Source organism: Pandoraea terrigena (genome assembly GCF_902459705.1).
Taxonomy (GTDB): Bacteria; Pseudomonadota; Gammaproteobacteria; order Burkholderiales; family Burkholderiaceae; genus Pandoraea; species Pandoraea terrigena.
In genome coordinates this window covers 459048-684832 of record NZ_CABPRU010000001.1, presented here as the reverse complement: position 1 = coordinate 684832, position 225785 = coordinate 459048, and the positions used below count along the sequence as shown (strand labels likewise).

The 225785-nt window shown below is 65.0% G+C and carries 228 protein-coding genes, 1 tRNA gene and 1 pseudogene (2 of these 230 cut by a window edge); 118 read left to right on the top strand and 112 right to left on the bottom strand.

The genetic code is table 11. The features are described from left to right. Window positions 1-172, top strand: the 3' end of a protein-coding gene (locus PTE31013_RS03140) for a RidA family protein (RefSeq protein WP_150611344.1). The gene continues 227 nt to the left of window position 1, outside the view; 172 of the gene's 399 nt are visible here — the last part of the coding sequence; the start codon falls outside the window, past its left edge; its stop codon occupies window positions 170-172. Between the two features lie 238 nt (window positions 173-410). Further along, window positions 411-1412 (top strand): hypothetical protein, encoded by a 1002-nt coding sequence (locus PTE31013_RS03135; RefSeq protein ID WP_150611343.1) that lies wholly within the window; start codon window positions 411-413, stop codon window positions 1410-1412. Here PTE31013_RS03135 and PTE31013_RS03130 read toward each other — a convergent pair. From PTE31013_RS03130 to PTE31013_RS03110, 5 genes are all read right to left on the bottom strand, one after another. Beyond that, entirely contained in the window at window positions 1406-1954 is a 549-nt protein-coding gene (locus tag PTE31013_RS03130; RefSeq protein WP_150611342.1) for a phosphonate degradation HD-domain oxygenase, read from the bottom strand. The genes PTE31013_RS03135 and PTE31013_RS03130 overlap by 7 nt on opposite strands. Further along, complete coding sequence (locus tag PTE31013_RS03125) at window positions 1914-3731, bottom strand: Na/Pi cotransporter family protein (protein ID WP_150611341.1); 1818 nt, start codon at window positions 3729-3731, stop codon at window positions 1914-1916. The genes PTE31013_RS03130 and PTE31013_RS03125 overlap by 41 nt, the downstream gene beginning before the upstream one ends. A gap of 339 nt (window positions 3732-4070) precedes the next feature. Beyond that, window positions 4071-5525 carry a phosphonoacetaldehyde dehydrogenase gene (gene phnY / locus PTE31013_RS03120; protein ID WP_150611340.1) on the bottom strand — a complete coding sequence of 485 codons (1455 nt, stop codon included), beginning with the start codon at window positions 5523-5525 and terminating at the stop codon, window positions 4071-4073. A gap of 100 nt (window positions 5526-5625) precedes the next feature. Continuing rightward, the gene (gene phnA, locus PTE31013_RS03115) at window positions 5626-6879 is read right to left on the bottom strand and encodes a phosphonoacetate hydrolase (protein WP_150611339.1); all 1254 of its coding nucleotides are present in this window, start codon (window positions 6877-6879) and stop codon (window positions 5626-5628) included. A gap of 107 nt (window positions 6880-6986) precedes the next feature. After that, window positions 6987-7703 carry a phosphonate utilization associated transcriptional regulator gene (locus PTE31013_RS03110; protein ID WP_150611338.1) on the bottom strand — a complete coding sequence of 239 codons (717 nt, stop codon included), beginning with the start codon at window positions 7701-7703 and terminating at the stop codon, window positions 6987-6989. A 531-nt stretch (window positions 7704-8234) separates the two neighbouring features. On the opposite strand from PTE31013_RS03110, the gene PTE31013_RS03105 reads away from it, so the two are divergent. From PTE31013_RS03105 to PTE31013_RS03095, 3 genes are all read left to right on the top strand, one after another. Beyond that, window positions 8235-9368, top strand: a complete 1134-nt coding sequence (locus tag PTE31013_RS03105; RefSeq protein WP_150611337.1) for a 2-aminoethylphosphonate--pyruvate transaminase — start codon at window positions 8235-8237, stop codon at window positions 9366-9368. Between the two features lie 103 nt (window positions 9369-9471). Continuing rightward, on the top strand, window positions 9472-9918 hold the full coding sequence (locus PTE31013_RS03100; protein ID WP_217426213.1) for a DUF488 domain-containing protein: 447 nt from the start codon (window positions 9472-9474) through the stop codon (window positions 9916-9918). A 322-nt stretch (window positions 9919-10240) separates the two neighbouring features. After that, window positions 10241-11611 (top strand): DHA2 family efflux MFS transporter permease subunit, encoded by a 1371-nt coding sequence (locus tag PTE31013_RS03095; RefSeq protein WP_150611336.1) that lies wholly within the window; start codon window positions 10241-10243, stop codon window positions 11609-11611. 116 nt (window positions 11612-11727) lie between these two features. On the opposite strand, the gene purU is transcribed toward PTE31013_RS03095, so the two are convergent. The 5 genes from purU to phnF form a co-directional block, all read right to left on the bottom strand. Further along, the gene (gene purU / locus PTE31013_RS03090) at window positions 11728-12600 is read right to left on the bottom strand and encodes a formyltetrahydrofolate deformylase (RefSeq protein ID WP_150611335.1); all 873 of its coding nucleotides are present in this window, start codon (window positions 12598-12600) and stop codon (window positions 11728-11730) included. 79 nt (window positions 12601-12679) lie between these two features. Next, window positions 12680-13531: an NUDIX hydrolase gene (locus tag PTE31013_RS03085; protein ID WP_150611334.1), complete on the bottom strand. Its 852-nt coding sequence runs from the start codon at window positions 13529-13531 to the stop codon at window positions 12680-12682. Between the two features lie 122 nt (window positions 13532-13653). After that, window positions 13654-14220, bottom strand: coding sequence for a phosphonate metabolism protein/1,5-bisphosphokinase (PRPP-forming) PhnN (phnN, locus tag PTE31013_RS03080; protein ID WP_150611333.1), 567 nt, complete (start codon window positions 14218-14220; stop codon window positions 13654-13656). Next, a complete protein-coding gene (locus PTE31013_RS03075; RefSeq protein ID WP_150611332.1) occupies window positions 14217-14966 on the bottom strand; it encodes a DUF1045 domain-containing protein in 750 nt (249 codons plus the stop codon). Before PTE31013_RS03075 ends, phnN begins: the two co-directional genes overlap by 4 nt. Continuing rightward, window positions 14963-15724 carry a phosphonate metabolism transcriptional regulator PhnF gene (gene phnF / locus PTE31013_RS03070; RefSeq protein ID WP_150611331.1) on the bottom strand — a complete coding sequence of 254 codons (762 nt, stop codon included), beginning with the start codon at window positions 15722-15724 and terminating at the stop codon, window positions 14963-14965. The genes PTE31013_RS03075 and phnF overlap by 4 nt, the downstream gene beginning before the upstream one ends. Before the next feature lie 94 nt (window positions 15725-15818). On the opposite strand from phnF, the gene phnG reads away from it, so the two are divergent. From phnG to PTE31013_RS03035, 7 genes are all read left to right on the top strand, one after another. After that, window positions 15819-16307 (top strand): phosphonate C-P lyase system protein PhnG, encoded by a 489-nt coding sequence (gene phnG / locus PTE31013_RS03065; RefSeq protein ID WP_150611330.1) that lies wholly within the window; start codon window positions 15819-15821, stop codon window positions 16305-16307. Between the two features lie 6 nt (window positions 16308-16313). Beyond that, window positions 16314-16943, top strand: a complete 630-nt coding sequence (phnH, locus tag PTE31013_RS03060) for a phosphonate C-P lyase system protein PhnH (protein WP_150611329.1) — start codon at window positions 16314-16316, stop codon at window positions 16941-16943. Continuing rightward, a complete protein-coding gene (locus tag PTE31013_RS03055) occupies window positions 16943-18205 on the top strand; it encodes a carbon-phosphorus lyase complex subunit (protein ID WP_150611328.1) in 1263 nt (420 codons plus the stop codon). The genes phnH and PTE31013_RS03055 overlap by 1 nt, the downstream gene beginning before the upstream one ends. Next, window positions 18202-19089: an alpha-D-ribose 1-methylphosphonate 5-phosphate C-P-lyase PhnJ gene (locus PTE31013_RS03050; RefSeq protein WP_150611327.1), complete on the top strand. Its 888-nt coding sequence runs from the start codon at window positions 18202-18204 to the stop codon at window positions 19087-19089. Before PTE31013_RS03055 ends, PTE31013_RS03050 begins: the two co-directional genes overlap by 4 nt. 38 nt (window positions 19090-19127) lie before the next feature. Next, window positions 19128-19901 carry a phosphonate C-P lyase system protein PhnK gene (phnK, locus tag PTE31013_RS03045; protein WP_150611586.1) on the top strand — a complete coding sequence of 258 codons (774 nt, stop codon included), beginning with the start codon at window positions 19128-19130 and terminating at the stop codon, window positions 19899-19901. A 95-nt stretch (window positions 19902-19996) separates the two neighbouring features. After that, complete coding sequence (phnL, locus tag PTE31013_RS03040; RefSeq protein ID WP_150611326.1) at window positions 19997-20701, top strand: phosphonate C-P lyase system protein PhnL; 705 nt, start codon at window positions 19997-19999, stop codon at window positions 20699-20701. A gap of 16 nt (window positions 20702-20717) precedes the next feature. Next, on the top strand, window positions 20718-21854 hold the full coding sequence (locus PTE31013_RS03035; RefSeq protein ID WP_150611325.1) for an alpha-D-ribose 1-methylphosphonate 5-triphosphate diphosphatase: 1137 nt from the start codon (window positions 20718-20720) through the stop codon (window positions 21852-21854). Between the two features lie 99 nt (window positions 21855-21953). Here PTE31013_RS03035 and phnE read toward each other — a convergent pair whose 3' ends face one another. From phnE to PTE31013_RS03000, 7 genes are all read right to left on the bottom strand, one after another. Then, complete coding sequence (phnE, locus tag PTE31013_RS03030; protein WP_150611324.1) at window positions 21954-22760, bottom strand: phosphonate ABC transporter, permease protein PhnE; 807 nt, start codon at window positions 22758-22760, stop codon at window positions 21954-21956. Between the two features lie 170 nt (window positions 22761-22930). Beyond that, a complete protein-coding gene (gene phnD, locus PTE31013_RS03025) occupies window positions 22931-23899 on the bottom strand; it encodes a phosphonate ABC transporter substrate-binding protein (protein WP_150611323.1) in 969 nt (322 codons plus the stop codon). A gap of 16 nt (window positions 23900-23915) precedes the next feature. Next, complete coding sequence (gene phnC / locus PTE31013_RS03020; protein WP_150611322.1) at window positions 23916-24782, bottom strand: phosphonate ABC transporter ATP-binding protein; 867 nt, start codon at window positions 24780-24782, stop codon at window positions 23916-23918. Between the two features lie 478 nt (window positions 24783-25260). After that, a complete protein-coding gene (locus tag PTE31013_RS03015) occupies window positions 25261-26499 on the bottom strand; it encodes an NAD(P)/FAD-dependent oxidoreductase (RefSeq protein ID WP_150611321.1) in 1239 nt (412 codons plus the stop codon). 10 nt (window positions 26500-26509) lie between these two features. Next, window positions 26510-26863, bottom strand: coding sequence for a RidA family protein (locus tag PTE31013_RS03010; protein ID WP_150611320.1), 354 nt, complete (start codon window positions 26861-26863; stop codon window positions 26510-26512). A gap of 16 nt (window positions 26864-26879) precedes the next feature. Further along, window positions 26880-28406, bottom strand: coding sequence for an amidase (locus tag PTE31013_RS03005; RefSeq protein WP_150611319.1), 1527 nt, complete (start codon window positions 28404-28406; stop codon window positions 26880-26882). Between the two features lie 24 nt (window positions 28407-28430). After that, a complete protein-coding gene (locus PTE31013_RS03000) occupies window positions 28431-29717 on the bottom strand; it encodes an MFS transporter (protein ID WP_150611318.1) in 1287 nt (428 codons plus the stop codon). A 106-nt stretch (window positions 29718-29823) separates the two neighbouring features. On the opposite strand from PTE31013_RS03000, the gene PTE31013_RS02995 reads away from it, so the two are divergent. Continuing rightward, a complete protein-coding gene (locus PTE31013_RS02995; RefSeq protein WP_150611317.1) occupies window positions 29824-30468 on the top strand; it encodes a helix-turn-helix domain-containing protein in 645 nt (214 codons plus the stop codon). 156 nt (window positions 30469-30624) lie between these two features. Here PTE31013_RS02995 and PTE31013_RS02990 read toward each other — a convergent pair whose 3' ends face one another. From PTE31013_RS02990 to PTE31013_RS02975, 4 genes are all read right to left on the bottom strand, one after another. Further along, on the bottom strand, window positions 30625-31380 hold the full coding sequence (locus tag PTE31013_RS02990) for a DeoR/GlpR family DNA-binding transcription regulator (RefSeq protein WP_150611316.1): 756 nt from the start codon (window positions 31378-31380) through the stop codon (window positions 30625-30627). Window positions 31381-31463: 83 nt separating this feature from the next. Next, window positions 31464-32078, bottom strand: a complete 615-nt coding sequence (locus PTE31013_RS02985) for a LysE family translocator (protein WP_150611315.1) — start codon at window positions 32076-32078, stop codon at window positions 31464-31466. 76 nt (window positions 32079-32154) lie between these two features. Then, the gene (locus PTE31013_RS02980) at window positions 32155-32706 is read right to left on the bottom strand and encodes an adenine phosphoribosyltransferase (RefSeq protein WP_174978409.1); all 552 of its coding nucleotides are present in this window, start codon (window positions 32704-32706) and stop codon (window positions 32155-32157) included. 149 nt (window positions 32707-32855) lie between these two features. After that, window positions 32856-34838 (bottom strand): monovalent cation:proton antiporter family protein, encoded by a 1983-nt coding sequence (locus tag PTE31013_RS02975; RefSeq protein ID WP_150611314.1) that lies wholly within the window; start codon window positions 34836-34838, stop codon window positions 32856-32858. Between the two features lie 204 nt (window positions 34839-35042). Between PTE31013_RS02975 and PTE31013_RS02970 the strand changes: the two genes are divergently transcribed. The 11 genes from PTE31013_RS02970 (at window position 35043) to rapZ (ending at window position 44153) form a co-directional block, all read left to right on the top strand. Continuing rightward, the gene (locus PTE31013_RS02970) at window positions 35043-36023 is read left to right on the top strand and encodes a KpsF/GutQ family sugar-phosphate isomerase (RefSeq protein ID WP_150611313.1); all 981 of its coding nucleotides are present in this window, start codon (window positions 35043-35045) and stop codon (window positions 36021-36023) included. Between the two features lie 11 nt (window positions 36024-36034). Then, window positions 36035-36607 carry a KdsC family phosphatase gene (locus PTE31013_RS02965; RefSeq protein ID WP_150611312.1) on the top strand — a complete coding sequence of 191 codons (573 nt, stop codon included), beginning with the start codon at window positions 36035-36037 and terminating at the stop codon, window positions 36605-36607. 23 nt (window positions 36608-36630) lie between these two features. Further along, on the top strand, window positions 36631-37290 hold the full coding sequence (gene lptC / locus PTE31013_RS02960; RefSeq protein ID WP_150611311.1) for an LPS export ABC transporter periplasmic protein LptC: 660 nt from the start codon (window positions 36631-36633) through the stop codon (window positions 37288-37290). Next, window positions 37287-37985, top strand: coding sequence for a lipopolysaccharide transport periplasmic protein LptA (gene lptA, locus PTE31013_RS02955; protein WP_150611310.1), 699 nt, complete (start codon window positions 37287-37289; stop codon window positions 37983-37985). Before lptC ends, lptA begins: the two co-directional genes overlap by 4 nt. A 25-nt stretch (window positions 37986-38010) precedes the next feature. Continuing rightward, the gene (gene lptB / locus PTE31013_RS02950; RefSeq protein WP_150611584.1) at window positions 38011-38781 is read left to right on the top strand and encodes an LPS export ABC transporter ATP-binding protein; all 771 of its coding nucleotides are present in this window, start codon (window positions 38011-38013) and stop codon (window positions 38779-38781) included. Window positions 38782-38875: 94 nt separating this feature from the next. Then, complete coding sequence (locus tag PTE31013_RS02945) at window positions 38876-40363, top strand: RNA polymerase factor sigma-54 (RefSeq protein ID WP_150611309.1); 1488 nt, start codon at window positions 38876-38878, stop codon at window positions 40361-40363. Between the two features lie 142 nt (window positions 40364-40505). After that, entirely contained in the window at window positions 40506-40859 is a 354-nt protein-coding gene (gene hpf / locus PTE31013_RS02940) for a ribosome hibernation-promoting factor, HPF/YfiA family (protein ID WP_017232648.1), read from the top strand. Between the two features lie 226 nt (window positions 40860-41085). Next, window positions 41086-41541: a PTS IIA-like nitrogen regulatory protein PtsN gene (ptsN, locus tag PTE31013_RS02935; RefSeq protein ID WP_150611308.1), complete on the top strand. Its 456-nt coding sequence runs from the start codon at window positions 41086-41088 to the stop codon at window positions 41539-41541. Between the two features lie 94 nt (window positions 41542-41635). After that, window positions 41636-42601 (top strand): HPr(Ser) kinase/phosphatase, encoded by a 966-nt coding sequence (gene hprK, locus PTE31013_RS02930; RefSeq protein WP_150588409.1) that lies wholly within the window; start codon window positions 41636-41638, stop codon window positions 42599-42601. Between the two features lie 156 nt (window positions 42602-42757). After that, entirely contained in the window at window positions 42758-43072 is a 315-nt protein-coding gene (locus PTE31013_RS02925) for a PsiF family protein (RefSeq protein ID WP_150611307.1), read from the top strand. A 205-nt stretch (window positions 43073-43277) separates the two neighbouring features. Continuing rightward, the gene (gene rapZ / locus PTE31013_RS02920) at window positions 43278-44153 is read left to right on the top strand and encodes an RNase adapter RapZ (RefSeq protein ID WP_150611306.1); all 876 of its coding nucleotides are present in this window, start codon (window positions 43278-43280) and stop codon (window positions 44151-44153) included. Window positions 44154-44168: 15 nt separating this feature from the next. On the opposite strand, the gene mutY is transcribed toward rapZ, so the two are convergent. Together mutY and mutM are read right to left on the bottom strand one after the other, a co-directional pair. After that, window positions 44169-45320 carry an A/G-specific adenine glycosylase gene (mutY, locus tag PTE31013_RS02915; protein WP_150611305.1) on the bottom strand — a complete coding sequence of 384 codons (1152 nt, stop codon included), beginning with the start codon at window positions 45318-45320 and terminating at the stop codon, window positions 44169-44171. A gap of 94 nt (window positions 45321-45414) precedes the next feature. After that, window positions 45415-46245, bottom strand: a complete 831-nt coding sequence (mutM, locus tag PTE31013_RS02910) for a bifunctional DNA-formamidopyrimidine glycosylase/DNA-(apurinic or apyrimidinic site) lyase (RefSeq protein WP_150611304.1) — start codon at window positions 46243-46245, stop codon at window positions 45415-45417. 79 nt (window positions 46246-46324) lie between these two features. Here mutM and PTE31013_RS02905 point away from each other — a divergent pair, with 79 nt between their 5' ends. From PTE31013_RS02905 to pth, 7 genes are all read left to right on the top strand, one after another. Further along, window positions 46325-48235: a tetratricopeptide repeat protein gene (locus PTE31013_RS02905; RefSeq protein ID WP_150611303.1), complete on the top strand. Its 1911-nt coding sequence runs from the start codon at window positions 46325-46327 to the stop codon at window positions 48233-48235. After that, window positions 48235-48858 (top strand): outer membrane lipoprotein LolB, encoded by a 624-nt coding sequence (locus PTE31013_RS02900; protein WP_246173868.1) that lies wholly within the window; start codon window positions 48235-48237, stop codon window positions 48856-48858. The genes PTE31013_RS02905 and PTE31013_RS02900 overlap by 1 nt, the downstream gene beginning before the upstream one ends. Window positions 48859-49127: 269 nt before the next feature. Beyond that, window positions 49128-49997 (top strand): 4-(cytidine 5'-diphospho)-2-C-methyl-D-erythritol kinase, encoded by an 870-nt coding sequence (ispE, locus tag PTE31013_RS02895; protein WP_150611302.1) that lies wholly within the window; start codon window positions 49128-49130, stop codon window positions 49995-49997. Window positions 49998-50050: 53 nt separating this feature from the next. Continuing rightward, a tRNA-Gln gene (locus PTE31013_RS02890) sits at window positions 50051-50127 on the top strand. 49 nt (window positions 50128-50176) lie between these two features. Beyond that, the gene (locus PTE31013_RS02885; RefSeq protein ID WP_150611301.1) at window positions 50177-51124 is read left to right on the top strand and encodes a ribose-phosphate pyrophosphokinase; all 948 of its coding nucleotides are present in this window, start codon (window positions 50177-50179) and stop codon (window positions 51122-51124) included. A 155-nt stretch (window positions 51125-51279) separates the two neighbouring features. Beyond that, window positions 51280-51900 (top strand): 50S ribosomal protein L25/general stress protein Ctc, encoded by a 621-nt coding sequence (locus PTE31013_RS02880; protein ID WP_150611300.1) that lies wholly within the window; start codon window positions 51280-51282, stop codon window positions 51898-51900. Window positions 51901-52023: 123 nt separating this feature from the next. Continuing rightward, entirely contained in the window at window positions 52024-52620 is a 597-nt protein-coding gene (gene pth, locus PTE31013_RS02875; RefSeq protein WP_150611299.1) for an aminoacyl-tRNA hydrolase, read from the top strand. A 40-nt stretch (window positions 52621-52660) separates the two neighbouring features. On the opposite strand, the gene PTE31013_RS02870 is transcribed toward pth, so the two are convergent. From PTE31013_RS02870 to rsmD, 3 genes are all read right to left on the bottom strand, one after another. Further along, window positions 52661-52918 carry a YfhL family 4Fe-4S dicluster ferredoxin gene (locus PTE31013_RS02870; protein WP_150611298.1) on the bottom strand — a complete coding sequence of 86 codons (258 nt, stop codon included), beginning with the start codon at window positions 52916-52918 and terminating at the stop codon, window positions 52661-52663. A 64-nt stretch (window positions 52919-52982) separates the two neighbouring features. Then, entirely contained in the window at window positions 52983-53477 is a 495-nt protein-coding gene (gene coaD / locus PTE31013_RS02865) for a pantetheine-phosphate adenylyltransferase (RefSeq protein WP_150611297.1), read from the bottom strand. A 55-nt stretch (window positions 53478-53532) separates the two neighbouring features. Then, complete coding sequence (gene rsmD, locus PTE31013_RS02860; protein WP_150611296.1) at window positions 53533-54126, bottom strand: 16S rRNA (guanine(966)-N(2))-methyltransferase RsmD; 594 nt, start codon at window positions 54124-54126, stop codon at window positions 53533-53535. A gap of 307 nt (window positions 54127-54433) precedes the next feature. On the opposite strand from rsmD, the gene nodI reads away from it, so the two are divergent. Beyond that, a complete protein-coding gene (nodI, locus tag PTE31013_RS02855) occupies window positions 54434-55351 on the top strand; it encodes a nodulation factor ABC transporter ATP-binding protein NodI (RefSeq protein WP_150611295.1) in 918 nt (305 codons plus the stop codon). Window positions 55352-55391: 40 nt separating this feature from the next. After that, window positions 55392-56237 carry an ABC transporter permease gene (locus PTE31013_RS02850; protein ID WP_425495533.1) on the top strand — a complete coding sequence of 282 codons (846 nt, stop codon included), beginning with the start codon at window positions 55392-55394 and terminating at the stop codon, window positions 56235-56237. Window positions 56238-56369: 132 nt separating this feature from the next. On the opposite strand, the gene PTE31013_RS02845 is transcribed toward PTE31013_RS02850, so the two are convergent. Beyond that, window positions 56370-57827, bottom strand: coding sequence for a M16 family metallopeptidase (locus PTE31013_RS02845; RefSeq protein WP_150611294.1), 1458 nt, complete (start codon window positions 57825-57827; stop codon window positions 56370-56372). A 12-nt stretch (window positions 57828-57839) separates the two neighbouring features. Continuing rightward, the gene (locus PTE31013_RS02840) at window positions 57840-59258 is read right to left on the bottom strand and encodes a M16 family metallopeptidase (protein ID WP_150611293.1); all 1419 of its coding nucleotides are present in this window, start codon (window positions 59256-59258) and stop codon (window positions 57840-57842) included. A gap of 171 nt (window positions 59259-59429) precedes the next feature. Between PTE31013_RS02840 and ftsY the strand changes: the two genes are divergently transcribed. After that, window positions 59430-60863: a signal recognition particle-docking protein FtsY gene (gene ftsY / locus PTE31013_RS02835; RefSeq protein ID WP_150611292.1), complete on the top strand. Its 1434-nt coding sequence runs from the start codon at window positions 59430-59432 to the stop codon at window positions 60861-60863. A gap of 158 nt (window positions 60864-61021) precedes the next feature. Here the strand turns inward: ftsY and PTE31013_RS02830 are convergent, their stop codons facing one another. Both PTE31013_RS02830 and maiA read right to left on the bottom strand, forming a co-directional pair. Beyond that, window positions 61022-61648 carry a LysE/ArgO family amino acid transporter gene (locus PTE31013_RS02830; RefSeq protein ID WP_150611291.1) on the bottom strand — a complete coding sequence of 209 codons (627 nt, stop codon included), beginning with the start codon at window positions 61646-61648 and terminating at the stop codon, window positions 61022-61024. An 8-nt stretch (window positions 61649-61656) separates the two neighbouring features. Beyond that, the gene (gene maiA, locus PTE31013_RS02825) at window positions 61657-62304 is read right to left on the bottom strand and encodes a maleylacetoacetate isomerase (protein WP_150611290.1); all 648 of its coding nucleotides are present in this window, start codon (window positions 62302-62304) and stop codon (window positions 61657-61659) included. Window positions 62305-62502: 198 nt separating this feature from the next. Between maiA and ybiB the strand changes: the two genes are divergently transcribed. Beyond that, a complete protein-coding gene (ybiB, locus tag PTE31013_RS02820) occupies window positions 62503-63456 on the top strand; it encodes a DNA-binding protein YbiB (RefSeq protein WP_150611289.1) in 954 nt (317 codons plus the stop codon). A gap of 199 nt (window positions 63457-63655) precedes the next feature. Here ybiB and PTE31013_RS02815 read toward each other — a convergent pair whose 3' ends face one another. Further along, window positions 63656-64039: a nuclear transport factor 2 family protein gene (locus tag PTE31013_RS02815; protein WP_150611288.1), complete on the bottom strand. Its 384-nt coding sequence runs from the start codon at window positions 64037-64039 to the stop codon at window positions 63656-63658. Window positions 64040-64260: 221 nt separating this feature from the next. Between PTE31013_RS02815 and rpoH the strand changes: the two genes are divergently transcribed. From rpoH to cydX, 5 genes are all read left to right on the top strand, one after another. Next, window positions 64261-65199, top strand: a complete 939-nt coding sequence (gene rpoH, locus PTE31013_RS02810; RefSeq protein ID WP_150611287.1) for an RNA polymerase sigma factor RpoH — start codon at window positions 64261-64263, stop codon at window positions 65197-65199. Between the two features lie 414 nt (window positions 65200-65613). Then, window positions 65614-65934, top strand: coding sequence for a cytochrome oxidase putative small subunit CydP (cydP, locus tag PTE31013_RS02805; RefSeq protein WP_150611286.1), 321 nt, complete (start codon window positions 65614-65616; stop codon window positions 65932-65934). Continuing rightward, window positions 65924-67528: a cytochrome ubiquinol oxidase subunit I gene (locus tag PTE31013_RS02800; RefSeq protein ID WP_150611285.1), complete on the top strand. Its 1605-nt coding sequence runs from the start codon at window positions 65924-65926 to the stop codon at window positions 67526-67528. Before cydP ends, PTE31013_RS02800 begins: the two co-directional genes overlap by 11 nt. 27 nt (window positions 67529-67555) lie before the next feature. Next, entirely contained in the window at window positions 67556-68692 is a 1137-nt protein-coding gene (gene cydB / locus PTE31013_RS02795) for a cytochrome d ubiquinol oxidase subunit II (RefSeq protein ID WP_174978424.1), read from the top strand. A 15-nt stretch (window positions 68693-68707) separates the two neighbouring features. Continuing rightward, on the top strand, window positions 68708-68830 hold the full coding sequence (gene cydX / locus PTE31013_RS02790) for a cytochrome bd-I oxidase subunit CydX (RefSeq protein ID WP_150611283.1): 123 nt from the start codon (window positions 68708-68710) through the stop codon (window positions 68828-68830). A gap of 124 nt (window positions 68831-68954) precedes the next feature. On the opposite strand, the gene PTE31013_RS02785 is transcribed toward cydX, so the two are convergent. The 5 genes from PTE31013_RS02785 to PTE31013_RS02765 all read right to left on the bottom strand — a co-directional run bounded on the left by PTE31013_RS02785 (window position 68955) and on the right by PTE31013_RS02765 (window position 73260). Beyond that, entirely contained in the window at window positions 68955-69557 is a 603-nt protein-coding gene (locus PTE31013_RS02785) for an SCO family protein (RefSeq protein ID WP_150611282.1), read from the bottom strand. A 135-nt stretch (window positions 69558-69692) separates the two neighbouring features. Then, window positions 69693-70598 (bottom strand): heme o synthase, encoded by a 906-nt coding sequence (cyoE, locus tag PTE31013_RS02780; protein WP_150611281.1) that lies wholly within the window; start codon window positions 70596-70598, stop codon window positions 69693-69695. A gap of 18 nt (window positions 70599-70616) precedes the next feature. Next, entirely contained in the window at window positions 70617-71801 is a 1185-nt protein-coding gene (locus PTE31013_RS02775; protein WP_150611280.1) for a COX15/CtaA family protein, read from the bottom strand. 93 nt (window positions 71802-71894) lie between these two features. Continuing rightward, window positions 71895-72527: an SCO family protein gene (locus PTE31013_RS02770; RefSeq protein WP_174978408.1), complete on the bottom strand. Its 633-nt coding sequence runs from the start codon at window positions 72525-72527 to the stop codon at window positions 71895-71897. Between the two features lie 7 nt (window positions 72528-72534). Then, entirely contained in the window at window positions 72535-73260 is a 726-nt protein-coding gene (locus PTE31013_RS02765; RefSeq protein ID WP_150611580.1) for an SURF1 family protein, read from the bottom strand. Window positions 73261-73398: 138 nt separating this feature from the next. On the opposite strand from PTE31013_RS02765, the gene PTE31013_RS02760 reads away from it, so the two are divergent. Then, complete coding sequence (locus PTE31013_RS02760) at window positions 73399-73602, top strand: twin transmembrane helix small protein (protein ID WP_023597799.1); 204 nt, start codon at window positions 73399-73401, stop codon at window positions 73600-73602. Window positions 73603-73887: 285 nt separating this feature from the next. On the opposite strand, the gene PTE31013_RS02755 is transcribed toward PTE31013_RS02760, so the two are convergent. The 7 genes and pseudogenes from PTE31013_RS02755 to PTE31013_RS02730 all read right to left on the bottom strand — a co-directional run bounded on the left by PTE31013_RS02755 (window position 73888) and on the right by PTE31013_RS02730 (window position 79225). Beyond that, entirely contained in the window at window positions 73888-74748 is an 861-nt protein-coding gene (locus PTE31013_RS02755) for a cytochrome c oxidase subunit 3 (RefSeq protein ID WP_150611279.1), read from the bottom strand. A gap of 39 nt (window positions 74749-74787) precedes the next feature. Beyond that, window positions 74788-75009 carry a DUF2970 domain-containing protein gene (locus PTE31013_RS02750; protein ID WP_150611278.1) on the bottom strand — a complete coding sequence of 74 codons (222 nt, stop codon included), beginning with the start codon at window positions 75007-75009 and terminating at the stop codon, window positions 74788-74790. Continuing rightward, window positions 75002-75619, bottom strand: coding sequence for a cytochrome c oxidase assembly protein (locus PTE31013_RS02745; RefSeq protein ID WP_150611277.1), 618 nt, complete (start codon window positions 75617-75619; stop codon window positions 75002-75004). The genes PTE31013_RS02750 and PTE31013_RS02745 overlap by 8 nt, the downstream gene beginning before the upstream one ends. A 112-nt stretch (window positions 75620-75731) precedes the next feature. Next, entirely contained in the window at window positions 75732-75851 is a 120-nt protein-coding gene (locus PTE31013_RS24995) for a cytochrome oxidase small assembly protein (protein ID WP_217426212.1), read from the bottom strand. 2 nt (window positions 75852-75853) lie between these two features. Then, on the bottom strand, window positions 75854-77446 hold the full coding sequence (gene ctaD, locus PTE31013_RS02740; protein WP_150611276.1) for a cytochrome c oxidase subunit I: 1593 nt from the start codon (window positions 77444-77446) through the stop codon (window positions 75854-75856). 47 nt (window positions 77447-77493) lie between these two features. Continuing rightward, window positions 77494-78711, bottom strand: a pseudogene (coxB, locus tag PTE31013_RS02735) (cytochrome c oxidase subunit II); the annotation flags it as partial. Window positions 78712-78751: 40 nt separating this feature from the next. Next, window positions 78752-79225: a DUF2244 domain-containing protein gene (locus tag PTE31013_RS02730; protein ID WP_150611274.1), complete on the bottom strand. Its 474-nt coding sequence runs from the start codon at window positions 79223-79225 to the stop codon at window positions 78752-78754. Window positions 79226-79804: 579 nt separating this feature from the next. On the opposite strand from PTE31013_RS02730, the gene PTE31013_RS02725 reads away from it, so the two are divergent. Beyond that, window positions 79805-80617, top strand: a complete 813-nt coding sequence (locus tag PTE31013_RS02725; protein ID WP_174978407.1) for an autoinducer binding domain-containing protein — start codon at window positions 79805-79807, stop codon at window positions 80615-80617. Here PTE31013_RS02725 and PTE31013_RS02720 read toward each other — a convergent pair. The 9 genes from PTE31013_RS02720 to PTE31013_RS02680 all read right to left on the bottom strand — a co-directional run bounded on the left by PTE31013_RS02720 (window position 80565) and on the right by PTE31013_RS02680 (window position 90342). Next, on the bottom strand, window positions 80565-81233 hold the full coding sequence (locus PTE31013_RS02720) for a flavin reductase family protein (protein ID WP_150611272.1): 669 nt from the start codon (window positions 81231-81233) through the stop codon (window positions 80565-80567). The two genes, PTE31013_RS02725 and PTE31013_RS02720, sit on opposite strands and share 53 nt — an antisense overlap. Before the next feature lie 28 nt (window positions 81234-81261). Further along, window positions 81262-82218, bottom strand: coding sequence for an FAD-dependent oxidoreductase (locus tag PTE31013_RS02715; RefSeq protein ID WP_150611271.1), 957 nt, complete (start codon window positions 82216-82218; stop codon window positions 81262-81264). Then, complete coding sequence (locus PTE31013_RS02710) at window positions 82215-83477, bottom strand: threonine synthase (protein ID WP_174978406.1); 1263 nt, start codon at window positions 83475-83477, stop codon at window positions 82215-82217. The genes PTE31013_RS02715 and PTE31013_RS02710 overlap by 4 nt, the downstream gene beginning before the upstream one ends. Then, complete coding sequence (locus PTE31013_RS02705) at window positions 83474-84487, bottom strand: ornithine carbamoyltransferase (RefSeq protein ID WP_150611269.1); 1014 nt, start codon at window positions 84485-84487, stop codon at window positions 83474-83476. Before PTE31013_RS02705 ends, PTE31013_RS02710 begins: the two co-directional genes overlap by 4 nt. A gap of 154 nt (window positions 84488-84641) precedes the next feature. Beyond that, window positions 84642-85607, bottom strand: a complete 966-nt coding sequence (locus PTE31013_RS02700) for a diiron oxygenase (RefSeq protein WP_150611268.1) — start codon at window positions 85605-85607, stop codon at window positions 84642-84644. Next, window positions 85600-87081, bottom strand: a complete 1482-nt coding sequence (locus PTE31013_RS02695; RefSeq protein WP_150611267.1) for an adenylosuccinate synthetase — start codon at window positions 87079-87081, stop codon at window positions 85600-85602. Before PTE31013_RS02695 ends, PTE31013_RS02700 begins: the two co-directional genes overlap by 8 nt. Next, complete coding sequence (sbnB, locus tag PTE31013_RS02690) at window positions 87078-88133, bottom strand: 2,3-diaminopropionate biosynthesis protein SbnB (protein ID WP_150611266.1); 1056 nt, start codon at window positions 88131-88133, stop codon at window positions 87078-87080. The genes PTE31013_RS02695 and sbnB overlap by 4 nt, the downstream gene beginning before the upstream one ends. After that, window positions 88130-89215 carry a 2,3-diaminopropionate biosynthesis protein SbnA gene (gene sbnA / locus PTE31013_RS02685; protein ID WP_246173866.1) on the bottom strand — a complete coding sequence of 362 codons (1086 nt, stop codon included), beginning with the start codon at window positions 89213-89215 and terminating at the stop codon, window positions 88130-88132. Before sbnA ends, sbnB begins: the two co-directional genes overlap by 4 nt. Window positions 89216-89421: 206 nt before the next feature. Further along, window positions 89422-90342 (bottom strand): methyltransferase domain-containing protein, encoded by a 921-nt coding sequence (locus PTE31013_RS02680; protein WP_150611265.1) that lies wholly within the window; start codon window positions 90340-90342, stop codon window positions 89422-89424. A 149-nt stretch (window positions 90343-90491) separates the two neighbouring features. On the opposite strand from PTE31013_RS02680, the gene PTE31013_RS02675 reads away from it, so the two are divergent. Both PTE31013_RS02675 and trmL read left to right on the top strand, forming a co-directional pair. Continuing rightward, window positions 90492-91295 carry a ComF family protein gene (locus PTE31013_RS02675; protein ID WP_246173865.1) on the top strand — a complete coding sequence of 268 codons (804 nt, stop codon included), beginning with the start codon at window positions 90492-90494 and terminating at the stop codon, window positions 91293-91295. 16 nt (window positions 91296-91311) lie between these two features. Continuing rightward, window positions 91312-91782 (top strand): tRNA (uridine(34)/cytosine(34)/5-carboxymethylaminomethyluridine(34)-2'-O)-methyltransferase TrmL, encoded by a 471-nt coding sequence (trmL, locus tag PTE31013_RS02670; protein ID WP_150611264.1) that lies wholly within the window; start codon window positions 91312-91314, stop codon window positions 91780-91782. Here the strand turns inward: trmL and PTE31013_RS02665 are convergent. The 5 genes from PTE31013_RS02665 to PTE31013_RS02645 form a co-directional block, all read right to left on the bottom strand. Then, a complete protein-coding gene (locus tag PTE31013_RS02665; RefSeq protein ID WP_150611263.1) occupies window positions 91764-92294 on the bottom strand; it encodes an O-acetyl-ADP-ribose deacetylase in 531 nt (176 codons plus the stop codon). The genes trmL and PTE31013_RS02665 overlap by 19 nt on opposite strands. 143 nt (window positions 92295-92437) lie before the next feature. Then, a complete protein-coding gene (locus PTE31013_RS02660; protein ID WP_150611262.1) occupies window positions 92438-93457 on the bottom strand; it encodes an NAD(P)H-dependent glycerol-3-phosphate dehydrogenase in 1020 nt (339 codons plus the stop codon). 63 nt (window positions 93458-93520) lie between these two features. After that, on the bottom strand, window positions 93521-94027 hold the full coding sequence (gene secB, locus PTE31013_RS02655) for a protein-export chaperone SecB (protein WP_150611261.1): 507 nt from the start codon (window positions 94025-94027) through the stop codon (window positions 93521-93523). A gap of 65 nt (window positions 94028-94092) precedes the next feature. Continuing rightward, a complete protein-coding gene (gene grxC / locus PTE31013_RS02650; protein ID WP_150611260.1) occupies window positions 94093-94353 on the bottom strand; it encodes a glutaredoxin 3 in 261 nt (86 codons plus the stop codon). A gap of 17 nt (window positions 94354-94370) precedes the next feature. Further along, complete coding sequence (locus PTE31013_RS02645) at window positions 94371-94778, bottom strand: rhodanese-like domain-containing protein (RefSeq protein WP_150611259.1); 408 nt, start codon at window positions 94776-94778, stop codon at window positions 94371-94373. 234 nt (window positions 94779-95012) lie between these two features. Between PTE31013_RS02645 and gpmA the strand changes: the two genes are divergently transcribed. The 3 genes from gpmA to PTE31013_RS02630 all read left to right on the top strand — a co-directional run bounded on the left by gpmA (window position 95013) and on the right by PTE31013_RS02630 (window position 98562). Next, complete coding sequence (gene gpmA, locus PTE31013_RS02640) at window positions 95013-95759, top strand: 2,3-diphosphoglycerate-dependent phosphoglycerate mutase (RefSeq protein ID WP_150611258.1); 747 nt, start codon at window positions 95013-95015, stop codon at window positions 95757-95759. 423 nt (window positions 95760-96182) lie between these two features. Further along, complete coding sequence (locus PTE31013_RS02635) at window positions 96183-97739, top strand: S41 family peptidase (protein WP_150611257.1); 1557 nt, start codon at window positions 96183-96185, stop codon at window positions 97737-97739. A 70-nt stretch (window positions 97740-97809) separates the two neighbouring features. Beyond that, on the top strand, window positions 97810-98562 hold the full coding sequence (locus PTE31013_RS02630) for a HesA/MoeB/ThiF family protein (protein ID WP_150611256.1): 753 nt from the start codon (window positions 97810-97812) through the stop codon (window positions 98560-98562). Window positions 98563-98641: 79 nt separating this feature from the next. Here the strand turns inward: PTE31013_RS02630 and ptsP are convergent, their stop codons facing one another. The 9 genes from ptsP to PTE31013_RS02585 all read right to left on the bottom strand — a co-directional run bounded on the left by ptsP (window position 98642) and on the right by PTE31013_RS02585 (window position 108481). After that, window positions 98642-100378, bottom strand: a complete 1737-nt coding sequence (gene ptsP / locus PTE31013_RS02625; RefSeq protein WP_150611255.1) for a phosphoenolpyruvate--protein phosphotransferase — start codon at window positions 100376-100378, stop codon at window positions 98642-98644. A gap of 145 nt (window positions 100379-100523) precedes the next feature. Beyond that, entirely contained in the window at window positions 100524-100793 is a 270-nt protein-coding gene (locus tag PTE31013_RS02620; RefSeq protein ID WP_150611254.1) for an HPr family phosphocarrier protein, read from the bottom strand. Window positions 100794-100796: 3 nt separating this feature from the next. After that, window positions 100797-101210, bottom strand: a complete 414-nt coding sequence (locus tag PTE31013_RS02615) for a PTS sugar transporter subunit IIA (protein ID WP_150611253.1) — start codon at window positions 101208-101210, stop codon at window positions 100797-100799. A 144-nt stretch (window positions 101211-101354) separates the two neighbouring features. Continuing rightward, window positions 101355-102317 carry a glutathione synthase gene (gene gshB / locus PTE31013_RS02610; RefSeq protein ID WP_150611252.1) on the bottom strand — a complete coding sequence of 321 codons (963 nt, stop codon included), beginning with the start codon at window positions 102315-102317 and terminating at the stop codon, window positions 101355-101357. A gap of 60 nt (window positions 102318-102377) precedes the next feature. Beyond that, a complete protein-coding gene (locus PTE31013_RS02605) occupies window positions 102378-103655 on the bottom strand; it encodes a helix-turn-helix transcriptional regulator (RefSeq protein ID WP_150611251.1) in 1278 nt (425 codons plus the stop codon). 440 nt (window positions 103656-104095) lie between these two features. Continuing rightward, window positions 104096-105385, bottom strand: a complete 1290-nt coding sequence (gene gshA / locus PTE31013_RS02600; RefSeq protein ID WP_150611250.1) for a glutamate--cysteine ligase — start codon at window positions 105383-105385, stop codon at window positions 104096-104098. 367 nt (window positions 105386-105752) lie between these two features. Continuing rightward, on the bottom strand, window positions 105753-107222 hold the full coding sequence (gene amt / locus PTE31013_RS02595; RefSeq protein ID WP_246173886.1) for an ammonium transporter: 1470 nt from the start codon (window positions 107220-107222) through the stop codon (window positions 105753-105755). An 85-nt stretch (window positions 107223-107307) separates the two neighbouring features. After that, a complete protein-coding gene (locus PTE31013_RS02590; protein ID WP_010804740.1) occupies window positions 107308-107646 on the bottom strand; it encodes a P-II family nitrogen regulator in 339 nt (112 codons plus the stop codon). Between the two features lie 13 nt (window positions 107647-107659). After that, window positions 107660-108481 (bottom strand): TorF family putative porin, encoded by an 822-nt coding sequence (locus PTE31013_RS02585; RefSeq protein WP_150611248.1) that lies wholly within the window; start codon window positions 108479-108481, stop codon window positions 107660-107662. Between the two features lie 393 nt (window positions 108482-108874). Between PTE31013_RS02585 and PTE31013_RS02580 the strand changes: the two genes are divergently transcribed. Then, window positions 108875-109123 carry an accessory factor UbiK family protein gene (locus tag PTE31013_RS02580; protein ID WP_150551820.1) on the top strand — a complete coding sequence of 83 codons (249 nt, stop codon included), beginning with the start codon at window positions 108875-108877 and terminating at the stop codon, window positions 109121-109123. A gap of 294 nt (window positions 109124-109417) precedes the next feature. Then, complete coding sequence (locus PTE31013_RS02575) at window positions 109418-110962, top strand: YifB family Mg chelatase-like AAA ATPase (protein ID WP_150611247.1); 1545 nt, start codon at window positions 109418-109420, stop codon at window positions 110960-110962. Between the two features lie 6 nt (window positions 110963-110968). On the opposite strand, the gene PTE31013_RS02570 is transcribed toward PTE31013_RS02575, so the two are convergent. Beyond that, a complete protein-coding gene (locus PTE31013_RS02570) occupies window positions 110969-111508 on the bottom strand; it encodes a hypothetical protein (RefSeq protein ID WP_150611246.1) in 540 nt (179 codons plus the stop codon). A 217-nt stretch (window positions 111509-111725) separates the two neighbouring features. Between PTE31013_RS02570 and PTE31013_RS25045 the strand changes: the two genes are divergently transcribed. Both PTE31013_RS25045 and PTE31013_RS02560 read left to right on the top strand, forming a co-directional pair. After that, entirely contained in the window at window positions 111726-112430 is a 705-nt protein-coding gene (locus tag PTE31013_RS25045) for a thioredoxin domain-containing protein (RefSeq protein WP_246173864.1), read from the top strand. 110 nt (window positions 112431-112540) lie between these two features. Next, entirely contained in the window at window positions 112541-113065 is a 525-nt protein-coding gene (locus PTE31013_RS02560) for a TlpA disulfide reductase family protein (RefSeq protein WP_150611245.1), read from the top strand. Between the two features lie 187 nt (window positions 113066-113252). Here PTE31013_RS02560 and PTE31013_RS02555 read toward each other — a convergent pair whose 3' ends face one another. The 11 genes from PTE31013_RS02555 to PTE31013_RS02505 form a co-directional block, all read right to left on the bottom strand. Further along, complete coding sequence (locus PTE31013_RS02555) at window positions 113253-114608, bottom strand: sigma-54-dependent transcriptional regulator (protein ID WP_425495522.1); 1356 nt, start codon at window positions 114606-114608, stop codon at window positions 113253-113255. Further along, window positions 114605-116590, bottom strand: a complete 1986-nt coding sequence (locus tag PTE31013_RS02550) for a sensor histidine kinase (RefSeq protein ID WP_150611244.1) — start codon at window positions 116588-116590, stop codon at window positions 114605-114607. Before PTE31013_RS02550 ends, PTE31013_RS02555 begins: the two co-directional genes overlap by 4 nt. Window positions 116591-116843: 253 nt before the next feature. Further along, the gene (locus tag PTE31013_RS02545; RefSeq protein ID WP_150611243.1) at window positions 116844-118130 is read right to left on the bottom strand and encodes a dicarboxylate/amino acid:cation symporter; all 1287 of its coding nucleotides are present in this window, start codon (window positions 118128-118130) and stop codon (window positions 116844-116846) included. A 44-nt stretch (window positions 118131-118174) separates the two neighbouring features. Then, window positions 118175-118969, bottom strand: a complete 795-nt coding sequence (locus PTE31013_RS02540; RefSeq protein WP_150611242.1) for an ABC transporter ATP-binding protein — start codon at window positions 118967-118969, stop codon at window positions 118175-118177. A 10-nt stretch (window positions 118970-118979) separates the two neighbouring features. Further along, window positions 118980-119771 carry an ABC transporter permease gene (locus PTE31013_RS02535; protein ID WP_150611575.1) on the bottom strand — a complete coding sequence of 264 codons (792 nt, stop codon included), beginning with the start codon at window positions 119769-119771 and terminating at the stop codon, window positions 118980-118982. 68 nt (window positions 119772-119839) lie between these two features. Beyond that, the gene (locus PTE31013_RS02530; protein WP_150611241.1) at window positions 119840-120808 is read right to left on the bottom strand and encodes an ABC transporter substrate-binding protein; all 969 of its coding nucleotides are present in this window, start codon (window positions 120806-120808) and stop codon (window positions 119840-119842) included. A gap of 394 nt (window positions 120809-121202) precedes the next feature. Next, on the bottom strand, window positions 121203-121982 hold the full coding sequence (locus tag PTE31013_RS02525) for an IclR family transcriptional regulator (protein WP_150611240.1): 780 nt from the start codon (window positions 121980-121982) through the stop codon (window positions 121203-121205). After that, the gene (locus PTE31013_RS02520; protein ID WP_150611239.1) at window positions 121982-122866 is read right to left on the bottom strand and encodes an N-formylglutamate amidohydrolase; all 885 of its coding nucleotides are present in this window, start codon (window positions 122864-122866) and stop codon (window positions 121982-121984) included. Before PTE31013_RS02520 ends, PTE31013_RS02525 begins: the two co-directional genes overlap by 1 nt. A 368-nt stretch (window positions 122867-123234) precedes the next feature. Next, window positions 123235-124245 (bottom strand): lipoyl synthase, encoded by a 1011-nt coding sequence (lipA, locus tag PTE31013_RS02515; RefSeq protein ID WP_246173863.1) that lies wholly within the window; start codon window positions 124243-124245, stop codon window positions 123235-123237. A 24-nt stretch (window positions 124246-124269) separates the two neighbouring features. After that, complete coding sequence (gene lipB, locus PTE31013_RS02510; RefSeq protein WP_150611238.1) at window positions 124270-124977, bottom strand: lipoyl(octanoyl) transferase LipB; 708 nt, start codon at window positions 124975-124977, stop codon at window positions 124270-124272. 261 nt (window positions 124978-125238) lie between these two features. Beyond that, window positions 125239-125571 carry a DUF2917 domain-containing protein gene (locus tag PTE31013_RS02505; protein WP_150611237.1) on the bottom strand — a complete coding sequence of 111 codons (333 nt, stop codon included), beginning with the start codon at window positions 125569-125571 and terminating at the stop codon, window positions 125239-125241. A 100-nt stretch (window positions 125572-125671) separates the two neighbouring features. Here PTE31013_RS02505 and PTE31013_RS02500 point away from each other — a divergent pair, with 100 nt between their 5' ends. Further along, window positions 125672-126694 (top strand): transcriptional regulator GcvA, encoded by a 1023-nt coding sequence (locus tag PTE31013_RS02500; RefSeq protein WP_150611236.1) that lies wholly within the window; start codon window positions 125672-125674, stop codon window positions 126692-126694. Window positions 126695-126742: 48 nt separating this feature from the next. Here PTE31013_RS02500 and PTE31013_RS02495 read toward each other — a convergent pair whose 3' ends face one another. The 11 genes from PTE31013_RS02495 to PTE31013_RS02445 all read right to left on the bottom strand — a co-directional run bounded on the left by PTE31013_RS02495 (window position 126743) and on the right by PTE31013_RS02445 (window position 137361). Further along, window positions 126743-127015: a DUF493 family protein gene (locus tag PTE31013_RS02495; RefSeq protein ID WP_150611235.1), complete on the bottom strand. Its 273-nt coding sequence runs from the start codon at window positions 127013-127015 to the stop codon at window positions 126743-126745. Continuing rightward, window positions 127012-127860: a D-amino acid aminotransferase gene (locus PTE31013_RS02490; protein WP_150611234.1), complete on the bottom strand. Its 849-nt coding sequence runs from the start codon at window positions 127858-127860 to the stop codon at window positions 127012-127014. The genes PTE31013_RS02495 and PTE31013_RS02490 overlap by 4 nt, the downstream gene beginning before the upstream one ends. A 2-nt stretch (window positions 127861-127862) precedes the next feature. After that, window positions 127863-129050, bottom strand: coding sequence for a D-alanyl-D-alanine carboxypeptidase family protein (locus PTE31013_RS02485; RefSeq protein ID WP_150611233.1), 1188 nt, complete (start codon window positions 129048-129050; stop codon window positions 127863-127865). Between the two features lie 252 nt (window positions 129051-129302). Continuing rightward, complete coding sequence (locus tag PTE31013_RS02480; protein WP_150611232.1) at window positions 129303-129932, bottom strand: alpha/beta hydrolase; 630 nt, start codon at window positions 129930-129932, stop codon at window positions 129303-129305. Between the two features lie 69 nt (window positions 129933-130001). Further along, entirely contained in the window at window positions 130002-130331 is a 330-nt protein-coding gene (locus PTE31013_RS02475; protein ID WP_150611231.1) for a (2Fe-2S) ferredoxin domain-containing protein, read from the bottom strand. 175 nt (window positions 130332-130506) lie between these two features. Continuing rightward, window positions 130507-132048, bottom strand: coding sequence for an MFS transporter (locus PTE31013_RS02470; RefSeq protein WP_150611230.1), 1542 nt, complete (start codon window positions 132046-132048; stop codon window positions 130507-130509). A gap of 198 nt (window positions 132049-132246) precedes the next feature. After that, window positions 132247-133419 carry a VanZ family protein gene (locus tag PTE31013_RS02465; protein WP_150611229.1) on the bottom strand — a complete coding sequence of 391 codons (1173 nt, stop codon included), beginning with the start codon at window positions 133417-133419 and terminating at the stop codon, window positions 132247-132249. Window positions 133420-133432: 13 nt separating this feature from the next. After that, on the bottom strand, window positions 133433-134275 hold the full coding sequence (locus tag PTE31013_RS02460; protein ID WP_174978404.1) for an ABC-type transport auxiliary lipoprotein family protein: 843 nt from the start codon (window positions 134273-134275) through the stop codon (window positions 133433-133435). Between the two features lie 32 nt (window positions 134276-134307). Beyond that, window positions 134308-135267, bottom strand: coding sequence for an MlaD family protein (locus tag PTE31013_RS02455; RefSeq protein ID WP_150611227.1), 960 nt, complete (start codon window positions 135265-135267; stop codon window positions 134308-134310). Next, window positions 135257-136240: an ABC transporter ATP-binding protein gene (locus PTE31013_RS02450; RefSeq protein WP_150611226.1), complete on the bottom strand. Its 984-nt coding sequence runs from the start codon at window positions 136238-136240 to the stop codon at window positions 135257-135259. The genes PTE31013_RS02455 and PTE31013_RS02450 overlap by 11 nt, the downstream gene beginning before the upstream one ends. After that, entirely contained in the window at window positions 136240-137361 is a 1122-nt protein-coding gene (locus PTE31013_RS02445) for an MlaE family ABC transporter permease (RefSeq protein ID WP_150611225.1), read from the bottom strand. The genes PTE31013_RS02450 and PTE31013_RS02445 overlap by 1 nt, the downstream gene beginning before the upstream one ends. 205 nt (window positions 137362-137566) lie before the next feature. Between PTE31013_RS02445 and PTE31013_RS02440 the strand changes: the two genes are divergently transcribed. Genes PTE31013_RS02440 through PTE31013_RS02430 form a run of 3 tightly spaced genes read left to right on the top strand, consistent with a single transcriptional unit; the run spans window position 137567 to window position 140524 of the window. After that, the gene (locus PTE31013_RS02440; RefSeq protein ID WP_150611224.1) at window positions 137567-138562 is read left to right on the top strand and encodes a biotin--[acetyl-CoA-carboxylase] ligase; all 996 of its coding nucleotides are present in this window, start codon (window positions 137567-137569) and stop codon (window positions 138560-138562) included. Further along, on the top strand, window positions 138562-139632 hold the full coding sequence (locus PTE31013_RS02435; protein WP_150611223.1) for a type III pantothenate kinase: 1071 nt from the start codon (window positions 138562-138564) through the stop codon (window positions 139630-139632). Before PTE31013_RS02440 ends, PTE31013_RS02435 begins: the two co-directional genes overlap by 1 nt. Next, window positions 139604-140524: an SPOR domain-containing protein gene (locus PTE31013_RS02430; RefSeq protein WP_150611222.1), complete on the top strand. Its 921-nt coding sequence runs from the start codon at window positions 139604-139606 to the stop codon at window positions 140522-140524. The genes PTE31013_RS02435 and PTE31013_RS02430 overlap by 29 nt, the downstream gene beginning before the upstream one ends. Before the next feature lie 83 nt (window positions 140525-140607). Here PTE31013_RS02430 and PTE31013_RS02425 read toward each other — a convergent pair whose 3' ends face one another. The 3 genes from PTE31013_RS02425 to PTE31013_RS02415 all read right to left on the bottom strand — a co-directional run bounded on the left by PTE31013_RS02425 (window position 140608) and on the right by PTE31013_RS02415 (window position 143088). Then, complete coding sequence (locus PTE31013_RS02425; protein WP_150611221.1) at window positions 140608-141615, bottom strand: asparaginase; 1008 nt, start codon at window positions 141613-141615, stop codon at window positions 140608-140610. After that, window positions 141612-142115: a D-glycero-beta-D-manno-heptose 1-phosphate adenylyltransferase gene (gene rfaE2, locus PTE31013_RS02420; protein ID WP_150611220.1), complete on the bottom strand. Its 504-nt coding sequence runs from the start codon at window positions 142113-142115 to the stop codon at window positions 141612-141614. Before rfaE2 ends, PTE31013_RS02425 begins: the two co-directional genes overlap by 4 nt. A 106-nt stretch (window positions 142116-142221) precedes the next feature. Beyond that, entirely contained in the window at window positions 142222-143088 is an 867-nt protein-coding gene (locus PTE31013_RS02415; protein WP_026131919.1) for a ferritin family protein, read from the bottom strand. Between the two features lie 724 nt (window positions 143089-143812). Here PTE31013_RS02415 and PTE31013_RS02410 point away from each other — a divergent pair. The 3 genes from PTE31013_RS02410 to PTE31013_RS02400 all read left to right on the top strand — a co-directional run bounded on the left by PTE31013_RS02410 (window position 143813) and on the right by PTE31013_RS02400 (window position 145713). Beyond that, window positions 143813-144373 carry a chalcone isomerase family protein gene (locus PTE31013_RS02410; RefSeq protein WP_174978403.1) on the top strand — a complete coding sequence of 187 codons (561 nt, stop codon included), beginning with the start codon at window positions 143813-143815 and terminating at the stop codon, window positions 144371-144373. A gap of 201 nt (window positions 144374-144574) precedes the next feature. Continuing rightward, on the top strand, window positions 144575-145012 hold the full coding sequence (locus tag PTE31013_RS02405; protein ID WP_174978402.1) for a nuclear transport factor 2 family protein: 438 nt from the start codon (window positions 144575-144577) through the stop codon (window positions 145010-145012). A gap of 113 nt (window positions 145013-145125) precedes the next feature. Beyond that, window positions 145126-145713 (top strand): LysE family translocator, encoded by a 588-nt coding sequence (locus tag PTE31013_RS02400; RefSeq protein WP_150611217.1) that lies wholly within the window; start codon window positions 145126-145128, stop codon window positions 145711-145713. A 27-nt stretch (window positions 145714-145740) separates the two neighbouring features. On the opposite strand, the gene PTE31013_RS02395 is transcribed toward PTE31013_RS02400, so the two are convergent. The 6 genes from PTE31013_RS02395 to PTE31013_RS02370 form a co-directional block, all read right to left on the bottom strand. Further along, window positions 145741-146583 carry an AraC family transcriptional regulator gene (locus PTE31013_RS02395; RefSeq protein ID WP_150611216.1) on the bottom strand — a complete coding sequence of 281 codons (843 nt, stop codon included), beginning with the start codon at window positions 146581-146583 and terminating at the stop codon, window positions 145741-145743. A 26-nt stretch (window positions 146584-146609) separates the two neighbouring features. Beyond that, a complete protein-coding gene (locus PTE31013_RS02390; protein WP_150611215.1) occupies window positions 146610-147899 on the bottom strand; it encodes a patatin-like phospholipase family protein in 1290 nt (429 codons plus the stop codon). 95 nt (window positions 147900-147994) lie between these two features. Beyond that, a complete protein-coding gene (locus tag PTE31013_RS02385; protein WP_150611214.1) occupies window positions 147995-148930 on the bottom strand; it encodes a PhaM family polyhydroxyalkanoate granule multifunctional regulatory protein in 936 nt (311 codons plus the stop codon). A gap of 145 nt (window positions 148931-149075) precedes the next feature. After that, window positions 149076-149897, bottom strand: a complete 822-nt coding sequence (locus tag PTE31013_RS02380; RefSeq protein WP_130024702.1) for an enoyl-CoA hydratase/isomerase family protein — start codon at window positions 149895-149897, stop codon at window positions 149076-149078. 160 nt (window positions 149898-150057) lie between these two features. Continuing rightward, entirely contained in the window at window positions 150058-151209 is a 1152-nt protein-coding gene (locus PTE31013_RS02375; RefSeq protein WP_150611213.1) for an ABC transporter substrate-binding protein, read from the bottom strand. Window positions 151210-151602: 393 nt separating this feature from the next. Beyond that, window positions 151603-152589, bottom strand: a complete 987-nt coding sequence (locus PTE31013_RS02370) for a fumarylacetoacetate hydrolase family protein (protein WP_150611212.1) — start codon at window positions 152587-152589, stop codon at window positions 151603-151605. Between the two features lie 173 nt (window positions 152590-152762). Here PTE31013_RS02370 and PTE31013_RS02365 point away from each other — a divergent pair, with 173 nt between their 5' ends. From PTE31013_RS02365 to PTE31013_RS02350, 4 genes are all read left to right on the top strand, one after another. After that, a complete protein-coding gene (locus tag PTE31013_RS02365; protein WP_150611211.1) occupies window positions 152763-153620 on the top strand; it encodes an IclR family transcriptional regulator in 858 nt (285 codons plus the stop codon). A gap of 50 nt (window positions 153621-153670) precedes the next feature. After that, the gene (locus tag PTE31013_RS02360) at window positions 153671-154702 is read left to right on the top strand and encodes a DUF3108 domain-containing protein (protein WP_150611210.1); all 1032 of its coding nucleotides are present in this window, start codon (window positions 153671-153673) and stop codon (window positions 154700-154702) included. A gap of 242 nt (window positions 154703-154944) precedes the next feature. Next, window positions 154945-155739, top strand: coding sequence for a 3-oxoadipate enol-lactonase (gene pcaD / locus PTE31013_RS02355; RefSeq protein ID WP_150611209.1), 795 nt, complete (start codon window positions 154945-154947; stop codon window positions 155737-155739). 172 nt (window positions 155740-155911) lie between these two features. Continuing rightward, entirely contained in the window at window positions 155912-156169 is a 258-nt protein-coding gene (locus PTE31013_RS02350) for a BTH_I0359 family protein (protein WP_150588507.1), read from the top strand. A gap of 150 nt (window positions 156170-156319) precedes the next feature. Here PTE31013_RS02350 and PTE31013_RS02345 read toward each other — a convergent pair whose 3' ends face one another. Further along, entirely contained in the window at window positions 156320-156712 is a 393-nt protein-coding gene (locus PTE31013_RS02345) for a rhodanese-like domain-containing protein (RefSeq protein ID WP_150611208.1), read from the bottom strand. A gap of 146 nt (window positions 156713-156858) precedes the next feature. Between PTE31013_RS02345 and PTE31013_RS02340 the strand changes: the two genes are divergently transcribed. From PTE31013_RS02340 to PTE31013_RS02330, 3 genes are all read left to right on the top strand, one after another. Continuing rightward, the gene (locus PTE31013_RS02340; RefSeq protein ID WP_150611207.1) at window positions 156859-158004 is read left to right on the top strand and encodes a homocysteine S-methyltransferase family protein; all 1146 of its coding nucleotides are present in this window, start codon (window positions 156859-156861) and stop codon (window positions 158002-158004) included. Between the two features lie 164 nt (window positions 158005-158168). Further along, window positions 158169-160874 (top strand): methionine synthase, encoded by a 2706-nt coding sequence (gene metH, locus PTE31013_RS02335; RefSeq protein WP_150611573.1) that lies wholly within the window; start codon window positions 158169-158171, stop codon window positions 160872-160874. A gap of 190 nt (window positions 160875-161064) precedes the next feature. Continuing rightward, entirely contained in the window at window positions 161065-161775 is a 711-nt protein-coding gene (locus PTE31013_RS02330) for an MgtC/SapB family protein (RefSeq protein WP_150611572.1), read from the top strand. Between the two features lie 213 nt (window positions 161776-161988). Here PTE31013_RS02330 and PTE31013_RS02325 read toward each other — a convergent pair whose 3' ends face one another. Next, window positions 161989-162315 carry a DUF1840 domain-containing protein gene (locus PTE31013_RS02325; RefSeq protein WP_150611206.1) on the bottom strand — a complete coding sequence of 109 codons (327 nt, stop codon included), beginning with the start codon at window positions 162313-162315 and terminating at the stop codon, window positions 161989-161991. A 225-nt stretch (window positions 162316-162540) separates the two neighbouring features. Here PTE31013_RS02325 and argS point away from each other — a divergent pair, with 225 nt between their 5' ends. From argS to PTE31013_RS02295, 6 genes are all read left to right on the top strand, one after another. Continuing rightward, complete coding sequence (gene argS, locus PTE31013_RS02320) at window positions 162541-164262, top strand: arginine--tRNA ligase (RefSeq protein ID WP_425495532.1); 1722 nt, start codon at window positions 162541-162543, stop codon at window positions 164260-164262. Between the two features lie 66 nt (window positions 164263-164328). Then, the gene (locus PTE31013_RS02315) at window positions 164329-165003 is read left to right on the top strand and encodes an SPOR domain-containing protein (protein WP_150611204.1); all 675 of its coding nucleotides are present in this window, start codon (window positions 164329-164331) and stop codon (window positions 165001-165003) included. A gap of 248 nt (window positions 165004-165251) precedes the next feature. After that, window positions 165252-165935, top strand: a complete 684-nt coding sequence (locus PTE31013_RS02310) for a thiol:disulfide interchange protein DsbA/DsbL (RefSeq protein WP_150611203.1) — start codon at window positions 165252-165254, stop codon at window positions 165933-165935. A gap of 46 nt (window positions 165936-165981) precedes the next feature. Next, window positions 165982-166836: an SDR family oxidoreductase gene (locus PTE31013_RS02305; RefSeq protein ID WP_150611202.1), complete on the top strand. Its 855-nt coding sequence runs from the start codon at window positions 165982-165984 to the stop codon at window positions 166834-166836. Between the two features lie 99 nt (window positions 166837-166935). Next, window positions 166936-167427 (top strand): hypothetical protein, encoded by a 492-nt coding sequence (locus PTE31013_RS02300; protein WP_246173862.1) that lies wholly within the window; start codon window positions 166936-166938, stop codon window positions 167425-167427. 228 nt (window positions 167428-167655) lie between these two features. Continuing rightward, a complete protein-coding gene (locus PTE31013_RS02295) occupies window positions 167656-168975 on the top strand; it encodes an MFS transporter (protein WP_150611201.1) in 1320 nt (439 codons plus the stop codon). A gap of 122 nt (window positions 168976-169097) precedes the next feature. Here the strand turns inward: PTE31013_RS02295 and PTE31013_RS02290 are convergent, their stop codons facing one another. Next, entirely contained in the window at window positions 169098-170180 is a 1083-nt protein-coding gene (locus PTE31013_RS02290; RefSeq protein WP_150611200.1) for an MBL fold metallo-hydrolase, read from the bottom strand. Between the two features lie 127 nt (window positions 170181-170307). Here PTE31013_RS02290 and PTE31013_RS02285 point away from each other — a divergent pair, with 127 nt between their 5' ends. The 20 genes from PTE31013_RS02285 (at window position 170308) to PTE31013_RS02190 (ending at window position 192880) form a co-directional block, all read left to right on the top strand. Beyond that, window positions 170308-170745, top strand: a complete 438-nt coding sequence (locus PTE31013_RS02285) for a MerR family transcriptional regulator (RefSeq protein WP_150611199.1) — start codon at window positions 170308-170310, stop codon at window positions 170743-170745. A gap of 196 nt (window positions 170746-170941) precedes the next feature. Next, complete coding sequence (locus PTE31013_RS02280) at window positions 170942-171427, top strand: PaaI family thioesterase (RefSeq protein WP_150611198.1); 486 nt, start codon at window positions 170942-170944, stop codon at window positions 171425-171427. A 99-nt stretch (window positions 171428-171526) separates the two neighbouring features. Further along, complete coding sequence (locus PTE31013_RS02275; RefSeq protein WP_150611197.1) at window positions 171527-172708, top strand: isovaleryl-CoA dehydrogenase; 1182 nt, start codon at window positions 171527-171529, stop codon at window positions 172706-172708. 84 nt (window positions 172709-172792) lie between these two features. After that, entirely contained in the window at window positions 172793-174646 is a 1854-nt protein-coding gene (gene aceK, locus PTE31013_RS02270; RefSeq protein WP_150611196.1) for a bifunctional isocitrate dehydrogenase kinase/phosphatase, read from the top strand. Between the two features lie 7 nt (window positions 174647-174653). Further along, a complete protein-coding gene (can, locus tag PTE31013_RS02265; protein ID WP_150611195.1) occupies window positions 174654-175334 on the top strand; it encodes a carbonate dehydratase in 681 nt (226 codons plus the stop codon). Between the two features lie 143 nt (window positions 175335-175477). Beyond that, a complete protein-coding gene (locus tag PTE31013_RS02260; RefSeq protein WP_150611194.1) occupies window positions 175478-176662 on the top strand; it encodes an acetyl-CoA C-acetyltransferase in 1185 nt (394 codons plus the stop codon). 40 nt (window positions 176663-176702) lie between these two features. After that, complete coding sequence (locus PTE31013_RS02255) at window positions 176703-177380, top strand: SDR family oxidoreductase (RefSeq protein WP_150611193.1); 678 nt, start codon at window positions 176703-176705, stop codon at window positions 177378-177380. A gap of 170 nt (window positions 177381-177550) precedes the next feature. Next, complete coding sequence (locus tag PTE31013_RS02250) at window positions 177551-178156, top strand: 2-hydroxychromene-2-carboxylate isomerase (protein ID WP_150611192.1); 606 nt, start codon at window positions 177551-177553, stop codon at window positions 178154-178156. A gap of 19 nt (window positions 178157-178175) precedes the next feature. Beyond that, complete coding sequence (locus PTE31013_RS02245) at window positions 178176-178598, top strand: YchJ family protein (protein ID WP_150611191.1); 423 nt, start codon at window positions 178176-178178, stop codon at window positions 178596-178598. Window positions 178599-178664: 66 nt separating this feature from the next. After that, window positions 178665-180272 carry a carboxyl transferase domain-containing protein gene (locus PTE31013_RS02240; RefSeq protein ID WP_150611190.1) on the top strand — a complete coding sequence of 536 codons (1608 nt, stop codon included), beginning with the start codon at window positions 178665-178667 and terminating at the stop codon, window positions 180270-180272. 34 nt (window positions 180273-180306) lie between these two features. Then, window positions 180307-181098 carry an enoyl-CoA hydratase/isomerase family protein gene (locus PTE31013_RS02235; RefSeq protein ID WP_150611189.1) on the top strand — a complete coding sequence of 264 codons (792 nt, stop codon included), beginning with the start codon at window positions 180307-180309 and terminating at the stop codon, window positions 181096-181098. A 312-nt stretch (window positions 181099-181410) separates the two neighbouring features. Next, a complete protein-coding gene (bioA, locus tag PTE31013_RS02230; protein WP_150611188.1) occupies window positions 181411-182787 on the top strand; it encodes an adenosylmethionine--8-amino-7-oxononanoate transaminase in 1377 nt (458 codons plus the stop codon). Continuing rightward, window positions 182784-183992: an 8-amino-7-oxononanoate synthase gene (gene bioF / locus PTE31013_RS02225; protein WP_150611187.1), complete on the top strand. Its 1209-nt coding sequence runs from the start codon at window positions 182784-182786 to the stop codon at window positions 183990-183992. The genes bioA and bioF overlap by 4 nt, the downstream gene beginning before the upstream one ends. Continuing rightward, complete coding sequence (gene bioD / locus PTE31013_RS02220) at window positions 183985-184743, top strand: dethiobiotin synthase (RefSeq protein ID WP_150611186.1); 759 nt, start codon at window positions 183985-183987, stop codon at window positions 184741-184743. Before bioF ends, bioD begins: the two co-directional genes overlap by 8 nt. 56 nt (window positions 184744-184799) lie before the next feature. Next, entirely contained in the window at window positions 184800-185858 is a 1059-nt protein-coding gene (gene bioB, locus PTE31013_RS02215; protein ID WP_150611185.1) for a biotin synthase BioB, read from the top strand. 220 nt (window positions 185859-186078) lie between these two features. Further along, window positions 186079-188100, top strand: coding sequence for an acetyl/propionyl/methylcrotonyl-CoA carboxylase subunit alpha (locus tag PTE31013_RS02210; protein WP_150611184.1), 2022 nt, complete (start codon window positions 186079-186081; stop codon window positions 188098-188100). A gap of 375 nt (window positions 188101-188475) precedes the next feature. Continuing rightward, complete coding sequence (locus PTE31013_RS02205) at window positions 188476-189687, top strand: porin (protein WP_150611183.1); 1212 nt, start codon at window positions 188476-188478, stop codon at window positions 189685-189687. An 898-nt stretch (window positions 189688-190585) separates the two neighbouring features. Beyond that, on the top strand, window positions 190586-190831 hold the full coding sequence (locus PTE31013_RS02200; RefSeq protein WP_150611182.1) for a hypothetical protein: 246 nt from the start codon (window positions 190586-190588) through the stop codon (window positions 190829-190831). Between the two features lie 304 nt (window positions 190832-191135). Then, entirely contained in the window at window positions 191136-191924 is a 789-nt protein-coding gene (locus PTE31013_RS25040; RefSeq protein WP_246173861.1) for a helix-turn-helix domain-containing protein, read from the top strand. Between the two features lie 578 nt (window positions 191925-192502). Continuing rightward, entirely contained in the window at window positions 192503-192880 is a 378-nt protein-coding gene (locus PTE31013_RS02190) for a helix-turn-helix domain-containing protein (RefSeq protein ID WP_150611181.1), read from the top strand. A 123-nt stretch (window positions 192881-193003) separates the two neighbouring features. Here PTE31013_RS02190 and PTE31013_RS02185 read toward each other — a convergent pair whose 3' ends face one another. Then, complete coding sequence (locus tag PTE31013_RS02185; RefSeq protein WP_150611180.1) at window positions 193004-193840, bottom strand: alpha/beta fold hydrolase; 837 nt, start codon at window positions 193838-193840, stop codon at window positions 193004-193006. Window positions 193841-193981: 141 nt separating this feature from the next. Here PTE31013_RS02185 and PTE31013_RS02180 point away from each other — a divergent pair, with 141 nt between their 5' ends. The 8 genes from PTE31013_RS02180 to PTE31013_RS02145 all read left to right on the top strand — a co-directional run bounded on the left by PTE31013_RS02180 (window position 193982) and on the right by PTE31013_RS02145 (window position 200400). Then, entirely contained in the window at window positions 193982-194533 is a 552-nt protein-coding gene (locus tag PTE31013_RS02180; protein ID WP_150611179.1) for a YaeQ family protein, read from the top strand. Window positions 194534-194839: 306 nt separating this feature from the next. Beyond that, window positions 194840-195784: a 2-hydroxyacid dehydrogenase gene (locus PTE31013_RS02175; RefSeq protein WP_150611178.1), complete on the top strand. Its 945-nt coding sequence runs from the start codon at window positions 194840-194842 to the stop codon at window positions 195782-195784. 48 nt (window positions 195785-195832) lie between these two features. Beyond that, entirely contained in the window at window positions 195833-196774 is a 942-nt protein-coding gene (locus PTE31013_RS02170; protein WP_150611177.1) for a hydroxymethylglutaryl-CoA lyase, read from the top strand. Window positions 196775-196826: 52 nt separating this feature from the next. Beyond that, window positions 196827-197351, top strand: coding sequence for a YbaK/EbsC family protein (locus tag PTE31013_RS02165; protein ID WP_150611176.1), 525 nt, complete (start codon window positions 196827-196829; stop codon window positions 197349-197351). 35 nt (window positions 197352-197386) lie between these two features. Further along, complete coding sequence (locus PTE31013_RS02160) at window positions 197387-197629, top strand: DUF1289 domain-containing protein (RefSeq protein WP_150611175.1); 243 nt, start codon at window positions 197387-197389, stop codon at window positions 197627-197629. Between the two features lie 34 nt (window positions 197630-197663). Then, the gene (locus PTE31013_RS02155; protein WP_017233243.1) at window positions 197664-198095 is read left to right on the top strand and encodes a MaoC family dehydratase; all 432 of its coding nucleotides are present in this window, start codon (window positions 197664-197666) and stop codon (window positions 198093-198095) included. Window positions 198096-198157: 62 nt separating this feature from the next. Next, window positions 198158-199081: an MBL fold metallo-hydrolase gene (locus PTE31013_RS02150; protein WP_150611174.1), complete on the top strand. Its 924-nt coding sequence runs from the start codon at window positions 198158-198160 to the stop codon at window positions 199079-199081. Between the two features lie 371 nt (window positions 199082-199452). Continuing rightward, entirely contained in the window at window positions 199453-200400 is a 948-nt protein-coding gene (locus PTE31013_RS02145) for an NAD(P)H-dependent flavin oxidoreductase (protein WP_150611173.1), read from the top strand. 371 nt (window positions 200401-200771) lie between these two features. On the opposite strand, the gene PTE31013_RS02140 is transcribed toward PTE31013_RS02145, so the two are convergent. The 4 genes from PTE31013_RS02140 to PTE31013_RS02125 form a co-directional block, all read right to left on the bottom strand. Next, entirely contained in the window at window positions 200772-201620 is an 849-nt protein-coding gene (locus PTE31013_RS02140) for a 3-hydroxybutyryl-CoA dehydrogenase (RefSeq protein ID WP_150611172.1), read from the bottom strand. A gap of 271 nt (window positions 201621-201891) precedes the next feature. After that, on the bottom strand, window positions 201892-202932 hold the full coding sequence (locus tag PTE31013_RS02135; protein ID WP_150611171.1) for a porin: 1041 nt from the start codon (window positions 202930-202932) through the stop codon (window positions 201892-201894). Window positions 202933-203414: 482 nt separating this feature from the next. Next, on the bottom strand, window positions 203415-203675 hold the full coding sequence (locus PTE31013_RS02130) for a hypothetical protein (RefSeq protein WP_150611170.1): 261 nt from the start codon (window positions 203673-203675) through the stop codon (window positions 203415-203417). Between the two features lie 285 nt (window positions 203676-203960). After that, window positions 203961-204476, bottom strand: a complete 516-nt coding sequence (locus PTE31013_RS02125) for a hypothetical protein (protein WP_150611169.1) — start codon at window positions 204474-204476, stop codon at window positions 203961-203963. 654 nt (window positions 204477-205130) lie between these two features. Between PTE31013_RS02125 and PTE31013_RS02120 the strand changes: the two genes are divergently transcribed. Both PTE31013_RS02120 and PTE31013_RS02115 read left to right on the top strand, forming a co-directional pair. Beyond that, on the top strand, window positions 205131-205583 hold the full coding sequence (locus PTE31013_RS02120) for a hypothetical protein (RefSeq protein ID WP_150611168.1): 453 nt from the start codon (window positions 205131-205133) through the stop codon (window positions 205581-205583). Between the two features lie 171 nt (window positions 205584-205754). Further along, window positions 205755-206159 (top strand): hypothetical protein, encoded by a 405-nt coding sequence (locus tag PTE31013_RS02115; RefSeq protein WP_150611167.1) that lies wholly within the window; start codon window positions 205755-205757, stop codon window positions 206157-206159. 60 nt (window positions 206160-206219) lie between these two features. On the opposite strand, the gene PTE31013_RS02110 is transcribed toward PTE31013_RS02115, so the two are convergent. Both PTE31013_RS02110 and PTE31013_RS02105 read right to left on the bottom strand, forming a co-directional pair. After that, window positions 206220-206801 (bottom strand): IMPACT family protein, encoded by a 582-nt coding sequence (locus PTE31013_RS02110; RefSeq protein WP_150611166.1) that lies wholly within the window; start codon window positions 206799-206801, stop codon window positions 206220-206222. Window positions 206802-206822: 21 nt separating this feature from the next. Continuing rightward, window positions 206823-207692 (bottom strand): PhzF family phenazine biosynthesis protein, encoded by an 870-nt coding sequence (locus PTE31013_RS02105; RefSeq protein WP_150611165.1) that lies wholly within the window; start codon window positions 207690-207692, stop codon window positions 206823-206825. A 374-nt stretch (window positions 207693-208066) separates the two neighbouring features. Here PTE31013_RS02105 and PTE31013_RS02100 point away from each other — a divergent pair, with 374 nt between their 5' ends. From PTE31013_RS02100 to PTE31013_RS02055, 10 genes are all read left to right on the top strand, one after another. After that, window positions 208067-208786, top strand: coding sequence for a pirin family protein (locus PTE31013_RS02100; protein WP_150611164.1), 720 nt, complete (start codon window positions 208067-208069; stop codon window positions 208784-208786). Window positions 208787-208964: 178 nt separating this feature from the next. After that, a complete protein-coding gene (gene atpD, locus PTE31013_RS02095) occupies window positions 208965-210407 on the top strand; it encodes a F0F1 ATP synthase subunit beta (RefSeq protein WP_150611570.1) in 1443 nt (480 codons plus the stop codon). Then, window positions 210404-210835, top strand: coding sequence for a F0F1 ATP synthase subunit epsilon (locus PTE31013_RS02090; RefSeq protein ID WP_150611163.1), 432 nt, complete (start codon window positions 210404-210406; stop codon window positions 210833-210835). Before atpD ends, PTE31013_RS02090 begins: the two co-directional genes overlap by 4 nt. Beyond that, entirely contained in the window at window positions 210832-211155 is a 324-nt protein-coding gene (locus tag PTE31013_RS02085) for an AtpZ/AtpI family protein (protein WP_150611162.1), read from the top strand. The genes PTE31013_RS02090 and PTE31013_RS02085 overlap by 4 nt, the downstream gene beginning before the upstream one ends. Next, window positions 211148-211441 (top strand): N-ATPase subunit AtpR, encoded by a 294-nt coding sequence (locus PTE31013_RS02080; RefSeq protein ID WP_150611161.1) that lies wholly within the window; start codon window positions 211148-211150, stop codon window positions 211439-211441. The genes PTE31013_RS02085 and PTE31013_RS02080 overlap by 8 nt, the downstream gene beginning before the upstream one ends. After that, entirely contained in the window at window positions 211438-212136 is a 699-nt protein-coding gene (locus PTE31013_RS02075) for a F0F1 ATP synthase subunit A (RefSeq protein ID WP_150611160.1), read from the top strand. Before PTE31013_RS02080 ends, PTE31013_RS02075 begins: the two co-directional genes overlap by 4 nt. Further along, window positions 212133-212378, top strand: coding sequence for a F0F1 ATP synthase subunit C (locus PTE31013_RS02070; protein ID WP_150611159.1), 246 nt, complete (start codon window positions 212133-212135; stop codon window positions 212376-212378). Before PTE31013_RS02075 ends, PTE31013_RS02070 begins: the two co-directional genes overlap by 4 nt. A gap of 8 nt (window positions 212379-212386) precedes the next feature. Then, window positions 212387-213133, top strand: coding sequence for a F0F1 ATP synthase subunit B family protein (locus tag PTE31013_RS02065; protein WP_150611158.1), 747 nt, complete (start codon window positions 212387-212389; stop codon window positions 213131-213133). After that, window positions 213117-214673 carry a F0F1 ATP synthase subunit alpha gene (locus PTE31013_RS02060; RefSeq protein WP_150611568.1) on the top strand — a complete coding sequence of 519 codons (1557 nt, stop codon included), beginning with the start codon at window positions 213117-213119 and terminating at the stop codon, window positions 214671-214673. The genes PTE31013_RS02065 and PTE31013_RS02060 overlap by 17 nt, the downstream gene beginning before the upstream one ends. Window positions 214674-214680: 7 nt before the next feature. Next, window positions 214681-215553: a F0F1 ATP synthase subunit gamma gene (locus PTE31013_RS02055; protein ID WP_174978399.1), complete on the top strand. Its 873-nt coding sequence runs from the start codon at window positions 214681-214683 to the stop codon at window positions 215551-215553. A 64-nt stretch (window positions 215554-215617) separates the two neighbouring features. On the opposite strand, the gene PTE31013_RS02050 is transcribed toward PTE31013_RS02055, so the two are convergent. Both PTE31013_RS02050 and PTE31013_RS02045 read right to left on the bottom strand, forming a co-directional pair. Beyond that, window positions 215618-216307, bottom strand: coding sequence for a CBS domain-containing protein (locus tag PTE31013_RS02050; RefSeq protein ID WP_150611157.1), 690 nt, complete (start codon window positions 216305-216307; stop codon window positions 215618-215620). A 178-nt stretch (window positions 216308-216485) separates the two neighbouring features. Next, a complete protein-coding gene (locus tag PTE31013_RS02045; RefSeq protein WP_150611156.1) occupies window positions 216486-217736 on the bottom strand; it encodes a GTP-binding protein in 1251 nt (416 codons plus the stop codon). 352 nt (window positions 217737-218088) lie between these two features. Here PTE31013_RS02045 and PTE31013_RS02040 point away from each other — a divergent pair, with 352 nt between their 5' ends. The 5 genes from PTE31013_RS02040 to alkB all read left to right on the top strand — a co-directional run bounded on the left by PTE31013_RS02040 (window position 218089) and on the right by alkB (window position 222166). Beyond that, window positions 218089-218499, top strand: a complete 411-nt coding sequence (locus tag PTE31013_RS02040; protein WP_150611155.1) for a copper resistance protein CopC — start codon at window positions 218089-218091, stop codon at window positions 218497-218499. Beyond that, a complete protein-coding gene (locus tag PTE31013_RS02035; protein ID WP_150611154.1) occupies window positions 218499-219488 on the top strand; it encodes a CopD family protein in 990 nt (329 codons plus the stop codon). Before PTE31013_RS02040 ends, PTE31013_RS02035 begins: the two co-directional genes overlap by 1 nt. Before the next feature lie 88 nt (window positions 219489-219576). Continuing rightward, window positions 219577-220779: a bifunctional DNA-binding transcriptional regulator/O6-methylguanine-DNA methyltransferase Ada gene (gene ada / locus PTE31013_RS02030; protein ID WP_246173860.1), complete on the top strand. Its 1203-nt coding sequence runs from the start codon at window positions 219577-219579 to the stop codon at window positions 220777-220779. Next, a complete protein-coding gene (locus PTE31013_RS02025; protein WP_150611153.1) occupies window positions 220779-221510 on the top strand; it encodes a 2OG-Fe(II) oxygenase in 732 nt (243 codons plus the stop codon). Before ada ends, PTE31013_RS02025 begins: the two co-directional genes overlap by 1 nt. Further along, window positions 221507-222166, top strand: a complete 660-nt coding sequence (gene alkB / locus PTE31013_RS02020; RefSeq protein WP_150611152.1) for a DNA oxidative demethylase AlkB — start codon at window positions 221507-221509, stop codon at window positions 222164-222166. Before PTE31013_RS02025 ends, alkB begins: the two co-directional genes overlap by 4 nt. Before the next feature lie 48 nt (window positions 222167-222214). Here alkB and PTE31013_RS02015 read toward each other — a convergent pair whose 3' ends face one another. Together PTE31013_RS02015 and PTE31013_RS02010 are read right to left on the bottom strand one after the other, a co-directional pair. Next, on the bottom strand, window positions 222215-222835 hold the full coding sequence (locus PTE31013_RS02015) for an NAD(P)-dependent oxidoreductase (RefSeq protein ID WP_150611151.1): 621 nt from the start codon (window positions 222833-222835) through the stop codon (window positions 222215-222217). Window positions 222836-222884: 49 nt separating this feature from the next. Beyond that, window positions 222885-223601: a DsbA family protein gene (locus PTE31013_RS02010; RefSeq protein ID WP_150611150.1), complete on the bottom strand. Its 717-nt coding sequence runs from the start codon at window positions 223599-223601 to the stop codon at window positions 222885-222887. A gap of 125 nt (window positions 223602-223726) precedes the next feature. Between PTE31013_RS02010 and PTE31013_RS02005 the strand changes: the two genes are divergently transcribed. Next, window positions 223727-224656, top strand: coding sequence for a LysR family transcriptional regulator (locus PTE31013_RS02005; RefSeq protein WP_150611149.1), 930 nt, complete (start codon window positions 223727-223729; stop codon window positions 224654-224656). Window positions 224657-224876: 220 nt separating this feature from the next. Next, on the top strand, window positions 224877-225785 hold the 5' portion of the coding sequence (locus PTE31013_RS02000; protein ID WP_150611148.1) for an acid phosphatase. 810 nt of this gene lie beyond the right edge of the window; 909 of the gene's 1719 nt are visible here — the first part of the coding sequence; it begins with the start codon at window positions 224877-224879; the stop codon falls past the right edge of the window.

The following is a 225785-nucleotide window of genomic DNA, read 5'->3' as shown; positions in this document are numbered from 1 at the left end:
CCGGTTGGTGCAGGTGCGCGTGTACATCACGAACGTCGACGACTGGGGACCGTTCAACGAGGTCTACGCCGCGTGGGCCGGAGATGCGAAGCCCGCACGCGCCGTCGTGCCGGTGCCCGCGCTCAGTCACGGCGTGGCGGTGGAAATCGAGGCGATGGCGTTGGCGGGCTGATTCGGCTGCGCCAGCGCTGTGATGACATCGATGCGAACGCGCGTTGGCGTGCGTGTCGGATGACGGGGGATGGCAGGGGCTTGCGTCGCCCGGCTCGGCGTCGACCCATTTCCCCACCGGATGGCGTGTTCATTTGCGAAAGTTACACGACGGTTTGCGAAATATCCCAGGATTTCTGCGCACTAATGTCCGTCCGACCCATACACTTTGCGACATGAACGCCAACGACCCTCAAGCCATGACAACGCCCGAATTTCCACCACCGCAGTCCGCCGTGCCGGACATGCCGCTACCGCCAAGCCAACCGCAGCAACGCATCGACGACGAGCCCATGCGGCTCATTACCAGCTTCAACGACGTTTTCGTCGTCGTGGCGTCGGCGCTGCTCGTGTTCGGCACGGTGTGGCTGACACACTCGCTTCCGCCATGGCTCACGGCGTGGGTCTGCGCGGCGCTCTTCTGGGGACTGTCCGAGATGTTCGTGCGACGCCGACGCATGGCCCTGCCCGCGCTCGTCTATTGTTTCGGTTTCATCGCCGCGTTTGCCAGCGTCGGCTTCATCGGCATACAAGCCGCCGCGCCGGGATTCGGTCTGGGCGAACACGCCCCACCCGACGCTGAAGGACTCACCCTGCGCACCCATGTCCTGTTATCGCTGTTCGCAAGCTATGCAGGCATCGGTGTCGGCACGGTGTTGTACTGGCGACGCTTTCGGGTGCCGGTCACCCTCGCCATGGGCATCGGTGGTGCGGTTTTCCTGACCTGGCTTTTCGTCGTGATTCTCGGGCACAACCTCGTCGGCGCCATGAGCGTGGTCAGCATCGTCGCCGGTCTCGCGATCTTCGTCTGGGCCCTTCGCTGGGATGCCCGCGACCCACAGCGCACCACCGTTCGCTCCGACGTCGCCTTCTGGCTCCACCTGCTCGCCGCCTGCATGGTCACGCATCCGATCTTCTGGGCGCTCATGCCGGACCATTCTGTTGCGGCCATCGCATTCTTCCTGCTGCTCACGGCAATATCGCTCGCGATCGACCGTCGCGCCCTGATGATGTCATCGCTGTTGTATGTGATGACGGCAATGCTCAACCTGCTGGTGACCTCCGAGGACACGCGCGCGCTGGCGGTTGTCGCCATCGTGGTCGGCGGCGCCCTGCTGCTGCTGTCGGCCTTCTGGCACCCGTCTCGCGCGGCAGTCCTGAAACTGGTCCCTGCGGGCTGGCGCGCCCGCCTGCCTCACTGAAACATCACCCGCTCCAGCACCTTCATGTAGTGATCGAGCGACGGCGTCGGCATGCCGGCAACCTTCGCTCGATCGTCCCAACGACGCAGCCGCAGCGCAGCCTCGGCATGCTCACGAGCCAGGAACGTCTTCGCCTCGTCATCGCTGAACACCCCACCCTGCAACGCGAGACTGCGCACCGAATCGACCGAGAGTTTGCCGGCGTATTCGGGATCGATGGCGCACAGGCAGCGCTTGGCGTCCACATGCAGACGAATCGGATCCAGCACCGCATCGCTGAACAACGGTCGCAGGAAAGGCAAGGCAAAGTATTGGTGCAGATCGTCGATGCCGCGCGCGGAAGGCGTTTCGCCCTGGAGATTAAGCAGATGGCCGAGATCATGCAGGAAACTGGCGGCAACGAGTGACTCGTCGGCGCCATCGCGCTCGGCCAGTGCAGCACTTTGCAGCGCGTGCTCCAACTGCGTGACCGGCTCGCCGCTGTAGGCAAGCGAACCGAATTTATCGAACAGGGTGCGGATGTCCGGCAGGCTCAGCGCCATCGTGTGAACTCTCGTTGTCGTCGCTAGCATTTGCGGCGGCGGCCGTCGCGACATTGGCCAGCACCGACAGCGTCGACGCCTTCGATTCCTTCGGCATCTTCGCTTCCCTTGTATCCTTCGCGTCCTTGCCGTCCTTCGGCTTGTCCCGCATGCGGCTCTTGCGCAGCGCGCCGGCGTCGTCGAGCACCGGATACGCGGTCGAGCAGAACAGCGAGTTCAATCGCTTCATATCGCTGATGATGTCCAGGTGCAGCGAACTCGTCTCGATACTCTGCACCGACTGGCCCGCCAGACGGTTCAGGTGCGTGTACGAATAGGCGCGCTCCAGATCGCGGAAGCTCTCCTTCTCGGCCATGAGCCGCTGCGCGCTCTTGAGGTCCGTGTTCAGGAACACCGACAGCCCCAGTTGCAGGTTCGTCACCAGCCGCGCGTGCATGTCGCAGATCTCCTGCAACCCGGCTTCGGAAAAAGACAACTTGTGCGAGATCTTCTTCTCCTCGACTTCCGTCACCATGCGCTCGATGATGTCGCCCGCATGTTCCAGATTGATCGTGAGCGAGATGATGTCCGTCCAGCGGCGACTGTCCTGCTCGCTCAGGTTCTCGCGCGACACGCGCGTCAGGTACATCTTCACCGCGGTATAGAGATGGTCGACGTCATCGTCGAGCCGGCGCGTCTCGCGCGCCCGCACCACGTCGTTGCTGCGAATGACTTCCAGCAGTCCGTTGAGCATCTGCTCGACGATGTCGCCCATGCGCAGCGTCTCGCGCGTCGCGTTGGACAGCGCCACCGATGGCATCTCCAGCGCGCTCTCGTCCAGATGGCGGGGACGCATCACGCCGTCCACCTCCGGCCGCTCCGAGAGCAGACGCACGCACAGGCGCGCCATCGGCTCGGTGAATGCGAGAAACACCACGCATCGCACCAGGTTGTAGAGCACGTGGAAATTGACGACAGCCTGTGCCGGCGCGTCCGAGAGCCAGCTCACCAGCGCCGGCGCATAGTCGACGAATGGCAGCACAACCACGCAGCCGATCAACTTGAAGACAAGGCTGCCGAAGACCACGCGACGGCCCGCCGCATTCTGCCCGGCCGACGTGAGCATCGCGAGCATGCCGCTGCCCAGGTTCGCGCCGATCACGAGGCACAAGGCCACCTTGAGCGAAATCACGCCCGACGACGCCAGCGTCGCCGTCAACAACACCGCCGCCAGACTCGAATACGACACCATGGCGAACAGCGCACCGATCAGCGTGTCGAGCATCACGTCGCCGGTCAGCGACCCGAACAGCACCTTGACACCCGCCGCCTCGGTCATCGGTGTCGTCGCGCTCACGATCAGTTGCAACGCCAGCACGATCAGCCCAAGCCCGATGGCCACGCGGCCGAGCTGGCCTGCGCGCGTCTGCTTGCGAGACAGGAAGAAGATGACGCCGAAGAAGATCAGCAACGGCGAGAGCCAGTGCAGATCGAACGTGAGGATTCGCGCCATGAGCGCCGTGCCAACATCCGCCCCCAGCATGATCGACAGCGCAGGCGCGAGCGCAATCAGGCCCTGCGCGCCGAACGACGAGACGATGAGCGCCGTCGCGTTGCTGCTCTGCACGAGCCCCGTCACGAGCACGCCCGCCGCAAACGCGAGAAAGCGATTCGAAATGCTGTGCGACAGGATGCGCCGCAGATCGGCACCATAGACGCGCAGGACCCCGGTGCGCACGATGTGCGTACCCCAGATCAGCATCGCTACGCCGGAGAGAAGGTTGAGCAGTGTCAGCATGCCAGTGTTCCGTGATCGTATTGTCGACGGGACGGGCAGCGCCCTGCGCCGCCCACATGACGCGCGCGCACTGGTTTGCCAAACCGGCATCCCGCGTCAGTCCAACACTGGCGTCGGGATGCGCATGAAGTTCACGCGTCATGCGTATCCCCAATCGGTACACCGTACACCAAAATGACCATCGCAACAATCGTGTCATCAATTTGTCACAATTTTTTTCCCTGATTCCGCGAAGCCTTGTTGCGCAAGGGAAACAGCCCGAGTCGAGGCACCGGAAAACGCCGCTTTTCGCGCTCCGCCGACCAATCGGGCGACCACCGCTTGCATGCCCGAACAACTTCAGACACCCCACGGCAGCGTAAAGGTTTTGGTGTTGGTGAAGCTCTTCATCGCCTCCTGCACACCTTCCTTGTAGCCGAGGCCGGAGTCCTTGATGCCGCCAAACGGCGTCAGCTCGATGCGATAGCCCGGCACCTCCCAGACATTGACCGTCCCCACGTGCAACTCGTTGGTGAAACGCGTCACGTAGTCGAGGCGGTTCGTGCACACGCCCGACGACAGGCCGAATGCCGTGCCGTTGGAAATCGCGATGGCTTCGTCGATGCTGCTAAACGTCAGGATCGGCGACACTGGCCCGAAGGTCTCTTCACGCACCACGGTCATCGTCGGATCGACACGGTCGATGACGGTCGGCGAATACAGCGCCCCCTCGCGCCGGTTGCCCACGAGCAGGCGCGCGCCCTGCGACACCGCCTCGTTCACGCGCGCTTCGAACAGACGCGCCGCCGCCTCGTCGATGACGGTGCCCATGTCGTTTGCGCCGTCGGCCGGGTCGCCATATTTCCATGCGCGTGTTTTTTCCACGACGAGGTCGGTGAACTGCGCCGCGATATCGCGATGCACGAGCATGCGCTTGACGGCCGTGCAACGCTGGCCCGAGTTCTTGTACGAGCCCTGCACCGCCAGATCGGAGGCGCGATCGAGATCCGCGTCCTCCATCACGATCAACGGATCGTTACCGCCGAGTTCGAGCACGATGCGACGATAGCCCGCCTTCGATGCGATGTACTTGCCGATCGACACGCCGCCCGTGAATGTGATCATGTCGATGTTCTCGTTCGTGATCAGCTCGTCGGCAATCTCCATCGGGTCACCGGTCACGACCTGCAGCATCTCCGGCGGCAGCCCCGCTTCGTAAAGCGTATCGGCAAGGTAGTAGGCGGAGAGCGGCACCTTCTCCGACGGCTTGAGCACCATGCGGTTGTTGGTCGCAATCGACGGCGCGACCTTGTGCGCCACCTGGTTCATGGGATGGTTGAACGGCGTGATGGCCGAGATCGCCCCGAGCAGCGGCTCGCGCTGCGTCACCACCCGGCGCTTCTTGCCATGGGGCGTGAGGTCGCACGAGAAGGCTTGCCCGTCGTCCTTGAGCGCTTCGCCCGCGGCGAAACCGAGTACGTCGGCCACGCGGCCGATCTCGTAGACGGCGTCTTTCTTGCACAGCCCCGACTCCATCGTGATGATCGCGGCGGCTTCGGCGGTGCGCTCGCGCAGCAGCGCCGCGGCCTTCTCGAGGATGTTGGCGCGCTCGAAGCGCGTGAGCGTCGAGCGATACTGCTTCGCGATCGAGAACGCGCGGCGCACGTCGTCGAGCGAGGCCTTCGGCACGGTGCCGACGAGTTCGCCCGAGTAGGGACTGACGATTTCGATGATCCGATCGCGGGTCACTTTCTCGCCGCCGATGCGAAGCGCTTCGGCGCGGAAATCGGGATGCAGCTTGTGCGGCGCGCTCATGGGGTTCTCCACAGCATATCCAACAGGACGCGGCCCGGCGACGCAAACGTTCTGGGTTGCGCGCCGCGGGCTCACATGGCAAAGGCGTTGCGGTACCGCATCAAACGTGATTGAGTGCCACGTCGAGAATGTCGAAGTTGCGCAGCCGCGCCTTGCCCGGAATGCCTTCGGTCTTGCGGTTGAACAGCAACGGCACCGTCTGTTCCGAGATCCCGCCGTGCGAGCGCAGCGGCACCGTAAGCCCGGTCAGGTCGTGACGGCTGGCACTCGTGCCCAACACGACCGACTGAGCGCTCACGACCACCAGATCGCCCACGCGGTCGGGCGGCAGCTCGAAGCGCGCGCATGCCTCGGCGTTGTTCAGCACGACCTCGATGCCGGGCAGCGCGGCGATGCGCTGACGCAGCGCGTCGCGGCCCACGTCGTGCGGCAGATGGATCGTGGCAAACGAACCCAACGCGCCGTGATGCACCACGTACGGATCGGTAATCGGCAGAATCACCCGTGCGCCGCCCGCTTCCACGCCCTTGCCGAGCCAGTCGTCGAGCAGGTCCTGCAGATAGATGACGTTGGGCCGGCCGGTCTTCGAATCGTGCTTGTCGTTCATCCCATGGTCGGCCGTCAGCCCGATGACGGCGCCCAACTCATCCATACGACGCAGATAGCCGTCCATCATCGCGTAGAAGGCGTTCGCGCCCTGTGTGCCCGGCGCGCACTTGTGCTGGACGTAGTCGGTCGTCGAGAGGTACATCAGATCGATGCGACGCGTCTCAAGCAAGCGCACGCCGGCGGCAAACACGAACTCGGAGAGCGCTGCGCTGTAGACGTCCGGCACCGGCATGCCGACGAGACCAAGCGCATCGTCGATGCCGTTCTCGGCAAGCGTGACCTGATCGGCCAGCTCCGACGAGAAGCAGATGCCGTTCATGCGGTGGCCGAGCAGCTTGCGCAACTTGTCCTTGGCGGTCACGACCGCCACGCTCGCCCCCGCATCGGCCGCCGCCGCGAGCACTGTGCCCGCACGCAGGTAGGCGGGGTCGTTCATCATGACCTCCGCGCCACGGCCGCCGTCAGCCGACGGGTCGAAGAAATAGTTGCCGCAGATGCCATGCACCGCGGGGGGCACCCCGGTCACGATCGACAGGTTGTTCGGGTTGGTGAACGACGGCACGACGCAGTCGCCCTGGAACACCGCGCCGTCGGCTAGCAGATGCTTCAGGTAGGGCGCGACGCCGGCCGCGGCCGCAGCTTCGAGATAGTCGAACTGACAGCCGTCGACGCAGACGATCACGGTCGGCTGTTGCGGCAACCGGTAATGGCGGCCGTTCACTTCGATCGATACGGGCGGGTTCACGTCGGGTCTCCTCAAAAGCAACTCGGTTGAGTGCCGTCGGTGTCGCCCTGTGGGGCGGCGCGCACCCGGCGGCCAGGTATTCAACAAGACAAACCGTTCACTGTCCTTCAGCCGGCCTTCGCCTGCGCTGCGGCACCATGGGCTCGCGCAAGGGCTTCGCGAATGCGCGCGCGGCCTCGCGACAAATGCTCGCGCGTGACTTGCGCCGCACGCTCCGGGTCGCGCGACGCGATCGCGCTCACGATGTCGCGATGCTCGCGCTCCGATTTCGGCGGCGCGGACGTATCGCCGGTCAAGGCTTCGTGCCGGAACAGGCTCAATTCCTTGACCAGACGCCGGTAGGTCTCAAGCAACTTGCGGCTGCCGACCATCTCGACGAGGGCGTCGTGAAACGCCAGATTCAGCCGGTAGTAGGCCTCGCTGTCGCCCGCCTCCACCGCGACGCGCATCGCCTCGACAGATTCGCGCAGGCGCGTGAGCTGCGCCGACGCGATCGTCTCGGCCAGCGTGCGCGCCACATATTCGTCGAGCACACCGCGCAGCGTGTAGATCTCTTCGGCCTCCTCCGGCGAAATGACGCGCACGAACACGCCGCGATTCTTCTCGGTGCGCAACAGCCCCGCCTCTTCAAGCGCACGAAACGCCTCGCGCACCGGACCGCGCGACACGCCCAGTCGGCCGGCCACGTCGATCTCGTTGAGCTTGGTGCCTGGCGCGAGCGTGCCCGCCGTGATCTGGCGCTCGATCTCGTGCTGGACGAGCGTGGTGAGCGACTGGCTCTGCAACAGTTCGATCGTCGAGGGCGACGTGAGCTTCGGGTTCATACCTGTCTTCCTTCTTTCTGAACGCCGGCGCCACCACCTGACGCCATTGCGCAAAAGCACACCTTGCGGCCGCATTGAGCCGTTGCAATTTGTGGCATCACGTGATTATTTTTGCTGGTTGGCATTCAAGCACATCGGTTTACAGATTGTCAACAAACGGCATTCGACGCTTCCCGTCCATCTCGCAAAACAGTCGAAAAACGTCAGCACGAGTAGCAATAAAAATCCATTTTAATCAATGATTTTCATAATATTCTGGGTATTTTACGAAAAGATGACAATGCGCCATGAGCTTCAATAAAATGACATAAATTGCCACTAATATGCAACACATCACTTCACCAAGACGTCTTTCGCACGCGTTCGCCAAGACCACGCTGGTCGTGCTCACGTCGATGCTGGTGTGCCTGCTGGGTCGCGGCATCCCGCACGTGATGCGGCGTTACACGCACGCGTGGCGGCGGCCGCCCCGCGAACGTCGATGGTGTCGTGACTTCTCTCGCTTGTTGTCCCGCTTGATAGGAGGCGGTCATGATTCTCGGTCAGGAACCGATTCTGCTCACCCCCGGCCCGCTCACCACGTCGCCGGCGACCCGGCAGGCCATGCTGCGCGACTGGGGTTCGTGGGATGCCCAGTTCAACCGCATCACCGCGTCGCTGCGCCGCGATCTCGTCGACATCGTGCACGGCGGGGACACGCATGTCTGCGTGCCGCTGCAGGGCTCAGGCACGTTCTCGGTCGAAGCGGCCATCGGCACACTGACGCCCCGCGACGCTCGCATTCTCGTACCGGACAATGGCGCGTACTGCCAGCGCCTGCTCACGATCTGCCGATATCTCGGGCGCGACGCCGTCGCCCTGCCCATCGCGGACGATCAGGCGGCCAGCGCCGCCGCCATTGACGAGGCGCTCACGCGCGATCCGTCGATCACCCACGTCGCGCAGGTGCATCTGGAAACCGGTGCGGGGGTGCTCAACCCGCTTGCCGAGATCGCACGCGTGTGCCAGAAACACGGTACCGGACTCATCGTCGATGCGATGAGTTCGTTCGGCGCGCTGGACATCGACGTGCGGTCGATGCCGTTCGACGCGCTGGTCGCCGCGAGCGGCAAATGCCTCGAAGGGGTGCCGGGCATGGGGTTCGTGATCGCGAAGCGGTCGGTGCTCGAAGCGAGCGGCGGCAACAGCCATTCGCTGGCGATGGACCTGCACGATCAGTACATGTACATGCAGAAGACCACCCAATGGCGCTTCACCCCGCCGACACACGTGGTCGCCGCGCTGCGCGCGGCCGTCGATCAGTTCCTCGCGGAGGGAGGGCCGACGATTCGCGGCGAACGCTACCGCAGGAACTGCCGAACGCTGCTCGACGGAATGGCCTCCCTGGGCTTCCGGCCGTTCCTCGCGCCGGAGATTCAGGCGCCGGTCATCGTGACGTTCCACGCGCCCGCCGACAGCAAATACGACTTCAACGCGTTCTACGCGGCAGTGCGCGAGCGCGGCTACATCCTCTATCCGGGCAAGCTCACACGGATCGACACGTTCCGCGTGGGCTGCATCGGTGCGGTCGACGACAACGAAATGCGCAACGTCGTCACGGCGGTCGAGCAGTCGCTGTCGTCGCTCGGCATTCGGCAAGTCGCACCGCTTACGCACCCCGCATGACAGCGTTGTCGCCGGCCGAAGGCGGGGCTCGCCGGCATCGTCCACCTCCGGTAAGCTCTCGAGTGTCGCGCGCTCGCGCGCTCACACTTCGAGGTCGTTCCCCATGCCGCCGTCGAAAACCCCTGACGCCGTCCCGCCGGCCAACGCCAGCCCTGCGCACAAGCACAGCGCCAAACGCATGGCGATTCGCTTCAAGCGTGTCTACGACGCCCCCGACGCCACCGACGGCCAACGCGTGCTCGCCGATCGCCTTTGGCCGCGCGGTCTCGCCAAGGTCAAGGCCCAAATCGACTTCTGGGCCAAGGACGCTACCCCGAGCACACCGCTGCGCCAGTGGTTTCACCAACACCCCGAGCAGTTTGATGAATTCCGTCAACGCTATCTCGACGAACTGGTCGCACTCGACGCCGGGCACAATGCCACCCTCGCGGACCTGCGCACGCGATTGACCGAAGGCCCGGTGACGTTGCTCACGGCGGCCCATCGACTCGACGAGGAAGATGCGCGCACGCACCTCGATGTCCTGCGCGACTTCCTGACGTCGCGCTGAGCGAGAACGCCGGCCATTACATCGACCGGCAACACGTTTCGCCAGCCGCAACGACGTATTGTGCTGCGACACCGCATTCCGCTCTCCAAAACGATGTCGTGCGGCGTGGACCCCGTGAAAACCCGCATGACACCTGACGGTGCGCACGTCCGGCACGGACCGCGACGAAGTTTGCTATAACGCTCACTGCGCCGCCATCGCAGCCTGCCATGAGCGGCGCACCGCCGTGTTATCGATTGCCCCCTGCCGACGCGCCGCCGCTCTTGCGTCGAGTTGTTCTTCGTTTGCTTATCCGGTTGCCGCGACGGCAACGTCACGCCTCATGCTTGTTCCACTGATAGTCGCCTGCGCGCTGTTCATGGAGAACATGGATTCGACCGTGTTGTCCACCTCGTTGCCATTGATCGCGCAAGATCTCGGCGAGAGCCCGATCACGCTCAAGCTCGCGCTCACGACCTACCTCATCAGCCTTGCGGTCTTCATTCCGATCAGCGGGTGGATTGCCGATCGCTTCGGCACGCGCAATGTCTTTCGCACAGCCATCGGCGTGTTCGTGCTCGGCTCGATCTGCTGTGGCATCTCAAGCACGCTCCCCGAGTTGGTGATCGCGCGCTTCATGCAAGGCATGGGCGGCGCGATGATGGTCCCGGTGGGACGCCTCGCCTTGCTCAAGTCCGTGGAAAAGCGCGACATGGTGCGTGCGCTCAACTACCTGACGATCCCCGCGCTGGTCGGCCCGGTGCTCGGCCCGCCGCTCGGCGGTTTCATCACCACCTACTGGCATTGGCGCTGGATCTTCTTCATCAACATTCCCATCGGCGTGCTCGGCTTCATCCTCGCGACGAAGTACATTCCCGATCTGTATGAGGACGACGTGCCGCCGCTCGACATCCTGGGCTTCGTGCTGTCGGGCCTCGGACTCTCGATCCTGATGCTGGGTTTGTCGACCATCGGCCGCCATCTGATCCCCGTGCCGCTCGCGCTGAGCCTCGTCGCCATCGGCGCGGCGCTGCTCGTGGCCTACCTGCGTCACGCGAAGGGGCTCGCGCATCCGCTACTGCGGCTCGACCTCTTTCGCATCCCCACGTTCCGCGCGGGCGTCGCGGGCGGCACCCTGTTTCGCATTGGCGTCGGCGCAACGCCGTTCCTGCTGCCGCTCATGCTCCAACTGGGTTTCGGCATGACGCCGATGGAATCGGGTGCGCTCACGTTCATTTCGGCGGCAGGCGCGATGTTCATGAAGACGCTCTCGCTGCGCATTCTGCAACGCTGGGGCTTTCGCCGCGTGCTGATGACCAACGCGCTGGTGGCGTCGGCGACGCTGGGCGGCTATGGCTTGTTCACCGCCCAGACGTCGCACCTGGTGATTCTCGGCACGCTGCTGTTCGGCGGATGCTTCCGCTCGTTGCAGTTCACGAGCCTGAACGCCATTTCATACGCGGACGTGCCAGCACAGCGCATGAGCCAGGCGACGAGCCTGGCCAGCGTCGCCCAACAGGTGTCGCTCACGCTGGGCATCACCATCGGCGCCGCCGTGTTGCAGACATCGTCCTGGTTGCACGGGCGCGATCATGTGATCGATGTCGACTTCCCGTGGGCATTCCTGGTGGTGGGGCTGATTGCCGTGAGTTCGACGATGTCGATCATGCGGCTCGCGCGCGATGCCGGCAGTGAGCTGGCGCGGCGCACCTAGCGCCCTGCCCGACCGTTTGCTCGTCCGTTCATCGCTTCAAAACGAAAGCGCCCGGAACCTCACGTTCCGGGCGCTTTACGTTGGGCACATTGCTCGGCGCGAGCCGACCGCGTCGCTCAGCGGAAGATCACCGTCTTGTGGCCGTTGAGCAGAATGCGGTGCTCGGCGTGATAACGCACGGCGCGCGCCAGCGCCACACATTCCACGTCGCGCCCAATGGCGGTCAGTTGCTCCGGATCCATCGTGTGATCCACGCGTTCGACTTCCTGCTCGATGATCGGACCTTCGTCGAGATCCGACGTCACGTAGTGCGCCGTCGCCCCAATGAGCTTCACGCCACGGTCGAACGCCTGATAGTACGGCTTCGCGCCCTTGAAGCTCGGCAGGAACGAGTGGTGAATGTTGATCGCACGACCCGCGAGCTTCTCGCACAGGTCGCTGGAGAGCACCTGCATGTAGCGCGCGAGGACGACCAGATCGATGTCGTTGTCCCGCACCAGCTCATACACCTTGGCCTCCTGCGCCGCCTTCGATTCCGGCGTCGCGTTCATGAGCGGCAGGTAGTGGAACGGAATGTTGTAGCTCGCGGCCAGTTGGTAGAAATCCTTGTGGTTCGAGACGATCGCCGGAATCTCGATGTTGAGCTGGCCCGTCTTGTAGCGGAACAACAGATCGTTCAGGCAGTGACCGATCTTCGAGACCATGAGCATGACGCGCGGCTTGATCGCGGCGTCGACCAGTTCCCACTGCATCTCGTATTGCGTGGCGAGCGGGGCGAAGTCGCGCTGCAACGCGGCCAGATCGCTCTGGCCCGGCAGTTGCTGGAAATGCACGCGCATGAAGAAGCCGCCGGTGAAGCGATCATTGAACTGCGCCGAGTCGAGAATGTTGCCGCCGCGCTCGACCAGGAAACCGGCCACCGCGTGGACGATGCCGGGACGGTCCGGGCAGGACAACTTCAGGATGTAGCTATTTTCGATCGGTGCCATGATTGCTCCTGGGCAAAGGCTTGCAATGTCGTTGCAGTGTTGAATTCGGTGTCGATGGCCGTGCGGCCGAGTGCCGCGATCATTCGTCCGCCGGCCTGAACAACGCCTCGATCCCGGCGCAGTCCTTCGCGCGAATGACGCCCTCGCGCAGCAGGAAATCGAGGCTGGCCAGGCTCGCGTCGACAGTCATCTTGCCGTCGGCGATCACCTCGCGCACGTCGCCGGCCGAGCACAGCCAGTGCGCACTTGCCTCGCCGTCCTGGTTCTCCGGCACGAAGCCGCGCGGCAGCGCGAGATCGTAGACGAAAATCTGCTCGGACTGCACGCCCTCAGGAATTTCCGCGAGGATATGCAGCGTGCGGCCGGGCCGCGCGTCGCTCGCCAGATGGGCCGGGATGCCGGCCTCTTCCCAGCACTCCTTGACGAGCGTGTCGCCCACGCCGATCCCATTGCCGATGCCCCCGGCGGCCGTATTATCAAGCCAGCCGGGATCGGTCGCCTTGAGCACACTGCGCCGCGCAATCCATAGCGTCGGCGCCTCACCGACGAAGCGGGCCGGTACGTATCCGTTCACGTGCACGGCGAACGTGCGCGTGCCGAAAAAGCGCGAGGCCGCCCGTTCGATCCAGGCGAGCGGTGCGTCATAGAGCCGCTGACGAATCGCGTAACGCTCGTTGCGCCAGCCCGTGATGAGACCCTGGGCCGCCAGGGCTTCGATCACCGGCACCAGCGCCGCCGTGCGCGCTTCGCACGTATCGTGGCGCGGATGGATACGGACCGCGAGCGAGCTGATCTCGAACACGTCGGGCCAATGGCACAGTGACTCGGCGTCGCGACGGCGAATCCACCCATAACGCTGCGAACCGATCACCAGCGGCAGATGCGCCGTGTCGTCGAAGCGGCGCGCCGCCGCAATACAAGCAAAAGACATACGTCAGAGACCGGACGCGCCCCCGCTGGAAGCGCGCGAAATCGAGGCAAAAGCGGCATTTTACAGAAGCGGCGGCGAGTCCGCCCGTCTTCGGTGTCGCGACCCGCCCTGGCCCCCAAGGCTCAGCCCGGCTTCGTCAGCAAATTGAGGAGACGATCCCCCGCCTGCGCCAACGCGCCGTCATTGGCAATCACCGTGAGGGGAATGCCTGCGGGGGGCGTCCATTGCACCTGATGCGCGACGCGCTTGTCGAGGGCGTCGCCGGTTTCGCGGCCGCGGCAGGCGAGGCGTCGGGCACGCACGGCCGGATCGACGCGGACTTCCACCACATGCAGGCGCTCACCGTAACGATGGACCGCTTGCGCCAGAAACGCACGCGACCCGTTGATGACGACATTCGCCCCGGACGCCAGCCAGGCATCGATCTCGATGCCGATGCCATACCGGCAGTCGTGGCTCGTCCAGTCGAGCGCGAAGCAACCCAGCGAGTGGCGCACCGCGAATTCGGCGTGCGATAGCGCCACGTGGTTTTCCCCTTCGGATGGCGCTCGCGTGATGTAGCGATGCGCGAAAAGCACCGGCGCGCCACCGGCCAACGCCGTACCGATCCGCTCGCGTGCGTATGCCAGCAACGAGTCCTTGCCCGCGCCCGATGGCCCCATCACGTAAAAGAGGCGTGAGTGATTCATGCGCCCTCCCCGAAGACGAAGCGTTCGTGCAGCAGGAACGGCTCGCCGGGCGCCGGTTGCACGAAGAGCGCCAGACTGTCGACGCGCATGACCCCAAGCGCCTGCACGCGCGGTTGCCACCAGTTGGCAATCGCGGCCGCGTCGCTTGCGTCCACACGATCGGACAGCGTCACATGAAATCGGAACTCATCGAACACGTACGGATATCCCCACTGCGCGAGCAATTCGCGTTGACGTAACGATAACGGTTGCGCGTTACGTTTAGCCAATTCCACGTCCGTCGGCGGTGCGCGCAGATCGTCGAACGACTGCACGCAGTCGGCAGCGAGGGCATCGACCGCCTTCGTGCCCACAGACCCGACAGTGGGACAAAGCGCAACAAAGCCCGGCTGCTTGCCGTTGTCGGTATCGACGACATCGGTGTGTACTGCGAGATCAAATGGTGCATGACGCGCGGCCACTGCGGTGGCGATACCGGACAAACGCGCAAGCCCGTCCTGAGACGCGAGCCTCATCGGCGCCTTGAGCGTCGCGTGCAATCCATAACGCCGTGGATCGGCCGTCACCTCATGCAGCGAACGGGACAGGCCCGGCACTTGCGGCGCATTGAGCAGGCGCCCGGTGATCGCGTCACGTCCCAGCCACCGGCTGCCTTCGTTCCACCAGCACGAGCCTGCGGATGGCGCGTAGTAGATCGCAAACCGAGCCACGGACAGATCGATCGTCAATTGCGGCGCCTCGCTCATGCCATCTCTCCCTGCACCACGAGTTGCATGCGATCCGCCGGGAAATAGGCGATGCCGTACTTGACGGGCTTGCCCGCTTCGTCGACGTCGGTACTCTCCACACTCAGCACCGGCTGCTGACGATTGATGCCAAGATGCCGTGCGATCTCGCCGTCCGGAAGCCGCGCCCCGATTCGGCTCTCGCGCCGCGTGTAGTCCGTGACTCCGAAGCTCGCAAGCGTTGCACTGATCGATGTGTGTTGCGCGAAGACGTCGGGGAAGTCGGGAAAGCGCGCCGCCGGAAACCAGTTCTCGCTGTACGCGAGCGGTAACTCGATGCCTTGGGTGTCGAGACTGCGGCGCGTGAGTTCGACGCGATACACCGGCGCCCCCACGCGAATCTCGAGCGCATGCGCCACGGCGGCCTCCGCCTTCACCTTCTGCGCCGAAAGAATCTGTTGCGCTGTCTTGAGATTGTGCTGAGAGAGATTTTCGGTAAAACGCGTGCGACGTCCGATCACGTAGCCGATGGCCCCCGCCTGCACGAAAGTGCCGCGACCGTGCTCGACATTCACGAGCCCCTGCTCCGAGAGCCCGAGAATGGCACGGCGCACCGTGTGACGGTTCACGCCGAAGCGCTGTGCGAGTTCGGTCTCGCTCGGCAGGCGGTCGTCGGGCAAACCCTCGCCATAGCGGCGCTCACCGATTTCGGTGGCAAGAATCTGTGCAATCTGCCGCCAGACGGCGACGCCGCCGCCACGTTCGAGTTGTGCTGTCATCAAATTGACACCCGGCAAAGTTGTAATGAGTTCGCGTGCATTACCCCATCCGAAGTTATTGCAATCATACACACGTCTATACGACTAGACAATCATGCCGAACACTTCTTCCCACACGGCGTGCGGCGAGGGCGAGGGCAACGCCGCCCCGCCCGCCCGCGCGCAATGGCTCGCGCTGCTCGCCCGCGCCACGCGCGACGAACTTGACGACGCCATCGCCCGCTGTCCGGGCGCCCCCGAATTCGTCTGGCTGCGCGCACCGCAGACCGGACTGGTGATGGTGCAAGGCCGCGTCGGCGGCTGCGGCGATCGCTTTAACCTCGGCGAGACGACCGTCACGCGCTGCACGTTGCGTCAGCAAGACGGCGTCGTCGGCACCGGCTACGTGCTGGGCCGCGACCCCGAGCGGGCCGCACGCGTGGCGCGTCTCGATGCGCTCATGCAGATGCCGCATCACCGCCATGGACTCGCCGCCGGCCCGCTCGCCACGATTGCCGGACGGCTGGCGGCCACCGCGAACCGGAACGACGCCGACACGGCCGCGAGCCGCGTCGAGTTCTTCACCATGGTCCGGGAGGCCTGAATGTTGATGGCATCGATACCTGACTGGTCGCAGTTGCAACCCGGCTTCGCCGATCCCGTTCATGATGCACAAGGCGTGTTCCGCGCAGTGCTCGACGCGCTGGCACGCCCCGGTGAGCTGCGCAGTGTCGGCAGCCGGCTCGCGCCGAGCGAGGAAGCGAGCATCGCCGCGCGCGCCACGCTGCTCGCCCTGGCCGACGCGACAACCTCCGTCTGGCTGCAGTTTCCGCTGCTCGAAGTGGCGAGCGCACTGCGCTTTCACACGGGCGCGCCCTTGCTGAGTGGCGAAGCGGATCTGGCGACGGCGCAATTCGCGCTGCTCACCGATCCCGCACGCTGTCCCGCACTCCAGCGTTTCGCGTTCGGTACGGCGGAATCGCCCGAACACAGCGCCACGCTGATCGTCGATGTGCCAGCGCTCGCCGCCGGTCACACCGGCACGGGCGGCCTGCATCTGCGGCTGCGCGGCCCCGGCATCGCCTCGCATGCCGACGTGACGGTCGGCGGGCTCGACACGGCTTTCTGGCAAGCGCGCGCCGCGCTCGCCCCCCGCTTTCCCGCCGGGCTCGACCTGTTGATCGCCGCTGGCGACACGGTGCTCGGCCTGCCGCGCACCACGCATGTGGAGGTTTGCTGATGTATGTCGCAGTCAAAGGTGGCGAGCGCGCCATCGAACAATCGTGGGATCTGCTCGCCCGGGCGCGGCGCGGCAATCCCGAGGTGCCTGCGCTGAGCGTTACGCAAATCCGCGAACAGATGCGTCTGGCCGTCGCGCGCGTGATGAGCGAAGGCGCGCTGTATGACGAGACGCTCGCGGCACTGGCGATCAAACAAGCGGCGGGCGATCTCGTCGAAGCGATCTTCCTGCTGCGAGCCTATCGCACGACGCTGCCACGCCTGGGCACGACAACGCCCCTCGACACCGCCGCGATGCGCTTGTCGCGCCGCATCTCCGCCACGTTCAAGGACGTACCGGGCGGTCAGGTGCTGGGCGCCACGTACGACTACACGCAACGGTTGCTCGACTTCGCGCTGCTCGCGGAAGACGAGACGCCCGCGCACGGCGACCGTGAGCCATTGCCCGGCGAAGCCGGCGCCGATGCCGATGCCGATGCCGATGCCGATGCCGATACCGCGTACGACGCCGCAAGTGTCGAATCCCGCAACGCCGTCGCACAGGGTGATGTCGCCATCCCTGGCGTGCCGCCCATTGGCGTCACCCCGCGTGTGACCGACATTCTCGGACGCGACGGCCTGCTCGAATCACTGCGCGCCGATGGCACCGACCCCGAGCCGCATGATCTCGTGCAGGCGCCGCTATTCACACCCGCATCGCGCACGGCACGGTTGCAGAATCTCGCCCGCGGCGACGAGGGCTTCCTGCTCGCTCTCGGCTACTCCACACAGCGCGGCTATGGCAACGATCATCCGTTCGCGGGGGAAATTCGCATCGGGCATGTCGCCGTGGAGATCGTGCCGGAAGAACTCGGCTTTGCCATCGACATTGGCGAGATCGCTGTGACCGAGTGTCAGATGGTTACGCAGTTCGGCGGCAATCAGGACGTGCCGCCGCAGTTCACGCAAGGTTACGGTCTCGCGTTCGGCCACAACGAGCGCAAGGCGCTGGCCATGTCGCTGGTCGATCGTGCACTGCGCACACAGGAACTGGGCGACGCCGTCACCTCGCCCGCGCAGCAGCAGGAATTCGTGCTCTATCACAGCGACAACGTCGAAGCCTCCGGCTTCGTCCAGCATCTGAAGCTGCCGCATTACGTGGACTTTCAGGCCGAGCTGGAACTGGTGCGCCGTCTGCGCGCCGAGCACGCCGCGAAATACGGAACACAGGACGCTGGCGACGACACTGGCCCCACCGTTCAGAACACTCGGGAGGCCGCATGAGCGACGCCGCGCAAACGTCTTCGCCAGCGGCAGGTGCCGTGACCGCGGAGGGCTACAACTTCGCGTTCCTCGACGAACAGACCAAACGCATGATTCGCCGCAGCCTGCTCAAGGCGGTGGCGATTCCGGGCTATCAGGTGCCGTTCGGCAGCCGCGAGATGCCGCTGCCCTATGGCTGGGGTACGGGCGGCATTCAGGTGAGTGCCGCGGTGATCGGTGCCGACGACACGCTCAAGGTCATTGACCAGGGCGCGGACGACACGACCAACGCCGTGAACATCCGCCGCTTCTTCGCACGCACGGCCGGTGTGGCCACGACGACCAAAACGTCGGATGCCACCGTCATCCAGACGCGTCACCGCATTCCCGAAGCGGCACTGCATGAAGGCCAGATCATGGTCTATCAGGTACCGATGCCCGAGCCGCTCTTCCGTCTGGAGCCACGCATCGCCGAGTCGCGCAAGCTGCATGCGCTGGGCGAGTACGGCCTCATGCGCGTGCGTCTGTACGAGGACATCGTGCGGCACGGCGCTATCGCAACGACTTATGACTATCCGGTCATCGTGAACGGGCGTTATCTCACGTCGCCCTCCCCGATTCCGAAATTCGACAACCCCAAGCTGCATATGAACCCGGCGCTGCAACTCTTCGGTGCGGGACGCGAGCGGCGGCTGTACGCGATTCCACCGTACACGCCAGTCGAGAGCCTCGACTTCGACGACCACCCGTTCCAGATCCAGAAGTGGGACGCGCATTGCGCCTTGTGCGGCGCGACCGACAGCTTCCTCGACGAAGTCATCACCGACGACGCGGGCACCCGCATGTATGTGTGCTCGGACAGCGACTACTGCGGCAGCCGCACGGCCACGAAGGAGGCCGCATGAGTACGCTCTCCAACGCGGCCCTGCGCGCCGTACCGCCGATGGACGAACCGCTGCTGTGTGTGGCGGGGCTGGGCAAACACTACGGCGAGCGCATCGGCTGCACCGACGTGACGTTCGATCTCTGGCCCGGCGAAGTGGTTTGCGTCGTGGGCGAATCGGGATCGGGCAAGTCGACGCTGCTCAACGCGCTGGCGCTGCGTCATGAGATCGACGCCGGCACGCTGCACTATCGCGGCACCGACGGCACGTTGCACGACCTGAGCACGCTGGACGAGGCACACAAGCGTCGTCTGCTGCGTACCGAGTGGGGCTTCGTGGAACAAAATCCGCGCGACGGGTTGCGCATGAACGTCTCGGCCGGCGGCAACATCGGCGATCGCCTGATGGCCGTCGGTGCGCGCCACTTCGGCGACATCCGCACCAAGGCGCGCCACTGGATGGCACAGGTCGAACTCGATCCGGCCCGCGTCGACGAGATGCCCGGCGCGTTCTCCGGCGGGATGCAGCAGCGTCTGCAAATTGCCCGCAATCTAGTGACCGAACCTCGCCTCGTGTTCATGGACGAGCCGACCGCGGGTCTCGACGTATCGGTGCAGGCGCGTTTGCTCGATCTGTTGCGCTCGCTCGTCGAGCGCCTTCATCTTGCCGCCATCATCGTCACGCACGATATCGGCGTGGCGCGACTCATCGCGCATCGCCTGATCGTGATGCAGGCCGGCCGCGTGGTCGAGGCGGGGCTGACCGATCAGGTGCTTGACGATCCCCAACATCCTTACACGCAATTGCTGGTTTCCTCGGTGCTGCCCGTATGAACTCCGGAACGAACTCTCCCACGGCTGCCTCGTCTCCCGACAGGGCAGCGCTCCGGCAGGAATCCGTTACCCTCGCCACACACGAGCCCGACGTCATGCTGCGCGCTCAGGGCCTGCACAAGACGTTCCGGCTGCACGCCCAGGGCGGTGCGGCCATTCCTGCGCTCGACGGCGTGGATCTGAGCGTGCGGCGCGGCGAATGCGTGGCGCTCGTTGGCCCCTCGGGCGCGGGCAAGAGCACACTGCTGCGCTGTCTCTACGGAAACTACCTCGTCGGCGAAGGCCGCATCGAAATCCGTCACGACGACGGCCACACGCGGCGCTGGGTCGACCTGAGCACCGCCACCGCCCGCGAAGTGCTCTCGGTACGCCGCACCACGCTCGGCTACGTCAGCCAGTTCCTGCGCGTGATTCCGCGCGTGAGCACGCTCGACATCGTGGCAGAGCCATTGCGCCGTCTTGGGTATGGCGACGGCGACGCCGCAGGCCGTGCCCGCGATCTTCTCGCCCGCCTGAATATTCCCGAACGGTTGTGGTCGCTCGCCCCGGCGACGTTCTCAGGAGGCGAGCAGCAGCGCATCAATATCGCACGCGGCCTGATTGCCGCCGCACCCGTGCTGCTGCTCGACGAACCGACCGCATCGCTCGACGCCCGGAACCGGGCCATGGTCGCGCAACTGATTGGCGAGGCGCGCGCCGCCGGCAGCGCGATCATCGGCATTTTCCACGACGAAGCGACCCGCGACGAGGTTGCCTCCCGCACACTCGTCATGCGCCCCGTGCTGCGCCCCGCTCATTGATCCACCGGAGTTTGTCATGCTTATCAAGAACGCCCGCATCGTCACCCCCGAGACCACCTTCACCGGGGTCGTCGACGTGCGCGAGGGCCGCATATATTCCGTGGAAGAAGGCACGACGCAGGTGCCGGAGGCCATCGACTGGGAGGGCGATCATCTATTGCCCGGTCTGGTGGAGTTGCATACCGATAATCTGGAAAAGCACCTCGCGCCACGCCCCGGCGTGCTCTGGAACACGCACGCCGCGTTCGCGATTCACGACGCACAAGTCGCCGCCGCCGGCATCACCACGGTCTTCGACTCGCTGGTGATCGGCGAGCGCGACGCGTTCGGCCTGCGCAGCCGCAAAGTGCAGAACGAGTGCGCTCAGGCACTGCTCGACAGCGTCGCCGCCGGTCTGTTCCGTGCGGATCACTTCCTGCATCTGCGCTGCGAGGTCGCCACGCGCGACGCGGCCGAGGCGTTCGCCGAAATGAGCGACCACCCGCTACTGAGGCTCGTGTCAGTCATGGATCACACGCCGGGTCAGCGCCAGTGGCACGACCCGGTGCAGTACCGCCAGTATCACGAGCGTAACGGTAAGGTGTCGGACGAGACGTGGCAAGCGATGCTGGCCGATCTGAAGGCTCAGCAAGAGGCGTTCGCCTTGCCGCACCGCCACACCATTGTGACGATGAGCCGCGAGCGCGGCCTGCCGCTGGCGAGTCACGACGACACGTCGATTGAACACGTGGACGAAGCCGTCCGCGACGGTGTGGCGCTCTCGGAATTCCCGACGACACTCACCGCAGCCCGCGCAGCACGCGAGAAGTCGATTGGCGTGATCATGGGCGCACCCAACATCGTGCGCGGGGGGTCGCATTCGGGCAATGTCGCAGCAGCCGATCTCGCGCGCGAAGACATGCTCGATATCCTGTCGTCGGACTACGTGCCGTCCAGCTTGCTGCAAGCCGCCTTCCAACTCCATAACGAAATCGGCTGGTCGCTCTCGAAGGCAATGCGCACCGTGTCGTGGACGCCCGCGCAGTCGGTCGGCCTCTCCGACCGTGGCGGCATCATGCCGGGTTTGCGAGCAGACATGGTGCGTGTCGCCGTCCGCCCCGGCATGCCGCCGGTGCCGCGCGCCACCTTTCTGGAAGGACTGCGTGTCGCCTGAGTGCGCCGCGACCCGACTCCCCCCGCGTAAATGCAGAACGCCGGTCTCCAAGGACCGGCGTTCTGCTTACTACTATCGACTGCGCTTTTTTGTTCGGCGTCAGATCACCTGCTTGCGCACACGCGCCGAGAAGACGTCGATGCACGTCACCACGACGATCATGATCAGCATCACGGCACACGTCTGCGCGTACTGGAAGCTGCGGATCACTTCATAAAGCACCACGCCGATACCGCCCGCTCCGACCATGCCGACCACCGACGCCGAACGCACGTTCGACTCGAAACGGTACAGCGTGTACGAGATCCACAGCGGCATGACCTGCGGCAACACCCCGTACAGGATTTCGTCGATGGCACGCGCCCCCGTAGCGCGTACGCCCTCCACCGGACGCGGATCGATCGCTTCGACCGCTTCGGCGAACAGCTTCGAGAGCGTGCCCGTCGTATGCACCCATAGCGCAAGCACGCCGGCAAATGGACCCAGACCCACCGCAACGATGAAGAGCATCGCGAAAACCATCTCGTTGATCGCACGGCAGGAATCCATCACGCGACGCACCGGCTGATACACCCACGCCGGCACCATGTTCGACGCCGAAAGCAACCCCATCGGGATCGAACACACAACCGCGAGCACCGTGCCCCACACCGCGATGTGAATGGTCACGAGCATCTCGTGCACATACACGCGCCAGTCGTGGAAATCGGGCGGGAAGAAATCGTGCGCGAACTGGCTCATGTTGCCCGAATCGCGAATCAGATCGAGCGGGCGCATATCGGCACCGCCCCACGACCACACCAGAATCAGGAAGAACGCCCCCCAGCCGATCAAGGACAGCCACGAACGCTTGGGCGGCTCGCCCGGCAGGCGACCATTTGCAGTGAGGGATACGCTGGTGTTCATGTCGAGTACCACAAGTCATTCCGGCATAGCATCGGCCGGAGAAAAATCGGACCGCAGAGGACACGGCGGGTACGAGGGTCCGGCTCGCGGGTATTCATCACAGGGCAGCACGCTCGCACTGCCCTGTGACGTCGCTTGAATCAATGACTGACTTCTGTGCGATGAAACGCTTACTTCGCCTTGTTCATTTCCTGGTCGAGCGCGGCGAGCTTGCTGTCGATTTCGGCCAGTTGCGACTTCTTCTTGGCGGCGTCGATGTTGGCATCCGACGCAAGCTGCATCTTTTGCTTGAACAGTTCGAGCTGACGGATCGGCAGCAGTTGGGCGTCGGTCGACGCGCGGAAACCGCCGTAGTTGTAAATGTTCTTCAACACTTCCTTCTCGTGCGCGTCCTTGCCGTAGGCCAGGAAGAAGTCGCGGATCTTCTTCTTCGTGGCGGCCGGCAGGTCCTTGCGCCACAGCATCGGGTCCGACGGGATCAGCGGCGACTTCCAGATCACATGAACCTGCTTGGCCTTCTCCGGCTGCGTTGCCTCGAGCTTGCTCAGCTCTTCGGTGTTGTTCGTCGCCACGTCGACCTGATTGTTGAGCACGGCCATCAGGTTCGCGCCATGGTTCGAGCTGCGCGCGGTCTTGAAGTACGTGCGCGGATCGATGTTGTTCTTCGCGAACACGTAGTAACCCGGCACCAGCGTGCCCGACGTCGAGGTCGGATCGCCCAGCCCGAAGTTGATCTTCTTGCCGTTCTTGATCACGTCGTCGAGCGTCTTGTACGGGCTCGACTTGTTCGAGATCAGCAGCGAGTAGTAGCCTTGCGTGCCGTCGGCATACACGATCTTCGCGAAGACTTCGCCTTTCGAGCGGTCCACGGCCTCCATCGCGCCCTTGTTACCCATCCAGGCGAGTTGCACCTTGTTGAAGCGCATGCCTTCGATCACACCGGCGTAGTCGGTGGCGAAGAACGGGGTCACCTTCAGGCCCGTTTGCTTCTCCATGTCGTCGATCAGCGGCTGCCAACGTTGACGCAGGGCTGCGCTCGAGTCGGTCGAGATAATGCCGAAATTGATTTCCTGCGCGTGCGCTGCCGCCACCGAGGCGATCATGGCCGCGCCGGCCAGCAAGGTTTTCCACAGTTTCATGAGGACAAGCTCCAGGTCAGGTCAGACTTAGGGACATCGAGGTAAGAAAAGGCGTTTCCGCGTCGGCCGGCTTCGCGCCCGTCACGCGCTCCGGGGCATCGGCGTCTTCGTTGAGCAGTTCGCTCGCCTGCACGCCATAAAGACGGCGCAGCAGGTCGGGCGTGAGTGCCGCAGACGGGCCGTCGTAGACCACACGCCCCTGATGCAGCGCCACAGTGCGCACGCAGTAGCGCATCGCTACGTCAACCTGATGCAGGGAGACGACTACCGTCAGCTTGTGATCGCGGTTCATGCGCGCGAGCATGTCCATCACCTTGCGGGCCGACTCCGGGTCGAGCGACGCAATCGGTTCATCCGCGAGAATGATCTTCGCACCCTGCACCAGCGTGCGCGCCAATGCCGCGCGCTGTTGCTGCCCCCCCGAGAGCGTGCTGGCGCGCTGGAAGGCCAGATCGGCGATGCCCACTTCGGCCAGCGCCGCGAGCGCCGTCTGGCGCTCTTCAGAGGTGAAGCGGTACATCAGGCTGCGCCACAGCGGCACACGCGCGAGCAGGCCCGTCAGCACATTGGTAATGACCGGCAGGCGGCCCACCAGATTGAACTGCTGGAAGACGAAGCCGATGTCGCGGCGAATCTGGCGCACTTCGCGCACGATGCGGCCATCGCGCTGAATCGGTCGGCCGAGAATGTCGATGCCGCCTGGTTGCGAATCGGCGGCCACGAAGCCCGCCATGTGACGCATCAGCGTCGACTTGCCCGAGCCCGACGCCCCGATCAGCGCAACCATTTCGCCGGGCATGACATTGAGCGCCACCTCGTCGAGCGCACGGCGGCCGCCCGTGAAAGTCTTGGTCAGTCGCTCGATTCGAATTGCTTCGTCCACGGTTCACCTGTCAATCGAATCGCCGGTCGGCCCCGATGCGCTCCCGGCCGCCGCGCCCCGCCGAGGGATCGCGCCGCCGGCATCGCTCGACTAGCCGTTTTGTGGCAATTTGTGCCAAAAGTGACCGCAGTCTAAAAAGCGCCGATGACAAGACCGTGACAAACGATGAGCTTTTTGATGAGCGTCGAGAATCCTTTTTGGGTCAATTAGTTGACAACGCTTCGAGCGCAACGGAACGCATCGGCGCACTGGCGCCGAGCCCTCGCCGGCCGACGTCTGACGTCATCTGCCGCGCGATCGGGTAACGATGTTGTCTACATCTTTGCGGGACGCGCAACCGTGTCTGCGCGCCCCGAGATAGGACATCTGCAGGAAGTCCACCCGGCTCGCGGTTTCGACCATTCGAACGGCCACCGGGAAACGCGCCGACGTCAACGATTGCCATCGTCGTTGCGCATAGGCAGAGGCCGCGACGCGATCAGTCACCGAAACGATCGGCACGAAACGGCCGCGGATCCGCGATCGGATCCGCGCCGACCATCATCTCCGCGAGCAAACGCCCCGTGATAGGACCGAGGGTCAAGCCATGATGCGCGTGTCCGAACGCGAACCACAAGTCCCTGTGCCGATTCGCTGGACCGATGATGGGCATCATGTCCGGCGTGCAGGGACGACAACCGAGCCAAGGTTGGGCCTCGAGTCGCTTGCCCAGCGGAAACATCTCGCGCGCGAAAGGCTCGATTTCACTGAGTTGCACAGGCGTGGCGGGCGCGTCGCGGAAGGCCAATTCTGCCCCCGTCGTCAAACGAATACCGCGCGCCATGGGCGTCATCATGTAGCCGACCTCGGCATCGAGCACCGGCTGATTCAATCGCGCGCCTTCCTGCGCGGCGTAGTGCATGTGATAACCACGCTTGACGGCAAGCGGAAGTCGATAGCCCATCCGTGTCGTGACCAGATCCGACCACGGTCCCAGCGCGATCACGGCTGAATGCGCATCGATGCGGCCCGCCTCGGTATTGACACCCCACTTCGGCGTGAGCGTCGCCGCGTCACCAATGAAGATTCGTCCTCCAAGGGTCTCGAAGTAGCGCGCGTACGCAGCAACCAACGCATTGGGGTCACTCACGGAGTCCGCATCGGTATAGCGCAATGCACCAATCAACGCGTGCCCCAACGATGGCTCGTCACGCCGCAGTTGCCCAACGTCGAGCGATTGAAACGCGACGCCATATTCGGATCTCCATTGCTCCGCCACGCGCAACTCCGCCTCGTGTTTGCGCGCGCTGCGAAACACCTTGAGCCAGCCCCCCGTGCGTAACAGCGCTTGAGCCCCTGAGGCCTCGACCAATGCGCGATGCTCGTCGACACAGTGCTCGATCAATGTCGAGTACGATCGGGCGATAGCCGCGTGACGATCCGCACGGGAGTGATACCAATACCGATACAGAAACGGAAGCACCTTCGGCATGGCGCGCGCGTGATAGCGCACGTCGGGCGAGCGGTTGCGCGCATAGCGCATGAGCGTGGCGAAATCGCGTGGAAGCGCATAAGGATAGACGCCCTCGCGCTGGATCAGCCCAGCATTGCCGAACGACGTCTCGTTGCCTGGTGCCTTGCGGTCGACCAGCGCGACAGCGTGCCCACGCTGCTGCAGATGCACGGCGACGCAGACGCCCACGATGCCCCCACCGAGGACAAGCGTATCGAATTTCATGACGGTCACGTCACGCAAGCGCAGTGACGGCCACTTCGACATCAAGCCCGGGCTTCATGAGCAGTGCCTGCACACAGGCTCGTGTCGGCGCATGGCCCGAGGGCACCCATGCTTCCCATGCCGCATTGAATTCGCCAAAGTGCTTCGGGTCGCTGAGCCAGATGTTCGCTGTGATGATGCGCGTTTTGTCGATTCCCGCTGCCGCGAGCAGCGCGTCGATGCGCGTCAGCACTTCGTTTGCCTGCACGGTGACCGATGCGTCAGCCGTGTCGGGGACTTGTCCTGACAGATAGACGACGCCATTCGCGACGACGATCTGGCTCATGCGCGCGTTGGTTTGCAGCCGTTTGATTTCATTGGACATGGCAGGCTCTCTGGATTTAAACGGATGACATTCCGGATGGATTCTCGCCAACCGAATTCAGGATCGGCGGGTGGGTGACAATTGATTTGAGCGCCGGGTTCGCGTGCACGAGCTTCGACAGATCGGGGCGCGGCCGGCGCAGTGCCGGCTCCTGGTCGAAGGCACGCTCCATCGCGCGCGCAACGCACAAGGTCTTGAGATCGCCGCGAAACGGGCCGACGATTTGCAAACCGAACGGCATGCCCGCAAGATCGACACCGCATGGCAGCGAGATCGCAGGATGCGTCGTGAGCGTCACCACGTACGTCAGGGCGAGCCAGCGGTAGTAATTCTCCTGAGCGCGGCCGTTGATTTGCGCGGCATACAATTCACGCCACGAGAACGGCGAAACAGGCGTCGTCGGCGAGACGATCACGTCGTAACGCTCAAACGCTGCCTGGAAACGCGTGAAAATGCGGGTCTGCTCCGCTTGCGCCCATGCGCTGTCGGCAAGGGTCATTGCTGCACCCATTTCATAGTTTGCCCGGGTATTGGGCCCGAGCGCCCCCGGATCGCGCGCATACGCGTCGCGCAGTCCCGCGACGAAGCTCTCCGCACGGATCACGTCGAACGCGCGGTGCACATCCCCCAGTTCAAAGCTGACCGGCTCGCATGTCTGCACCCGCTTGCCAAGCGCCGCCATGCGCGAACGAAACACTGCGCGCACGTCGTCGTCGACATCACACGAATCAAAGTCTTCGGTATAGCCAACGCGCAGCGTGGCGAGATCGAGCCAGGGCAATGCCGTGAAGCCGGGCGCGTCGATTTCGTAGCTGAGCGGGTCGCCTGTCGAGTAGCCGGCAGTCGCCGCGAGTTGCAATGCGGCTTCCTCGACATCGCGCCCCATCGGACCGACCACTGAAATGGGCGTCCATCCGAGCAGACGCCGTGAGTTTGGCACGAGCCCCGCCGATGGCCTGAAGCCGACGACGCCGCACTTCGATGCCGGTATGCGCAGCGACCCGCCGGTGTCGGAACCCGTGCAGACGGGCAGCATGTCGCAAGCGAGCGCGGCGGCCGACCCGCCCGACGAACCTCCCGCATTCAATTCCGGATTGAACGGATTCCCGGTCGCGCCCCACACAGGATTGCGCGTGTTCGCTCCCGCGCCAAGCTCCGGCACGTTCGTCTTGCCGACAAGCACTGCGCCCGCCGCGCGCAACCGTTCGACGAGCACCACGTCACGTGACGGCACGTGGCTACGCGACATCGGTGAACCGTAGGTGGTGAGCAAACCCGCCGTGTCCTCGAGGTCTTTCACACCCAGCGGCAAGCCGTGAAGCAGCCCAAGCGGCGCACCCGCCATCACCTTGCGCTCGGCGGCTTTGGCGGCCTCACGCGCCACGTCGAAGCACGTCGCCGTAATTGCATTGACGGCCGGATTGACGGCTTCGATCCGCTCGATGCACGCGTCGAGCAATTCGACGGGCGAGATCTGTTTCGCGCCGATCATGCGTCGTAATTCGACTGCACTGCGGCTCACGAGGTCGTCGTTATCTGACATGTGGATCCTGGAGATGAAAACGTTTCAGTCGAGCGCTTCGCCGGTGCGGTCGCGCAGCCAGATCACCGGAACGAGCGAGATCGCGCAGGCCGCCGCGACATACCACGCCGGCGCCAGGACGTTGCCGGTGCGCGCGACAAGCCAGCTCGCGATGAACGGAGAAAACCCGCCAAAGAATGAAGCGCTGACGACGTAGGTCAGTGCGATGCCCGTCGCCCGAACGTGCTTCGGAAAAAGCTCCGGGATCATCACGAGTACCGGGACGATTTGTCCGGCGACGAACACGGCAAGAAACGCGGACACCGCGCAAAGCAGCCCCATCGAAGGCTGCGCCGAGAGCCAGGCGAACGCAGGATAGATGCTCAGCAACAAGGTCACGCGCGATACCACGAGGACGCGCTTTCGGCTGTAGCGGTCGGCGAGCTTGCCGGCGACCGGCGCCGCCACGAACAGCACCAGCGAACTGACCACGCCCGACACGACCGCCGCAGTCGACGAAAGATGCAACGTCCGCACGGCATGGCTCGGCAGAAAGAAGGCCGTGATATACACAGACACCGAACCGCCAAGCTCGGCGAAGGTGCCGAGAATCGTCAGGTTGAGGTGCGTGGTGAGCGCCTCCTTCAACGCGCCTCGCCGAGTCGGGCCACGAGACGATGCGTCGCTGAGCGTTTCTTCAAGTCGACGGCGTATCAGCATGCCGACGGGCGCCGCCACGATGCCGAGCACGAACGGAATGCGCCAGCCCCACGCCAGCACAGCCTCCTTGGGAAGCATGCCATTGACGAGCGTCGCGACACCCGCGCCCATCGCGAGCCCAAGCGCAGTGGCCGAGAAGTTCCAGCTTGCAAAGAAAGCACGTGTCGAGTCGGAGGCATATTCGACGAGCAACGTGGTACCCGGGCCGAACTCGCCGCCCGCAGCAAAGCCCTGGATCAATCGCGCGGCGAGCACGATGAACGGCGCTGCCACGCCCGCGACCGCATACGTGGGCGCACCCGCGATGAGCGCGCAACTGAGCGCCATCAACATAATGGTCAGCACCATCGCCTTTTTGCGCCCGACCCGGTCTGCATAGGCACCGATCACAATGCCACCTAGCGGCCTCACGACGAAACCCACGCCGAAGACGCCGATCGACAACAAGAACTGGTTCACCGGCGATGCCGACGGGAAGAAGAGCTGTCCGATCTGAATCGCAAAGAAGCTGTAAATCGTGAAGTCGTAGAACTCCAATGCCGTACCCAGCGTCGTCGCAGCGATGACTTGGGACCTCGATAGACCAGCTTTTTCCATGGCAAGCGTTAACACGGCATCGGCTCCTTCGGGGGTTGAACCTGAATGAGAGTTATCATATATGAGAAAAATATAATTCTCGTATACGACAAAACCCGTATTCCGATGAGAGAGACTAAGGATGGTCAGATCACCTGCGCGCAAGGCGCCCTCCCCTGCTGAGCCGTCGTCGCAGTTCGATCGCAAGGCGATTGGCGCGCGGCTGCGTGACGCGCGCAAGGCGAAAAAATTGACGCTGATGAATTTATCGTCGCGCTCCGGCATCGCCGTGTCGACGATCTCGAAGGCCGAGCGTGGCGATATTGCCCTGACGTATGACAAGTTCGCGGCGCTGGCCCAAGCGCTTGAAGTCGGCTTCGACGCGCTATTCGAACGTAAACCGCTTGAGGCAACGGGCCCCCTTGTGCCGACCTTCACGGCATCGGACCACCAAATGGTCTACGACACGCCCAACTATGAATATCGCATGCTCGCCAATGAGCTGACGGGCAAGCGCATGGTGCCGATGCGCGGACTGGTGCGCGCACGCAAGCTCTCCGACTTCCCGGACTACATACGCCACAGCGGCGAAGAGTTCGTGTTTCTGCTTAAGGGGTCGCTCGAACTGCGGTTCGAGACCGGCGCGATGTTCCAACTGAAGCCGGGCGACAGTCTGTACTTCGATAGCTCCGTTGGGCACGTGTATCTGAGCACCGGCAAGCTGCCTGCGGAGGTACTGGTGTGCTGTGTGGGCGCGGATGCGCATCGGTCTGCAGACGCGATGTAATCGCGCCCGATATCGATCGTCAGCGGAACGCGGCGAGCGAAGGCGCGATTTTCGCAGATGGGTGGGCAGCGAGGATGGCACGGCCGGGCGGAGATGCCCGGCGTCTGACGGGACGCGGGCGATCGGCCCGCACAATGCAAACCCGACTGAACCCGCTCACGCGATGAGCAGTTCCGGGCCGCGCGCCCGCAGTTGCGCCAGCATGCTTTTGTGTGGAGCGGCGTCGCTGATGAGGTAACGGGCCGCTTCGAAATGACGGATGCGCACGGGCGTCACACGACCGAACTTGGTATGGTCCGCCACCACGACCGAGATGTTCGCACACAGCAACATGCGCGCTCGAAGCTCGGCGGCAGCACGGTTGAAATCGGTGATGCCACCGTCCTCGGTCACGCCGCCCACGCCGATGAACGCGAAGTCGGCGTGGTATTGCGATATCTGGTTGATGGCGTCCCAGCCCTGCACGGCGTCTTCGTTGTCCTGCAACTCGCCGCCGAGCAACGTCACCCGGTTGTCGTGATGACGGCCCAGCAGTCGCGCGATCTGCCAGTCGTTCGTGTAGATGCGCAACTGGTGCTTGGCGAGCAGCGCCTGCGCCACCGCCCGCGTGGTCGTGCCATAGTCGATGATCACCGACGCCCCATCGGGCACCAGTTCCGCCGCACGCATGCCGATGGCACGCTTGCCCACCGCGTTGACGTTCTCGCGCAGCGTCCAGTCGGGTTCGCTGCGATCAGCGGCCAGCGCGCCGCCGTGCGTCATGAGCAGCAGTCCGCGCCCGGCAAGCGTATTGAGGTCACGGCGCACGGTCTCTCGCGAGACGCCCAGTTCGCGCACCAGATCGCTGATCGCGAGCGCCCCGGTCTTGGCAAGTTGTTCGAGCACGTACTGTTGGCGTTGTTCGGCAAGCATGATCTGGCAATGTCGGTTGGACTGCGAATTCTTTGGAGGCATCGGTGTGGCCGATGCCGGCCATGCCGGTGCGCTGATGTGCCCTACGCCTGCAGCGCGACGCGCAAGCCCAGGCCGATGAAGATGGCGCCGGCGGCACGGTCGAGCCAGCGCCCTGCGCCGGGGCGTCGCTTGAGCCACGTGCCCAGCATGCCAGCAAACCATCCATACGCGCTGAACACGACGATCGTCTGCGCCATGAACACGAGGCCGAGCAACAGCATCTGCCCGCCGGGATGGGCGGTGTCGGCGTTCACGAACTGCGGCAGGAACACCAGGAAGAACAACGTGACCTTGGGGTTGAGCATGTTCGCCAGCACGCTTTGGCGGAAGACGGCCGAGAGTGGTTGTGGTGCGGCCGCGTTGGCCAGCGCCAGGGCACCACGCGCGCGTAACGCCTTGATGCCGATCCAGATGAGATAGGCGGCCCCGGCCAGCTTGATCCCCTCGAAGGCCCACGGCGACGAACGCAGCACGGCGGCCAGGCCGACCGCGGCGATGCTCGTGTGGAAGAGACAACCGGACGTAAACCCGGCGGCCGCGGCCAGCCCCGCCCAACGGCCCTGCGCAATGCCGCGCGCGATGACCTGCATGTTGTCCGGACCCGGGGCGAGCGTGATCGCCACCGAGGTCAGCAAGAACAGCCAGAGATTGGGCATCGGCGCGTCCGAGGTCGGGTGATGTGAATGAAGGGGCGATGGAGGGACCGCAACGCGTCCGCTCAGGTTACCGGGTTCAGTGGCCTTCGAACGAGCAGAGCAGGAAGAGCGGCAATCCGGCGTCGCGAATCAGGCGCGAGCCGCCCAGTTCCGGCAGGTCGACGATGGCCGCCCCTTCGATGACGGTCGCACCCAGGCGCTCCAGCAGTTTCTTGCCCGCGAGCATCGTGCCCCCCGTGGCGACCAGATCGTCGATGAGCAGCACGCGGTCGCCCGGGCCGCAGGCATCGGCGTGGATCTCGACCGTCGCACTCCCATATTCCAGTTCGTACTCCTCCGCGACCGTCTGATAAGGCAGCTTGCCCTTCTTGCGAATGGGGATGAAGCCGATGTTCAACTCATAGGCCAGGATCGAACCGAGGATGAAGCCGCGCGCATCGAGGCCCGCGATGTAATCGGGACGGTGCGTCATGTAGCGGTGCACGAACACATCGATGAGCACCCGCAAAGTGCGCGGGTTCTTGAGCAACGGCGTGATGTCGCGAAACTGCACGCCCGGCGCCGGCCAGTCCGGCACGGTGCGAATCTGGCTCTTGATGTAGGCGGCAGGGGACTCGTCGATCTGCACGGGGATCCTTCTTGGGATACGGAGGGAGAACACGCCACATTATGCCAAAAATGGCCCGGCGCCCGGCAACCGCGCGGGCAGCCCCGCCCAGCGCAAGGCGCACGCACCGGCCGCACGCTCCCTTGGCGGTCTCGCCGTCTATGCGTGGTCTACTCGTGGCCGATCAGGCGCGCCTCGGCGGCGGCCAGCCGGTCGGGCAACCCGCGCAGCACCACGATGTCCTCGGCCATCAGCCGCGTCTCGGATACCGGCTCCACGCCGCGAATGCCATGCCGGCGAATGGCCGTGACCGTCACACCAAGCTTGTCGAGCCGAAGCTCGCCCAGGGTGTGCCCGACCGCGTCCGCATGCAGAGGGAGCGGAACCGATTGCAGACGAACCTGCTCGCGCTCGGCGTCGTCGTCCTCGTCGTCCAGGCCATGGAAGTAGCCGCGCAGCAGGCTGTAGCGTTCGTTACGCGCCTGCGCGACCCGGCGCAGCACGCGGCGCATCGGCACGCCCATGAGCACTAGCGCATGCGATGCCAGCATCAGGCTGCCCTCCACGATCTCGGGCACGACTTCGGTCGCGCCGGCGGCAATCAGTTCGTCCATATGCGTGTCGTCGACCGTGCGCACGACTACTGGCAAGGTTGGCTCCAACGCCTGCACCTGCGCCAGCACCTTCAGCGCGGCCGGAGTGCTGTCGTAGGTCACCACGATGCCAGCGGCGCGGTGAATCCCCGCCGCGATCAGCGCTTCGCGCCGGGCCGCATCGCCAAAGACGACTGTCTCGCCGGAGCTGGCCGCCTCCATCACCCGATCGGGGTCGAGATCGAGCGCCACATAGCCAATGCCCTCCTGCTCAAGCATGCGCGCCAGGTTCTGGCCGCATCGGCCGTAGCCGCAGATGATGACGTGGCCCGACGTCTTGATGCTCTGCGTGGCAATCCGGGTCATCTGCAACGACTGCATCATCCATTCGTTGGCGACGAAGCGCAGCGCGATACGGTCGGCATTGATGATGAGAAACGGCGCGCACAGCATCGAGAGCAGCATGCCCGCGAGCACAGCTTGCGAAAGCGACGGGTCGAGCAGGTGCCGGCCGATCACCAGATTGAGCAGCACGAAGCCGAATTCGCCCGCCTGCGCGAGACCCAGGCCCGTGCGAATCGCCGTGCCCGGCGAGCTGCCGAACAGGCGCGCGAGCCCCGCGATGAGCGTGAACTTGACGACCAGCGGGCCGACGAAGAACAGCAGCACCAGCAGTGGCTGCTGCATCACGATGGTCGGATCGAGCAACATGCCGGTCGTGATGAAGAACAGTCCCAGCAGCACGTCGCGAAATGGCTTGATGTCGTCCTCCACCTGATGGCGGAACGGCGTCTCTGCGATCAGCATGCCGGCGATGAAGGCGCCGAGCGCCATCGACAGGCCAAGGTGCTCCGTGATATAGGCCAGCCCGAGCGTGAGCAGCAGCAGGTTGAGCATGAACAGCTCTTGCGAGCGCCGCGCCGCCACGATGTGGAACCAGCGTCCGACCAGTTTTTGACCGATCCAAAGCAACAGCGCAAGCGCGCCCGTGATCTTGAGCGCCGCCAGCGACAGCGCCAGCATCAGCGCCTTCGGGTTGCCGCCCAGCGCCGAGATCACAATCAGCAACGGCACGACCGCCAGATCCTGGAACAGCAACACCCCCATGATGTTGCGGCCGTGCTCCGTCTCGAGTTCGAGCCGCTCCGCGAGCATCTTCGTGACGATGGCCGTCGAGGACATGGCCAGCGCGCCGCCCAGGGCCACCGAGGCCTGCCACGAGAACGACCAGAACAGGTTGACGAGCGCCCCCAGTCCCACCGCCACGAGCAACGTTCCCATGACCTGGGACACACCCAGCCCCAGCACCACGCGACGCATGCTCTTGAGCTTGGGGAGCGAAAATTCGATGCCGATGGAGAACATCAGGAAAACGACGCCGAACTCCGCGAGGTACTGCACGCGTTGCGTATCGGCAGCCAGCGCGATGGCGTGCGGGCCGATCACGATGCCCACGCTCAGATAGCCGAGCATCGGCGGCAGATGGAGCATGCGGAACAGCACCACCCCGACGCAGGCGGCAAACAGCAGGACAAGAGTGAGTTCGAGCGGTGATGCCATCGGCTAAGGTCGGTTTCCTGAGTGAATCTGAAGGTAAGGGGTCTGAAGAATCACGGTGATTGCCATGCAAGTGCCGTGCCAGATGACCTCCGCGGGCGGGGTTCTACGAGGCGCGGGGCCGCTTTCTGAGCGACTCCGATCTGCGCAGGCCCAAGCCTGGCGCGGCTGTCCTCGGCGCAGCGTGCGTTTTGATATACTCCGCGCATGATAGCGAAAATCAATCCAGGCCGGGCACTCGAGGTCGCCCGGGAGGTGTTGCGCACGGAAGCCGACGCCATCGAACGCGTCTCCGCGCACCTCGACGACAGCTTCTTCGAAGCGATCTCGCTGCTGCTCGCCTGTCGCGGGCGCGTGGTCGTCACCGGAATGGGCAAGTCGGGCCACATCGGCCGTAAACTGGCCGCCACGTTCGCCAGCACCGGCACGCCCGCCTTCTTCGTTCACCCCGCCGAAGCCAGCCACGGCGACCTGGGCATGATCACGACCGACGATGTCGTCGTCGCGCTGTCCAACTCGGGCGAGACGGGCGAACTCGTCAGCATTCTCCCGATGATAAAGCGCATCGGCGCAAAGCTCATCGCCATGACCGGCAACGCCGCTTCCAGCCTGGGCCGCCTGTCCGACGTGCACCTCGATGCGCACGTCGACAAGGAAGCCTGCCCGCTGGGCCTCGCCCCGACGGCCAGCACCACGGCGGCCCTCGCCCTGGGCGATGCGCTTGCCGTCACGCTGCTCGACGCGCGCGGCTTCGGCGCCGAGGACTTCGCCCGCTCGCATCCGGGCGGCGCGCTCGGCCGACGCCTGCTCACGTTCGTAAGCGATGTCATGCGCACTGGCGAGCGCGTGCCGCGGGTGCGCGCCGACGCCAGCCTGTCCGACGCGCTGCTGGAGATGACCGCCAAAGGCCTGGGCATGACGGCCATCGTCGATGCCGACGATCACGTCGTGGGCATCTTTACGGATGGCGACCTGCGCCGCCTGTTCAAGCGCACGCTCGATTTCACCACGCTCACGCTGGCCGACGTCATGAAGGCCGGCCCGCGCAGCATCGGCCCCGATCAACTCGCCGCCGAAGCCGCCGAACTGATGGAACGTTTCGGCATCACGCAATTGCTCGTGACCGAGAATGAGCGCCTCGTCGGTGCGCTGAACGTGCACGACCTGTTCGCCGCCAAGGTCGTGTGAGCCGCTTGCCCATGAATCAGCCCAGCATCGCCCAGCCCACCCATTCCACCCCGAATGACACGACCGCCGCCGCGGCGCGCGCCGCGCGCCTGCGTGTCATGGTGTTCGATGTCGACGGGGTGCTTACCGACGGCGGCCTGCGCTACGGCCCGGCCGGCGAAGTCATCAAGACTTTCGATTCGCTCGACGGCCACGGCCTGAAGCTGCTCGCCGAAGTCGGCATCGTCACGGCCATCATCACCGGCCGTCAGTCCGAGATCGTCGCCAGGCGCGCGGCCGATCTTCGCGTCGCTCACGTTTATCAAGGCGTACAGGACAAGCGCGCCGCCTTCGAAGACCTGTGCGCCAAGGTGTCCGTGACGGCCGAAGTGTGTGGACATATCGGCGACGACTGGCCCGATCTGCCAATCCTCAGCCGCGTCGGCTTCGCGGCCTGCCCGGCCAATGCCCATATCGAAGTGAAGGCGCGCAGCCACTGGATTGCCGCCACGCGTGGTGGCGAAGGCGCCGTGCGCGAGCTGTGCGACTTTATCCTGCGCGCTCAGGGACGTTACGACGCCCTGCTCGCCGAAGCCCTCGCCTGACGCGTCCCGGGAGCCGATCACTCATGGCCACGCAACGCGTCTCGCCCGCATCCCTGATCGCCATCGTCGTGCTCGCTGGCCTGGCCGCCGGCACGTACTGGCTCGTGCAACGCACGCTGCCGTCGGATGCCGATCGCGCGCCGTACGTGAAGCAGCACATCCCGGACTACTTTGCCGATGACATGGTGATCTCCACGTTGTCGGCGACCGGCCTCACGCAATATCGCGTCAACGCCGTGCACATGACGCATTACGAGGACGACCAGACCACGGCCATGACCATGCCCGCCGTGCGCGCGTTTACGCCGGATCAACCGGAAGTGACGGCCACGGGCAAGCGCGGCACGCTCAATGCCGACATGTCGGTCGTCGATTTGTACGACAACGCGGTCGTGACGCGTCAGGCCGGACCGCGCGATCCGCAGATGCGCGCGCTGTCCGAGCACTTCCAGGTCCTCATGAATGACGACATCGTGCGCACGGAATTGCCGGTCCAGCTTTTCCGCGGTTCGTCCGTGATGTACGGCGACGGCATGATTTTCAATAACATCTCACGCGCCGTACAATTGCTCGGCAATGTGCACGGCACGATCCAGCCGGCGGAACTGGGCGGCAATCGCCCGGCACCGGCCACCGCGCCGAGCGCGCCACCCCAGACCAAACCGGGCCCCAAGACCCCATGACCGATCGCCGCCAACCGCGCCCCGTTTCCCTGTCGCTGCGTGCCCTTCGCGCACTGGCTACCGCCGTCGCCGTGCTCGGCGCCCTCGCGTCGCCGCTCGCCCATGCCGAACGCGCCGACCGCGACAAGCCGCTCAACATCGAGTCGGATCACATGAGCTACGACGACCTCAAGCAGGTCAACATCTTCACCGGTAACGTGACGATGACCAAGGGGACGATTCTCCTCAAGGCCGATCGCGTCGAGGTGACGCAGGATCCGGAGGGCTATCAGTACGCCACGGCCTACTACAAGCCGGGTGGCCCGCTCGCCTACATGCGCCAGAAGCGAGACGGCCTGGACGAATACATCGACGGCTGGGGCCAGACGATCTACTACAACGGCAAGACGGAAGTCGCCACGCTCACCACGCAGGCGACGCTCAAGCGCCTGGCCGGCGGCACGAAGGTGCTCGACGAGATTCACGGCAGCGTGATTACGTACGACACATACAACGAGGTCTACACCGCCAACAGCGGGGCCGATCAGGTCAACGCCAACAATCCGAACGGCCGCGTGCGTGCCACGCTTGCCCCGCGCAATGCCACTGGCGCGAACCAGGCGAGCGCGGGCGGCACGAGCAAGCCGGCAGCGGCGCCCAAGGGCGACCTGCCGCCGCTGTCGCCGTCCAAAAGCATTGGGAATCCGCGTGAGTAATCCTGTGAACAGCAACACATCGACGATCCATCAGGGCGCCGACCCGTCGGGCAAGCCGAGTGCGCTCGTCGTGCGCTCGCTCAAGAAGCAATATGGTGCCCGTACGGTCGTCAAGGACGTCTCGCTCGACGTGAAGAGCGGCGAAGTCGTGGGACTGCTCGGTCCGAACGGCGCGGGCAAGACGACATCGTTCTACATGATCGTGGGCCTCGTGCCCGCCGACGACGGCGAAATCAAGCTCGACGGCAACGTGATCAGCGAGTTGCCGATTCACGAGCGCGCTCGCATGGGGGTCTCGTATCTGCCGCAGGAAGCGTCCGTCTTCCGCAAACTCACGGTCGAGGACAACATCCGCGCCGTGCTCGAATTGCAGCTCGACGCGCAGGGCAAGCCGCTCAAGCGCGACGAAATCGAACGCCGCATCGAAGCGCTGCTTGACGAGTTGCAGGTGAGCCATCTGCGCGAGAACCCGGCGATGTCGCTCTCAGGCGGCGAGCGCCGCCGCGTGGAAATCGCCCGTGCGCTGGCCACGCAACCGCGCTTCATTTTGCTTGACGAACCGTTTGCGGGCGTCGATCCGATCGCCGTGCTGGAAATCCAGCGAATCGTGCGCTTTCTGAAAGATCGTGGCATCGGTGTCCTGATTACCGACCACAACGTACGCGAGACGCTGGGCATCTGCGATCACGCCTACATCATCAGCGAAGGGTCGGTGCTCGCCGCCGGCACGCCCGACCAGATCGTGGCCGACGAAAGCGTCCGGCGCGTGTATCTGGGCGAGAATTTCCGGATGTAAAGCAAATTTTTCGCATGTAAACCCTGCCTCCGATAGGAGGCCGGGCCGGTTCCGCTGGCGTAACAAAGCCTCTACAATGAAGGCGAGACACGCTATGAAACCGACTCTTCAACTCCGCACCTCGCAGCACCTGACCCTCACGCCGCAGTTACAGCAATCCATCCGGTTGCTGCAACTGTCGACGCTCGAACTCCAGCAGGAAGTCGAGCACGCCCTCACGCAGAACCCGATGCTCGAACGCGAGGACGATTGGCTCGCCGGCACGATCCGTGTGGGCACGGATGGGTCGCTGCGCAATGAGCGAAGTGCATCGAGCAGCAGCCCCGGCGACGCGCCGGAATCGGCCAATGGCCGCGACGACGCTCGCGAACTCGACGGCGAGACCCGCTTCGACGACAACGCGCAGGACAGCGGCAACGACTGGAGCCTGAACGATTTCGCCCGCTCGGGCAGTGCGTCGGACGACGACGACAATGGGCGGCCGCAACTGCACGTCGACCATCCCAATCTTCGCGAACACCTGTTGACCCAGTTGCGCCTGACCAAGGCCAGCCCGCGCGATCGCGCGCTGGTGGGGTTCCTGATCGAATCGCTCGACGAAGACGGCTATCTCGGCAGCATGCTCGATGAAATTCAGGCGGAAATGCCCGAAGAGCTGGCGCTCGAGACGGAAGAGATCAATGCCGCACTTGCGCTGCTGCAAAGCTTCGATCCGGCCGGCGTGGGAGCTCGCAGCCCTTCAGAATGCCTGCGTCTGCAACTCCAGCGACTGCCCGCGAGCAGCGTTCGAACACTCTCGCTGCGCATCGTCTCCGATCATCTGGAACTGCTCGCCGCGCGCGATTACACCCGCTTGCGCCGCCTGCTGGGGGTGAGCGAAGACGCCTTGCGCGCCGCGCATCAACTGATTCGTTCGCTCGACCCGTTCCCGGGGGCCGCCTACGGCACGCCGCAGGCCGATTACGTCATCCCCGACGTGCTCGTGCGCAGGCAGGGCGGCGGCTGGACCGCCGAACTCAATCCCGAAGTCATGCCGCGCCTGCGCATCAACGAAATGTATGCGCGCATCCTTCGCAACAACCGCACCGCGCCGGGAACCGGCAACCTGCAACAGCAGCTCCAGGAAGCGCGCTGGCTCATCAAGAACATCCAGCAGCGCTTCGACACGATCCTGCGGGTGTCGCAGGCGATCGTGGAGCGCCAGAAGAACTTCTTCACGCACGGCGAAATCGGCATGCGGCCCTTGGTTTTACGCGAGATTGCTGATACGCTGGGTTTACATGAATCCACGATTTCACGCGTGACTACCAGTAAGTACATGCTCACTCCGTTTGGAACCTTCGAGCTGAAGTACTTCTTTGGTTCACACGTGGCCACGGAAGCCGGGGGCGCGGCATCATCGACCGCCATCCGCGCACTCATCAAGCAACTCATAGGAGCCGAAGATCCGCAGAGCCCCCTTTCCGACAGCCGTATCGCGGAGCTGCTGGCAGAGCAAGGGTTCGTGGTAGCGCGACGCACCGTCGCGAAATACCGCGAAGCCATGCGAATTCCCGCAGTGAACTTGCGCAAATCTTTGTAGGACGGTCCTGGTGTGCCATCTTGGCTCGCTGGGGCATTACGCCGCAGTGCGACATTGCGTCACGACAATGGCTCGCACTCCCGCTAGCCAGCGTTGCTCATGACGCGGCCTGCACTTCGGCATTTCAGCAAGGAGAGCAGCTATGAATCTGAAGATCAGTGGACATCATCTCGAACTCACGCCTTCGCTGCGCGAATTCGTGGTCAACAAGCTCGAACGCGTGTTGCGCCATTTCGACCAGCTCATCGGTGCCGAGGTGATCCTATCTGTCGACAAGACCAAGGAGAAGACCGGACGCCAGATCGCGAGCGTCACCGTGTATCTCAAGGGCAAGGAGATTTTCGTCGAGAAGTGTGACGAGAATATGTATGCCGCCATCGACAAGCTGATCGACATGCTCGACCGCAAGGTTATGCAATACAAGGACAAGGTTCAGGATCATGGCCGCGAGGCCCTCAAGCACCAGGAACCTCCCGAAGCGGAACCGCTGCAATGAGTCTGCCCGGGCATGGTAGCCGCACCGACTGACACTGGCGCCAATTCGCGCGGAACCACACGAGCGCATCGACGTCTGTCGTAAGTCTGGCATCACCCACCGCGGGGCCGTTGAACGGCCCCTTTTGTATGCTCCCGCGCATCGCCGGGAGCATGGCGGCGGGTGGTCTATAATGCGAGGTCAATCGGGGGCTGGAGGGCGGCCAAGCGTTCGCCCGCATTACAAGATGAACCGTTTAGTCAAACTCTTACCTGCGTCCAACATCCTGCTTGGACTGTCTGTCACCAGCAAGAAGCGCGTCTTCGAGCAAGCCGGACTTCTCTTCGAGAACAATGCCGGCCTGTCGCGCGCGCTTGTCACCGACAATCTGTTCGCACGCGAGCGTCTTGGCTCGACCGGACTGGGAGAAGGCGTGGCCATTCCGCACGGGCGCATCAAGGGCCTCAAGCATCCGATGGCGGCCTTCGTGCGGCTGGACGATCCGATTCCGTTCGAGGCCCCCGACGCGCAGCCGGTATCCCTGTTGTTCTTCCTGTTGGTACCGGAGCAGGCAACGCAGCAGCATCTCGAGATTTTGTCCGAGATTGCGCAGTTGCTCTCGGATCGCTCGATGCGCGAGACATTGACCACCGCACCGAGCGCCGACGATATTCACGCCGCGCTCGCGAACTGGCAACCCTGAGCCAGCGCAAGCGCGGGTACCCCGGCAGCCGGGTATGCGCCGCGACGCTGGACGAACCCCGTAGCTCCCAACCCCAACCGAACGAGGCGACGCGGTGGAACTGACCGGCATCAACGCGCAAAGCATTTTCGACGACAACGCCGCCACGCTGCGTTTGTCGTGGCTGACGGGCCACGAGGGGTGGGAGCGCGGCTTCACGCCCGAGAGCGTGGCGACGGCCACCTCCAGCGCCGACCTCGTGGGTCACTTGAACCTGATTCACCCGAACCGGATCCAGGTCCTCGGTGAGGCCGAGCTGCGCTACTACCAGCGCCTGACGGACGAAAACCGCAAGCGCCACATGGGCGAAGTCATCGCGCTCGAGCCGCCATTCCTCGTGGTCGCGGACGGTCTCGAAGCCCCGCCCGACCTGGTGCTGCGCTGCACCCGCTCCTCCACGCCGCTGTTCACCACGCCGATGTCGACGGCAGCCGTCATCGACAGTCTGCGCATGTACATTTCGCGCGTGTTCGCCCCGCGATGCACGATGCACGGCGTATTTCTCGACATTCTGGGCATGGGGGTGCTGCTCACTGGCGATTCTGGCCTCGGCAAGAGCGAACTCGGCCTGGAACTGATCAGCCGCGGCCACGGACTGGTGGCGGACGACGCCGTCGATTTCGTGCGCCTCGGGCCGGATTTCGTCGAAGGCCGCTGCCCACCGCTGCTGCAAAACCTGCTGGAAGTGCGCGGCCTGGGGTTGCTCGACATCAAGACGATCTTTGGTGAGACGGCCGTGCGCCGGAAGATGAAGCTCAAGCTGATCGTTCAGTTGGTGCGCCGCCCCGACGGAGAATTCCAGCGGCTGCCGCTCGAAGCGCAGACGGTGGACGTGCTGGGCCTTCCGATCAACAAGGTGATTCTGCAAGTGGCAGCCGGGCGAAACCTCGCCGTGCTGGTCGAAGCCGCCGTGCGCAATACGATCCTTCAACTGCGCGGCATCGACACCCTCAAGGACTTCATGGAACGCCAGCGCCAGGCCATGCAGGACCCGGACGGCATGCAGAACCGGCTGCTCTGAGCCCCGGGCGGCAAAAAAACACCGGGTGAATGCCGCGGGTTTACCGAAATTTTTGCGTCTTTCTGTCAACGCCACGCGATTGCGGCGCGTTTTCTTTCATGTTGTAATCGCCACGCGGCCCAACCCCGTGCGTGTCGACCTTATGGAGAGACGATCATGAAAAAAGCACTTGCTGCATTGCTTCTGGTATCCCCGCTGCTCGCATCGCCCGTGTTTGCCCAGACGGCCGCCCCGGCACCCAAGACCGCCAATTCCCAGCAGAGCAAGATGGGGGCCTGCAATGCGCAAGCCGGCAGCAAGAAGGGCGACGAGCGCAAGGCCTTCATGAAGGAATGCCTGTCGAGCAAACCCGCCGCCAAGCCGACCCAGCAGGAAAAGATGAAGACCTGTAATGCCCAGGCCGGCAGCAAGAAGGGCGACGAACGCAAGGCCTTCATGAAGGAATGCCTGTCGAACAAGGCAGCGCCCTGAGAACTTTCCCGCGCCGACGTTCTGGCGCTTAGCCGATGGAATGCCAGTACGCTTACCCAACGGCGCCCCTTGCGGGCGCCGTTGTCGTTTGTCGCGCATCCTTTTTCGTAAATGAAGCAATAACTCACGGAACATTCGTGTTTTTGGCGGCTCGACACCCATACGACACAATCGCTTACCATGATCGTTGTATCCGGGGAATCTCATGAAGATCGTACTGATTACCGGCGTTTCGGGTTCCGGCAAGTCGCTCGCCCTGAACGTCCTCGAGGATGCGGGTTACTACTGCGTCGACAATCTGCCGTCGCGCTTTCTGCCTGAACTCGCTGAATATCTCGAGACGCAGAACTACACGCGTCTCGCGGTCGCCATCGACGCGCGCAGCGGCGGCTCGCTCGCCGACCTGCCGCCGATCATCGGCGGTCTGCGCCGCTTCGGTCATGACGTACGTACGCTGTTCCTCAACGCCACCACGCAGACGCTGGTACAGAGATTCTCGGAGACGCGCCGCCGCCACCCCCTTTCCGTGGGGGGCGACGATACCGTCTCGGTGAATGGCTCGCTCGTCGAGGCCATCGAGAAAGAGCGCGAAATGCTGAACAGCGTGGCCGAACTCGGCCACCAGATCGACACCAGCAATTTGCGCGCGAGTGCGCTGCGCCGCTGGATCCGCGAGTTCGTCCAGCACGATCACGCCGGACTCACGCTGATGTTCGAGTCCTTCGGCTTCAAACACGGCGTGCCACTCGACGCCGACCTCGTCTTCGACGTGCGCTCGCTGCCCAATCCGTATTACGACGCGCTACTGCGTCCGCTGACCGGCCGCGATCAACCGGTGATTGACTTCCTGTCGGCCATCCCCGAAGTCGACGAGATGATCAACGACATTGGCGCCTATCTGCAGAAGTGGCTGCCGAGCTATATGCGCGACAACCGCAGCTATCTGACGGTGGCGATCGGCTGCACAGGTGGCCAGCATCGCTCCGTGTTCATCGCCGAAACGTTAGGCCAGCGCTTTCGCACCAAAGCCAGCGTGCTGGTGCGCCATCGCGAACTCGCCCCGGTCGAGTCGACAAGCTGAATCAAGCCGACGCGTTCAGGTCGGCAAGGATAGTTGGCCGTCGCTCAGCGATCCGATGGACAAGGCGTCGGCAATCTTGCGGATCGGCGACGGCAGGCCGGCAGCGGCAACGCCCGCGGCGTCCAGCCACGCGTGGCGAGCGCCGTTCGACGGCGACGCAGATTCCAGCATCACCCGCCACGGCCGCAAGTGCAGCCGGAAATGCGTGAAGACGTGCGTGAGTCCATGCAGCGGTTCGAGCGAGCGCACCCTGCCCTCGCCCGCACCGAGCGTGGCCGCATGGGCGCTCAGACGCGCGCGCAGCGACGTATCGTCCGCGTCACGCGCGTCGGTCGGCGGCGTCAGCTCCGGCAGGCTCCACAAGCCGCCCCAGATGCCGCTGTCCGGGCGTCGCTCGAACAACACGCGCTCTCCCGCGTAAATCACCAGTACATCGACATAACGTTCCGGCTGCGCCTTCTTGGGTCTGGACGTCGGCAAGGTACGCTCGCGCCCCGTCGCATGCGCGATGCAATCACTGTCGAACGGGCACTCGCCGCAACGCGGCTTGCCCCGACCGCACAGGGTTGCGCCCAGATCCATCATCCCCTGGGTGTAGGCCGGCAAGTCGCGCTGGGGCAGCAAGGATTCGGCCAGCGTCCACATGTCCCGCTCGATCTTCGGGGCGCCCGGAAATCCCTCGATGCCGAACACCCGCGCGAGCACCCGCTTGACGTTGCCATCGAGAATCGCGGCGTGCGCATCGTAGGCGAACGCGGCAATCGCCGCGGCCGTCGAACGACCAATGCCCGGTAGCGAGGCCAGCGCCTCGGGGTCTGCCGGGAAGCGGCCGCCGTGCTCGGCGACCACGACTTGCGCGCAGCGATGCAGATTGCGCGCCCGCGAGTAGTAGCCCAGGCCGCTCCAGAGGGCCATCACGTCGTCCTGCGCGGCGCTCGCCAGCGCGGCGACGTCGGGGAAGCGCTCGAGAAACCGCGCGTAGTACGGAATCACGGTCGCGACCTGCGTCTGCTGCAACATGATCTCGGAGAGCCAGATCCGGTAAGCGTCACGCGTGTTCTGCCATGGCAGGTCGTGACGGCCGTGCTCGGCCTGCCAGGCAATCAGACGCTCGGCAAAAGTGCCCGCCAGCGAGCCGGCCGTGGAGTCGTTCGGGGAATCGTTCATATCGTTTTCTTGAGGGGCATCGTAGACGACAGCAGACCAGGCGCTGCGATGCCAAATCGCCGTTCGGCCACGCGGACTGTCATCGCCGCATGCGTTATTTCTGACAATGCGGGCAGAAGAACGTGGAGCGCTGCCCTTGCACGATCTGCCGGATGGGGGTGCCGCACACGCGACACGGTTGCCCGGCACGATCGTAGACGAAATACTCCTGCTGGAAATAGCCTCGATTGCCGTCGCTGCCGACGAAGTCGCGCAATGTGCTGCCGCCCTTCTCGATCGCCGCGGCAAGCACGTCCTTGATCGCCTGAGCGAGCTTTTCCGCGCGCGGCCGAGACAGTTTGCCCGCTGGCAGGCGCGGCGCGATGCCGGCGCGGAACAGGCTCTCGGACGCATAGATATTGCCCACGCCAACCACGATGTTGCCCGCAAGCAGCGCCTGCTTGATGGCGACGGTTCGCCCGCGGGTGCCTGCGTAAAGCCATTGGCCGTCGAAGTCGTCCGTCAGCGGCTCGACACCGAGACTGGCGAGCAGCGGATGCGTCAGCACGTCGCCCGCCGAGCGCGGATGGAACAGCACCGCGCCGAAGCGGCGCGGATCGCGATAGCGCAGCGCACATCGTTCGAACACCAGATCGATGTGGTCGTGCACGCCGGCGGTGGGCAGCGCCTGCGGTTCGGGCAGGACGCGCAATGTGCCGGTCATGCCCAGGTGCACCAGCAGCCAGCCGGGGGCATATTCCAGCAGCAGGTACTTGCCGCGACGGGTCACGCCGACGAGCGTTTCGCCGCGCAGGAGCGTGTCGAGGCCATCGGGCACCGGCCAGCGCAACGAGGCGTTGCGCACGTCGATACGCGCGACGCGCGCGCCCGCCACGTGCGGCGCAATCCCGCGGCGGGTGACTTCGACTTCTGGGAGTTCAGGCATGCCTGCGAACGTTTGCTGAGGATTTAGACTCTATTGTATCGGGCGCGCTACAATCGCTCGAAACCTGTCGTGGATCCCTATGCCGAACACCCGATTCCAGCCCATCCTCCCCGCTGCCGACACGGCGCTCACCGTGGCACCCGTGGTTTTGCGCCTGCGCGGCGCCCTGGCACGCGGGGCCTGGGCCGGTGCAACGGCGCTTGGCGTGACCTGCGCCAGCGCCATCATGGCATTCCTGCCATCGTCGAACGCGTTCGCACAGCCCTCACCGGCGGTGCAGGCGGCCCCCGCAAGCGCGCCCGCGGTAGCAAGCGGCGCCGTCGCGGAGGGCGGCGGCGAGGCCGTACCGTCCAACGAAAACATCCCGCGCGAAAAACTTCCGAATGTCGCACTCACCAGCGAAATCGTATTCGAAGTGATGGCCGCCGAGTTGAGCCTGCAGCAAGGCAACCTCGCGCCGGCCTTCAATACCTATGTCGCCCTGGCCAATCGCACGAAGGACCCTCGCATGGCCCGCCGTGCGGTCGAGATCGCACTCGGCGCCCGCCAGCTCGGGGACGCGCTCATTGCCGCCCGGCTGTGGCACGAACTTGATCCGACCTGGCGTCCTGCATCGCAGTTGCTTGCCAGCCTCGACGTCGGCACCGGCCACCTGGCCGAAGCCGAGCCGTTGCTCGTCGGCGAGTTGAACAAGGTGCCGGAGGCGCGTCGCGGACAGGCCATTCTCGAACTGCAGCAGATGATCGCACGTAGTCCGGAGCGCGCCACGGGTATCGAGTCGCTCAAGCGAATGCTGGCGAACGACATGCAACGACCCGAGGCGCAACTGGCCATCGCCCGGTCGCAACTCGATGCCGGCGACACCGCCGGCGCCCGTGCATCGCTCGAAAAGGCGCTCAGTCTCAAACCCGATTACGAAGCCGCCGCATTGCTCTACGGCCAGATGGGGCCGGAAGAGCGCAGCAGTGCCATTGCCGGATTGAAGACGTTCCTCGATCGCAATCCGAACGCCAAGGAAGCACGCTTCGCGTACGCCAAGCTCTTGCTGGCCGACAACCAGCTCGATGCGGCGCAGAAGCAGTTCGAGACGCTGGAGAAGCGTTACCCGCACGAACTTTCAACGCTCATGGCGCTCGCGCTGCTCAACCTGCACGCCAAACATCCGGCGCAGGCAGAACAGTACCTGCAGAAGTACGCGTCGGAAGCCGAGCAGCAGAACGCCGACGGCGCGCAGGCCTATGTCTATCTCGCGCAGATCGCGCAGGATCGCAAGGATTACCCCGCCGCCGACAAGTGGCTCGCGAAGATTCGCGAAGACAGCAACGCCTATCTGCCCGCGCAGATCGGCCGCGCGCAGTTGCTCGCCGATCAGGGCAAGGTCGATGAAGGTCGCGCGCTGCTGCACGGCATCAAGTCGAGCGATCCACGTGAACAACTCGCGCTCAAGCGCGCCGAGTCGGACCTGCTCGTCAAGGCAAAGCGCTATGCCGAGGCGGAAAAACTACTCGCCGCAGAGGTCAAGACGCATTCCGACGATCCGGACCTGCTGTATCAGTACGGCATGGTCGCCGAGCTGAACAAGCACTATGAGGTCATGGAAAAGGCCATGCGTCGTGTCATGGCATCGCAGCCCGAAAACGCGCAGGCCTATAACGCGCTTGGCTACTCGCTGACCGTGCGCAACACGCGTCTGCCGGAAGCGCTCAAGTTGCTACAGAAGGCGTCGTCGCTCGCGCCGGAAGATCCGTACATCATGGACAGCCTGGGCTGGGTGAAGTATCGCCTCGGCGATAGAACGCAGGCGCTCGAACTGCTTCGTCGCGCCTACGGCATTCAGGCGCAGGCCGAGATCGGGGCGCATCTGGGTGAGGTGCTGTGGGAATCGGGCCAGCAGGACGAGGCGCGCAAGACCTGGCGTGAAGCCCTCAAGCTCGACGGCGACGACGACACGCTGCGCGCGACGATGAAGCGCTACAACGTGACGCCGTAATGCAGATGATGTCTCGGTTTCCGTGGGCGGTGTCGCGTTCGGTTCGCGCCGCGGCGCTGGCGCTGGCCTGCACGGCTGGCGGCTTGGTCGCGGGTTGCGCGAGCCTCGCTCCACCCGCGCCTGTCACGTCGGCAGTCGGTGCCAGCGTGGAACACTATCGTGGCCGCTTCTCCGTGCGTTACGAGCAGAACGGCGAGACGCGCAATACCTACGGTAATTTCGATTGGCAGCAGAACGGCGACGACGCGACCGTCCAATTGCTCAACCCCCTCGGACAAACCCAGGCAATCGTGCGCGAGAATCCGCGTCTTGCATCGCTCGAATTGCCCGGCAAGGCGCCGTTGAGCGGTCCGCGTCTCGAGGATGTCATGCACGATGCCCTGGGCTTCGCGCTGCCAGTGGGCGGTCTGCGCTACTGGTTGCGCATGCAAGGCGCCCCGGGGTCGCAGGCGAATATCGAGCGCGACCCCGTGACACAGCGCCCCACGCAGTTGAAGCAGGACGGGTGGACGATCGACTACCAGGCCTTTTTCGACGGCGCGCCGCTGCGAGTCAAGCGCATCGACCTGTCGCGTGATCTCGGCGGATCGCCCCTGGCCGTGCGGCTCGTGATCGACGAATAACGCCGAGCGACGCCGCCTTCGCACCCCGAGCATCGTGTATTTGGCGCCGTTATCGCACGGATGGCACCCGCGCAGAGACGAGCGCCCGCGCCGCGACGGTGCTATGCTTGGCGCCGCCCGATCCGGCGTGCGTCGAATCCCACGCGCGCCTTGCGCGAAGGGCGATCCCCAAAGGGTCGAATTGCGCGGGGGGAAATCTTCCGCACCTCGAGACGCCATCGCTGCGACATTGCCGCAACGGCGTTCGCCAGCTATCGTTTTGCATCGCTATGTACGAAATCCTGCGTGACTGCCCGGCTCCGGCCAAGCTGAACCTGTTCCTGCACATCGTGGGACGCCGGCCGAACGGCTATCACGAGCTGCAGACCGTCTTCCAACTGATCGACTGGGCCGATACGCTGCATTTCGGGCGTCGCGACGACGGCCGCATCGTGCACACGAACCCGTTGCCGGGCGTGCCGCCGGAGACGGATCTGACAGTGCGGGCGGCCCGTCTCCTGCAGGCGCATTGCGGCGTTCGCTTCGGCGTGGAGATTGCCATCGAGAAACGGCTGCCCGCCGGTGGCGGTATCGGCGGGGGCAGCTCCGACGCCGCAACGACGCTGCTCGCGCTCAATCGCATGTGGCAGCTCGATCTGCCGCGCGCAGAACTCCAGGCGCTCGCCCTGACGCTCGGCGCCGACGTGCCGTTTTTCGTCTTCGGCCGCAATGCGTTTGCCGAGGGACTGGGCGAGGAATTGCACGCCGTGGATTTGCCGCAACGCCACTTCCTCGTGGTCAATCCGCGCGTACACGTCGCGACCGACAAAATATTTCGCGACCCCCTGTTGACAAGGGATTCGAAGATCGTCACAATGGCGTTCTTTCTTGAGCACGCCGACAAAAACGTGTTAGGAACGGATGAAATTTTCCGTAACGACATGCAAGCGGCGGTCACTCGAGAATACGCGGAAGTCGCTGCAGTGATTGACTGGTTCAGAACCTTCACCACTGCACGTATGACAGGGTCCGGCGCCAGTGTGTTTGCGGCATTCGACACAAAGGCAGATGCGGAAGCTGCATACCAGCGATTGCCAGAGCACTGGCTGGGTCAAGTGACTTCCAGCCTGGCCGAACACCCGTTGTTCGCCTTCGCGTGAAGTGTTTTACTTTGTTGCGTTCTCTACGACGCGGCAAGGGCATCGGTTAGTGTAGGGGAGTCGCCAAGTTGGTTAAGGCACCGGATTTTGATTCCGGCATACGAGGGTTCGAGTCCTTCCTCCCCTGCCAATTTCTCTGTCGTGCAGTCTCAGCATCCAAACGTTCCGCAGGTAGCCAGATGAGTAGTGATAACCTAATGGTATTCACCGGGAACGCCAATCCCGCCCTGGCCCAAGCGGTCGTCGACACTCTTGGCATCCCCCTCGGCAAGGCCATGGCGAGCCGGTTCTCGGACGGTGAGATCCAGGTCGAAATCCAGGAAAACGTGCGCGGCAAGGACGTCTTCGTCCTCCAGTCGACGTGCGCGCCAACCAACGACAACCTGATGGAACTGATGATCATGGTCGATGCGCTCAAGCGCGCGTCTGCCGGCCGGATCACCGCCGCCATCCCATATTTCGGCTATGCCCGTCAGGATCGCCGCCCCCGTTCGGCGCGCGTGGCGATCTCGGCGAAGGTCGTGGCCAACATGCTGCAAATCGCGGGCGTCGAGCGCATCATCACGATGGACCTGCACGCCGACCAGATCCAGGGTTTCTTCGATATCCCGGTCGACAATATCTACGCATCGCCGCTGCTGCTGGCCGACGTGCGCGCGCAGAACCATGAAAACCTGCTGGTGGTGTCGCCGGACATTGGCGGCGTGGTGCGTGCGCGGGCCCTGGCAAAGCAACTGCATTGCGACCTGGCCATCATCGACAAGCGTCGTCCGAAGGCCAACGTGGCGGAAGTGATGAACATCATCGGTGAAGTCGAAGGCCGCACCTGCGTCATCATGGACGATATGGTCGACACGGCCGGCACGCTGTGCAAAGCCGCACAAGTGTTGAAGGCGCGTGGCGCGCAGAAGGTCTATGCGTATTGCACGCACCCGGTGCTTTCGGGCGGTGCGGCGGCGCGCATCAACGTGTCGGAACTCGACGAAGTGGTCGTGACGGACACGATCCCGCTGCGTGACGACTGCAAGGGCGGAAAGATTCGCCAGTTGAGCTGCTCCAATCTGCTCGCCGAGACATTCTCGCGTATCCGTCGTGGCGACTCGGTGATGTCGCTGTTCGCCGAATAAGCGTTCGGTAAAATTTTGCGACGGCGCCGGTGTGGCGCCGTTGTTGTGTCGGCGGGGAGCATCTCCCCGCCTTTGTCATTCCTGAAGCCGATGTTTTTTTGCACGGCATTCGGGAAGTTTTCGCTGCCTGGTCGCGGGCAGTCCAAGGAGTTGTTATGAAAGTCGTCGCTTTTGAGCGTAATCTGCAAGGTACGGGTGCGAGCCGCCGCCTGCGCAATGCCGGTAAGACCACGGGCATCGTGTACGGTGGAAACGTTGATCCGAAGATGATCGAACTCGATCACAACGCGCTGTGGCACGCCCTGCGCAAGGAAGCGTTCCACGCGTCGATCCTCGAGCTGGAAGTGGCCGGCACGACCGAACAAGTGCTGCTGCGCGATGTGCAGTACCACCCGTTCAAGCAACTGGTGCTGCACGTGGATTTCCAACGTGTCGATCCGAACAAGCCGATCCACGTGAAGGTCCCCCTGCACTTCCTGGGCGCTGATAACGCCCCGGCCGTGAAGCTCGCTTCGAACGTGATCAGCCACACCGTGAACGAACTGGACGTGAGCTGCCTGCCGGGCAAGCTGCCGGAATTCCTGGAAGTCGACCTGTCGACGCTGGAAGCTGGCAAGACGGTGCACGCGAAGGACGTCAAGCTGCCCGCCGGCGTGGCGCTCACGCTGCACGTCGAGCAAGAAAACCCGGTGGTCGCGCAAGCTGTCCAACCGGCAGGTGCGGCGGCTGACGAAGCGGCTGCCCCGGCTGCCGAAGGCGCAACGCCGGCCGCCTAAGGCCCGCGCGTTAGCCTTCAGCGGCGACGCTGGACGCAAGACCCGCCGCGACATCATGTCCGGCGGGTTTTTTTATGGCGGCGCGCATGCCGATACGGTGCGCGCCCAGATCGTGATACCGAAATGATCAAGCTGATCGTAGGGCTCGGCAATCCGGGCGCCGAATACACAGCGACGCGTCACAACGCCGGCTTCTGGTTCGTCGACGCCCTGGCGCAGCAATGCGGGGCGTCGCTCACGAGCCAGAAGAACTTCCACGGCTTTGCGGCACGCACGCGCCTTGCCGGGCACGAAGTCTGGCTGCTCGAGCCGCAGACCTTCATGAACCGCTCGGGGCAGTCGGTCGTGGCGCTCGCACGCTTCTACAAGATCCTGCCGGATGAAATCCTCGTCGTGCACGACGAACTCGATCTGCTGCCCGGCACCGTGAAACTCAAACGTGGCGGCGGCAGCGGCGGTCACAACGGTCTGAAGGATATTGCCGCGCATCTGACGACGCCCGAGTTCTGGCGTTTGCGCCTGGGCATCGGCCACCCGCGCACGCTCCAGCCGACGGGCAGCCAGCAGCAGGTCGTGGACTTCGTGCTCAAGCCGCCGCGCAAGGAAGAGCAGGCGCAGATCGACGACGCGATGTCGCGCTCGCTCGACATCGTCGATCAGGTCGTCAAAGGCGAGATGGAAAAGGCGATGATGCGTCTGCACGCCACGCCAGGAAAGTAAGCGACGTCGCGCCCCGCGCAATACGCGGCCGGCGCGCCGCTCAGACGGTCTTCGCCGCTTGCAGGTGGGTGTACTTCTCGAGCAGTTGCTCAGGCGTCTCGACGTACTCAGGGTTCAGGGGAATGCACTCCACCGGACACACCTGCACACACTGCGGTTCATCGAAGTGCCCCACACACTCGGTGCACTTGTTCGGATCGATCTCGTAGATCTCGACCCCCATCGAAATCGCGTCGTTCGGGCACTCCGGCTCGCACACGTCGCAATTGATGCATTCATCGGTAATCATCAAGGCCATACGGCACCTCCAGCCGTATCGGAACGCCGGCCAGCCGCAAGGACCGGACCGGCGTGCACGATACTCATCCGTTCGTCGGCAGGCTACCGACTTTCGTCATCAGCCATTTTTCGACGGAAGGAAACACAAACTTGCTGACGTCGCCGCCCAGCTGTGCGATCTCGCGCACGATCGTGCCCGAGATGAACTGGTACTGGTCGGACGGCGTCATGAACATCGTTTCCACATCGGGTAACAGATAGCGGTTCATCCCGGCCATCTGGAACTCGTACTCGAAGTCGGACACGGCACGCAGACCACGCACGATCACGCGGGCCTGGTGCTTGCGCACGAAGTCCTTGAGCAGCCCGGAAAACCCTTCCACGCTGACGTTCGGATAATGACCCAGCACTTCACGTGCGATGTCGATGCGCTCTTCCAGCGTGAAGAACGGCTTCTTGTTGCGGCTGTCCGCCACGCCGACGACGAGCGTGTCGAAGATCCCGGCCGCACGGCGGACCAGATCTTCGTGTCCTCGGGTCAACGGGTCGAACGTCCCCGGATAAATCGCCACTACCATGCCAACGTCTCCTCGCGGCTGGGGACCCATGCTACGTACTTGTTCATTGTGGTCTCTAGGTTTTCTGAATCGATTCAAGCAAATGATAATGCACGGCCCCGGCTTTCGCCCGGCGCGCGCACACGAGGCCGAGCGCCGCCAGCGCCTCGTCCTCCAGCGCGATGTCCGATTCGGCGTAGATCACCCCGCCAGGGGCGAGCAGACGGGCGGCAGGCGCCAGCAAGTCGTTCAACCAGCCACTCGCAAACGGCGGATCGAGAAACACCACATCGAAAGCCCCAGGTGAGAGTGTGGTTATCAGGCGTCTGGCATCGGCCTGCACGATCTCGATCTGGCTGGCCCCGAGCTTGGCCTGATTGGCTCTCAGTTGCCGAACGGCCCGCGCGGCGTGCTCGACCATCAGCACCCTGGCGGCGCCACGCGACGCGGCCTCGAATCCGAGCGCACCGCTGCCCGCGAACGCATCAAGGCATTGCATGCCGCCGAGATCCTGACCGAGCCAATTGAAGAGCGTCTCCCGCACACGGTCGGGTGTGGGCCGCAGGCCGTCGCCCGGCGGCACCGGCAGCGGCGTGCGCTTCCACTGACCGCCAATGATGCGCACCTGCTGCGGCGCGCCACGCGCCACATTTCCAGGACCCGACTTCATGGCGTTCCCCGCGGCACAGCCTTGCCGGATACACCGTCGCCGATGCAAAAATGAGTTTGCGCGCGCAGCTGCGCACGCCAGGCATCCAAATTCATGACAATTCACGCTACATTGTTGAGGCGAAACATACCACATCGCCCGCGAGACCTGCCCCATCGAGGCATACGATGACGCCACGAGAGTGCACCTCAAACGCGGTAATGCGTCGATCCCGACCGGCCGGTGTTCGTCTCGGCGCAGGTGCCGTACGTAACGACGACGCGCCCGGCTGCCAGGCAGGAGACAACAGGAGACCGCCCGATTCGCCATGACCGAAGCCGCCATCGAGGTAACTGAGCTGTGCAAGGCCTATGACGGCCGTCCCGTGGTCGATCACCTCTCACTGCGCGTCGCGCCGGGTGAGTGTTTCGGCTTGCTGGGGCCCAACGGGGCCGGCAAGACCACCACGCTGCGCATGTTGCTGGGCCTGGTCACGCCCGACAGCGGTGACATTCGGCTCGGTGGCCTGCCCGTCCCGAGACAGGCGCCGCAAGCGCGACGCCGCGTCGGTGTCGTGCCGCAATTCGACAACCTCGACCCCGACTTCACCGTGCGCGAGAACCTCGCGGTCTTCGGGCGCTATTTCGGACTCTCCTCCGCCGACATCCGGGAACGCGTGCCAGCCCTGCTCGCGTTCGCGCGACTGGAGTCCAGGGCGGATGCCCGCGTCGGCCAGCTCTCGGGCGGCATGAAACGACGCCTCACGCTTGCCCGCGCCCTCATCAACAATCCCGACGTGCTGCTACTTGACGAGCCCACCACGGGCCTCGACCCGCAAGCACGGCATCTGATCTGGGAACGGCTCAAGTCACTGATGAACGAGGGCAAGACGATTCTGCTGACGACACACTTCATGGAAGAAGCCGAACGCCTGTGTCATCGCCTGTGCGTGATCGACGCCGGCCGCAAAATCGCCGAGGGCACGCCGCCCGAACTCGTCGCCCGTGAAATCGGCTGCGACGTCGTGGAGGTATTCGGCGACGTGCCGCAAGCGCTGCTCGCTCGACTGGCCCCGTTGACCGAGCGCATCGAGACGAGCGGCGAGACCCACTTCTGCTACATGCGTGACGCCGGTCCGGTTGTCGCCGCACTGCAAGATCAGCCCGGTGTTCGCTATCTGCATCGGCGTGCCAACCTGGAGGACGTCTTCCTCAAGCTGACCGGACGGGAGATGCGAGATGAATGAGCGCGATCGTCGCACCGCCGACATGCCCGACCCACCCCGCATGCCCGACAGTACCGCCTTGTCGACGACGCGATCGCGTCGCACCGACGCCCCCCATGGACCGCGTCCCGACGCACCTCGCTATCTCCCCGGCATCTCGGCGTGGATGGGCGTCTGGCGACGCAATTTCCTCGTCTGGCGCAAGCTCGCCATCGCGTCGTTGTTCGGCAATCTGGCCGACCCGATGATCTACCTCTTCGGGCTGGGGTTCGGCCTGGGCATGATGGTCGGCGAGGTCGACGGCACCTCGTACATCGCATTCCTCGCCGCGGGCACCGTCGGCTCCAGCGTGATGTTCTCCGCGAGCTTCGAGTCGATGTACTCGGGCTTCTCGCGCATGCATGTTCAGCGCACGTGGGAAGCCCTCATGCACACGCCGCTCACCCTGGGCGACGTAGTGCTTGGTGAAGTCGTCTGGGCGGCCAGCAAGTCTGTGCTCTCAGGCCTCGCCATCCTGCTGGTGGCCAGCGTGCTTGGCTACGCGCGCATCGACAGCCTGCCGATCGTACTGCCGGTGATCCTGCTCGCGGGACTCGCCTTTGCGAGTCTGGCCATGGTGACGACGGCGTTAGCGCCAAGCTATGACTTCTTCATGTTCTACCAGACGCTGGTGATGACACCGATGCTGCTGCTCTCGGGCGTGTTCTTCCCCTTGGCGCAACTGCCGGCGGCCGCCCGTCACGTGACGGAGTGGCTACCCCTGGCCCACGCCGTGGCCTTGATTCGTCCGGCCATGCTCGGACGCCCCATTGACCTGCCCTGGCTGCACGCGGGCGCGCTCGCGGTCTACGCGGTCGCCGGGTTCGCCGTGGCACTTGTGCTGCTGCGCAGGCGCATCCTTCGGTAACGCTACGCCGGCCGCCACTGTCCGCACAACGAAGACAAGGAAAAACGGCACCGGAAAACACCGGTGCCGTCTGTCGGATGGCGTTCGTCGCACACGGTCACGCGACGATGCGGCCATACGACGATGCGACGATCACTTCCCTTGCGTGGCGACCGCCGGCTTGTCGTTGGGTGCCGCCGCGCCCCTGCTTGCCGTGCCGAACACGCCGCTCGGGCCCACGACCACGGTGACGAGCCGGTCCGGCGTCACGTGACGTGCGAAGGCCTCCTTCACCTGCGCGGCCGTCACGGCTTCGACGTTGCGAGTCCACGTGTCGAGGTAGTCCAGCGGCAGGTGATAGAAGCCGATCGCGGCCACGTTCGCCAGCAGCTTGCGGTTACTGTCCAGTCGCAGCGGGAAGCCATTGGTCAGGTTGGCCTTGGCAGCCTGCATCTCCGCGTCGGTCGGCCCATCCTGCACGAATCCGGAGAGCGTGTCGCGCACGACCTTGAGCGCTTCCGGCGCCTGCTCGCGACGCGTCTGCAAACTGATCTCGAAGGGCCCTTGCTGCAACTGCGGCATGAAACCACTCGACACACCGTACGTCAGGCCACGCTTCTCGCGCACTTCCGCCGTCAAGCGAGACACGAAGCCACCGCCACCCAGGACGTAGTTCCCAACGAGCAACGGAAAGTAATCGGGATCGCTGCGCGCCAACGACGCCTGTCCTGTCACGATATGCGCCTGTTCGGCCGGGTGCGGCAGATCGATCTGCACGGCGCTGCGCAACGACGCCACCGGAGGCATCGCCGGAGGTGCCACCCCCGCCGGCATGGCATCGATCAGCGTGGCCACGAGTTTCTCGGCCTGCGCACGATCGATATCGCCGACGATCGTGACGACCGCCCGCTTCGGGCTGTACATGTCGCGGTAGAAGCGCACCAGATCGTCGCGCTTCACGGCGCTCACACTGGCCACCGTCGGGCTGACGCCATACGGATGGCTGCCATAGATCGCGCGGCGAAACGCCTTCTCGGCAATCGCTTCGGGCTTCGTATCGGATTCGGCAATCGCCGACGACAGACGCGCCGCTTCGCGCTTGAGCACCGCCTCGGGGAACGTGGGGTGTTGAAGAAACTGCGCCATCGTACCGACCGCGGCATCGCGCTCGGTCGCCGAAGACAAGGTGCGCAGGGTGACGGTCGCCGCATCGCGTCCGGCGCTTGTCGCTTCCATCGCGCCCACATCCGCAAACCGATCGGCGATCTGCGCCTCGGTCAGCGCGGGACGCCCCGCTGCCGCGGTCGCGCCCGCGTCAAGCAAGCCCGCCGTGAGCATCGCCAGCCCCGACTTACCGGGCGGGTCATAGCGGCTGCCGGCATCGAAATCGATGTTCAGGTCGATCATCGGGATCGAACGGCTCTCGACGAACATCACCCTGGCGCCCGACGGCGCCACCCAGCTTTGAATCGGCAGCGCAGCGCGAGCGGTCAGCGGCGTGGCGGCGACAACAACGCCCACGACGCCTACAGCAACGGCACCTGCGGCTGCCGTGAAGCCCGCGCGCGCAGGCACGGCAAACGCACGCAACAGTGCGGAAATTTTCATCATCGTGTGGCCCTCTCAGCGCATGTTCTTCAGGTCTTCCGCCCCTTGGGCGCGGCGCTTGCGTGTCGCTTCGTCGATGGGCTGCGGCACCAGCGTCGCCACGGTCAAGGATGCGTCACCGAAGTACTTGCCGGCCACCGCCTGCACTTGCGCCGGCGTGACCGCCTTCACCTTTTCGAGCATGCGATCGATCTGCCGCCACGAGATGCCCGACATTTCGTTCAGACCGATTTCCATCGCCTGCCCGAACACCGAGTCGCGCTTGTATATCTGTGAGGCAACGGCCTGCGCCTTCACGCGCCCGAGTTCCGCCGCGGTCACGCCATGCGCCGCAATGTCGGCGACCTGCGCGCGAAGCGCCTTCTCGATCTGCTCCGGCGTCTTGCCCTGTGCGGGGGTACCGTCCAGGAGGAAGAACTGCGGGCCGCGGCCCACGCCGTCGTAGTTTGCGCCGACATCGTTCGCGATGCGTTGCTCGCGCACGAGACGACTCGTCAGACGCGCATTGCCGTAGCCGTCGAGCACGGCGGCGAGCACTTGCAGTGCATAAACGTCATCATCCTTCTCGACGTCGGTCAGACGCGGTGCGCGCCACGCGAGCATCACGTGCGGATTCTCGGCCGGCGCTCTCACGAACACCCGGCGCACGCCCTGTTGCGCGGGCTCGTTCTGCGGGCGCCGCTCAGGCAACACATGTGGCTTGAGCGGGCCGTAATACGTCTCGGCGAGTTGCCGGACCTGCGCCGGATCGACGTCGCCGCTCACGACCACCACGGCATTGTTCGGCGCATACCAGCGCGCGTACCAGTCGCGCGCGTCCTGGACCGTCATGTGCTGAAGATCGTCCATCCAGCCGACGATCGGACGACGATACGGATTGGCGACGAGCGCCGAGGCCATCAATTGTTCGTAGAGCAATGCGCGCGGCTGGTCCTCCGTGCGAAGTCGGCGCTCCTCCATGACCACCTGGATCTCTTTCGCAAACTCGTCGCCGGAGAGCGTGAGATTGGCCATGCGGTCGGCCTCGAGACGCATCATCTCCGGCAGGCGCGACTTCTCCGTCTGCTCGAAGTACCCCGTGTAGTCCTTGCTGGTGAACGCATTCTCGCGGCCACCCAGCGCGGCAACCTGGCGTGAGAACTGGCCGGGCCCGACGGTCTTCGTGCCCTTGAACATCATGTGTTCGAGCGCGTGGGCCACGCCTGTCGTGCCATTGAATTCGTCGAGCGAGCCAGCGCGGTACCAGACCACATGGGCCACCGTCGGCGCCCGGTGATCTTCGCGCACGATCAACCGCAGCCCGTTCGATAGCGTGAATTCCGAAGTGTTATCCGTCGTTTTGCTGCCGGTCGTGTCGGCCGCGTGGCTCAGGCACGTCACACCGGCCAGGATGAGTCCGGCCAAGGCATGTCGCCAGCGCATGGTTCCTGTCATGGATTCCCTTTCGCCCGTCGTGGACGTCGATTCGCGTCTGATAAAATACGTCGCATTTCCCGCGTCGGAAACCACGACCCGCCCATTGTAGGGCGTTTTGTGTGACGCGAATGGCAAGACAAATCACAGACGCACGCCAACCGCGTGCGCCCACGTCGAGTTCTTCACCCCATGTTCAGTTTCTTCAAGCGCTTCAAGTCGGGCGGCAACAAGGCCGCCGAGACGGGTCCCGCATCGACCGAATCGCCCGACGCCGAGTCGGCCCAATCGCCGGAAGCGCCCGAATCGCCGGGCTTGCCGGTCGAAAGCGCTGCCGCGGCGGCCGAAATCGCACCGGTTCAGCCCGCGGCGCCCGCCCCCGCGAGTCCGCCGCAACCGGTCACGCCGGCGATCGCGTCCGCTTCCGAACCAGCCCCCGCCGCACCGGTAGACGCCCTGCACCCGGCTGTCAGCCCGGTCGAAAATGCGGTGCCATCTGAGCCGGCGACGGGGAATATCCCAACGCTCGACGTGCCTGCGCAGTCCGCGCCGACGCTGGCGCCGCAAATCGCGCCCGAGCGGGTCGAGCGAGTTGAGGCGGCCGAATCCGTCGAACCGAGCGAATCCGTCGAACCGGCCGCCCCGCCCCCGCCCGCCGTCGTCGTCAAGGACGCACATGGCGACGCCATCGGCGAGATCGTCGCTGCGCCCGCCCCGGCACCGGCGGCCAAGCGTTCCTGGATCACGCGCCTGAAGGCGGGACTGTCGAAGACGAGCGCCGGCCTCACGGGCATCTTCATCGGCGTGAAGGTCGACGACAACCTGTTCGAGGAACTGGAAGACGCCTTGCTGATGAGCGACGCCGGCGTGGAAGCCACCGCTTTCCTGATCGGTGCCCTGCGCAAGAAGGTCAAGGCCGAACGGCTGACCGAAGGCGAGCAGGTCAAACGCGCGCTGCACGATCTGCTGGTGGAATTGCTCCAGCCGCTGGAGCAAAGCCTGGTGCTGGGTCGCGAGGCCCCGTTGGTCGTGATGATCGCGGGCGTGAACGGCGCAGGCAAGACGACCAGCATCGGCAAGCTGGCCAAACACTTCCAGCACTACGGCCAGTCAGTGCTGCTTGCCGCCGGCGACACCTTCCGCGCGGCGGCACGCGAACAACTCGCGATCTGGGGCGAGCGCAACAACGTTGCCGTCGTCTCGCAGGAAAACGGGGATCCGGCCGCCGTCGTGTTCGATGCCGTGAATGCCGCGCGCGCGCGCAAGATCGACATCGTGATGGCCGACACCGCGGGCCGCTTGCCCACGCAATTGCATCTGATGGAAGAGCTGAAGAAGATCCGGCGCGTGCTCGGCAAAGCCGCCGAGGGCGCGCCGCATGAAGTGCTGCTCGTGATCGACGCCAATACGGGACAAAACGCGCTCACGCAAGTCAAGGCGTTCGACGACGCGCTGCAGCTCACCGGGCTCATCGTGACGAAACTCGACGGCACGGCCAAGGGCGGCATTCTCGCCGCGATTGCGCGCCAGCGCCCAGTGCCGGTGTACTTCATCGGCGTGGGCGAAAAGGTCGAGGATCTGCAACCGTTCTCGGCGCGCGAATTCGCCGACGCCCTGCTCGGCTAGATCCGCCAAATCGGCTAACCCGGCCAAGCGCGTCACACGTCACACGTCACGCGTCACGCTCAGGAACGCCGGCGACAACGCCAACGGCCCGCTCACCTGACGTGACGGGCCGTTGGCTATTCAGGTGGCACGCGTCGGCGCGACCAGGGACCAACGCCTTACCTCTGCTGTGCGACGAGTCCTGCGCAGAGCGCCCACATCATCAAGCCGACGATGCCATCGAGGATCTGCCAGGCACGCGCGCGCGCAAACAACGGTGCGAGCAACCGCGCGCCATAGCCGAGCACGGAGAACCACAAGACGGAGGCGGTCATTGCACCGGCAGCGAACCAGGCGTTCCCGGGCGACGCCTCACGCGCGCCGATGCCACCGAGCAAAATCACCGTGTCCAGATAGACATGGGGATTGAGTATCGAGAGCATCAGGGCGAGCACGAACGCACGTTGCCAGCGCATGTCCTGCGTGGCCGCGCGGCTGCCGTCGGCCTGCAGGGTCCCCGCACCGCGCAACGCGGCACGCCACGCGCGCAGGCCATACCAGAACAGGAACGCCGCGCCGCCCCACGTCACCGCCGTCAGGAAGCGAGGATAGGCGGCGATCAAGCTGCCCATGCCGGCCACCCCCGCCCCAATCAGCATGATGTCGCAGGCCGCGCAGACGGCCACGACCACGCCGACATGGCGTCGAAGAATGCCTTGGCGCAGCACAAACGCGTTCTGCGCGCCAATGGCCATGATGAGGCTGGCGCCAAGCGCCATGCCCCGCCAGAACGCCGGATCGACCATTGTGCAGCTTACTCGGCGTCAGGTTGCGCCTCGGGCGCAGCGCGACGGAAGGCGTCGAGTGTCAGGCAGTGCGCGTTGACGGCGGCGATGCGCGGAAACGGTGTCATGTCCACCTTGAATCGGTTGGCGTTGTAGACTTGCGGCACGAGGCAGCAGTCCACGAGCGTCGGGGTGTCGCCAACAGCGAACTTGCCTTGCGATGACTGCGCCGCCAGCCTGGCTTCCAAGGATGTGAACCCCTCCACCACCCAGTGGACGTACCACGCGTCCTTCTGCGCGTCGGTTACACCGAGGTCGTGCTTGAGGTAACGCAGAACACGCAGGTTGTCGATCGGATGAATGTCGGCGGCGATGTCGAGCGCGAGCGCGCGTACCTGGGCGCGCGCCATCGGATCGGCCGGCAAGAGCGCGGGCGTCGGATGCATCTCCTCGAGATACTCGATGATGGCCAGCGACTGATGAAGGTTCACGCCGCCGTCGACGAACGTCGGCACCAATCCGTTGACGTTGAGCGCACGGTACGCCGGTTTGCGCTGCTCGCCACCATCACGCACCAAATGCACCGGCACGGTCTCGTAATCGAGGCCCTTCAAATTCAGGGCGATCCGCACGCGATACGCGGCGGAACTGCGGAAATAGCTGTACAGCGTGGACATGGCTGACCTCAGAAGCGGAATTTGGGAAGGTGCGGGGCCTGCGTCAATCCCCAGGCGCCACATCCGAACACGAAATGGTACTTCAAGCGCTGGCCCCGAGGACACCTGATTGCGTATGATGGACAGGTATCCGGCAGCAGGATCGCGGCGGCTTGCCGTCACCTGCATCGCCTCCGCGACTCTCAACACCGACGCGTCATGACCTCTGCTGCCCCCTTTGCCTGTGCACCGCTGCTCAAAATCATCGCCCGCGGGGCGAAGGGCGCGCGGGCACTCAACGCCGACGAGACCCGCACCCTGTTCGATGCCATCCTTGCGGACCGCGTGGCCCCGGCGGAGTTGGGTGGGGTCCTGATCGCCTACCGTATCAAGGGGGAGACGCCGGTCGAACTGCGTGCGATGCTCGACGCCGCGCACGCGACGTTCACACCGCTCGTCGCCCCCGCCGATGCGCCGCCGCCGGTGCTGCTGCCCAGTTACAACGGGGCGCGCAAGCAACCGAATCTCACGCCACTGCTTGCGCTGCTGCTCGCCCGCGAAGGCATTCCGGTGCTCGTGCATGGCCAGCATCACAGTGGCGCGAACCGCGTGGGCTCCCAGGCGATCTTTGCCGCGCTGGGCCACGGCGCCTGCCAATCGGCGGCCGACGCCGAGGCGGCATTGCGCACGCGTCGTGTCGCCTACCTGCCGATCGCAGCGCTTTCCCCCGCGCTGGAGCGACTCCTGGAGATGCGTGCGGCGCTGGGGGTGCGCAATTCAGGCCATACGGTGGTGAAATTGTTGCAGCCGTTTGCCGGCCCGGCGTTGCGGCTCGTGAATTACACACACCCGGAATATCGGGAGACGCTCAGCGAGATGTTTGCCGATGCGGGCAGCAGTCCGGCGCCGGGTGTGCTGCTCGCTCGCGGCACGGAAGGCGAGCCGGTCGCGGATGCCCGCCGCCAGGCCGCCATCGACGGCTTCTCGAACGGGGCCTACCAGCTATGGCAAGCCGCGGAAGAGGGGGCGATGGGCACGCCGCCGATACTCCCCGCCGCTGACGCGCCGGCAACCGCGCAGTGGATCGAAGCCGTGCTTGCCGGCCACGTTGCCGTGCCCGCGCCGATCGCCCGGCAGGTCGAGGTCATTCGCCAGGCACTGGGACGCGTCTGATCGAGGCAGCCAGCGTTATCGGCCCGCATTCGCGTGACATTCGCCCGAATGTCGCCGCTCTCCTCGCAACCGAGAATTCGTATAATTTTTCGGAACATTTCATCCCATAATATGTCGAATGACGTATTTGGGGACCGCGTCAAGCGAGTGCCAGACGCGAGCGTGGCCGGTCAGGTCAGCCGGACGACATACGGGCGCGTCAGTCGGTCGAGGCCATGCGGGTCGCCTGCCACGAGATGAGGTGCCATTCGTCAGCCTCGAGCACGTGCACAGCCGTATAGGCCATTTGCGATTCAAGCGACCCGGTGGCGGTTTCCAGTTCCACCTTGAGCTTGCCGGTGACTACCACGGTGTCGCCGAACTGGCGCAGTTCCTGTGCCCGGATATCGATGTCCAGGTAACGGCGGCGGCCCGTGGTGAGCGCGTCGAGGAATTCGCGTTTGGTTTCGCGTTTGCCGTTCGAATGCACGTAATGGAGGCCGTCGGCCAGGAGGGCGTCGAGTTGTTCGACGTCCCCCTCGACCATCGCGTCAAAGCGCGCCGATTCGCGTTCGCGTACCGCGTCAATGTGCTTTCCCGCCATGTCGTCCTCCCGTCGTCGTCGCCCCAAACGCTCGCGGCTTGGGTTGCAATTTACACCATCCGCGCGACGTTTGCGCCAGTGACTTCCTCCGTTTTACGGGGGGTGCTGGAAAACCCCGAGACAGCGGAAACTTCCCGCCCGGCAAGGGTTCTAACGCCTTTAGCACTCATCTGAAGAGAGTGCTAAAATGCATTCCCAGAGGCTAACCAGGAGTCTGCCACTTGAGTACTGCCGCCACTTTGCATCCGACGACGCCGGCCAACGGCACGGCGCCGACTTCGCGTGCCCTTGCGCTTGCCCCGTCGGCGTTGATGCTGCCGGGCAGTCTGGGCAATATCGAAAGCTATATTCAGGCTGTCCATCGTATTCCGCTGCTGAGCGCCGAGGAAGAGCAGTCGCTCGCCAAGCGCCTGCGTGAGAGCGATGATCTGGAAGCCGCCCGTCAGTTGGTGCTCTCGCACCTGCGTCTGGTGGTGTCGATCGCGCGCAACTACCTCGGCTACGGTCTGCCGCACGCCGACCTGATCCAGGAAGGCAACATCGGCCTGATGAAAGCCGTCAAGCGCTTCGACCCGACCCAGGGGGTGCGCCTGGTGTCGTACGCCATGCACTGGATCAAGGCCGAGATCCACGAATATGTGCTGCGCAACTGGCGCACGGTCAAGGTCGCGACGACCAAGGCCCAGCGCAAGCTGTTCTTCAACCTGCGCAGCCAGAAGCAGGGCCTGCAGGCGTTCACGCCCGACGAGATCGAAAAGGTCGCCCGCGATCTGAACGTCAAGCGCGAAGACGTCCTCGAGATGGAAACGCGCATGTCGGGCGGTGATATCGCCCTCGAAGGTCACAGCGACGACAGCGACGGCGCAAGCTTCGCCCCCATCGCGTACTTGGCCGATACGCACCAGGAGCCGACCGCCGTGATCGCCGCACGCGAGCGCGATCACCTGCAAAGCGACGGCCTGCAAACGGCACTCGGCCGTCTCGACGCACGCAGCCGCCGCATCATCGAAGCGCGCTGGCTGTCGGTGGCCGACGACGGCAGCGGCGGTGCCACGCTGCACGAACTGGCAGACGAATTCGGCGTGTCTGCCGAGCGCATCCGTCAAATTGAAGTCGCCGCGATGAAGAAGATGAAGGGCGCGCTGCAAGCCTTCGCGTAACCCATCGAGCCAATCCTCGACGGCAATGCGACACATTGCCACACGAGATGGCCGACACCGAAACCCCGTGAGTCCCACGGGGTTTTTTCTTGGACTTCGAAAGGTCACGGGTCATTTGCGCTGAATTTGATGCATCGCAAGGTCGCCACGAAGACCGGTCGATAAAATTGGCTGGTACGTGGTCGTGCTACGTGCGAAGGACGGCCCGGGGGCCGTTCGCTGCGCCGGACCCTTGTCTCGAATCCGCTTCCCGTCGGCCATCTTCCCTGACGACGAATCCACATCGAACTGGCGTCACCTGCGCGTCATCCGCCCCCGCGCCGCGGTTTGACATTTTCAAGCGATAGGGCAAAATGCGCCGGAAGTCGACTCGTTTTCCAACACAACGACTTTCGACGCCAGGAGCCGTCACGGATGGACACCCACTCTCCTAGCAGTCTGAAGCCTCCCGCCACGGCCGCGCCTCTCGCGGCGTCGCGTCCGGCCATCGCCGCCTTTCCCGCCTGGGCGACCAGGCGCTGGCGCAACCGACCTTCCCGCTTCATGTTCGAAATCCTGATCGTCCTCGCGATCAAGGTAGCACTCCTTTTCATCTTGAAGCAGGCGTTCTTCGACGCGCCGATGGCCAAGCACATGCAATTGCCGCCGGATGTCGTGGCGCGCGCCCTGATCGGGCCGCAAGCCGTCGAAGCGCCATCCCCCACCCAAAGTCAAGGTGTCCGCCATGATCAGTAGCGAAGTCGTTGACCTCTCGCGCTTGCAATTCGCCATAACGGCGCTGTATCACTTCCTGTTTGTCCCGCTCACCCTGGGCCTGTCATGGCTGCTTGTGATCATGGAGTCGGTCTACGTGATGACCGGCAAGCCGGTCTACAAGGACATGACCCAGTTCTGGGGCAAGCTCTTCCTGATCAACTTCGCGATGGGCGTGACCACCGGTCTCACGCTCGAATTCCAGTTCGGCACCAACTGGGCTTACTACTCGCACTACGTCGGCGACATCTTCGGCGTGCCGCTCGCGATCGAAGGCCTGATGGCCTTCTTCCTCGAAGCCACGTTCGTCGGCCTGTTCTTCTTCGGCTGGAACAAGCTCTCGCGCATCGGTCACCTTGCCACCACATTCGCGGTGGCACTGGGCTCGAACCTGTCGGCGTTGTGGATTCTCGTGGCCAACGGCTGGATGAACAATCCCGTCGGCGCGCATTTCAACTACGAGACCATGCGCATGGAGCTGACCAGCATCTGGGACGTGATCTTCAACCCGGTCGCCCAGGTGAAGTTCGTGCACACGCTTTCGGCCGGCTATGTAACCGCCGCCATGTTCGTGCTCGGCATCTCCGCCTGGTATCTGCTCAAACGCCGTGACGTGCCGTTCGCGCTGCGCTCCTTCGCCGTCGCCGCCGGCTTCGGCCTGGCCTCGACGCTGTCGGTCATCGTGCTGGGCGACGAATCGGGCTACACCACGGGCGAAGTGCAGAAGGTCAAGCTCGCCGCCATCGAAGCGGAATGGGAGACGGCCAAGCCGCCTGCATCGTTCACGCTGTTCGGCTTCCCGAACCAGAAGGAAGCGCGCACCGACTTCGCGGTGAAGATTCCCTGGGCGATGGGCCTGATCGCCACGCGCTCGATCGATACGCCGGTGATCGGTCTCATGCAATTGCGCGACGAGCACAAGGAGAACATCCGGCGCGGCATGCTCGCCTTCGCCGCGCTCGAAAAGCTGCGCGGCGGCGACACATCGCCGGCCGTGCGCGCCGAGTTCGACAAATACAAGGACGATCTCGGCTACGGCCTGCTGCTCAAGAAGTACACGCCGAATGTTCTCGATGCCACGCCTGAGCAGATCCTGCAGGCGGCCAACGACACGATTCCGCGGGTCGCGCCCGTGTTCTGGTCGTTCCGCGTCATGGTTGCCCTGGGCTTCCTGTTCCTTTTCACGTTCCTTTGGGCGTTCTGGCTGTGCGCGCGCCGTCGCTTGCTCAAACCGCGCTCGGCGTGGTTCCTGCGGTGGACGGTGTGGGCGATTCCGCTGCCGTGGATCGCCATCGAATTCGGGTGGATCGTTGCCGAGATGGGTCGTCAACCGTGGACCATCGCGGGCGTCCTGCCGACGCACCTCTCGGTCTCGTCGCTCTCGGCAACCGACCTGTACTTGAGCCTCGCGGGTTTCATCGTCTTCTATACCGCGTTGCTCATCATCGAAATGTTCCTGATGGTGAAGTACGTCAAGCTCGGCCCGTCGTCGCTGCACACCGGCCGCTACCACTTCGAGACCGAAGGGACCGACGACGCGGCCATCGCTGGCAAGCGTCCGGCGGCGTCGGTCTGATCGTCAGGGAGACACCACATCATGATGATCGATTACACCGTACTCAAGCTGGTCTGGTGGGTGCTCATCGGCGTACTGCTGATCGGCTTCGCCTTCTTCGACGGCTTCGACATGGGCACGGCCACGCTGCTGCCCTTCCTGGGAAAAACCGACGCCGAGCGCCGCGTCATCATCAATACCGTCGCGCCGACCTGGGAAGGGAACCAGGTCTGGTTCGTCACGGCGGGCGGCGCGATGTTCGCCGCGTGGCCGCTCGTCTATGCGGCCGCGTTCTCAGGCTTGTACTGGGCGCTGTTGCTCGTGCTCTTCGCCTTGTTCCTGCGCCCGGTCGGCTTCGACTACCGCAACAAGCTGCCGAGCGCACGCTGGCGCAACGCGTGGGACTGGGCGCTGTTCGCCGGCAGTGTGGTGCCGTCGCTGGTGTTCGGCGTGGCGTTCGGTAACCTGCTGCTCGGCCTGCCGTTCTCATTCGACGACACCATGCGCTCGACGTACACCGGCTCGTTCTGGGCGCTGCTCAACCCGTTCGCGCTGCTGTGCGGACTGGTAAGCCTGATGATGCTGCTCACGCACGGCGCGGCCCATCTGCGCATGAAGGCCGATCCGATCGTGGCCGAGCGCGCCGGACGCATCATGCGCCTCACCGCGCTGGGCACGCTGCTGCTGTTCCTCGTGGCGGGTGTGCTCGTTGCCACGCACGTCGACGGCTTCGCGATCACGAAGATGCCCGCGACCGACTCGCCCGCCAATCCGCTGCTCAAGCAGGTCATGACTGGCCCCGGCCTCTGGCTCACGAACTATCAGACCTATCCGTGGATGATCGCGGCACCGGTCGTTGCCAGTCTGTGCGCGCTGCTCGCGGCCCTGCTGGCGACCAGCCGGGCCTATGCGTGGACGTTCGTCGTCACCGGGCTGATGATGGCCGGCATCATTCTCACCGCCGGCTTCTCGATGTTCCCGTTCGTGATGCCCTCGGCCACGGCCCCCGGCAATAGCCTGACGATCTGGGACGCCACCTCGAGTCAGCTCACGCTGCAAATCATGCTCATCGCCGTGGTCGTCTTTCTGCCCATCGTCCTGCTCTACACCGCCTGGGTGTATCGCGTGATCCGCGGGCGCGTGACAATCGAGACGGTCAACGACAACCCGCACACGATGTACTGAACAAGGAGTCACGACATGTGGTACTTCTCTTGGATTCTCGGCCTTGGCCTCGCGCTCGCGTTCGGCATCATCAATGTGATGTGGTTCGAAGCGCATGACGACCTCGAACGCCGCAATCAGGAAGGCAGCGGCACCTGAGCGCACCGCGTCGGGTCAATGCAAGTCGAAATGAAAATCGCGCCCCTCGGGGCGCGATTTTTTATGTCCTTCGCGGCGACCGGCAAGCCTCGCTGCGCAGGCCGCTGCCACGCGCGAGGCGTACTCAGCTCAGCAGCGTCTGCAAATCCTTGGCCATCGCATCGACCGACTCGTCGGGGCGCATGAAAAGGCGCAACTGGCCGCTCGGGTCGAAAACATAGATGCCGGCGGTGTGGTCGATGGTGTAGTTGGTCGGCGTGGAGCCCTCCACCTTGTTCACCACCACGCGGAACGATTGGGTGAGGGCCTTGAGCGCCGCGTCGTCGGCCGGACGCAGGCCCACGAACGACGGGTTGAAGGCGGGCACGTACTGGCTCATCAGTTCCGGCGTATCGCGCTGTGGATCGACGGTCACGAAGATGACCTGCACGCGTTGCGCATCGGGGCCGAGCTTCTGCATGACCTGGTTGAGCTGCGCCATCGTGGTCGGGCAGACGTCAGGACAATGCGTATAGCCGAAGAACATCACCACCGCCTTGCCCTTGTAGTCGGCAAGGGTACGCGTCTTGCCCTGCGGATCCTGCAACGAGAAATCCTTCGCGAACGCCTTGTTGCCGGTGATATCGAGGCTCTGGAACGTCGGGCCGTCTTTGCCGCACGCGGCGAGGAGCACGGTAAGTCCCATCAGCAACATCGCGCGACGCAACCAGATGACAGCCAGATTCATGAACGAACGATCCCAAAACGGAGGAAAAAACGCCTCGCGCAAAGACAACAGGCGCGCCGGCCAGAACTACCGTAACGCGCCTGTCATCGTGGCTCGGACAACCGCGGGCCACGCACCCGCGACGGCAACAGCGTCTCAGCCCAGCAGGAAGATCTGGACGTAATGATCGACCAGCAGCGCGGCGAACAGCAACGACAGGTAGATGATCGAATAGCGGAACATCGACCGCGAGAGCGCATCGGAATAGTGGCGCCACAGCTTGATCGCGTAGCCGAGGAAGATGCCCGAGAGCACGACCGCCGAAACCAGGTACACGTAGCCGCTCATGCGATGCGCGAACGGCAGCAGGGACACCGCGAACAGCACCACGCTGTACAGCAGGATCTGCAGGCGCGTGTACTTTTCGCCGTGCGTGATCGGCAGCATGGGCAACCCCGAATTCACGTAATCCTGCCGGCGGTAGAGCGCGAGCGCCCAGAAATGCGGCGGCGTCCAGACGAAGATGATGAGCACCAGGATCCACGCGTCGGCCGGTACGGCGCCGGTGGCCGCGGCCCAGCCGAGCGCCGGTGGCATGGCCCCCGACGCGCCGCCGATCACGATGTTTTGCGGCGTGGACGGCTTGAGGATGATCGTATAGATCAGCGCATAGCCGACGAACGTGGCCAGCGTGAGCCACATCGTCAGCGCATTGGTAAACGTATAGAGCACCGCCATGCCGGCCGCGCCGAGGATCGTCGAGAAGACGATGATCTGCCACGGCGCGATCTCGCCGCGGGCGGACGGACGCCACGCCGTACGGCGCATCAATGCGTCGACGCGTTGCTCGATCAGGCAATTCACGGCGAAAGCGGATCCGGCCAGCAGCCAGATACCGATGGTGCCGCCGATCAGCACTTGCCACGGCACCATGCCGCGCGTGGACAGGAACATGCCGATCACGGCACAGAAGACGGCGAGCTGCGTCACACGGGGCTTGGTCAATGCCCAGTATTGCGCGATACGGCTTGCAGGCGGATGGGGAAGGGTCGTGCTTTTCATACACTCAGAGGCAATGCGCTACGCCGAGCCAGTCGGGGCGCCGGCGAGTGGTGCGGCAGCCGGCTGCGCTGCTGGGAGAGACGTCTGGCGGGCCGCAAGATCTGCCTGATCGCTCAGGGCGGCCGCAACGGGCGCCATTGTGCCGGCGCGAATGCGGTAGTTTAACATAACGAGCAATAGCAGCAGGATCGCCGCCCCGCCGTTGTGGGCGATGGCATTGAGCAGCGGCCACTGGAAAACGATGTTCGACAATCCCGTCGCGAATTGCACGAGCACCAGCACCAGCACCAGCGTCGACGGCCTTCTGAGCGCGGCATGGCGTCGCAACCGGCTCGCCAGCCAGGCCAGGTACGCCACCACCACGATCGCGAACGTCCGGTGCACCCAATGGATCGCGACGAGCGCGTCCATCGGAATCACCTCCCCACCGGCCGTTTTCCCCAGCGCACGCCAGAGCCTGAAGCCGTTATGGAAGTCCATCGGTGGCACCCACTGCCCCTGGCACGTCGGGAAGTCGGTACAGGCAAGCACCGCGTAGTTGGTGCTCACCCAACCGCCGAGCGCAATCTGGAACACCAGCAGCCCCAGTCCGATGAGCGCCGCCCAGCGCCAGCGCAGGGCCCCCGGGTCGGCCGCCACGCTCGCGAGCGGCATCTGGCGCGACGCCAGCCACACGAGCGAGCCCAACAATGTGAGCGCCAACATCAGGTGCGTGGATACGATCACCGGCTGGAGCTTCATGGTGACGGTCCAGGCGCCGAATGCGCCCTGAACGCAGACGAGCACGAACAGCCACGTGGCGAGCCACGGCGACTGCTTCAACTCGCGCCGCTTGACCCAGGCCGTCACCATCAGCGCAATGATGAGCACGCCCACGGCCATGGCGAAGTAGCGGTGCACCATCTCGATCCACGCCTTGACGAACGTCACTGGGCCGGTCGGCAGCAGCAACTGCGCGGCATGAATGTCGGCGTGCGCGGCGAACGGCGACGACGTGCCGTAGCAGCCCGGCCAGTCGGGGCACCCGAGCCCCGAATCCGTCAGCCGCGTGAAGCCGCCGAACATGATCAGGTCGAGCGTGAGAAAGGTCGTCACCCAGGCCAGTTTGCGGTACTTGTTCGCGTCGCGGCGCAACAGCACCCAGCCCAGCGGCAGCACCGCGATACACAGGCCGATAAAGCCCAGTTCCAGAAGGTAAAGCATCGGTTTTACGTCAGGTCGTCGTCATGTCCGGTGCGCGATCGCACGCGGTCTCGTTGCGGTTGCCGCGGTTGCCGGGGCGCGCCCCGCCATCCCTCAACCCGTCCCCGACCACTTGAGCAGGCGAGACAGATCGCTTTTGATCTTGCTCGGATCGGCGTGCTTCGGGAACGCCATCATCAGGTTGCCCAGCGGGTCGACCAGGTAGATGTGGTCGCTCACATGGGTGCCATCCTGCGTGGGCAGCCAGGCGGCCAGTGCGGCCGGATCGGCGCGCAGGCGGCGTGTGTCCGGATAGGCATTGTCGACTTTCCCCGGCACGGCGGCGGCATCCGTCACCAGCCAGAGCGTGTCCACGCGCGTCCGTTCATTGCCCTGCAACACGCGAATCTGCCGCATGTAGAAGAGTTTGCTCACGCAATTCTCGTCGCAAGCGGCCGTGTCCGCGCTGATCATCAGCCACTTGCCTTTGAGCGACGACAGCGGCAGCGTCTGCCCCGTCTCGTCGTCGCGCACCATCAGCGCGGGCAGCGGGCGCTGCGGCTCGATCAGTTTGCCGTAGGCCGACGTGCCACCCTGCGGTTTGAACACGTAATACATCAGGTACGCTGCCACCGCGGGCGCCGCGCACACCACGAACAGCAACACCAGCATGCGCCGCGCGCGGCGCCGCTGCGCGGGGTCGATGGCGGGGCTGCCGGGGCGTCCGGGATTCACGTCTGTGCTCATGCTCGCCTCATGCCCGTTTGAAGTTGTCGGGGACCGTCGTCAGGCGGCGTCCGCGTCGATACGCCAGACGCAAGCCCAGCAGCGCCAGAATCAGCGACATGGCGGCCCACTGCGCCATATAACCATAGTTGCGATCCGCCCCGCTCGCTGGCGCGGGCCAGTCGCGCAGCAGATGATCGCCCGTGTCGTTCGTCTGCATGATGACGAACGGTTGCAGCGGCAGCGCCGTCTCGCGCGCGTAATCCGCCACGTCGAGATTCTGCCGAATGACCAGCCCCGGCGCAGAGCCGCCTTTCCCCAATTCGAAGGCGCGTGACGGATCGGGCTGCGCCAGGCCCTCGATGGTGATGTCACCGGCAGGGGTCGCGTACGGCATGATCGACGTGCGGTCGCGCAAGTCGCGCGGCAGCCACCCGCGGTTCACGAGCACCACCTGATCCGGCGTGATCTGCAACGCCATCACCACGTAAAAGCCGGGTAGTTCGTTGCGGGGACGATTGTCCAGGTACACCACGCGATTTTGCAGGAACCGGCCCGTGACGCGCACGCGCCGGTTAGCCACGTCGCTCAGCGTGTAGGCCCGTGCGCCGAGCGCGAGCACCGGCGCCCGTTCGGCGTGCTCGATCTGCGCCTGGCGTGTCAGGCGCATCTGCGCGCGCTGATACTGCCAAACGCCAAGCGCTGCGGTGAGTATCACCGCCAACAGTATCAGCAGGGCCGGCACGGGACGCATGCCGCGTAAAAGGGTTTTCAACACGTCCATTCCTTGTTTGGCAGCGCGATGGAGGCATGCGGCCGGACACACTGCATTGCAGCGTGTCAGCGCGTGTGCGTTGCCCGATAATGACGCATCAACGTCATCGGACACATCATGCGCATTATCGTTGCCATCGCCTTCGTCCTGATTCTCGGCAGTCTGGCGTCCGCATTGTTTTTCATGATGCGGGACAAGGGCCGATCGAACCGCACCGTGCATTCGCTCATGGTGCGCGTCGGCCTGTCGGTGACGCTGTTCCTGCTCATCCTGTTCGCCAACTGGATGGGATGGATTCACAGCACGGGCATACGATACTGAGTCCCGCGCCGCTTCGCTGCGGCAAATCGCCGCACCCCATCCCCCCTCCGGGTCCGATCCTCGTCATGCGACCGATCGTCGCGCAGCGTCATGGCTTGCAGCCCGGGGACCGTCCTGCGACATAAGGCCGCATTGCCCGCCTATCCGCTTCGCGCTCCCGCGTGTCCGGCCGCCGATCGCTGAAGGTTCTCATCGGGCGCTCGCCCCCCTGCCTCGCTTCTGCCGCTGCAAATGGAAACGCCGCCGGTATCGGCGGCGTTTCCGATACGCGTACCGGTGTCGGCGTCAGAGCCAGTAGACCACGACGTACAGTCCCAGCCAGACCACGTCGACGAAGTGCCAGTACCACGCGGCGCCTTCGAAGCCGAAGTGATGCTCCGGGGTGAAGTGCCCTTTCATCAGCCGAACCATCATGACGGTCAGCATGATCGCGCCCAACATCACGTGAAAGCCGTGAAAGCCGGTGAGCAGGAAGAAGGTCGAGCCATACACGCCGGAGGTCAGCTTCAGGTTCAGCTCGGTATAGGCATGGTGATATTCGTACGCCTGGAAGCCCAGGAAGGTGAAGCCCAACACCACCGTGGCGAACAGCCAGAAAATCGCAGTTGCGCGGTGGTTGGCGCGCAGGGCGTGGTGCGAGATCGTCAGCGTGACGCCCGAGGTCAGCAGCAGTGCCGTGTTGAGCGTCGGGATCGGCCACGGGCCCATCGTCTCGAAGGCGTCCACGACACCTGCCGGACCGGCGTTTGGCCACACGGCGCTGAAATCCGGCCAGAGGAGCTTGTTGTCGAGATCGCCGAGCCACGGCATCGCCAGCGTGCGGGCGTAGAAAAGCGCGCCGAAGAACGCCGCGAAGAACATCACCTCGGAGAAGATGAACCAGCTCATGCCCCAGCGGTAGGACCCGTCGATGCGCTTGCTGTACAGGCCGCCCTCGGACTCGGCGATCGAGTCGCCGAACCAGCTACGCAGCACCCACAGCACCCACAGCAGGCCCGCGAGCGCCGTCCACGGGGCCCACGGTTGTCCATTGACCCACCCGGCCGCAGAGCCGAGCACCACCAGCAGGCCGACACTGCAGCTCACGGGATGGCGCGACGGGGCCGGCACGAAGTAGTAAGGCGCCGTTTGATGTTGACCACTCATTCTTATCTCTCCAGGCTTGGTTCTCTTTATCGATGCCACTCACGTCGCGAGCCGAATGGCGAGCTTCGCCAGCAACACCAGCGCCACGACGAACAGGATGCCCCCGATCAGCCCCGCGACGATCAGATGCACAGGGTTGAGCTGCGCCATGTCGCGGTCGTGATCACGTCCCTTGCGCACGCCAAAAAACGACCAGAACACGGCTTTAAGGGTCTGGACGAATGACAGCTTGCGCCGGGTCGCCTCCTTCAGGTCATCCATGACTGCCCTTGCCTCCTCCGGTTGCTCCTGCGTTCAACTCGCCAGCCTGCACACCGGTTGCGGTATCCGCGCGCGGCGTGGCGTCGTTTTTGCCGAGATCAAAAAAAGTATAGGACAGCGTAATCGTATTCACATCCTTGGGCAGCTTCGTGTCCACCACGAACACCACCGGGTATTCCTTGGCCTCGCCGGCCTTGAGTGTCTGCTGCGTGAAGCAGAAGCACTCGATCTTCTTGAAGTAGCTCGCGGCCAGCGCCGGTACATAGCTCGGGATCGCCTGCGCGCGCACCTCATGCGTTTGCTGATTCGCGACTTCGTATTCGATGGTCGAGATCTGTCCCGGATGCACCGTCATACGGCTCTTCGCCGGCTTGAAGCGTAACGGCCCGTGCGCATTGGCGTCGAATTCGACGGTGATCGTACGGCTTTCGTCGACCTGCGAATTACGAGCGGTGATCTCGGCCGCGCGATCGCCCAGTTGGTTGATGCCCACGAGACTGCAGAATGCCCGGTAGAACGGCACCATCGCGTAGCCGAAACCGAACATCACCGCGACCATCAGCAGCAACTTGCTGAAGGTACGCCCATTGATTCGTCGCATACCGCTCATATTTGCCTTGCCGGTTCCCCGCTTGACGGCCGTCGATCCTCCGATGCCGTCGGTTGCCGTGTGCCTCCCACCCTGACCGCGTGCCCCACGAGTGTGGCGGAACGTCTCCCGATCAGATGCCGCCCACCAGCTTGACCTTGATCATCACCCCGAAGAAGAAGGCCAGCACGACCGAGGCCAGGATCAGCCCCGTGCGCAGGTTCTTCGCTCGCTGCTCGCGACTGGCGGCCATGATCAATGCACTTTCGGCGGCGTCTCGAACGTATGGAACGGTGCCGGGCTCGGTACCGTCCATTCGAGACCTTCCGCACCATCCCAGGGCTTCGCTTCGGCGGCCGGGCCGCCGCGCCACGTCGGCAGCGCCACGAAGAAGAGGAAGTACACCTGCATCAGGCCGAAGCCAAACGCCCCGATGGTCGCGATCTGGTTGAAATCGGTGAACTGCGCCGGGTAGTCGGCATAACGACGCGGCATGCCGGCCAGCCCCAGGAAGTGCATCGGGAAGAACGTCACGTTGAACGTGATGAGCGTGCCCCAGAAGTGGAATTTGCCGCGCCACTCGTTATACATGTGGCCTGTCCACTTTGGCACCCAGTAATAGAATCCCGAGAAGAGCGCGAAGAGCGAACCGGCCACGAGCACGTAGTGGAAGTGCGCCACCACGTAGTAAGTGCCGTGCATCTGGATATCGAGCGGCGCCATCGAGAGCATCAGGCCGGTGAAACCGCCCATCGTGAACACGAACAGGAAGCCGACGGCGAAGAGCATCGGCGACTCGAACGTGAGCGAACCCTTCCACATCGTGGCGACCCAGTTGAACACCTTCACGCCGGTCGGCACCGAGATCAGCATCGTGGCGTACATGAAGAAGAGCTGGCCCGTGACCGGCATGCCCGTCACGAACATGTGGTGCGCCCACACCATGAACGACAGGATCGCGATCGACGCCGTGGCGTACACCATGGAGCTATAGCCGAACAGCCGCTTGCGCGAGAACGCCGGAATCACCTGCGAGACGATCCCGAACGCCGGCAGAATCATGATGTACACCTCGGGGTGTCCGAAGAACCAGAAGATGTGCTGGTACATCACCGGATCGCCGCCGCCCGCCGCGTTGAAGAACGACGTACCGAAGTGACGGTCCGTGAGCAGCATCGTGATCGCGCCGGCGAGCACCGGCATCACGGCGATCAGCAGATAGGCGGTAATCAGCCACGTCCACACGAACATCGGCATCTTCATGAGCGTCATGCCCGGCGCGCGCATGTTCAGGATGGTGACGATGATGTTGATCGCCCCCATGATCGACGACGCGCCGAGAATGTGCGCGCCGAAGATCGCCATATCCTGGCCCGGCCCCATCTGCACCGACAGCGGCGCGTACATCGTCCAGCCGGCTGCCGTGGCACCGCCCGGCACGAGGAACGACGAGATCAGCAACAGGCCCCCGACCGGCAGCAGCCAGAAGCTGAAGTTGTTCATGCGCGCGAAGGCCATGTCCGACGCGCCGATCTGCAGCGGGATCATCCAGTTCGCAAACCCCACGAACGCCGGCATGATCGCGCCGAAAATCATCACCAGCCCGTGCATGGTGGTGAGTTGGTTGAAGAACTCCGGGCGAATGAACTGCAGGCCCGGCTCGAACAACTCCGTACGGATCATCAGCGCCATCACGCCGCCCGAGAGCAGCATGACGAACGAGAAGATCATGTACATCGTGCCGATGTCCTTGTGATTCGTCGCGAACAGCCAGCGACGCCACCCGTGCGGATGGTCGTGCGCGTGATCGTCGTGACCCGCCACGTGATCGTGAGCGATGGAACTCATACCCAATCTCCTTCCTCGAACTGGTCGAACGGCACTTAACTGTTCTTCGCTGCGCCAGCGTCGGCAGCGCCTGCGGCCTTGGCCGATTTGTTGCCACGCGCTTCGCGCACCTGTGCCGGCTGAACCACGTCGCCGGTCTTGTTGCTCCACGAGTTGCGCTCGAAGGTAATCACGGACGCAAGCTCCACATCGTTCAGATGCGACCAGTTAGGCATCGCATTCTTGCCGTGCAGCACAATGCTGATGTGGTCTGCCACCGGGCCGTTCGCGATCTTCGAGCCGTCGAGCGCCGGGAAGGCACCGCCCCCCTTGCCGTTCGGCTGGTGGCACACCGCGCAATTCGACGCGTAGACCTTCTGGCCGCGCTCCATCAACTCCTGCACCGTGTAAGTCTTGTTCGGATCGTCGGCCGACGCGGCCATCAGTTTCTTCTTCGCCTCGACCCACGTGTTGTAATCCGCTTCCGAGACGACCTTCACCACGACCGGCATGAATGCGTGTTCCTTGCCGCACAACTCGGTGCAAAAGCCGCGATACTCGCCCACCTTTTCGGCCTTGAACCACGTGTCGCGAACGAAGCCCGGAATCGCATCCTGCTTGATGCCGAAGGCCGGCACGTAGAACGAATGGATGACGTCGTTGGCCGTGGTGATCAAACGCACCTTCTTGTTGACCGGCACGACCATCGGGTTGTCGACTTCCTGCAGATACGTGTTGCTCTTCGGCGCCTGTCCGTCGATCTGGCTGCGCGGCGTAGTGAGCGTAGAGAGGAACTTGATGCCCTCGCCTTCGCCGTTCAGGTAGTCGTAGCCCCACTTCCACTGATAGCCGGTGACCTTGATCGTCAGGTCGGCGTTGGTGGTGTCCTTCATGGCGACCACGGTCTTCGTGGCAGGCAGCGCCATGAGAATCACGATAATGAACGGTACGACCGTCCAGATCACCTCGACCGTGGTGCTTTCGTGGAAATTCGCGGGTTGATGGCCCTTGGATTTGCGGTGCTTGAAAATCGAGTAGAACATCACGCCGAACACGCCGAGGAAGATCACCAGGCAGATGATCAACATCATGGTGTGCAGGCTGTGAAGCTCTTGCGCGAGCTTCGTGACCGGCGGCTGGAAGTTGAGTTCGTAGACGGCCGGCCCCCCGGGCATGTCCGTGACCGCCGCCAGGGCCGGAGCGCAGGCGAGCAGCGAGGCGCCCGCAAGGAAGGCCGCCAAGGCGTGTTTCGTTTTTTTCATAGCTTCCTTACCCAAAATTACCATCCAAACCTCCCTGGCGGTCGCCCGAGATAGTCTCCATCTCTCAGGCCTGTTGGGCAAGACAACGGCGCAGCTCGCGCGCAAACGTTTCGCGGCGATGCGGCGCAAGATAGGCACCGACGGTGACCGAGCGGCTACCCGAGCGCAAGACGATGCGCATACGCGGCGGCTTCTCGATGTCGATGCGCACCCAGCGGGGATTGAACTCGTACTGCGTCAACCTCTGTGCTGAACGTTGCTCGACCACAAGGCTCACGGGCGACAACCGAATGACCTCGTAATCTGTGGCATGCCGGGCATGAATGACGAACGCGACGCCCACCACGAGCAAGTCCAGGCCTGTGAACGGCAAGACCAACCACCCACCGCGCCACGCCGCAATCAAGGCAACACCCAGCGACACGGCGGCCAACGACAGGTAGAACAGGACAAACTGGCGCGGCGATATCGCGCAGTTGCGCTTGTGCTTCCATTCCTTCGTCACCGAAACGGCATCGGAAGAAGAGGCTGCGAGCATCGCCGTCACCCGTGGGGCATTTTGGGTCTTTCATGTCCGACGGCCGGGAACTTGCTGCATCCGGGCCGCGACAAACTGCCGCATTATAGAACGCGCATTCTCCAAGCGACAACATTGATACCGAGTATTTGGCGCGCCATAGCATTCTCCTGAACTCATTGATGCAAAAGGGAAATCCGTTTATTCCCCTAGACGGAAATCGCGGCGGCGGAGCGACTACGGGATACTCCCTATGCGTCATCGATTTGACACGTTGCAACAAGGCTGCGACTCGTTGCGGTGTCCTGACTACCCGACGACGTCCTCGCCGACGACTGGCACCCCACCGCGTCCAACGCCCGTCACTCGAATCGCACAATACCGCGCACGTACCGTCGCCTTCGCTGCGATGCGGGATTCGTCCGATATCCGCCAACCGTCCGCGCGATATCGGACATGGCCTGCGACGTTATGTCGCGCCCTGGGAGGGCCGCCCCGATCGCTGCGCGGCTGCGGCGCGCCCGACCCTCGGCGACCCGCGATGCGCGCGTCGATACAACGCGTGCTAAAAGCGAAACTCGTTCCCTACGTCGCCATGCCATGTGTGCCACGCGCTGCGTCACCCCTCGCTCGTTTGCCGACGGTCTGAGCGCCTTGGGCGCCGCCGCTGACGTCAATGCCTTGTGCGCCCTGCTGCCGTCGTTGTGTGGCTCGCTTGGTCACCGCCATTTCAGCTATCGCGGACATTTCCTCCTGCCGGGCGGGAAGCGGGCGACGCCGCGACTCGGCAACTTGCCGCGCGCGTGGCAAGCACGTTACGACGCGCAGCACTACGCCAGCATCGATCCCGTGCTGACGCGCGCCAGCCAGCAACTCACCCCCGTCGAATGGACGCCATCGCTTTATACCTCGCCCGATGCCCGGCAGTTGCTTCGCGAGCAGCGCGCCGCTGGCATGCGCTATGGCTTGACGTATCCGGTGTTCACCCCGTCGGGTGCGGCGGGAATGTTGAGTCTCTCATCCCCGCGCCCCCTCCCTCGCAATGCGCGAGTGCCCGGCGCGCATGCCGGTGCGTTACTGGCGATGCATGTGCATGAAGCCGTGTGGCGCATCGTGCAGCGCGACGCCGTGCATCCGGGCGCTCCCGCGCTGACGCCGCGCGAGCGCGAGTGCCTGCGATGGGTGGCGCGCGGTAAGACCTCGTGGGAAATCGGGCGCATTCTCACGCTCTCCGAGCATGGTGTGGTGTTCCATTTGCGCAGTGTCATGCGCAAGTTCAATGTCTCGAGTCGCCATCGGGCAGCAAAGCTCGCGAGCGATTACGGCCTGCTCGACGATACCGCCGGCACCGTGCCGCCCATCATCGGGTCCGCGCCGCCAGATCGGCGAGCGTCTTGTATCGCGTCAACGTGAAGGTATCGCTGGCGGCATTCACGAATGATCCGCCGCCCAATCGTCCCACGGGACTGAGCGCCTGCAAATCCACGTGATGGGTGACTGGGTCGAGCAACGCGTCGTCGACATGGGCCGCGACGACCGTGCCGAGCACCACCCATCCGCCCCCGGGCGCGGCGCTGATCTCGATGATGTCGCGCACCCGGCATTCGTACGCCACGGCGGCCTCCCGAACGCGCGGCGGCCGTACGCGCGACGACGGAATCGGGGTCACGCCAGCCAGATCGAACTCCGACTCGCCCGGCGGCAGCGGCGCTGCCGAGAGATTCACGGCATCGATGCACGCCAGGTTCGCCACGTTCACCACGAACTCCGGCACCGCCTCTACGTTGAGCAACGTGTCCTTCTTTCGCCTCGGCGCGGGCGGTACCACCGGGCAGAACAGCACCGTCATCGGCACACAGCACACCCCCATGAAGTAGGCGTAGGGCGCCAGATTCGTCCGGCCCTGCGCATCGACAGTACTCACCCACGCAATGGGACGCGGCAGGATCGTACTCATCATGAAGTTGTAAAGACTTGCCTCGTCAAGCGTCGCCGGATCCAGTTCCATGTCGTCTCCCAGGGTCGTCATTCATTGCCCGCCATCCCACAGCGAGGCGCTACTTGCCCGACGCGATGCCCGTGAGCCGGAGCACGTCGTTGGCGCATCCCCACGACAACGTGAAGCCCCCGCCCCCGTGGCCATAGTTGTGAAGCAGACGCGGATGCCCCGCGTCGCACGCCACGCGCGGCACATGTCGCATCGGCCGGAATCCGAGGCGAGCTTCGACGACACGCAGCGCTGCGACGCCCTCACACAGCCCGGTACAGCGGCGAATAATGTCCTCGACCTGCCGCTCATCGATCACGGTCGATGTGAGATCGAGATCGGCGGTGCCGCCCAGAACGATGTCGTCATCGCGCTCCACGACGTAGGTCGGCGACGCCGGATCGGAATCGTCGATGAAACAGCCGCGCACAGCGTCGTCGCACGTGGCCCGAAGTACGACGGCGCGCGATAACGACAACTCGCTGTCACCAAACGGCCGACTTCCGTATCCGCAGCAATTCACCACGCGGTCGGCGTCGTCGAGCAACGACGCCGGATCGCCGACGCGTCGCCGCACATACTGTCCCCCGAGGTCGAGGAACAGCGTCATCAAGTACCGAAGATAGGTCCCCGCGTCCGCCACAGGCACGTCCATGCGGTAAGCACTGGCGAAGCGCGACGGCACATTCGCCGGCGCCAGGCGCTCGAGGCCATTGGCGCATTCCGCCCACCACGGCACCCCGGCATCACGCCGGAAGTATTCGGTCAGCGAGCGCATGCGTACGCCGGAGGCCGCGTCGGCAGACAACCGACGCATCGTCGTATAGGTGTGACGCGCACGTTCGAGGTAGACGAGGTCGGGCGCCTGATAGAACGGATGCCAGATCGCCGCCGCGAGCGCCGACGTCGTCTGCGCCGGGCCTTCCGCCGCGTAAATGACGACGTCGCATCCGGCCATCGACATCGTCACGGCCGTCGTCAGGCCGCTGACACCGGCCCCAAGTACGATGATGCGCGGGCGTCTCACGGCTGCGCCTCCGACTGCTCATATCCGGGCTCGCCGGGCATGCGACGCGGTACGGCATTGGCAGAGTCCCGCAGATGGCCGGGCGCCGCGCTATCAAAGCGCGGCAGGGATTTCAGCCCGCTTCCCGTCCCGATCAGCACGACGCGCGACCGGGGCTGGATGCGCCCGGTCGCGAGACATTCACCTAACGCGGCGTAGCCAACCGCCGTCGACGGCTCGAACCATAGCCCGAAGTGCTGTGCCAGATCGCGCGACGCCGCCATGATCCGGGCATCGCTGAGCGCGACGCACGCGCCACGCGTAGCGCGCAAGGCGTGCAGTGCCGCAAAGTGATCACGCGGGCGGCCGACCGACAGACTGTCGGCCACGGTGTCCGGGCTGACGAGGGTGGGCGACTCAGGCAATGCCATCGCATCGTCACAGGCGCGCCAATCGCGCGTGATGCTGTTCGAACTGTCGGCCTGCGCCGCGAGCAGGCGCGGCACGGCGGACGTGATGCCGAGCGCATGGAGATCGAGAAACCCCGCCGCAATGCCGGACAGCATGTTGCCGTCCCCCGTCGGCACGATCACCCAGTCAGGCACACGCCAATCGAGCGCTTCCGCGATCTCGAACGCACAAGTCTTCTTGCCTTCGCGTGTGAAGGGATTGATGCCCGTATTGCGACAGCACACGCGGGCGTCGTCGGCCATGCGCTCGGCGATGTCGAAGGCGCCGTCGTAGCTGCCGTCGACCTCGCAGACCTTCGCTCCATACGCGCGAATCTGCGCCAACTTGGCGAAGGGCGTGCTGGCCGGTACGACAACCGTCGCCGACATGCCGTGCGATGCCGCGATGCACGCCAGCGACGCACCGGCATTGCCGGTCGAGGCGGTCACCGAATGCCGGCACCCGGCGCGTCTGGCGAACGCAAGCACCACGTCGGTGGCGCGGTCCTTGATCGATCCGCTTGGATTCCGCGCTTCATCCTTCACCCAGAGGCGAACGCCACCGCCATCGCCGCAATCGACCAATGGCGTGCCGCCGACGGCCAGTCGGCTGGCCCAGCGGGCTTCGACCGGCAGGAGGGCGCCATATCGCCAGAGCCCTCGACCGTGGAACGTGCTCACGATGTCCGCGGCGCTCGGCGAATCCGCATCGACCTGGCGTTGAATACGAAGGTTCTGTCCGCACTCGAGGCAGCGATAACGGATCTCGCCCCACGGCTGTGGCGCCGCGCACCGCACACACGCATAACGATAGGAGAAGGCCGGCGTCACGCGAGGCACCCCGGATTCAGCAGGTGGGCCATCACCGCGTTCTGCGCGTGAAGCCGATTCCCGGCCTGTTGAAACACCCACGACGACGGGCCGTCGATCACGTCGTCCATAACCTCCTGCCCCCGGTCGGCGGGCAGGCAGTGCAGGTATCCCGCGTCGGGCGCCGCACGTTGCATGATGTCGGCGTCCACACACCAGTCACGATGCGGCTCGAAGGCATCGCGCATCGCTGCCTCGTCGACCGGATCGCCGCGGCGTTGCGGCAGCGCGGCGAGACTGCACCATGATTTCGCGTAGACGACGTGCGCATCGGTCACGCCATCGCGCAGGTCATGGGTCACGCGCAGGCGCGCGCCGGTCTGCCCGGCGAACTGCGCGGCTGCGGTCATCACCTGCGCATCGAGACCGAACGGCGCCGGATGCGCTAGCGTCACGTCCATTCCGGCCTTCAGCGCGGCGAGCAACAGACTCTGCGGTACGGCTACGGGCTTGTGCCAGCTTCCCGAGTAGGCCCAACTGATGCACAGCCGTCGTCCGGCCAGCTCGCCCAATTGCTCGCGCATCGTCATCACGTCGGCGAGCGCCTGACACGGATGAAAGCGATCGCATTCCATGTTGATGACGGGCACCCGGCTCCATTGCGCGAAGGCTTCGAGGTGACGATGCGCCGCACCGTACACCCAACCGGTCGGTGCGCCATACATGCGAATGGCAATCGCGTCGCCGTAGGACGACAGCACCCGCGCCACGTCGGCCACGCGCTCGGTCGAATACGGTATCTCCGCCTCGGGTAACGCGGGCGTATAGATCCCGTTCAACGGATCGAGCACGACGGCATGCCCGCCCATTCGCGACAGACCGGTCTGGAAGCTGCTGCGGGTGCGTAAGGACGCGTTGTAGAACAGAAAATAGATCGTTCGACCCCGTAGCGCGCCATCAGTGTGCAGCGGATAGCGGTGCTTGAAGGCGAGCGCCGCCTCGAGCAGTGTGCGATACGCCGCTGCACTCATGGTTAGATCGGGGGCTAGCCAGTGGCAATTCACAGATCTCTCCTGATCGTCTATCGGCAAGGCGCGAAGACAGCGCAACGCTGTCCACCGGGGTGAACCGGATCGGCCGCGTGATCACACGCATCACGACGCCTGCGGCTCGCAGGGTCGCCCGTCAAGGCAGTCGCCAGCGACTCGCCTGTTGCGCGAAGCGTTCCGCACAGGCCATGCCCAGCCGCTCGAACAATCGCCGTGGTACCAATGCGGCTTCCATCATTTGCACGCCCACTTCGAGCGGGTCGATGCTCTCGCGGATCACCCGATCGGCTTCACCGTCATCGAGCCCCACCGCGCACAAGTGCACTCGCCACGCCGGCAACTCCGGGGCAAGAAACGCCGTCATCAGGTCGGGGAGAAGCGCATCGAGGAACGCGCGCTCCGCAGGCGACAACGACGGCACCCACTCGCTCGCAAAACGGATAAACGCCGCCTGATGACGCCGCTCATCCGCACCGTGCTCGCTCAGCATGCCGCGCACGGGCGGATAGATGTCGTCACCGGCGCCCGCCTGGCGCAGCGTGCCGGTGATCAACGTCTCGGTGACAGTTGCCGCCGCCACGATGGCCATTCCGCGAAGCGTGGCGGGCACCGCCTCACACAACGCCAGCACACGGACGACACTCAACGAGGGCGTTCGCGCCAGCGCGTACCCGGTCTGTTTCAGCAGATGTCCACGGAAGCGCTCCATCATCCACGTGTGAAAGCCCTCGTCCGTATAGATGGCGAGCAGATCGTCACGGCTGACCGACGCGATGCCCGGCATACCGAGCATCTGCTCGACGGCACGATTCACGATGTACAACTCGACGCGCTCCGTCTTGTTCAGGTAGTCGGCCAGACGGCGTGCACTCAACTGCTGCCGCGCCGCCTGACCCCGCTCACAGACCAGCGGATGCGTCGCATACGGCATGAGCGACACGTTGAAGAACAGGTGATCGGGTTGCAGCGGCGGGAACGGTGCCTCACCACGACAGCGCGTAACCGCCGCGACGTCTCGCCACGGCCGCGGCTCATGCTCCCGCCCCCCCGCGCTGCCGGGCAAGCGCGTGCCGATAGCGCGCGTTGCCCGGCAATCAGACATGGTTCGACGCCGCGGCGGCAGGCGCCAATGGGTGCGCGGCCAGCGACACAAGACTGGCCCGTTCCGGCCCCAGTCCGAGACCGGCCAGCGGCGCGCCGATTTGCCGTTCGACGAAATCGACGAAGCCGTGCATGGCGGCGTCAAGCGTACCTTCGCCCCCCAGCGCGAGCGAGCGCTCGGTCAGTCCCGGATAGATCAACACGTCGGGCATGACGTCGCCCGACATCACCTCGCGATGCACACGCATCGGCACCCCCTGATAGGTCGAGTGGAAGTAATGCGCCAGACAGTCGACCTTGTTGAGATACACACAGTCGACGGCGTGGGCCTTGACGACCTCTCGCAACTGCGCGAGGTCGAGCATACCGATGCGACGCGGACGACCGGTCCCCGTGCCGTACTCGCCAGTGAGCATGCGAAGCGCGGTTCCGACGTCGAACGGATCGTCGGAGCGCAGTAGCTGATCCGGCGAGAAGCGCGCCTGCTCTTCGGTCATGCCGACGTGCGACAGCGACGCGTCGTCACAGTATTGCGCCGATCGCTCCCCGCCCAGCTCCGACGGAAACGGACCACGGCCGACGCGCGACATGACCGCCTTCGCCACGCCGATGGTTCGACGGTGGTACTTCGGCGACAGATCGCCACCGACATACGCATAAGCCGGCACCGTGTGGCTCGACGTGACATACGGCTGGCTGCCATCGACCACATCGAGCAACACCGACTGCGCGCCTTCGAACAACACCCTCGCGCCTTGCTTCACGCGATCGGCGAGCCACCCTCGATCCGGTTCGAGGTAAGCGCGCAAGGTGTCGGCAACCTTCGGCAGGCTCAGCAACAAGTCCGACATCTCCGCGATCCACGGCGACGTTCCCCCTTCTGCATTGATCATGCGCGTGAACACTTCGCGCATCGAGGCCACGGTGTCGGCTTCGCGCCCGAGCAGATCGCCGAGCATCCAATTGACGCGTGCGTCGTTGCGCACACGCAAGGCGCGATCGGCGTAGCACGGCCCGATGCCGTTGCCCGTGGTGCCAATCGTGCCGCCGCCGCGGCGATCCAGCGCAATGTGGTGGGGCTGGACGAGCGCTGCCCGAGCGCTGATGTGCAACCGGCCGTCGAGCGAGATGCCCATCGCGCGCAGTTGCTCGATCTCGTCGGCCAGCTTCCACGGATTGAGGGCGCACCCGGAGCCGATGTACAGCGTGGCATGCGGATGAAACACGCCTGAAGGCAGTTGCTTGAGCGCGATACGGCCAAGCGGCGTGTCGATGGTGTGGCCCGCGTTGGCACCGCCATTGAATCGGGCGATCACGTCGTACCCCGCGGCGAGGGCATCGATGATCTTTGCTTTGCCTTCGTCGCCGTACTGCAGACCGACGAGGACGTCAGCGAAGCCTTCGGCGGGTGACGACGCGAGGTCGGCGGCGGGAGAGGAGGCGGGAAAGGAGGCGCTACAGGTAACAGAGGTCATGCGCGTTGCATTTCATGGAAAAAACGGGGGACGGGCGCCTGCTGAGCCACCAACTGCTCATAGACCCAACGCCCGACAGCAATATCGAGAATGCCCAGACCAAACGGCGAGAACACGATCGGCCGGTCACGCAGCGGCGCCTGGCCGCCGCAGAGCAAGTGCGGCAGCGATGTCGTGACGAAGCGTCGATGACCGGTCTCGACCTCGGCGAGATGCAACGAGGTCATCGCCCGCAGGCAATGATCGATGTCATCGACAACGTTATGGGACTGGAGAACAACGGCCGGCGCGAGGTCGCGAAGCGAGAGGTGCAGCACGATGGGACAGTGTGAGAACCAATCGGGGTTGTCCACGTACGGCGAGGACGCCGTCGTGGTGAACACGATGACGTCCGACGTGCGGATGGTGCGTTCAAGCGACGCTTCGGTGCGGGCTTCGTCGCCCAGACGCGCACCGATGCGCGTCGCGAGCGATGCAGCGTAATCGGGGTTCAGGTCATGCACCGCCACCGCCCCGATCGGCAGCGCGGCGAGCGGTAGGCACTCTGCCACGTGACGTGCGATCACACCGGCGCCGACAAACGCCACGCGCAGGCTTCGCGTGGCCGTTTCAGACGGCGCGTTCGTCGCGAGCGAATCACGCGCGAGGCACCGCAGCGCGCTGATCGCGCTGGCGGCCGTGCGCGCCGCGCTGATCAGGCTGGCTTCCATGCATGCCATCGGATAACCGGTCGCCCCATCGTTCAGGATGAGGACCGCCGAGGCGCGCGGCATGCCTCGTTCGATGTTGTCGGGGAAGCTGGATATCCACTTGATGCCCGTCACCGCCTCGCCGTTGCCATCGCGAAGGTGGGCAGGCAGCGCGATGATGCGATTGCGTTGCGCGTCGGGAAAGCGGAGAAACTGGCTCTCCGGATTGACGGTGCGCCCGGCGTGATGCGCGCGATACGCTGACTCGACGGTATCGATGACGGCAGATTGTCCTTCCACCAGGACCGCGTTGACCTGTTCTCCGGTGAACACGTGAAATTGCGGTAGCGAGAGTGCGTTCATGGCAATGAAGGATGGACGGTAGCGACGAAAGGAGACGTCCCGCAAGGCGGACTCGGCCGGCCGTCGATACACGCGGCGGCCCAATCGGGGTCGTAGAGGGTGTCGAGATACTTGTCGCCCATGTCGGGCGCGACGGCGACGACCGTGTCGTTGGCAGCAATCTCGGCCGAAGACATCTGCACGGCGCACAACACGCTGCCCGTGGAACCGCCGGCGAGCAAACCGCGCGCGGCCAGCGTATGGCACATGCGAAGGGTATCGGCCTCGGGAACGTAGACGACGGCGTCCGGTGGCGCAGCGTGCGACGACTCGGACAATGCCGGGCGGCAACTCGTGCCAAGTCCGGGAATGCGGCGAGGTCCCGGCGGCCTGCCGAACGTCACCGAACCGACGGCGTCGACCGCGACGACACGGGTCGGCAGCCGATGCGCGCGGACATAACGCAAGCAACCGATCAATGTGCCGGTCGTGCCCGCGCCGACGAACAAATGGTCGACGTCGGGATAGGCCGCGAAGATCTCGGGCGCCGTCCATCGATAGTGCGCGCGCCAATTACCCGGATTGGCGTACTGATTGACCCACACCCAGCGTGGATCGCGCGCCACTTGCTCCCGAATCCACGCGATGCGTGTGCCGAGATAGCCCCCCTGAGCATCGCGCCGTTCGACGCGCACGACGTGCGCACCCGCCGCCTGCATCGCACGGATCGCATGACGCGACGTGTTGGGATCCGTCACGCAGGTGAAAGGGACGCCTCGATTCGCGCACACCATCGCCAGCGCCACGCCGAGATTTCCAGAGGACGATTCGACGATCCGCGTGTTCGCGTCAATGCGGCCCGTCGCCTCCAGATCCTCGATCAGTTGAAGCGCAGTCTTCAGCTTGATGGAGCCGGCCGCGTTCAACCCTTCCAGCTTGAGATGAACCGTGGCGCGGCACAGGCCGTCGATCGCGGTGAAAACAGGGGCAGCCGGTCGCAGGAACGCGCCGTGCACGCGCAGCCCCAGGCGATCACGCGATGTATCGCTTTGCGCAGGCTCAACCTGCGGCGACGCCACCCACGTTTCGTACTGATCCCCCACCCCGACCTCCCGATGTCTCGCCCAAGGGCGATGCAATGGCGTGGCGTAGCGAAGGCAATCCGCAAGGCCCTGCGCTCATACACGCCGTAAAGCGTCATTTAAGCGAACCGGGCGAGCGCAGAACACCTGCATGTTCGTGTAGGACGCAGGATGCGGTGGGATGTTCGTGGTGCCGGCGGGAACAGGACGTGTGACGCCCGCGAGGCTCAGCGTGGCCGGCCGCCCCGCCCGATGTCCTGAATGCGAACGACGGCATTACCGGCCGCATCGGTTTTTTCGGGAATTTTCCAGGCGTGTCCGTAGACGAGTTCGAACGTCAACGCGATCGTGCCGTGCGCACCGCGCTGACGCTCCAGGGCGGCACGCAAGGCCGCAAGACGCGACCGCCCCGTGAGTCCCATGCGACGCTCGGGCCGCGGATTGACACCCAGCAGGCGCACGTCGCGCAACAGGGTGTCTGGCGATTCGAACGTTAGCGTGAGCCGCTCCATGTCCGTGACCGGCGTGTCGAATCCGCTCGCCACCATCATGTCGCCAAGATCATGCATGTCCGTCGGCTCGAGGGCGTGCGGCACCTCGTCGACTTCCGCCCACGCCGCCCGCAACTCCCGCAGGGTGTCTGGGCCGTAGGCCGAAAACATCAGCAGGCCATCGTTGCCCAGCACGCGATGCCACTCGGGAATGACACGGTGTGGCTCGCGATACCAGTGAAGCGCGAGGTTCGACCACACCAGGTCGAACGTGCGCGAGGCGAACGGCAGCGCGGAGAAATCGGCCTGCACGACACCATACGGCCGCGCAGTGCGCAGCAGACGCCGCCAGCCAGTCGTCGCCCCTGCCGCCGCGGCCGCTTTGGCCATCGCGAACGACGCGTCAAGCCCCACGCGATAGGCGTCCGGGTAACGCTCGCCGAAGCTCAGCAGATCGCCGCCCGTGCCGCATCCGGCATCGAGCACGCGCGTCGGCTTCAGCTTGATGTAATCGAGCCGGCTCGCGAGTCGCGAAGCCACCTCCCGCATCAGGAAGTCGGCCTGTGGCCAGTGCAACGCGCGGCGGTCGAACGCCGTACGCAAAAAACGCGCATTGAACGCAGAAGACGAGGTCGGGGGAGCGGCAGAAGGCTTCATGGGACGGGCGAAAAGGCGAGTCGGCAGTATACTCGCTGCTGTCCGAATGCATCGGGCACCGCTGCGCCGACCAGCGCCCGCCGGTCCATGCGGCGCATGGCCGACGTCGGTCGCGCCGCCCTAAATGTCACGTCATCGTTGCTATCGCCTTGTCCTTTCTTCATGCCACCTTCCCGACGCTCGCCAAGCTCGCTGGCGGATGGCTGCGCACCGCGTTGCCCGATCACTGCGCGCTCTGCCACCGGCGCGCTGCGCGACAGATCTGCGCCGACTGCGCGCACGCCTTCGACGCCGACCGGACCGATGCGCCGTTGCGCTGTCGCCAATGCGCCGTCGCATTGCCATCGCTCACGACGCGCAGGGATGGCATCGCCCCACCAGGCGTCGTTGGTGCGACAATTTGCCGCACCCCGCAACCGCTCGTGTGCGGGCAATGCCTGCGGCTGCGGCCAGCGTTCGACGCGACGCTGGCGCTCGCAGACTACGTGGCACCGCTCGATACACTGATGATTCGTCTGAAATACCATGGCGCCCTGCCGTTCGCGCGCGAGTTCGGCGAACGCCTCGGCGACGCCCTTTTGACCCGCAGCGACACCACGGCGCTGATGGTACCCGTGCCGCTGGCGCCCTCGCGACTGGCATCGCGGGGTTTCAATCAGGCGTGGGAACTCTCGCGTGTCGCGTCGCGACGGGCGCATCTGCCGGCCAGCGCCCACCTGCTGCATCGCGAGCGCACGACCGCCGCGCAGCGGGGCCTGTCGCGCGATGAACGCCGGCGCAACCTGCGCGGCGCATTCGTGGCGAGCGACCGCGTCCGTGGGCGTCGTGTTGTCCTTGTCGACGACGTGATGACGACGGGTGCGACCTGCGACGCCGCGGCAGCCGCCCTCAAGCGCGCCGGCGCGACGCATGTGCTTGCGGCGGTCGCATTGCGTACGCCGCCCACCTCATAACCCTGTCCCAACGCTCATGTTCAACGTCGTTCTCGTCAACCCTGAAATTCCGCCGAACACCGGCAACGTCATTCGCCTGTGTGCCAATACGGGCGCGCGCCTGCACCTGATCGAACCGCTCGGCTTCCCCCTCGACGACGCGCGTATGCGCCGCGCCGGGCTCGACTATCACGAGTACGCCGAGATGAAAGTCCACCGGGATTGGGCCGCTTTCCTGAGCGCAGAATCGCCCGATCCCGCGCGGATGTTTGCGCTGACGACGCGCGGCTCGCGTCCCTTCGGCGAGTTGTCGTTCGCCAAGGGGGACTGGTTCGTGTTCGGCTCGGAAACCCGTGGCCTCGCCCCGGAACTGCTCGATACGTTCGCCACCACGCAACGCGTGCGCCTGCCGATGCGTCCCGGCAATCGCAGCCTCAACCTGTCGAATACGGTCGCCGTCGTGGTCTTCGAGGCGTGGCGTCAGCAGGGTTACGCCGGCGGGTCCTGATTCGCCAGTTCCGTGCGATAAAGGGCCAGCATCGCGCCGTCGAAACAGACGAACTCGACGTGCTCGATGCTCGGGAAGTGGGGCAGCGCGTCGCGCACGGTGAAGACCGCCAACGGCACCGCCAGCTCGGGCGGATACCCATAGATGCCGCAACTGATGGCCGGAAACGCCACGCTCCGGCAGCCGTGTGCCGCCGCCAGGCGCAGGCTCTCTCGATAGCAACTCGCGAGCAGGGCCGGCTCGTTGTCCGCCCCGCCGTGCCAGACGGGGCCCACCGCATGAATCACATACTTGGCTTCGAGTCGAAATCCCGGCGTGAGCTTGGCCTGCCCCGTTGGGCAGCCGTGCAGTTTGCGACAGGCGGCCAGCAGTTCCGGTCCGGCGGCGCGATGGATCGCCCCATCGACGCTTCCGCCACCCAGCAGCGATTCGTTCGCGGCATTCACGATGGCATCGACCGACGATTGCGTGATATCGCCTTGAGAGGTGTGGAGATAGGCAACTTGCGACATGGGCTCGACTCCCTTGTGCCAGTGCCGACGACGGGATTCCGTCATCGGGGAAACGGCGCGTCGGCTATCCCGCGAAGGATCGCCGGCGCGCCATGCGACGCCGGGCGGAACCGGATAGGCGTCCGCCACTTGCCTGCGAGGCGTCAGCCCGGGTGAGCGTCGTCCTCGCGCTCTGCTCGGGCATCCCGCCGCAGCAGGGCTTCCACCGCCGCACGGGCAGGCAGCCCCTCGAACAGCGTAGCGCAAACCGCGTCGGTAATCGGCATTTCGACGCCACGTGCACGCGCCAGATCGCGCACCGCACGCGCACATCGTACGCCTTCGGCGACGTGTCCCAGCGATGCCAGCACGTCGTCGAGCGACTTGCCAGACGCCAGTTGCAGACCGACGGTGCGGTTACGCGACAGGTCGCCCGTCGCCGTCAGGATCAGATCCCCCATGCCGGCCAGCCCCATGAACGTCTCGGGCTTGCCGCCCAGCGCGACGCCCAGGCGGGTCATTTCGGCCAGGCCTCGGGTGACCAGCGCCGCGCGGGCATTGAGTCCCAGACCGAGTCCGTCACTGACACCCGTCGCGATGGCGAGCACGTTCTTCACCGCGCCCCCGACTTCGACGCCGATCACGTCGTCACTCGAATAGATGCGCAGCGCGCCGAAGTGGCATGCGGCGATCGTCAATTCGCACAGCGACGGCACTGCGCTGGCAATGGTCAGCGCCGCCGGCAGTCCCTGCGCGACTTCGCGGGCGAAGCTCGGCCCCGAGAGCGCGCCGCCGGCGACCTGCGGAAAGACCTCGGCAACGATCTGGTGCGGCAACAGCCCGGTATCGGACTCAAAGCCCTTGCAGAGCCAGATCAGGTTGTGCGGTGCGGGCGCCGCAAGCGCCATATGGCCGACCAGCGCCCGCAGGCCGGCAACGGGCACCGCAGCGACGCACAAGGCGTGTTCGCCCGTGCCATGCGCGAGCGCCGTCGCAAAGTCGGCGTCAAACCGCAGACGAGGTGACAGCGGAGAACCGGGGAGATAGCGGGAATTTTCGTGGGAGACGGTCAGTTGCTCGACGAGCGCCGCATCGCGCGCCCAGAGGACAACGTCATGGCGTGCCGCCATGTGACTCGCCATCGCGGTGCCCCAGGCACCTGCACCGAATACGGCAATCTTCATGAGAGAGGCCTCGATGCGACGGCCAACCAGGCGCCGGCCGTCGCGTCGATCCAGCGCAAGCGCTTAGTGGGTCTGGGCGGCCGAGCCGTCGGGCATCACGATGCCCGGGGCCGGCGTTTCGCCGTTGGCTGCCTGTTGCTCGGCCAGCTGCGCCAGACGTTGCTCGTACAGTGCCTGGAAGTTCACTTCGGCCAGGTGGATCGGCTGGAAGCCGGCACGGCTGATGGCGTCGGCCACGTTGGCGCGCAGGTACGGGTAGACGATCGTCGGGCAAGCAATGCCGATGAGGGGGTCGAGCTGATCGACCGGCACGTTGCGAATCTCGAAGATGCCCGCTTGCTTGCCTTCCACCAGGAACGCGACCTTGTCCTTGATCTTGGCCGTCACGGTGGCAATCACGGCGACTTCAAAGATTTCCTCGGCGAGGCGCTCGGCGGCGACGTCCAACTGCACTTCCACGGTCGGCATCTCCTGCTCGAGGAAGATCGCGGGCGAGTTCGGCTGCTCGAGCGAGAGATCTTTCAGGTAAGCGCGCTGGATGCTGAAAAACGGCTGATTCTGGTCGGACATTTCATTTCCTTGGGATAAGACAGCCGCGCAGACACGCGGCTGGGCGCACTATTCTGCGGGCGGTATCAGGCAGCTTGCAAGAGCGGCACGAGGCCCCCGGCACGGTCGAGTGCCGACAGGTCGTCGTAACCGCCGATGTGACGCTCATCAATGTAGATCTGCGGCACCGTGCGACGGCCCGTGCGCGTCATCATTTCGTCGCGGCGGGCGGGTTCCTTGTCGATCAGGACCTTCTCGATGTCCTGGACGCCGCGCTGGCGCAACAGTCGCTCCGCCATCTGGCAATACGGGCACACTTGCGTGCTGTACATCACGATCTTCGGCATGGCTGGCAATTCCTCGATTACTTTACGACCGGCAGGCCGGCTTCCTGCCAGGTGGCAATGCCGCCCTGGAGGTTGAACGCCTCGGCATAGCCAAGACCGCGCAACAGCGTCTGGGCGCGCGCGCCGCCCTGCCCGTTCTTGCACACGATCAGGATCGGTGCCGCCTTGTTCTTGATGACCTGCCCGACCTTTTGTTCAACGTCGTCGAGCGGCACGTTGCGCGCGGAGGGCAAGTGGCCTGCGGCGAACTCCTCGCCAGAGCGCACATCGAGCACCACGGCGCCCTTGCGATTGATGAGCTGGGTCGCTTCCACGGTCGACAGACCGCGACCGCCGCGCTTGAATACCGGCCAGGCCAGCATGCCCCCCGAGACGAGGGCAATGGCGACCAGCGCGAGGTTGGTGTAATCGGTAAGGAACGTCACAAACCACCTGAAAAATATCAAAAGAATCCGATCATTATAAAATAATCCGTGATTGCGCCGACGAGTTGCGTTGCCAATCGTTGCGCCGGACGTCGGCGGGCCCTTCGCCGCGCCCCCGAACGTCTCCGGATTGCTGCCGCAAAACCCCTTGCCGGGCCTTGCTGCGCAAGGCGCGGCGAGTGGCCATCGTCTCGCCGGCTGCCCCCGCTTTCCAACTCTGATTGAAGTTTGCTCATGTACAAGCTCGTTCTCATCCGCCACGGCGAATCGACGTGGAACAAGGAAAATCGCTTCACCGGTTGGGTCGACGTCGACCTGACCGACAAGGGGGCCGCCGAAGCCACCCAGGCCGGCAAATTGCTCGCCGAAGCCGGCTACACATTCGATCTCGCCTATACCTCGGTACTCAAGCGCGCGATCCGCACCCTCTGGCATGTGCAGGACGCCATGGACCAGATGTGGATTCCCGTCATCCATAGCTGGCGCCTGAACGAGCGTCACTACGGCGCGCTGGCCGGTCTGAACAAGGCCGAGACCGCCGCCAAATACGGCGACGATCAGGTGCACGTCTGGCGCCGCAGCTACGACACGCCGCCGCCGCCGCTGGCCGCGGACGACGAGCGCAGTTCGTACCACGACCCGCGTTACGCCAAGCTCAAGCGCGAGGAGATTCCGCTCACCGAGTGCCTGAAGGACACCGTGGCGCGCGTGCTGCCGTTGTGGAACGAGTCGATCGCCCCGGCCGTGCGGGCCGGCAAGCAGGTGCTCGTCGCCGCGCACGGCAATTCGCTGCGCGCCCTCATCAAGCACCTCGACAACATTTCGGACGACGCCATCGCCGGCCTGAACATCCCGAACGGCACGCCGCTCGTGTATGAACTGGACGCCGACCTCCAGCCGATCCGTCATTACTATCTGGGCGATGCGGAGAAGATTGCCGGCGCGCTGGCCGCCGTGGCCGCGCAAGGCAAGTCGAAGTAATCGCCGAGTTTCGCCTGCGCCGGTCGCAGGCACGGCGCGCGCCGTCCCCCGTGGCGGTGCGCGCCAGCCCCCTCCATCCCCCTCCATCCCCCTCTGGCCCCCTCGTGCCCCCGCTGCGGGCGCCGCACCGGCCGCACCCTCTGTAACGCGCCGTAACATGATTTCCGCGCCGCCCGCCCCTCCCCGACCCCGACGCCCAGCGCCGAGGAACGCGCATTGCGCCAGCAAAAGCGAGCCGTTTTCGGACGACGTCAGGGCCCTTCGCGCGACAAAGACACTTCAACCCGCACTTTTCGCAGAACCACTCCGGAAAACTCCCTGTCGAATGGGCAATGCCCGCCCTGCGGGCAAACGGTTATACTTCGCCAAAGTGCGCGCGCCCCTTGGCGAGCGCCCCGAAAAATCCGGAATTTCCACGCCTATATGCGCCAAACCCTCAAACACATCGGCCTGATCGTGCTGGGCCTTGCAACCGGTGCGGCTGCCACCCTCGCGTTCTCGCAGGCTTCCGCACAAAGCGTTACCACGCCGTTGCCGCTCGAACAGCTCCGTCTGCTCGCCGAGGTGTTCGGCCAGATCAAGCGCGAGTACGTACAGCCGGTCGACGACAAGAAGCTGCTGACCGCAGCCATCAAGGGCATGGTGTCGAGCCTCGATCCGCATTCGTCCTATCTCGACAAGGATGAATACAAGGAGCTGCAGGAACAGACGCGTGGCCGCTTCGCCGGTCTCGGCATCGAGATCTCGCAGGAAGATGGCCTCGTGAAGGTCATTTCCCCGATCGAAGACAGCCCGGCGTTCAAGGCCGGCCTCAAGCCTGGCGACCTCATCACCCGCATCGACGACAAGCCCGTGCGCGGCATGACCCTCGACCAGGCAGTCAAGCGCATGCGCGGCGCGCCCGGCAGCAAGGTCACGCTGACCATCTACCGCAAGTCGGACGAGCGCACCTTCCCGGTGTCCATCGTGCGCGCGGAAATTCGCGTCCAGAGCATCAAGGGCAAGATGCTTGAGCCGGGTATCGCCTACGTGCGCATCACGAGCTTCCAGGAACGCACGGTGCCGGATCTGGCCAAGAAGCTGCAAGAACTGGCCAAGGACCAACCGATCAAGGGCCTGGTGCTCGACCTGCGCAACAATGGCGGCGGCATCCTGCAGTCGGCTGTCGGCGTGTCCGCGGCCTTCATGAAGGAAGGCGCCACGGTCGTGACGACCAACGGCCAGATCGAAGACGCTAAGCAGAAGTACACGGCCACCTTCGACAACTACCGTCTGTCGGCAAGCCCGGACGATCCGCTCAAGGGTGAAGCCGCGTTCTGGAAGACCGTGCCGATGGTCGTGCTGGTGAACGCCTACTCGGCATCGGCCTCGGAAATCGTGTCTGGTGCGCTGCAAGATTCGAAGCGCGCGCTGATCATGGGCAAGACGACCTTCGGCAAGGGCTCGGTGCAGACCGTGCGTCAACTGTCGCCGGACACGGCGCTGCGTCTGACCACGGCCTACTACTACACGCCGAGCGGCCGCTCGATCCAGTCCATCGGTATCACGCCGGACGTGCCGGTCGACCAGAATCCGAAGGGGGATCCGGAAGACGTGCTGGTCACGCGCGAAATCGACTACCAGAACCACCTGCACAACACGCAGAAGCCTGACGAGCAGAAGGCCATCGACGCCCGCGAAGCCCGTCGCCTGGAAGAATTGCGCCGCCTCGAGGAAGAGAACGCCAAGAAGACGCCGGAAGAGCGCAAGAAGGAACGCGAGGCGCGTCTGCCGGATCTGGGCAGCCCCGACGACTTCATGCTCCAGCAGGCCGTTCACCAGCTCAAGGGCGAGCCGGTCCAGCGTACGAAGTCGCGCCTGGAAGCCAACGCCGGTCCGATGCCGAAGGACACATCAAAGGCGGCCAGCCCCGCCGCCGCAGTCAAGCCGGACGCGAAGCGCGGCTCCGCAGTGCCTGCCACGCCGTCGGACAAGAAGTAAGCATCGGCTTTACACTACAAACCGTGCCCGCGAAAGCCGGCACGGTTTTTTTATTCTTTCCCGTTTTGCGATGAACGACGACCAGTTGCTGCGTTACTCCCGCCACATCCTGCTCGACGAACTCGGTATCGAGGGTCAGGAGCGTTTGCTCGCCGCCCACGCCATGATCGTCGGCGCCGGCGGTCTCGGTTCGCCCGCCGCGCTGTATCTCGCGGCCTCCGGCGTCGGACGCATCACGCTGATCGACGATGACGACGTCGATCTCACCAACCTGCAACGCCAGATTCTCCACGACACCGGAAGTGTCGGCCGGCCCAAGGTCATCTCCGGACGCGATCGCATCGCGCAGGTCAATCCTGGCGTGGTCGTCGACGTCATCCACGCCCGCGTGGACGAAGCGCAACTCACGGCGCTGGCCCGCAGCGCCACCGTGGTACTCGACGGGTCCGACAACTTCGCCACGCGTCACGCCGTCAATCGGGCTTGCGTGACGGCGGGGGTACCACTCGTGTCCGGCGCAGCCCTGCGCTTCGATGGGCAAATCAGCGTATTCGACGTGCGCGACGATGCGTCGCCCTGCTACGAGTGCATCTTCCCGGCCGATGAGCCGTTCCCCGAGCAGGCCTGCGCCACGATGGGCGTCCTCGCTCCGCTCGTGGGCATTATCGGCAGCATGCAGGCGACCGAGGCGATCAAGCTCATCACGGGGATTGGCAAACCGCTCGTTGGCCGCCTACAGATGCTCGACGCGCGCCGGATGAGCTGGCACACGATGCACTGTGCCCGCAATCCGGAGTGCAAGGTCTGCGGACAGCGCCACTGAGCGCGGAAAAAAAAGCGGGCGCCCTGTCACAGGAGGCCCGCTTTTCTCGTTGGGGGATGCGCGACGCGCTGCCGGGCCGTCAGGCCGCCGCCAGGCGCGCCAGCGCCGCCTGCATCTCCTCGGGTTCAGTCGCGGCAAGCAGCTCCTGGACCGGCCGTTCCAGATCCGGCAAATGCGCTCTCAGGATCTCCTGCTTGACCTGCAGCAGTTGGCTCGGATGCATCGAGAACTCCCGCAGGCCCATGCCGAGCAACAGGCGCGTCGCCGTCGGATCGCCCGCCATTTCGCCGCACACGGCCACCGGGACGCCGAACGCATGCGCCTCGCGGATGGTCATGGCGATCAGTCGCAGCACGGCCGGATGCAGCGGGTCGTACAGATGGGCGACGGTGTTGTCGGCGCGATCGATCGCGAGCGTGTATTGAATCAGGTCGTTCGTGCCGATGGACAGGAAGTCCAGCCGCTTCAGGAACATCGACACCGTGAGCGCCGCCGCCGGCACTTCGATCATCGCGCCCAGCTTCACGCCCGGGTCGTAGAGCAGGCCGGCGGCGTCAAGCTGCGACTTGGCTTCACGCACGAGTTCGAGCGTCTGATCGATTTCCTGCGCATGCGCGAGCATCGGGAACAGGATCTGCACCTTGCCGAACGCCGATGCGCGCAGAATCGCCCGCAACTGCGTGAGAAACATGCGCGGCTCGGAGAGACTCCAGCGAATGGCCCGCAGCCCCAGCGCCGGGTTCGGCGCGGTCTCGTACGTGTCATGACTGTCGAGCGGCTTGTCGGCGCCCACGTCGATGGTCCGGATCGTCAGCGGCAGACTACGCATCGCTTCGACGGCGCGCTTGTACGCCTCGAACTGCGCCTCTTCCTCCGGCGCCTCCTTCTCGTTCATGAAAAGGAATTCCGTGCGGAACAGCCCCACGCCCACCGCACCCGCGGCGACCGCCGTCGCGGCGTCTTCCGGCAACTCGATATTCGCAAGCAACGCGATGTGGGTGCCGTCGATCGTCTGCGCAGGCGAGTGCTTCAACCGCTGCAAACGACGCTCTTCGAGCGCGCGTTCACTTTGGCGGTAACTGTACTCTTCGAGCACGATTGGCGCTGGATCGACGATGACGATGCCATGATCGCCATCGATGATGATAATGTCGTCCTGCTTGATGAGCAGGCTGGCCTGCGCGACGCCGACGGCCGCCGGAATGCCCAGACTGCGCGCAACGATGGCCGTATGCGACGTCTTCCCGCCAAGATCCGTGACGAAGCCCTTGAACGTCTGCCTCTTGAATTGCAGCATATCGGCCGGCGCAATGTCGCGGGCCACGACGATCATGTCGTCGCGCGGCGTCTCGGCCACCACGTGCCGGATGCCGGGCGCGCCGGCGAGCGCCTTGAGCACGCGCTCGGTCACCTGTTCGATGTCCGCGCGACGCTCACGCAGGTACTCGTCGTCGATGTCTTCGAAACGCGCGACGAGCACCTCGAGCTGCGTGGTCAGCGCCCATTCCGCATTGTAGCGGCGGTCGCGAATCAGCTTGATGACCGCGTCGGCCAGCAACGTATCGTTGAGGATCAGCGAGTGAACGTCGAGGAACGCGCCCATCTCACCCGGCGCATCGTCGGGCAGTTCCGCCTTGAGGGTATCGAGTTCGTGCTGGACGCTCGCCTGGGCGCCGTGAAACCGCGCGATTTCGTCGTCGACCTGGGTGGGGTCAAGCAGATAGTGCGGGACATCGAGCGTGGCGGGCGCGAGCAAGTAGGCGCGTCCGATCGCGATGCCGCGGGAAACGGGAATGCCGTGTAGGGTGAAAGACAAGGAAGTCTCCCCGGTTCAGAGGCGGATGATTCGACCGTAATCTGTGATTTTTGCCGCGTTCGGGTGGCATGCGACACGGTGAGCGGCCCGTGGGCGCGGGTGCGATCGACGCTCGTGGCGCGCCGCAACTCACCGCAACGACGCGTTACTCCCCTTCCCCGAACTTGCTCGCGATGAGGGCCAGGATTTCATCCATGGCTTGTTGCTCGTCCGAGCCCTCGGTCTCCACTTCGACCGTCGCGCCAATCCCGGCCGCTAGCATCATGACGCCCATGATGCTCTTCGCGTTGATGCGCCGACCATTCCGGGTCAGCCAGACCTCACTCTGAAATTTCGCCGCCAATTGCGTCAGCTTTGCCGATGCCCGGGCATGCAAGCCCAATTTATTTACGATCGTCGTTTCTTGTCGAAGCATGTGTCAGTGTGACGTAGTGTGTGTAGCCGGCGCACCCGCGCCAACCTCCAGAATACCTTTAGATCCGCCCGAAAGCACCTTCTCCACCAACGTGTCGAGCGGCACCGAGCGATAGCACACCGCCTTGATGAGCATCGACAGGTTCACCCCCGAGAGGACACGCACCTTCGCGTCGACGAGCTGCGCAGCAACATTCGATGGCGTGGCACCGAACAGATCCGTGAGGACAAGCACGCCGTTCTCTTCATGGAGCTGTGCGAGACGCTCGCGTGCCGTGACAACAAGTGCCGCCGTGTCCTGGTCGGGCGCGACGTCGATCGCGCCGATATGCGCCGGACACCCGCCGTAGATGTGCGAAACACACTCGCGAAGTGCCGAAGCGAGCGGTGCGTGGGCAATAATCAGAATTCCAGCCATGATGCTAGGTACGCCAAGCGCCGCGGGTGTTCGGGCGACAAACACAACGACGAACGCGAACCTGTCGATTTTGGGAAAGCCATTTTAACAGGCACGCAAAAAACCCGAATTTTCAGGAGGTTAGGGACGGCCTGAGACGATGCGTCAGCCCGCAGACCTGGCATCGCCCTGCACCGCCCGTTCTAGTGCGTCGACGAACATCTTCGGCACATCGAAACCGGTTTGGTCCGTAATTTCCTGGAAGCATGTCGGACTCGTAACGTTCACTTCCGTGAGGCAATCGCCAATGACGTCGAGCCCCACGAGCAGCAGGCCACGCGCCAAGAGAATCGGCGCCAGCGTTTCGGCAATCTGACGATCACGCGCCGACAGCTCGCGCGCCTCGCCCACGCCACCGGCGGCGAGGTTGCCGCGCACTTCATTGCCCTGCGGGATGCGCGCCAGCGAGTGCGGCACGACCTGGCCGCCGATGACGAGAATCCGCTTGTCCCCCAGCACGATCTCGGGAATGAAGCGCTGCGCCATCACCGAACTGGCCCCGTATTCACCGAGCATCTCGATGACCGACCCAAGGTTGCGCCCGTCCGGACCGATGCGGAACACGCCCGTGCCGCCCATGCCATCGAGCGGCTTGTAGATCACATCACCATGTTCGGCGTGAAAAGCGCGCAGACGGTCCGCGTCGCGCGTGACCAACGTCGGCGTCACGAACTGAGCAAATTCGGCGATCGCCATCTTTTCGGAATGGTCGCGAATCGCGCTGGGTTTGTTGAACACGCGGGCACCGGCGCGCTCGGCAACTTCCAGCAGCCACGTAGCGTTGACGTACTCCATGTCGAACGGCGGGTCCTTGCGCATGAGCACAGCGTCGAACTCGGTGAGCGCGCTCACCCGCGTTTCAACCACGTCGTACCAGGCATTCGAATCGCCCGTCAGGCGGATTTCCCTGATGCGCGCATCGACCGCAGCGTTCTGCCATGCCATCTCGTGCGGCTCGCACGCAAAGATGCGGTGCCCTCGACGCGCGGCTTCGCGCATCATCGAGAACGTGGTGTCCTTGTAGATCTTGAACTGGTCGAGCGGGTCGGCAATAAAGAGAATCTGCATCGATCGGCGGGAGTCTTTGGGGGTTCGGATGCACACACCGCTGGCGGCGGCGACAGGCGTCTATTCTAGCCGAGGCGCCGTTTTGCCGCTGCGCGTCGCATCGACGTCCGGCACGCGCCCCCCGCGTCCAAGCGCCGCCGGTCCGCCCAGCCCGAGCAGCAGCGATGCGTCTTGCACGGGATCCAGGCGAGCGCGCATGAGCGACAAATGCGTCTTGAGCGTCTGCACGCCGATCGCGCAGGCCTCGCGCGTCTGGGCGCGCGACTGCCCGGCCAGCAGCCGCATCGCGATCTCGCGCTGCATCGGCGTCAGCCCCGTTTGCCAAAGCCGCAACAGCAACCGGATAGCGGGCGGCACGGCGAGGTGCAACGCAATGCGAACGCGCTCGGTCGCTCGCCCTCCCATCCCGCATAAGTGCGTGGCGTGCAGATGCAGCGTGCCGCCGGGCACCCCGAGCGCCTTGCAGACCGGCACGCCCGGCGACGCGGTATCCGATGGGTGGAGCCTCAGTTCGTCGACCAGCGACTGGCACGCCTGTACGACGAGACAGGCGTCGGGCCACGCCCGCCCCGGCATGCGGTGCCAGACCCGGCGCATGAGCGCCAGCGCCGCGGGGTCGGCCCACTCCGGCTGACGTCGGTGCCAGACCAGCGTTCCCGCCACGTCGTCGCCGATGGCGCCCGACGGCGCCGGCCGAAGGGACGGGGTGGAGGATGTCATCGCCGTCATCACGGACATCGGCGGGAAGCCGGGACGATTGGGCGGCGTGGCGAATTCCGCGGCGGCCGTCTCAAACGTCGCGACTTCGCGCGCACTGAAGCGCGGCTGTGATCTGCGCCGCGACACGAGCAGCCGCAACGCGCCGAGGGGCGCGACGGCCGACGGCCCGGCGCACTCGCTACGCGCCGCCACCGCGCCGGTTGCCCGGGTCACCGGCAACAGACACACGTCGAGCCAATCGCCGTCGGGCAGGCATCCCGCCAGTTCCGGAGGACGGTGCAACGTCGCTGGCACGGCGGCCGAACCACCCCTCGAGCGCCGGACGTGACCGCACAACAGTTCACCGTGCGCGAGCGAGCGCCGCAACTCCGCCATCGGCGGCATCGACCAACCGCGGGTGGCGAGCCGCTCGCAGGCCGACAGGGGGGCCTGCGGGACATACCAACGGGTGGACTGCGCTGTCGCGGTCGGGTCGTCGGATGCATGGCACCAGAGCGCGGCCACGCCGTCCGCAGCCAGCCGAAGGCGCAGCGCCTCCAGCCACAGCGGCAAATAATCGAGCGTCGGTACCGGCAGTTGATGAAGTTGACGAAGGCCTGTGCGCAAATCCCCCTGCATTCCCGTATGCCTCCCAGACAGCCTCATTCCGAGGAAATTTCCTATTCCGCATCGAGACGAACTGACGTCCCCCGTTCGGGGGATGTTATGCGCGTCAAACGGTCGCATCATCGCTTCAATGCTGACGCGAACGAGACGGTGGATCGGCACAGTACACCGATCCCGAAGTCGAGGGGAGCGCAGGAAACCAGTTTGCGGGGGGGAACCGCCCAGGGAAGCCCCGATTTCCGGTCGTTGCATGAGGCGACCGGCAAATGTGACGCCCGGCTAGTCGGGGGGCCAGCCGGGCGTCTTTTTCTTTTCGCTGCTTGGAACGCGACGCGTCCAGGGCCACCGCCTCACCGGCAGGGCCTCACATCAAATTCGGAAAGATCTCAAACCGACGCGAGACCGAACGGGCGTGAACGGATGTCACAGGCCGTCGCGTCGGTCTTGCCGCGTCAATAGGTTTCCGGATCCGGATCGGTGCGCTCGAGTTCGACCGATGCCGCGAGCAGCGCCAGACGCGCCACCACGCCGTACATATAGAACCGGTTGGGCGGCGCCGCCCCCGGCTTGGCGTGGACATCGGGCAGCGCCGTGTGCTCGAAGGCGAGCGGCACGAAGTGCATGCCGGGCGCATTGAGGTTTTCGTCGGTCCCGCGTCCGGTGTGCACTCGGTAGAAGCCACCGACCACGTACCGATCGATCATGTAGACGACCGGCTCGGCCACGGCTTCGTTGATGCGCTCGAACGTGTAGACGCCTTCCTGCACAATGACGTCGTGCACCTCGAGACCTTCCTTGACCACGCTCATCTCGGTGCGTTCGCGCCGGTTCAGGTGCTTGATCTCGGCGGCGTCGTGCACCATCATCACGCCCATGCCATACGTGCCGGCATCGGCCTTGATCACGACGAACGGCTTCTCGCTGATGCCGTACTCGCGATACTTCTTGTTGATCTTCTTGAGCACGGCGTCGACCGTGTCGGCGAGCTTCTCCTCCCCGACGCGTTCATCGAAATCGATGCCCTCGCACTTCGCGAAGTACGGATTGAGCATCCAGGGGTCGACGTCGATCATCTTCGCGAACTTCTTGACGATGTCGTCGTACGCCGAGAAATGCTGGCTCTTGCGGCGCACCGCCCATCCCGCATGCAACGGCGGCAAGAGGTACTGTTCGTGCAGACCTTCGAGAATCGGCGGAATGCCGGCGGACAGGTCGTTGTTGAGCAGGATCGAGCACGGATCGAAATTCTTGAGCCCGAGCCGGCGCGGCGAGCGCTCGAGCGGCTCGATCACGAGGTGCTGGCCGTCGGGCAGCTCGATGGTGGTCGGCTCGGTGATGTCGTCCGACAGACTGCCCAGGCGCACGTTCAGCCCCGCGTGGCGCATGATCGTCGACAGTCGGGCAATGTTCTGCAGGTAAAAGGTGTTACGCGTATGCCGTTCGGGAATGAGCAGCAGGTTCTTCGCGTCGGGGCAAATCTTCTCGATGGCGGCCATCGCCGCCTGCACGGCGAGCGGCAGGACTTCAGGCGCAAGATTATTGAAGCCGCCGGGGAAGAGATTGGTGTCGACGGGAGCAAGCTTGAAGCCGGCATTTCGCAAGTCGACCGAACAATAGAACGGCGGCGTATGTTCCTGCCACTCAAGCCGGAACCAGCGCTCGATGGCGGGCGTCGCATCGAGGATCTTCTTTTCCAGGTCGAGCAAGGGGCCTTTCAGAGCCGTGACGAGATGCGGAACCATGCTTCTCTCATATCCAGATGGAATATCGATTGTAGAGCATACGCCCGCTGGTCTGACCCTTTGACAGGATCAAGGGACGCGCAGTGCGCATGCTGCGGTGAAAGAAGATGGGGACGCCGCCGGTAATCGCAAGCGAGATGCAAGCAAAAAAAAAACGGGCACCGCCTGGGTGCCCGTACAACGCCGGGGGCGGCTGTCCGACCGGCCACCGGCAACTCCTCTTGCTCGCCCGGCACGAAGTCGGCAACGCGGGGTTGCCGATTCGCGGGCGGTGGTTGGATTCAGGCCCAGCCGAAGCCGGGCCAGGACGATGCGACGAGACATCGTCGAACGGTGAGGCGAAGGATCCCCACCGACGTCCTTGTCATCAGTTGTGATAAGCCGATTCGCCGTGCGAGGTGATATCCAGCCCCTCGCGCTCTTCGTCTTCCGGCACACGCAGACCCAGCACGATGTCGGCGATCTTGAAGGCGATGAAGGCGACCACGCCCGACCAGATCACCGTGGTGAGCACGCCCTGGAACTGGATCCAGACCTGACCGGCGATCGAGTAATCCGGCGCCACCTTGTTGGCCACGTAGTCGTAGATGCCCGTGCCGCCGAGTGACGGTGCCGCGAAAACGCCCGTCAGAATCGCGCCGAGCATACCGCCCACGCCGTGCACGCCGAACACGTCCAGCGCGTCGTCGGCCTTGAGCAGGTGCTTCAGGCCATTCACGCCCCACAGGCAGATCAGGCCGGCAAGCAGGCCGAGCACGATCGAACCCATCGGGCCGACGAAACCGGCGGCCGGGGTCACGGCCACCAGACCAGCGACCGCACCCGACGCGCCGCCGAGCATCGACGGCTTGCCCTTGCCGATCCACTCACCGGCCGTCCACGACAGCGTGGCAGCCGCGGTCGCCAGCAACGTGTTCACGAAGGCGAGCGCAGCACCACCGTTGGCTTCCAGCCCTGAGCCGGCGTTGAAGCCGAACCAGCCGAACCAGAGCAGCGAGGCACCGATCATCGTCATCGTGAGCGAATGCGGCTTGAACGCTTCCTTGCCGAAGCCGACGCGCTTGCCCACCATGTACGAGCCGACCAGACCGGCGATAGCGGCGTTGATGTGCACCACCGTGCCACCGGCGTAATCGAGTGCCCCCTTCTGGAAGAGCCAGCCGGCGTGTGCCGTGGCAGCGTCGGCGGCGGCCGGGTCGGTGTAGGCGTCAGGACCCGCCCAGAACCAGACCATGTGCGCCATCGGCAGGTAGGAGAGCGTGAACCAGATCACGGTGAAGAGCAGCACGGCCGAGAACTTGGCACGTTCGGCGAAGGCACCGACGATCAGCGCACAGGTAATGGCGGCAAATGCGCCCTGGAACGCCATGTACGCGTATTCCGGCACATTCACGCCCTTGCTGAAGGTCGCGGCGACCGAGTCCGGCGTCATGCCCTTCAGGAACAGACGATCAAAGCCCCCGAAGAACGCCCCGCCCTCGGTGAAGGCAATGCTGTAGCCGTAAATCGACCAGAGCACGACCACGAGCGAGAAGATGATGAAGCACTGCATCAGCACCGAGAGCATGTTCTTCGAGCGGACGAGACCACCGTAGAACAGGCCCAGGCCGGGCAGCGTCATGAGAATCACCAGGGCAGTGCAGGTCAGCAGCCAGGCCGTGTCACCCTTGTTCGGTGGCACAGGCGTTGCTGCGGCAGGTGCCGGCGCAGCGGCCTGAGCCGACGCCGCGGGTGCGGCAGCCGGCGTCGCAGCAGACGCTGCGGGTGATGCCGTTTCCGACGCGGCGGCCGGGGCCGAGGCGTCCTGCGCAAGCGCGGCGGTCGAGCCGAGGCCCATCGTGCCCGCAACGCCCGCAAAGGCGGCGACGAGCAACAGTTTGGCAAGCAGTTTTTTCATGATTGTTGTCTCTTTTGTAGGACCTTCACAGCGCGTCTTCGCCGGTCTCTCCCGTACGGATGCGGACGACGTGTTCGACGTTGGACACGAAAATCTTGCCGTCGCCGATCTTGCCGGTACGAGCCGCCTGCTCGATGGCGTCGATCGCCTGGTCGAGCAAGGCGTCGCCGATGACCGCCTCGATCTTCACCTTCGGCAGGAAGTCGACGACATATTCTGCACCCCGATACAGCTCGGTATGGCCCTTTTGGCGGCCGAAGCCCTTGACTTCGGTCACCGTAATCCCCGCCACGCCAATGTTCGAGAGGGCTTCGCGCACCTCGTCGAGCTTGAAGGGTTTCACAATTGCGGTAATCAGCTTCATATTGAGTCGCTCCTTAGAATGTCTTCGACAACCCCACGACGACCGTCGCCTTGGAGAGTACTTTGCCGGAATTCGCGGCGGTGTAGTACTTCTCATCGGCGTTCGTATCGACGTAGGCGACCGACACGGTGAAGTTCTTGCCCAGGTCTTTCGACAGGCCAAGCTTCCAGTCGGTATAGCCAGCCGCGCTGAAGTTGTGCACCCACTGATGCCCCACGTGGCCGACGGCCGAGAGGCCCCAGACGCCGATGTCATAGGTCGCCGTGAGGTCAAGATAGCCGCTGTTCGACGTATCCTGGCCGTCCGGGCTCACGAGACCGAACAACCGGGTCAGCGAATGTGAGTACTTCAGCGTTACGGTTTTCCAGCCCACCGCGGCATACAGTTCGAACGTATGCGGACGCGCGAAAAACGCCCCAGACGGGTAGGTGCCCGGGTAGTAGTACTGCAGCCCGCCGACGTCAACCGTCCAGTCGGGGATGATTTCCTTCTTCCAGCCCCCGTAGAAATCCATCTCGATCGGCGCGCTCACCGCCGAGTTGCCGTCCGAAATCCAGCTGATGTTTGACGCCCACACGCCGGCGTACAGCCCGGATTCGTGCGCGAGATCGAAGCCGCCCTGCACCGCCGGACGCTTGCCCGTTTGCGAAATACCTCGGAAGCGGTAGTCCGAAAAAAGACCGATGTTGGCGGTTACCGTCAACGGTTCGGCCGCGACACTCGCCGCTGCCGCGGGTGCGGCACTGTCGGCGCTCGCCTGCGCATACGCGCCGGCAGACATCGCCATCGCACCGAAGCACACAATGCCAGCCATCGTAGTTGACGCTTTATTCATCACTTTCCCCTGAGTTGTTATCTAACGTCTTGGTACAGCGTGCGGCAGGTTCCCGCTTGAGCAAAGCAACTCTCGTGCCAGACCCCCTGTCAGCATGCGCTGCGACGCGCACGATACGAATTTCGAGATAAAAAATTGGCAAAATTGCAGAGGCGGACCGGCGCGCAGGCATCGACGCCGACGACAACCAAGCCTGGCCAATACGGTCAAATCGTTACCGGGTAACGGTTGGACCGGTGCCTGCGCTGGCTGGGCGCGGGAAACGATGTTAGAGTTGCGCCAACGTTGGCGGCCTGACCGATGCACCACCTTGCACCGGTCAGGCCGGCAAGCTGAAGCACAGTGACGGTGCAAGCACCACGTTGGTGCGGAGAAATGACGAGAGGAAGGCTTATGAAACCGAACGAGATCCTGCAAGACGTGCAAGCCAAGGTGAGTGAGATGCTCAAGCAATCGCCCGCCAAGGATATCGAGCGCAATGTCAAAAGCCTGCTCAACCAGGGCTTCAACCGGCTCGATCTGGTAACCCGCGAGGAATTCGACGTGCAGGCCCAGGTGCTCGCGCGTACACGCGAAAAGCTCGAAGCGCTGGAAAAGCGCGTGGCCGAACTCGAAGGCCTGCGCGACGAAGCGCAAGACTGACGGGACACAAGGGGCGCTTCGGCGCCCTTTGTCGTTTTCGGGGGCTCAAAGGCCAGTGCGATGCCCCTCCCCGCTCTGCCACGCCCCCGTTTGCTTGTCGTCACTTCCCGATTCTCGGTCTGAGATCGGAATTCTCCTAATTCATAGCGGACCTTGCCGAGTCATCGGGGGTGCCGCTCCGAAAACACCCTCCACCCGCCGATTTCCTCCGACAAGACGTTGTGCGCCGCGGCGTTCAGCGACGATTATCGACATCGAAGCGATGGATGCGTCGCAATGTTGCAGGGAGGAGAAATGTCATTGGCAGTTGTCAGCAGCCGGGCAATCACGGGGATGGCGGCTCGTGCGGTCACCGTCGAGGTGCATCTGGCGAACGGGCTGCCGGGCCTGACGCTGGTCGGCCTGCCCGATACCGAGGTGAAGGAGAGCCGGGAGCGCGTGCGCTCGGCGTTGCAGAACAGCCGGTTCGAATTTCCCGCACGTCGCATTACCGTCAATCTGGCACCGGCCGATCTGCCGAAAGCGTCCGGCGGCTTCGATTTGCCGATAGCGCTCGGCATCCTCGCGGCCAGCGGTCAGCTCCCCGAGGCCGGATTGCGCTCGCACGAGTTCGCAGGAGAGTTATCGCTCACCGGCGAGTTACGCCCCGTTCGCGGTGCCTTGGCGATGGCGAGCGCCGTGCTGGCCGAATCCTCGGCGCGCGCGCTCGTGCTGCCCGCGGGCAGCGCGCAGGAAGCAGCATGGGTCGAAGGCGCCACGGTCTATGGCGCGCGCACCTTGCTCGACGTCTGCGCGCACCTCGCCGAGCCTGACGTGTCCGTGCCGCTGCCGCGCGCCGTCGTCCCGCTTACCGCTGCCGACGCGGCATCGGCCGACACCAAAGCGACGCAGGCTGGCGACCCACCCGACCTCGGCGATATCAAGGGGCAGGAACACGCCAAGCGCGCGCTGGAAGTCGCGGCGGCTGGCGGACACCACATCCTGTTCTACGGCCCGCCGGGCACCGGCAAGTCGATGCTGGCGACGCGGCTCGCCGGACTGCTCCCTGCGTTGAGCAAGGCACAGGCCGTTGAGGCCGCCACCCTGGCCAGCCTGAGCGCACAGGGATTCGATTTGCGCCACTGGGGCCGGCGGCCGTTTCGTGCGCCGCATCACACGGCGTCCGCAGCGGCGCTGGTCGGCGGCGGCAGCGTGCCGCGTCCGGGTGAAATCAGCCTCGCGCATCGCGGGGTGCTCTTTCTCGACGAACTGCCCGAGTTTCAGCGACGCGTGCTCGAAGTCCTGCGCGAACCGCTGGAGGTGGGTCATGTCACGATCTCGCGCGCGGGCGGACAGGCCACGTTCCCTGCCGCGTTCCAACTCGTGGCTGCGATGAACCCGTGCCCATGCGGCAACCTGGGGCATCCGTCGCGTAGTTGTCGCTGTACGGGCGAGGCCGTGGCGCGGTATCGCAATCGTCTCTCGGGCCCACTGCTCGATCGCATCGACCTGCATGTCGAAGTGCCGGCACTGCGCGCCGAGACGTTTGCCGCCCCGGCCAACGGCGAGCGCAGCGAGGTGGTGGCGGCGCGCGTCGGGCAGGCGCGCGAGCGCCAGCTATCGCGTCAGGGTCAATTGAATTGCGGCCTGTCGAGCCGTTCGCTGGAGGTGCAATGCGCGTTGCAGCCCGACGCCCGGGACGTCCTGCACCGCGCCGTGACGCAACACGATTGGTCGGCACGCACCTATCACCGGGTGTTGCGCGTGGCGCGCACGGTTGCCGATCTCGCGGGCAGCGTCACTATCGACGCTCACCATGTCGCGGAGGCCACGCAATATCGCGAAGCGCCGCCGTCGTGACGGGGATCACTCCAGCGTGAAGGCATCGAGAAACTGCTCGACCTGATCCTTCGGGGGAGCCTTCGTCGCCAGAACGACAACCTGATAGACGTGGTTTCCACGTCCGACAAAACGGGCCGAGATGTAACGCTCGGTCTTGTCGCTGGCCTTGCCTTGCGCCGAGACCCCCGTCCCCGGAATCGCAGGGGCATCGCCGGCCTGGCGCACCATCACCTGCACCGGCGCGGCTGCCGCGTCGTTCACATTGGCGAGCAGGCCCTGCTGCAATTCGGTCAGGACCGTCTGACGCAGCGTTGCGTCGTCGCTGGGTAGCGTCACGACCCCCACGGCAAAGAGTGCCGCATCGACCCGCGCGGCTTGCATGCGCATCGGCAACGGACCGGAGGCGAACTTCACTTCGCGCGCATCCTGCGTCGGTTTGGCAGGGTAAGTGGCGGCATACGCGCCGTCCTTGTCGTGCACCTCGCGCCAATCGTAGCGAGGGGAACAGGCGGCGAGCACCATCGTCGCGGCAAGCATGACGTAGACACGGACAACGCGATTCATAGACAGGAGATCACCGGAAGGGAGGTAGATGTCCATTATCCGTCATGTAGTGCGACACGAAAAACGCGGCGCGGCAGATCCCGGTATCATCGGCGACATGAAACGCACCACGGCTGACTCGTCCCGCCCATTGCCCCCCGGCGTCTGCGACAGACATGGGCAGTTTGCGTTCGTGCGCGCGCTCATACCCCAACATCACCCCGCGACCCGCTCGTCAATGACCCGCAACGTTGTGAGGACGCTTGCGCTGGCGTGGTCGAAGCCGTGGTCGACGGCGCGCTTAACGGCGTTACCAACGTCGCGGCTCACGTGGCGGTCGCCAGCGCTGGCGATGCTCACGACGGTCTGCGCCATGAGTATGGCGGCCGCGGCGCCTGCATCGGGCGGCAACACCCACCCTGCCGCCCCCGATTCCGCATTGGCACAACGCGCAGGCGTCACGTCCGTGCGTGACGGTGACGGCGATTCAGCCACGCCAGCGCAGAACCACAACCGCCGTGCCGTGCCAGTGCAGACCACCGTACCGCTGGCGACGGACTTCGCTGCCCACGCCCGCCGCGCCGCTTCGCTCAACGTCCCGCTGATCGTCCTGGTATCGCTGCACGACTGCGTCTATTGCGGTCCGATCCGTCAGCGCGAACTTGCGCCGCTCGTGCGCAGTGGCAAATACGAGGTGCGCGAGATCGGCATGGACAGCATCGCCCCCGTGCGCGAGTTCGACGGCTCGACGACGACGGGCGTTGCCTGGGCGCGCGCCCACGGTGTGAAGGTGTCGCCGACGGTTTTGTTCCTCGATACGAGCGGACGCCCGATCGCCGACCCGTTGATCGGCGCAGGACTCCCTGACTTCTACGGCGCGTATCTCGACGAGGCCATCGCGCAGGGACGCACCCGGCTAAGCACCGGCGCCGCGCCGCGCTGAGATTCGAGGCAGTGGAATCGGGATCGTCGCATCGGGGCGGCAGAATCGGGGCTGGAAATCAGAGTAGAATCGACGTCACCCATTGAACAACCTTCCCACACGGCTGTGTCATGAGCGCCACGACCCCCCGCAAGTCTCCCCTGAGCAAGATCCTCGCCGTCGCGATCATCGCGGTCGTGGCGATCGCTGCGTATTTCACGTTCGCCGGACAGAAACGCGCACCCGAGGCAACGTTCACGCTGCTCTCGGGACAAAAGCTCGGCACCGAGCAACTCAAGGGCAAGGTCTATCTCGTCAACTTCTGGGCGACGAGCTGCACGACGTGCATGAAGGAAATGCCGACGATGGTGCAGACGTACGAGAAGTACAAAGGCCGAGGGCTCGAATTCGTGGCCGTCGCCATGAGCTATGACCCGCCGATGTATGTGGTGAACTACGCGCAGTCGCGTCAACTGCCGTTCAAGGTGGCGATGGATTCCGACGGCAGCGTAGCCAAGCAGTACGGCAACGTCCAACTCACGCCGACGACCTTCGTCGTGGATCGCAATGGCAAGGTGCTCAAGCAATACGTAGGCGAACCGGAATACGCCGAACTCGACAAACTCATCGAGACGGCACTGGGCAAACAGGCTTGACGCTGGCACCCGCGGGCCACGTCACCGCGTCGTAGGACATCCCTCACCTCGCCGCAACGCAAGCGCCCTTTGGGGCGCTTTTGTTTTGTCCCCGGGCGGGGGCATTCGACGTTAGCCTTCGACGTTAGCGCTCGAACTCGGCGCTCGACTTCGGCACCTGTCGTCGGCGCTCCGCGCCCCCCTGTGATCAACGCCCGCCGTCGCCGCCGTCGCCCTGGCCACGCGTGTGAAGGCCGTAACGCTTGAGCTTTTCATACAGCGTCGCCTTGGGCACATGCAGCGCCTCGGCTGTCGCCGCCACGTTGCCTTTGCTGTGCTCCAGCGCCTCTTGCAGCACGGCGCGCTCGAAGCGGTCCACCTGTTCCCTGAGCGGCAGCGGCGCGAGCGAGTCTCCCTCAGGAGCGCTGGCCACGCCGAGCACGAGACGATCTGCCGCGTTGCGAAGCTCACGCACATTGCCCGGCCAGTCCGATTGCATCAGCTCCTGGCGCATCCGGTCCGAGACCACGGGTGCCGGGCGGCCGTAGCGCACGGCGGCGTCCAGCATGAAGTGCTCGAACAGCGGCAGGATGTCCTCGCGACGCTCGCGCAGCGGCGGCAATGCCAGCGTCACCACGTTCAAGCGGTAGTAAAGATCGCGGCGGAACGTGCCCGCGCGCACCAGCGCCTCCATGTCGCCTTTCGCCGCGGCGACCACACGGCAGTCGACACGAATCGACTGGTTCGAGCCAAGCCGCTCCAGCACGCCGTCCTGCAGCACGCGCAGCAGCTTGACCTGCAAGGCCAGCGGCATGCTCTCGATCTCGTCGAGAAACAACGTGCCGCCCGACGCATGCTCGAGCTTGCCGACACGACGCTTGGCCGCGCCGGTAAACGCGCCGACCTCGTGGCCGAACATCTCGCTTTCGAAGATCGCCTCGGGCAGCGCACCGCAGTTCAGCGCAACGAACGGCGCATCGCGGCGACGCGACAACTCGTGCAGACTGCGTGCCACGAGTTCCTTGCCCGTGCCGGTGTCGCCGTTGATGAGCACCGGCGCATCGGTCATCGCCACGTTGGCTATGAGCGTGCGCAGCGTCTCCATCGCCGGACTGCGTCCGATGATGCGCGAGGCGCGGCCGCCCTGCTCCGCCAGCTCGCGCCGCAGCGCCTGGTTCTCCAGCACGAGCTTGCGTGTCTCCAGCGCTCGCTTGGCCGATTCGATCAGACGGTCCGGCGCGAACGGCTTCTCGATGAAGTCGTAGGCCCCGTCGCGAATTGCCTGGACGGCCATCGAGATATCGCCGTGACCGGTCACGAGAATCACCGGCACCTCGGGGGCGTGCTGACGCAGATGCGAAAGCAGCTCGAGCCCGCTCATGCCGATCAGGCGAATGTCGGTGACGACGATGCCCGCGAAATCCGGCGTGATGCGCTCGCGCGCGGCTTCGGCCGAGGCGAGTCCGAAGGCATCGAGACCCGCGAGTTGCAGGCTCTGCAGCGTGGCACGCCGCACGAGTTCGTCGTCTTCGACAAATAGGATCTGAAGGTTCTTGTACATCATGCGATTGTCGCGCCGGTGCGGTGCACGCGGCGCAGCGTCACGAGAAATTCCGCGCCACCGCCAGGAACGTTGCGCGCGACCAACTGGCCGCCGTTCTCCTGAGCGATGGATGACGAGATGGCGAGTCCGAGCCCCATGCCCTGCCCCCCCTCCTTGGTACTGAAAAACGGTTCGAACAGTCGCGGCATGTGCGCCTCCGAAATGCCCGGCCCGTTATCGCGCACGTAGATGCGCACCCACAGCGCGTCCGCTTCCACATCGATCCAGATCGACGGCGGCGCATGCGGGCGGGTGACACTCCCCACCGCGTCGATAGCGTTGCCCACCAGATTGATCAGCACCTGTTCGAGACGCAATCCTTCGCAGGCGACCTGCACGTCGTCCAGACCGTTGGCGAACGTCGTCGTCAACGGAATATCCGCCAGACGCCCGCGCAGCAGCGTCACCGTATTGTCGAGCGCACGGCGCACCGACGCCTCCGCGTCGCCACGGCCGGCGCGGCCCGCGAAGAGCCGCAGTTGTCCGGTGATCTTGCCCATGCGATCGGTAAGCGACGCGATCGCCTCCAGGTTCTCCTGCGCGGCGCCGTATTCGGCACGTTCGAGCAACACGCGCGTGTTGTCGGAGAAGCTGCGCAGCGCCGAGAGCGGCTGGTTGAGTTCGTGTGTGATACCGGCGGCCATCTGGCCCAGCGCGACGAGCTTGGACGCCTGCACGAGCTCACTCTGCGCCTCGCGCAGTTCGTGCTCGGTGCGCGAGCGCTCCTGCACTTCCGTCTGCAAGCGTTCATTGGCCGACTGCAGATCGGCCGTGCGCTCGGCCACCCGCTCGCCCAGCTCCGCATACGCCGATTGCAACAGCTCGCGGCTCTTCAACATGTCGCGCACGCGCTGGCGCCGCTGGTTCCACGCCACCCCCAGCAAGCAGGTAAACGCCGCAAGACAGCCCGCCGCCACCGCCGCAATCCGCGCGTTGGCGATCACCTGATCGAGCGGCGCGAAGTACATGAGCGTCCAGTTCGGCTCGCCCAGCCTGCGCTGCACGGCGAGAAAGCGGCGCATCTTGCCGGCGCCGCGACCGTCGCGCACGCTCACGACCTCGCCGTCGGCGTCAAGCCGCTCGTCCTTGCTCCAGGCAAGCGGCGTGATGCGCTGGTTGTAGTACTGACGCGTGCTGTCGAGCGCCGCCTTCACCGCGGGCGTGAGCGGCGCAAGCGCCCGATACTGCCAGCGCGGCTCGGACGACAGGAATATCACGCCGTGATCGTCGGCCACGACGACGGGCTCGGAGGCGTCTGCCCCGGCGCGCTGGAACCACTCGAGGTTGAGCTTGACGACCACTACGCCGCGAATCTGGCCGTCCACCACAATGGGCTGGGAGACGAAGTACCCCGGCTCGCCCGACGTCGTACCCACGCCGTAGAAACGGCCCAGCGCGCCCTGGATGGCATCGATGAAATACGGACGAAAACGATATTCCTGCCCCACGAACGTGGCCGTCTCGCGCCAGTTGCTCGCGGCCAGCGCAAGTCCGTTGGCGTCGATCACATAGGCGGCCGACGCCTTGGCGCGCTGGCTCACGTCGAACAGATAATCGTTGGCCCGCTGCACCACCGCGCGATCTTCCGGATGACGCAGCAGATCGTGCACATACGGATGCAGCGAGAGCAGATACGGCAGGAATTCGTAGCGGTCGACGGTGCTGCGCAGACTGCCTGCGTAGCGCTCGACACGCGCACCTGCATTCACGCGCAGATCGGCCACGCCGCGTTGCCAGCTCAGGGCGTACGTCAACCAGCAAAACAGGACGCTCGCCAACAGCATGACGGCGATCCACGACCAACGACGCATCGGCACGGTCCTCTCGAAATCGATGGGGGCTTCGTCGCGCCGGGGGTCCGATGCGCCCGTGTGCGAAGCGGCGGCACCTTCCGGTGTGTAGCGCTCGCGTGGGCGGATCGGGTTGTCGTGCTGAGTGGCCATTGGGGCGCAGCGTACGCCTTGTCGGCGTCGATGACGGCCGGTTCTGGCGATGACGGCAGGCGGCGCGGTCGTGCCGCCTGTCGTCATCGCAAAACCAGTGATAACCAAAGGACCACCGGGCGGCGAAGCTCAGGCGCTATTGTGCCTGTGCCGCGCCGCCCGGTGGCAAATCTTGCGTTGGCGGGGGGCCGGTGGCGTCACGCGAAACGACTCACGCCACGCCACCGCACCCATCACCGCCCGCCGCCAGCCGTCAGGCCAGCTCCGGCTCGCGGTCCTTCGACATGGCCTGCGCGAGCTTCTTGCGGTCCAGTTCCTTTTCCCAGGCCGACACGACGATGGTCGCCACGCCATTGCCGACGAGGTTCGTCAGCGCACGGCACTCGCTCATGAAGCGGTCGATACCCAGGATCAGCACCATCCCGGCCACCGGGATCGTCGGGATCACGGCAAGCGTGGCGGCCAATGTGATGAAGCCGGCGCCGGTCACGCCCGAAGCGCCCTTCGAGGTCAGCATCGCCACGGCGAGCAGCGTGAGCTGCTGGCCCCAGGTCAGGTCGATGTTGGTCGCCTGGGCAATGAACAGCACAGCCATCGTCATGTAGATGTTCGTGCCGTCGAGATTGAACGAGTAACCGGTCGGAATCACCAGACCCACCACCGACTTCGAGCACCCGGCGTTCTCCATCTTCTCCATCAGTTGCGGCAGCGCGGCTTCCGACGAGCTGGTACCCAGCACGATCAGCAGCTCTTCCTTGATGTACGCGAGGAAGCGGAAGATCGAGAAGCCCGTGAACTTGGCGATCAGGCCCAGCACGACGATCACGAACAGGAACGACGTCAGGTAGAACGTGCCCATGAGCTTCGCGAGCGGCACCAGCGAGGCGATACCGTACTTGCCGATCGTGAAGGCCATCGCACCGAAGGCACCCAGCGGCGCGACCTTCGTGATGATGTGCACCACGCGGAAGAGCACGCCCGAAACGCTGTCGATCCAGTTCGTCACCACGCGGCCGCGCTCACCGATCAGACTCAGGGCGGCGCCAAACAGGATGGCGATCACGAGGATCTGCAGAATCTCCCCCCTGGCGAACGCGTCGGTGATCGTGCTCGGAATCAGGTGCAGCAGGAAGTCGACGAACGTCTCGCCGTGAGCGGCCTTCGCGGCATAGCCGGAAATGGCCTTCGGATCGAGGCTATTGATGTCGACGTTGAAACCGGCACCCGGCTTCAGGATGTGGGTCGCGGCCAGGCCGATGACCAGCGCGAATGTCGAAACGATTTCGAAGTAGAGAATCGCCTTGCCGCCGACGCGGCCGACCTTCTTCATATCTTCCATGCCGGCGATACCGGTCACGACGGTGCAGAAGATCACCGGGCCGATGATCATCTTGATCAGCTTGATGAACGCATCGCCAAACGGCTTCATCTGCACGGCGAGTTCGGGCTTGAAGTGGCCGAGCACGATGCCGATGACGATGGCGATCAGCACCTGCACGTACAGGATGCGGTAGAAGGGTTTTTTGGTCTGAATTTGCATGATGTTTCCTCTTCAGGCGGCGGGTCAAGCCACCGCCCTTGTTATCAATCCGCGGTGACGCCGCGAATTTCGCTTTGCGCAAAGCGCATTTGCTCCTCCATCACCATCTGGGCGAGCGTCTTCTTCAATTCGTTGAATTCGCTGCCTGCCGTGTCGCGCGGGCGGGGTAGTTCAATCACCATGTCCCGCTTGACCGTGCCCGGCCGGTACGTCATGACGACGACCCGGTCGGCCAGATAGATCGACTCCTCGATGCTGTGTGTGACGAAAATGATCGTCTTCCTGAATTCCTCCCAGATGCGCAGCAGCTCGTCCTGCAACGTGCGGCGTGTCAGTGCATCGAGCGCGCCGAACGGCTCGTCCATGAGCAGGATTGGGCTGTCGAGCGCAAGCACGCGGGCGATCGCCACACGCTGACGCATGCCGCCCGACAGATCGCGCGGAAACCGGTCGCGAAACTCGCGCAGGTTGAGCTTGCCGAGCAGCAGATCCACGCGCTCGTTGATCTCCGCACGGCGCATCCCCTTGATTTCCAACCCGAAGGCGATGTTCTGCGCCACCGTCATCCACGGAAACAGCGCGTACTCCTGGAACACCATGCCGCGATCCGGCCCCGGCTCGGCCGCCGCGTGCGCACGGCCGTCAATACGGATGGCGCCCGAGGTCGGTTGCACGAACCCCGCCAGCGCGTTGAGCAGCGTCGACTTGCCGCAGCCCGACGGGCCCAGGAGGCACACGAACTCCCCCGCGCCGATGGTCAGGTCGATGTCCTTGAGCGCATCGACGACGCCGCCCGGAACGGGGAACTGCTTACCCACGTGTTCGATTTCGATCAGCATGTCGCTCGCCTCACTTGGTTTCGAGACCACGGTGCCACTTGAGCAGGTGGTTATTGAGACGATCCATGCCCAGGTCGATCACCAGGCCGAGCAGACCGATGGTCAGCATGCCGGCGATGATCTTGTCGGACCACATGTATTCGCGCGCTTCCAGGATGCGGTAGCCGAGCCCGTTGTTCACGGCAATCATCTCGGCCACGATCACGACGATGAACGCCGTGCCGATGCCAATGCGAACGCCCGACAGAATGTACGGCGTCGCCGCCGGCATGATCACGCGACGGAAGATCGTGAACTGGCTCGCCCCGAGATTGCGGGCCGCGCGCAGATAGATGCCGTCGACGTGGCGCACCCCCGCGATCGTGTTCATCAGCACGGGGAAAAACGCCCCGAGTGCGATGAGGAAGAACGCCGGCGGATTGCCCAGGCCGAACCAGAGAATGGCCAGTGGGATGTACGCGATCGGGGGAATCGGGCGCACCACCTGCACCAGCGGATTGAACAGCCCGTAGATGCGGCTGCTGGCGCCCATGAGCAGGCCGAGCGGTAGCGCGATCACCGCGCCCGCGAGAAAGCCCATGACGACGCGGTACAGGCTGTTGGCGGCGTCCATGAGCAATTCGCTCGAACTCAGCCACGCGCCGACGCCGTCGGCCATCGTCACTGTCGGTTTGAGGTATTGCCACCACTTGGCTACGACAGCCAGCGGCGACGGGAGAATGATCGGGTTGATCCACCCGAGGCCCGTGACGATCTGCCAGATCGCCACGACCGCGAGCGGAATCAGCACACCGCGCATCATGCGCACAGTGCGCAAGGTGCGCGAGGCGCCCGAAGAAGCAAGTACAGCAGCCATCCGTTCGCCTCGCTTTACTTGATGTTCAGCTTGGTCTTCGCCTTGGCGAGCAGGTCGAGCTTGACCCAGTCACCCGCCTTCGGCACCGGATCCTGCAGCCGGCCCACGCCATATTTCTTCATCAGATCGGTCGTGAGCTGCACATGCGAGGTGCTCAGATCGTAGCTATACGGCGAGTTGCTGATCGCATCCGTAAAGTCCTGCGTCGTGATCTGGTTCTTGAACATGTCCTCGCGCACGAACTTCTCGGCGGCCTGCGGGTGCTGGATGAAGAAGTCGGTCGCTTCGACGAACGCATACATCAGGCGCTGCGCCACGTCCGGCTTTTCCTTGTAGAGCTTTTCGGTGATCACGAGCGCGCGCACCGGCTCACCAAGCGGCGTGTCGTAGGGCTTGAGCATTTCCACGCCAAAGCCCTTGTTGATGGCCTGCGACGCCTGCGGCTCCGACTGGCACATCGCGTCGATGCTGCCGGCGGCGAGCGCCTGGTTCAGATCGGCGTAGGCCATGAACAGGATCTGCACGTCCTTGCCCGGCTTATCCGACCATGTCAGGCCGGCCTTGGCCAATTCAGCGTAGAGAATCAGCTCCTGGGCGCCGCCGCGCGCCACGCCCACTTTCTTGCCTTTGAGATCGGACACCTTGGCGATCGGCGCCCCCTTCCTCGCAACGAGACGCACACCGCCCTTTGCGAACCCGGCCACGGCGTAGATCGGCACGCCCTGCGCGCGACCCGCAATGGCGGCATCCAGTGCGCTTGCCGACACGTCGACCTGCCCCGCGACGATCGCCGGCATGATGTCCACGCCCTTGGCGAACATCCGCTCCTCGATCTTCAGACCATATTTCGGCCCGATGACCTTCATGTATGACACCGCGCCGTAGTGGGCGAACTTCAGGTTCCCCAGGCGGACCACATCATCGGCAAACGCGTGTAGCGAAGCCGCGCACAGCGCCGCAGCGGCAAGACATTGCTTGAACATAAGGTCTCCTCTCTTATATGGACGGCTTGCCTTGCGCGTCTGGATTCCCGTAGGGACACCGGATCGAGCGGCAGCACGTACACCATAAAAGCAATACTCATGCCAACAACGTAAGTCTTTGATTTTTATAATTGAAGCTGTGGAAAACCCGAAGATCCATCATACGGAAACCCGGAAAATCCGGCGCAAAACTTTCTGGAATTCCAGAAAATCAGCGTGACGTGCGACATGCCCTGCGAGGCCCAAGGCAAATGCCGGCGGGTCGGGGCAACGCGGTCCGACGAAAAACGAAGCCTCACTTGAAGGCATCGACCCAGGCGGCCGGGCGCATCGAAGCGAGGCCGCAAGCGGCGAAATGGCGGGCAAGCGATCGACAGTGTGACTGGCGACGCGCTCAGGCGGATAAGGCTTCCGGCAGAGGCGCCTGATAGCCCAGCGCTGTAGATATCTCGGCGGCGCAGGTCGACAGGCGCGACGAAATGTCGGGCAGCAGGGCCCGCGTCATGCGCGACGACGGACCGGAGGCCGACAACGACGCAATCACCTCGCCGGACGCGTCGCGCACCGGCACCGCCACCGACACGGCTTCGGGCGCGAGTTCACCGAAGCTCACCGCGCAGTCCTGGCGACGCACGTTGAGCAGCTCGGCGGCCAGTTCGTCGCGCTCGATGAGCGTGCCCGCCGTGTAGCGCTTGCGCGGGCGACCCAGCACCTGTGCGCGAACGTCGTCGGACGCGAACGCCAGCAGCACGCGGCCGGACGCGCCGACATACAGCGGGCGACGATTGCCGACCACCCCGTGCACGCGCAGCTCATGGGTCGACTCGACGCGCGCCACGCACAGCGACTCAAGCCCGTCGCGAACGCGGAGCTGGATGTTCTCGTTCAACGCGCGATTGAGTGCCTGAAGATGGCGATGGGCGACCTTCACGAGATTGACCTGCTCGTGTCCCGCCACGCCCAGCACCAGCGCCTGCGCGCCGAGCACGTAGGTCACCGGGCTGCCTTCGCGCACTACCCAGCGGTGCTGCTCGAGCGTTGCCAGCAGACGAAAGGCCCGAGACTTGTTCAGGCCGGCGCGCTGCGCCAGTTCCGTCACACCCAGGCCAGGACACTCCCCGACCAGCGACAGCAGCGTAAGCGCCGTATCGACCGAAGCAACTGTGTAGTCCATCAAACTTCCTCGCTATGTTGTTCGGCGTAGGCGGCGAGCGCCGCCGCGAATTGGCCAAGTTGCGATTGCAGCGTCGAGAAGCCGTCATGCTTCTCGCCGTGCGATTCATTCAGGTAAAGCGCCTGATTCAGCTCGATCTGCACGCTGTGACGCTGCTCGGCAGGGCGTCCGAAGTGACGCACCAGGTCGCCGCCACCATCCTCCCCACCTGGCGCGTTGTACGCGACGCGATAGCCCAGTCGCGTGAACTCGGCGATGACCCAGCGCGAGAACGCCGGATCGGACGTCGTGCCGTTGCCGTCGCTCACGCGTATGTCGGCGCGCATCATGCCGGCATCGACGTCGAGCGGGCCGCCGCGCGACCGCATCGAGTGACAATTCAGGTGCCAGACCACGCCGTACCGGTGCCAGGCGGCATCCAGCGCGTCGCGCAGGGTCTGGCGGTACGGCAGGTAATAATCGTGAATGCGGCGCTCGACTTCGGCCACCGACAGGCGCCGGTCGTAGAGCGGCACGTTCGGCGCGGCAAAGCGATGCAGCAGGCCGACGCCGCGCTCGCTATACGCTTGCGGGCGCGCGTCGTGCGGCCACAGGCTCGCGAGCAATTCGGGGTCGATGTCGTGCTCGGCGCGGTTCGCATCGATATAGGCACGCGGGAAAAGCGCAGCGACGAGTGTTGCACCGTGATGCGTGGCCACGGACCATAGTTCGTCGACGTACGCGTCACCGCACGCGAGAATCGCGGCGGTCGGCGCGATGGTGTCGAAATCGGGCGGAAACACGTGACCGCTGTGCGGGACGTCGATCACCAGCGGCAGACGCCTCCCCAGGCCCCCTTGTGGCGCTTCCACAAAATATCGGCCCTCGGTGACCTGACGGGACATGCAGTCTCCTCGCGTGCGTCCGGAACGCCCGTCCACCATCCCCATGACGGGCGCCTTGTTTTGCTAAGCAAAACAAGGTTTCAATATTCTGAAACAATGCCGGGGCGCCGGCAAGGTGAGGGTTGTTACAGCATATTTCGCGGTGCAACGACGCGAGTCGTGCGAGCGAAAGGGTCGATTTCTCGACGTTCACTGCAAATGACGACGCATTTGGAACGACTTAGCCGACATGCGGTGACAAGCGCGCGCGTATTGCCTAACGAACTGGGCTTCGCCTGTGACGCGTCGTAATCGAAAAGCAAACAAAAACGCGGACCGTCCATCGACGGCCCGCGTTCTGTGTCTGGCGACGAGGTGACGCTTGCGGATCAGATGGCGTCGGCCACACCCGCTTCGTGCGCCTGCACGTCGGCGTGATAGCTCGAGCGCACCATCGCACCCACGGCGGCGTGCGTGAAGCCCATCTTGTAGGCCTCTTCCTCGAACATCTTGAATGTGTCGGGCGTGACGTAGCGGCGCACCGCCAGATGGTGCTCCGACGGTTGGAGATACTGCCCGATCGTGAGCATGTCGACGTTGTGGGCACGAAGGTCGCGCATCACTTCCAGGATTTCTTCGTCCGTCTCGCCCAGTCCGACCATCAGGCCCGACTTCGTGGACACATCCGGATGCTTCGCCTTGAACTCCTTCAGGAGCGTGAGCGAGTGTTGATAGTCCGAACCTGGACGGGCTTCCTTGTACAGGCGCGGCACCGTCTCGAGGTTGTGGTTCATCACGTCGGGCGGCGCGGCATTGAGGATGCCCAGCGCGCGATCGAGGCGCGCACGGAAGTCCGGCGTGAGGATTTCGATGCGGGTTTGCGGCGACAGCTCGCGCACATGACGGATACAGTCGACGAAGTGTTGAGCCCCGCCGTCGCGCAGGTCGTCGCGGTCGACGCTCGTGATCACCACGTACTTCAGGCGCATCGCGGCAATGGTCTTCGCGAGGTTGAGCGGCTCGTCGACGTCGAGCGGATCCGGACGGCCGTGACCGACGTCGCAAAACGGGCAGCGGCGCGTGCACTTGTCGCCCATGATCATGAACGTGGCCGTGCCCTTGCCGAAGCATTCGCCGATGTTCGGACAACTCGCTTCTTCACACACCGTGTGCAGGTTGTGCTCGCGCAGGATCTGCTTGATCTCATAGAAACGCGACGTGTGGGTAGCCGCCTTCACGCGGATCCATTCCGGCTTCTTCAGACGCTCGATCGGCACGACCTTGATCGGGATGCGCGCCGTCTTGGCTTGCGACTTTTGCTTGGCGGTGGCGTCGTAGTCGCCGTCGATCGTGCGAACTTCCTTGTTCGCGGTGTCGTTCTGAGTCACGGTGGTGGTCATGTTGGGAGCTTTCCAGACGTCCAATCAGGCGGCGGCGTTTGCGCTGGCGGCCGGGTCGGCCTGCGGCGCGGCTTCGGCCGACGCGGTGTGCTGTTCGAGATGATGACCGAGTTGCTGCGCCAGTCGCGCGGCCACTTCGTCCCAGCGGGGAGCCACGCCGAGCGTGGCCATGTCTACGGTTTGCAGGCCGGCGTAGCCGCACGGATTGATCCAGTCGAACGGCCGCAGATCCATCGCGACGTTCAGCGACACGCCGTGATAGCTACATCCGTTGCGGATCTTCAACCCGAGCGCGGCGATTTTCGCACCGGCATGCGCTGCGGAACCGTTGCCCAGGCTCACATAGATCCCCGGCGCGCCGGCCCGGCGCTCAACGTCGAGATTATACGCGCCCAGGGTGTCGATCACCGCCTGCTCGATCAAGCGCACCATTTCGCGCACGCCGAGCTTGCGCCGGCGCAGGTCCACGAGCAGGTAGATCACGACCTGCCCGGGGCCGTGGTACGTGATCTGGCCACCGCGGTCGACCTTGACGAGCGGAATACCGGTATTCGCAACGAGCAAGTGAGCAGGGTCGCCGGCCAGTCCAAGCGTGTAGACAGGTGGATGCTGAACGATCCAGAGCTGGTCGGGGCCGTGCGGGCCACGCGTGTCCGTGTACGCGCGCATGGCGTCGAACGATGTGGCGTAGTCTTCGGTGCCGCGCCAGCACACTTCGATCGGGGAGGTCATGCGCGCAATTTTAACGAAACCCGCTCAGTCTTGCTCGAAACGGCGCGCCCAGGCACGCTTTGGCGATTTTCCGGCGTCGTTGCGCCCGACGGGGATTTCGGGAAATCGTGCGGCTTGTTGTGAATTCCATTGACACATCGATGGCGTCGACGTCAGCCCCTGAAACGAATCACGCGCCCCGTGGCCGCGAAGGCCAGGGAGCGCGTGATGTCGATGACCCTGTGCGATGCACCTGCCCGCCGGACACGCGGCGAGCACCAGTCAGGCGGCGGCGGCGCAGGCGTTCGCTTCACGCGATGCCCGGCGCCCCGCAAGCCACCGGCGCAGCACACGGGCCAGCGGGAAACGGTGCGCCACTTCGCGCTGCAACTCGGCTTCCGCCTCCCCGTCGGACGACACCCAGTAACGGCGACCGGGTTCGACGGCGAGGTGCTGGCCAGGCATGAGCCAGTAATCGTGCGGATCGCCCGCACGCGTTACCCAGACGGCCGCTCCGCGCGCGACCAGCGTATGCTCGTGACGCAGGTCGAGGCTGATCACTTCCCCCGGGCGGATACCGTAGAAGTACTGCACCTTTGTTAAATTGTTTTGCATTTTACGACCCCCACTCAGTGCGAGACAATGACTGAATCATAGTGACTGGCGGGCGCCGTACCAAACGACATATTTTCACGGTCTTGACAATAAAACTCACATGGATATTCGGAGACTTCCCAACCTGAGCGCCTTGCGCGCCTTCGAGGCGGCCGCCCGCCTGGAGAGCTTCTCGCGCGCGGCCGAGGAGCTGTTCGTGACGCACGGCGCCATCAGCCATCAGATTCGCGCGCTGGAACAGGAGCTGGGGACGACACTATTCGCTCGCAACGGCAAGCGCATCAGCATCACGCCGGCGGGGCGCCAGTACGCCGCGTCGATCCGTACCGCACTCGGCGACATTGCCCAGGCAACGCGCAAGTTGCAGGCGGGCACGCGCAGCGAGCGGCGGCTGGTGCTCACCACCATGCCGTCGTTTGCGAGCCGTTGGCTCACGCCACGCATCGGGCGCTTTATCGACCGGCATCCGGAGCTGGAAGTGGAGTTGCGGTGCAGCGCCCAGTTGATCGACTTCGAGCGTGACGATGTGGACGTCGCCCTTCGCATGGGCAAGGGCAACTGGCCCGGGCTGCATATCGAGAAAGTGCTCGACGACGTGTTTTTCCCAGCCTGCAGTCCGACCTACAACAACGGGCGTTTGCCGCAGACTGCCGAGGAATTTGGCCGCAGCACGTTACTGCGCTCGGGGGGAGAGCCTTGGGCGCCGTGGTTCGCCGCGGCGGGCTTCGATCTGCCCGAACCGACGCAGGGCATGATGTACGAGGATTCCGGCATGCTGTCGCAAGCCGCCATCGTCGGCCAGGGTCTGGCGCTCGTGCGGCGCTCGCTGGCCGTGGGCGACATCATGGCGGGACGCCTCGTGCGGCTGTCCGACGTCGATACGCCGTGCGAATGGGATTACTACTTCGTGTGTCCGCCCGCCGTACTGGAGACGCAGCGGGTTCAGGCGTTCAGAACGTGGTTCCTGGAAGAATTGAAGGCGTTCGAGTCGGTGAAGGACATGCAGCGCCGTCCGGCCCAACCGAATGCCGCCGCCTGGGAGGCCGGCGAGATGTCATCGGACGCGCAACTGGGACTCCCGTCCCCCTTGCCGCCCGACGACGGCGCACCGACGCACGCCTGAGGCAAACCGCCGAAGCGAGCGGTTGCCCCCACGGCCACAGTCCGCTCGTTACAGCACCACCTTGACCATCGGATGCCCAGTCAGCGCACGATAGATATCGTCGAGATGGGCTTTCGAATGGGCGCGCACCGTGACCGTCAGGCCGAGGTATTTGCCTGTACTGGACGGACGCATCTCCACGGTCGCGGCGTCGAATTCCGCATCGAACTCACGCAGCAGCGCCACGATGGCGTCAGCGAAACCATCCTGCGTCGACCCCATCACCTTGATGGGAAAGTCGCACGGAAACTCGAGCAGGCTTTCCTTCTTTTCCGTGGTCATAGTGCCTCCTTGGCGCGTTGATAGGCCGCGTACAGCGCTTGGAAGACGGGGCCCGGCCTGCCATCGCCCACGGGCTTGCCGTCGAGCGTGACGACCGCCAGCACTTCCTTGGTGGCCGACGTGATGAGCAGCTCGTCGGCGTTGCGCACGTCCGCTTCGCTGACGGGACACTCATGGAACCGAACGCCGCATTCGCGGGCAAGCGCTTCGAGCACGCCATATCGAACGCCTTCCAAGATTCGATTGTCGCGCACCGGCGCGAACATTTCACCGCCCTTGACGACCCACACATTGCTCGACGACGCCTCGGTCAGATTCCCGTCGCGGAACTGGATCGTTTCCTGAACGTCGTGGTCGGCTGCGTACTGCGCCATCAGCACATTACCCAGCAGCGATGTCGACTTGATATGGCAATTCAGCCAGCGTCGATCCTCATGGGTGACCGCCCCCACCCCTTGCTCCACCTTGTCGCGGCTGGGCAGCGTGAGCGGCGTCGCAATGCCGAACACCGTGGGCACGATGTCCTTCGGGAACGTGTGCTGTCGCGGCGCCACGCCTCGCGTGACCTGCACGTAGACGCTGTGCGGATCGGCCGAACACGTGGCCGACAGGCGGGCGAAGAGCGCCTCCCATTCGGCCCGCGTGTACGGATTGGCGATGCGGATTTCGGCGAGGCTGCGCTCGAGCCGGTCCAGATGCTGCGCAAGACGGAAGGGCTTGCCGCGATAGACCGGCACGACTTCGTAAATGCCGTCGCCAAACAGGAAACCGCGATCGAGGACGGAGATTTTCGCGTCGCCGAGCGGGATCAGGTCGCCATTGAGCCAGACGGTGGGGTTATCCATGTTTACTTCTTCACGAACATCAGGCGCAGCGCATCCCATGCGCGGCCGATGAAGCTGGCCTGCGCGACATCTGCGAGTGCCACGACCGGGAATTCGGCCAACGACTTGCCATCGGCCATCACCTTGACGGTACCGACCGGTGCGCCGTTGGCGATCGGTGCGATCAGCGGCTCGCGCAGTTCGAGTTGCGGCTTGATCTTGTCGGCCATGCCCTTGGGCACGGTGATGAAGGTGTCCTTCTTCACACCGATCTTCAGCTCACTGTCCTTGCCCTTCCAGACCTTGGGCGTCGCCACGACCTGATTGGCACCGTACACGCGCAGCGTGTCGAAGTTCTGGTACCCATAGTTCAGCGCCGAGAGGCTGTCCTGCACGCGCGCGCGCTCGGTCGGCTCGCCCACGACCACGGACAGCACGCGACGGTTCACACCCGCGGCGCCCGGCATCGGTCGCGACGCTGTCGCCACGAGGCAGTATCCCGCTTCCTTCGTGTGACCGGTCTTCAGGCCGTCGACCGTCGGATCGAGGTACAGCAGACGATTACGATTCGGCTGGCGAATGTTGTTGTACGTGAAGCTCTTCTCCGAATAGATCTTGTAGTACTCGGGGAAGTCCTGAATCAGGTGCGTCGACACCGCCGCGATATCGGCCACCGTCGTGTAATGCTGCGGATCGGTCAGCCCATCGACGTTCGCATAGTGGGTGTGCTTCAGGCCCATGCGCTGCGCCGCGCGATTCATCAATTCGACGAAGCCCTGCTGCGAGCCGCCGACGAGTTCGGCCAGCGCGATCGACGCGTCGTTGCCCGACTGCACGATCATGCCGTAGATGAGATCGTGCACCGAAACCGGCTTGCCGGCCTCGATGAACGTGCGCGATTCGTCGCGCCCCACCTTGCGAACCGAATCGCCCGGAATGACGGTCTGCTCCATCGAAATGCGCTTGTCGCGCAGGGCTTCGAAAATCACGTACGACGTCATGATCTTCGTGAGGGATGCCGGCTCCACGCGGGCATCCGCGTCACCGGCGGCCAGCACCTGCCCGCTGTTGACGTCGACGATCGTCCACGCCTTGGCCGACATCGGCGGCGGCGGAATCTGTTGGGCACGAGCGGGAAGCGCGACAAGCGAGCCGCAAGCGACGAGCGCAGCCGCGGCGGCGGCACGGGACAGCGAAGCGTTGAATTTCATGGGCGATGAGGAAAACGATGTGAGACTCAGGGGCATCTACGCTTGAATAAGCACCGTGCAACCGACACGCAGACGAGCGTGCGGCACGGCGAAGAAGACGGCGGCACCGGAGCGCCGGAGCCATGCCTGTCGGGACCATAGACCCGGCAATGCACGACAAGGTTCAGGGCCGAATTATACCCGTCGCGATTTCGCGCCCCCAGCGCAGCGGGCCTGGACGGTCGAAATCGGCCGGAATTCGACCCGGGTGTATCAATGACGCCACGCGTCGACCACGAGCTGTTTCAACAGGGGTAACAGGCCGTGGAAAAAGTGCTCGCCGCCCGGAATGACCACGACGGGCAGCGTCTGGGGACGGGCCCAGTCCAGCACCGACTGCAGCGGCACCGTATCGTCCAGTTCGCCGTGAATGACCAGCGTGTCGGCCGGCACCGTCGCCACCTCCCAGTTGCTCGCCGCCGTGCCCACGAACACCAGACGCTGCGCGGGCGTGCCCGCCGCCTCCAGCGTCTTCGCGACATGCGAGAGCACGAACGTGCCGAACGAGAAGCCGGCGAGTGCGAGCGGCAACGTCTCCCAGCCCGGCTGCCGGCGCATCCAGTCGATGACGGCGAGCAAGTCGTCGCGCTCGCCGATCCCTTTGTCGTGTTCGCCCACCGACTTGCCGACGCCGCGAAAGTTCGGGCGCACCACGGCGTAGCCCAGTTGGACGAACGCCCGGGCGAGCGTCTGGGCAACCTTGTTGTCGAGCGTGCCGCCGAACAGCGGGTGCGGATGGGCGACGAGCGTGATGCCACGCGGCGCGCCGGACGGACGGTCAATGGCGATTTCGATGGCGCCGACCGGGCCGTCGATGGTGAAGCGTTCAGTCTGGGCGTTCATGGGCAATGGTGGGCTGAAGTGCGGCGAGGCCCATGCGCAACGCGCAGGGCGGTGCGTCTGTCGCCGGGATCAGTCGATCAGCAGACGCTCGACGATCTCGCCTTGCGCCAGATGCTTTTCGACGATCTCGTCGATATCGGTTTCGTCGATATACGTGTACCAGGTCCCTTCGGGATAGATCACCACGACAGGCCCTTGCTCACAGCGATCGAGGCATCCGGCCTTGTTCACCCGCACCTTGCCGGGACCGGCCAGGCCGAGTTGCTTGACCTTCGCCTTGGCGTACTCCTGCATCGCCTGCGCGTTGCAGTTGGCGCAGGAAGGGCGATCGGCGCCGGGTTCGCGCTGATTCAGGCAGAAAAACACGTGGTGCTGGTAGTACTGCGGCTGGGTGGCCATGTCGGGACTTTGGCGGAGTGGCAACGTATTGCGGGCCATTCTAACCGACCTGCCCGCGCATTGCGGGGACGGTGCCCATGCGCTCATGGAGCGCCGCGTGGCAGGAACTGCGGAAATGCGAAATCCGGGACATCTGGGACGTCCGGTTACGCGCGCGACGACGCCCGTCCGGTCCTCAGCGCAGGCGTCGCTGCACGGCCATGAAGAGCGCGCAGACCGCCGCCAGGCACGCGAAGCCGAAGAACACATTCACGCATGCGAGCACCAGTGCCTGCTGCGACGCAAGGCCGCCCACCCAGGCCGACGCCATGTGCGCGGCGGTCGTCGCATCGACGCTCGCGCCGAACACCTGCTGCGCCTGCGCGACGGCCGCGTTGTACGCGGGGTTGAGCGGCGTCATCGACGGCGTGAGTTGATGCATGAAGACGGCCTGCCGGTCCTGCATCAGCACGGCCATGACCGACACCGACATCGAACTCACCAACTGGCGCACGATGTTCTTCGTCTGATACCCATGCTGGAACACGTATTCGTCCATGCCGCGAAACGTCAGCTCGGCGATCGGGATCATGGCAAATACACCACCGAGCCCGCTCAGCACCATGGGCAGGATCAGCCACCGGCTCGACACGCCCTGATAGCTTCGCGAGAGCAGAAAGGCATAGCCGAGCAGGCACAGGTAGCCGAACAACACCCATGGCTTGAGCCGCACGAACTTCGGACGCGACAACGTGTAGATCACGGCCGCGACGAGACTCGTCACCGAGGCCACCGCCTGCAGATACCCCGTGTGCTCCACGCTCCATTTCAGTCCTTGCTGCATGTAGATCGGGAACAGATACGAGGTCGAATAGGAAAAGAAGTAGTAGACGGCGTAGCCGCCCAACCCGAGCACGTAGACCGGATTGCGCACCAGCACGCGAAAGTCGATCAGCGGCTTGTGATGCGAGTATTGATGCCACATGTAGCCCATCGCGCAGATCGCCCCCACCAGGCACAGTTCGAGCAGTTGCAGGGGATTGGAGAAGAAGTCGAAGCGCGAGCGTTGCATCATCACTTCGACGAACAACACACCCGCGGCAAAGAAGACGATGCCGCGCATCTCGAACTCGCCCTCGTCGCCCAATCGCTCGCGAAAATCCGGGATGACGAGCCACGAGGCGATCGCGCCCGCGAGTGCGATCGGCACCACGGCGAAGAACACCGAGGACCAGACGAAGTGATCGACGAGATAGCTCGCGAGCAGTGGCGCGGAGATTTGTCCGCCGAAGAAGCCGTAGGTAAAGAAGAGCAACGCCCGCAGTCGAAGCGCGGGCGCGAAGCACAGGTTGATGAGAATTCGGCTGGCGGTAAACAGCGATCCCGCACCCAATCCGAGGACAAAACGTGCTATCGCGAGCTGCGTCGGCGTGTGCGCCATGCTGCACAGCCACGCCCCAAACGCCATGAGCGTAAGCGCCCCGGTGACGAACGTGCGGTACCCCAGGCGCGAGGCCAGCCAGCGCTGCTTGAGAATGACGAGGATCCCCGCCACGGCGTAAAGCGTGGAGACGAAGGCGTACTCTTCGGGGGCGGCCCCGACGCCGCCCGCGATATGCGACGACGCGAACACGAACATGCCGTTCTCCAGCATTTCGATGCCGGTGGCGGCGGCAATCACGGCCATCAACACGCGCTGCCGTGTCTGGTGCGCCAACCCCAATCCCCATGAATTCATCTTTGCCTCGCCAATGAAAACCGCCCGGGATCTGCCTGCAGATGCCGGGCGGTCGCGGCACACCGAGTATCAGTGCGCCTTACATGGGAGTCTACGATTGGCGAGCGTGCCGACCAATGGGCTGGCGACCAATACGCTATTGCCGATTTGGCAACAATGGGGCGGTTCGATGGGGCTCCCAGCCGAGCGGGGCGGGCCTCAGCGCTGCGTGCCGGCGTTGCGCGCGGGACCGCGATGGCTCGGATCGAACATCGCGAGCAGATAGATCAGCGCGAGATACGGCCACGTCCAGGCGAGCCAGCGCGCCAGCACGTTGAAGTGGACGTAGCGGCCTTGCCGCCACGACTGGAGCGCCGCCTCGTAGTATGGGTTCGCCGGCAGCAGGTTGACGAGCACCAGCAGCACGACGAGCGCCGCCAGCGCGACGGCCCCGCGCAGCGCGCGCGGGCCGCGGCCCGCGACGAGCAGCACCAGCGCGCCAATGACCACCCCGTAGATGGCGCCCGCCGTCACCCAGTCGAATGCCTGCGCGGGCGAGAACTGCCACGCCGACGCGATGGCCTTGATCGCAAAGGCGCTGATGAACATCGCGCACAGCAACGGCACGCGCGGTGCCGTGCGGCGCATCGCGAGCGTGGCGAGCAACCCCGCCAGAACGGTGCCGCTGGCGCTCACCACCGTCTCCCAGAGGGCATGACTGGCGACGGCATCGAGTTCGGAAAGATAGTCCTGCAATTGCCCCAATCGGGGTATCCAGTCGATCACCAGCCCAGTGACATCGGGATCCTGCCAGAGCCAGATCTGGCGCACCAGGTCGCCGTCGCCGAAGAGGAACTGCTGGGGGTAGGCCTGCGCCCATGGCCACAGGGCCAGCAACACGAGCAGCACGCTCGCGTGCCGCTCGAACCAGGCGAAGCGCAAGTGCCGCAGCCATCCGCGATCGAGCAGCGGACTGGTGAGCGGCACCGCGATCGCACCACCAATGAGTGCGCCGAGCGCGTTCGTGACGAGATCGACATTCGACGCCACCCGCGTCGGCAAATACGTCTGCAACGCCTCGATGCCGCAGGACAGCAACGCGCCGAGCACGAATGCGGCGACGACGGCCCGCCCTCCCCGCCAAGCTGGATGCAGGGCCAGCACGGTCAACGCGCCCAGCGGCATGTACCCAAGCACGTTGATGATGACATCGAACTGCGTGATCCAGCGGGGTAACGGCGCGAACAGGTAATCGAACGGTCCCACGGCCGCGCGCTGGAATTCGAACGGATACAGGCTCGCGTAGGCGATCAGCAGTATCAGGCAAAGCAGCGCCTGACGTGTAAGCGGCGAAGCGCGGCGTTGCCAGGGTTTGACGTCCTGCTCGGTCATCGGCGGCGCGGCCCTATTGTGCGAGTGCGCCCACGGCCGGCGACGCGGCAGGCAGCGCACGCGACGGCGCTGGCGCACGTACCGATGTCGTGGCCGACGGCGCCGGCACGCGCCCGGCGAGCCATTGAATCAGTTGCGTCTGCACCGCATCGCTGGCCGCGGCTAACGCGCGCGTGCCGCCAGCGGCGTCGGCACTGACGGCGGGGGCCTGTGCCCGTAATGTCGTCTGCGCGAGCAGCTTCGGTCCGTCGAACAGCGTGGCGCGCATCTGGACGACGCCGTAGCTCGTCGACGCACTGTCGAAGTACTGCGCAAACTCCTCGAGGTCCACGCGCAACGCGGGTGCGGCGGTCGGGTCGCCCGCCGCGAGCACCGGCCGGCCGACCGACAAGGCGGCGCGCAACCGATCCCCGAAGAGCCGCGCTGGCGACGCAAGCCATCGACTGTTCGCATACCCGCGGGCCTGATCGCCATCGCTGGCAGGCAAGCGGTAGTAGATCGTGTCGACGTCGAGCCAGCTCGGCGCGTTGACCACCACTTTCAGCGGCGACATCCGCTGGCCAGCGGCCGCGGCGATGTCCGAAGACGGCGCTGCGGTATTGGTGACATTCGCAGCAGTGGCGGCAGCGGCCCCGGCATTGGTGCTGACGATGGCTGACGCGGCAGGTATCGTCGGCGGACCGAGATCGAAGCGCGTCAGCGAGGCCGACGGCGGCGAAGCGGCGCATCCCGCCATCAGCACGACCGCCGCGGCGCAAAGCCAACCCGCCGGGATCAGTGCATGCGCGCGATGGGCAGCGCCGCGCGGCGCTGCGGCAGCCTTGTGGGCTTCGATCGCGTCGGTCGGCTCAGTCATCTCCGTCTCCTGTTGCATGACAGTGTTGCGCATTATTGATGCCCTCCGCCGGGCCAGGAAAAGCCCGCTTCCCCCGGACCGGGTGGCGGCGGGGACGTGCCGAAGAGCAGCGCGCGCGGATTGCGATTGATCGTCTCGGCCGCCTGACCGACCGCTTGCGTCGTAAAGCGCAGATCGTCCGAGAGCGTGTTCAGGCGCGGCAGTGCTTCCTGTTGCAACGCGCCCTCGAACGTCTCCATGGTTCCCTGGAACGCCGCCAGACTCGACGCGGCCTGATCGGCCGCACGCCCCACGCTATCCAGGTTGCGCACGAGCGGTCCCTGAGGATCGGTCAATTGATTGGTCAGACGATGCGCCCCGGCGAGCGTGCCGGTGAGTTCGCGCAGGGTGTCCGGCAACTGCGCGGTGGCGGGCTCGAGCTGCTGCGCCACGCGATTCACGCTTTGCGCCGCCGTCTTCACGCTGTTGATCGAATCGAGCATGGCCTGCCGGTTGTCGGGCGACAGCATCGCGTTGACCGAGGACGTCGCCTCTTCGAGCTGATGCACCAGGTTGTTGCCGCGCCGCTGCAGTTCGTCCACAAAACTCGGGCGCAGTCGCAATTGTGCGACGTGCTTCTCGGACGACGGCAGCAACGTTCGGTCGTGCCCGTCGTCGTCCAGTTGCACGAAGGCCAACCCCGTCACCCCCTGATAGCTCAACGTGGCGAACGTCGACCGGGTCATCGGCGTGCCCTCGTTCACGAGAATGCGGATCAGGATCTGGCCCGGCATGCGGGGGTCGAACTTGATCGACTCGACCTTCCCGACTGCCAGCCCGCGATACCGCACGGCGGACTCCGGATTGAGCCCGGTCACATTGGTGTGCGCGACCAGATCGTAGGGCAGGCTTACGCGATTGTCGCGATTGAACCAATACACCGACGCGGCCACTGCGGCGAGCAACGCCAGCGTGAAGAGGCCCGCCATGAAAGCGTGCGATTTATTTTCCATCGTCGAGTAACTCCAAAATCCTGGCGCGCCGCGCCGCAGGCAACGCCCGCAACGCACGTCTGCCACGCTCACCGAGGAAGAAGCTGCGGATGAACGGATGATCGACACGCACCACGTCTTCCACCGGTGCATTGATGAGCACCTTGCGATCGGCGAGCACTGCCACCCGCGTGGCGAGCATCATCACCGTGTCCAGATCGTGCGTGACCATCACCACCGTCAGGCCCAGCGAGCGGTGCAGGCCGCGAATCATGTCCACGAATTCATCGGACGCCTGCGGGTCGAGCCCGGCCGTGGGCTCGTCGAGAAACAACAGTTCCGGCTCCAGCGCAATGGCCCGCGCGATCCCCACACGCTTGATCATCCCGCCCGACAACTCCGACGGCATGCGGTTGGCCATGCGCCCAGACAGCCCCACCATCTCGAGCTTGTACATCACCACATCGCGAATCAGATCTTCCGACAGCGTGTGCAGTTCTCGCAGCGGCTGCGCAATGTTGTCGAACACCGTCATCGCGGAGAACAGCGCGCCGCGCTGGAACAGCATGCCCGAGCGGCGGCGCAGCAAGTGCAAGGTGCGCCGGTCGATCGTCGTGATGTCGTGGCCGAAGACGCTGATGTGACCGTTGGTGGGCGATTCCAGCCCGATGATCTGCCGAATCAGCGTGGTCTTGCCCGAGCCCGAGCCGCCGACGAGCGCGATGATCTCGCTTTGCCACACCGTCAGGTCCAGATGCTCGTGAATCGTGTGTGAACCATAGCGCTTGGTGAGATCACGCACTTCGATCACCGGTTCCGCGTCGCTCGCCAGGCTTGACGAAACGGGAGGGCAACTCGCAGCTGCGCCGGATATCACATCGCCACCATAAGCCGACACGGCCGCCGTCACCGGCACCGATCCTGGTGCGGGTACATCCGGAACGGCTGAGGTGGCAGGCACCTTTGACCGATCGGGCACGGGGAATTTGGGCATCAGCCGATCCCCACGTTGCGGAACAGGATCGCGAAGATGGCATCGGCCAGGATGACGACGGTAATCGACGTCACCACGGACTGTGTCGTGCCTTCCCCGAGACTTTGGGTGTTCGGCTTCACGCGCATGCCGAAATGGCAAGCCACAAGCGCAATCAGCATGCCGAAGACCCCCCCTTTTCCCAGGCCGATCCACAGATTGGCAATGGGCACCGCATTGGGCAGCGTCGTGAAGAAGTAGCGCAGTCCGATGCCAAGTTCGTACTTCGCCGCGAGCGCGCCGCCGAGCAAGGCGATCATGTTCGTCCACATCACGAGCAGCGGCATGGCGATGGCCAGTGCAATGACCTTTGGCAGCACGAGCCGCAGCCCATGCGGGATGTCCATCACGCGCATGGCATCGAGTTCCTCGGTCACGCGCATCACGCCGAGTTGGGCGGTGATGGCCGATCCCGAGCGCCCTGCCACGAGAATGGCAGAAAGCACCGGGCCGAGCTCTCGGATCACCGCGAGTCCGAGGATGTTGACGATGAACGTGCTCGCCCCATACAGCTTGAGTTGCTGGGCCGACAGATAGGACAGCACGATGCCGATCAGGAAGGCGACGAGAGCGGTGATGCCGAGCGCCTTGGCCCCCGCGCTGTAGATATTCGCGGACATTTCCAGCCACGGCGCACGCACCGGATGGCGAATGACCCGGCCGAGATCGATCACGAAGCGTCCGAACATGGTGATGCCATCACGCAGATGATCGCCCAGCGTGAAGAGCGATGTCCCCAACCGGCTGATCGGATCGAGGCGGCGCGTAGGCGCCGGGCTCTGCCGCGAGCGGTCGAATTCGGCGAGGTGATCGAAGAGCGCGCGCTGTGTCGGCGTGAGCGCGATGCGCTCCGGAAACCGGCGTTGCCAATAGCGCCACAGCGCCTGCGCGCCGACATGGTCGAGCCGCTCGATGCTGGTCAGATCCCACGCCAGATCGCCCTGCGGCAGCGCATCCACCAGGCGCAGCAGCATTTTCTTGCGCTGCGAGAGTGCCAGCGCTGTCCACAGGCCGCGAAGCATGACCACCGGGCCTTGTGCCGAGGTGGTGAGCTCGAGAGTGGGCACGGCATCGAGGTTCAAAACAGACGATCTCCTGGCTATCAACCCGCTGAAATCCGGCAAAACGCGGTCATTGTACGGTACAGGGGCGACCGGTCGATGGCAACCCGGCGCCAACTGAAAACGCCGCGGAACCTGCTCATTTGGGACTCGGACAATACCGAAAAGCGGCAATGGATGCAGCGCAGACCGGCGCGGCGCCAGCCTCGCCGCTACAATAGCAGCCATGAATAACGCCGCCCCCTCCTCACCGATCGACACCCCCGCCGCCACGGCGGCGGCATCGCCCGAACGCCCTGCCGAAGCGGGTGGCCAGCCGTCGCACGACACGGCGTCCCGCCAGTTGGATGGCAACCGGATTCGCTCGATTCTGGCCGCCACCTGCCCCGGCTGGCAGGCGGACATTGTCGAGGCCACCGGCTCCACGAACCTCGATCTGCTGGCCCGCCTTCGTCAGGACACGTCGTGCGCGCCCATGGTGCGCGCGGCGATGCGCCAGACGGGCGGACGCGGGCAACGCGGCCGGGCCTGGCAGAGCGTGCCGGGCGACAGCCTGACGTTCTCGCTCGCCTATGTGATGCCAGGCGGACCGGCCGAACTGGCCGGATTGTCGCTGGCGACAGGCGTCGCGGTGGTGGAAGGACTCTCGGATCTGCCGTTGTCGACGCCGCACGCGCTCGGCCTCAAATGGCCCAACGATGTGCTGCTGCGCGGCGGCAAGCTCGCCGGAATCCTGATCGAGACGATCCCGGCGGGTCCCGGGCGCATCGGCGTCGTGATCGGCATCGGCGTTAATCTTCGGCGAGCCGCAGATGTCGCCGCGCGCATCGACAACGCGACGTCCGCGGGCGGCAGCGTGACGTCATCCGCCGCCGTGCCGGCCACGCCGCCCGCGGCGCTCGAATCGGTGTTGGCGGATCCGGATATGTCGTCGGTGCTGATCGCATTGGTCCAGCGTCTCGCCGCCATGCTGAATCGCTTTGCCGAGCATCGTTTCGGCGTGTTCCGCGACGACTGGGAAGCCATGCACGCGTATGGCGGTGCGCCGATTCGCATCATCGAAAATGGTCGCGATCTGTGGCGGGGAGTGGCACTCGGTGTCGATTCGCAAGGATGCCTGCGCGTTGCAACCCGGGACGGCGAACGCACTGTCGCCAGCGGCGACGTGTCCGTGCGATTGCTCGATGCGTCCGCGACGCCTGGCACCGAAGGGGGGCATTGATGACCGCCACCCGACAGGCACCGCCGCCGCGACCGGCAGACGCCGCAACGACGGCGACGACATCCGCAAACACGCGCCTCGCGAGCGCTGACCGCGCGCCGTGGCTGCTCGTCGATGCCGGCAATAGCCGAATCAAATGGGCGCTTGCGCCGGCCGCACGCCCTGAGAACTGGCGCGCGGCATTGCCCTCGTTTCTTGCCAGCGGTGCGGTCGATCACGCCGAATGGCGGACACTCGCCACGCAAATTCGCGCGGGTTGGGCTGCGCTGGCCTCGGGCTCGGGCAGCGAGGCGCACTTTGCGCCGAACATGGCACCGCTCGCCATCGGACAGGGCGGACAGAACGACGGCTTCCTCTGCCCGGCACCGGCGGGGGTCTGGCTCGCGAATGTCGCGGGCGACGCCGCAGAGCAAGCCGTGCGCCTGACACTGCAAACGCTGTGGGGCGCGGCATCGGTCGATTGGCTGCAAGTCTTGCGCGCGAGCGGATCGCGGGCGGGCGTACGCAACGGCTATCACGTCCCCACCCAGCTCGGCGGCGACCGTTGGGCAAGCCTGATCGGCGCACACGCGGCATGGCCCGGCGAACATCTGCTGATCGTCACGTTGGGCACGGCCACCACCGTAGAAGCCTTGCATGCAGATGGCGATTACCTTGGCGGACTGATCGCCCCGGGGCCTGCGCTGATGCTCCAGTCGCTGGCCCAAGGCACCGCGCAATTACCAACGCTCGACGCCACCCTGCCCCCCGGCGGGCAGGCGTTCGCGCGCAGTACCTCCGATGCCATCCTGCGCGGGTGCGCCGCGGCACAGGCCGGTCTCGTAGAGCGCAGTCACGCACAATTGCAGTCGCAACTCGGCGCGCCCGTCCGTTGCGTGCTCGCGGGTGGCGCGCGCCAGGCGCTTGCGCACACCCTGACCCTGCCCTTCACCGAACACGATCAACTGGTACCGACCGGTTTATACGAGGTGGCGCTTCGTGCCGCCGAGTCCGGCGCAACCGTCCCCCGCATGACCGATATTTCGGTATCCGCACCGCACGATGCCGACCATTCCGCAGGGGGTGCGTGAGATGCTGCGTGCGCTGTTGCTTGTCATGTTCCTCACGGCGAACGCAGCACTCGCCGCCGTTCAGTTCGGCTGGCTGAAATGGCGCGATGTGCTGCCGGCAACCGGCCGCGAACCGGCGCGCATCGAGAAGCAACTCGAGCCGGAACGCATTCGATTGACGGGGGCAGCGATCAGCGGTCAGTCGCCTGCGGCCGCCGCTTCCGACACCACCCCCGCCTCGGGCGGGGTTCGCGATGCGCAAGCCTCGCGCGTTGAGGCTTCCCCCGGGGTGTCCGGAACGTCCGCATTGTCTTCCTCATCCGCGCCGTCCGCATTGGCGTTGACGACCCTGGCCGCAAACCAGGCGGCCGCCACCGCGACACCGAACGCGGTATCGGGCGATGCGGCAGCCTCGCAGGCCGCCGCGACCGTCGCGTCCCTCTGCCTGGATGTCGGCCCGTTCACCGCCAGCGACGCTCAACAAGCGCGCGGCCTGTTGCTCGCGGCATTGCCCGCAGGGCAAGGTGACATTCAATCCGTGGCGCTCGACAAGCAGTACTGGGTACATCTCGAACCGGTGCCCAACAAAGCGGCTGCCGACAAACAAGTTGCGCGGTTGCGCGCGGCAGGGGTGACGGAGTATTTCCTGCTCAACGGCGATGGCTCGACGCTCGTCGTCTCACTCGGGCTGTTCAACGACGAGGCGCGTGCGGTGCGCCTGATGGCCACCGCGCAGAAGCGGGGCATCACGCCGCAATTGAACGAAAGGCCCAATGCAAAGAGCCGGATCGTCTACCGGATCGCCGGCATCAACGCGAATGCCGCCGCCCAGATTCGCGGCGTTGTGACACAGCAGTGGTCTGCGCGGTGGGTGCGGAGTTGCCCCGCGCCGGCCGGTAGCGCGCCGGGGTAACGGTTAACTCCGGTTGGGTCGAATTGGGTCGGACTGGATCCGGTCGCGCCGCGCTGAACGGGTCTGCGTCGCGCTCAACCGATTCAGCCGACGCGCTTCAACGCCACCACGGAGCGCACCACCCCGGTGTGGATGCCCCGCGCATTTCTGATGGCGGGCGACACCCACGGCGCCAGGCCGGTCGTCTCCGGCGACTCGACCAACCCCAACGCCTTGAGGACGGCCACCGCCGCGGTATACAGCGCACGCATATTGCCATCGACGACTTTGATCGCAATGCCCAGGCCTGCGGAGCGAATGCCGATCGTCTGCACGCCATCGGCGCCGATCTTGGCCACCCAGTCCCCGGGCGCCATGCGCATGAACGCCAGATCGTTGCGCGCCGTGCCGGACACCATTTCCGGCTGCTGCGTCATGGCGGCGAACAAGGTCGAGAGGGCGGCATCGTCGCTCGCAGCGAGCCGGGCGTATGCGGCAGCGAGCTTGTCGAGTGGCAACGCGTAGTTCGGCGCCGAGCATCCGTCAATGCCCAACGCCAGCGCGTCGCCCGTCAGGCCGACGACGTCGCCGACGCGCGCGCGAATCGCCTGTTGTAGCGGATGGCCAGGATCCAGATAGGTCTCCAGCGGTAGGCCATGTTGCACACAATACGCGAGGAAACCCGCGTGCTTGCCCGAACAATTGTGATGCAGTGCCGTCGGCTTCAGATCCGCCGGCGCGCGCTTCCCGGTGGCGGAATAAAACGTCGGCGTGTGGCAGCCGCACTGCAAATGATGTTCATCGCAACCCGCTTTGCTCAGCAGGCTTCTCACGCCCTCGACGTGGAACGTCTCGCCGGAGTGGCTCGCACACAGCAGCGCCAGCTCCGGTTGTGTCAGCCCGAAATGCGCAACGCCGTCGCCCTCGACAAACGGCAGCGCCTGAAACGGCTTGAGCGTGGAGCGCGAAAACGTCAGAAACGACGGATCGCCGGCGGCGTAGCGCAGGCGCCCTTGCGCATCGACCACGGCCACCGCGCCGTAATGCACACACTCGACGGTGTCGACGCCCATGGCGCCGCGCGTGACTTCAACGAGCGGGGCCAGGTTCATGATTGGGCACGCACTTTCTTGAGCAGCGACGTCGTCGAGCGCTGATGTTCGAACGGAATGGCCAATGCCTTGCCGCCCCAGCCACGCACGAGCGCAGATTCCGGCAGCTTGTCCATCTCGTAGTCGCCGCCTTTGACGAGGATGTCGGGACGCACGGCGGCAATCAGTGCCTCAGGCGTCGATTCGCCGAACGTCACGACATAGTCGACGCTTTGCAACGCCGCGAGCAGTGCCGCGCGGTCGTTTTCGTTGTTGATCGGCCGGTCGTCGCCTTTGCCGAGCGTGCGCACCGACGCGTCGCTGTTCACGCCGACGATGAGGCACGCCCCAAGTGCGCGTGCCTGCGCAAGATAGGTCACATGGCCGCGATGCAGGATGTCGAACACGCCGTTCGTGAACACCAGCGGTCGTGGCAGCGTCGGCGCCAGCGCCGCGAGGGTCTCGCGCGAGAGAATCTTGGCCTCGAAACCGGCCGGAGGAATGACTTGGGAAGAGGACATGACGATCGATCGAAGTGGACGCGTTATTGTCCCACGCCGCGTGAGTGGCGACAAAAAAGGGGCCGAAGCCCCTTTCCTGTCAAACCCGTCGGTGCCGATCGCGCGATTACGATGCCGTGGCAACGGCCGGTGCCGCCACCGCCGCCAGACGGCTGGTGATTTCCTTGCGGTAGCGGTTCAGGTCCTGCGCCGTCGCGAACGTGTGTTCGAACAGCAGCGACATGTTGTGCAGAATGCGCTCGACGACCTTCTTCTCCCAACTGTCGTCGAACTTGATTTGCTCGTCGAGCCAGTGTTCGAGCCACTCCGGTTCCGGCAAACGCGATTGCACCGTGTCGTTCGGGAACAGGTCCTTGTTCACGTGCAGGTTGGTCGGGTGCAGTGGCTTTTCAGTGCGACGCGCGGACGCCATCAGCACGCCGATCTTCGCGAACGCGGCACGCGCGTTATCACCGAAGCTCGTCAGCGCCTTCTTCATATAGCGCAGGTAAGCACCGCCATGACGCGCTTCGTCGCGCGAGATGATTTCGTAGATGGCCTTGATGACCGGCTCGGTGTGCCATTCGGCCGCACGGCGATACCAGTGATTCAGGCGGATTTCGCCGCAGAAGTGCAGCATCAGCGTCTCGAGCGGCGGGGCCGGATCGAACGGGAAGCGCACGGCGTGCAGTTCCGCTTCGGTCGGCACGAGATCCGGGCGGAAACGGCGCAGGTATTCCATGAGCACCAGCGAGTGCTTCTGCTCCTCGAAGAACCACACACTCATGAACGCGGAGAAGTCGCTGTCGTCACGGTTGTCGCGCAAGAACATTTCGGTGGCCGGCAGGGCCGCCCATTCCGTGATGGCATTCATCTTGATGGTGCGCGCCTGATCGTCGGAGAGCTGGCTTGCGTCGAACTTGTCCCAAGGAATGTCCTTCTCCATGTTCCAACGCACTGCCTCCAACGACTTGTACAGTTCGGGATACAGCATTTCGTTCATTTCAATTACCCCCAAGGTCGCGAGACCTTACACCAGGACTCAAGATAGTATTGTGAAAGTTTACGCCGAATTTCGACAGACAAAACGGTGAGCGCGTCGTGGGCGGCCCCCGCCGTCCGACTTCACGTCTTGAACCCTGCCGTCGCTGAAGGACGACGAATTAACGCCTGTAATCTGGCCGCATCCTGGCGATATGGCTTAGAGCGAGCCTACTAAAATATGGGCAAACTCTTGAATCATAACATAAAAGCCGTTTAAAGCCGCCAACGTCGCCCCTCATGTGACGGTAATGCGTCGTAATTTTGACGGCGGTCAAATTGTCATGTAAAGCGCCTAAGCTCGACGAGCGGCAAGCTTTGCGAACCGCCATCGGCGGCAAGCGCCGGTGCGCTGCCAACCGGTTGGCCGTCATGGACATCCGGGCCCGCGAATGCGGCTATCAGGGCAGCGCATCAGGGTTTGCCCTTGTGCCACGGACCTGCGCGAGGGGCGTCCGATGGTCTACGCTGAAATCAATCGTTCCGTACGGGTGACCGGGTTCCCGAACCCATCCCTGCCGCCGCAATCGGTTTCTTTCTTTGCGCCGCGCTTTGAGGATAGTTCTCAGTCGCAAATACGCAACATGTTGTATCGGCCGGCGCATCGGCAGAACGAGCCATGTGCTGCCAACGGGCCTACCAACTCGACTGAATCCTTGCCTGATAAGGAGCCGAGCATGGCAACTCGTCCCGAACTTGCCAAATGGCTACGCACCGTCTGCTTTCTGGCGACGGTGGCAATGGCCCCCGGCGCCCTGGCGTTCGACGCGGGGCAACTGGCGTCGCAGGAAATCCCCGCCGCCCATCTGGTCGGCCACGGCTCCTTTACACGCCTGGGCTTTCATCTTTACGACGCGGAACTCTTCTCCGGCGCCGAGCGCGTCAGCGCCAACTGGAGTACACACCCCCTGGTGCTGGATCTGCGTTACGCGCGCAGTTTCACGTCGCACACGCTGGTGCAGCGAAGCCTGATCGAGATGACCAAGCTCCAAGTGGCGACCGACACGCAACGCCAGCACTGGGCCGAGGCGCTGGCGCGCATCCTGCCTGACGTCACGGCGGGACAACACTTGACCGGCGTCTTCCGACCCGGCGACGGCACACGCTTCTTCTCGGACGGCAAACCCATCGGCCAGATTGCGGGCGACGCCTTCGGTCGCGCTTTTTTCGCGATATGGCTGGATCCGCGCACCAGTGCCCCCGACCTTCGCGCCGAATTGCTCAGCGACGCGCGCTGAGCGAGCGCGCGGCAGAGGCCGCTGACGTGTCTCATCGACGCCACGCGTGCAGCAACATCACGGGGCACGGACGCGTTGCCGCGGTAAATTGAGGAAAGCCGATCCCGGCGACGCGCGTTCGGGACGGGTGAGACCGGCCCCGCCCCGCGCATGGACGGGTTCATCGAATCGCGCTGTCACGGCGCCCACGCGAGCGTGCCAATGGATATCGATCATGCTGCGGCGCTCACGCGCCTGACGCGCTATTTCGAGACCCTCACCCGCCAGAGCGTCGGAAATCTCGGCGAGTTCTACGTGCCCAACGTTTATCTCAAGACGCCGCTGCACGAGGTACGCAGCGCGGCCGAAGTTGCCGGCCTGCTCACACGTCTGTTCGAGCGCGTCGAGGTGCCTCACATCGAAATCACCGCCACGCTGCTGCAACACAATCAGGCGCTGCTGGTGTGGAATCTGCATTTCCATACCAAACGGTGGCTCGACGACGAACAGGTCATTCATGGCGCGTCGCACCTGCGTCTCGCTGTGGACGGACGCGTGGCCTATCAGCGCGACTATTGGGACGCCACTGAAGATATCTACGTCAAGCTCCCCGTCTTTGGACGTTTATTGCGTTGGCTACGCCATCGACTGTTTCGTTGAGACGTCGGCACACGGCCATTTGCCAAAGGGCAGTTTTCTTCAATACACGGCGTCCGCCGCCGCCTACATTCGGAACCTCGCTTCACCCGCTTTCTTCAGTATCGAGGGATCCGATGACACTTTTCTATTCAATGGCGGCGTTCGCGCTGGCCGCTTCGATCACGCCGGGTCCGGTCAATGTCGTGGCGCTGGGCTCGGGCGCGCGCTATGGCCTCGGACCGAGCCTGCGTCACGTGACAGGTGCGACGGTGGGCTTCGTCGCGTTGCTCGTTGCGATCGGCTTCGGCGTGCACGAGTTACTGCACCGGATGCCCGTCCTGATGCACGCGATTCAGTGGTTCGGCGTAGCGTTCCTGCTTTATATGGCCTACAAACTGGCGATCGATAACGGCGAGTTGAACGACGCCGACACGCAACGTGGCCCGACAATATCGAAAGGCGCCGTCATGCAGTGGCTCAATCCGAAAGCCTGGCTCGCGGCGCTGGCCGGAATGGGCGCATACACGGCAGGTGATCCCGCGCGCATCTGGCAATTCGCGGCGATCTACTTTGTCGTTTGCTGGTGCTCGGTGGGATGCTGGGCCGCCGCGGGCGCGATGTTGCGTCATCGCATGCGCGACGCGCGGCGCGTGCGGCGTCTGAACTGTGCGATGGCTGCGCTGTTGGCGGGAAGTGCCGTGTATCTTGTCGCGACTGGCTAAGGAAACGCGTGCTTTCGCGGCGTCGAATCACGCGGCGCGCGGCTCCCGGTAATGCCCCGGCGTCGTGGCGAGGCGTTGCTTGAAGGCGCGTTGGAAATGCGCCTGGTCCGCGAAGCCCGCATCGAGCGCCACCTCGGCAATGGCATGTCCACGACGCAGTCGGCGCCGCGCATATTGAATCCGCTGGTTCATGAGAAAGGCGTGCGGCGTAAGTCCGTATTGCTCTCGAAAGACGCGTGTCAGATAAGACGCCGACAGGCCCGCCGCCGCGCAAATCTGCGCAAGCGTCAGCGCCTCTCGGCAGTGCGCACGGATGAAGTCGGCGGCGCGGCGCAGCTTGTGCGAGTCGTCCCGCATCGGTTGCGGCGCAGGGTTCAACCGCTCATGCACGTCGATGAAAAACTGCTGCACCACGCTCTCGCGCTCAAGCCGGTCGCGCGTCGCGTCGGTGCAAACGTCGTAGAGCCGGTTAAGCCCCTGGTACAACACCGGATCGTCAGCGGACATCGGGTCGAACAAATGCAGATCCTGTCCATGCCCGAAACCCAGTTCTCGCTGCGTTTCGCGCAACCACGCCGTGTCGACGAACAGCATCCGATAGGCCCACGCCTCGTCGTCAATGGGATTGCAAGCATGCACCGCGTCAGGGTTCATCACGACAACGCTGCCGCGGCCCACCGTCTCGTGTGCCCGGCCATTCCGATAGGTACTGCGCCCTCCCGTCACGGCGCCGATGGAAAACGTCTCATGGCTGTGCAACGCGTAGCAGACGCGACGCCCATCGCGCACCTCTCGCGCTTCGAGAAACGGCAGCGCCGGATCGCGCCAGAACGTCGACGGGTACGGACACGCAACAGTGGATTTCGACATAGGGCGGGATCAGTGAGGACAACAACTCATGCGGCCGGCTTGCCAGTATCCGCCACGGCGGCGGACGACTCCGCCGATAGCGTCGAATTCGCCGGCAATCCAACGCCCCCGACCGCCCCGGCCTCGACACGATTGAGTGGGCTGGTGCCATCGGCTTCCGCGACGAGCCATGCGGCGATCGCGTCGCGCTGCGCGTAGGCGTCGGCCTCACCCAGCGCGATAAGCTCCTGCGTGTATGACGACTCGAACAGCAGATAGCTGGCGAAGGCGGCACCGCGCGCTTCGTCTGCGCCGATCGCGCCGAGGATCGTTCGGACGGCCCGCGGCAACTGTTGCAGATGACGTGCGGCAATCGGCTCGATGCGCTGGCTTGGCGAGATCAAAAGTGTCTCGATGGGCCGCCAGCCACTGGACTCGCGTTGTGCTTCGGGCACGTGCCGCAGCACGTTGTTGATGTGTTGAAGACGCTCCAGATCCGCCGACAGGCCATCGATGAACACGCTCGCGAGCGCCTGCCCGCCGATCTGCGCAAGACTGGGGTACCCGCCGATGCGCTCGCCGCTGCTGTCGAGTCCGTACTGCCCGTGCGCCGCGCCAATGATAAGGATGCGGGTGGCGCCCAGATGGATCGGCGGACTGAGCGGTGCAATCTGGCGCATCGATCCGTCACCGAAATACTCCGACTGCCCGTCGAGATCGAGTTCGATCGCGGGAAAGAGAAACGGGATCGCACTCGACGCCAGCAAATGCTCGACGCTCAGGGGCACCGCGCGCGCCAGACGCAGCGAACGCTTCCAGGCCTGGATCGGCTCGGCGCTCTGATAGAAGGTGACGTGCTTGCCCGACGAGTACGAGAGCGCCGTCACCGACAAGGCCGCGAGCGCGCCTGACGCGAACACGTCGGGCAAACGGTCGAGACGGATTGCGCTGCGCAACATGTCCCCCAGCGGCGACCAGTCGAACAGCGAGCGCGGTGAGCGACGCAGCGCCCAGCCCAGCGAAAGCGCCGCCAGCCAGCGCGCTCCGGTGCCCGCCATCCCCAGCGAGTCCGCGCGGAACACCTGACCGGCATGGAATTGACGCCACACCGCATCGAGCTTCCTGACCGCGTGCTGGAAATCGTCGGCGTGCGAAGCGAGTGCCGCCGCGTTGATCGCGCCAGCGGAGGTGCCGCAAACAATGGGAAACGGGATCGCGCGCCGCGACGGCAGGACTTCACGTTGGATCGCGGCAATCGCCGCGAGCACGCCCACCTGATATCCTGCGCGTGCCCCACCGCCCATCAGGACGAGGCCGGTACGTTCGCCTGAAATCATGGGGGGCCTCCTCCCGCCGTGGTTAACGTTGTGGTTGCAATTGTGGTTGTCCTGCCGCCGCGGCCTCCACCGCCCGAGTCGTTAGCGCGGCCGCATCACCACTTCCACGCGGCTTGCTTTCCCGGCGTCTTGCCTGCGGCGGGGGCCGCCTTTGCCGAGGTCTTCGCAGCCGTCTTGGCCGCCGCCGATTTCGCCGGCGTCGTCTTGCTGGCAGGCGCGCGTTTGGCGGCGGTCTTGCCTGCTGCCTTCGTCGCCCCTGCGGCTCGCCTGGTGGCACCGGCCTTTGCCGAAGCCTGGCCGGACGCCTGCGTCGACGCCGCGCCAGCCGATTTCGTGGCGCGTGCCGGTTTTGCGGGTGCGGCCTGCGTCGCTTTGGCAGCGGCCTCCGACATTTGCGCTGCGGCGGCGTCCGTCATCTGTGCGGCCGACACGCCAGCGGCCTGCGCGGCTGCGGCAATCTGGTCGAACTGCGCGCGCATGGCGTTGAACCACAGCGACGGATCCAGCGCACCATAGGCGTTGCCCGCCTGCGCGAACGGCGATTGCGCGTCACTGCCTGCCGCCGAGGCGTCGTCTGCCGCCCCGGCCGCTTCCGGCGCGGGTTCTGGCTCGGGCTCGGGTTGCGGCGCACTCGCCTGCGCCTCGACGTCCTGCGCCGGTTCCTCGGCGGCGAACGGCGAGCGCCAGAAATTTGCCGCGCCCGCCTGTCCGAACGGCGACGCGCTCGCCGGCGTATCGCTCGCGGCGCCAAAGGTGCCGGTGCCGAACGCGCGCAGCGTCGCATAGGTGGCCCGTTGCACTTCGAAGGCCTGGATCGTCGAGCGCAGCACGTTCAGGTTGAGCGTGAGCCACTGTTCCACCGCACGCATCTCCGCGATCCGATTCTCGATCTCGTCGGGATCGAGCAACGGCGCCGCGCTCTGCATCAACTGCGTGAGCGGCGAGGTGAATGTCGCGGGCGGGCTGAAGGCTTCCCACATCTTCGTGAGAATGTCGAAGCCGTTGGGCATGGCACTCGTCGAATCGCTCATTACGGTCTCCAGTCACGGTCGGGGACGCGCCGCCTGCGGGGTGATCCCGGCAAGTCGCGCGCGTCCTGAGCGCCATTCCGCGCGCATTGACGCGCAACGGGGCGTATGGGTATCGATCATACGCCGAGCGTGCGCCAGTGGTGTGTCAGAACGGGGCATCCCCGCCATAATCCGGCGCGCGCCGTTCGCGCAGCGACGCAATGCCCTCGCGCACGTCCGGTCCCGCGAAGCCCATGAATTCGAGCGCGAGCGACGCGTCGAACGATGGCCCCGCGCTGCGCAGCCAGTTGTTGAGCGCGTACTTGGTCCAGCGAATGGCCGTGGTCGAGCCGCGCGCAAGCTTGTCGGCCACTTCGAACGCGCGCGGCAACAGGTCGGCCTCGTCGACGGTGAGCGACACGAGCCCGATGCGCTCGGCCTCCTCGCCCGTGACCGGCTCGCACAGCAGCAGGTAGTACTTCGCCTTCGCCATGCCGCAAAGCAGCGGCCAGACGATGGCGGCATGATCTCCCGCCGCGACCCCCAGCCGCGTATGACCATCGATGATGCGCGCGGTCTTTGCCGCAATCGAGATGTCCGCCAGCAGGCCCGCGACCAACCCCGCCCCCACGGCCGGACCGTGCATGGCGGAGACGATCGGCTTGCTGCAATTGATCACGTTGTAGACGAGATCGCGCGCTTCACGCCACACCCGGGCGCGCACGGCGAAGTCGTCGGCCATGTCTTCCACGAGCGACAGATCGCCGCCGCCGGAGAACCCTTTGCCTTCGCCGCGAATGACAACCGCGCGCGTCTCGGTGTCGCGATCGATGTCGCGCCACACGTCGGCCAGCTCCTGGTGCATGCGATGATCGGCCGTCGACAGGCCGCTCTTGTTCGCCCCGGCGCCCATGATGAGTTCAAGCACGCCATTCGGATGCCGCTTGAACTGCAGCGACTGGTAGTGTTGATACGGGTCTTGCGACATGACTTACCGCTCCAAAAAAATATCCCCGCACAGGCGGGGATTGGGACACGGCGACACCAGGCAAAGCCGGCGCCGCCGACGGTCAACGGGTTGATGCGCGCGGCATCGGCCGCCTCGCGTTCATGCGGGATCCGCGCAACTCACCACCGTCACGCCCCGCTCACGGCGCGATTTGCCACTTGCCGTTTTCGATCTCGACCATCACACGGGCGCGCTGATCGAGGCCGAGGTGATCGGTCGGGCTCATGTTGATCACGCCGTTCGTCACGTGGATGTTCTTGCTCGTCTCGAGCGCGTCGCGCAGCGCCTTGCGGAATTCCGGCGTGCCCGGCTTGGCCGTCTTCAGCGCGATCGGGATGGCGCGCTGGAGCAGGATGCCGGCATCCCATGCATACGAGCCGAAGGCCGCCACCGTGCCGGCGCCGAACTTGGCTTCGTACTTCTTGATGTAATCGAGCGCCACCGCCTTGGCCGGATGATCGTTCGGCAGTTGCGACGCTACCAGCACCGGGCTCGCCGGCAGGTACGTGTTGTTGCAATCCTTACCGCACACGCGCAGGAAGTCGTTATTGCCCACGCCGTGATTGTGGTACACGAGGCCCTTGTAACCGCGCTCGGCCAGTGCCTTCGGCGGCAGGGCTGCGGGCGTGCCGGCAGCACCCACGACGACGGCATCCGGATGCGTGGCCATGATCTTCAGGATCTGGCCCGTCACGCTCGGGTCTGTGCGTGCGAAGCGCTCGCTGGCGACCATCTTGATCTTGTGCAGACCGGCGAACTTGGCGACTTCCTCATAGAACGCTTCACCGAGGGCATCCCCCTGGCCGATGAACGCCATCGTCTTCACGCCATGACGGCTCGCATGCTCGGCGATGGCCGACGCCATCTGCGCGTCGGTCTGCGGCGTCTTGAACATCCAGTAACGCTTGGCGTCGACCGGCTCGATGATGCGCGCCGACGATGCCAGCGAAATCGTGGGCGTCGTGCCGCTGGCGATCACGTCGATCATCGCGAGCGTGTTCGGTGTGATCGACGAGCCGATGATGGCGTCGACGTGATCCTCGGAGATGAGCTTCTTGGTGTTCTGAACCGCGGTCGTGGTGTCTGACGCGTCGTCGAGCACGATGTAGTTGACCTTCTGCCCACCGATCTCGGTCGGCAACATGGTGATCGTGTTGCGCTCGGGAATGCCAAGCGATGCGGCCGGGCCGGTGAGCGAGATGTTCACGCCGATCTTGACCTGAGCGGCAGCGCCGCCGGCCAACGCCATCAACATCGCACCCAACAGGGCAGTGCGCACGGGGTTTCGCATGGAGAGTCTCCTGGTCTAGTCTGGTCTGGCCCGCGCTCGGTTTTCTCTTGCACGGGCCTCCCGGAACGGAGACCTCGCGCCGCGCTGGCGAAAGTCAGGGTCGGCTAGCCCACCCGATAGGGGTGCGAACCGACTCAAGGAGACAAAGCATAGCGGAGCCGGAATTCCTCGCCATATCCGGGTTCACCCTACGCAGGTGTCCCGGTGCCAGGCAATGACCCATCGTTTCCGGTGCGCTGTTGCCCATTTAACACCGCCCTCCAGATGGACCGGGGTCCCTTTCCGCCTCTCAGACATAAACCCAACTCGCTGCAGAAAGGGACCCCGGTCCATCCCCCTCCACGCCCACCCGGCGTCTACCGACACCGCTCCGCTCACGGCAACGAGCGTTTCTTACTCGTCCAGCGGCGAGACCGCCTGATCGATGGCGCCGAATATCGTCTTGCCATGAGCGTCGAACATTTCGATGCGCACGCGATCGCCATAGCGCATGAATGCCGTCTCAGGCGCACCCTTGTCGATCGTCTCGAGCATGCGTTTCTCGGCGATGCATGCGCTACCGCGACTGCGATCCTTGTTCGAAATCGTGCCCGAACCCACGATGGTGCCTGCCCGCACGTTGCGCGTCTTGCAGACGTGCGCCACGAGTTGCCCGAAGTCGAACACCATGTCCTCGCCGCACTCCGGCGCGCCGAACTTCCGGTCGTTCCACTTCACCGTGAGCGGACGGTGCACCCGCCCGCCGCGCCAGGCATCGCCCAGCTCGTCCGGCGTGATGGCCACCGGCGAGAAACTGCTCGCCGGTTTGCTCTGGAAGAAGCCGAACCCCTTGGCCAGTTCGGCGGGAATCAGATGGCGCAGGCTCACGTCGTTGACCAACATGAGCAAACGCACGCCTTCGAGCGCGCGCGCCGGGCTCGCCCCCATCGGCACATCGGAGGTCACCACCGCGACCTCCGCTTCGAAGTCGATGCCAAAGTCCTCGGACGCACAGACGATATCGTCCGTCGGACCAAGGAAGTCGTCGCTGCCGCCCTGGTACATGAGCGGATCGGTCCAGAACTCGGGCGGCATGTCGGCCCCGCGCGCGCGGCGCACCAGCTCGACGTGGTTCACATACGCCGAGCCGTCGGCCCATTGGTAAGCGCGCGGCAGCGGCGCCATGCACTCAGCCGCATCGAACGCGAAGGCGTTGCGCGCACGCTGGTGATTGAGTTCGGTGTAGAGCGTCTGGAGCTGCGGGGCATAGAACGTCCAGTCGTCGAGCACGCGTTGCAGCGTGGGGGCGATGGCGTCGGCGATGCAGGCGCTCGACAGGTCGCGCGACACGACGATCAGTTGGCCGTCGCGGGTGCCGTCCTTGCGGGTAGCGAGTTTCATGTGATGGGGTCCGCGGGCCAACCCAGGCCCGATAGAATGGCGCGTGAAGCCGACGATTCTACCCGAGGGCATCGGCAAGGATTGTGGCCAACGTTCACCCCGGCAGCCGAAGGCAGCGCACGCGGCCGGCGCCGGACTGGCGAGGGAGACGGCGACATGAATGACGGAGACACATGACTTTGCCTGAGATGGACGACAAGATCGACAACGACGACCCCACGGCCGCCCCCGACGAGGAGAAGACCCGCTCGGGTATCCAGTCCATCGAGGTGGGCTTCCGGCTCATCGAGGTGCTGACCCAGGCGTCGCACGCAATGATGCTGCGCGACCTCGCGCACGCCGCCGACATGAACCCCGCCAAGGCCCACCGCTATCTCGTGAGCTTCCAGCGGCTCGGCCTCATCGTGCAGGATCCGGTTAGCGGACGCTACGACCTCGGGCCGTCCACGCTGCGCATGGGGCTCGCCCATCTGGCGCGTATCGACGCGTTCAAGGCGGCCCGCTTCGCCCTGTCCGAGTTGCGCGACGCCGTCGACCAGACCGTGGGACTGGCCGTCTGGGGCAATCACGGACCGACCGTCGTGCATTGGCTCGAATCGACCTTCCCGATGCGCGTGCCGCTACGCCTGGGCGACGTCATGCCGATGCTCGAATCGGCCGCCGGACGCCTGTTCGCCGCGTATCTGCCGGCGCGTCAGACGGCGCCGCTCGTCGACGCCGCACTCGCGGCCCTGCAGCACGCGTCGCGGCATCACCTGCCGGCCACGCGCGCGCAGTACGATGCCGTGCTCGACGACGTTCGCGCGCACCGCGCGGCGCGCATCGAGGGCACGGTGTTGCCGTCCGTCAACGCGTTCTGCATGCCGGTGTTCGACGCCACCGGGCAGCTCGTCATGGGCCTCATGGCACTCGGTCCGGAGAGTCGTTTTGACGCCCGCTGGGGCGGCCCGATCGACATGGCACTGCGCACACTCGCTCAACGGCTCTCAGCCGATCTCGGGCATGCGCAGGCGCCCGGAGCGACGCCGTGAACCGCGGCCGGCGCAGGCGAGGGTTTGTCTGGGCGGGCGTGATAGCCGCGGTGTTCGCCGCCCACATGCTCATCGCATGGTGGGTCGCCAGCCACCGATACCCGCCCGAAGACACGCCGATTCCCGAAATTCCGGTCACGCTGATCCCGCTCAAACCGGTCGCGCCTCCCGAACCGCCGGCACCGCCAGCACCGCCGACACCCAGGCCTGCCGTCAAGCCTGTCGTCAAGCCGCACCCGCGCAAGCCTGCCGCGCCCGTTCCGCCCGCCGCCCCCAACACGCTTGCTGCACCGGCCACCGCCAACATGCCCGGGCCGCAAGCCGCCTCGCAAACCGTCGCGAGTGAAGGCGATGCGCCCGGCGCACCGGCCAGCAGCGCACAAGCCCCCCTACCGCCCGGCCCGGCGCTGACGGCAGCCGCCGCCAACGGCGACCGGTTCGATCCGCCCCCGTCCGCCACGATGAAGTACGACGCGTATATGAACGGCGTGCGTAATCAGACCGGTGAGCTGCAATGGGTCAACGCCAACGGCCACTACCGCCTGCGCGTGGCGGTGCCGATCATCTTCTTCGGCACGTTCGAGTTCATCAGTGAAGGCGGTTTTGACGTGAACGGCATCGCGCCGTCCCGTTATGTGGAAAAGCGCGGACGTCGCGCCGAGTATGTCAGTGAATTCCATCGCGACGGCACTCCCACGCTCCACTTCTCGCGCTCGGGCCAGTCGGTCCCCCTGGCCCCCGGTGCGCAAGACCGGTTCAGCGTAATGATGCAACTGGCGAGCTATGCAAGAGGCAATCCGGAACGCTACGCGCAGGTCGGGGTGACGCACGAGTTCACGGTGGTCGACACGGACAGCAGCGAAGTGTGGCCGGTGCAGTACGTTGGCAGCGAAACGCTGCCCACACCGCAGGGCTATATCGAAACCCGGCACTTCACGCGCCTGCCACGCAAGGCAGGCGACGAGCGCCGCGTCGATATCTGGCTCGCGCCGTCGCTGAACTGGATGCCGGTGCGGGTCAAGCAGATCGAGCCGTCGGGCAACGAGTTCGAACTCGTCTTCACACAGACATCGTCGCCCTGAGTCCCACGACATCGCCGTCGAGGGCGAAGCATCCCGCGCGCCCGTTCGTTAGAATTTCGAGCGATCTACACACGGGCACACCGCCCGACGAGGCCTGACGTCGGGCGGCAGCGCGGCGCGGTGTTGTCCCGCTACTACGCTTCTCCGAGCAGAAGTCAAAGGTTCCTGACATAATCGGAAACATCCCACTGCATCTACGCCACTTCGCCAACGTATCGACGAGATTAGGGGGGCCGCTCACCATGAAAGTCAGCGCCAACGGTGCATCGATTCATTACGCGGTGGAAGGCCACGGTCCGTGGGTGACCCTCGCGCATCCGTTGGGTGCGGATCTCACGATCTGGGATGATCTGGTGCCCAGCCTCGCGGCCCATTTCCGGGTGCTCCGCTATGACAGCCGCGGCCACGGCCGCAGCGACGTCCCCACTGGCCCGTACACCATCGAACAGTTGGCCGCCGATGCGACCGCGCTGCTCAATTCGCTGGAAATCGCGAGAACCCACTTCGTCGGCATTTCGATGGGCGGCGCCGTCGCGCAGCAGGTGGCGCTCGACGCCCCCGAGCGCATCGCCAGCCTCACGTTGATCGACACCACCGCCGGTTACGACGACGCCGACGCGAAGGTGTTCCGCCAGCGCGCCAAGCAGGCGCGCGAGCATGGCATGAAAGCACTTGCCGACGGCACGCTCGAGCGCTGGTTGGGCGAGCGTTATCGCAAGCGCCACCCCCAGGCGTCGGAACGCGTTCGCGCGCTGGTGGCCAAGGCGCATCCGGAGGGTTTCGCCGCGGCCTGCGAAGCGCTGGCCGCGTTCGACGTGCGAACGAGACTGTCGGAGATCGACGCCCCGACCTTGGTGCTGGTGGGGGAAAACGATCCTTCGACCCCGCCCGCCGTCGCCCGGCATCTGGCCAGCGGCATCGCCGGTGCCCAACTGGCGATCGTGCCCGACGCCGCCCATTTGTCGATCATCGAGCAGAAACAGTTCGTAACCAATGCCCTTGCAACGTTTTTGCTCGGGGCAGTCTCTAATGTTTGAACCTGCAAGCTGCGGGACCTGAAGCGGAACCTTTGACAAGGAGGGCCAAAACCTTTGAATTCGTCAGCCGGTGTGCCGAACAGCGAATCATGGGGCATTGCCTCTTGAAATCGCGCCGCGTCGCCCCTATGTGGGGTACTGAGGACCATGCAGGAACACCAGGAGAGTTGCCATGCTCATGATTTACGACAGCCCGAATTACTACGTCGTCGAGTTTGCCGCGGATAACGGCAATCACTCGCTGTCTGCGGGTGGCTATGAAATCGTGGACAAAACCGCAGGCCGTGAGATTTTTCTCGACGGCACGCTTGCCCGGCAATTCCGTGAAGAAGTGCAGAAGTTGATCGCCAGCGAGCCCTCCGAGGATGAAGTCGACGAATTCCTGGGCCAGTTCGATACCTTCATGACGAACCCGGTCGTGCTCCATTGACGCCAACTCCGCAGGCGGTGCCGCCACACACAAAACCCTCGCCACGGCGAGGGTTTTTTCATGGTGCCAACGCCTGATGCCACGCAAGGCACGACAGGCGTATCCGGAGAAACCAGCGAATCCGGCAGGCCAACTGTCTCGCCCTGGCCGTCAGCACTGCTCCCACGGTAGCCCATCGAAGCGCCAGCCGTTCACGGCGTTGCGGTGATGGGTTCCGTCCATATCACCCTCGAAGCCGTGCAGCACCGCATACACGTTGCGGAAGCCGGCCGCCTCGAGCGCCTCGCCGGCCGCCGTGCTCCGATTGCCGCTGCGGCAGATCAGCAACACGGGGCGCTCGCCGCCGGCACCGGCGAGCTTGCGCACGCTCTGGACGAAGTGGGGGTTGATCTCCCAATCCGGGCCGTCGTTCCAGGCCACGTGGATCGCCCCGGCCGGGTGCCCCACGAACAGGTATTCCATTTCGCTGCGGCAATCGACGAACAGGGCATTGGCCTTGGCTTGCAGAAACTGGTGAGCGGCGCTCGGGAGCAGGAATTCCATATCGTTGGCGAAAGCGGGGCAGGACGGCGCGGCGCGCGCGTCAGAAATCGCCGCCGATGCCCCCCGACAAGCGGCGGCGCGCGGGCGGCGGGCGCGAAAACCATTACAATTATAGGTTTTCCGGCCACTCCAAGGCGACGTCCGTCATGACCACCGCTACCGCATCCGCCGCCAATGCCCGTACGGGGGCCGCACCGACCCCAGCCCAGGCCCTCGCGCAGCCGCGCTACACGCGGGGCCAGGCGCTGCCCACGCTGCTCGCGTCGCGCATCCTGATCCTGGACGGCGCCATGGGAACGATGATCCAGCAGTACAAGCTGAGCGAGGCCGAGTACCGCGGCGAGCGCTTCGCCGACTTCGCGCACGACGTCAAAGGCAACAACGAGCTGCTTTCGCTCACGCGCCCCGACATCATCAGCGAGATTCACCGCAAGTACCTCGCGGCTGGCGCCGATATCCTCGAGACGAATACGTTCGGGGCGACGACGATCGCCCAGAGCGACTATCACATGGAAGATCTGGCCGACGAGATGAACCGCGAGTCGGCCCGCCTGGCGCGCGAAGCCTGCGACGCTTTCAGCACGCCCGACAAGCCGCGCTTCGCCGCCGGGGCCATCGGACCGACGCCCAAGACCGCGAGCATCAGCCCGGACGTGAACGATCCCGGCGCGCGCAACGTCGACTTCGATCAACTGCGCGACGCCTACTATGCGCAGGCCAAGGCGTTGCTCGAAGGGGGCGTTGATCTGTTCCTCGTCGAGACGATTTTCGATACGCTCAACGCCAAGGCCGCACTCTTTGCGATCGACGAGCTGTTCGAAGACACCGGCGAAGTATTGCCGATCATGATCTCGGGCACCGTCACCGACGCCTCCGGGCGCATTCTGTCGGGCCAGACGGTCGAGGCGTTCTGGAATTCGCTGCGTCACGCGCGCCCGCTCACGTTCGGCCTGAACTGCGCGCTCGGCGCGACGCTCATGCGTCCGTACATCGCCGAGCTGGCCAAGCTGTGCAACACCTACGTGTCGGTCTACCCGAACGCCGGCCTGCCCAACCCGATGAGCGATACGGGTTTCGACGAGACCCCCGACGTGACCTCGGGCCTGCTCAAGGAATTCGCGCAGGCGGGCCTGGTGAATCTGGCGGGCGGCTGTTGCGGCACCACGCCGGAGCACGTCGCCGAGATCGCCAAGGCGCTGGCTGACGTGAAGCCGCGCCGCTGGCCGTCGCAATATCGTGCCGCCGGTGCTGCCGACGGCAACCTGGATGGGAACGACGGCGACGACGCCTGAGCGCCGCTGCCGTCCCGCCCGAAGCAGACAAGACCGATTGCAGGACGCCCGGCACGCCGCCATCTCGCCCCTCACGCAAGCGACACGGCAGGCGCGCCAACCATTGAACGGATTGCCCCATGAGCCAAACGCCCTTCCTGAAGCCTGTTGAACCAGTGCAGCCGATGCGCCTGTCCGGCCTCGAGCCCTTCAACATTGGCGCAGGCGCGCTCTTCGTCAACGTCGGCGAGCGTACCAACGTCACCGGTTCGAAAGCGTTCGCGCGCATGATCCTGAACGGCCAGTTCGACGAAGCCCTTGCGGTCGCCCGCCAGCAGGTCGAGAACGGCGCGCAGGTCATCGACATCAACATGGACGAGGCGATGCTCGACTCCAAGGCAGCGATGGTGCGCTTCCTGAACCTGATCGCCTCCGAGCCGGACATCGCGCGCGTGCCGATCATGATCGACTCGTCGAAGTGGGAAGTCATCGAGGCGGGGCTGAAGTGCGTGCAGGGCAAGGCCATCGTCAACTCGATCTCGCTCAAGGAGGGCAAGGAAGCGTTCGTGCATCACGCCAAGCGCATCCGCCGCTATGGCGCCGCGGCCGTGGTCATGGCCTTCGACGAACAGGGACAGGCCGACACCTACGCGCGCAAGACCCAGATCTGCGAGCGCAGCTATCGCGTGCTCGTCGATGAAGTGGGCTTCCCGCCCGAGGACATCATCTTCGATCCGAACATCTTCGCGGTGGCCACCGGCATCGAAGAGCACAACAACTACGCCGTCGACTTCATCAACGCCACGCGCTGGATCAAGGCGCACCTGCCCGGCGCGAAGATCAGCGGCGGCGTGTCGAATGTCTCGTTCTCGTTTCGCGGCAACGACATCGTGCGCGAAGCGATTCACACCGTGTTCCTGTTCCACGCGATCCAGGCGGGTATGGACATGGGCATCGTCAACGCCGGCCAGCTCGGCGTGTACGAAAACCTCGACCCCGAGCTGCGCGAGCGCGTCGAGGATGTGGTGCTCAACCGCCGCGACGACAGCACCGAACGTCTGCTGGAGATCTCCGAGCGCTTCAAGGGCGGTGCGCAACGGCGCGAAGAGAACCTGGAATGGCGCAACCAGCCGGTCGAAGCGCGTCTCGCGCACGCGCTGGTGCACGGCATCACCACGTTCATCGTCGACGACACCGAGGAAGTGCGCCAGAAAATCCACGCGGCGGGCGGCCGGCCGATCCAGGTGATCGAAGGCCCGCTCATGGACGGCATGAACGTCGTGGGCGACCTGTTCGGCGCGGGCAAGATGTTCCTGCCGCAAGTCGTGAAGAGCGCACGCGTGATGAAGCAGGCCGTCGCGCACCTGGTGCCCTTCATCGAAGAGGAAAAGGCGCGCATGGCCGCCGCCGGTGAAGACGTTCGCTCCAAGGGCAAGATCGTGATGGCCACGGTCAAGGGCGACGTGCACGACATCGGCAAGAACATCGTGACCGTGGTGCTCCAGTGCAACAACTTCGAGGTCGTGAACATGGGCGTGATGGTGCCCTGCGCCGAGATCCTCGCCAAGGCGAAGGAGGAAGGCGCCGACATCATCGGCCTGTCGGGCCTCATCACGCCGAGTCTTGAAGAGATGGCCTACGTCGCCTCGGAAATGCAGCGCGACGATGACTTCCGCCTGCGCAACATTCCGCTGCTGATCGGCGGGGCCACCACGTCGCGCGTGCACACGGCCGTGAAGATCGCGCCGCATTATGACGGCCCCGTGATCTACGTGCCGGACGCGTCTCGCTCGGTCTCGGTCGCCTCGAACCTGCTCTCGGACGAGGCCGCCGAGCGATACCTCAAAGAGGTCAAGGCGGATTACGAGCGCGTGCGTACGCAGCATGCCAACCGCAAGGCCACGCCCATGGTCTCGCTCGCCACGGCGCGCGCGAACAAGTACAAGATCGATTGGTCGGCCTACGTCCCGCCCAAGCCAAAGTTCATTGGCCGGCGCGTGTTCAAGAACTACGACCTGGCCGAACTGGCCAGCTACATCGACTGGGGTCCGTTCTTTCAGACGTGGGATCTCGCCGGTCCCTTCCCGGCGATTCTCACCGACGCGATCGTTGGCGAATCGGCCCAGCGCGTCTTCGCAGACGGCAAGGACATGCTGGATCGCCTGATCAAGGGTCGCTGGCTCACGGCCAACGGCGTGATCGCGATGCTGCCCGCCAACGTGGTCGGCGACGACGACATCGAGATCTACACCGACGAGTCGCGCTCGGAAGTCGCGTTCACGTGGCATAACCTGCGTCAGCAGAGCGAGCGCCCCGTTGTCGACGGCGTGCGTCGCCCGAACCGCTCGCTGGCCGACTTCATTGCCCCCAAGGACAGCGGCGTGGCCGACTACATCGGCGTGTTCGCGGTCACGGCGGGGCTTGGCGTCGACGCCAAGGAAGCCGGCTTCCTCGCCACGCACGACGACTACAGCGCGATCATGCTCAAGGCGCTCGCCGATCGTCTGGCCGAGGCGTTCGCCGAGTGCATGCACGCGCGGGTGCGTCGCGAGTTCTGGGGCTACGCCAGCGGCGAGCAGCTCGACAACAACGCCCTCATCAAGGAAGCGTACGTCGGCATTCGCCCGGCGCCGGGCTATCCGGCCTGCCCGGAACACTCCGTCAAGGGGCCGATGTTCCACTACCTGCAAGCCCATGACGTCGGCATGAGTGTGACGGAATCGCTCGCCATGCTGCCCGCCGCGAGTGTCTCGGGTTTCTATCTGTCGCATCCGGACAGCACGTACTTCAGCGTGGGCAAGATCGGCCCCGATCAGGTGGAAGATTTCATGGAGCGCGCCAACGTGGACGAAGCCACCGCCCGGCGTCTGCTCGCCCCGCAACTTTCGTAATTGCATCGCTTCGCGTGACCCGGCCGGCGGCATGACGACCGCCCGCCAGCGCCGATGTCACGTCCGTGTCGCAAACGAAGCGTAGTGTCCCGCCCGTTCTGGCCGATCCGGCCGTTCGGATCCTCGGCCGCCGGCGTCCTGCGCTCTGCCGGCTGCCGGCTGGCTCACTTCGAGACGTCCCATGCACGCACTGCAAAGCATTCAGAATTTCCAGCTCCTGCCGCTGCTCAACACGGCCGTCTCGCTGCTCGTCGCGTTCATCCTGGGCGCGATCATCGGTGTGGAGCGTCAGGTCCGCCAACGCACCGCCGGCCTGCGCACCAATGTGCTCGTGGCCGTAGGGGCTGCCGCCTTTGTCGACTTGTCGATGCGGCTCATGCCCGGCGATACGCGCGTCATCGCCTATGTCGTGTCGGGGGTCGGCTTCCTGGGCGCGGGCGCCATCATGAAAGACGGCGCCTCGGTGCGTGGCCTGAACACCGCGGCCACCCTCTGGGGCTCGGCCGCGGTGGGCGCCGCCGCGGGGGCAAGCCTGATCGTCGAGGCAGTCGTCGTGGCGGGCTTCGTGCTGGCGGCCAATACGCTGCTGCGTCCCGTCGTGAACCGCATCAACCGCGCCCCGATCAACGAGGCGACGTCCGAGGCAACGTACGCGCTGTCCGTCATCTGCGCCCGCACCACGCAGCGCGAAGTGCTTGACAAGGTGGAAGCCTGGCTTGAGGCGTCGAACTATCCCGTGCGCGCGCTCGATATCCACCCGTTCGGCGAAGCGGAGGTCGAAATCGAAGCGCTGCTGCTGCCCACGGCGGTGCAGGCAGGCGAACTCGATGCCCTCACCGATCACCTGGAAACACTGCCGGGGGTGAACCAGGTGTTCTGGTCGAGCCGTTCGGACGACTAGGGGAAGCGCGCCGAAACGCGCGATGACCACGCATTTCAGCGCGTCACAGCATGGATCGCTGGCGCTGAAAATTGCGGATTCCGGGACGGGGATATCACGCGAAAGCGCGACAGTGTGGCGAGTGACGCGCTCAGACAATGAGCACGTCGCGCCGGAGGAATGACGTAGCGTACCTTCGGTTGCCCGGGAGGGCCAGGCATTGCCTTCGACCGCCTAGCGGCGACCGATCTCCCACATCACCGCGACGTTTTCCTTTCGGGACTCGCGCAGCATATCGAGCAGCGGATACGCCCGTTGTGCGAGACGCAAACGATCCTCTTCCTCTCGTTCGGCGGACTGCTTGCCTTCGCTTTCCTTCTTCGCAACGGCGTTGTCTTCCGCGATGGCGGCCTCGAGCTTCGCGATGGCCTCGCCCATTTCGTCCTCGCCGATGGCACCGCGCTCGCCAAGCCTCTTGCCGACCAGCCCGAGCAGAAACTGCGCGAGATTCTCCAGCATGGTGATCGTTGGCGAAGCGTGCGACTTGAACGTTACCAGCATGGTTGTCTCCCCTATTCGAGTTATCACCACCGCCGCCCCAAGTGCATGTCACGCAGCGTGTGGGACCAACGGGTACCGTGACTTCATCATACACCTGTTAAAATCCGTTGCTGACGATTCAATTGCCTGTCCGGACGTGTCCGGACGCACCCGAAACACCCGCCAATGCTACCCGCACAAAAGAATGCTCTCGTCGCGCTGATCGGCGACGTCGTCGCCGGATTGATGCCCGCAGACGGCACGACGCCCGATGCGCAAAATGCGCCGGCCATGCCGACGATCCTGCTCGAACGCCCGAAAGTCGCTGCGCATGGCGACCTGGCCTGTAACGTGGCGATGCAACTCGCCAAGCCACTGCGCGCCAATCCGCGCGAGCTGGCCCAGAAGATTGCCGATGCCCTCCTTGGCGACGCCCGCGCGAACGGGCTCGTCGACGCCGTTGAAATCGCCGGACCCGGCTTCATCAACCTGCGCCTGGCCAATGGCGCGAAGCAATCGGTGGCCCGCGCGATCCTGACCGAGGGCGCGGCCTTCGGTCACTGCGCCGTCCGCCACGACGACGCGCCGGTGCTCGTCGAGTTCGTCTCGGCCAACCCGACCGGCCCGTTGCACGTGGGGCACGGCCGTCAGGCCGCGCTCGGCGATACGATCTCGGCGCTGCTGGGCACGCAGGGCCGTCCGGTCCATCGCGAGTTCTATTACAACGATGCCGGCGTGCAGATCCAGACGCTCGCCACCTCGGTGCAGGCGCGCGCGCGCGGCCTCAAGCCGGGTGACGCCGAATGGCCGGAGTCGGCCTACAACGGCGACTACATCGGCGATATTGCGCAAGACTTCCTCGCAGGCAAGACCGTGCAGGCGTCCGACGGCGCGCCCGTCACCGGTAGCGGCGACATCAACGACATCGACTCGATCCGCGCGTTCGCCGTGGCCTATCTGCGCCGCGAGCAGGACATCGATCTGCAGACGTTCGGGGTGCGCTTCGATCAGTATTATCTGGAGTCGTCGCTCTACGCCGACGGCAGCGTCGAGCGCACGGTGCAGGCCCTCGTCGACGCAGGCGTGACGTACGAACAGGACGGCGCACTGTGGCTGCGCACGACCGATTACGGCGACGACAAGGACCGCGTGATGCGCAAGTCCGACGGCACCTACACGTACTTCGTGCCGGACGTCGCGTATCACACCCGCAAGTGGGCGCGCGGCTTCCATCAGGTCATCAACGTGCAGGGCTCGGACCACCACGGCACCATTGCCCGTGTGCGCGCCGGCTTGCAGGCCCTGGGCATCGGCATTCCGAAGGGCTACCCCGACTACGTGCTGCACAAGATGGTCACCGTCATGCGCCACGGCGAAGAGGTGAAGATCTCCAAGCGCGCGGGCAGCTACGTGACCGTGCGCGACCTGATCGAGTGGTCGGGCGGCATCACGGCCGAAACCCCGGTGACTGACCCGGCCGAGCGTGAAGACGCCCTGCGCCGTGGCCGCGACGCCGTGCGTTTCTTCCTGATTTCGCGCAAGGCGGACACCGAATTCGTGTTCGACGTGGACCTCGCGCTCAAGCAGAACGACGAGAACCCGGTGTACTACGTGCAGTATGCGCACGCCCGCATCTGCTCGATCCTCACGCAATGGGGCGACGACGACGCCCGCCTGGTCCACGCCAACCTCGCGCCGCTCGACAGCGAACGCGCGCTCGCGCTGCTGCAATTGCTCGCCGAGTACCCGGACATGCTCACGCGCGCGGCCGAGGAATTGGCCCCGCACGCCGTGGCCTTCTATCTGCGGGATCTGGCGGGGGCATTCCACTCCTTCTACAACGCCGATCGCGTGCTGGTCGACGACGAGACCGTCAAGCTCGCGCGCCTGGCGCTACTGGCGGCAACGCGTCAGGTGCTGCGCAACGGTCTTGCGGTGCTGGGCGTGTCGGCCCCGGCCAAGATGTAAGAGCCAGTTATCCAACCCTTCCGAACGGCAAACGCATCGGAACTCTGTAAGGACGGAATCGACTCGATGGCAAACACACGTCGGCCTCCCCGCCAGCGGGGCGGCACTTTTCTGGGCATCGTGCTCGGCCTGATCGTTGGGCTGGCCGTTGCCGTCGTCGTCGCGCTCTACATCACGAAGACGCCCACCCCGTTCGTCGAAAAGACGCCGCCGCGCCCGGCCGATAACTCGCCGGCTGCGCAGACGCCCGATCCGAACAAGTCGTTGCAGCCGCGCACGCCGCTGCCGGGTGCCGCGTCGACACCGGCCGGGCCGGAGTCAACCTCGCAAGCCGTGACGTCACCGCTCGTGCCGGGCACACCGGTCACGCCGGTCACGCCGCCGACAGCGTCGGCGCCGACGGCACCGGCGAAGACATCGCCCGCCGACATCCTCAGCGGCAAATCGACGGTGCCGGTCGCGCCGCCGACCACGCCGCCCGCGAGTGCCACGGACAGCGCCAACACGGGCTACTACTTGCAAGTCGGCGCGTTCAAGTCGCAGAGCGACGCCGAGCAGCTGCGCGCCAAGCTGGCGCTCTCGGGCTTCGAGGCGAAGGTCACGCAGCGCGATGCCAACGGCCTGACGCTCTATCGAGTACGCCTCGGCCCGTATGGCAAGCTCGACCAGATGAATCACGTGCGTCAGCGCCTGCAGGATGGTGGCTACGATACGGCCGTTATCCGTTTCACGAAGCCATGAACACCACGGGCGTTGCGCGATAAGGGCAACGCCTGTGGTTTCCTCTTCCGGCACAGTCATGCGCCCGCGCGCAATGCACGTGTCATGGCGGGATCGTTCGAGAAGCACTGGCGCTGCCGCGATGTTGAACCCCGTCGCGTGTCGCGGGTCATACGCACTAGCTAATCCGTCTGAATCCGGGATATGGTTTCGCGGGAACGTCGGCCAACCGTTGCCCGGCGCGTCCGCCTCACTCCTAAACAACGATCATGAAAAAACTTCTTGGTACCGTTCTGCTGTCTTTCGGTTTCCTTTGCGGCGCCGCCTCGGCCTCGCCCGAAGCCCCGGTCGCGGGAACCGACTACCTGGTATTGCCGCAGGCGCAGCCCACCTCGGCGGGCGCGGGTAAAATCGAAGTCACCGAGTTCTTCTGGTACGGCTGCCCGCATTGCAATGCGCTCGAGCCGTCACTGGAAGCATGGGTGAAGAAGCAAGGCAAGGACGTCGTGTTCAAGCGCGTGCCGGTCGCCTTCCAGGATCGCTTCGAACCGCACACCCGCATGTACTACGCGCTGCACGCCCTGGGCCGTGAAGCCGAACTCACACCGAAGGTCTTCAACGAGATCCACGTCAAGCACAACTATCTGCTGACGGCGCAGACGCAGGCCGACTTCCTCACACAGTTCGGCATCGACAAGCAGAAGTATCTCGACGCCTATAACGGCTTCTCGACCCAGGCCAGCGTGAAGACGGCGAACAAGACGTGGCAGGACTACAAGATCGACGGCGTGCCGACGATCGCGATCCAGGGCAAGTACCTTGTCTCGCCGGCCACCTCGGGCGACGCGCTGCAGAAAGCCGGCAAGCCGGCCACGACCGAGCAGCAGACGTTCGACGCGGCGCTCAAGACGGCCGACTCGATCATCAACCAGATCCGCGCGAAGAAGCTGTAAGCTTCGCCGCTCACAAAGCCCGGCCCCGGCCGGGTTTTTGCATTCCATGGCGACACACACGACATCACCGAAAGTCTTCATCACGGGTGCCTCGAGCGGATTGGGCGAAGCGCTCGCGCGTCACTACGCCGCGCAGGGCGCCATCCTCGGGCTCGTGGGCCGTCGCGGCGACAAGCTCGCCGACCTGGCCGCCTCGCTCCCCCATCCGCATGCCGTGCATAGCTACGCGCTCGACGTGCGTGACGCGCTCGCGCTGCGCGCGGCGGCCGACGACTTCATGGCGCGGCACGGCGTGCCGGACATCGTCATCGCCAGTGCGGGCATCAGCCATGGCGTGAATACCGAAGACGCAGCCGATCTGCCGCACTTCGCTTCGGTCATGGACACCAACTGGCTGGCGATGGTCGCCACCTTCAGCCCCTTCGTCGCGCCGATGCGCGAACGCAAACGCGGCACGCTCGTGGGCATCGGCAGCGTGGCGGGCGTGCGCGGCCTGCCGGGGCACGGCGCCTACAGTGCGTCGAAGGCGGCCGCGATGACGTACCTGGAAAGCCTGCGCGTGGAATTGCGCGCCGCCAAGGTCGCGGTCGTGACGATTGCACCGGGCTACATTCAAACGCCGATGACGGACGGCAATCCGTTCCCGATGCCGTTCCTGATGCCCTCGGACAAGTTCGCGCGCAAGGCGGCCGCGGCGATTGCCCGGCGCCGCCGCTTCGTGGTGCTGCCGTGGCCGATGGGGGTGGTGGCCTGCCTCATGCGATGTCTGCCGCGCTGGCTCTACGACGCGCTCTTCGCTCGCGCGCCGCGAAAGCCACGATTGTCCGAGCGCCAGGCGGAAAGCGGCGCCCCGGCAAACGCCAGCCAGCCATCGGACGATCCGTCGACAGGCGCTAAATAGCGGCCAACGCAAGGACATTCCCCAAATCGAAGCAAGGAATCGGGGAATGCCGAATGTCACGCGTTACATTGCACCAGATCCCTAACGCGCGACGTCCCCATGAACGCCATGTCAACGCAAGCCGCACCACGCGCTTGCCCCACTCGCGGCGTCGCGCCTCATCGGCGCGTCGCCCGCCTCGTCTTCCTGCCGCTCGCACTGGTCGTTTCCGGCTGCGCTGCGCTGGATCCCGGCAACTGGCAAGTCGTCGGTCCGCCCGCATCGTACGTCCGCCCCGCCCCGGTCATTGTCGCGCCGGCACCGGTGATCGTGACGCCGGCGCCCACCGTCATTGCCCCCGCCCCCGTGATCATTGCGCCGCGCCCGCCCATCGTGATCGCCCCCGCGCAGCCCTATATCGTCGTGCCGCAGCCCCGGCCGCGCGCATCTCGCGACGCCGCCCACTTCCTGAGCGAAAAATGCTATCTGGAGAAAGGCGGCTGCTACACCAGCGAATATCGGGAAGGGTACGAGTTCAATCCCTACTCCGGCACGTGGGAATGGGTCGGACAACGAGACTATCGGTGGAAAGGCCGCCGGGGAAATCGCTAAGTCCCGACACACCTGTGTCCCTCTCCTGGACCGCGCCGACGTCTGCTGTGGCCGAGCAGAATTTTGACCCGTTGTGGTGCATTGCAAACCTGCGCTAGAGTGCTCGTGTAACTTCAATAGAGGTACACACGACGTTAAACCGGTCTTGCCGCGAAAGCGCGAATGGATGCCGACGGACGTTAGCATACCGATTCGACTGCGGCGGACCCCACCTGGCAGGAGAGGCATATGCAGGCAACCCCCACCGGCGCGCCGGATATCGATCCGGCGCTGCGACGCAAAGCGGTGATCGGTTCAACGCTGGGCAATGCATTCGAGTGGTTCGACTTTACGGTCTACGGTCTCTTCGCTGTCATCATCGCGAAACTCTTCTTCCCCGCGGAAAACGATACGAACTCGCTGCTCGCGAGTGTGGCATCGCTGGGCGTGGCGTTCTTCTTCCGCCCCATCGGCGGGCTCGCGTTCGGTTTGTATGCCGATCGCGCCGGACGCAAATCGGCGCTCTCGGTCATGGTGCTGCTCATGGCGCTTGGCACGGGCCTGATCGGCATTGCGCCGACGTATGCGGCGATCGGTTTCGCCGCGCCGCTGCTGATCCTGCTGGCCCGGGTCATTCAGGGCTTCTCGGCGGGCGGTGAATTCGGTGGCTCGACAGCCATGCTGATCGAGTTCTCGCCCCCCCACCTGCGCGGCTTCTATGGCAGTTTCCAGATGTGCTCGCAGGCGCTGGCCGTCGCGTTCGCCGGCCTGTGCGCCTATGTCCTCAACACGGGGCTGACAAAAGAAGCACTCGAATCGTGGGGTTGGCGGCTTCCGTTCCTGTTCGGGATCCTGATCGGCCCGGTGGGCTTCTATATTCGACGTCGCATGACGGAGTCGCCGGAGTTCCTGGCCTACGCCGCCGCGCGTGCGCCGACCCGCCGCACACCGCTCGCCGACGTCTTCTCACATCATTATCGCGCGCTCATCGCGGGCTTCGGCCTGACGGTCGCAGCGACGACGTCGTTCTACGTGACGCTGATCTACACGCCGATCTATGCGGTCAAGCAACTGGGATTGACGCAGGGCGCCGCGAGCCTGTCGACACTCATCGCCGCGTTGCTGATCGCCGCGCTGTGCCCGCTGACAGGCTGGATTTCGGATCACGTGGGCCGCAAACCGCTGATTCTGATGTTCGTGCTGCTCTACGGCCTGACGTCGTTCTGGATGTTTACGCGGTTGCACGGCGCGCCGTCGATGGGCAATCTGTTGCTCGCGCAGATTCTGCCGGCCGTCTGCATGGGCTTCGTGTGGGGCGCGTTCCCGACGGCGGTCACGGAGGTGTTCCCGGTTGGCGTGCGCTCGACGGGCGTCTCGATTCTCTACAACGTGTCGGTGATGTTGTTTGGCGGTCTCGCGCCGTTCTGGATCACGTATCTGATCAAGACGACCCAGAACCCGCTGGCCCCCGCCTATTACATTCTGATGACGGTGACGATCAGCCTGGTGACGTATGGTTTGCTCGGCCGCGAAGGCCGTAGCGCTCCGGCGTCGACGCAGCACGCCTGATGTCGCGCTTGCCACGGCAAGCGCAAAAGCAATGCCCCGGCGACCTGAATCGGTCGTCGGGGCATTGGTTTGTGGCCGACCGCCCGGGTGCGCCGCTCAAGCCGGTGGCGCCTGCCGGTCGATCAAACCGGGGAGAAGCGCCAGACGCCCTTCGCATCGCGATCGCGTTTGAGTTCCCCCGAGCGCCAGAGCATATGCAGGTGCGCCAGCGCTTCGCCCATGGCGAAGGTGGTCTGGTGGGCATCGAGCTTGCGATGGAACATGATGGGCACGATATCCCCCGCGCTCTGCGGCGACCGGGCGCACGCGTCGCGCACTTCCTGTAGTCGCGCGGCGTGGTGATCGCGGAGTTGGCCAATGCGCGTGTGCAGCCCGGTGAACGGCCGGCCATGCGAGGGCAGCACCAGGCAATCGGCGGGCAGATCGAGGTAGACGCCCAGCGAGTCGAGGAACAGTTGCAGCGGGTTGGCTTCGGGTTCGATGTCGAACACGCTGACGTTGGTCGAGATGCGCGGCAGCACCATGTCGCCGGAGATGAGCGCGTTGTGCTGTTCGGAGTACAGCGCCATGTGTTCGGGCGAATGGCCGTACCCCACGATCAGACGCCAGTCGCTGCCGCCAATACGCAGCGTATCGCCATCGCGCAGGCGGAAGAAGCGCGACGGCACTTCGGGTACGAGGTCGCTGAAGTAGGTTTTCCGGTGGCGGATCTGGTCGATCATGGCCTCGTCGGCGAGCCCATGCGAGATGAAGTGCGACACGGCGAAGTCGCCGCCGGCGTTGGCGGCGTTGTTGTTGACGCCTTCCGACATGAGCCTGCCCCAGGCGTAATCGCCCTGCGACATGGCGAGCCGGGCCGACCAGCGGGGTTTGTCGCCCCCCTTGCAGATCCAATGCGCGAGGCCGAGGTGGTCGGGGTGGCAGTGCGTGACGACGACACGCAGGACAGGCTCGCCACCGAGCGCGCGCTCGAACACTTGCTCCCAATAGGCTTTGATCTGCGGATGGGTGATGCCGCAATCGACGATCGTCCAGCCTTTGACGCCATCGATTTCATCGCGCAGCAGCCACAGGTTGATGTGATCGAGCACGAACGGTAACGGCATGCGTACCCAGAAGACGCCGGGCACGACTTCGTGCACGGTGCCGCCTTCCGGCAAGAAATCTCCGAAGGGGTAGTTCAGTTGTTGTTCGAGGGCATTCACGGGGCCACGCTCCAGATGGACTTGTTCTGTCGTTGTCGGTTGACGCCGTCATGGATTGCACAGGACGCAACTTGACGCTAACGTAAACGGCAATTCTATCTGCAATGGTAAGCACCCGCTTAACCCGATGCTCACATACACGATTACCGACCTGGCCCGCGAGTTCGACATTACGCCCCGTGCGATCCGCTTCTACGAGGATCAGGGCCTGCTCACACCGGCCCGCGAAGGCCCCGGCGGGCGCCATCGCGTCTACACCGGTCAGGATCGCACGCGCCTGAAACTGACGCTACGCGGCAAACGTCTCGGACTCACACTCTCGGAGATCAAGTCGATTCTCGATCTCTACGAATCCCCCAAGGATACGGTGTCCCAGCTTCGCGTGTTCCTCGAGACACTCTCCCAGCATCGGCAGGTGCTTGAGCAGCAACTCGAAGACCTGCACGCCACGCTCGATGAAGTCGCACAGCACGAAGCCCAATGCCTCGCGCTGCTCGAGGCCGCCGGCGAGCCTGCGCCCGCCAGCATCGCTCGACGGTCGAAGACGACCGCGGCGTCGCACTGATTCGTTAAGCGTCGGCTTTATCCACATCCCCCCTTCAACTCGCCTCGCGCCACCCGCTCCCCGGGGCTGCGGAGAGCGGCATTCTTGCCCCGGCCCACTGATACTTGCTTGGATTCAGGAAAGCCCTTACTTTACGTTTACGTAAACGTTAAGTAATATCTGGGCACTCGGCTTTGTCCAGACTCTCGCTCCCATCATGGCCAATACTCCTGTCTCTCACGCTGAACCGCTCGACGACGCCGTCGCCGCAAAGATCCGCGCCAGCTTCGACAAACAGGGCGTCATGATGCATTGGGATGCGCAAATCTCGCATCTTGCCGACGGCCACTGCGAAATCTCGCTGCCCTTCTCGGACAAGGTCAACCAACAGCACGGCTATTTTCACGGTGGCGTGATCGGCGCCATCGCCGACTCCGCCGGCGGTTACGCAGGCTACACCCGCATCTCGCCGGACCAGGAACTGGTCACCGCCGAGTACAAACTGAACATTCTCGCCCCCGGCAAGGGCGATACACTGGTCGGACGCGGCCAGGTCGTGAAAGCCGGGCGCACGCTCATCGTCGCCACCGCCGAACTGTTTGTCATCGACGGCGGCAAATGGACGCTTTGCGCAATGATGCAGCAAACGCTTTTCGTGTTGGCGGCAAATCCCTCGGCAAGCGCGTCGCCCACGTCACGCTGAGCGCCGCCCCACCGGATTCACCGAATCAACGCCCCTTAGCAGCACCATCGAACATGCGCGCGGGCAAGTCGCCACGCGCCACCCTCTGGAGACTGTGTCATGACTACGTTGCCCGGCCTCAATTTCATGCTCGGCGAAGACCTCGATATGCTGCGCGAATCGGTCTCGAACTTCGCATCCAAGGAAATCGCCCCGCGCGCGGGCGAAGTGGATCGCACTGACCAGTTCCCGATGGACCTCTGGCGCAAGATGGGCGACCTCGGCGTGCTCGGCATGACGGTCTCGGAAGAATACGGCGGCGCGAACATGGGCTATCTGGCCCACATGATCGCGATGGAGGAAATCTCGCGCGCCTCGGCGTCGGTTGGGTTGTCGTACGGCGCGCACTCGAATCTTTGCGTCAATCAGATTCATCGCAACGGCACCGCGGCGCAAAAGGCAAAGTACCTGCCGAAGCTGGTGTCGGGCGAGCACGTCGGCGCACTCGCCATGAGCGAGCCGAACGCAGGCTCGGACGTGGTCAGCATGAAGCTGCGTGCCGAGAAGCGCGGCGACCGTTTCGTGCTCAACGGCACGAAGATGTGGATCACGAACGGCCCGGACTGTGACACGCTGGTCGTCTACGGCAAGACGGATCCGGAAGCGGGCGCCCGCGGCATGACGGCCTTCCTCGTCGAGAAAGGCATGAAGGGCTTCTCGGTTGCGCAAAAGCTCGACAAACTCGGCATGCGCGGCTCGCACACGGGCGAGCTGGTGTTCGAGAACGTAGAGGTGCCGGAGGAGAACGTACTGGGCCAGGTCGGCGGCGGCACGAAGGTGCTCATGAGCGGCCTGGACTACGAGCGCGCGGTGCTCGCCGGCGGCCCGCTGGGCATCATGCAGGCGGCCATGGACGTCGTCGTGCCCTATATCCACGACCGCAAGCAGTTCGGCCAGTCGATCGGGGAGTTCCAGCTCATCCAGGGCAAGGTCGCGGACATGTACACGATCCTGCAGGCGAGCCGCGCGTATCTGTATGCGGTGGGCCGCCAGCTCGATTTGCTTGGCAGCGATCACGTGCGCCAAGTGCGCAAGGACTGCGCGGGGGTGATTCTGTACACGGCCGAAAAGGCGACGTGGATGGCCGGCGAGGCAATCCAGATTCTGGGCGGCAACGGCTATATCAACGAGTACCCGGTCGGCCGTCTGTGGCGCGACGCGAAGCTCTATGAAATCGGCGCGGGCACCTCGGAGATCCGCCGCATGTTGATCGGCCGCGAGTTGTTCGCGCAAACGATGTAACCCCACGAGGCATCGACTGACATTCAGGCGCAGGCAGCGGCGCTACAATCCCTTGAGATCGCCCCTGCGCCTGTCCCGACCGGTATGAATCACTTCCCGAAACTCCTGTCGTCGCAGTTTGCTTACGACGTCGCCCGCACGATGCTGGACGGCTTCGACAAGCATTACCGCATCTTCCGCGATGTATGCATCGCGGCGCAGGCGTGTTTCGAGGCGGGCGATTTCATGGGCATCCAGAAGCTCCAGCGCGACCGCATCGCCTATTACGACGAACGCGTGCGCGAATGTGTCGTGACGCTGGAAGACGAGTTCGACGCCCAGTCGCTCGATGACGATGTCTGGCAGCAAGTGAAGCTGCACTACATCGGCTTGCTCACGGAGCATCGTCAGCCGGAGCTGGCCGAGACGTTTTTCAACTCGGTGTGCTGCAAGATCCTGCACCGTTCGTACTTCAACAACCGCTTCATCTTCGTACGCCCCGCCGTGGCGACGGAGTACATCGAGAACGACGCCCCCGCCGCCAGGCCGACGTATCGCGTCTATTACCCAGCGCAAGACGGCATGGCCGCCACGATCGCGCGCATCGTCACGAATTTTCAGCTCAAACGCCCGTTTGCCGATCTGACGCGCGACGTCGGCTATGTCATGCGCGCCCTCGAGCAGACGCTAGGCGACTTCGTGCCGGCACCGAATTTCCAGTTTCATGTGCTCGCGTCGCTGTTCTTCCGGAACAAGGCGGCCTATATCGTGGGACGCATCGTGAACGGCGACGCGACCACGCCGTTCGCCCTGGCGATCATGCACGACGCGAACGGCAAGCTGGCGCTGGACGCCGCCCTGCTGCGCCGCGAGGAACTGCGTGTGGTGTTCGGCTTCACGCACGCCTATTTCATGGTCGACATGGAAGTGCCCTCGGCCTATGTACAGTTCCTGCGCACGATCATGCCGGGCAAGCCGAAAGCGGAGATCTACACGTCGGTCGGTCTGCAGAAACACGGCAAGAACCTGTTCTATCGCGACTTCCTGCATCACCTGAAGCATTCGAGCGACAAGTTCGTGAGCGCGCCGGGCATTCCCGGGCTGGTGATGCTGGTGTTCACACTGCCCTCGTACCCGTATGTCTTCAAGCTGATTCGCGAGCGCTTCGCACCGCCCAAGGAGACCACGCGCGAGCAGGTGAAGGCGAAGTACCTGATGGTCAAGCGACATGATCGGGTGGGCCGGATGGCCGACACGCTGGAATTCTCGAGCGTGGCCTTTCCGCTCGCGCGCTTCGATGACGCCCTGCTCGCCGAACTCCAGCGCGAGGTGCCCTCGCAGCTCGAAGTCGAAGGCGACGCCCTCGTGATCCGCCACTGTTACATCGAACGCCGCATGACGCCGCTCAATGTGTGGCTACAGACGGCGTCGGACGCGGAGGTCGACCACGCCATGCGCGAGTATGGCAACGCGGTGAAGGAGCTGATGGCGGCGAACATCTTCCCGGGCGACCTGCTGTACAAGAATTTCGGTGTGACGCGTCACGGCCGGGTGGTCTTCTACGACTATGACGAACTGGAATACCTGACGGATTGCCACATCCGTCGAGTGCCGGAACCCCGTAACGAAGAAGAGGCGATGTCGGGGGAAGTCTGGTACCGTGTAGGCCCGCACGACGTGTTTCCGCAGACGTTCGAGACGTTCCTGGCCGGAGATGCACGCGTGCGGCACTATCTGAGCCAGCATCATCCGGATTTTTTCGACCCTGGCCTGTGGCAGGACTATCAGGATCGGGTGCGAGCCGGACAGATGCACGACTTCTATCCGTACGATGTCTCGCTGCGTTTCGTCAATCGCTACAGCACCGTCAGCGGTGCCGGTGCCTCCGGCGCCCCCGCCCCGCGCGGCGGCGGCCTGAGCGTTCGACGTCTCCCAGCGCACGACACGTCCGCCGGATGACACGATCATGACCGAAGACAAAGACCAACCTCTCCTCCATCTGCTCGATAACAACCGCGCCTGGGTCGCCGGCGTGAACGCGGAAGACCCCGCATTTTTCGAGCGGCTGTCGAAACTGCAAGCGCCGGAGTATCTCTGGATCGGCTGCTCTGACTCACGCGTGCCGGCCAACCAGATCACGGGCCTTGCGCCGGGCGAAGTGTTCGTCCATCGCAATATCGCGAACGTGGTGGTCCACAGCGATCTGAACTGCCTGTCGGTATTGCAGTTCGCCGTCGAAGTGCTGAAGGTCCGCCACGTCATGGTGGTCGGCCATTACGGCTGCGGCGGCGTGGGCGCGGCGCTCGACGGCGCGAAGATGGGACTCGTCGACAACTGGCTGCGCCACGTGCGCGATGTGTACGAGCGTCACGTCGAGCAGATCGACGCCCTGCCGTCGCGCGACGCGCGCCATGACCGGCTGTGCGAACTGAACGCCATCGAGCAAGTGGTCAATATCTGCCATACGACGGTACTGCGCGACGCCTGGGCCCGCAATCAGCCCGTGACGGTACACGGCTGGGTGTACGGCCTGCGCGACGGCCTGGTGCGCGATCTGCGCATGTCGGTCAACAGCCTCGAAGCCCTGCCGCGAATTTACGACCGCTGCGTGACTGCGATGGCCGAATTACGCAATCCACGCGCCTGAGCGAGTCGCACTGTCCGGCCACGCCGGACACCCCTCGCCGGACGCGCGGACGATGCAAGGACTGAAGCATTGGATATTCGGGGGCTGACAAGCCGGTCCGCAAGGACCATTGCCGGCCTCACAAGCGACTACAGGAGATTGCCATGCAACACGACCCGATCGTCATCGTTTCCGCCGCCCGCACGCCGATGGGCGGCCTGCAAGGGGTATTCGGCGATGTCACCGCACCGCAACTGGGCGCCGCCGCCATTCGCGCCGCCGTCGAACGCGCCGGGATTCCGCCCGAGCAGGTCGACGAAGTGATCATGGGCTGCGTGCTGCCCGCCGGCCAGGGCCAGGCGCCCGCCCGCCAGGCAACGCTCGGCGCCGGTCTGCCGCTCGCAGCCGGGGCGACCACCGTCAACAAGATGTGCGGATCGGGCATGCGCGCCGCCATGTTCGCGCACGACATGCTCGTTGCCGGTAGCGCCGATGTGATTGTCGCCGGTGGCATGGAGAGCATGAGCAACGCGCCCTATCTGCTGCCGAAGGCACGCACCGGCATGCGCATGGGGCATGGTCAGGTCATCGACCACATGTTTTACGACGGCCTGGAAGACGCCTACGACAAGGGTCGCCTGATGGGCACCTTCGCCGAGGAATGCGCCGACCATTACGCGTTCACCCGCGAGGCGCAGGACGCCTTCGCGATCGCATCGCTCGAACGCGCGCAAAACGCCACGAAGGACGGTTCGTTTTCGTGGGAGATCACGGCGGTGACGGTACCCGGTCGCAAGGGCGACACGGTGGTCGATCAGGACGAGCAGCCGCTCAAGGCCAATCCCGAGAAGATCCCGACCCTCAAGGCAGCCTTCCGCAAGGACGGCACGGTGACGGCGGCGAACTCGTCGTCGATCTCTGACGGCGCCGCCGCACTCGTCCTCATGCGCGAATCGACGGCCAAGCGTCTTGGCCTCACGCCGCTCGCACGCATCGCCGGACACAGCACGTTCGCCCAGCAGCCGAGCCGCTTCACCACCGCGCCGGTCGGCGCCATGCGCAAGCTGTTCGAAAAGACCGGCTGGTCGACGCGCGACGTCGATCTGTATGAAATCAATGAGGCCTTCGCTGTCGTCGCGATGGCCGCGATGCGCGAGTTCAACCTGCCGCACGAGAAGGTCAACATTCACGGCGGCGCCTGCGCGCTCGGCCACCCGATCGGCGCGTCCGGCGCACGCATTCTGGTCACGTTGATCGGTGCGTTGCGCAAGACCGGCGGCAAGCGCGGCGTGGCCAGCCTGTGCATCGGCGGTGGCGAAGCGACGGCGATGGCCATCGAACTCGTCTGACCCCGCAGACCTGCGCCCTCGCCCACAGGAATCACACGTCATGAAAACAGCACTCGTCATCGGTGCCTCGCGCGGTATCGGCATGGAATTCGTCAGGCAGTATCGCGACGACGGCTGGCGTGTCTTCGCCACGGCACGCCATGAGGACGGCCTGGCCGCCTTGCGCGCGTTGGGTGCCGAGCCGCTCCCGCTTGACGTGACACGCGTCGAATCGCTCTCCGGCCTGTCGTGGCAGCTCGACGGCGTGACCCTCGATGTCGCGATCTACAACGCTGGGGTGAATTCGGCGCGCACCACCGGTCTCGCGCCGATCACCGCCGCAGAGTTCGACCGCGTGTTCCACACGAATGTGCTTGGCGCCATGCAGGCCGCGCCGCTCGTGTTGCCGTTCGTCGAAGCCGCCGGCGGCGCGTTCGGTTTTCTCTCGAGCCGCATGGGCAGCATCGCTCTGATGGATTCGAATGGCAGTTGGCTCTATCGCGCAAGCAAGGCGGCCGTGAATTCGGTGGTCAAGGCCACATCGCTCGAAGCGCAGCGCGCCACCTGCGTCGCGATGCACCCTGGCTGGGTACGCACGGACATGGGTGGCGAGAACGCGGACATCGACGTGCAAACGAGCGTGGCCGGCATGCGCCGGGTGCTCGCCCGCGCGCCGGGCGAGCGCGCCACACACAACGGCGGCTTCTTCAATTACGACGGCAACGCGCTGGCATGGTGATCGCCAGATCGACACGCCGGCAGGTAACGAACGCAAAAGCGAAGCGCAGGAATCAATAAAACCGCGACCGGGCAGGCATCGCCCGGCACGAGACGGAACAACAAGCTGTAGCCACACCGCCGTATCTTTTGATTCGCGGGCCAGACACGTCACTCGGAAACGGAGCCCACATGACGTCCGCCATCGACTTTTATTTCGACTTCGCATCCCCGTATGGGTATTTTGCGAGCACCTGCATCGACGACATCGCAACGAGACACGGGCGTAGCGTGGCGTGGCATCCGATCCTGCTCGACACCGTCTACAAGGTGAACGGCACGGGCGCACCGATGCAACACCCGATCAAAACGGAGTACTTGCGACATGACGTGGAGCGCACCGCACGTTATCACGGCATTGCGTACAAGCGCCCGACGCACTTCCCGATCCCGACGCAAGCCGCCGAGCGCGCGGTGCTCTGGGTGCAGGATCATCGCGGCGGCGACCTGTCCGCGGAGTTCGCGAAGACGATCTTCCACGCGCTATACGTCGATGACGTGAACATCGGCGACCCGGCCGAACTCGCGCGCCTGGGCGCGACCCTGGGCATCGACGGCGCGAAGCTCGACGCCGGCATGCACGCTCCCGCCACCAAGGACCACCTCAAGGCCGAAATCGATCTGGCCATGGCGCGCGGGGTGTTCGGCTCGCCGTTCGTGATCGTGGACGGCGAACCGTTCTGGGGCTTTGACCGCTTCGCACAGGTCGAGGCCTGTCTGAAGCAAGGCAAGATCTGACAACAAGGCAAGACTCACGATGGCAAGACCCCAATCGTCGCCCAGCGCCACGACGCAAGACACGGAGCGCGACGCCTGCCCTTGCGGCGGGCTCGCGTTCGACGACTGCTGCGCGCGCTACCTGGAACGCGGCGACATCGCGCCCACCGCCGAAGCGCTGATGCGCTCGCGCTATACGGCGTTCGTGCGTCAAGACGCCGCGTACCTGCTCGACACGTGGGCGGCTCGCACGCGTCCCGCCACGCTCGACTTCGACGACGCACCGCAATGGCTCGGCCTGCAAATCAAGGGGCATCGCCAAAGCGACGAGACGCACGCCGAAGTCGAATTCGTCGCCCGCTACAAGGTCGGCGGACGGGCTAACCGGCTGCACGAGCGCAGCCGCTTCGAGCGCTCGGAGGACGGCCGCTGGCGCTACATCGAAGGCGATCTGTTCGACTGACCTCGCCCCGGCACACGCCCCCGAAACGCCTTACCCGATTCCTCACTCTCCACCGGATTTCGTCACATGCCGATTATTGAAAGCAAGCTCAACCCGCGCGGCGAAGACTTTGCACGCAACGCGGCCACGATGCAGACCCTGGTCGATGACCTGCGTGCCCGCATTGCGCAACTGGCCGGTGGCGGCGGTGAGGCCGCGCGCAAAAAACACATCGCGCGCGGCAAGCTGCTGCCGCGCGAGCGCGTGCAACAATTGCTCGACCCAGGCTCGCCGTTCCTGGAACTCTCCCAGCTCGCGGCCATCGGCATGTATCACGACGACGCCCCGGGCGCCGGCATCATCACCGGCATCGGTCGCGTGTCGGGCCAGGAGTGCGTGATCGTCTGCAACGACGCCACCGTCAAGGGCGGCACTTATTACCCGATGACGGTCAAGAAGCATCTGCGCGCGCAGGAGATCGCCGAGCAGAACCACCTGCCGTGCATCTACCTGGTCGACTCGGGCGGCGCCAACCTGCCGAACCAGGACGACGTCTTCCCCGACCGCGATCACTTCGGGCGCATCTTCTACAACCAGGCACAGATGTCCGCGCAGGGCATTCCGCAAATCGCCGTCGTGATGGGCTCGTGTACCGCCGGCGGCGCCTACGTGCCCGCGATGAGCGACGAGTCGATCATCGTCAAGGAACAGGGCACGATCTTCCTCGGCGGGCCGCCGCTCGTGAAAGCGGCTACCGGCGAGGAAGTGAGCGCCGAAGACCTCGGCGGCGCCGACGTCCACACGCGGCTGTCGGGCGTGGTCGATCACTTCGCGCAGAACGATGCGCACGCGCTGTCCATCGCGCGCAGCATCGCCGCGAACCTCAACCGTCGCAAGCCGGCCACCGTCGCGGTCAAGCCGCCGGTCGATCCGAAGTACGATGCCCGCGACCTGTACGGCGTGATCCCGGCCGACACGAAGAAGCCGTTCGACGTACGCGAAGTGATCGCCCGCGTGGTTGACGGCTCCGAGTTCGACGAATTCAAGGCGCGCTACGGCACCACGCTCGTGTGCGGCTTCGCGCATCTATGGGGCTATCCGGTCGGCATCGTGGCGAACAACGGCATTCTGTTCTCCGAGTCGGCCCAGAAGGGCGCGCACTTCATCGAGCTGTGCTGCCAGCGCAAGATCCCGCTGATCTTCCTGCAGAACATCACCGGCTTCATGGTCGGGCGCAAGTATGAGAACGAAGGCATCGCCAAACACGGCGCGAAGATGGTGACGGCCGTCGCCACCGCGAACGTGCCGAAATTCACGGTCATCATCGGCGGCTCGTTCGGCGCCGGCAACTACGGCATGTGCGGTCGCGCCTACTCGCCGCGCTTCCTGTGGATGTGGCCAAACGCCCGCATCTCGGTGATGGGCGGCGAGCAGGCCGCCTCGGTGCTCGCCACGGTCAAGCGCGACGGCATCGAGGGCCGTGGCGGCCAGTGGAGCGCCGAGGAAGAGGATGCCTTCAAGCAGCCGATCCGCGATCAATACGAGCACCAGGGTCATCCGTACTACGCCAGCGCCCGCCTGTGGGACGACGGCGTGATCGATCCGGCGGACACGCGTACCGTGCTCGGCCTGGGACTGTCGGCCACGCTCAATGCGCCGATCCCCGACACGCGCTTCGGCCTGTTCCGCATGTAACCGCCCGCACTGGCTCTTCGAGGAATTCCACGTCATGAATCTCGCCACGCTAAAAGTCAGCGTCGACGCCCACGTCGCCACCGTCACCCTCAATCGTCCCGAGGTGCGCAATGCGTTCAACGAAACGGTCATCGAGGAGTTGACCGGTGCGTTTCGTGCACTCGCCACGAACGTCGACGTGCGCGTCATCGTCCTCGCCGCCGAGGGCGCCGCCTTCTGCGCGGGCGCCGACCTGAACTGGATGCAGAAGATGGCCGGTTACTCGGAAGCGGAAAACCGCGCCGACGCGATGACGCTGGCCGTCATGCTGAGCACGATCTATCGCTGCCCGAAGCCGGTGATCGCCCGCGTGCAGGGCGACGCATACGCCGGAGGCGTAGGTCTGGCAGCCGTGGCCGATATGGTCGTGGCGGTCGACACTGCGCACTTCTGCCTGTCGGAGGCGAAGCTGGGGCTGATGCCGGCCACGATCGGCCCCTATGTCATTCGCGCGCTTGGCGAGTCGGCATCGCGCCGCTACTTCCTCACGGCGGAGCGCTTCACCGCCACGACGGCGCAGCGTCATGGACTCGTGCACGAGGTCGTGAGCGCCGCTGCGCTCGACAGCACCGTGCAGGCGTTGGCCAAGGCGCTCGTCGACAACAGCCCGAACGCGGTGAAGGAAGGCAAACGGCTCGTGCAGGACTTCGCGAGTCGAGACATCGACGACGACGCCATCGCCGACACGGCGGAGCGCATCGCGAAGATCCGCGCGTCCGACGAAGGCCGCGAGGGGGTGCGTTCGTTCCTCGAGAAGCGCGCGCCGTCGTGGCGCGAGGCGTCCTGAGCCGAGTGCGCGAACCCGACCACATCATCGGTTACAAATTTTTTGAGGAGGGGTGAAGGCGGAGATGCCGCAACGTTAACGACGGTTTTTACGAATTTATCGATAACGTCTCGCTACGGCACGCAAAACAGCGATTTTTCACGCCAATTCCGCCTATTGCCCTACCAAAACGCTTTGCCTACCATGCGCCCATCCCCCCACCTCCGGCCCCGTGCGGCAGTGCCTCGTGCAACGCCCGTCACCGGCCAGCCGGACGGACGGCGCATATCGCGTTGCGAGCGTCGTCCGTCGCGGCCAACCAAGGAGTCAACGATGGACGCCTCCCCGCGCCCCCCCGCCGGTCCCGGCGATCTCGCCGCGCGCAGTCTGCGACAGGTCTGGCACCCCTGCACGCAGATGAAGCAACAGGCAAAGCTGCCACTCGTCGCGTTGTCCCACGGCGAAGGCCCCTGGCTCGTCGATACCGACGGCGAGCGTTACCTCGACGCCATCAGCTCATGGTGGGTCAATCTGTTCGGCCACGCGAATCCACGCATCAACGCGGCGCTCGTCGATCAGCTCGGCCGCCTCGAACACGCCATGCTCGCGGGCTTCACGCACGAGCCCGTCGTCGCCTTGGCCGAACGCCTGTCGGCACTGACCGGCGGCGTGCTCGGTCACGCGTTCTTCGCGTCCGATGGCGCCTCCGCCGTCGAGATCGCCCTGAAGATGAGCTTTCACGCGTGGCGCAACCAGGGCCACAGCGACAAGCGCGAATTCGTGTGCGTGCGCCACGGCTATCACGGTGAGACGCTCGGTGCGCTCGCCGTGACCGACGTCGCCCTCTTTCGTGATGCCTACGACCCGCTGCTGCGTCACGCCCACGTGGTGGCCTCGCCCGATGCGCGCGATGCCCGCGACGGGGAAACGCCGGCCGACGTGGCGCGTCGTGCCGCGGCGGAGCTCGAGACGTTGCTCGCGCAACGCGAGGGACGCATTGCCGCCGTCATCGTCGAACCGCTCGTGCAATGCGCGGCCGGGATGGCGATGCACGATCCCGAGTACCTGCGCCGCGTGCGCGCGTTGTGCGACCAGCATGGTGCGCATCTGATCGCCGACGAAATCGCCGTCGGGTGCGGACGCACGGGCACCTTCTTCGCGAGCGAACAGGCCGGCATCTGGCCTGACCTGCTCACGCTGTCCAAAGGGATCAGCGGCGGCTACCTGCCCCTGTCACTGGTGCTCTCGCGCGACGCGATCTACAACGCCTTCTACGACGACGACACCGCGCGTGGCTTCCTGCACTCGCATTCATACACCGGTAATCCGCTGGCTTGCCGCGCCGCGCTCGCCACGCTCGACATCTTTGCCGACGATGACGTCCTCACGCGCAACGCGCTTCGCGCACAACGCCTCACGCAGGCCCTCGCGCCATTGGCCGATGACCCAAGGGCCAGGCACGTGCGCCATCGCGGCATGATCTGGGCGTTCGATGCGGTGTTGCCGGACGTCCCCGGCGCCGCCGGCGCCTTCGCGAAACGCTTTTACACGGAAGCCCGGGCACGCGGCGTGCTGCTGCGTCCCATCGGGGCCACGGTCTATTTGATGCCGCCGTACGTCCTCGACGACGCTACCGTCGACTGGCTCGCGGCCCAAACGCTCGCCGCCTTCGACGCCACGATGACGCACGGCATGGAGGTGCCCGCATGACAACCCATCCCCTTTTCGCCCGCCTCGACGCCGGCCTCGCCGACATCGACCGTGCGCATCTGCGACGCCGCCGTCGCGTGGTGTCCACGCCGTGCCAGCCGCATGTGTGCGCCGACGGCCGCGACGTCCTCGCGTTCGCCAGCAACGATTATCTCGGCCTGGCGGCACATCCGAAGGTCGTTCAGGCGCTTATCGAGGGCGCCCAGCGCTACGGCGCAGGCAGCGGCGCATCGCACCTGATCAGCGGTCACTCGCAGGCCCACGCGGAACTCGAAGATGCGCTCGCCGACTTCATGTCGCCGCATCTCGTCGACAGCCGTGCGTTGTACTTCTGCACCGGTTACATGGCCAACCTGGCGACGATCTCCGCGCTCGCCGACAAGGACGCCGAGATCTTCTCCGAAGCGCTCAACCACGCCTCGCTGATCGACGGCGCACGACTATCGCGCGCGCGTACCCACGTCTACCCGCACGGCGACGTCGACGCCCTGGCCGCGCTGCTCGACGCCAGCACCGCCGAGACGAAGCTGATCGTCACCGACGGCGTGTTCTCCATGGACGGCGACATCGCGCCGCTGCCGCAACTGCTCGCGTTGGCCGAGCGTCACAACGCGTGGTTGATCGTGGACGACGCGCATGGCTTCGGCGTTGTCGGCGAGAACGGCCGGGGCGTGTTCGAGCATTTCGACCTGCGCTCGCCGAACCTCGTCATCATCGGCACGCTCGGCAAGGCGGCCGGCGTCGGCGGGGCGTTCGTCGCCGCCAACGCGCGTGTCATCGAATGGCTCATCAATCGGGCACGGCCGTACATCTTCACCACGGCGGCGGCGCCGTCGCAAGCCCATGCGCTGCTCACGAGCCTGGCGCTGATCGCTGGCGACGACGGCCGCGAGCGCCGCGCCGCGCTGCAAGCGCGCATCGCCCAGCTGCGCGACACGCTCACGCTGCGGCATTGGCGACACATGGTCTCGCCCACGGGCGTGCAGCCCATCATCCTCGGCGAGAACGCCGCCGCGCTGCACGCGCAGGCGGGGCTGGCCGAAGCCGGACTGTGGGTGCCCGCCATCCGCCCGCCGACCGTGGCACCCGGCACATCGCGCCTGCGTCTGACGCTCTGCGCCACCCACACGGCCGACGACGTCGCCCGGCTCGCCACCGCCATCAATCAACTCGACCACGACTGGACGGAGCACGTGCATGGCTGATCCGCGTCTCGCCGCCCCGCTCGATACGCCCGCCGCACGGGCCACGCCGGCGCGCTATGCGTTCTTCGTCACTGGCACCGACACGGAAATCGGCAAGACGCTCGTCTCGTCTGCTCTGCTCCATGCCGCCGCGCGTCGCGGGCTGGTGTGTGCGGGGCTCAAGTCGGTTGCGGCAGGCGCCTCGGAGCACAACGGGCGTTTCGTCAACGACGATGTCGAGCAGTTGCACCAGGCAAGCAATCTGAAACTGCCCGACGACTGGTACTGCCCCTATGTGCTCAAGGACGCTACGGCACCGCACATCGCGGCCGCCGCCGAGGGCATCGCGCTCGATTGCAGCGTAATTCAAGCGGGTTACGCACGGGTCGCCGCGCGCGCCGATCTGGTGATCGTCGAGGGCGTGGGCGGCTTTCGCGTGCCGCTCGGGGCCGATGCCAACGCCCCCGATACGGCCGAGCTGGCGCGCCAGCTCGGCCTGCCGGTGATCCTGGTCGTCGGTTTGCGGCTGGGCTGCATCAACCACGCCCTGCTCACCGCCGAAGCCATCGCCGCCCGGGGTCTGACGCTCGCGGGCTGGGTCGCCAATCACGTCGATCCGGAGATGCGCCACGTGGCAGCGAACATCGACACCATTGCCGCGCGCTTGCCGGCGCCACTGCTCGGGCGCGTGCCGCATCTGCCGCACCCCGACGCGGCAACCGCCTCCGGCTATCTCGACATAGGGTCGCTCGTCGACATGACGCGGCCCTGAGCGCGCGCCCCTCGCGCGCAACATCAACGAACCCACGGAATTCAAGGAATCTCATCATGCAAGTTCACGCCCACACCGCCGCTCACGGACACGACGAAGCACTGCGCCGCAACGACACGCCCTGGCGCGTCGCCGACATCGAGGCACTCTTTGCGCTGCCGTTCAACGATCTGATTTTCCGGGCGCAACGGGTGCATCGCGAGCACTTCGACGCCAACGCCGTGCAGCTCTCGACGCTGCTCTCGATCAAGACCGGCGGCTGCCCGGAGGACTGCGCCTATTGCCCGCAATCGGCGCGCTACGATACCGGCGTGGAAGCCGAGAAGCTCATGCCGGTGGAAGAAGTGGTTGCCGCCGCGCAGCGCGCCAAGGACGCCGGGGCCACCCGCTTCTGCATGGGGGCGGCGTGGCGCAGCCCGAAGCCGCACCAGGTCGACGCCGTGGGCGAGATGGTGCGCAGCGTCAAGGCGCTGGGCCTGGAGACGTGCGTCACGCTCGGCATGCTGCGCGACGGGCAGGCCGAGCAACTGCGCGACGCCGGCCTCGACTACTACAACCACAACCTCGACACGTCGCCCGAGTTCTACGGGCAGGTCATCACCACGCGCACCTACCAGGATCGCCTTGACACGCTCGCCCGCGTGCGCGACGCGGGTCTGAAGGTGTGCTGCGGCGGGATCGTCGGCCTGGGCGAGACACGCCGCGAGCGCGCCGGGCTGATCGCGCAACTGGCCAACATGTCGCCGTACCCCGAATCGGTGCCCATCAACAACCTGATGAAAGTCGAAGGCACACCGCTCGAGGACAACGAGGCCGTCGATCCGTTCGATTTCGTGCGCATGATCGCCGTGGCGCGCATCACGATGCCGCGCGCGATGGTGCGTCTGTCGGCCGGTCGCGAGATGATGGACGACTCCCTGCAATCACTGTGCTTCCTCGCTGGCGCGAACTCGATGTTCTACGGCGAGAAGCTGCTCGTGACGCAAAACCCGCAAGCCGAACATGACCGCGCGTTGCTTGCGCGCCTGGGCATGCGTACGTCGACCGAGGAAAAGCTCGGGGCGGCCGAGCCCGCCGGCGCGTGTGACGGCTTGCAGGCCTGCAGCACGCACTGAGCGCGTTCGTATTGCGCAGGGCGGGCCTTGAAATGAAGGATGCGTTGACAGGCTGAACGCCCCGGCGGCAACGAGATCGCACCAGACGATCCGCCGTCGTGGCGAAGTTGGATTGCAAAGAGAATGGCGCTGGCGCGTCGACCTTCCGTCACAAGCGGAAGTGCGATGCCGCTGTACGACACGCGAGCGCCGCCCCAATCGATCATTTTCCGGAGGCAACATGTTCGACAAGATCCTCATCGCCAACCGCGGCGAAATCGCCTGCCGCGTGGCCGCCACGGCCGCACGGCTCGGTATTCGCACGGTGGCCGTCTATTCCGACGCCGACGCGCACGCCAAGCATGTCGCCGTGTGCGACGAAGCGGTGCACGTGGGCGGTGCCGCCGCGCGCGAGAGCTACCTGCGCATCGACGCCATCATCAACGCCGCGAAGGCCACCGGCGCCCAAGCCATCCACCCGGGCTATGGCTTCCTGTCCGAGAACGAAGCCTTCGCCGCCGCGTGCCACGAGGCTGGCATCGTGTTCATCGGCCCGCCGGTCGGCGCCATTCACGCCATGGGCAGCAAGAGCGCGGCCAAAACCCTGATGGAAGGCGCCGCGGTGCCGCTGGTGCCTGGCTATCACGGCGACAATCAGGACGCCGCGTTCCTGCACGCGCGCGCCGACGAGATCGGCTACCCCGTGCTGCTCAAGGCCAGCGCGGGCGGTGGCGGCAAGGGCATGCGCGTCGTGGAGCGCAGCTCGGCGTTCCGCGCCGCGCTCACGTCCTGCCAGCGCGAAGCGGCCAGCAGCTTCGGCGATGAACGCGTACTGGTCGAGAAGTACCTGACGCGTCCGCGCCATATCGAGATCCAGGTGTTTGCGGACACGCACGGCAACTGCGTCTACCTGTTCGAGCGCGACTGCTCGGTGCAGCGCCGTCACCAGAAGGTGCTGGAAGAAGCCCCCGCGCCGGGCATGACCGAAGCACGTCGCCGCGCCATGGGCGAGGCCGCCTGTAACGCCGCGCGGGCCGTGGGTTATGTCGGTGCGGGCACGGTCGAGTTCATCGCCAATCAGGACGGCTCGTTCTACTTCATGGAAATGAACACGCGCCTGCAGGTCGAGCATCCGGTCACCGAGATGATCACCGGACTCGATCTGGTGGAATGGCAATTGCGCGTGGCCGCGGGTGAACCGTTGCCGCGCAAGCAGGACGCGTTGCGCATTCACGGCCATGCGCTCGAAGCCCGGATCTACGCCGAGAACCCGGATAACAACTTCCTGCCGTCGACGGGCACCCTCTGCACGTTGCGTCCGCCCGCGGCGGTCCAGTTCGAGATCGGCGGCGCCGACGCGCCGGCCGCGGTACGCATCGACTCGGGCGTGCGCGAGGGCGACACCATCTCGCCCTTCTACGATCCGATGATCGCCAAGCTGATCGTGTGGGGCAGCGACCGCGACGAAGCGCTCGCACGCATGCGCCGCGCGCTGGGCCAGTACCGCGTGGTCGGCGTGCAAACGAACATCGCGTTCCTCGGACGATTGGTCGCCAGCGAGCCCTTCTCCGCGGCCGATCTGGACACCGGCCTGATCGAGCGTCATCGCGACACATTGTTCCCGGCCGCCGCCCCGGTGCCTGCGACCACGCTGGCGCTGGCCGTCGCCGCACAGCTGGCTCGCGAAACCGTGATCGGCCGCCGCAAGTACCAGGACAGCATCGATCACCACTCGCCCTGGCAACTCGCCACAGGCTGGCGCCTGAACGGCGACTACCACCGCACCCTCGCATTCGACCACGGCGAGACGCGGCTGTCCGTGCGCCTCTCGAGCGGGCCGCAGGCCAGCACGCTCACCGTCGACGGGCAGACGTATCCGTATCGCTATGCCCACGACGCCGGGGTGTACCGCGTGACGCTCGGCGAGCGGCGCGTCCAGGGGCACGTCGACTTCGAACACGACGCCGCGCACGTCTTCGCCGACGGCCAGTCGTGGGTATTGCGATGGCACGATCCGCTGGCCCAGGCCGGAGCACAGGAAGGGGGCGAGGGGCGGCTGACGGCGCCGATGCCGGGCAAGGTCATCGCCGTGTTGGCGCAAGCCGGCACGAAGGTCGAGAAAGGCGCGCCGCTGCTCGTGATGGAGGCGATGAAGATGGAGCACACCATCAGCGCCCCCGTGGACGGCGAGATCGAAGAGGTGCTGTACGCCGTCGGCGATCAGGTGCCGGAAGGCGCCCAGTTGCTGGCGTTCAAGCGATAGCTGTCGTTCGCTGGCTGCGCTCCGGCAGGCCGCCGGAGCGCCAGCCGGCAGGCAGGCAGGCGACGCGAGTGTCACGGGCAACGTCAACGTCAACGCCAAACGATCGATGAACACATGTGCGCGGCAGGCGTTGGCGTCGGTGTTCGCGCCGCCCGCACCCACTCGCGCAGGGCGGATCCGTGCAGGCTCCCGCTTACTGCGGTATTACACGGTGATTTTTGAGGACCGTTCCTAGAAACTTTGGCAGCGCCACCGACAGGCGGCCGCGGCCATGCAGCGTTCAATACATTCGGAATTTTCATAAGGAATCCGAATAGGTGTTCGGAAATATTCTCGGTGTCGATTTCAACCATGCGCGACTAAGCGCTCGACACCATGAATCAACGTCCTCACTCGTTCACCGGCCCGCGCGCCCTTGCGCTCGCCGCCACCCTCACGCTCCTGGCGCTGCCTGCCGGCGCCAATGCGCACAGCGACGTCACCCTCTACGGCACGATCGATTCCGGATTCGTTCACGCCAATCACACGGCGACCTTCAATGGCCCGCAGTCGCGGTCGATGATCACGAGCAACATCATCTCCGGCAGCCGCTGGGGCCTGCGCGGCACGGAGTCGCTGGGGCAAGGTCTCTCGGCGCTGTTCCAGATCGAAAGCGGCTTCAACGCCGTCAACGGCGAGATGGGTAACGGCGGCCGCGCGTTCGGACGCAAGGCCATCGTTGGCCTGAAAGGCACCGAATGGGGCGAAGTGACGATCGGCCGACAGTACGACCCGGTCGTCAATCTCGTGCAGGGGATGACCGCCGACGGGTACTTCGGCGGCTTCTTCGCGACGCCGGGCGACGTCGACAACTACGACAACGGCGCGCGCATCAACAACGCGATCCGCTACGCCACGCCCAACGTTGGCGGCCTGCAGTTCGAAGGCATGTACGCGTCGGGCAACGTTGCCGGTGAGACCGGCGCAGGCCGGTCGTATGGCTTGGCCGGCGCCTACAGCAACGGTCCGTTCGCGCTCGGCGCCGGCTTCTTCTTTGCGGACGGTGGCAACAAGCGGGCGGGACCGACGCATTCGGACTACGGCTATCGCGAGTGGACCAGCAGCGCGGGCTCGCTGTTCAACTCGCCGATCAACAGTGGCTTCCGTACGGCGAGCAAGGTACGCATCGCCCGCGTGGGCGGAAAGTACGCCGTCGGCCCGGCGATCCTTGGGCTGTCGTATTCGAATGCCCAGTACGCGAGCGATGGTCTCTCGGAATTCACCGGTACGGCGACATTCGACACGGTGAACGCATTCGCCACGTATGCCTTGACACCGGCGATCAACACCGGCGTCGGCTATAGCTACACGCGGATGCGTGGTGCGCGCAACCTCGGCGCTCACTACAACCAGTTCAACGCCGGCGTCACGTACGCGCTATCCAAGCGCACGTCGACCTACGTCATCGGAGGCTATCAGCAGGCCATCGGCAAGACGCTGCATCGCGGCGAAACCGTGGAAGCCACCGCATCCGTCGGCTCGTACGGCTTCAACGCGGGGGCGCGTACGCAATTGCTGGTCGGCATGGGCCTGAAGCACAGCTTCTGATTCCCTTCCCCGTGATTGGCCCGAACGCGTGGAGGCATGCGGGTTTGGGCCGAATTTCCCAATGAATTTAGGCACTTGAAATTCAAACGACTGTTTGGATAATTGCGATTCCTCTGTCTGGAAATATACACAATTCACTATATTAAGTATTTACCCTATTAGGGAATTTATTTAGAATCCATCTCTATTGAAATTTGTTGCGCTCGCAACCGATGGCTTCCACGTCTTTTGAGTTGCCCTGGCGTTCGACGCGCTCCGGTGTCGCTCGCACTGTGGTCACGCAGCGCTGCCGTCGTTTAGGGAGATGTGTTGTGATTTTCGTTATTTGGCTGGGAGCCGCGACGCTCGCCGTCACCGCAACGGTGGCACGTGTCATGCAATTGAAGCGCGCTGCGGCACGCACCGCAGCGGCGACCCAAGTCGCACGTGTCTTGCGATATCGCCGCAGTCATCGCCGTACCCCTTGCTCGCGCATTCGCCTCAAGAATGCCGCGTAATCCGGCGCTGGCCAGCCGCTGCTGGCCAACGTTTGCAGCACCGAAGTTGTTCGTCGCCGCTCGGTAAGTCGTGGTGAATTTTCGTTGTACCTGAAGTCGTAGCCAGCAGTACTCATGCTGTATTCCGGCGCAGTTGTCATGGCCGGATAGAGAGTCATCCCTCCCCGCCGTTACGAGGCATCGCTCTCACGCGTTAGCGCCGTACCGCCGCCCACCGCTCGGGCGGCCCATTTCGCGCCCACAGCCTCGTATTGCCCACGCGTTGCATTAGCCCCTCCGACGCCCGCCAACGCGCGCCGTCGGATTACGCTCGCCTGCGTTATCGCGTGGGCGCTTTGGCATGCGCCATCATCCGCGCGGCATGCCCAATGTTTTGAACACGAGAAATAGAATTGGCAGACATGAAGACCGCCCCAGAGCACATCACCCTCACCCTCGCGCTGCATCCGAGCGATCTGAAGCAGCTCGATATCGCATGCCAGCGCGTTGGTATGAATCGAGAAGATTTCTGCCGGCTGGCCACCCACCTGGAAGGCGCTCGCGTGCTCAATGGCGAGGGGCTGGCCACGCTTTCACGCCCGTTCGGCTTCGCGGCCGCGCTGCCCGCCGTCCTGCGTAGCGCACTCACGCGCCTCTGCCAGCGCTGATCGGCTCCATTGGCCAACGCCAATGCCAATGCCGACGCGGTTCGATGGGCTCGCGCTGCCGGATGTGCTGATGTCGTCTCGTGTGCTGATGTCGTCTCGTGTGCTGATGCCGTCTCGTGTGCCGATGCCGTCGCATGCGCGGACGTCGCCCCATGAATTGGGAATCGTCCGATAAATTTCGCGCTATCGCGGTCACCGACTCTGTATAGAGGCCCGCCTGTAACGCATGGGGAGGAAAGCGATATAACGTCGCAAGGCGCGGGGGGATTGATTACGCTGTGTGACTCGTCAACGGAGTTCCGCCATGCAATCGAATCCACTCGCGCTGTTCGGAGACCACCTGGCCTGTTTGCGCAAGGCGCGTGGCTGGTCGCAGGAAAAGCTGGCGCTCGAAAGCGGTCTGGCACGCTCGTACGTCAGCGGCATCGAGCGTGGTCGACGCAATGTCGCCCTCGTCAACATCTGCGTACTGGCCGATACGCTCGGCGTGCCCTCGTCCGAGATGTTGCGCTTTGCAAAGGCGACCGGTACCGCGGACACGACGGTGCTGTCCGAACGCACACCGCTACCGCAAATCAGCCGTTCGCTGTGCCGCCTCGAGAATCGCGATCAAGTCTGGCTCGCCGAGATTATCCGAAGCCTCAGCTCTCGCCTGAGCCAGGCGGCGCCGCCTTCAGACACCGACGGCTGCGCCGACCACGGCAGGCCATCGTCCGTCGCACAAGGTGGTGCCTGTGGCGACGTGCGCGATGCGCGCGCCGACGTCGATGACGCCGAGAATCTCGATGACGTCGATGACCGCGACGACGCCGACACCCCGCCCGCAGCCCTCTCCAACGCCGCCCGACGCACAACCACCGCCCCGGGGTTCGATACAGGGTTTCCCGCGCACCTTCAACTCGCCGTGCCGAGGGCCGATGCGTATCGCGTCGCCGACGGCACCGACACCCCCCACCTCAGTGCCCGCCGCCACGAACCGGGCCACCCTCCGCCACCCGGCCATGACACATCCGTCACGCAGGTCAATCCCGCCAGAGCAGATGCCATCTCGCGCGACGACTCGCGGCGTTTCCCCACCGGCGATGAAGAGTGAGCGATAGCGAGGTAATTGATTCTTAGGACATTGCGCAAAGTCCCCCCGGCATCGCGGGGGCATTGCACGCGCGTTCGTCTTGTAAGCGTGACCTGGCCTCCCTTGAAAACGCTCGCTTCGGCGGGCGTCCCATATCCCCGCAATGGGCGTACTGCTGTGCCGCGCCTATCGCGCGCACGCCAGGCCCATCAAGCGTACCGGCCGGTCGATGACTCCCCTCCATTCGGATCGCGCTACACAGCGTCCGGTTCGTCCCGTCGACATCGAGTGACGTCCCAAGGCGAAAACTTTCAGAATCGCGTGATGGCTTGGGCCGCCATGTCCGGTGTCACACTGCGCGGCTCCGGTTGACGGGAGTGCGACAAGACGTATCGCAATGCCTTCGCAGCGGTACGCAAACTGGCGCCACCACTACCGACGGAAAGCTCGCACTCGTTGTGCCTTCTCCGAAAGTCCGCAAAAAATCCGCGTTGCAGACTCGGTAGTTCGTGCCTCGCAAACGGGGGATACCCGAGGCACCGTCCCCAATGCCGGATTTTTGTTTCAATCTTCTTGTCCCTAACAAGGAAAACATTCTTATGGACACCAATTTATTCAGATTCGGCCGACACCTGGCCGGTTTGCGCAAGAAGTACAACTGGGCGCAAGACAAGCTTGCCTTGGAAAGCGGCCTGGCACGCTCATACCTGAGCGGTGTCGAGCGTGGCAAGCGCAATATCTCGCTGCGCAACATCTGCATTCTCGCCGACACCCTGGGGCTGCCGCCGCACGAGCTGCTGGCGTTCGATTCGTCGAATGGGGTGGCGGCGGACGCGGGTGCGGCCGCGCCCGCCGATCCGTATCCGTCACTCAACCGGGCAATGCAGAAGTTGTCGGACCGCGATCAGGCGTGGATGGCCGATCTCGTCCGCACGCTGAGCTTGCGTCTGGGTCACGGCATGTTGCGCGACGAATAAAGGGCAGGACGAATGGCGACTGGGCGACGGGGCGATGCATCGACGCAACGCGCGCGTGTCCGGCACCGGGCCACGCCGACATGCGCGCTGGCGTCGACGCCGGGCTCGGCGCGTCTCCGGGCTTCAGTCGTTCCCGAGGAAGGCGTCCACCGCGCGGTGAAATGCAATCGGATTGGCCAGATTCATGCCGTGCGATGCGTCCTGGATCACCATGCGACGCGCTTCCGGCATCGCGCACGCGAGCGCATTCAGCACGTCCGGATAGGGTGCGGGACTGTGTGCGCCGCCCATCAGGAGCACCGGCGCATGCAAGGCACCGAGCGCGTCGATCGGCAACGGCGTGCGCGGCTCGGCGACCTGTCCTATCAAGGTGCGGGCGTTGTCGCGCACCATCTGCTTGAACCACGGCACCATGCGACGCCACGTGTCCGGCCCGCTCACCGTGTCGATGAAGATGGCCAGTCCGCCATCGATATCGCCGGACTCGATGGCGGCAAGCGCCTGTTCGCGGAAATTGCCGCGCTCCCGGTCGAGCGATGTCTGCACCGGGCCGCCGCTGATTTCGACGCCTGGGTCGGCCAGTATCAGCGAACGTACGGTGTCGGGCGCGAGCAGCGCTGTGCGCAGCGCGACATAGCCGCCGCGCGAGTGGCCGAGCACGTGAACCGGGCCGACGCCCAGCGCCGCGATGAACGTGGCCAGGTCTTCGGCATGCTGTTCACCGGAAAACGTGCCCTCGCGGCCGCTCCAGGCTTCAGGCCAATAGTGGCGAAGACTCACCGAGATGACCCGCCGCCGCAACCCCAACGGCGACATGTTCGGCTTGAAGTACCGGCAATCGCAAAGCGACCCGTGCACCAGCACGAGCGGGGCACCGACGGCATCGACGGGTGCGGGGGTTTCGACGTAAGCCATCGGATAACCGTTGACGTCGATGGTTTGCGGCGCGGGAACCGGCATGGGGACACATCAGATGAGGCGGGGCCGCCAGTATACCGAGCTTGACGCGGCGCGCCATCGGCATGGCTCGCCGCGTCGGCGAGCGGCGCCTGCGCGCTGGTGTATGCTTGCGACTCTCTTCATTCCCGCGGTGTCCCCGGTATGGCACTCAAAGCCACCATTTACAAGGCCGAGGTCCAGATCACCGACCTCGACCGCCACTACTACGCCGCCCATAGCCTGACGCTCGCCCGGCATCCGTCGGAAACCGACGAACGCATGATGGTGCGCCTGCTCGCCTTCATGCTGTATGCCGGTGAGCGGCTCTCGTTCGGCAAGGGCCTCTCCACTGCCGACGAGCCCGATCTGTGGGAGCACGACTTCGGGGGCGACATCGTCCGCTGGATCGACGTCGGTCAGCCGGACGCGCGGCGTCTCGTCAAAGCCGCAGGCCGTGCGACGCATGTCGACGTCTTGACGTACGGCGGCAAGCCCGCCGCCGTCTGGTGGCAAGCGACCGAGTCGCAGATCACCCGCTTATCGAACCTCACCGTGCGGATGCTCGATGAGGCATCCGCCGAGGCGCTCACGGCACTCGCCTCGCGTACGATGCGCCTTCAGTGCACGATTCAGGACGGCGAAGTCTGGATCGCTGACGACAGTCACAATCTCGCCGTCAACCTCGTGACATTGCGCGCGGCCGCCAACGACTGACCGCGCCCGTTCTTGCGCCGCGGCGGCGCGGTGCGCGCCGCCGCTTCCGTCGCCGCTGCCGTCTTCCTCTGCCTGCCGTCCCCGCATCGCCGTTCCCGCCGCCAGCCTCACCCCAGTACGCGGCACGCCACAAGCTGCGTTACACTTGACGTTAACGTCAATCGAGTGAACACGACCGCGACCGCCGGAAAGACCTGGCGCGTGTGCCAAGTGCACGCACCGGCACCGGCCGGGCGCATGCCGGTGTCGCCACCTCGCTGGCCCTGTCGCCGTGCCTCATCCCTATAAGCGTCTGCCCTGCAACTCATGGACATTCTGATCTTTTCTCCGGACGGCAAGACCGCCGCCTACGAAACCGGCCTCGCCGAGCACCTGCCGCAGGCCAGCATTCGCGGCTGGCAGCCCGGCGACACGGCACCGGCCGACTACCTGGTGCTCTGGAAGCCGAACGCACAAGTTTTGCAACCGCGCGAACGCCTGAAAGCCATTTTCAACCTGGGCGCCGGGGTCGATGCCGTGCTCGGCACGCGCGGCGAAGACGCTCAGCGCCTGCCGGCGGGCGTGCCGCTGGTACGTCTGGAAGACGCTGGCATGGCGGACCAGATGGCGCAATACGTGAGCGCCGCCGCACTGCGCTACTTCCGTCGTCTCGACGAGTTCGATGCCCAGCAAACCCAAGGCCAGTGGAAATTCCAGAAACCTAACCGGCTCGCGGACTTTCCCGTGGCCGTGCTGGGCTACGGCACGCTCGGCGCGCACGTCGCCAAGGCGTTGAAGTCGTTCGGCTTCCCGGTGCGCGCCTGGCGCCGCAGCCCGCGCAGCGACGATAGCGGTATCACGTTACACCACGGCGAGGCGGGCTTCGACGCCTGCGTGTCCGGCGCCCGCATTCTCGTCAACCTGCTGCCGCTCACGCCGCAAACGGTCAACGTGCTCAACGCCGGGCTGTTCGCGAAACTGGCGCACGGGGCGTTCCTGATCAACGTCGCTCGCGGCGCGCATCTGGTCGAAGACGACCTGCTGGCCGCGCTGGACAGCGGCCAGATGGCCGCGGCCACGCTCGACGTGTTTCGCACGGAGCCATTGCCGACCGACCATCCGTTCTGGCGTGCGCCGCGCCTGACGCTCACGCCGCACATTTCCGCCCTGACGTTGCGCGACGAAACAGTCGCGCAGATCGCGGGGAAGATCGCCGCCCTCGAACGCGGCGAATCCATTACCGGCATCGTCGATCCGGCGCGCGGCTACTGAGCCCGCGCCCTCCGGCGTCGTTACCCGCCCCCTCCGAGGAGACACCCCATGTCCTTGTCCACACCCGATCTGCCGAAGCACGTGAAAGTGGTCGAAGTCGGCCCGCGTGACGGTCTGCAAAACGAAAAGCAGCCGGTACCGACCGACATCAAGATTGCGCTGATCGACCGCCTGTCGGCCGCCGGCTTCGCCAATATCGAATCGACATCGTTCGTCTCGCCGAAATGGGTGCCGCAGATGGCCGATGGTGCCGAAGTGATGGCGGGCATTACGCGCCGCCCCGGTACGATCTACTCGGTGCTCACGCCGAACCTGCGCGGCTTCGAGGGCGCCGTGGCGGCCAAGGCCGACGAAGTCGTGATCTTCGGTGCCGCGAGCGAAGCGTTCTCGCAACGCAACATCAACTGCTCCATCGTGGAGAGCATCGAACGCTTCGCGCCGGTCGCGCGCGCGGCGAAGGACGCCGGTCTGCGCCTGCGCGGCAGCATCTCATGCGCGCTCGGCTGCCCGTATCAGGGCGAGGTCCCCGTCGCCAGCGTGGTCGACGTCGTGCAACGACTCGCGGCGCTCGGCTGCGACGAAATCGATATCGCCGACACCATCGGCGTGGGCACGCCCTCGCGCACCCGGGAAGTCATGGAAGCCTGCGCGAAAGTGTTCCCGATCGAGCGCCTGTCGGGCCACTTCCACGACACCTACGGGCAGGCGACCGCCAATGTCTACGCCGCGCTGCTCTCTGGCATCTCGATTTTTCACTCGTCCGTCGCCGGGCTCGGCGGCTGCCCGTACGCCAAGGGCGCAACGGGGAACGTGGCGACGGAAGACGTGGTGTATCTGCTCCACGGGCTCGGCATCGAGACCGGTATCGATCTCGATGCCGTGGTGCGCACCGGTGACTTCATTTCCCGCGCCATCGATCGACCGAATGCGTCGCGCGTCGGCCGCGCCATGCTCGCGAAGCTGCAGGACGGCGCGCCTGCCTGCGTGTGATACCGCGCGGGACAACGTGCCCGCGCCGACCCTGTGACTCGAGACCACTGACATGACCATGAGCGAGACACCCCAGACTCCCGAACCCGCCCGCGAAGACGCGCTTCCCGAAGGCGCACGTCACGTTGCCCGGCTGCTCGCCGGCATGGGTCACGACCAGCCGATCGTGCTGTTGCCGAGCACCGGCAAGACCTCGGCCGAGGCCGCCGCCGGACTCGGCTGCGACGTGGCGCAGATCGCCAAGTCGATCCTGTTCCGCAGGGCCGCCGACGACACCCCGGTACTGGTGATCGCCAGCGGCGTCAATCGCGTCGACGAGAAGAAGGTGGCGGCGCAGGTCGGCGACCTCGCCCGCGCCGATGCGCGCTTCGTGAAGGAGAAGACGGGCTATTCGATCGGTGGCGTCAGCCCGATCGGGCATGTGGTATCGCCACTCACGCTCATCGACGAAGACCTGCTCAAGCTCTCCAGTCTGTGGGCCGCCGCCGGGCACCCGCATGCCGTGTTCAACCTCACGCCGACGCAGCTCGTGGCGATGACGGGAGCGCCCGTCGTCGACGTGGCGCTGCGCGACTGAGCGAACGCTGCGCCCTACCTCACCTCAAGGCCATCATGACCCTGTCCGCGCTCCCTGTTCCATCGCCCTGCACCAACATCTGCCGCATGAATCCGGCGACGGGCTGGTGCTCCGGCTGCTGGCGCACGCTCGACGAAATTGCCGCATGGTCGACGATGGCCGAGGACGACAAGCGCCACATCTGGTCGCTGTTGCCCGCGCGGCGTGTCGAGCATGAACCGCCGCCGGTGCAACATCGCCGCGTGATCGCCAACGACCCCGGCACGGGCAACTCATGACGTGCCTCGGCGCATAACCCTCTCGTTACCGCATATGGGAAAAATCGTTGCCATTGGCGAGACGTTCGCCGCCACCCACCATTTCTCGCCCGACTCGATCCGCGAATTCTCCGCCCTGGCGCACGACTTCAATCCGCTGCACCACGACGCGGACTATGCCGCCGCCGACCTGCGCTTTGGCGGACTGATCTCGTCGGGAACGCAGCAGATGTCGTATCTGGCGGCCCTGCTCGCCACGCACTATTCGAAGACGGCACAGCCGCTCGGGCTCGAATTCGACATGAAGTTGCGCCGCGCCGTGCATGCGGGCGACGACATCACCGTGCGCTGGACCGTCACCGACAGCCTGTGGAAAGACAAGCTTGCCGGCGACATCGTGTCGCTCGATGGCGAGGCCGTCAATCAACGCGGAGAGACGGTGATCGCCGCCACGGCCAAGATCCTCGTGAGCGCCAAACCGGCCTGAAACGGCGCCGGCGCCCCGTGTTGCCCCGTGTGCCCCCCCTTACGCCCATACCCCATACGCCCATGACCTCGCTTGCCCTGCCCGCCGGGCTTCGCGTATTCGAGCGCGGCTGGCTCTCCTCGAACAACGTCCTGTTCCTCGGCGATGCGCCAACGCTCGTCGACAGCGGGTACGCCACACATGCCGAACAAACGCTGGCGCTCGTCGCGCACGCGCTGCCGCCCGGCCGGCCGCTCGCGCAGCTCGTCAACACGCACCTGCACTCTGACCACTGCGGCGGCAATGCCGCGCTACAGGCGCGCTACGGCTGCCGCACGTGGATCCCCGCGGCCGACGCCGATCCGGTGCGCCATTGGGACGCACGACGTCTGTCATTCGAGGCAACCGGCCAGCAATGCCCACGCTTCACCTTCGACGACACCCTCTCGCCCGGCGACGCCCTGACGCTCGGTGGGCGAGAATGGCTCGTCTTGGGTGCGCCGGGGCACGATCCGCATGCGCTGATGCTCTACAACGCCACCGACGGCATCCTGATTTCCGGCGATGCGCTGTGGGAACGCGGCTTCGGCGTGATCTTTCCCGAACTCGACGGCGAGTCCGGATTTGCCGAACAGGCGGCCGTGCTCGATCTCATCGAGCAGCTCGATGTGGTGCAGGTCATTCCCGGACACGGCAAGCCGTTTGACGATATCGACGGCGCACTGACCACCGCGCGCTCGCGCCTCGACTATCTGCAAAGCGATCCGGCACGCAATGCGCGCAACGCGCTCAAGGTACTGATCGTCTTCCGTCTCATGGCCGAGAACCACATGACGGGCACGGCGCTCAGGACCACGCTCGACACCGCGCGAGCATGGCGCAGTGCAGCCGCGATGCTCGCGCCGCCGTCGGCGTGGCCCGATCTGCTCGAGAGCCTCGTCGCGGAACTCGCCAAGGCCGGCGCCCTGCGCTATGAGCACGAGACGGATACGTTGCATGCCGTCTAGGCGCGCCGGCGTTCCGCCGGCCCGAAAAAAACAACGCCGCTTGCCTATCACGGCAAGCGGCGTTTGAGGACGTGACGTGCCGGACGAACGCTGCGGTCGCTAACGCGGCGCCCGTCCTGCGGCGTCTTGATGCTGACGCCACTTGGCACGCGCTTACATCCTAGTCGCGGCACCCCCGCCCCCCAAGGGGATTTTCCCTGATACGGGAACGAATCCCCGCGTCGGAACCGAAGCTTTCTTCGAGTGCCCGCGCACCGGGTGGCCCACGAATCCCCCTATAATCGAACGATCGTTCGCGAAATTGGCCCGATGCAAATTAGGCACCGACGCACGGGCGCTGCCCGCCGAACGTCCTTGCTCGAGGAAACTTAATGGCCCTTCCCAAGATTCTGCAAAACCTGGCGCTGCCTGTCGTGGCGTCGCCGATGTTCATCGTGAGTTACCCGGAGTTGGTGCTCGCACAGTGCAAGGCCGGCATCGTCGGCTCTTTCCCCGCGCTCAATGCACGCGAGCCGCAAATTCTCGAAGACTGGCTCTCGCGCATCACCGAAGAACTCGCCGCTTACCAGGCGGCGAATCCGGATGCCATCGTGGGCCCGCTCGCCGTCAACCAGATCGTGCATCAGTCGAACCAGCGGCTCGAGCACGACGTGCGGGTGTGCGTGGAGCATCGCGTGCCGATCTTCATCACCAGCCTGCGCGCGCCGCCCAAGGAAGTGCTCGACGCGGTGCACAGCTATGGCGGCATCGTGCTGCACGACGTGATCAACCTGCGCCACGCGAACAAGGCGCTTGAAGCCGGGGTCGATGGGTTGATCCTTGTCGCTGCCGGGGCGGGTGGGCATGCGGGCACGCTCTCGCCGTTCGCGCTGGTGGGTGAAGTGCGCAAGCGGTTCGACGGCCCCATCGTCCTCTCCGGCGCGATTGCCAACGGCGGATCGATTCTCGCCGCCCAGGCCATGGGCGCCGATCTCGCCTATATCGGCACGCGGTTCATCGCCTCTTCCGAAGCCAATGCCAGCGACACGTACAAACACGCGATCGTCGAGGCGAATGCCAACGACATCATCTATACGAACCTGTTCACGGGCGTGTCGGGCAACTACATCCGCCAGAGCATTCTGAATGCGGGCCTCGACCCCGACAACCTGCCGACGGCCGACAAGAGCGCCATGAACTTCTCCAAGGCGAAGGCATGGAAGGATATCTGGGGCGCGGGTCAAGGGGTGGGATTGATGGACGACGTGCGCCCCGCGGCCGAGATCATCGCGCGCCTGAAACAGGAATACGACGACACCCTCAGACGCCTGGCCGGCTGACATCGGGCGCGCCCTCGCCACGAAATCGGCGTTATCCAGACGCGCCGCATTGCGTTCGGCGACACCTGACACCGACGCGGCCCCCTTACGCCGCATCGGTCACTCATTCGGCACGCGCAATTCCCGCAAACCACGGCGATTCACTACGACAACACCATGGAACACGACTTCCACAACCTCAGTCCGGAAGCGTTCTGTCAGGAGAATGCCGAGAGTCTCTTTCCCAGACTGCTGGAGAACGGCATTTCGCGAGATCAGCCTTGCGTCGCCGAAACGAGCCGACCGCCAATGCACCGATCCCGTGTGTAACCGGCGCTTTACGCCCGAAGCCGGCGCGCCGCGCGCGCCGGCGCGTTCCGTTCCACCGACCGTCAGTACGTGTACACGCCACGCCCCGTCTTGCGCCCAAGATACCCGGCGGCGACCATCTCCTTGAGCAACGGGCACGGACGGTACTTCGAGTCCGCATACGCTTCGTAGTAGACATTCATCACGGACAGGCACACGTCCAGACCAATCATGTCGGCGAGCGCCAGCGGTCCGATCGGATGATTGCAGCCGAGCTTCATGCCCTCGTCGATCTCTTCCGGCGACGCCAGGTTTTCAGCCAGCACGAAGAACGCCTCGTTGATCATCGGCACCAGGATCCGGTTGACGACGAAGCCCGGGGCGTTTTTCACCGTGATCGGCGACTTGCCGAGCTGGCGCGCGAGGGCGTCGACACGCGCGTGCGTCTCGTCGCTTGTCTGCAAGCCGCGAATGATTTCGACAAGCGCCATCAGCGGCACCGGGTTGAAGAAATGCATGCCGATGAACTGCGCCGGCCTGGCGACGACGGCGGCAAGCTGGGTAATCGAGATCGACGACGTGTTGGACGCGAGGATCGCGCTGTCTTTCGTCATGCCCTCGAGCTGCTTGAGGATCTTGACCTTCAGGTCGAAGTTCTCGGTGGCCGCTTCGATCACAATGTCGGCGTCGGCCAGCGATGCGTATTCAGTCGATGTCGTGATGCGTGCCAGCGCGGCGCTCTTGTCCGCGGCGGTGAGCTTGTCCTTCTTGATGAGGCGATCGAGGCTGCCGGCAATCGTCGCCACGCCTTTCTGCACGGCCGCATCGTTGATGTCGACCATCGTCACCGACAGCCCGGCCACCGCACAGGCCTGTGCAATGCCGTTGCCCATGGTGCCTGCGCCAATGATGCCTACGTGTTGAATCGTCATGTCGTCTCTACTCCGTTTGTGCTCGGGGGTGGCGGGAATACCGTCTTGCGCGGTGCACAAATCATAGCGCGGACCCGTCAATTCGGTGGCACATGAAACCGCTCTGCGAAACGTGGCTGGCACAGGTGTGACGCAGCAGGCGGCATCGGCATCGGGAAAGGTGACGGCGCGAGCAACATAACGAACGGAGGGGGCAGACGCGCCCGATCGGCATCTGCCCCCTTTGACGACTTCCCTCGGCACGCGTATCCAGTCCGCGAGCGCCAGGACGTCAGAACTTCATGCGAACGCCGCCGCCGAAGGTATCGCCGCCCGATAACGTGCTCACCTTGTCGTTCATATAAGCCGCGTAGATGTCGGTGCGCTTCGACAGGGGGTAATCGTAGCCGAGCGCCCACGTCTTGCGGTTGACGTTGCTCGCGCCCGAACTCTTCGTGTAAGCATACGAGGCGAGCACGCTGCCGCGACCCAGCGGCACCGACACGCCGAGCTGGCCGCCGTTCTCCGATACACCGCCGCCGGTGATGTTGTTGCGGATGTATTGATACTGGCCGAACAACTTCACGACTTGCAGGTCATACGTCGCCCCCAGTTGCACGGCCTGCTGGCTGCGAAAGCCCGTCATGCCGGCGAGGTCGTCCGGTTGCGAATCGAACTTCACCTGCTGATAGGCAACCGTCGCGGCGAACGGTCCGTTGAAATACAGCGCCGATGCGCTCCACTTGTTCTGCCCCGTTTCACCGGCCTTGTTGCCGAACGCGTACGAGACGCTGCCCGACAAACCCTTGAAGTTCGGCGTCGCATACATCACAGCGTTGCTCCAGCCGGAGTCGCCTACGATGCCCTGACCGGCCTGGCCGACGAACGTGTGGAACACCATCGGGCTGAAGGTGTACGAATCGACGAACGGGTTGAACAGGATCGTCGAGACGAAGTACGAGGTCGTGAGACGGCCGATCGTGACCGTACCGGCGGTGTCCGACGACAGACCGACGTAGGCGTTGCGCGAGAACATCGAGTCGCCCTGGAAGCGGCCGTACTGACCGTTCTGCGGACGGAAGAAGTCTTCCAGCACGAACACGGCCTTCAGGCCGCCGCCAAGATCCTCGTTACCCTTCATGCCCCAGTACGACGTCGACATGCCGCCGCCGCCCTGCGTCCAGGCGCGATCGCTGCCCGGGTTCTTGACCGCCCCCATCCAGGCGTCGACCTGACCGTACAACGTGACGTTTGATTGTGCGAATGCCGGTGCGCTCATGCACGCGCCCAATACGAGTGCCCCGCCAATGCCCTTGGCCATGCTCCGCTTCATTAACTTCTCCTTGGTTGATGTCTTTTGTGTGCCCGCTCCCGCTCTGCACGGGTGCGGCTGGCGCCTGCTGGCGAAGCGCCTCCCTGATAAACGGCCGTGATTCTCGCACAGGCCCGCCACGCGCAGACACGGCGGAACATCGCGGCGAAATGCCCCTCATGAGGTAGCCGGGAAATGGTGGAGAGACAAAAATCGGCCGACCATCCGCGCCACAATTAACCCCGGTATAACGAAATCGATATGTTCTTTATCTCAGCGAGTTGGCAATGACTCGCATCCATCGTGACGACGGGAAAGAATGCAGGGACGGCAAGCACGGCTGGCAAACGCCATTGGGCAGCGACGAGCGTCTCCGATGTTGCACATGTGCAACATACGGTTCGCCGACGGACTTCGGAGGGGAGAGGGGCTAAACGGGGCTAAACGGGAGAAAAGACGGGGTTAGCAACGGCGGCAGGGGACACCGCGTCTGGCGAGAGGCGTCAGCGACCGCGGCGGCCACCGCCGCGTGGACTGCGTGGCTCGCCTTGCGGCGTGTACTGGCGTTCTCGCGGTTCCGCGGGGGCGGCCCAGTTCGGATAGGCCGCCTGTCCACGACCGCGATCGGCGCTGAAACGGCTGATGTCTTCCCGCAGCGACGCCTTGTTCAAGTCGAGCATGTCACGCCCGCGCCCGCCCCCCGCCCAGGCGGGATAGGCACACGCAAGCAGCAGCAGGAAACAGTAACGAAGTCGGGTACTCATCTGGATTCAGCCATCGCACCCGGCCCTAAGGTGGGGCCGGTGGCACGAGACGCGGACGGCACCTGCGGGTTGCCTGTGCGCCATACGCCTCAAGAATGACTGTACCGGGTCGATCGAACGAGCGTCGACCGAAAAGATGTTAATGCGTAACGCGGTCTGCAACCGTTTGTAACGGCAGCGTCACCGGGGCGCGGATACCCGGCAAGACGCCTCTGCCACCACTGGGCGTGCCGCGAGTCGCCTGTGATTTCCGGGTATTCGACGTCTGCGAAAGCAAGGCCCGGCTTACTTCCCGACCTGCTTTTCGACGGACAGCGAGATCTCGCGCAGGCGCTCGCCGCGCGGCGTGACCAGGTCCTGCGCCGTGATCGTGAAGTTGACCGGACGCGCGTACTTCCGGCTCGCGCTCTGCCACTCGGCAGGCAAGCCGGCGGCGTTCGTCGTGGTCGTGCGCAGCGTGGTGACCCCGCGGGTACAGCGCGAGACCTGCGTGGCGAATCCCTGCGCCTCGCGACGCAGGTCCGTCGGCGTGATCTTCTGGTAGTCCCAGACACATTCATAAGTCGGTGCGAGGCCCCTCGCCCGGAACACCTTGCAATCGCCGCCGGGCACCGTGTAGGTGGCCTGATAGCTCTCGCCGCGATCGTTCCTGGCCGCGAGCGGGCCGGAAATGTCGTCGAAACCGGTCTGCGCGCTCTTGGCCAGCATGAGGATGCCCTCGCACTGGTCGGCGGCGAAGGCCGACTGTGCCGCGCACAGGCAGGCAAGGAGGGCCCAGCGTTGTAGAGAATTCGTTGCCATCGTTGGAATGTTTGGCTGAGGTCTGCGGCGTATCGCGCGATGGCGATGCGGGGGCCGCACACCTTGCGATCACGTCATGAATGGTGACATTAGACCCCAAAGTCGGCGCCGACGAAACCTTGGGCACGAGGGAAATCCTGTGCCAGTTCGCGGGTTTGTCCACCGCAGGGTTCGCCCGTGGCGTTCGCTCATCCGAAAAGCCGATTCGCTCGCGCGCGTGCGGCCTATACTCAAAAGGCAGTCAAACTGCATGGGCAGGGCCGAGGACCGGTAACGGTTCGGTGCATGGCGGCAATGCCTTCTGGTGCCAAGTCTTCTTGGCCCATACCATGCCGCGCCGGTACACGCGGCTGGCGACGCCCCGATGGGGTATCAACCGGCGGCTCAGTCCGCCGGTTTTCATTGGCTCATCTCGCGCGCAAGACATCCCCGACCCTCGACCGAGCCTCTGCCGCCGGCACCTCATGCCGACGGATTAGGCGAAAGTGCGGATTTCGCCCGCCGCATTGCTCTGCAACTATCAAGCCACAAGACCAATATTCGCCGGGCACGCAACTTCGAGATGTCAACGGAGTGTTTGTGGATACCTGTACGTCATCGGCAATGCCTGGCTTGCAGTGCGCGCGCGTCGCTGTGCGGTACGCGGGGTGAAGCATGGGCCACCCCACCCTTCCCAGCCGTCTTCGCCCCGGCGCGCCAGGCCCTGATATTGCGTCGGCGCACGATCCGTCGTGCCTGATGGCTTGCCTACGCGGACATGGCGGCACGCTTGCCCATGTGCTCGGCGCACTCGGTGCGTTCCGCGCTCGGCACGGTCATTGGCCGCGCCGCCTCTGCCTCTATCCCGAAACCCTCGCCGCGCTCGTGCAGGACCTCACGCCGCTGGGTTTCTACCGCTGTCAGCACCGGCTCGACATCGTGGCCGACCTGGCGCGCGATCTGTTCTGTGGCGACGACAGCGGCAACGTGTCGGTCTACCGCATCCAGGCCGCGTCGGCCCCGGCAAACATCGACGCGGCCGCCATCTGGCTGGGCCTGTCGCCACCGGCGACCGGGGGTCCGCACGGCACGCCGCGTTCGCTGGCGACACCGAAGCCACCGCGCTGACGACGACAGGCGAACCGCAGGCGGGCTTGTCACGGAAATATCGCATTGCGTGGCGAGTCTGCCCTACCGCCCGTTACCGGACCCTTCCCCTGACTGTTTGACCGCAACCGGACCCCGTCGCCTTGCGCGGGGCGATCTCACCTCCGCACCCTTTTTCGTCGGAGAGAAGCCATGAACCGACTCGCAATCGTTCTGAATGGTTTGATGCTGCTCTATCTCGCTGCGGCGACGGTCGTCGGCGTGCAATCGAGCGCCGCCGATGGGCATGAACTGCTCACCAGCGTGCTCGGCGTGCTGCTCGCGCTTTGCGTGCTGGCGCTCATTGCCGCCCCGTTCTATGTCTCGCTGGTCGTGCTCGTGGCGCAATCCGAGCGGCATCTACGGCTGGCGACGTGGCTGCATCGTGCGCTGCTCACGATCATGGTGGCATTGACACTCGTCTCGCTGCTCGCCCGCGACACCATCGAAGTCTCCGCGCCCCTCTTCGCGCTGGTCGCGGGCGTGTGCTTCGTCAATCTCGTGGCGCTCTCCCGGCGGCGCAACCACGTCGAAGCCTTCCACCTCTTCGAGCATTGACGTCGCCCCCCGCCGTCCCACGACGAGCATGTACGCGCGACGAACGATTGCCACGCCACGTCAGTCGCACCGCGTGAGGCCGCCGCTGAGCGCTTCGGTGGCATCGGCTTCGAACGCCGCCACATCTCGCACCTTCAACCGTAGCCGCAGCGTAACGCCATCGTCGTAAGCGGCATCGAGCACGTCGGCCGCATGACGCTCCGCCAACCGGCGCAGCGTCGCCTCGTGGGCAAAGGCACAGCGGTAGCGCGGTTCGGTCGTCGGCTCGACCGCGGTGAGCGTGGCGAGCTTGAGCGCTTCGCTCACCGCCTGTCCGTAGGCGCGCGTCAGGCCGCCCGCCCCCAGCTTGATGCCGCCGTAATAGCGCACGACAACCGCCAGCACATTCGTCAGCCCCTTGTGCATGAGCACGTTGTACATGGGCTTGGCCGCCGTGCCGCCCGGCTCGCCATCGTCGTCGAAACCCGACGCGCCCTCGCACAACAACACCCAGCAGTAATGCGTGGCGTTGGGATAACACACGCGCAGCGCGCCGAGTTCGCGCATGGCGGCCTCGCGCGACGCCACGGGCATGACGATGCCGATGAACCGGCTCTTCTTGATGTCCAGCTCGGTGTTGACCGGCGCTGCCAATGCATACATACGGTTGTCGTCCCCCGCGCCTTACAGGCGCACTTCGCCGCGTGCGAGTTCGATGACGTTGCCGCCCACCTGGATCCGGCGGTCCGCCGTCACTTCCAGCGTCAAGCGGCACGGTCGCCCGATGGCGTCGCCCTGCGATACGCGTGCACGCACCGGCAGCGGATACCCTTGCCCGATCAGCCAGCCGCCGAGGTTGGCGCAAGCCGACCCCGTGCCCGGATCTTCGGTCACGCCGCCGCCCTGCGTCGTGAAGAAGTAGCGGGCTGTGACCTGCAACTCGCTCCCCGTGTCCTCGTCGATGGAAAACACGTAGCCCGTTTTACGCTCGAGACTCGAGAGCGGCCAGCGTTCCAGGCGCGCGCTGTCGGGTTGCGCCCGCGCGACCGCGTCGGCGTCGCGCAGCGGAATCAGCAGTTGATCGGCGCCAGTGTCGACCCATTGCGGCGAATGCGCGAGATCGTCGCGTCCGAGCCGTACCAGCGCCGCGATGTCGGCATCCGCCTCGTTCGCGTTCCTGATCGTCGGTTCGCCGGACGACGGCGCGGTCAGCGTCCAGTGATCGCCACTGGCCTGCACCGGCACGAGGCCAGCGGCGAACTGCAGCGTTACGCGATCGCCCGCGTTGCGCATGGCGCGCAGCACATGCGCCGTGCCCAGCGTCGGATGCCCGGCAAAACGCATCTCGTAGCCGGGTGTGAAGATTCGCACGTGCGCATCCGCTGTCTCCGACGGAAGCATGAACGTCGTCTCGGACAGGTTGAACTGCCGCGCCAGCGATGCCATCTCGTCGTCGCTCAAGCCACGCGCGTCTTCGAACACGCACAGCGGATTGCCCCCGAAGGTGGTCTCGGCGAAGACATTGACGATACGGAATGCATAGGTGCGACTCATGACGAATCTCCAGTAGGGGCGGATCGGACGACGGCGCAGCCCTCAAGCCAAGTGCGCGCAAGCGCCCTACCATGACCTGGCGCCTGCCCGCACGTTGGTCGGCCAGCCGTGGGAAAGAAGGCCCGTAGTCTCGCACATCACGCGCCAGCACGCGTGCCAACGCCTGCGCTTTCGGCCGTTTGAACCCGACGTCTTAAGAATCGTCCGGCTCGCGGCCGGAAGACGAGCAATCGTCGCCGACCGCGATTGTCATCTAAATTAGGACAATAATTCACAAATCATGTGGATTGTGGTTTTCCGCCAGGACTCTAGAATGACATTCATCGAGGCCAACCCGGCCTCTGAACGACCCGATGAAGACACAGGAGCCCATCATGCTGGACATCAGAAAAGCTGCAGACCGAGGCATTGCCAACCATGGCTGGCTGAACTCGCGTCATACATTCTCGTTCGCGAATTTCTACGATCCGAAGCAAGTCGGTTTTTCCGATCTGCTGGTGATCAACGACGACCGCGTGGCCCCGGCACAGGGCTTCGGCAAGCACCCACACCGCGACATGGAGATCTTTTCGTACGTGCTCGAGGGCGCGCTCGAACACAAGGACACCATGGGCACGGGGTCGGTGATCGAGCCGGGCGACGTGCAGTTGATGAGCGCCGGGCGCGGCGTGGCGCACAGCGAGTTCAACCATTCGCCCACCTCGCCGGTGCACTTCCTGCAGATCTGGATCGTGCCGAATCAGGCCGGCGTCGCACCCGAGTATCAGCAACAACGCTTCACGCCGGAAGAAAAGCGTGGCCGTCTGCGCCTGATCATCTCGCCGGACGGCAGCGACAGCTCGCTGCACATCCATCAGGATGCGCGCGTGTATGCCGGCCTGATCGACGGCGACGAGTCGGCCACGTTGACGCTCGCGCCGAACCGCTACGCCTATGTGCACGTGGCACGCGGTAGCGTGAGCCTGAATGGCGTGGCGCTGGGCGAAGGCGACGGGGTGCGCGTGCGCGACGAAACCGCGCTCACGCTCTCGAACGGCAACGACGCGGAAGTGCTCGTATTCGACCTGCGTCCGCTGGAAACGCCTGATTTCTAAGGCGTGGCGATCAGACACCGCGCGCTCGGTCCAGTGCAACGATGCGCGCGAAGTTTGATCAGGATCAGCCCGCTTGATCGGCACGCTGCTAACGTAAAGGAGTTCCAAATGTGATCAAGGAGAAGGTATCGTGCCGACCGCCGGGGGCACCGATAATCAGGACGCCGCGACGCGAACGATCGCGGCTACGGCGCTCGGGCGAGTCAGCGCCGTACGCGGTGCGGTCGTCGACGTCACGTTCGACACGAATGAACTACCACCGGTCGACACGGCACTGTGGATCACGCTGCAAGGCGGCTCGCCGATCCTCGCGGAAGTACAGTCGCACACCGACGAGCACACCGTGCGCGCGCTTGCATTGAACACCACTGCGGGTCTTGCGCGCGGTGCGACGGTCCAGGCCACCGGAAGGCCCATCGAAGTGCCGGTCGGCGACGCGGTGCTCGGCAGGCTGCTGGATGTTGCCGGCATGACCCGCGACGGCGGAGAGCGTCTGCCCGACACCGTCGAGCGACGGCCGATGCATCGCACGCCGCCGCCGCTGTCGGCGCAGCGCGGCGCGACCCGCCTGTTCCAGACGGGTATCAAGATCGTCGACCTGCTGGCGCCGCTTGCACATGGCGGCAAGGCCGCCTTGTTCGGTGGCGCGGGGGTCGGCAAGACCGTGCTGGTGATGGAGCTAATTCACGTAATGGCCACCCAGTACGGCGGAATGTCGGTGTTCGCAGGCGTCGGTGAACGCTCGCGCGAGGGACATGAAATGCTGTCCGACATGCGCGGCTCCGGTGTGTTGCCACGCGCAGTGCTCGTCTACGGACAGATGAACGAGCCGCCCGGCGCGCGCTGGCGCGTGCCGCTTACCGCCGTGACGATTGCCGAGTATTTCCGCGACGAGGTCGGTCAGAACGTACTCCTTCTGATGGACAACATATTTCGCTTCGTGCAGGCGGGCGCCGAGGTATCCGGACTGCTCGGGCGCATGCCGTCGAGGGTCGGCTATCAGCCGACCCTCGCGAGCGAAGTTGCGGCCGTGCAGGAGCGGATCGTGTCGGTGGGAAACGCTGCCGTCACCGCGATCGAGGCCGTCTACGTTCCCGCCGACGACTTCACCGATCCCGCCGTGACGACGCTCGCATCGCACGTCGACAGCACCATCGTATTGTCACGCTCGCTCGCCGCCGAGGGCATGTATCCGGCAATCGATCCGATCGCGTCGTCGTCGATCTTGCTCGATCCACTCGTCGTCGGCCCGTTGCACGCAACGGTCGCCAACGATGTGCGGCGTGTGATCGAGCACCAACGCGAACTGCAGGACGTCGTGGCGTTGCTGGGCATCGAGGAACTCGGCATCGACGATCGTCGTGCCGTGCAGCGCGCGCGCCGACTGCAGCGATTTCTTACGCAACCGTTCACGGTTACCGAAGCCTTCTCGGGCCAGCCGGGCCGATCGGTCGCGCTCCCGGACACGATTGCAGGCTGCAAGGCGATCCTCGCGGGCGAATGCGACGACTGGCAGGAGAATTCGCTATACATGGTCGGCACGCTGGATGAGGCGCGCGCGAAGGAAGCGCGCGCCAACAAGGCGCCGGCCGGTGCCGCGCAAGCGCAGGCCACGCCATGACGGAACGTTGCTTCTCGCTCACGATTGCCACGCCGTCGCGAATCGTCGTCGACCGGATCGCGGTCGTGTCGTTGCGTGCCGAGGACAACAGCGGTGCATTCGGCATTCGCGCCGGACACGCGGATCTGGTCACGCTGCTCAGTGCATCGGTCGTGCGCTGGCGCATGGCGGACGGCAGCGAACATTACTGCGCGATCGACGGCGGTGTGCTGCTCGTGTCGAGCGGCACAGACGTGTCGCTTGCGTGCCGCGATGCCGTGCCGGGTGCTTCGCTTGAGGCGCTTGAGGCGGAGGTGCGTCGCGAACGCGCCGCGCAGCTCGAAGCGATGCGGCGTGCGCGTTTCGAACAGACCCGGCTGCATGCGCGGGCTGTGCGTCAAATGCTGCGTTACCTGCGGCCGCAACCCCAGCGAGGAGAAGCGGAATGACGTCGTGGCCGCCCTCCGGCGAAACCAACGAGAAAAACGGCGATCGCGTCGCACAAGCCGCGAAGCGCGCCGCGCACCGCGAACAGATTGCGCGCGAGAACCCGGAGCCGTCGCTTGGCGCGCGCCTGGGGCAGATCGGCATTCTCGGCTGGATGATCGTTCTGCCGATACTGCTTGGCCTGGCGCTGGGGCATTGGCTGGACCGCATTGCCGGCACGCGGGTACTGTTTGCGGCACCGCTACTGATGATCGGCGCGGCCATCGGCCTGTGGTCCGCATGGCGCTGGATGCATCGACAGCAAAGGAGGATTCGTGATTGACATCAGTCTGCTGCGCGTCGCCGACGCACTCGTGCTCGCGGCCGCCGGGATCGCGGGCGGGCGGCTGGCCGGCATGCTGCATTTCAAGTCGTTGCGCTGGACCGTAGCCTGCTTCACGCAAGGCCGCGCGACACTTGCGCTGGCGCTACAGCTGGCGCGCCTTGCGCTCACGGGTGCGGCGTTCGTATGGCTTTCGAAAATGGGAATGTTCGGACTACTCGGGGGGATCTGCGGCTTTCTCTGGGCGCGCAGCGCAGCGCTCGAACGAGAGGGAGCGGTGTCATGATGCACGCACCATTCGTCGCCGAGCCGCTACTGCGTGCCGGCCCTCTCGTCATCACCGCGCCCGTTGTCGTGACGTGGGCGATCATGGCCGCCATGACGGGCGCCTCGCTGCTGCTCACACGCAACCTGTCCATCAAGCCATCTCGCGCGCAAATCGCGCTTGAACTGTTGGTTGGCACGATCGATTCTGAAATTCGCGGCACGATGCAGGCCGATCCCGCACCGTACCGTTCGCTGATCGGCACATTGTTCCTGTTCGTGTTGGTCGCGAACTGGTCGTCGCTCATCCCGGGGATCGAACCGCCGACCGCGCATCTGGAAACGGACGCCGCGCTCGCACTACTCGTCCTCGCCGCCACACTGGTGTGCGGCGTGCGCTCGCGCGGCGCGCGCGGCTACCTCGCGACGTTCGCCGAACCGGCCTGGGTGATGATTCCGTTGAACGTGGTCGAGCAGATCACGCGAACGTTCTCGCTGGTGGTCCGCCTATTCGGTAACGTGATGAGCGGCGTGTTCGTGGTAGGCATCGTGCTGTCGCTCGCCGGACTGCTCGTGCCGATTCCGCTGATGGCGCTCGATTTGCTGACCGGTGCGGTCCAAGCCTATATTTTCGCGGTACTCGCGATGGTATTCATCGGCACGGCCGTTGGCGAGTCGAGCATTTCCGTTCACGACAAGCAGAAGGGACAGACATGAACCTCATTGAAATCGTCAGCGTCGTTGCGGCCTCGCTTGCCGTCTCGTTTGGTGCAATCGGTCCCGCGCTTGCCGAGGGCCGTGCGGTCGCGGCGGCCATGGATGCCATCGCGCGTCAGCCCGACTCTGCGGGTACGCTGTCTCGCACGCTCTTCGTCGGGCTCGCCATGATCGAGACCATGGCGATCTATTGCCTTGTCGTCGCGTTACTGCTGCTATTTGCGAATCCGTTCGTGAAATAGGGGGCGCGATGAAACTCGACTGGTCCACGCTGGCACTGCAGACGATCAATGCGCTCGTTCTCGTCTGGCTTCTCGCGCGCTATTTGTTCCGTCCGGTCGCGAAGATCATGGCGGAGCGCCAGACCCGCGCCAATGCGCTGATCAGCGACGCGAACGCAGCGAAGCTAGCGGCACAGGCCGAGCGCGATGCTTTGCAAGCCGAGCACGAGCAGCTTGCCGCGCAGCGGGCGCAGGCGCTCGCGCAAATCGAGACGGATGCGCAACAGCAACACGCGGCGCTGCTTGCCGCGGCGCAAGACGAGGTCTCCCGGCTTCGCACCCAGGCCGCGGCGGAAGCCGCGCGCGAGCGCGCGGCACAAGCTGAAGCAACGTCGGCGGCAACGCTACAGTTCGCCGTCGACATCGCCGGCAAGCTGCTCGACCGGCTGCCCGACGGCGTGCGCGTGGCAGCTTTCATCGACGGACTCGCCAATGGCGTGCAACTGCTTTCGCCGGACGAGCGTGCCGAAATGGCCGCAGACGAGTCGCTGCGGCTCACAGCGCCGCGCACGTTGACGGCCAATGAACGTGAAGCGTGCGCCACAGCGCTCTCCGGCGCGTTCGGGCGGCGTATCGAATTCTCCAGCGAGGTCGACCGCACGCTGATTGCGGGACTCGAGTTGTCAGGCACGCACGGGGTGGTGCGCAACAGCTGGCGCGATCAGCTTGAACAGATTCATAGCGGGCTTCTTCCCAACGATGGCCGAACGCCTTGATTTCAATGACGTGCAATCGCCCGACGCGTGGCTCGCGCGCCAGCGCGAAGCGCTCGAACACATCACGCCCGAACCCAGTGCGGCCAGCACCGGGCGCATCGAGCTGATCGCCGACGGCATTGCGTTCCTATCGGGCTTGCCCGACGCCACACTTGACGAGGTGGTCGAGATCGAATGCGGGGTGCGCGGATTCATTCACTCGCTCGACGCCGCCACCGCGAGTATCGTTCTACTCGATAACTACGAGCCGGTGCGCGCCGGGATGCGCGTCGTTCGCACCGGCCGCGTGCTCGACCTACCTGTTGGCGATGCCCTGCTCGGGCGCGTCGTCGATCCGCTGGGCAGGCCGCTCGACGCGGGCGAGCCGCTCAAATGCGAGGCGCGCCTGCCTGTTGAGCGCCCTGCGCCTTCGATCATCGAACGCGATTTCGTGCATGAACCTCTCGAGACGGGCGTGCTGGTTGTCGATGCGCTGTTTGCCATCGGACGCGGCCAACGCGAACTGATCATTGGCGATCGCGCGACGGGCAAGACCTCCCTCGCTGTCGAGGCGATCGTCAATCAGAAGCATAGCGACGTGATATCCGTCTATGTCGCGGTCGGGCAGCGCTCGACGGCGGTGCAGCGCGCCATTGATGCCATACGCACGCACGGCGCGCCCGAGCGCTGCATTTTTGTTGTCGCGTCGGCAGCCACACCGCCCGGGTTGCAATGGATCGCCCCGTTCGCGGGGTTTTCGATTGCCGAGTACTTTCGCGATCGCGGCCAGGATGCATTGATCGTGATCGACGATCTGACAAAACACGCGGCGACGCATCGCGAGCTTGCACTGCTCACGCGCGAGCCGCCTGGGCGAGAAGCGTATCCGGGCGACATCTTTCATCTGCATGCGCGTCTGCTCGAACGCGCGGCCAAGCTGTCCGCGGCGCTCGGCGGCGGCTCACTGACCGCGCTGCCGATCGCCGAGACGGACGCGGGCAATCTGTCGGCCTACATCCCGACGAACCTGATCTCGATTGCGGACGGACAAATCGTGCTTGACGCCGCGCTTTTTGCCGCGAATCAGCGGCCCGCCGTGGACGTCGGATTAAGCGTGAGCCGCGTTGGCGGCAAGGCGCAGCGCGTCGCGCTGCGCGATGTCGCGGGCCGTTTGCGTCTTGACTATGCGCAGTTTCTCGAACTGGAAATGTTCAGCCACTTCGGCGGTCTTGCCGACGCGCGCGTCGACGCGCAAATTGAGCGCGGCAGGCAGATCCGTGCGCTGATCACCCAACCGCGCTTCGGCGCGCTGCGCGTGACCGATCAGATCGCGTTGCTCGCGGCACTCGACGATGGGGCCTTCGACGGCGTCTCGCACGAGGTCACGGCGTGGGTCCGTGAAAAACTGAGCATCTCGGACGAAACGGACCGCGACGCCGCCGCTGTGGCGTGGCAGTCCGCCACGCTCGACGACACGCAGCGCAAGCGTCTCGTCGAGCGGATACGCGCGCTTATCGAACGTGCCGCACATGAGCCCATCGATGGGCGTGCGACAGGGTGACATCGCAATGAGCAGCAAACTCAGTGAAATCGAGAGCCGCACCGCATCGGCGACGCAACTCCAAGCGGTGATCGGCGCGATGCGCGGTATCGCGGCCGCGCGCGAACGCGAGGCGCAGGCGCGGATTGCCGGCATTCGCTCGGCTGCGGCAACCGTCGGCGAGGCGATCGGCAGGGCGCTGACGGCCGCGCCGTCAGGATATGCGCCGGATCCCGCGCCAGCGCAAGGCAGCGTGCGTATCCTGATCGTCGTTTGCACCGAGCAAGGTTTCGTCGGCGGCTTCAACGACCGTCTCCTTGCACGGGCCGAGCAGTTGAAGGGAACCGCGCCAAGCGAGATTTTCGTGGTCGGAACGCGGGGCGCGATGCTCGCCCAAGAGCGCGCGCTGCATTGCGCCTGGACCGTTCCGATGGCCTCACACGCAGATGACGCCATGCGGGTGGCGGGCCAGATCGCGGATGCGGTATTTGCGCGCTTTCGCGATCGTGCGTCGTCACAGGTGTGGCTCGTCTATGCAACGCCCGGCCCTGCGCTTGCGGAAAGCATTGTGACCCGGCGACTCGTCCCGTTCGAGTTCGCCCGGTTCCGACGGGCGTCGAGTAGGCAACCGCCGCTCTTCAATCTTCCGCTCGATCAATTGTTGACGGGCCTCACCGAGCGCTACGTGTACCTTGAGCTGTGCGAGGGCCTGATGCAGTCGTTTGCGTCGGAGAACGCGGCGCGCCTGGCAGCCATGCTCGCGGCGAGCCATCACGTGAAGGACCAGCTCGCTGTGCTCACACGAGAGTCTCGCATCGTCCGGCAGAGTGAGATTACCGCTGAAATCGCCGAGTTGGCCACGGCTGGGCGGGCGCGCACGTCGCCTTATACGCAGACGTAGCCGGTGCACCGGTCCAGCGTTTCGCGCTCCGGCAACGACGGCGGAGCGCAGTTTGGGTCACCCGTCAGTAGAGCGGGATGGACGGATAGACCAGGTGGCATATCACATCCTTGACGCCGGGGACATTCTTGGCAGCGACGCGAATGGCCTCGCGTTCTTCTTCACTTTTGATCACGCCCCACAAGTGAGCGACGCCGTTGGTGACAATGACGTTTTGCGACGGCAATGCCCAGCGATTCCCGCCCAATTCAGTCAAGATGGCTTGGCGAACTTCCGCATCGCTTGGGGCAACACTGTGGTGCAAGTCAGGACCAATGCTCGCCAGTACCCGAATGAGGTTCGCCCGACTGACCAGGCCCACCACCTTGCCATCGCGTACGACAGGGACATGCTTGATTCGATGCCGATCCATCATCTCGGCGATCTCGGCAAGCGGCGTGTCTTCCTTCGCGGTGACGACGTCGGCCGTCATCACTTCGCTTAAGCGAGGTGAGTTTTCCTTCACGTATTCGCGGGCGAGTTCCCGCGTCGATGTGAAGAATTCGGACAACCGTCCGCGCCGCTTCATCTGCGTGCCGATTTCCATCCGGTGCAGCAGGTCCCCCTCCGTAATCATGCCGGCAAGTCTCCCCTCGGCGTCGACCACGGGCATGCCGCTGATGTCGTGATCAACCAGCATTTTCGCAGCTTCGTGAACTGTCATCTCGGGTCGCGCCAGGATCACTTGCGTAGTCATTACATCGATCGCACGCATCGCACCCTCCCCCTTAGGACTTCACCCGCAGTCGTACCGCGCGATATCGCGCCATGCCGACCGCCTCACCTGTCTATGCTAGGCGTGTCCGAAGCGCGATATTTGATCAAAATCAGGCCAAGCGGAGATTTCGTTTGTTCCCTGTGCCCACCGCGCGGGTCGCTTGTCGCGCGCCGGCTCACGCGTCTTCGTCCTCCATCGTCAGCGGCAACGCGTGCTCGGCGTCGCGCCAGACGCTATCGCCCAACGCGAGCTCGACGGCGCTCAGACAGCACGCGCCGAACGCCTTTTCGATGGCGTCGCGGTCCATGTCGCGCCCGATGAACACCACCTCGTTGATGCGGTCGCCCCAGGGCGCTTCCCAGTTCGCCTCGATGGCGCCGCGCTGCGGATCGCCCTCAGGCGGCCACACGTCTGGCCCAACGGCGGCCCACCACTGCCCCATCGGCTCCAGCGTCGCCGTATTGCCGGCACGCGAGTAGGCGAGCGCCCACGCCGGACGGCTCGCGGCCCAGACATACCCCTTGGCACGCATCAGGCCGTCGAACGGCATCGTCATGAACGACGCAAAACGCGCCGGATGCAGCGGTTCACGCCGACGCAGCACAAAGCTCGTCACCCCGTAAGTGTCGGCCTCTGACACCGGTTCGCCCTCGAGCGCCTGCGCCCAACCAGCCATTCGCTCGGCACGCTGGGGGTCGAAAAGCCCCGTGCCCAGCACCTCGGCGAGCGGCACCTGCCCGCGCTCGCCCAGCACGATGCGGGCCGACGGATTGAGGCCGGCGATCAGCGCCTTGACGGCGTCCAGGCGCGCCGCGTCGACGCAATCCCCCTTGCTCACGACCACCACATCCGCGAACTCGATCTGCTCGGTCAGCAGTTCGGCAAGACGTCGCTCGTCGTCCTCACCCGCCACCTCGCCGCGCTGCGCGAGCGTGTCGACGCTGTGGAAGTCGTCCAGCACGTGCAAGGCGTCGACGACGGTGACCATCGTGTCGAGCCGGGCAATGTCGGCGAGCGATTGCCCGGTGTCGTCGCGAAATTCGAACGTCGCGGCCACGGGCATCGGCTCGGCGATGCCCGTCGACTCGATGAGCAGGTAATCGAAGCGGCCCTCCTGCGCCAGGTCGCGCACCGCGACAAGCAAATCCTCGCGTAGCGTGCAGCAGATGCAGCCGTTGCTCATCTCGACAAGCCGCTCCTGCGTGCGAGAAAGCGCCGCACCCGCGTTGGCCGCACCGCGCTCGACGAATGAGGCGTCGATGTTCACCTCGCTCATGTCGTTGACGAGCACGGCCACGCGCAGACCGTCGCGATTGCGCAGCACATGGTTGAGCAGTGTGGTCTTGCCGGCGCCGAGAAAGCCGGACAGCACAGTGACGGGCAGGCGACGGTCGGCGTCGCCGGATGCCCCGGGAGGAAGCGTCATGGCAGCAAAGTCCTGTGATCTTGTGGGGCAGGCGTGGGGCGCACGACCGACACAACGCACATCACGCCTGTCCATCGCCGCCGCCGCGCGGTTCACAACGGGTTAATGCAACCAAGTTGCAATATGGAGCGATGATACTGAGGATGGCCTTGTTTTGCAACTAAGTTGCAAAACAAGGCGCCAATGTCGAGGCAACCGGCGCGACACATTGCCGCGCAAGACGCGCCCCTGGGAATCCGCAGACGGCTGCGTCGGTCTGCAAGGTCTGCGATACTGCGCGAGCGGCGAACGCCTGCCAAACGGCATTTGTCCGATATTTCAGCCATCCACCCAACTCGTTGGTCCACTCGATATGCGCACTTCCAAGAACGCGTCCCATGCCCGCCATGCCACCGGTTTCCTGCGTCGCGCGACGCGGGGACTCACGCTCGCGGCCGTCGTCGGCCTGACCGGGCTCTCGCAAGGGGCGTGGGCCCACGCGCACGTCGTCTCGAGCGAACCGGCCGCGCAGGCGAGCGTCGAGGCGCCGAAGGTCGTGCGCGTGACGTTCGACTCGGCGCTCGAAGGCGCCCTCTCGAAGTTGAACGTCGTCGACGCCCAGGGCAAACCGGTCACGCAGGCCAAGGGCCAACTCGACGCCTCGCGCAAGACGCTCACGCTGTCGCTTCCCGCGCTAGCCATCGGTCACTATCAGGCGAACTGGGTCGCCGTCGCGAGCGACGGCCATCGCACGCAAGGCAACTTCCGGTTCTCCGTGAAGTGATGTCGGCCGATCTGGCCGCCGGCACGTGGCAACCGGCCACGGCGGGACTGCTGAACCTCGCGCTGGCCCTGGCCGTCGGCGTGCTGCTCCTGCGCAGTCCGCACGCCGTGCGGCGCGGTCTCACGCTGCGCGTGCTGCCAGCCTTTGCGGCCGGACTCGCCGTGATCGCGTGGATCGCCTACGTGTTCGCCAGCACGGAGGCAATGACGGGCGGCGACTGGGAAAGCGCGTCCGCCATGCTCGGCGATGTTTGGCTGGTGCTCACCCAGACCCACTTCGGCCGGATGCAGTGGGTCGCCGCGCTTGGCGCCGCACTGCTGTGTGCCGGCGTCTGGGCCTGGTACGACGCGCGACGCCACCTGCGTGCGACGCTGCCGATCGCCGACGATCCACGCGACCGGCATCATCGGCGCGAGCATCGTCAGGAGCGTCACGCCCGCGCGGTCTATGCCACCGGCGCCGTCATGCTGGCGCTCGCCCGCGCCGGGACGGGGCACGCGGCCGACGCGTCCCTGCCCTGGCTCGCCATCGGCATTCACACGCTGCATGTCGCCGCCGCGGCGTCGTGGACCGGCGTGCTGCTCGTGGCCGGATGCGCGATCCCCGGCTGGCGTCATTGGCCAGTCGGTGCGCGTGCGGCGTACGGGGAACGGCTTTCCTCGGTTGCCACGCTGGCCATGTTCATCGCGCTCGTGACGGGGGCCGTCAACGCCTGGCGTACGCTCGGCGAGACGCCGTCGCTGTGGTTCGCCGCGCAGAACGCACCGTACCTGGCGTGGCTCGTGACGAAGCTCGTGTTCGTCGGCATTGCCGCGCTGCTCGGCGCGTGGAACCGCTGGCATTTCCTGCCGCGTCTTGTGCTCGACGCGGGCGAGACACCGCTCGATTCGACCGCCTTCGCGCGCGTGGTCGCCGTCGAGGCGCTCGTCCTGGTGATGGTCATGAGCCTCGCCGCCAAGCTGGGGACGACGCTGCCGCCGGGCGTCTGATGGAATTCGATAGCAAGAAACGGAGCGCCGCCTCGCGCCCCGCTCCCTACACTGAAGGCAAGTCCTCAGCCATCGGGAGTCCACCGTGATGCCTACTCATCCAATGACCGCCAAACGCCCCCTTCGCCCCGGCAGCCGCGCCGATGGCCCGCGTCCTGCGCAGGCCCCGACGCCCCCTGTCCCGACGAACGAGCGCGCGCCCACGTCGCGCTATGCGACCGACGACGCCCGGTGGGCGGCCGTCGCCGCGCGCGACAGGCAGGCGGACGGCGCCTTCTTCTACGCCGTGCGCACGACCGGCGTGTATTGCCGTCCCTCGTGCGGCGCGAAGCTCGCGCGGCGCGAAAACGTCACGTTCCATGCCGACAGCACGGCGGCCGAGCGCGCGGGCTTTCGTCCCTGCAAGCGGTGTCATCCGGAGCAGGGGGCGCCCGACGCGCGTCAGGTCCGTCACGCTGCCCTGGTCACGGCCGCCTGCCGGCAAATCGAGATGGCCGAGGTGCCGCCGCGTCTGGACGCCCTCGCCGCCGAGGCCGGCCTGAGCCCGCACTATTTCCACCGGCTCTTTCGCGCGGTGACGGGCGTGACCCCACGCGCCTATGCCAACGCGCGCCGCGCCGAGCGTGTGCGCGATGCGTTGCCTGCCGCCGGGAGCGTTACGTCGGCGTTCTACGACGCCGGCTTCAATTCCAACGGCCGCTTCTACGCGAGTGCCGACGCGCTGCTCGGTATGAAGCCAGCCGCGTTCCGCGCGGGGGGCAAGGCCGAATCGATTCGTTTCGCCGTGGCGCAGTGCTCGCTCGGGGCATTGCTGGTCGCCGCCACCTCGCGTGGACTCTGTGCCGTGTCACTGGGCGACGACCCCGATACGCTCGTCAAGGCATTGCAGGACCGTTTTCCGAAGGCGGAACTGGTCGGGGCCGACGCCGAGTTCGAGCGGTGGGTGGCTCAGGTGGTGGGCTTCGTGGAGTCGCCGCGTCTCGGTTTGTCCTTGCCGCTCGATGTGCGCGGCACGGCGTTCCAGCAGCGGGTGTGGCAAGCGCTGCGCGACGTGCCTGCGGGGATGACCGCGAGCTACACGCAGATCGCCGAGCGCATTGGTGCCCCTCGCGCGGTGCGCGCGGTGGCGCAGGCGTGCGCCTCGAATCCGCTGGCCGTTGTCATTCCGTGCCACCGCATCGTGCGCAACGACGGCGCCCTGTCCGGGTATCGCTGGGGCGTCGAGCGCAAGCGCGCGCTGCTCGCCAGCGAAGGCGGCGAACGTGGCGATGCGCCGACCCAGGTGACGTGATGACCGCACGCGTACTGTCGCCCGATTGGGCCGCCCTCGAAGAGGAACTCAACGGCTTCGGTGCCGCGCGCATTCCGCAGTTGCTGAATGCGCGCGAATGCGCCGCGCTTTGCGCGATGTACGGCGGGACGGACACACCACTGAGCATCACGCCCACGTCGCCCCTTTTCCGCAGCCGTATCGTGATGGCGCGTCACGGATTCGGGCAGGGCGAATATCAGTACTTCGCTTACCCGCTGCCGCCGCTGGTCGCCGAATTGCGTGAAGCGTTCTACGCGCCGTTGCGCGACATCGCGCACCGCTGGCACGCAGCGATGGGCATCGACACGCGCTATCCATCCACGCACCGCGCCTACCTCGCGCAATGTCACCACGCTGGCCAGCGCCGCCCCACGCCGTTGCTGCTGCGCTATGGGGCAGGCGACTACAATTGCCTGCATCAGGATCTCTATGGGGAACACGTCTTCCCGTTGCAGGTGGCCATCCTGCTGTCTCAGCCCGGCGAGGATTTCACGGGCGGCGAGTTCGTCCTCACCGAGCAGCGCCCGCGCATGCAGTCGCGCGCCGAAGTGGTGCCGCTCACGCGCGGCGACGCGGTCGTGTTCGCCGTGCATCACCGTCCGGTGAACGGCACGCGCGGGGTGTACCGTGTCAATTTGCGGCACGGTGTAAGCCGGGTGCGCAGTGGCCATCGACACACGCTTGGCGTGATCCTGCATGACGCCACATGACACTCGACCTTTTCGGCGACGCGCCCGACGATGCGCGCCACGACACGCTGCAACCCGACGCACTCGGTCCGGGCGCGTTCGTGCTGCGGGCGTTCGCGCAATCGCAACTGGCGACCTTGCAGGCCGATATCGACGCGGTGATCGCACAGGCGCCGCTGCGTCACTGGCTCACGCCGGGCGGCAAACGCATGTCGGTCGCCATGACGAATTGCGGGGAAGTGGGATGGATCAGCGACCGGCAGGGGTATCGCTATGGCACGCACGATCCGCTCTCGAAGCAACCGTGGCCTGCGATGCCGACGTCGTTCGTCGCGCTCGCGCACCGCGCGGCCGAGGCGGCCGGGTATCGTGACTTTGTGCCCGACGCCTGTCTCGTCAATCGCTACACGCTCGATGCGCGACTCACTTTGCATCAGGACCGCGACGAGCGCGAACTGAGCGCGCCCATCGTGTCCGTGTCGCTCGGGCTTCCCGCGACTTTCCTGTGGGGCGGATTGCAGCGCGGCGACCGCACCCGCCGACTCCGCCTGGCCCCGGGCGACGTGGTCGTGTGGGGTGGGCCATCGCGACTCGCCTATCACGGCATTGCGAGCGTTGAAGGCAGCTTCGACGCTCAGGCCGTGCGATACAACCTCACGTTCCGGCAGGCGCGCTGATCGCGCCGACGATCGACGCGCACCGCCGTCTTCCCAATCGCCCCGCGCTCAATAGCCGACAGTGAAGCGCGCGCGCGGATGCTGATTCCGCTCAAGTTCGTCGACCAGCGCGATGGCATAGTCTTCCATCGAAATCCAGCTCTTGCCGTTAGCATCGACGAGCAGCGCGTCGCCACCGAGACGGAACTTGCCCGTGCGCTCGCCCGGCTCGAACAACGCCGACGGCGACAGAAACGTCCAGTTCAGCGGCGAGTCATCGGGATCGGCCCGCAGCACCTCGAGGAACACGCGGCCGGCGCTGGCTTCCGGCTTGTACGCCTGCGGGAAATCGGGCGTGTCGATGAGCGCCTTGCCCGGCGCGATGTCCAGACTGCCGGCACCGCCCACCACGAGCAGACGCGGCACGGCGGCGCGCTTCACGGCGTCGATGAGCTTGGCGGCGTCCATGGAGACGAAGCGGCCCGCGCTGATCACGGCATCGTGCCCCGTGAGCAGCGGTGCGAGCAACGCCGGGTCAGCGGCATCGCCCTTGACGACGGTGAGCCCCTGCTCGGCTTCGACGCGCTCGGGATTGCGGGCGATACCGGTCACGGTGTGATTGCGTTGCAGCAATTCGGCGGCAACGCGCGTACCCACGCGGCCGGTAATACCAATCAAGGCGACTTTCATCAGGACTCTCCAGGGGGTGACGAGGGATGTCGGGATAGGCGGCGGACGCTCAGAGCGCGCAACCGTCAGGACCGCATTGGGGCAAAGTACCGGCGTCGCCTTGCGTGGAAGACGACGTCTGTGCGGACAGCAGCCGTTCGCGCAACGCGTCGCGCCATGCGTCGGGCTGTCCCAGATAGCGCCCGGGTTCGAGGCGCTCGATGTGACCGCCGATCTCCAGCGCGAACGTCGGGAAGCCGCTACCGCCGACGCGGGCAAGCCACGCGCGGCTCTCGCGGAAGTGCCGCATGAGGACGTCAGCCGCCTGCGCATCGAGCGCTTTCGCGAAGGCCTCCCGGTCGAGACCGAGATCCACCGCCACATCGATCTGCACGTCGCGATCGGCAACGCGTTTGCCATCCACATAATGGGCGACTTGCAGCGCTGCGAACATGTCGAGTCCCCGTCCGGCCAGCGCCTCGGCCGCCAGCGCGGCAGCCGTGGGCGGCGCGGAGTCGAACACGGCGGTGTCATCGCGAAGCAGGCCATCGAAATAGGCGTCGCCGAACGGCTGGCCGGTCAGCGCCGCAATACGGTGGTCATGCGGCATAACGTAATTGCGTAGCTGCGGCGTAACCGGCTGCGCGTTCGGCCCGGCCATCATGCCGCCGCCGTGGAACGCGACGTCGAGGCCCGCCACGTCGCGCGCGGCGCGCACGAGCGGTGCCGCGCCATAGCACCATCCGCACAGCGGGTCGGCAATGTAATGCAGCGTTGCGTGGGTCATCTCGGTCTGTCCTGTGTCAGGCGGCGCCGTCGTTCGACGCCTCGCTTGCCTGCCATCGTAGTCGCGTCAGTCGCGCAAAAAAAGCCCATAATGGCGATCACTTTGTTGCACCGATCGAGCAAATCATGGACCGCCTGACGGCAATGCGGGTCTTTACCGAAGTGGCTGAGCGCGGCTCTCTGACGGCGGCGGCGCAACGCCTGGACATGTCGCGGGCGATGGTCTCGCGCTATCTGGCGGAACTCGAAGCGTGGCTCGGCACGCGACTGCTGCATCGGACGACGCGTGCGGTGAGCCTCACCGACGCCGGCGACGACGCCTTGCCGCGCTGTCGCGAGCTGCTTGGCATCGCCGACGACCTGGCATGTGCGACGCACGCCGACAGCGCGCCGCGGGGATTGTTGCGCGTGGCGTGCAGCACGTCACTCGGTCAGGCGTTCCTGGCGGCGGCGGTCACGCGATTCATCCTGCGCCATCCCGGTGTGGCGATCGATCTCGTGGTGGCGGACCGCACCGTCGACCTGGTGGACGAGCGCATCGACCTCGCGATTCGCGTGACGCCCGAGCCCTCGCCCGGACTGATCGCACGGCGGCTGGCGACATGCCACTCAGTGGTCTGTGCGGCGCCGTCGTATCTCCAGCGTCACGGCACGCCGGTGCGCGCCGAAGATCTGGCCCTGCACAACTGCCTGACCTACACGTACTTCGGCAAGAGTCTCTGGCAGTTCGTGCACAACGGCACACCGCTGGGCGTGCCCGTCAGCGGCAATCTGTCAGCCAACGAGGTCAACGTGGTCTTCGCCGCCACGCTCGCGGGCGCCGGGATCTCGATGCAACCGGTCTACTCGGCGCTGCCCCATCTGCGCGACGGCACCTTGTGCGCACTGCTGCCCGATTACGTGCCGCGCGAGATGACCATCTACGGTGTCTACACGTCGCGCAAGCAGATGCCCAGCGCATTGCGCGCCCTGCTCGACGATCTGGTCGACCAGTTCCGCACCGCGCTGTTCGAGGACACGGGCTACGCCGGACGACTGGCCACGCCCGCTGCCTGATCCACTTGCGCCAAGCAAGCGGCCCCACTGCGTTTTGTCTGTCGTGACGCCGCGACGGCGTCACCGAATTGTCACACGCCCGGCGTAAAAACGTCGTCTGCCCGGCCCGCCCCGGCAGGCTGACGACGTGGTTCGCGCCCGTCGGCCGATGCCGACCGCATGCGGGTGAGCACGCCTGCCTCGCCGAACGCCTCTGCCCGACTCGCTCATCAAGGACATCATGACGCACGACGCCAAGCCCCAACCTCACGATCCCGCGCTCGACGCCGACCTCGCACACGACGACAACCCGAGCGATCCGTCGCGTCGTCGTCTGCTTCAAGGGCTGGCTGCCATCGGTGCGGCCAGCGCGGCGGGCGCCACCACGGCACTGACCGGCTGCGCCGCCGAAAGCGGTGCCGGTGTGCCGACGGCCGTCGCCGCCGGCGGCACGTTCGACGCCCAACTCAAGGCCAACATCCAGACGGTGGTCGTGATCTATCTCGAGAATCGCAGCTTCAACAATCTGTTCGCCGATTTCCCGGGCGTGGAGAAGCCGCTCGCGAAGGTGCCCGCGTCGGTCTACACCCAGCTCGATCGCGACGGCAAGACACCGATGTCGCTGCTGCCGCCGATCTTCGACGGTCTGGTACCCCGCGCTCAGGCCATCGGCGGGAAGAAGTACCACATCACCCAGAAGGACATCGCCCGCGCGCCGAACGCGCCGTTCATGCTCAAGGACGCCGAGGGCCAGTTGCTGCCGACCTCCGTCATCACGCGCGATCTTTGGCACCTATTCTGGCAGAACCAGATGCAGATCAACGGCGGCGCGAACAACCAGTTCGCCGCGTGGGCCAACTCGGGCGGCCTGACGATGGGCTACTACGGCGAGACGGCCAGGGCGCTCGACATGTACAAGATCGCGCAGCAATACACGATGTGCGACAACTTCTTCATGGCGGCTTTCGGCGGCTCGTTCCTGAACCACCAGTTCCTGATCGCAGGACGTCCGCCCGTCTATCCGAACGCCGCGCAAAGTCCGGCCAAGGACAAGATCGCCGTGCTGGCCGATGGGCCAAAGGGCGTGCGCCTGGCGGTGGCGCCAGACTCGCCTGCGTCGGCCGCCGACGGCCCCCCGAAATTCGTGCGC

Bases quoted from the DNA above. Each gene is read 5' to 3' on its own strand.
- PTE31013_RS02190 (WP_150611181.1), top strand. From the start codon at position 192,503: ATGGACACCAATTTATTCAGATTCGGCCGACACCTGGCCGGTTTGCGC.
- PTE31013_RS02900 (WP_246173868.1), top strand. From the start codon at position 48,235: ATGCAGATGATGTCTCGGTTTCCGTGGGCGGTGTCGCGTTCGGTTCGC.
- PTE31013_RS02470 (WP_150611230.1), bottom strand. From the start codon at position 132,048: ATGAATTCATGGGGATTGGGGTTGGCGCACCAGACACGGCAGCGCGTG.
- argS (WP_425495532.1), top strand. From the start codon at position 162,541: ATGCCCGCAGACGGCACGACGCCCGATGCGCAAAATGCGCCGGCCATG.
- coaD (WP_150611297.1), bottom strand. From the start codon at position 53,477: ATGGTAGTGGCGATTTATCCGGGGACGTTCGACCCGTTGACCCGAGGA.
- PTE31013_RS03130 (WP_150611342.1), bottom strand. From the start codon at position 1,954: ATGGCGCTGAGCCTGCCGGACATCCGCACCCTGTTCGATAAATTCGGT.
- PTE31013_RS03125 (WP_150611341.1), bottom strand. From the start codon at position 3,731: ATGCTGACACTGCTCAACCTTCTCTCCGGCGTAGCGATGCTGATCTGG.
- PTE31013_RS02345 (WP_150611208.1), bottom strand. From the start codon at position 156,712: ATGGAATTCCTGCTCCCGAGCGCCGCTCACCAGTTTCTGCAAGCCAAG.
- PTE31013_RS02750 (WP_150611278.1), bottom strand. From the start codon at position 75,009: ATGGATGACCTGAAGGAGGCGACCCGGCGCAAGCTGTCATTCGTCCAG.
- PTE31013_RS25040 (WP_246173861.1), top strand. From the start codon at position 191,136: ATGCAATCGAATCCACTCGCGCTGTTCGGAGACCACCTGGCCTGTTTG.
- PTE31013_RS02385 (WP_150611214.1), bottom strand. From the start codon at position 148,930: ATGAGCGATTCGACGAGTGCCATGCCCAACGGCTTCGACATTCTCACG.
- bioD (WP_150611186.1), top strand. From the start codon at position 183,985: ATGGCTGATCCGCGTCTCGCCGCCCCGCTCGATACGCCCGCCGCACGG.
- PTE31013_RS02990 (WP_150611316.1), bottom strand. From the start codon at position 31,380: ATGCTTGCCGAACAACGCCAACAGTACGTGCTCGAACAACTTGCCAAG.
- PTE31013_RS02165 (WP_150611176.1), top strand. From the start codon at position 196,827: ATGACCATGAGCGAGACACCCCAGACTCCCGAACCCGCCCGCGAAGAC.
- PTE31013_RS02400 (WP_150611217.1), top strand. From the start codon at position 145,126: ATGACACTTTTCTATTCAATGGCGGCGTTCGCGCTGGCCGCTTCGATC.
- PTE31013_RS02300 (WP_246173862.1), top strand. From the start codon at position 166,936: ATGAACGCCATGTCAACGCAAGCCGCACCACGCGCTTGCCCCACTCGC.
- PTE31013_RS24995 (WP_217426212.1), bottom strand. From the start codon at position 75,851: ATGGCCGCCAGTCGCGAGCAGCGAGCGAAGAACCTGCGCACGGGGCTG.
- phnK (WP_150611586.1), top strand. From the start codon at position 19,128: ATGGACGAACCGCTGCTGTGTGTGGCGGGGCTGGGCAAACACTACGGC.
- PTE31013_RS03135 (WP_150611343.1), top strand. From the start codon at position 411: ATGACAACGCCCGAATTTCCACCACCGCAGTCCGCCGTGCCGGACATG.
- PTE31013_RS02370 (WP_150611212.1), bottom strand. From the start codon at position 152,589: ATGAAACTCGCTACCCGCAAGGACGGCACCCGCGACGGCCAACTGATC.
- phnD (WP_150611323.1), bottom strand. From the start codon at position 23,899: ATGAAACTGTGGAAAACCTTGCTGGCCGGCGCGGCCATGATCGCCTCG.
- grxC (WP_150611260.1), bottom strand. From the start codon at position 94,353: ATGCCGAAGATCGTGATGTACAGCACGCAAGTGTGCCCGTATTGCCAG.
- lptC (WP_150611311.1), top strand. From the start codon at position 36,631: ATGGCCACGCAACGCGTCTCGCCCGCATCCCTGATCGCCATCGTCGTG.
- PTE31013_RS02570 (WP_150611246.1), bottom strand. From the start codon at position 111,508: ATGAATCGCGTTGTCCGTGTCTACGTCATGCTTGCCGCGACGATGGTG.
- PTE31013_RS02210 (WP_150611184.1), top strand. From the start codon at position 186,079: ATGTTCGACAAGATCCTCATCGCCAACCGCGGCGAAATCGCCTGCCGC.
- lipB (WP_150611238.1), bottom strand. From the start codon at position 124,977: ATGACCTCCCCGATCGAAGTGTGCTGGCGCGGCACCGAAGACTACGCC.
- PTE31013_RS02885 (WP_150611301.1), top strand. From the start codon at position 50,177: ATGAGTAGTGATAACCTAATGGTATTCACCGGGAACGCCAATCCCGCC.
- PTE31013_RS02465 (WP_150611229.1), bottom strand. From the start codon at position 133,419: ATGACCGAGCAGGACGTCAAACCCTGGCAACGCCGCGCTTCGCCGCTT.
- lptA (WP_150611310.1), top strand. From the start codon at position 37,287: ATGACCGATCGCCGCCAACCGCGCCCCGTTTCCCTGTCGCTGCGTGCC.
- PTE31013_RS02250 (WP_150611192.1), top strand. From the start codon at position 177,551: ATGACGTCCGCCATCGACTTTTATTTCGACTTCGCATCCCCGTATGGG.
- rfaE2 (WP_150611220.1), bottom strand. From the start codon at position 142,115: ATGTCCTCTTCCCAAGTCATTCCTCCGGCCGGTTTCGAGGCCAAGATT.
- gpmA (WP_150611258.1), top strand. From the start codon at position 95,013: ATGTACAAGCTCGTTCTCATCCGCCACGGCGAATCGACGTGGAACAAG.
- PTE31013_RS02575 (WP_150611247.1), top strand. From the start codon at position 109,418: ATGTCATTGGCAGTTGTCAGCAGCCGGGCAATCACGGGGATGGCGGCT.
- PTE31013_RS02620 (WP_150611254.1), bottom strand. From the start codon at position 100,793: ATGCTTCGACAAGAAACGACGATCGTAAATAAATTGGGCTTGCATGCC.
- PTE31013_RS02145 (WP_150611173.1), top strand. From the start codon at position 199,453: ATGGCCCTTCCCAAGATTCTGCAAAACCTGGCGCTGCCTGTCGTGGCG.
- PTE31013_RS02175 (WP_150611178.1), top strand. From the start codon at position 194,840: ATGGACATTCTGATCTTTTCTCCGGACGGCAAGACCGCCGCCTACGAA.
- PTE31013_RS02550 (WP_150611244.1), bottom strand. From the start codon at position 116,590: ATGGCCACTCAGCACGACAACCCGATCCGCCCACGCGAGCGCTACACA.
- bioA (WP_150611188.1), top strand. From the start codon at position 181,411: ATGGACGCCTCCCCGCGCCCCCCCGCCGGTCCCGGCGATCTCGCCGCG.
- PTE31013_RS02305 (WP_150611202.1), top strand. From the start codon at position 165,982: ATGGCGACACACACGACATCACCGAAAGTCTTCATCACGGGTGCCTCG.
- PTE31013_RS02560 (WP_150611245.1), top strand. From the start codon at position 112,541: ATGAGCGCCACGACCCCCCGCAAGTCTCCCCTGAGCAAGATCCTCGCC.
- PTE31013_RS02850 (WP_425495533.1), top strand. From the start codon at position 55,392: ATGCCCGACAGTACCGCCTTGTCGACGACGCGATCGCGTCGCACCGAC.
- PTE31013_RS02050 (WP_150611157.1), bottom strand. From the start codon at position 216,307: ATGCGTGCGATCGATGTAATGACTACGCAAGTGATCCTGGCGCGACCC.
- PTE31013_RS02495 (WP_150611235.1), bottom strand. From the start codon at position 127,015: ATGACCACGGAAAAGAAGGAAAGCCTGCTCGAGTTTCCGTGCGACTTT.
- bioB (WP_150611185.1), top strand. From the start codon at position 184,800: ATGCAAGTTCACGCCCACACCGCCGCTCACGGACACGACGAAGCACTG.
- PTE31013_RS02995 (WP_150611317.1), top strand. From the start codon at position 29,824: ATGGTCAGATCACCTGCGCGCAAGGCGCCCTCCCCTGCTGAGCCGTCG.
- PTE31013_RS02430 (WP_150611222.1), top strand. From the start codon at position 139,604: ATGCCGACCATTCCGCAGGGGGTGCGTGAGATGCTGCGTGCGCTGTTG.
- cydP (WP_150611286.1), top strand. From the start codon at position 65,614: ATGGACACCCACTCTCCTAGCAGTCTGAAGCCTCCCGCCACGGCCGCG.
- pcaD (WP_150611209.1), top strand. From the start codon at position 154,945: ATGAAAGTCAGCGCCAACGGTGCATCGATTCATTACGCGGTGGAAGGC.
- PTE31013_RS02260 (WP_150611194.1), top strand. From the start codon at position 175,478: ATGCAACACGACCCGATCGTCATCGTTTCCGCCGCCCGCACGCCGATG.
- PTE31013_RS02755 (WP_150611279.1), bottom strand. From the start codon at position 74,748: ATGAGTGGTCAACATCAAACGGCGCCTTACTACTTCGTGCCGGCCCCG.
- PTE31013_RS02985 (WP_150611315.1), bottom strand. From the start codon at position 32,078: ATGCCCAATCTCTGGCTGTTCTTGCTGACCTCGGTGGCGATCACGCTC.
- PTE31013_RS02660 (WP_150611262.1), bottom strand. From the start codon at position 93,457: ATGAAGATTGCCGTATTCGGTGCAGGTGCCTGGGGCACCGCGATGGCG.
- PTE31013_RS02590 (WP_010804740.1), bottom strand. From the start codon at position 107,646: ATGAAGCTGATTACCGCAATTGTGAAACCCTTCAAGCTCGACGAGGTG.
- PTE31013_RS02785 (WP_150611282.1), bottom strand. From the start codon at position 69,557: ATGAATCTGGCTGTCATCTGGTTGCGTCGCGCGATGTTGCTGATGGGA.
- PTE31013_RS02055 (WP_174978399.1), top strand. From the start codon at position 214,681: ATGAGCAGCAAACTCAGTGAAATCGAGAGCCGCACCGCATCGGCGACG.
- PTE31013_RS02275 (WP_150611197.1), top strand. From the start codon at position 171,527: ATGACTACGTTGCCCGGCCTCAATTTCATGCTCGGCGAAGACCTCGAT.
- PTE31013_RS02925 (WP_150611307.1), top strand. From the start codon at position 42,758: ATGAAAAAAGCACTTGCTGCATTGCTTCTGGTATCCCCGCTGCTCGCA.
- ispE (WP_150611302.1), top strand. From the start codon at position 49,128: ATGTACGAAATCCTGCGTGACTGCCCGGCTCCGGCCAAGCTGAACCTG.
- rapZ (WP_150611306.1), top strand. From the start codon at position 43,278: ATGAAGATCGTACTGATTACCGGCGTTTCGGGTTCCGGCAAGTCGCTC.
- PTE31013_RS02235 (WP_150611189.1), top strand. From the start codon at position 180,307: ATGAATCTCGCCACGCTAAAAGTCAGCGTCGACGCCCACGTCGCCACC.
- PTE31013_RS02060 (WP_150611568.1), top strand. From the start codon at position 213,117: ATGGCCGAACGCCTTGATTTCAATGACGTGCAATCGCCCGACGCGTGG.
- PTE31013_RS02045 (WP_150611156.1), bottom strand. From the start codon at position 217,736: ATGACGCTTCCTCCCGGGGCATCCGGCGACGCCGACCGTCGCCTGCCC.
- PTE31013_RS02730 (WP_150611274.1), bottom strand. From the start codon at position 79,225: ATGCTCGCAGCCTCTTCTTCCGATGCCGTTTCGGTGACGAAGGAATGG.
- PTE31013_RS02160 (WP_150611175.1), top strand. From the start codon at position 197,387: ATGACCCTGTCCGCGCTCCCTGTTCCATCGCCCTGCACCAACATCTGC.
- PTE31013_RS02375 (WP_150611213.1), bottom strand. From the start codon at position 151,209: ATGCGAAACCCCGTGCGCACTGCCCTGTTGGGTGCGATGTTGATGGCG.
- PTE31013_RS02635 (WP_150611257.1), top strand. From the start codon at position 96,183: ATGCGCCAAACCCTCAAACACATCGGCCTGATCGTGCTGGGCCTTGCA.
- PTE31013_RS03105 (WP_150611337.1), top strand. From the start codon at position 8,235: ATGATTCTCGGTCAGGAACCGATTCTGCTCACCCCCGGCCCGCTCACC.
- PTE31013_RS02015 (WP_150611151.1), bottom strand. From the start codon at position 222,835: ATGAAAGTCGCCTTGATTGGTATTACCGGCCGCGTGGGTACGCGCGTT.
- PTE31013_RS02395 (WP_150611216.1), bottom strand. From the start codon at position 146,583: ATGTCGAAATCCACTGTTGCGTGTCCGTACCCGTCGACGTTCTGGCGC.
- PTE31013_RS02455 (WP_150611227.1), bottom strand. From the start codon at position 135,267: ATGGAAAATAAATCGCACGCTTTCATGGCGGGCCTCTTCACGCTGGCG.
- alkB (WP_150611152.1), top strand. From the start codon at position 221,507: ATGACACTCGACCTTTTCGGCGACGCGCCCGACGATGCGCGCCACGAC.
- purU (WP_150611335.1), bottom strand. From the start codon at position 12,600: ATGGCACCGATCGAAAATAGCTACATCCTGAAGTTGTCCTGCCCGGAC.
- nodI (WP_150611295.1), top strand. From the start codon at position 54,434: ATGACCGAAGCCGCCATCGAGGTAACTGAGCTGTGCAAGGCCTATGAC.
- hpf (WP_017232648.1), top strand. From the start codon at position 40,506: ATGAATCTGAAGATCAGTGGACATCATCTCGAACTCACGCCTTCGCTG.
- PTE31013_RS02135 (WP_150611171.1), bottom strand. From the start codon at position 202,932: ATGAAGCGGAGCATGGCCAAGGGCATTGGCGGGGCACTCGTATTGGGC.
- cydX (WP_150611283.1), top strand. From the start codon at position 68,708: ATGTGGTACTTCTCTTGGATTCTCGGCCTTGGCCTCGCGCTCGCGTTC.
- PTE31013_RS02665 (WP_150611263.1), bottom strand. From the start codon at position 92,294: ATGTCGCAAGTTGCCTATCTCCACACCTCTCAAGGCGATATCACGCAA.
- PTE31013_RS02615 (WP_150611253.1), bottom strand. From the start codon at position 101,210: ATGGCTGGAATTCTGATTATTGCCCACGCACCGCTCGCTTCGGCACTT.
- amt (WP_246173886.1), bottom strand. From the start codon at position 107,222: ATGGGCCTCGGCTCGACCGCCGCGCTTGCGCAGGACGCCTCGGCCCCG.
- PTE31013_RS02555 (WP_425495522.1), bottom strand. From the start codon at position 114,608: ATGATGTACAAGAACCTTCAGATCCTATTTGTCGAAGACGACGAACTC.
- mutM (WP_150611304.1), bottom strand. From the start codon at position 46,245: ATGCCTGAACTCCCAGAAGTCGAAGTCACCCGCCGCGGGATTGCGCCG.
- PTE31013_RS02760 (WP_023597799.1), top strand. From the start codon at position 73,399: ATGCGCATTATCGTTGCCATCGCCTTCGTCCTGATTCTCGGCAGTCTG.
- PTE31013_RS02605 (WP_150611251.1), bottom strand. From the start codon at position 103,655: ATGCAGGGGGATTTGCGCACAGGCCTTCGTCAACTTCATCAACTGCCG.
- ptsN (WP_150611308.1), top strand. From the start codon at position 41,086: ATGAACCGTTTAGTCAAACTCTTACCTGCGTCCAACATCCTGCTTGGA.
- PTE31013_RS02085 (WP_150611162.1), top strand. From the start codon at position 210,832: ATGACGTCGTGGCCGCCCTCCGGCGAAACCAACGAGAAAAACGGCGAT.
- ftsY (WP_150611292.1), top strand. From the start codon at position 59,430: ATGTTCAGTTTCTTCAAGCGCTTCAAGTCGGGCGGCAACAAGGCCGCC.
- PTE31013_RS02105 (WP_150611165.1), bottom strand. From the start codon at position 207,692: ATGAGTCGCACCTATGCATTCCGTATCGTCAATGTCTTCGCCGAGACC.
- PTE31013_RS02130 (WP_150611170.1), bottom strand. From the start codon at position 203,675: ATGAGTACCCGACTTCGTTACTGTTTCCTGCTGCTGCTTGCGTGTGCC.
- pth (WP_150611299.1), top strand. From the start codon at position 52,024: ATGATCAAGCTGATCGTAGGGCTCGGCAATCCGGGCGCCGAATACACA.
- PTE31013_RS02830 (WP_150611291.1), bottom strand. From the start codon at position 61,648: ATGGTCGATCCGGCGTTCTGGCGGGGCATGGCGCTTGGCGCCAGCCTC.
- PTE31013_RS02970 (WP_150611313.1), top strand. From the start codon at position 35,043: ATGATAGCGAAAATCAATCCAGGCCGGGCACTCGAGGTCGCCCGGGAG.
- PTE31013_RS02545 (WP_150611243.1), bottom strand. From the start codon at position 118,130: ATGCAAATTCAGACCAAAAAACCCTTCTACCGCATCCTGTACGTGCAG.
- PTE31013_RS02585 (WP_150611248.1), bottom strand. From the start codon at position 108,481: ATGAATAAAGCGTCAACTACGATGGCTGGCATTGTGTGCTTCGGTGCG.
- PTE31013_RS02350 (WP_150588507.1), top strand. From the start codon at position 155,912: ATGCTCATGATTTACGACAGCCCGAATTACTACGTCGTCGAGTTTGCC.
- PTE31013_RS02100 (WP_150611164.1), top strand. From the start codon at position 208,067: ATGCTGGACATCAGAAAAGCTGCAGACCGAGGCATTGCCAACCATGGC.
- phnG (WP_150611330.1), top strand. From the start codon at position 15,819: ATGCCGAACACTTCTTCCCACACGGCGTGCGGCGAGGGCGAGGGCAAC.
- PTE31013_RS02880 (WP_150611300.1), top strand. From the start codon at position 51,280: ATGAAAGTCGTCGCTTTTGAGCGTAATCTGCAAGGTACGGGTGCGAGC.
- PTE31013_RS02380 (WP_130024702.1), bottom strand. From the start codon at position 149,897: ATGTCGCAAGACCCGTATCAACACTACCAGTCGCTGCAGTTCAAGCGG.
- PTE31013_RS02205 (WP_150611183.1), top strand. From the start codon at position 188,476: ATGAATCAACGTCCTCACTCGTTCACCGGCCCGCGCGCCCTTGCGCTC.
- secB (WP_150611261.1), bottom strand. From the start codon at position 94,027: ATGTCCGACCAGAATCAGCCGTTTTTCAGCATCCAGCGCGCTTACCTG.
- PTE31013_RS02390 (WP_150611215.1), bottom strand. From the start codon at position 147,899: ATGATTTCAGGCGAACGTACCGGCCTCGTCCTGATGGGCGGTGGGGCA.
- PTE31013_RS02490 (WP_150611234.1), bottom strand. From the start codon at position 127,860: ATGGATAACCCCACCGTCTGGCTCAATGGCGACCTGATCCCGCTCGGC.
- PTE31013_RS02240 (WP_150611190.1), top strand. From the start codon at position 178,665: ATGCCGATTATTGAAAGCAAGCTCAACCCGCGCGGCGAAGACTTTGCA.
- metH (WP_150611573.1), top strand. From the start codon at position 158,169: ATGCGCCTGTCCGGCCTCGAGCCCTTCAACATTGGCGCAGGCGCGCTC.
- PTE31013_RS02870 (WP_150611298.1), bottom strand. From the start codon at position 52,918: ATGGCCTTGATGATTACCGATGAATGCATCAATTGCGACGTGTGCGAG.
- PTE31013_RS02115 (WP_150611167.1), top strand. From the start codon at position 205,755: ATGAACCGACTCGCAATCGTTCTGAATGGTTTGATGCTGCTCTATCTC.
- PTE31013_RS02500 (WP_150611236.1), top strand. From the start codon at position 125,672: ATGGATATTCGGAGACTTCCCAACCTGAGCGCCTTGCGCGCCTTCGAG.
- PTE31013_RS03035 (WP_150611325.1), top strand. From the start codon at position 20,718: ATGCTTATCAAGAACGCCCGCATCGTCACCCCCGAGACCACCTTCACC.
- PTE31013_RS02245 (WP_150611191.1), top strand. From the start codon at position 178,176: ATGGCAAGACCCCAATCGTCGCCCAGCGCCACGACGCAAGACACGGAG.
- mutY (WP_150611305.1), bottom strand. From the start codon at position 45,320: ATGAACGATTCCCCGAACGACTCCACGGCCGGCTCGCTGGCGGGCACT.
- PTE31013_RS02185 (WP_150611180.1), bottom strand. From the start codon at position 193,840: ATGCCGGTTCCCGCGCCGCAAACCATCGACGTCAACGGTTATCCGATG.
- PTE31013_RS02155 (WP_017233243.1), top strand. From the start codon at position 197,664: ATGGGAAAAATCGTTGCCATTGGCGAGACGTTCGCCGCCACCCACCAT.
- PTE31013_RS02975 (WP_150611314.1), bottom strand. From the start codon at position 34,838: ATGGCATCACCGCTCGAACTCACTCTTGTCCTGCTGTTTGCCGCCTGC.
- PTE31013_RS02720 (WP_150611272.1), bottom strand. From the start codon at position 81,233: ATGACGACCCTGGGAGACGACATGGAACTGGATCCGGCGACGCTTGAC.
- PTE31013_RS02505 (WP_150611237.1), bottom strand. From the start codon at position 125,571: ATGCAAAACAATTTAACAAAGGTGCAGTACTTCTACGGTATCCGCCCG.
- PTE31013_RS02120 (WP_150611168.1), top strand. From the start codon at position 205,131: ATGGGCCACCCCACCCTTCCCAGCCGTCTTCGCCCCGGCGCGCCAGGC.
- PTE31013_RS02530 (WP_150611241.1), bottom strand. From the start codon at position 120,808: ATGTTCAAGCAATGTCTTGCCGCTGCGGCGCTGTGCGCGGCTTCGCTA.
- PTE31013_RS02170 (WP_150611177.1), top strand. From the start codon at position 195,833: ATGTCCTTGTCCACACCCGATCTGCCGAAGCACGTGAAAGTGGTCGAA.
- PTE31013_RS02180 (WP_150611179.1), top strand. From the start codon at position 193,982: ATGGCACTCAAAGCCACCATTTACAAGGCCGAGGTCCAGATCACCGAC.
- PTE31013_RS02295 (WP_150611201.1), top strand. From the start codon at position 167,656: ATGCAGGCAACCCCCACCGGCGCGCCGGATATCGATCCGGCGCTGCGA.
- PTE31013_RS02725 (WP_174978407.1), top strand. From the start codon at position 79,805: ATGTGTGCCACGCGCTGCGTCACCCCTCGCTCGTTTGCCGACGGTCTG.
- PTE31013_RS03110 (WP_150611338.1), bottom strand. From the start codon at position 7,703: ATGAACCCGAAGCTCACGTCGCCCTCGACGATCGAACTGTTGCAGAGC.
- PTE31013_RS02485 (WP_150611233.1), bottom strand. From the start codon at position 129,050: ATGAAATTCAACGCTTCGCTGTCCCGTGCCGCCGCCGCGGCTGCGCTC.
- PTE31013_RS02540 (WP_150611242.1), bottom strand. From the start codon at position 118,969: ATGCTGATCGAAATCGAACACGTGGGTAAGCAGTTCCCCGTTCCGGGC.
- PTE31013_RS02285 (WP_150611199.1), top strand. From the start codon at position 170,308: ATGCTCACATACACGATTACCGACCTGGCCCGCGAGTTCGACATTACG.
- PTE31013_RS02410 (WP_174978403.1), top strand. From the start codon at position 143,813: ATGGCAACTCGTCCCGAACTTGCCAAATGGCTACGCACCGTCTGCTTT.
- PTE31013_RS02040 (WP_150611155.1), top strand. From the start codon at position 218,089: ATGCGCACTTCCAAGAACGCGTCCCATGCCCGCCATGCCACCGGTTTC.
- PTE31013_RS02765 (WP_150611580.1), bottom strand. From the start codon at position 73,260: ATGCGTCCCGTGCCGGCCCTGCTGATACTGTTGGCGGTGATACTCACC.
- PTE31013_RS02680 (WP_150611265.1), bottom strand. From the start codon at position 90,342: ATGAAGCCTTCTGCCGCTCCCCCGACCTCGTCTTCTGCGTTCAATGCG.
- PTE31013_RS02255 (WP_150611193.1), top strand. From the start codon at position 176,703: ATGAAAACAGCACTCGTCATCGGTGCCTCGCGCGGTATCGGCATGGAA.
- maiA (WP_150611290.1), bottom strand. From the start codon at position 62,304: ATGTCCACGCTGTACAGCTATTTCCGCAGTTCCGCCGCGTATCGCGTG.
- PTE31013_RS02200 (WP_150611182.1), top strand. From the start codon at position 190,586: ATGAAGACCGCCCCAGAGCACATCACCCTCACCCTCGCGCTGCATCCG.
- PTE31013_RS02025 (WP_150611153.1), top strand. From the start codon at position 220,779: ATGACCGCACGCGTACTGTCGCCCGATTGGGCCGCCCTCGAAGAGGAA.
- ybiB (WP_150611289.1), top strand. From the start codon at position 62,503: ATGACCTCTGCTGCCCCCTTTGCCTGTGCACCGCTGCTCAAAATCATC.
- PTE31013_RS03100 (WP_217426213.1), top strand. From the start codon at position 9,472: ATGCCGCCGTCGAAAACCCCTGACGCCGTCCCGCCGGCCAACGCCAGC.
- PTE31013_RS02480 (WP_150611232.1), bottom strand. From the start codon at position 129,932: ATGAACGCCCAGACTGAACGCTTCACCATCGACGGCCCGGTCGGCGCC.
- PTE31013_RS02945 (WP_150611309.1), top strand. From the start codon at position 38,876: ATGAAACCGACTCTTCAACTCCGCACCTCGCAGCACCTGACCCTCACG.
- PTE31013_RS02090 (WP_150611163.1), top strand. From the start codon at position 210,404: ATGACGGAACGTTGCTTCTCGCTCACGATTGCCACGCCGTCGCGAATC.
- PTE31013_RS02770 (WP_174978408.1), bottom strand. From the start codon at position 72,527: ATGAGCACAGACGTGAATCCCGGACGCCCCGGCAGCCCCGCCATCGAC.
- PTE31013_RS02150 (WP_150611174.1), top strand. From the start codon at position 198,158: ATGACCTCGCTTGCCCTGCCCGCCGGGCTTCGCGTATTCGAGCGCGGC.
- PTE31013_RS02460 (WP_174978404.1), bottom strand. From the start codon at position 134,275: ATGACTGAGCCGACCGACGCGATCGAAGCCCACAAGGCTGCCGCAGCG.
- PTE31013_RS02415 (WP_026131919.1), bottom strand. From the start codon at position 143,088: ATGCTGTATCCCGAACTGTACAAGTCGTTGGAGGCAGTGCGTTGGAAC.
- gshB (WP_150611252.1), bottom strand. From the start codon at position 102,317: ATGCAGATTCTCTTTATTGCCGACCCGCTCGACCAGTTCAAGATCTAC.
- PTE31013_RS02435 (WP_150611223.1), top strand. From the start codon at position 138,562: ATGACCGCCACCCGACAGGCACCGCCGCCGCGACCGGCAGACGCCGCA.
- sbnB (WP_150611266.1), bottom strand. From the start codon at position 88,133: ATGAACGCACTCTCGCTACCGCAATTTCACGTGTTCACCGGAGAACAG.
- PTE31013_RS02840 (WP_150611293.1), bottom strand. From the start codon at position 59,258: ATGACAGGAACCATGCGCTGGCGACATGCCTTGGCCGGACTCATCCTG.
- PTE31013_RS02315 (WP_150611204.1), top strand. From the start codon at position 164,329: ATGGCAAACACACGTCGGCCTCCCCGCCAGCGGGGCGGCACTTTTCTG.
- PTE31013_RS03085 (WP_150611334.1), bottom strand. From the start codon at position 13,531: ATGTCTTTTGCTTGTATTGCGGCGGCGCGCCGCTTCGACGACACGGCG.
- PTE31013_RS02035 (WP_150611154.1), top strand. From the start codon at position 218,499: ATGTCGGCCGATCTGGCCGCCGGCACGTGGCAACCGGCCACGGCGGGA.
- lipA (WP_246173863.1), bottom strand. From the start codon at position 124,245: ATGACCACCACCGTGACTCAGAACGACACCGCGAACAAGGAAGTTCGC.
- PTE31013_RS02125 (WP_150611169.1), bottom strand. From the start codon at position 204,476: ATGGCAACGAATTCTCTACAACGCTGGGCCCTCCTTGCCTGCCTGTGC.
- PTE31013_RS02965 (WP_150611312.1), top strand. From the start codon at position 36,035: ATGAATCAGCCCAGCATCGCCCAGCCCACCCATTCCACCCCGAATGAC.
- phnN (WP_150611333.1), bottom strand. From the start codon at position 14,220: ATGAATCACTCACGCCTCTTTTACGTGATGGGGCCATCGGGCGCGGGC.
- PTE31013_RS02325 (WP_150611206.1), bottom strand. From the start codon at position 162,315: ATGCTGGTAACGTTCAAGTCGCACGCTTCGCCAACGATCACCATGCTG.
- phnE (WP_150611324.1), bottom strand. From the start codon at position 22,760: ATGAACACCAGCGTATCCCTCACTGCAAATGGTCGCCTGCCGGGCGAG.
- PTE31013_RS03015 (WP_150611321.1), bottom strand. From the start codon at position 26,499: ATGAAATTCGATACGCTTGTCCTCGGTGGGGGCATCGTGGGCGTCTGC.
- PTE31013_RS03055 (WP_150611328.1), top strand. From the start codon at position 16,943: ATGTATGTCGCAGTCAAAGGTGGCGAGCGCGCCATCGAACAATCGTGG.
- cyoE (WP_150611281.1), bottom strand. From the start codon at position 70,598: ATGAAAAGCACGACCCTTCCCCATCCGCCTGCAAGCCGTATCGCGCAA.
- PTE31013_RS02310 (WP_150611203.1), top strand. From the start codon at position 165,252: ATGAAAAAACTTCTTGGTACCGTTCTGCTGTCTTTCGGTTTCCTTTGC.
- PTE31013_RS02905 (WP_150611303.1), top strand. From the start codon at position 46,325: ATGCCGAACACCCGATTCCAGCCCATCCTCCCCGCTGCCGACACGGCG.
- PTE31013_RS02700 (WP_150611268.1), bottom strand. From the start codon at position 85,607: ATGTCTGATTGCCGGGCAACGCGCGCTATCGGCACGCGCTTGCCCGGC.
- phnF (WP_150611331.1), bottom strand. From the start codon at position 15,724: ATGACAGCACAACTCGAACGTGGCGGCGGCGTCGCCGTCTGGCGGCAG.
- PTE31013_RS02070 (WP_150611159.1), top strand. From the start codon at position 212,133: ATGAACCTCATTGAAATCGTCAGCGTCGTTGCGGCCTCGCTTGCCGTC.
- PTE31013_RS02425 (WP_150611221.1), bottom strand. From the start codon at position 141,615: ATGAACCTGGCCCCGCTCGTTGAAGTCACGCGCGGCGCCATGGGCGTC.
- bioF (WP_150611187.1), top strand. From the start codon at position 182,784: ATGACAACCCATCCCCTTTTCGCCCGCCTCGACGCCGGCCTCGCCGAC.
- PTE31013_RS02775 (WP_150611280.1), bottom strand. From the start codon at position 71,801: ATGCTTTACCTTCTGGAACTGGGCTTTATCGGCCTGTGTATCGCGGTG.
- PTE31013_RS02140 (WP_150611172.1), bottom strand. From the start codon at position 201,620: ATGACGATTCAACACGTAGGCATCATTGGCGCAGGCACCATGGGCAAC.
- aceK (WP_150611196.1), top strand. From the start codon at position 172,793: ATGAATCACTTCCCGAAACTCCTGTCGTCGCAGTTTGCTTACGACGTC.
- PTE31013_RS03005 (WP_150611319.1), bottom strand. From the start codon at position 28,406: ATGTCAGATAACGACGACCTCGTGAGCCGCAGTGCAGTCGAATTACGA.
- can (WP_150611195.1), top strand. From the start codon at position 174,654: ATGACCGAAGACAAAGACCAACCTCTCCTCCATCTGCTCGATAACAAC.
- PTE31013_RS25045 (WP_246173864.1), top strand. From the start codon at position 111,726: ATGACCCGCAACGTTGTGAGGACGCTTGCGCTGGCGTGGTCGAAGCCG.
- PTE31013_RS02520 (WP_150611239.1), bottom strand. From the start codon at position 122,866: ATGTCCCGTCAGGTCACCGAGGGCCGATATTTTGTGGAAGCGCCACAA.
- PTE31013_RS03010 (WP_150611320.1), bottom strand. From the start codon at position 26,863: ATGTCCAATGAAATCAAACGGCTGCAAACCAACGCGCGCATGAGCCAG.
- gshA (WP_150611250.1), bottom strand. From the start codon at position 105,385: ATGGTTCCGCATCTCGTCACGGCTCTGAAAGGCCCCTTGCTCGACCTG.
- ada (WP_246173860.1), top strand. From the start codon at position 219,577: ATGCCTACTCATCCAATGACCGCCAAACGCCCCCTTCGCCCCGGCAGC.
- PTE31013_RS02340 (WP_150611207.1), top strand. From the start codon at position 156,859: ATGACCACCGCTACCGCATCCGCCGCCAATGCCCGTACGGGGGCCGCA.
- PTE31013_RS02450 (WP_150611226.1), bottom strand. From the start codon at position 136,240: ATGCCCAAATTCCCCGTGCCCGATCGGTCAAAGGTGCCTGCCACCTCA.
- rsmD (WP_150611296.1), bottom strand. From the start codon at position 54,126: ATGAAGTCGGGTCCTGGAAATGTGGCGCGTGGCGCGCCGCAGCAGGTG.
- phnL (WP_150611326.1), top strand. From the start codon at position 19,997: ATGCTGCGCGCTCAGGGCCTGCACAAGACGTTCCGGCTGCACGCCCAG.
- PTE31013_RS02405 (WP_174978402.1), top strand. From the start codon at position 144,575: ATGGATATCGATCATGCTGCGGCGCTCACGCGCCTGACGCGCTATTTC.
- PTE31013_RS02705 (WP_150611269.1), bottom strand. From the start codon at position 84,487: ATGAGTGCAGCGGCGTATCGCACACTGCTCGAGGCGGCGCTCGCCTTC.
- PTE31013_RS03050 (WP_150611327.1), top strand. From the start codon at position 18,202: ATGAGCGACGCCGCGCAAACGTCTTCGCCAGCGGCAGGTGCCGTGACC.
- PTE31013_RS02110 (WP_150611166.1), bottom strand. From the start codon at position 206,801: ATGTATGCATTGGCAGCGCCGGTCAACACCGAGCTGGACATCAAGAAG.
- PTE31013_RS02475 (WP_150611231.1), bottom strand. From the start codon at position 130,331: ATGGCCACCCAGCCGCAGTACTACCAGCACCACGTGTTTTTCTGCCTG.
- PTE31013_RS02630 (WP_150611256.1), top strand. From the start codon at position 97,810: ATGAACGACGACCAGTTGCTGCGTTACTCCCGCCACATCCTGCTCGAC.
- PTE31013_RS02845 (WP_150611294.1), bottom strand. From the start codon at position 57,827: ATGATGAAAATTTCCGCACTGTTGCGTGCGTTTGCCGTGCCTGCGCGC.
- phnY (WP_150611340.1), bottom strand. From the start codon at position 5,525: ATGAGCGCGCCGCACAAGCTGCATCCCGATTTCCGCGCCGAAGCGCTT.
- PTE31013_RS02280 (WP_150611198.1), top strand. From the start codon at position 170,942: ATGGCCAATACTCCTGTCTCTCACGCTGAACCGCTCGACGACGCCGTC.
- PTE31013_RS02535 (WP_150611575.1), bottom strand. From the start codon at position 119,771: ATGATGCGCGGTGTGCTGATTCCGCTCGCGGTCGTGGCGATCTGGCAG.
- PTE31013_RS02440 (WP_150611224.1), top strand. From the start codon at position 137,567: ATGAATAACGCCGCCCCCTCCTCACCGATCGACACCCCCGCCGCCACG.
- PTE31013_RS02525 (WP_150611240.1), bottom strand. From the start codon at position 121,982: ATGGACTACACAGTTGCTTCGGTCGATACGGCGCTTACGCTGCTGTCG.
- PTE31013_RS02365 (WP_150611211.1), top strand. From the start codon at position 152,763: ATGACTTTGCCTGAGATGGACGACAAGATCGACAACGACGACCCCACG.
- ctaD (WP_150611276.1), bottom strand. From the start codon at position 77,446: ATGAGTTCCATCGCTCACGATCACGTGGCGGGTCACGACGATCACGCG.
- PTE31013_RS02075 (WP_150611160.1), top strand. From the start codon at position 211,438: ATGATGCACGCACCATTCGTCGCCGAGCCGCTACTGCGTGCCGGCCCT.
- PTE31013_RS02580 (WP_150551820.1), top strand. From the start codon at position 108,875: ATGAAACCGAACGAGATCCTGCAAGACGTGCAAGCCAAGGTGAGTGAG.
- PTE31013_RS02005 (WP_150611149.1), top strand. From the start codon at position 223,727: ATGGACCGCCTGACGGCAATGCGGGTCTTTACCGAAGTGGCTGAGCGC.
- PTE31013_RS02695 (WP_150611267.1), bottom strand. From the start codon at position 87,081: ATGACCTCTGTTACCTGTAGCGCCTCCTTTCCCGCCTCCTCTCCCGCC.
- PTE31013_RS02010 (WP_150611150.1), bottom strand. From the start codon at position 223,601: ATGACCCACGCAACGCTGCATTACATTGCCGACCCGCTGTGCGGATGG.
- PTE31013_RS03095 (WP_150611336.1), top strand. From the start codon at position 10,241: ATGCTTGTTCCACTGATAGTCGCCTGCGCGCTGTTCATGGAGAACATG.
- PTE31013_RS03075 (WP_150611332.1), bottom strand. From the start codon at position 14,966: ATGAGCGAGGCGCCGCAATTGACGATCGATCTGTCCGTGGCTCGGTTT.
- PTE31013_RS02065 (WP_150611158.1), top strand. From the start codon at position 212,387: ATGAAACTCGACTGGTCCACGCTGGCACTGCAGACGATCAATGCGCTC.
- PTE31013_RS02745 (WP_150611277.1), bottom strand. From the start codon at position 75,619: ATGAGCGGTATGCGACGAATCAATGGGCGTACCTTCAGCAAGTTGCTG.
- PTE31013_RS02815 (WP_150611288.1), bottom strand. From the start codon at position 64,039: ATGGCGGGAAAGCACATTGACGCGGTACGCGAACGCGAATCGGCGCGC.
- PTE31013_RS02800 (WP_150611285.1), top strand. From the start codon at position 65,924: ATGATCAGTAGCGAAGTCGTTGACCTCTCGCGCTTGCAATTCGCCATA.
- trmL (WP_150611264.1), top strand. From the start codon at position 91,312: ATGTTCAACGTCGTTCTCGTCAACCCTGAAATTCCGCCGAACACCGGC.
- phnH (WP_150611329.1), top strand. From the start codon at position 16,314: ATGGCATCGATACCTGACTGGTCGCAGTTGCAACCCGGCTTCGCCGAT.